This is a genomic window from Acinetobacter sp. G18 (assembly GCF_052660225.1).
This window is the reverse complement of sequence record NZ_CP109658.1, coordinates 1-230,686: the sequence shown is the minus strand read 5'-3', so window position 1 is coordinate 230,686 and position 230,686 is coordinate 1. Positions and strand designations below refer to the sequence as shown.

Annotated in this window: 202 protein-coding genes, 2 tRNA genes, 3 rRNA genes, 1 pseudogene and 1 riboswitch (1 of these 209 cut by a window edge); of the genes and pseudogenes, 85 read left to right on the top strand and 123 right to left on the bottom strand. The window is 39.7% G+C overall.

All coding sequences use genetic code 11. The annotated features are described in order from the left end of the window. Positions 1–769, bottom strand: the 5' portion of a protein-coding gene (locus NE363_RS01040) for an amino acid permease (protein ID WP_445535662.1). It extends 674 nt beyond the left edge of the window; 769 of the gene's 1,443 nt are visible here — the first part of the coding sequence; its start codon is at positions 767–769; its stop codon lies off the left edge, out of view. 305 nt (positions 770–1,074) lie between these two features. Further along, the gene (locus tag NE363_RS01035) at positions 1,075–1,623 is read right to left on the bottom strand and encodes a helix-turn-helix domain-containing protein (protein WP_002117406.1); all 549 of its coding nucleotides are present in this window, start codon (positions 1,621–1,623) and stop codon (positions 1,075–1,077) included. 68 nt (positions 1,624–1,691) lie between these two features. On the opposite strand from NE363_RS01035, the gene NE363_RS01030 reads away from it, so the two are divergent. Together NE363_RS01030 and NE363_RS01025 are read left to right on the top strand one after the other, a co-directional pair. Next, entirely contained in the window at positions 1,692–2,387 is a 696-nt protein-coding gene (locus NE363_RS01030) for an AzlC family ABC transporter permease (protein ID WP_445535661.1), read from the top strand. Further along, a complete protein-coding gene (locus tag NE363_RS01025) occupies positions 2,384–2,707 on the top strand; it encodes an AzlD domain-containing protein (RefSeq protein WP_086497235.1) in 324 nt (107 codons plus the stop codon). Before NE363_RS01030 ends, NE363_RS01025 begins: the two co-directional genes overlap by 4 nt. Before the next feature lie 40 nt (positions 2,708–2,747). Here NE363_RS01025 and ssb read toward each other — a convergent pair whose 3' ends face one another. The 3 genes from ssb to NE363_RS01010 all read right to left on the bottom strand — a co-directional run bounded on the left by ssb (position 2,748) and on the right by NE363_RS01010 (position 5,979). Continuing rightward, on the bottom strand, positions 2,748–3,335 hold the full coding sequence (ssb, locus tag NE363_RS01020; RefSeq protein ID WP_049065869.1) for a single-stranded DNA-binding protein: 588 nt from the start codon (positions 3,333–3,335) through the stop codon (positions 2,748–2,750). Positions 3,336–3,385: 50 nt separating this feature from the next. Next, positions 3,386–4,750: an MFS transporter gene (locus tag NE363_RS01015; RefSeq protein WP_004705005.1), complete on the bottom strand. Its 1,365-nt coding sequence runs from the start codon at positions 4,748–4,750 to the stop codon at positions 3,386–3,388. Positions 4,751–4,896: 146 nt separating this feature from the next. After that, the gene (locus tag NE363_RS01010; protein ID WP_004705003.1) at positions 4,897–5,979 is read right to left on the bottom strand and encodes a DUF475 domain-containing protein; all 1,083 of its coding nucleotides are present in this window, start codon (positions 5,977–5,979) and stop codon (positions 4,897–4,899) included. 262 nt (positions 5,980–6,241) lie between these two features. Between NE363_RS01010 and tenA the strand changes: the two genes are divergently transcribed. From tenA to NE363_RS00995, 3 genes are all read left to right on the top strand, one after another. Next, positions 6,242–6,916, top strand: coding sequence for a thiaminase II (tenA, locus tag NE363_RS01005; protein ID WP_191105849.1), 675 nt, complete (start codon positions 6,242–6,244; stop codon positions 6,914–6,916). Between the two features lie 64 nt (positions 6,917–6,980). Beyond that, on the top strand, positions 6,981–7,352 hold the full coding sequence (locus tag NE363_RS01000; RefSeq protein ID WP_191010601.1) for a MerR family transcriptional regulator: 372 nt from the start codon (positions 6,981–6,983) through the stop codon (positions 7,350–7,352). 103 nt (positions 7,353–7,455) lie between these two features. Beyond that, on the top strand, positions 7,456–8,262 hold the full coding sequence (locus NE363_RS00995) for an SDR family NAD(P)-dependent oxidoreductase (RefSeq protein ID WP_445535660.1): 807 nt from the start codon (positions 7,456–7,458) through the stop codon (positions 8,260–8,262). 42 nt (positions 8,263–8,304) lie between these two features. Here the strand turns inward: NE363_RS00995 and NE363_RS00990 are convergent, their stop codons facing one another. The 4 genes from NE363_RS00990 to NE363_RS00975 form a co-directional block, all read right to left on the bottom strand. Continuing rightward, complete coding sequence (locus NE363_RS00990; RefSeq protein ID WP_148356559.1) at positions 8,305–8,646, bottom strand: GlpM family protein; 342 nt, start codon at positions 8,644–8,646, stop codon at positions 8,305–8,307. 52 nt (positions 8,647–8,698) lie between these two features. Further along, positions 8,699–9,052 carry a DUF1304 domain-containing protein gene (locus NE363_RS00985; protein WP_077168857.1) on the bottom strand — a complete coding sequence of 118 codons (354 nt, stop codon included), beginning with the start codon at positions 9,050–9,052 and terminating at the stop codon, positions 8,699–8,701. A 65-nt stretch (positions 9,053–9,117) separates the two neighbouring features. Continuing rightward, positions 9,118–10,095: a zinc-binding dehydrogenase gene (locus NE363_RS00980; RefSeq protein ID WP_445535659.1), complete on the bottom strand. Its 978-nt coding sequence runs from the start codon at positions 10,093–10,095 to the stop codon at positions 9,118–9,120. A gap of 3 nt (positions 10,096–10,098) precedes the next feature. Continuing rightward, on the bottom strand, positions 10,099–10,701 hold the full coding sequence (locus NE363_RS00975) for a TetR/AcrR family transcriptional regulator (protein WP_437256352.1): 603 nt from the start codon (positions 10,699–10,701) through the stop codon (positions 10,099–10,101). A 297-nt stretch (positions 10,702–10,998) separates the two neighbouring features. Here NE363_RS00975 and uvrA point away from each other — a divergent pair, with 297 nt between their 5' ends. Next, positions 10,999–13,830: an excinuclease ABC subunit UvrA gene (gene uvrA, locus NE363_RS00970; protein WP_445535658.1), complete on the top strand. Its 2,832-nt coding sequence runs from the start codon at positions 10,999–11,001 to the stop codon at positions 13,828–13,830. A 37-nt stretch (positions 13,831–13,867) separates the two neighbouring features. On the opposite strand, the gene NE363_RS00965 is transcribed toward uvrA, so the two are convergent. Further along, entirely contained in the window at positions 13,868–15,574 is a 1,707-nt protein-coding gene (locus NE363_RS00965) for a GGDEF domain-containing protein (protein WP_445535657.1), read from the bottom strand. A gap of 996 nt (positions 15,575–16,570) precedes the next feature. Between NE363_RS00965 and omp33-36 the strand changes: the two genes are divergently transcribed. After that, positions 16,571–17,473 carry a porin Omp33-36 gene (gene omp33-36 / locus NE363_RS00960; RefSeq protein ID WP_004704985.1) on the top strand — a complete coding sequence of 301 codons (903 nt, stop codon included), beginning with the start codon at positions 16,571–16,573 and terminating at the stop codon, positions 17,471–17,473. Between the two features lie 58 nt (positions 17,474–17,531). Here the strand turns inward: omp33-36 and NE363_RS00955 are convergent, their stop codons facing one another. The 4 genes from NE363_RS00955 to NE363_RS00940 all read right to left on the bottom strand — a co-directional run bounded on the left by NE363_RS00955 (position 17,532) and on the right by NE363_RS00940 (position 22,578). Next, positions 17,532–19,499 carry a BCCT family transporter gene (locus NE363_RS00955; protein ID WP_077165905.1) on the bottom strand — a complete coding sequence of 656 codons (1,968 nt, stop codon included), beginning with the start codon at positions 19,497–19,499 and terminating at the stop codon, positions 17,532–17,534. 166 nt (positions 19,500–19,665) lie between these two features. Next, positions 19,666–20,358 (bottom strand): ion channel, encoded by a 693-nt coding sequence (locus NE363_RS00950; RefSeq protein ID WP_004704983.1) that lies wholly within the window; start codon positions 20,356–20,358, stop codon positions 19,666–19,668. Between the two features lie 170 nt (positions 20,359–20,528). Then, positions 20,529–22,244, bottom strand: coding sequence for a cation acetate symporter (locus NE363_RS00945; RefSeq protein WP_437256349.1), 1,716 nt, complete (start codon positions 22,242–22,244; stop codon positions 20,529–20,531). 1 nt (position 22,245) lies between these two features. Further along, a complete protein-coding gene (locus tag NE363_RS00940) occupies positions 22,246–22,578 on the bottom strand; it encodes a DUF485 domain-containing protein (protein ID WP_000372818.1) in 333 nt (110 codons plus the stop codon). Positions 22,579–22,760: 182 nt separating this feature from the next. Here NE363_RS00940 and NE363_RS00935 point away from each other — a divergent pair, with 182 nt between their 5' ends. Further along, entirely contained in the window at positions 22,761–26,258 is a 3,498-nt protein-coding gene (locus NE363_RS00935; RefSeq protein ID WP_039251860.1) for a hybrid sensor histidine kinase/response regulator, read from the top strand. A 371-nt stretch (positions 26,259–26,629) separates the two neighbouring features. After that, positions 26,630–27,397, top strand: a complete 768-nt coding sequence (locus NE363_RS00930; protein WP_445535656.1) for a hypothetical protein — start codon at positions 26,630–26,632, stop codon at positions 27,395–27,397. Positions 27,398–27,440: 43 nt separating this feature from the next. Here NE363_RS00930 and NE363_RS00925 read toward each other — a convergent pair whose 3' ends face one another. After that, positions 27,441–28,091, bottom strand: a complete 651-nt coding sequence (locus tag NE363_RS00925) for a response regulator (protein ID WP_004704978.1) — start codon at positions 28,089–28,091, stop codon at positions 27,441–27,443. A gap of 375 nt (positions 28,092–28,466) precedes the next feature. Between NE363_RS00925 and msuE the strand changes: the two genes are divergently transcribed. Continuing rightward, complete coding sequence (msuE, locus tag NE363_RS00920; protein WP_004704976.1) at positions 28,467–29,204, top strand: FMN reductase; 738 nt, start codon at positions 28,467–28,469, stop codon at positions 29,202–29,204. 43 nt (positions 29,205–29,247) lie between these two features. Next, a complete protein-coding gene (sfnG, locus tag NE363_RS00915; RefSeq protein WP_004704974.1) occupies positions 29,248–30,360 on the top strand; it encodes a dimethylsulfone monooxygenase SfnG in 1,113 nt (370 codons plus the stop codon). 92 nt (positions 30,361–30,452) lie between these two features. Here the strand turns inward: sfnG and NE363_RS00910 are convergent, their stop codons facing one another. Next, on the bottom strand, positions 30,453–30,866 hold the full coding sequence (locus NE363_RS00910) for an Lrp/AsnC family transcriptional regulator (protein WP_068935268.1): 414 nt from the start codon (positions 30,864–30,866) through the stop codon (positions 30,453–30,455). Between the two features lie 105 nt (positions 30,867–30,971). Here NE363_RS00910 and NE363_RS00905 point away from each other — a divergent pair, with 105 nt between their 5' ends. Then, complete coding sequence (locus NE363_RS00905) at positions 30,972–31,514, top strand: cysteine hydrolase family protein (RefSeq protein ID WP_077165908.1); 543 nt, start codon at positions 30,972–30,974, stop codon at positions 31,512–31,514. Positions 31,515–31,554: 40 nt separating this feature from the next. Here NE363_RS00905 and acs read toward each other — a convergent pair whose 3' ends face one another. Continuing rightward, complete coding sequence (acs, locus tag NE363_RS00900) at positions 31,555–33,504, bottom strand: acetate--CoA ligase (protein WP_445535655.1); 1,950 nt, start codon at positions 33,502–33,504, stop codon at positions 31,555–31,557. Between the two features lie 294 nt (positions 33,505–33,798). Here acs and NE363_RS00895 point away from each other — a divergent pair, with 294 nt between their 5' ends. Next, entirely contained in the window at positions 33,799–34,374 is a 576-nt protein-coding gene (locus NE363_RS00895) for a DUF805 domain-containing protein (RefSeq protein ID WP_086496912.1), read from the top strand. Positions 34,375–34,486: 112 nt separating this feature from the next. After that, positions 34,487–35,458, top strand: a complete 972-nt coding sequence (locus NE363_RS00890) for a mechanosensitive ion channel family protein (protein WP_004704965.1) — start codon at positions 34,487–34,489, stop codon at positions 35,456–35,458. On the opposite strand, the gene NE363_RS00885 is transcribed toward NE363_RS00890, so the two are convergent. The 5 genes from NE363_RS00885 to prfB all read right to left on the bottom strand — a co-directional run bounded on the left by NE363_RS00885 (position 35,447) and on the right by prfB (position 40,296). Continuing rightward, entirely contained in the window at positions 35,447–36,154 is a 708-nt protein-coding gene (locus NE363_RS00885) for a 16S rRNA (uracil(1498)-N(3))-methyltransferase (protein WP_445535654.1), read from the bottom strand. The genes NE363_RS00890 and NE363_RS00885 overlap by 12 nt on opposite strands. Next, a complete protein-coding gene (locus NE363_RS00880; protein ID WP_347913771.1) occupies positions 36,151–37,443 on the bottom strand; it encodes a 3-deoxy-D-manno-octulosonic acid transferase in 1,293 nt (430 codons plus the stop codon). The genes NE363_RS00885 and NE363_RS00880 overlap by 4 nt, the downstream gene beginning before the upstream one ends. Positions 37,444–37,611: 168 nt before the next feature. Next, positions 37,612–38,670, bottom strand: coding sequence for an alkene reductase (locus NE363_RS00875; RefSeq protein ID WP_004704960.1), 1,059 nt, complete (start codon positions 38,668–38,670; stop codon positions 37,612–37,614). Between the two features lie 28 nt (positions 38,671–38,698). Beyond that, the gene (locus NE363_RS00870) at positions 38,699–39,001 is read right to left on the bottom strand and encodes an ArsR/SmtB family transcription factor (protein ID WP_002053977.1); all 303 of its coding nucleotides are present in this window, start codon (positions 38,999–39,001) and stop codon (positions 38,699–38,701) included. 199 nt (positions 39,002–39,200) lie between these two features. Next, a protein-coding gene (prfB, locus tag NE363_RS00865) for a peptide chain release factor 2 (protein WP_099143691.1) occupies positions 39,201–40,296 on the bottom strand; the annotation gives its coding sequence in 2 pieces (ribosomal slippage) (positions 39,201–40,223 and positions 40,225–40,296; 1,095 coding nt in all). A 391-nt stretch (positions 40,297–40,687) separates the two neighbouring features. On the opposite strand from prfB, the gene NE363_RS00860 reads away from it, so the two are divergent. Then, complete coding sequence (locus NE363_RS00860) at positions 40,688–41,455, top strand: putative porin (protein WP_004704957.1); 768 nt, start codon at positions 40,688–40,690, stop codon at positions 41,453–41,455. 41 nt (positions 41,456–41,496) lie between these two features. Here NE363_RS00860 and recJ read toward each other — a convergent pair whose 3' ends face one another. The 11 genes from recJ to NE363_RS00805 form a co-directional block, all read right to left on the bottom strand. After that, complete coding sequence (gene recJ / locus NE363_RS00855; RefSeq protein ID WP_445535653.1) at positions 41,497–43,197, bottom strand: single-stranded-DNA-specific exonuclease RecJ; 1,701 nt, start codon at positions 43,195–43,197, stop codon at positions 41,497–41,499. After that, positions 43,198–43,854, bottom strand: a complete 657-nt coding sequence (pdxH, locus tag NE363_RS00850) for a pyridoxamine 5'-phosphate oxidase (RefSeq protein ID WP_068935275.1) — start codon at positions 43,852–43,854, stop codon at positions 43,198–43,200. It abuts the gene before it with no gap. 10 nt (positions 43,855–43,864) lie between these two features. Then, entirely contained in the window at positions 43,865–45,202 is a 1,338-nt protein-coding gene (glmM, locus tag NE363_RS00845) for a phosphoglucosamine mutase (RefSeq protein WP_019458523.1), read from the bottom strand. Between the two features lie 149 nt (positions 45,203–45,351). Next, positions 45,352–46,818, bottom strand: coding sequence for an IMP dehydrogenase (gene guaB / locus NE363_RS00840; RefSeq protein ID WP_002121951.1), 1,467 nt, complete (start codon positions 46,816–46,818; stop codon positions 45,352–45,354). Positions 46,819–46,953: 135 nt separating this feature from the next. Further along, on the bottom strand, positions 46,954–47,319 hold the full coding sequence (locus NE363_RS00835) for a YkgJ family cysteine cluster protein (protein WP_191000984.1): 366 nt from the start codon (positions 47,317–47,319) through the stop codon (positions 46,954–46,956). A 91-nt stretch (positions 47,320–47,410) separates the two neighbouring features. Next, on the bottom strand, positions 47,411–48,208 hold the full coding sequence (locus NE363_RS00830; protein WP_445535652.1) for an MBL fold metallo-hydrolase: 798 nt from the start codon (positions 48,206–48,208) through the stop codon (positions 47,411–47,413). Between the two features lie 269 nt (positions 48,209–48,477). Further along, positions 48,478–49,053 (bottom strand): TMEM165/GDT1 family protein, encoded by a 576-nt coding sequence (locus NE363_RS00825; RefSeq protein WP_445536347.1) that lies wholly within the window; start codon positions 49,051–49,053, stop codon positions 48,478–48,480. Positions 49,054–49,068: 15 nt separating this feature from the next. Continuing rightward, a riboswitch (yybP-ykoY riboswitch) is annotated at positions 49,069–49,255 on the bottom strand. A 28-nt stretch (positions 49,256–49,283) separates the two neighbouring features. Next, entirely contained in the window at positions 49,284–49,562 is a 279-nt protein-coding gene (locus NE363_RS00820; RefSeq protein WP_445535651.1) for a hypothetical protein, read from the bottom strand. 149 nt (positions 49,563–49,711) lie between these two features. Then, positions 49,712–51,685, bottom strand: a complete 1,974-nt coding sequence (locus NE363_RS00815; protein WP_445535650.1) for a 2-oxo acid dehydrogenase subunit E2 — start codon at positions 51,683–51,685, stop codon at positions 49,712–49,714. A gap of 2 nt (positions 51,686–51,687) precedes the next feature. Further along, positions 51,688–54,405, bottom strand: coding sequence for a pyruvate dehydrogenase (acetyl-transferring), homodimeric type (aceE, locus tag NE363_RS00810; protein WP_004704938.1), 2,718 nt, complete (start codon positions 54,403–54,405; stop codon positions 51,688–51,690). 250 nt (positions 54,406–54,655) lie between these two features. Further along, on the bottom strand, positions 54,656–55,348 hold the full coding sequence (locus tag NE363_RS00805; protein ID WP_004704936.1) for a M23 family metallopeptidase: 693 nt from the start codon (positions 55,346–55,348) through the stop codon (positions 54,656–54,658). Between the two features lie 107 nt (positions 55,349–55,455). On the opposite strand from NE363_RS00805, the gene NE363_RS00800 reads away from it, so the two are divergent. After that, entirely contained in the window at positions 55,456–55,899 is a 444-nt protein-coding gene (locus NE363_RS00800; RefSeq protein WP_004704934.1) for a DciA family protein, read from the top strand. A gap of 97 nt (positions 55,900–55,996) precedes the next feature. Here NE363_RS00800 and lpxC read toward each other — a convergent pair whose 3' ends face one another. The 8 genes from lpxC to gshB all read right to left on the bottom strand — a co-directional run bounded on the left by lpxC (position 55,997) and on the right by gshB (position 65,234). Further along, positions 55,997–56,899 (bottom strand): UDP-3-O-acyl-N-acetylglucosamine deacetylase, encoded by a 903-nt coding sequence (gene lpxC / locus NE363_RS00795; protein WP_019458528.1) that lies wholly within the window; start codon positions 56,897–56,899, stop codon positions 55,997–55,999. Positions 56,900–57,009: 110 nt separating this feature from the next. Then, complete coding sequence (ftsZ, locus tag NE363_RS00790) at positions 57,010–58,185, bottom strand: cell division protein FtsZ (protein WP_445535649.1); 1,176 nt, start codon at positions 58,183–58,185, stop codon at positions 57,010–57,012. A gap of 164 nt (positions 58,186–58,349) precedes the next feature. Beyond that, entirely contained in the window at positions 58,350–59,612 is a 1,263-nt protein-coding gene (gene ftsA / locus NE363_RS00785; protein ID WP_004704928.1) for a cell division protein FtsA, read from the bottom strand. Positions 59,613–59,672: 60 nt separating this feature from the next. Continuing rightward, positions 59,673–60,527, bottom strand: a complete 855-nt coding sequence (locus NE363_RS00780; protein ID WP_019458529.1) for a cell division protein FtsQ/DivIB — start codon at positions 60,525–60,527, stop codon at positions 59,673–59,675. 2 nt (positions 60,528–60,529) lie between these two features. Beyond that, positions 60,530–61,456 (bottom strand): D-alanine--D-alanine ligase, encoded by a 927-nt coding sequence (locus NE363_RS00775; protein WP_004704925.1) that lies wholly within the window; start codon positions 61,454–61,456, stop codon positions 60,530–60,532. Between the two features lie 38 nt (positions 61,457–61,494). Further along, entirely contained in the window at positions 61,495–62,943 is a 1,449-nt protein-coding gene (gene murC, locus NE363_RS00770; RefSeq protein ID WP_004704924.1) for a UDP-N-acetylmuramate--L-alanine ligase, read from the bottom strand. An 11-nt stretch (positions 62,944–62,954) separates the two neighbouring features. Further along, complete coding sequence (gene murG, locus NE363_RS00765) at positions 62,955–64,052, bottom strand: undecaprenyldiphospho-muramoylpentapeptide beta-N-acetylglucosaminyltransferase (RefSeq protein ID WP_107972307.1); 1,098 nt, start codon at positions 64,050–64,052, stop codon at positions 62,955–62,957. Positions 64,053–64,289: 237 nt separating this feature from the next. Beyond that, the gene (gene gshB / locus NE363_RS00760; protein ID WP_445535648.1) at positions 64,290–65,234 is read right to left on the bottom strand and encodes a glutathione synthase; all 945 of its coding nucleotides are present in this window, start codon (positions 65,232–65,234) and stop codon (positions 64,290–64,292) included. A 161-nt stretch (positions 65,235–65,395) separates the two neighbouring features. On the opposite strand from gshB, the gene NE363_RS00755 reads away from it, so the two are divergent. Both NE363_RS00755 and NE363_RS00750 read left to right on the top strand, forming a co-directional pair. Continuing rightward, positions 65,396–65,608, top strand: a complete 213-nt coding sequence (locus NE363_RS00755; RefSeq protein ID WP_004711478.1) for a DUF1737 domain-containing protein — start codon at positions 65,396–65,398, stop codon at positions 65,606–65,608. A gap of 225 nt (positions 65,609–65,833) precedes the next feature. Next, on the top strand, positions 65,834–68,023 hold the full coding sequence (locus NE363_RS00750; RefSeq protein WP_445535647.1) for a TonB-dependent receptor: 2,190 nt from the start codon (positions 65,834–65,836) through the stop codon (positions 68,021–68,023). 294 nt (positions 68,024–68,317) lie between these two features. Here NE363_RS00750 and NE363_RS00745 read toward each other — a convergent pair whose 3' ends face one another. The 3 genes from NE363_RS00745 to pyrE form a co-directional block, all read right to left on the bottom strand. Beyond that, on the bottom strand, positions 68,318–71,014 hold the full coding sequence (locus tag NE363_RS00745) for an N-6 DNA methylase (protein WP_445535646.1): 2,697 nt from the start codon (positions 71,012–71,014) through the stop codon (positions 68,318–68,320). 102 nt (positions 71,015–71,116) lie between these two features. Continuing rightward, a complete protein-coding gene (locus NE363_RS00740) occupies positions 71,117–71,317 on the bottom strand; it encodes a hypothetical protein (protein WP_445535645.1) in 201 nt (66 codons plus the stop codon). Between the two features lie 67 nt (positions 71,318–71,384). Next, entirely contained in the window at positions 71,385–72,035 is a 651-nt protein-coding gene (pyrE, locus tag NE363_RS00735) for an orotate phosphoribosyltransferase (RefSeq protein ID WP_191103252.1), read from the bottom strand. Positions 72,036–72,073: 38 nt separating this feature from the next. Between pyrE and NE363_RS00730 the strand changes: the two genes are divergently transcribed. Beyond that, positions 72,074–72,898 carry an exodeoxyribonuclease III gene (locus NE363_RS00730; RefSeq protein WP_263614827.1) on the top strand — a complete coding sequence of 275 codons (825 nt, stop codon included), beginning with the start codon at positions 72,074–72,076 and terminating at the stop codon, positions 72,896–72,898. Positions 72,899–73,354: 456 nt separating this feature from the next. Then, positions 73,355–73,705 carry an arsenate reductase gene (locus tag NE363_RS00725; RefSeq protein WP_100193409.1) on the top strand — a complete coding sequence of 117 codons (351 nt, stop codon included), beginning with the start codon at positions 73,355–73,357 and terminating at the stop codon, positions 73,703–73,705. A gap of 39 nt (positions 73,706–73,744) precedes the next feature. Here NE363_RS00725 and NE363_RS00720 read toward each other — a convergent pair whose 3' ends face one another. Further along, a complete protein-coding gene (locus NE363_RS00720) occupies positions 73,745–74,182 on the bottom strand; it encodes a DUF2147 domain-containing protein (protein ID WP_004704906.1) in 438 nt (145 codons plus the stop codon). 149 nt (positions 74,183–74,331) lie between these two features. On the opposite strand from NE363_RS00720, the gene NE363_RS00715 reads away from it, so the two are divergent. Then, complete coding sequence (locus NE363_RS00715) at positions 74,332–75,243, top strand: alpha/beta hydrolase (RefSeq protein ID WP_068935299.1); 912 nt, start codon at positions 74,332–74,334, stop codon at positions 75,241–75,243. A gap of 177 nt (positions 75,244–75,420) precedes the next feature. Beyond that, a complete protein-coding gene (locus tag NE363_RS00710; RefSeq protein WP_190977812.1) occupies positions 75,421–76,614 on the top strand; it encodes a sensor domain-containing diguanylate cyclase in 1,194 nt (397 codons plus the stop codon). On the opposite strand, the gene dsbD is transcribed toward NE363_RS00710, so the two are convergent. The 4 genes from dsbD to NE363_RS00690 form a co-directional block, all read right to left on the bottom strand. After that, on the bottom strand, positions 76,615–78,426 hold the full coding sequence (gene dsbD, locus NE363_RS00705) for a protein-disulfide reductase DsbD (RefSeq protein ID WP_445535644.1): 1,812 nt from the start codon (positions 78,424–78,426) through the stop codon (positions 76,615–76,617). Positions 78,427–78,444: 18 nt separating this feature from the next. Next, positions 78,445–79,212 carry a transporter gene (locus NE363_RS00700; protein ID WP_004704898.1) on the bottom strand — a complete coding sequence of 256 codons (768 nt, stop codon included), beginning with the start codon at positions 79,210–79,212 and terminating at the stop codon, positions 78,445–78,447. Positions 79,213–79,224: 12 nt separating this feature from the next. Continuing rightward, positions 79,225–79,770: an ankyrin repeat domain-containing protein gene (locus tag NE363_RS00695; protein ID WP_004704896.1), complete on the bottom strand. Its 546-nt coding sequence runs from the start codon at positions 79,768–79,770 to the stop codon at positions 79,225–79,227. A gap of 158 nt (positions 79,771–79,928) precedes the next feature. Further along, positions 79,929–80,279: an HPF/RaiA family ribosome-associated protein gene (locus NE363_RS00690; protein WP_004704894.1), complete on the bottom strand. Its 351-nt coding sequence runs from the start codon at positions 80,277–80,279 to the stop codon at positions 79,929–79,931. A gap of 252 nt (positions 80,280–80,531) precedes the next feature. Between NE363_RS00690 and puuE the strand changes: the two genes are divergently transcribed. The 5 genes from puuE to NE363_RS00665 all read left to right on the top strand — a co-directional run bounded on the left by puuE (position 80,532) and on the right by NE363_RS00665 (position 84,658). Then, on the top strand, positions 80,532–81,497 hold the full coding sequence (gene puuE, locus NE363_RS00685) for an allantoinase PuuE (protein WP_445535643.1): 966 nt from the start codon (positions 80,532–80,534) through the stop codon (positions 81,495–81,497). 99 nt (positions 81,498–81,596) lie between these two features. Continuing rightward, positions 81,597–82,100, top strand: a complete 504-nt coding sequence (gene uraD / locus NE363_RS00680; protein ID WP_445536346.1) for a 2-oxo-4-hydroxy-4-carboxy-5-ureidoimidazoline decarboxylase — start codon at positions 81,597–81,599, stop codon at positions 82,098–82,100. Then, on the top strand, positions 82,097–82,420 hold the full coding sequence (gene uraH / locus NE363_RS00675) for a hydroxyisourate hydrolase (RefSeq protein ID WP_445535642.1): 324 nt from the start codon (positions 82,097–82,099) through the stop codon (positions 82,418–82,420). The genes uraD and uraH overlap by 4 nt, the downstream gene beginning before the upstream one ends. 23 nt (positions 82,421–82,443) lie before the next feature. Continuing rightward, the gene (locus tag NE363_RS00670) at positions 82,444–83,811 is read left to right on the top strand and encodes a nucleobase:cation symporter-2 family protein (protein WP_445535641.1); all 1,368 of its coding nucleotides are present in this window, start codon (positions 82,444–82,446) and stop codon (positions 83,809–83,811) included. 121 nt (positions 83,812–83,932) lie between these two features. Further along, positions 83,933–84,658, top strand: coding sequence for an outer membrane protein OmpK (locus tag NE363_RS00665; protein WP_039251953.1), 726 nt, complete (start codon positions 83,933–83,935; stop codon positions 84,656–84,658). A gap of 54 nt (positions 84,659–84,712) precedes the next feature. On the opposite strand, the gene hpxO is transcribed toward NE363_RS00665, so the two are convergent. Then, entirely contained in the window at positions 84,713–85,870 is a 1,158-nt protein-coding gene (gene hpxO / locus NE363_RS00660) for an FAD-dependent urate hydroxylase HpxO (protein ID WP_039251955.1), read from the bottom strand. Between the two features lie 199 nt (positions 85,871–86,069). Here hpxO and alc point away from each other — a divergent pair, with 199 nt between their 5' ends. Continuing rightward, on the top strand, positions 86,070–87,080 hold the full coding sequence (gene alc / locus NE363_RS00655; protein WP_151750023.1) for an allantoicase: 1,011 nt from the start codon (positions 86,070–86,072) through the stop codon (positions 87,078–87,080). Continuing rightward, positions 87,077–87,580 (top strand): ureidoglycolate lyase, encoded by a 504-nt coding sequence (locus tag NE363_RS00650; protein ID WP_445535640.1) that lies wholly within the window; start codon positions 87,077–87,079, stop codon positions 87,578–87,580. The genes alc and NE363_RS00650 overlap by 4 nt, the downstream gene beginning before the upstream one ends. Before the next feature lie 118 nt (positions 87,581–87,698). Here NE363_RS00650 and parE read toward each other — a convergent pair whose 3' ends face one another. Beyond that, a complete protein-coding gene (gene parE, locus NE363_RS00645) occupies positions 87,699–89,582 on the bottom strand; it encodes a DNA topoisomerase IV subunit B (protein WP_004704878.1) in 1,884 nt (627 codons plus the stop codon). A gap of 14 nt (positions 89,583–89,596) precedes the next feature. Beyond that, positions 89,597–90,178: a YqiA/YcfP family alpha/beta fold hydrolase gene (locus NE363_RS00640; RefSeq protein ID WP_031955550.1), complete on the bottom strand. Its 582-nt coding sequence runs from the start codon at positions 90,176–90,178 to the stop codon at positions 89,597–89,599. 211 nt (positions 90,179–90,389) lie between these two features. On the opposite strand from NE363_RS00640, the gene NE363_RS00635 reads away from it, so the two are divergent. Then, positions 90,390–91,733, top strand: coding sequence for a PGAP1-like alpha/beta domain-containing protein (locus NE363_RS00635; protein ID WP_004704875.1), 1,344 nt, complete (start codon positions 90,390–90,392; stop codon positions 91,731–91,733). Between the two features lie 48 nt (positions 91,734–91,781). Here NE363_RS00635 and NE363_RS00630 read toward each other — a convergent pair whose 3' ends face one another. The 11 genes from NE363_RS00630 to gshA all read right to left on the bottom strand — a co-directional run bounded on the left by NE363_RS00630 (position 91,782) and on the right by gshA (position 105,209). Next, entirely contained in the window at positions 91,782–92,315 is a 534-nt protein-coding gene (locus NE363_RS00630; protein WP_396520343.1) for a hypothetical protein, read from the bottom strand. Between the two features lie 149 nt (positions 92,316–92,464). After that, complete coding sequence (locus NE363_RS00625; RefSeq protein ID WP_396520345.1) at positions 92,465–93,109, bottom strand: hypothetical protein; 645 nt, start codon at positions 93,107–93,109, stop codon at positions 92,465–92,467. 130 nt (positions 93,110–93,239) lie between these two features. Beyond that, positions 93,240–93,803, bottom strand: a complete 564-nt coding sequence (locus NE363_RS00620; protein ID WP_107972320.1) for a hypothetical protein — start codon at positions 93,801–93,803, stop codon at positions 93,240–93,242. A gap of 200 nt (positions 93,804–94,003) precedes the next feature. Beyond that, positions 94,004–94,729, bottom strand: coding sequence for an SH3 domain-containing protein (locus NE363_RS00615; protein WP_445535639.1), 726 nt, complete (start codon positions 94,727–94,729; stop codon positions 94,004–94,006). 112 nt (positions 94,730–94,841) lie between these two features. Then, positions 94,842–95,582 carry a lysozyme inhibitor LprI family protein gene (locus tag NE363_RS00610; protein ID WP_445535638.1) on the bottom strand — a complete coding sequence of 247 codons (741 nt, stop codon included), beginning with the start codon at positions 95,580–95,582 and terminating at the stop codon, positions 94,842–94,844. A gap of 147 nt (positions 95,583–95,729) precedes the next feature. Next, positions 95,730–96,191, bottom strand: a complete 462-nt coding sequence (locus NE363_RS00605) for a hypothetical protein (protein ID WP_445535637.1) — start codon at positions 96,189–96,191, stop codon at positions 95,730–95,732. A 264-nt stretch (positions 96,192–96,455) separates the two neighbouring features. After that, positions 96,456–97,349, bottom strand: a complete 894-nt coding sequence (locus NE363_RS00600; RefSeq protein ID WP_347913747.1) for a hypothetical protein — start codon at positions 97,347–97,349, stop codon at positions 96,456–96,458. Positions 97,350–97,365: 16 nt separating this feature from the next. Then, positions 97,366–99,606: a LysM peptidoglycan-binding domain-containing protein gene (locus NE363_RS00595; protein WP_445535636.1), complete on the bottom strand. Its 2,241-nt coding sequence runs from the start codon at positions 99,604–99,606 to the stop codon at positions 97,366–97,368. A gap of 2 nt (positions 99,607–99,608) precedes the next feature. Further along, positions 99,609–102,935 (bottom strand): type VI secretion system Vgr family protein, encoded by a 3,327-nt coding sequence (locus tag NE363_RS00590; protein ID WP_445535635.1) that lies wholly within the window; start codon positions 102,933–102,935, stop codon positions 99,609–99,611. 166 nt (positions 102,936–103,101) lie between these two features. Beyond that, positions 103,102–103,617 (bottom strand): disulfide bond formation protein B, encoded by a 516-nt coding sequence (locus NE363_RS00585; RefSeq protein WP_445535634.1) that lies wholly within the window; start codon positions 103,615–103,617, stop codon positions 103,102–103,104. A 14-nt stretch (positions 103,618–103,631) separates the two neighbouring features. Further along, positions 103,632–105,209: a glutamate--cysteine ligase gene (gene gshA / locus NE363_RS00580; protein ID WP_445535633.1), complete on the bottom strand. Its 1,578-nt coding sequence runs from the start codon at positions 105,207–105,209 to the stop codon at positions 103,632–103,634. 168 nt (positions 105,210–105,377) lie between these two features. Between gshA and NE363_RS00575 the strand changes: the two genes are divergently transcribed. The 5 genes from NE363_RS00575 (at position 105,378) to NE363_RS00555 (ending at position 110,520) form a co-directional block, all read left to right on the top strand. Beyond that, positions 105,378–105,917: a DUF924 family protein gene (locus tag NE363_RS00575; protein WP_198071901.1), complete on the top strand. Its 540-nt coding sequence runs from the start codon at positions 105,378–105,380 to the stop codon at positions 105,915–105,917. Positions 105,918–105,977: 60 nt separating this feature from the next. After that, positions 105,978–106,541, top strand: coding sequence for a CC0125/CC1285 family lipoprotein (locus NE363_RS00570; RefSeq protein WP_004704850.1), 564 nt, complete (start codon positions 105,978–105,980; stop codon positions 106,539–106,541). Positions 106,542–106,554: 13 nt separating this feature from the next. Further along, positions 106,555–107,865 carry a DUF445 domain-containing protein gene (locus NE363_RS00565; protein WP_019458561.1) on the top strand — a complete coding sequence of 437 codons (1,311 nt, stop codon included), beginning with the start codon at positions 106,555–106,557 and terminating at the stop codon, positions 107,863–107,865. A 27-nt stretch (positions 107,866–107,892) separates the two neighbouring features. Then, positions 107,893–109,047, top strand: a complete 1,155-nt coding sequence (locus NE363_RS00560) for a pyridoxal phosphate-dependent aminotransferase (protein ID WP_445535632.1) — start codon at positions 107,893–107,895, stop codon at positions 109,045–109,047. A gap of 105 nt (positions 109,048–109,152) precedes the next feature. After that, positions 109,153–110,520 carry an MATE family efflux transporter gene (locus tag NE363_RS00555; protein WP_039252380.1) on the top strand — a complete coding sequence of 456 codons (1,368 nt, stop codon included), beginning with the start codon at positions 109,153–109,155 and terminating at the stop codon, positions 110,518–110,520. Positions 110,521–110,576: 56 nt separating this feature from the next. Here NE363_RS00555 and NE363_RS00550 read toward each other — a convergent pair whose 3' ends face one another. Beyond that, the gene (locus tag NE363_RS00550; protein ID WP_004704843.1) at positions 110,577–111,410 is read right to left on the bottom strand and encodes an SDR family NAD(P)-dependent oxidoreductase; all 834 of its coding nucleotides are present in this window, start codon (positions 111,408–111,410) and stop codon (positions 110,577–110,579) included. Positions 111,411–111,604: 194 nt separating this feature from the next. Here NE363_RS00550 and NE363_RS00545 point away from each other — a divergent pair, with 194 nt between their 5' ends. The 3 genes from NE363_RS00545 to phoR all read left to right on the top strand — a co-directional run bounded on the left by NE363_RS00545 (position 111,605) and on the right by phoR (position 114,610). Further along, entirely contained in the window at positions 111,605–112,276 is a 672-nt protein-coding gene (locus tag NE363_RS00545) for a TetR/AcrR family transcriptional regulator (RefSeq protein WP_004704841.1), read from the top strand. A 255-nt stretch (positions 112,277–112,531) separates the two neighbouring features. After that, entirely contained in the window at positions 112,532–113,242 is a 711-nt protein-coding gene (gene phoB, locus NE363_RS00540) for a phosphate regulon transcriptional regulator PhoB (protein WP_000650776.1), read from the top strand. Positions 113,243–113,251: 9 nt separating this feature from the next. Next, positions 113,252–114,610, top strand: coding sequence for a phosphate regulon sensor histidine kinase PhoR (phoR, locus tag NE363_RS00535; RefSeq protein WP_049066296.1), 1,359 nt, complete (start codon positions 113,252–113,254; stop codon positions 114,608–114,610). A 67-nt stretch (positions 114,611–114,677) separates the two neighbouring features. On the opposite strand, the gene NE363_RS00530 is transcribed toward phoR, so the two are convergent. Then, a complete protein-coding gene (locus NE363_RS00530; RefSeq protein WP_445535631.1) occupies positions 114,678–115,874 on the bottom strand; it encodes an alpha/beta fold hydrolase in 1,197 nt (398 codons plus the stop codon). Between the two features lie 239 nt (positions 115,875–116,113). On the opposite strand from NE363_RS00530, the gene NE363_RS00525 reads away from it, so the two are divergent. Then, positions 116,114–116,875 (top strand): AcfC family putative adhesin, encoded by a 762-nt coding sequence (locus NE363_RS00525; protein WP_445535630.1) that lies wholly within the window; start codon positions 116,114–116,116, stop codon positions 116,873–116,875. Between the two features lie 56 nt (positions 116,876–116,931). On the opposite strand, the gene NE363_RS00520 is transcribed toward NE363_RS00525, so the two are convergent. The 4 genes from NE363_RS00520 to pncB all read right to left on the bottom strand — a co-directional run bounded on the left by NE363_RS00520 (position 116,932) and on the right by pncB (position 120,564). After that, complete coding sequence (locus NE363_RS00520; protein WP_445535629.1) at positions 116,932–117,366, bottom strand: hypothetical protein; 435 nt, start codon at positions 117,364–117,366, stop codon at positions 116,932–116,934. Between the two features lie 136 nt (positions 117,367–117,502). Then, a complete protein-coding gene (gene asd / locus NE363_RS00515) occupies positions 117,503–118,354 on the bottom strand; it encodes an archaetidylserine decarboxylase (protein ID WP_445535628.1) in 852 nt (283 codons plus the stop codon). Further along, entirely contained in the window at positions 118,351–119,199 is an 849-nt protein-coding gene (locus tag NE363_RS00510) for a sulfurtransferase (RefSeq protein ID WP_068935002.1), read from the bottom strand. Before NE363_RS00510 ends, asd begins: the two co-directional genes overlap by 4 nt. Before the next feature lie 150 nt (positions 119,200–119,349). Next, positions 119,350–120,564, bottom strand: a complete 1,215-nt coding sequence (pncB, locus tag NE363_RS00505; RefSeq protein ID WP_445535627.1) for a nicotinate phosphoribosyltransferase — start codon at positions 120,562–120,564, stop codon at positions 119,350–119,352. Between the two features lie 168 nt (positions 120,565–120,732). Between pncB and dtd the strand changes: the two genes are divergently transcribed. Continuing rightward, positions 120,733–121,176 (top strand): D-aminoacyl-tRNA deacylase, encoded by a 444-nt coding sequence (gene dtd, locus NE363_RS00500; protein ID WP_445535626.1) that lies wholly within the window; start codon positions 120,733–120,735, stop codon positions 121,174–121,176. Between the two features lie 43 nt (positions 121,177–121,219). Here the strand turns inward: dtd and NE363_RS00495 are convergent, their stop codons facing one another. The 3 genes from NE363_RS00495 to serB form a co-directional block, all read right to left on the bottom strand. Beyond that, positions 121,220–121,699, bottom strand: a complete 480-nt coding sequence (locus NE363_RS00495; protein ID WP_445535625.1) for an SCP-2 sterol transfer family protein — start codon at positions 121,697–121,699, stop codon at positions 121,220–121,222. A gap of 253 nt (positions 121,700–121,952) precedes the next feature. Continuing rightward, a complete protein-coding gene (gene aciT, locus NE363_RS00490) occupies positions 121,953–122,288 on the bottom strand; it encodes a ciprofloxacin tolerance protein AciT (RefSeq protein ID WP_004704819.1) in 336 nt (111 codons plus the stop codon). Positions 122,289–122,697: 409 nt separating this feature from the next. After that, positions 122,698–123,921, bottom strand: a complete 1,224-nt coding sequence (gene serB / locus NE363_RS00485) for a phosphoserine phosphatase SerB (RefSeq protein WP_004704817.1) — start codon at positions 123,919–123,921, stop codon at positions 122,698–122,700. A 59-nt stretch (positions 123,922–123,980) separates the two neighbouring features. Between serB and NE363_RS00480 the strand changes: the two genes are divergently transcribed. The 8 genes from NE363_RS00480 (at position 123,981) to glmS (ending at position 132,251) form a co-directional block, all read left to right on the top strand. Continuing rightward, positions 123,981–125,288: a hypothetical protein gene (locus NE363_RS00480; RefSeq protein ID WP_445535624.1), complete on the top strand. Its 1,308-nt coding sequence runs from the start codon at positions 123,981–123,983 to the stop codon at positions 125,286–125,288. Positions 125,289–125,526: 238 nt separating this feature from the next. Continuing rightward, positions 125,527–126,648 (top strand): bifunctional 3,4-dihydroxy-2-butanone-4-phosphate synthase/GTP cyclohydrolase II, encoded by a 1,122-nt coding sequence (gene ribBA / locus NE363_RS00475; RefSeq protein ID WP_199999753.1) that lies wholly within the window; start codon positions 125,527–125,529, stop codon positions 126,646–126,648. 11 nt (positions 126,649–126,659) lie between these two features. Next, positions 126,660–127,130 carry a 6,7-dimethyl-8-ribityllumazine synthase gene (gene ribH, locus NE363_RS00470; protein ID WP_001007829.1) on the top strand — a complete coding sequence of 157 codons (471 nt, stop codon included), beginning with the start codon at positions 126,660–126,662 and terminating at the stop codon, positions 127,128–127,130. Between the two features lie 3 nt (positions 127,131–127,133). Next, complete coding sequence (gene nusB / locus NE363_RS00465; RefSeq protein WP_004704812.1) at positions 127,134–127,583, top strand: transcription antitermination factor NusB; 450 nt, start codon at positions 127,134–127,136, stop codon at positions 127,581–127,583. A gap of 15 nt (positions 127,584–127,598) precedes the next feature. Then, a complete protein-coding gene (thiL, locus tag NE363_RS00460) occupies positions 127,599–128,516 on the top strand; it encodes a thiamine-phosphate kinase (RefSeq protein WP_445535623.1) in 918 nt (305 codons plus the stop codon). Then, positions 128,494–129,027, top strand: coding sequence for a phosphatidylglycerophosphatase A family protein (locus NE363_RS00455; protein ID WP_445535622.1), 534 nt, complete (start codon positions 128,494–128,496; stop codon positions 129,025–129,027). The genes thiL and NE363_RS00455 overlap by 23 nt, the downstream gene beginning before the upstream one ends. Before the next feature lie 8 nt (positions 129,028–129,035). Beyond that, the gene (gene glmU, locus NE363_RS00450) at positions 129,036–130,400 is read left to right on the top strand and encodes a bifunctional UDP-N-acetylglucosamine diphosphorylase/glucosamine-1-phosphate N-acetyltransferase GlmU (RefSeq protein ID WP_445535621.1); all 1,365 of its coding nucleotides are present in this window, start codon (positions 129,036–129,038) and stop codon (positions 130,398–130,400) included. A 12-nt stretch (positions 130,401–130,412) separates the two neighbouring features. Next, positions 130,413–132,251: a glutamine--fructose-6-phosphate transaminase (isomerizing) gene (glmS, locus tag NE363_RS00445; RefSeq protein ID WP_445535620.1), complete on the top strand. Its 1,839-nt coding sequence runs from the start codon at positions 130,413–130,415 to the stop codon at positions 132,249–132,251. A gap of 119 nt (positions 132,252–132,370) precedes the next feature. Here the strand turns inward: glmS and NE363_RS00440 are convergent, their stop codons facing one another. Further along, entirely contained in the window at positions 132,371–133,579 is a 1,209-nt protein-coding gene (locus NE363_RS00440) for an FAD-dependent oxidoreductase (RefSeq protein ID WP_445535619.1), read from the bottom strand. Between the two features lie 118 nt (positions 133,580–133,697). On the opposite strand from NE363_RS00440, the gene NE363_RS00435 reads away from it, so the two are divergent. Continuing rightward, the gene (locus NE363_RS00435; protein WP_445535618.1) at positions 133,698–134,510 is read left to right on the top strand and encodes an AraC family transcriptional regulator; all 813 of its coding nucleotides are present in this window, start codon (positions 133,698–133,700) and stop codon (positions 134,508–134,510) included. A gap of 78 nt (positions 134,511–134,588) precedes the next feature. Here NE363_RS00435 and NE363_RS00430 read toward each other — a convergent pair. Further along, positions 134,589–134,820: pseudogene (locus NE363_RS00430) on the bottom strand (hypothetical protein). 1,008 nt (positions 134,821–135,828) lie between these two features. Between NE363_RS00430 and NE363_RS00425 the strand changes: the two are divergent. Both NE363_RS00425 and NE363_RS00420 read left to right on the top strand, forming a co-directional pair. Continuing rightward, complete coding sequence (locus NE363_RS00425) at positions 135,829–137,034, top strand: hypothetical protein (protein WP_348901707.1); 1,206 nt, start codon at positions 135,829–135,831, stop codon at positions 137,032–137,034. A 185-nt stretch (positions 137,035–137,219) separates the two neighbouring features. Beyond that, the gene (locus tag NE363_RS00420; RefSeq protein ID WP_445535617.1) at positions 137,220–137,843 is read left to right on the top strand and encodes a LysE family translocator; all 624 of its coding nucleotides are present in this window, start codon (positions 137,220–137,222) and stop codon (positions 137,841–137,843) included. Here the strand turns inward: NE363_RS00420 and murI are convergent. The 10 genes from murI to hutC form a co-directional block, all read right to left on the bottom strand. Further along, positions 137,830–138,630, bottom strand: a complete 801-nt coding sequence (murI, locus tag NE363_RS00415; RefSeq protein WP_445535616.1) for a glutamate racemase — start codon at positions 138,628–138,630, stop codon at positions 137,830–137,832. The two genes, NE363_RS00420 and murI, sit on opposite strands and share 14 nt — an antisense overlap. 23 nt (positions 138,631–138,653) lie before the next feature. After that, on the bottom strand, positions 138,654–139,292 hold the full coding sequence (locus tag NE363_RS00410; RefSeq protein WP_445535615.1) for an HAD family hydrolase: 639 nt from the start codon (positions 139,290–139,292) through the stop codon (positions 138,654–138,656). 99 nt (positions 139,293–139,391) lie between these two features. Further along, entirely contained in the window at positions 139,392–141,218 is a 1,827-nt protein-coding gene (locus NE363_RS00405) for a DUF885 domain-containing protein (protein ID WP_445535614.1), read from the bottom strand. A gap of 253 nt (positions 141,219–141,471) precedes the next feature. After that, positions 141,472–142,392 carry a formimidoylglutamase gene (gene hutG / locus NE363_RS00400; protein ID WP_445535613.1) on the bottom strand — a complete coding sequence of 307 codons (921 nt, stop codon included), beginning with the start codon at positions 142,390–142,392 and terminating at the stop codon, positions 141,472–141,474. Positions 142,393–142,402: 10 nt separating this feature from the next. Further along, positions 142,403–143,608: an imidazolonepropionase gene (gene hutI / locus NE363_RS00395; RefSeq protein ID WP_191016209.1), complete on the bottom strand. Its 1,206-nt coding sequence runs from the start codon at positions 143,606–143,608 to the stop codon at positions 142,403–142,405. 51 nt (positions 143,609–143,659) lie between these two features. Then, positions 143,660–145,072 (bottom strand): amino acid permease, encoded by a 1,413-nt coding sequence (locus NE363_RS00390; RefSeq protein WP_004704780.1) that lies wholly within the window; start codon positions 145,070–145,072, stop codon positions 143,660–143,662. A 64-nt stretch (positions 145,073–145,136) separates the two neighbouring features. Then, a complete protein-coding gene (gene hutH, locus NE363_RS00385) occupies positions 145,137–146,675 on the bottom strand; it encodes a histidine ammonia-lyase (RefSeq protein ID WP_004704779.1) in 1,539 nt (512 codons plus the stop codon). An 87-nt stretch (positions 146,676–146,762) separates the two neighbouring features. Next, positions 146,763–148,439, bottom strand: coding sequence for a urocanate hydratase (gene hutU, locus NE363_RS00380; RefSeq protein ID WP_002054061.1), 1,677 nt, complete (start codon positions 148,437–148,439; stop codon positions 146,763–146,765). Between the two features lie 251 nt (positions 148,440–148,690). After that, positions 148,691–149,266 (bottom strand): HutD/Ves family protein, encoded by a 576-nt coding sequence (locus tag NE363_RS00375; RefSeq protein ID WP_445535612.1) that lies wholly within the window; start codon positions 149,264–149,266, stop codon positions 148,691–148,693. Beyond that, complete coding sequence (gene hutC / locus NE363_RS00370) at positions 149,263–150,015, bottom strand: histidine utilization repressor (protein WP_005300446.1); 753 nt, start codon at positions 150,013–150,015, stop codon at positions 149,263–149,265. Before hutC ends, NE363_RS00375 begins: the two co-directional genes overlap by 4 nt. Before the next feature lie 355 nt (positions 150,016–150,370). On the opposite strand from hutC, the gene NE363_RS00365 reads away from it, so the two are divergent. Then, positions 150,371–151,483, top strand: a complete 1,113-nt coding sequence (locus tag NE363_RS00365) for an acyltransferase family protein (protein ID WP_445535611.1) — start codon at positions 150,371–150,373, stop codon at positions 151,481–151,483. A gap of 33 nt (positions 151,484–151,516) precedes the next feature. Here the strand turns inward: NE363_RS00365 and zigA are convergent, their stop codons facing one another. The 3 genes from zigA to NE363_RS00350 all read right to left on the bottom strand — a co-directional run bounded on the left by zigA (position 151,517) and on the right by NE363_RS00350 (position 155,158). Continuing rightward, positions 151,517–152,782 carry a zinc metallochaperone GTPase ZigA gene (gene zigA, locus NE363_RS00360; protein ID WP_445535610.1) on the bottom strand — a complete coding sequence of 422 codons (1,266 nt, stop codon included), beginning with the start codon at positions 152,780–152,782 and terminating at the stop codon, positions 151,517–151,519. Positions 152,783–152,930: 148 nt separating this feature from the next. Further along, a complete protein-coding gene (gene zrlA, locus NE363_RS00355; protein WP_445535609.1) occupies positions 152,931–153,611 on the bottom strand; it encodes a D-Ala-D-Ala carboxypeptidase ZrlA in 681 nt (226 codons plus the stop codon). Positions 153,612–153,769: 158 nt separating this feature from the next. Further along, entirely contained in the window at positions 153,770–155,158 is a 1,389-nt protein-coding gene (locus NE363_RS00350) for an amino acid permease (RefSeq protein ID WP_445535608.1), read from the bottom strand. A gap of 358 nt (positions 155,159–155,516) precedes the next feature. Here NE363_RS00350 and fahA point away from each other — a divergent pair, with 358 nt between their 5' ends. The 4 genes from fahA to NE363_RS00330 all read left to right on the top strand — a co-directional run bounded on the left by fahA (position 155,517) and on the right by NE363_RS00330 (position 159,086). Then, positions 155,517–156,824 carry a fumarylacetoacetase gene (fahA, locus tag NE363_RS00345; RefSeq protein WP_396481551.1) on the top strand — a complete coding sequence of 436 codons (1,308 nt, stop codon included), beginning with the start codon at positions 155,517–155,519 and terminating at the stop codon, positions 156,822–156,824. Then, a complete protein-coding gene (gene maiA / locus NE363_RS00340) occupies positions 156,811–157,443 on the top strand; it encodes a maleylacetoacetate isomerase (protein WP_304393623.1) in 633 nt (210 codons plus the stop codon). Before fahA ends, maiA begins: the two co-directional genes overlap by 14 nt. Before the next feature lie 16 nt (positions 157,444–157,459). Then, positions 157,460–158,008, top strand: coding sequence for a VOC family protein (locus tag NE363_RS00335; RefSeq protein ID WP_348897344.1), 549 nt, complete (start codon positions 157,460–157,462; stop codon positions 158,006–158,008). A 298-nt stretch (positions 158,009–158,306) separates the two neighbouring features. Next, positions 158,307–159,086 (top strand): IclR family transcriptional regulator, encoded by a 780-nt coding sequence (locus tag NE363_RS00330; RefSeq protein ID WP_151739225.1) that lies wholly within the window; start codon positions 158,307–158,309, stop codon positions 159,084–159,086. Between the two features lie 65 nt (positions 159,087–159,151). Here NE363_RS00330 and hppD read toward each other — a convergent pair whose 3' ends face one another. Then, positions 159,152–160,207 carry a 4-hydroxyphenylpyruvate dioxygenase gene (gene hppD, locus NE363_RS00325; RefSeq protein ID WP_009504341.1) on the bottom strand — a complete coding sequence of 352 codons (1,056 nt, stop codon included), beginning with the start codon at positions 160,205–160,207 and terminating at the stop codon, positions 159,152–159,154. 522 nt (positions 160,208–160,729) lie between these two features. Between hppD and NE363_RS00320 the strand changes: the two genes are divergently transcribed. Next, the gene (locus NE363_RS00320) at positions 160,730–161,200 is read left to right on the top strand and encodes a DUF523 domain-containing protein (protein ID WP_445535607.1); all 471 of its coding nucleotides are present in this window, start codon (positions 160,730–160,732) and stop codon (positions 161,198–161,200) included. Positions 161,201–161,215: 15 nt separating this feature from the next. On the opposite strand, the gene NE363_RS00315 is transcribed toward NE363_RS00320, so the two are convergent. The 3 genes from NE363_RS00315 to pncA all read right to left on the bottom strand — a co-directional run bounded on the left by NE363_RS00315 (position 161,216) and on the right by pncA (position 164,374). Next, positions 161,216–162,559 (bottom strand): MATE family efflux transporter, encoded by a 1,344-nt coding sequence (locus NE363_RS00315; RefSeq protein ID WP_445535606.1) that lies wholly within the window; start codon positions 162,557–162,559, stop codon positions 161,216–161,218. Between the two features lie 177 nt (positions 162,560–162,736). Then, a complete protein-coding gene (locus tag NE363_RS00310; RefSeq protein ID WP_077163765.1) occupies positions 162,737–163,675 on the bottom strand; it encodes a bile acid:sodium symporter family protein in 939 nt (312 codons plus the stop codon). 54 nt (positions 163,676–163,729) lie between these two features. Next, on the bottom strand, positions 163,730–164,374 hold the full coding sequence (gene pncA, locus NE363_RS00305; RefSeq protein WP_004704744.1) for a bifunctional nicotinamidase/pyrazinamidase: 645 nt from the start codon (positions 164,372–164,374) through the stop codon (positions 163,730–163,732). Positions 164,375–164,703: 329 nt separating this feature from the next. On the opposite strand from pncA, the gene dapA reads away from it, so the two are divergent. From dapA to NE363_RS00280, 5 genes are all read left to right on the top strand, one after another. Further along, positions 164,704–165,597, top strand: coding sequence for a 4-hydroxy-tetrahydrodipicolinate synthase (dapA, locus tag NE363_RS00300; RefSeq protein ID WP_004704743.1), 894 nt, complete (start codon positions 164,704–164,706; stop codon positions 165,595–165,597). A gap of 15 nt (positions 165,598–165,612) precedes the next feature. Then, positions 165,613–166,212 carry a lipoprotein-34 precursor (NlpB) gene (locus tag NE363_RS00295; RefSeq protein WP_077165362.1) on the top strand — a complete coding sequence of 200 codons (600 nt, stop codon included), beginning with the start codon at positions 165,613–165,615 and terminating at the stop codon, positions 166,210–166,212. 36 nt (positions 166,213–166,248) lie between these two features. Then, positions 166,249–166,968 carry a phosphoribosylaminoimidazolesuccinocarboxamide synthase gene (gene purC, locus NE363_RS00290; RefSeq protein WP_002119240.1) on the top strand — a complete coding sequence of 240 codons (720 nt, stop codon included), beginning with the start codon at positions 166,249–166,251 and terminating at the stop codon, positions 166,966–166,968. Positions 166,969–167,160: 192 nt separating this feature from the next. After that, positions 167,161–167,364 (top strand): hypothetical protein, encoded by a 204-nt coding sequence (locus NE363_RS00285; RefSeq protein ID WP_019458601.1) that lies wholly within the window; start codon positions 167,161–167,163, stop codon positions 167,362–167,364. A gap of 327 nt (positions 167,365–167,691) precedes the next feature. Beyond that, on the top strand, positions 167,692–168,531 hold the full coding sequence (locus NE363_RS00280) for a formate/nitrite transporter family protein (RefSeq protein ID WP_077163767.1): 840 nt from the start codon (positions 167,692–167,694) through the stop codon (positions 168,529–168,531). Between the two features lie 14 nt (positions 168,532–168,545). Here the strand turns inward: NE363_RS00280 and NE363_RS00275 are convergent, their stop codons facing one another. From NE363_RS00275 to NE363_RS00265, 3 genes are all read right to left on the bottom strand, one after another. Further along, positions 168,546–169,811 carry a replication-associated recombination protein A gene (locus tag NE363_RS00275; RefSeq protein WP_445535605.1) on the bottom strand — a complete coding sequence of 422 codons (1,266 nt, stop codon included), beginning with the start codon at positions 169,809–169,811 and terminating at the stop codon, positions 168,546–168,548. A gap of 105 nt (positions 169,812–169,916) precedes the next feature. Beyond that, positions 169,917–171,086 (bottom strand): PQQ-dependent sugar dehydrogenase, encoded by a 1,170-nt coding sequence (locus NE363_RS00270; RefSeq protein WP_445536345.1) that lies wholly within the window; start codon positions 171,084–171,086, stop codon positions 169,917–169,919. A gap of 110 nt (positions 171,087–171,196) precedes the next feature. After that, the gene (locus NE363_RS00265) at positions 171,197–171,655 is read right to left on the bottom strand and encodes a YcgN family cysteine cluster protein (RefSeq protein WP_049066757.1); all 459 of its coding nucleotides are present in this window, start codon (positions 171,653–171,655) and stop codon (positions 171,197–171,199) included. A 193-nt stretch (positions 171,656–171,848) separates the two neighbouring features. Here NE363_RS00265 and NE363_RS00260 point away from each other — a divergent pair, with 193 nt between their 5' ends. The 8 genes from NE363_RS00260 to ahr all read left to right on the top strand — a co-directional run bounded on the left by NE363_RS00260 (position 171,849) and on the right by ahr (position 177,133). After that, a complete protein-coding gene (locus tag NE363_RS00260; protein ID WP_002053759.1) occupies positions 171,849–172,007 on the top strand; it encodes a DUF1328 domain-containing protein in 159 nt (52 codons plus the stop codon). A gap of 170 nt (positions 172,008–172,177) precedes the next feature. Beyond that, positions 172,178–172,915 (top strand): dienelactone hydrolase family protein, encoded by a 738-nt coding sequence (locus tag NE363_RS00255; protein WP_019458605.1) that lies wholly within the window; start codon positions 172,178–172,180, stop codon positions 172,913–172,915. A 182-nt stretch (positions 172,916–173,097) separates the two neighbouring features. Beyond that, positions 173,098–173,460, top strand: coding sequence for an HIT family protein (locus NE363_RS00250; RefSeq protein WP_191010666.1), 363 nt, complete (start codon positions 173,098–173,100; stop codon positions 173,458–173,460). 141 nt (positions 173,461–173,601) lie between these two features. Then, entirely contained in the window at positions 173,602–174,636 is a 1,035-nt protein-coding gene (gene mutY / locus NE363_RS00245) for an A/G-specific adenine glycosylase (RefSeq protein ID WP_445535604.1), read from the top strand. A gap of 47 nt (positions 174,637–174,683) precedes the next feature. Beyond that, the gene (locus NE363_RS00240; RefSeq protein WP_019458607.1) at positions 174,684–175,220 is read left to right on the top strand and encodes a M23 family metallopeptidase; all 537 of its coding nucleotides are present in this window, start codon (positions 174,684–174,686) and stop codon (positions 175,218–175,220) included. Between the two features lie 9 nt (positions 175,221–175,229). Then, positions 175,230–175,475 carry a hypothetical protein gene (locus tag NE363_RS00235; RefSeq protein ID WP_001287364.1) on the top strand — a complete coding sequence of 82 codons (246 nt, stop codon included), beginning with the start codon at positions 175,230–175,232 and terminating at the stop codon, positions 175,473–175,475. 30 nt (positions 175,476–175,505) lie between these two features. Continuing rightward, on the top strand, positions 175,506–176,066 hold the full coding sequence (locus tag NE363_RS00230; protein WP_039253975.1) for a DNA-3-methyladenine glycosylase I: 561 nt from the start codon (positions 175,506–175,508) through the stop codon (positions 176,064–176,066). 38 nt (positions 176,067–176,104) lie between these two features. Then, positions 176,105–177,133 carry an NADPH-dependent aldehyde reductase Ahr gene (gene ahr / locus NE363_RS00225; protein ID WP_191016190.1) on the top strand — a complete coding sequence of 343 codons (1,029 nt, stop codon included), beginning with the start codon at positions 176,105–176,107 and terminating at the stop codon, positions 177,131–177,133. A gap of 2 nt (positions 177,134–177,135) precedes the next feature. Here the strand turns inward: ahr and NE363_RS00220 are convergent, their stop codons facing one another. Then, a complete protein-coding gene (locus tag NE363_RS00220; RefSeq protein WP_445535603.1) occupies positions 177,136–178,560 on the bottom strand; it encodes an aminotransferase-like domain-containing protein in 1,425 nt (474 codons plus the stop codon). A 90-nt stretch (positions 178,561–178,650) separates the two neighbouring features. On the opposite strand from NE363_RS00220, the gene NE363_RS00215 reads away from it, so the two are divergent. Continuing rightward, entirely contained in the window at positions 178,651–179,025 is a 375-nt protein-coding gene (locus tag NE363_RS00215) for a hypothetical protein (RefSeq protein WP_198071871.1), read from the top strand. On the opposite strand, the gene NE363_RS00210 is transcribed toward NE363_RS00215, so the two are convergent. Next, the gene (locus NE363_RS00210; protein ID WP_308965922.1) at positions 179,009–179,911 is read right to left on the bottom strand and encodes a LysR family transcriptional regulator; all 903 of its coding nucleotides are present in this window, start codon (positions 179,909–179,911) and stop codon (positions 179,009–179,011) included. The genes NE363_RS00215 and NE363_RS00210 overlap by 17 nt on opposite strands. Before the next feature lie 120 nt (positions 179,912–180,031). Here NE363_RS00210 and dkgB point away from each other — a divergent pair, with 120 nt between their 5' ends. Then, entirely contained in the window at positions 180,032–180,835 is an 804-nt protein-coding gene (dkgB, locus tag NE363_RS00205) for a 2,5-didehydrogluconate reductase DkgB (RefSeq protein WP_445535602.1), read from the top strand. Positions 180,836–180,839: 4 nt separating this feature from the next. Then, positions 180,840–182,030, top strand: coding sequence for an MFS transporter (locus NE363_RS00200; RefSeq protein WP_445535601.1), 1,191 nt, complete (start codon positions 180,840–180,842; stop codon positions 182,028–182,030). A gap of 40 nt (positions 182,031–182,070) precedes the next feature. On the opposite strand, the gene NE363_RS00195 is transcribed toward NE363_RS00200, so the two are convergent. After that, positions 182,071–182,724, bottom strand: a complete 654-nt coding sequence (locus tag NE363_RS00195) for an START domain-containing protein (RefSeq protein ID WP_004704705.1) — start codon at positions 182,722–182,724, stop codon at positions 182,071–182,073. 51 nt (positions 182,725–182,775) lie between these two features. Continuing rightward, positions 182,776–183,597 (bottom strand): 4-hydroxy-tetrahydrodipicolinate reductase, encoded by an 822-nt coding sequence (gene dapB, locus NE363_RS00190; RefSeq protein WP_004704703.1) that lies wholly within the window; start codon positions 183,595–183,597, stop codon positions 182,776–182,778. A gap of 184 nt (positions 183,598–183,781) precedes the next feature. Here dapB and NE363_RS00185 point away from each other — a divergent pair, with 184 nt between their 5' ends. Then, a complete protein-coding gene (locus NE363_RS00185) occupies positions 183,782–184,138 on the top strand; it encodes a hypothetical protein (protein WP_100191929.1) in 357 nt (118 codons plus the stop codon). Between the two features lie 113 nt (positions 184,139–184,251). Here NE363_RS00185 and dnaJ read toward each other — a convergent pair whose 3' ends face one another. From dnaJ to NE363_RS00165, 4 genes are all read right to left on the bottom strand, one after another. Continuing rightward, positions 184,252–185,364: a molecular chaperone DnaJ gene (gene dnaJ, locus NE363_RS00180; protein ID WP_004704700.1), complete on the bottom strand. Its 1,113-nt coding sequence runs from the start codon at positions 185,362–185,364 to the stop codon at positions 184,252–184,254. 104 nt (positions 185,365–185,468) lie between these two features. Further along, positions 185,469–185,846 (bottom strand): hypothetical protein, encoded by a 378-nt coding sequence (locus NE363_RS00175; protein WP_002053984.1) that lies wholly within the window; start codon positions 185,844–185,846, stop codon positions 185,469–185,471. Positions 185,847–185,985: 139 nt separating this feature from the next. After that, positions 185,986–189,111: an efflux RND transporter permease subunit gene (locus NE363_RS00170; RefSeq protein ID WP_200026986.1), complete on the bottom strand. Its 3,126-nt coding sequence runs from the start codon at positions 189,109–189,111 to the stop codon at positions 185,986–185,988. Continuing rightward, the gene (locus NE363_RS00165; RefSeq protein WP_039253951.1) at positions 189,108–190,214 is read right to left on the bottom strand and encodes an efflux RND transporter periplasmic adaptor subunit; all 1,107 of its coding nucleotides are present in this window, start codon (positions 190,212–190,214) and stop codon (positions 189,108–189,110) included. Before NE363_RS00165 ends, NE363_RS00170 begins: the two co-directional genes overlap by 4 nt. Positions 190,215–190,363: 149 nt before the next feature. On the opposite strand from NE363_RS00165, the gene NE363_RS00160 reads away from it, so the two are divergent. The 4 genes from NE363_RS00160 to NE363_RS00145 all read left to right on the top strand — a co-directional run bounded on the left by NE363_RS00160 (position 190,364) and on the right by NE363_RS00145 (position 196,406). Beyond that, positions 190,364–190,987, top strand: a complete 624-nt coding sequence (locus tag NE363_RS00160; protein WP_039254035.1) for a TetR/AcrR family transcriptional regulator — start codon at positions 190,364–190,366, stop codon at positions 190,985–190,987. A gap of 171 nt (positions 190,988–191,158) precedes the next feature. Then, the gene (gene ppc, locus NE363_RS00155; RefSeq protein WP_445535600.1) at positions 191,159–193,843 is read left to right on the top strand and encodes a phosphoenolpyruvate carboxylase; all 2,685 of its coding nucleotides are present in this window, start codon (positions 191,159–191,161) and stop codon (positions 193,841–193,843) included. Positions 193,844–194,140: 297 nt separating this feature from the next. Then, positions 194,141–195,436 carry a solute carrier family 23 protein gene (locus tag NE363_RS00150; RefSeq protein WP_004704691.1) on the top strand — a complete coding sequence of 432 codons (1,296 nt, stop codon included), beginning with the start codon at positions 194,141–194,143 and terminating at the stop codon, positions 195,434–195,436. A 79-nt stretch (positions 195,437–195,515) separates the two neighbouring features. After that, positions 195,516–196,406 (top strand): LysR family transcriptional regulator, encoded by an 891-nt coding sequence (locus tag NE363_RS00145; protein WP_445535599.1) that lies wholly within the window; start codon positions 195,516–195,518, stop codon positions 196,404–196,406. Between the two features lie 9 nt (positions 196,407–196,415). Here NE363_RS00145 and NE363_RS00140 read toward each other — a convergent pair whose 3' ends face one another. The 3 genes from NE363_RS00140 to ilvD form a co-directional block, all read right to left on the bottom strand. Then, the gene (locus NE363_RS00140) at positions 196,416–197,147 is read right to left on the bottom strand and encodes a sulfite exporter TauE/SafE family protein (protein ID WP_445535598.1); all 732 of its coding nucleotides are present in this window, start codon (positions 197,145–197,147) and stop codon (positions 196,416–196,418) included. Between the two features lie 78 nt (positions 197,148–197,225). After that, on the bottom strand, positions 197,226–198,515 hold the full coding sequence (locus NE363_RS00135; RefSeq protein WP_445535597.1) for a hypothetical protein: 1,290 nt from the start codon (positions 198,513–198,515) through the stop codon (positions 197,226–197,228). Between the two features lie 313 nt (positions 198,516–198,828). Beyond that, positions 198,829–200,658 carry a dihydroxy-acid dehydratase gene (ilvD, locus tag NE363_RS00130; RefSeq protein WP_019458622.1) on the bottom strand — a complete coding sequence of 610 codons (1,830 nt, stop codon included), beginning with the start codon at positions 200,656–200,658 and terminating at the stop codon, positions 198,829–198,831. A 348-nt stretch (positions 200,659–201,006) separates the two neighbouring features. On the opposite strand from ilvD, the gene fmt reads away from it, so the two are divergent. Then, positions 201,007–201,969, top strand: coding sequence for a methionyl-tRNA formyltransferase (fmt, locus tag NE363_RS00125; RefSeq protein ID WP_445535596.1), 963 nt, complete (start codon positions 201,007–201,009; stop codon positions 201,967–201,969). Beyond that, entirely contained in the window at positions 201,966–203,270 is a 1,305-nt protein-coding gene (gene rsmB / locus NE363_RS00120; RefSeq protein WP_445535595.1) for a 16S rRNA (cytosine(967)-C(5))-methyltransferase RsmB, read from the top strand. Before fmt ends, rsmB begins: the two co-directional genes overlap by 4 nt. A gap of 42 nt (positions 203,271–203,312) precedes the next feature. Here the strand turns inward: rsmB and NE363_RS00115 are convergent, their stop codons facing one another. Both NE363_RS00115 and NE363_RS00110 read right to left on the bottom strand, forming a co-directional pair. Then, positions 203,313–203,456 carry a methionine/alanine import family NSS transporter small subunit gene (locus tag NE363_RS00115; RefSeq protein WP_004704675.1) on the bottom strand — a complete coding sequence of 48 codons (144 nt, stop codon included), beginning with the start codon at positions 203,454–203,456 and terminating at the stop codon, positions 203,313–203,315. Between the two features lie 12 nt (positions 203,457–203,468). Beyond that, positions 203,469–204,947, bottom strand: coding sequence for a sodium-dependent transporter (locus NE363_RS00110; protein ID WP_004704674.1), 1,479 nt, complete (start codon positions 204,945–204,947; stop codon positions 203,469–203,471). 630 nt (positions 204,948–205,577) lie between these two features. On the opposite strand from NE363_RS00110, the gene NE363_RS00105 reads away from it, so the two are divergent. Then, the gene (locus NE363_RS00105; protein ID WP_445535594.1) at positions 205,578–206,270 is read left to right on the top strand and encodes a TIGR04219 family outer membrane beta-barrel protein; all 693 of its coding nucleotides are present in this window, start codon (positions 205,578–205,580) and stop codon (positions 206,268–206,270) included. A 48-nt stretch (positions 206,271–206,318) separates the two neighbouring features. On the opposite strand, the gene NE363_RS00100 is transcribed toward NE363_RS00105, so the two are convergent. The 7 genes from NE363_RS00100 to tyrS all read right to left on the bottom strand — a co-directional run bounded on the left by NE363_RS00100 (position 206,319) and on the right by tyrS (position 214,601). Further along, positions 206,319–206,915: a glutathione S-transferase family protein gene (locus NE363_RS00100; RefSeq protein ID WP_445535593.1), complete on the bottom strand. Its 597-nt coding sequence runs from the start codon at positions 206,913–206,915 to the stop codon at positions 206,319–206,321. A 186-nt stretch (positions 206,916–207,101) separates the two neighbouring features. Beyond that, positions 207,102–207,216 (bottom strand): 5S ribosomal RNA (rrf, locus tag NE363_RS00095). Between the two features lie 178 nt (positions 207,217–207,394). Continuing rightward, positions 207,395–210,283 (bottom strand): 23S ribosomal RNA (locus tag NE363_RS00090). Between the two features lie 352 nt (positions 210,284–210,635). Further along, positions 210,636–210,711, bottom strand: a tRNA-Ala gene (locus NE363_RS00085). 55 nt (positions 210,712–210,766) lie between these two features. Further along, positions 210,767–210,843, bottom strand: a tRNA-Ile gene (locus tag NE363_RS00080). A 59-nt stretch (positions 210,844–210,902) separates the two neighbouring features. Then, positions 210,903–212,440, bottom strand: a 16S ribosomal RNA gene (locus NE363_RS00075). Together the 16S, 23S and 5S rRNA genes with 2 tRNA genes alongside form the textbook arrangement of a ribosomal RNA operon. Before the next feature lie 928 nt (positions 212,441–213,368). Then, a complete protein-coding gene (gene tyrS / locus NE363_RS00070) occupies positions 213,369–214,601 on the bottom strand; it encodes a tyrosine--tRNA ligase (RefSeq protein WP_025469049.1) in 1,233 nt (410 codons plus the stop codon). Positions 214,602–214,662: 61 nt separating this feature from the next. Here tyrS and NE363_RS00065 point away from each other — a divergent pair, with 61 nt between their 5' ends. Together NE363_RS00065 and NE363_RS00060 are read left to right on the top strand one after the other, a co-directional pair. Beyond that, a complete protein-coding gene (locus NE363_RS00065) occupies positions 214,663–215,790 on the top strand; it encodes an anhydro-N-acetylmuramic acid kinase (RefSeq protein WP_004698186.1) in 1,128 nt (375 codons plus the stop codon). A gap of 127 nt (positions 215,791–215,917) precedes the next feature. After that, positions 215,918–216,760: an alpha/beta fold hydrolase gene (locus tag NE363_RS00060; protein ID WP_445535592.1), complete on the top strand. Its 843-nt coding sequence runs from the start codon at positions 215,918–215,920 to the stop codon at positions 216,758–216,760. 59 nt (positions 216,761–216,819) lie between these two features. Here NE363_RS00060 and erpA read toward each other — a convergent pair whose 3' ends face one another. From erpA to NE363_RS00040, 4 genes are all read right to left on the bottom strand, one after another. Then, complete coding sequence (erpA, locus tag NE363_RS00055; RefSeq protein ID WP_002115421.1) at positions 216,820–217,155, bottom strand: iron-sulfur cluster insertion protein ErpA; 336 nt, start codon at positions 217,153–217,155, stop codon at positions 216,820–216,822. 124 nt (positions 217,156–217,279) lie between these two features. Beyond that, positions 217,280–218,284: a putative solute-binding protein gene (locus NE363_RS00050; protein ID WP_004698181.1), complete on the bottom strand. Its 1,005-nt coding sequence runs from the start codon at positions 218,282–218,284 to the stop codon at positions 217,280–217,282. Positions 218,285–218,638: 354 nt separating this feature from the next. Further along, positions 218,639–219,646: a putative solute-binding protein gene (locus NE363_RS00045; protein WP_004698179.1), complete on the bottom strand. Its 1,008-nt coding sequence runs from the start codon at positions 219,644–219,646 to the stop codon at positions 218,639–218,641. Positions 219,647–219,901: 255 nt separating this feature from the next. Further along, entirely contained in the window at positions 219,902–220,906 is a 1,005-nt protein-coding gene (locus tag NE363_RS00040) for a putative solute-binding protein (protein WP_191109655.1), read from the bottom strand. Between the two features lie 252 nt (positions 220,907–221,158). Here NE363_RS00040 and abc-f point away from each other — a divergent pair, with 252 nt between their 5' ends. Together abc-f and NE363_RS00030 are read left to right on the top strand one after the other, a co-directional pair. After that, positions 221,159–223,090, top strand: a complete 1,932-nt coding sequence (gene abc-f, locus NE363_RS00035; RefSeq protein WP_107972691.1) for a ribosomal protection-like ABC-F family protein — start codon at positions 221,159–221,161, stop codon at positions 223,088–223,090. Between the two features lie 266 nt (positions 223,091–223,356). Continuing rightward, positions 223,357–223,914 (top strand): VTT domain-containing protein, encoded by a 558-nt coding sequence (locus NE363_RS00030; RefSeq protein WP_002051888.1) that lies wholly within the window; start codon positions 223,357–223,359, stop codon positions 223,912–223,914. Between the two features lie 80 nt (positions 223,915–223,994). On the opposite strand, the gene cybC is transcribed toward NE363_RS00030, so the two are convergent. The 5 genes from cybC to dnaA form a co-directional block, all read right to left on the bottom strand. Continuing rightward, positions 223,995–224,387, bottom strand: a complete 393-nt coding sequence (gene cybC / locus NE363_RS00025; RefSeq protein WP_004698167.1) for a cytochrome b562 — start codon at positions 224,385–224,387, stop codon at positions 223,995–223,997. Between the two features lie 37 nt (positions 224,388–224,424). Next, positions 224,425–226,893 carry a DNA topoisomerase (ATP-hydrolyzing) subunit B gene (gene gyrB, locus NE363_RS00020; protein ID WP_004698165.1) on the bottom strand — a complete coding sequence of 823 codons (2,469 nt, stop codon included), beginning with the start codon at positions 226,891–226,893 and terminating at the stop codon, positions 224,425–224,427. 52 nt (positions 226,894–226,945) lie between these two features. Then, on the bottom strand, positions 226,946–228,028 hold the full coding sequence (recF, locus tag NE363_RS00015) for a DNA replication/repair protein RecF (protein ID WP_019456681.1): 1,083 nt from the start codon (positions 228,026–228,028) through the stop codon (positions 226,946–226,948). 14 nt (positions 228,029–228,042) lie between these two features. Then, complete coding sequence (gene dnaN / locus NE363_RS00010; protein ID WP_004698161.1) at positions 228,043–229,191, bottom strand: DNA polymerase III subunit beta; 1,149 nt, start codon at positions 229,189–229,191, stop codon at positions 228,043–228,045. Between the two features lie 97 nt (positions 229,192–229,288). Next, positions 229,289–230,686: a chromosomal replication initiator protein DnaA gene (dnaA, locus tag NE363_RS00005; RefSeq protein ID WP_445535591.1), complete on the bottom strand. Its 1,398-nt coding sequence runs from the start codon at positions 230,684–230,686 to the stop codon at positions 229,289–229,291.

The following is a 230,686-nucleotide window of genomic DNA, read 5'->3' as shown; positions in this document are numbered from 1 at the left end:
CGTAGAATAAAATAATTCGCCAAACCACTGAGTTCGAAGCCTTACGAATTTCTTTAGATGGGTTTGCAGACTCTGCCGCTGCTACAGTCACAATTTCAGCGCCAATATAGGCAAACATGACCCCAAGTAAGGCGGTAATAACGGATGAACCACCATTAGGCATAAAGCCTTGAGAGGTTAAATTACTGATACCAGATGCAGCTGGATTACCCCAAGGCCACAAATGCATGATGGCTAAGCTACCAATCACCAAGAAGATCACAATCGCAATCACTTTGATGAGTGCAAACCAGAACTCAAATTCGCCATAGTTCTTTACGTTTTGTAAATTGACTGCGACTAAGGCACCAATCACGACAACCATATAGACCCAGATCGGTATAAACGGGAACCAATTATTTAAAATTTTACCTGCCACATAAGCTTCCCACCCCATGAGCATTGCCAGCGTACACCAGTACAACCACCCAATTGAGAAACCTGCCCAACGACCAATTGCGCGGTCCGCATAAGTTGAAAAAGAGCCACTATCGGGGTTTAAAACGGCCATCTCGCCTAGCATACGCATGATGAACCAAACGAGTAGTCCACCTAAAGCATAGGTTAAGAAAACCACAGGACCTGTGTTGTAGATGATACTGCCTGAGCCAACAAAGAGAGAGCCACCAATAACCCCTGCTATCGAGATCATGGTTAGATGGCGTGATTTAAGTCCATGTTTTAAACTTTGGGAGTGATTGGCTTCAGAACCATTTTGATGAGCTGCCATATCATTTTCCTTAATATATGGAGGATATCGGCTAGACTCGGAAATCCTCCGAAGCCAAAAAATATCCCCTAAAAATTTAGCCGTTTTGCTCAATTCCTAAAACAGAAAATTCACTGAGCTTATCCGGCGCTTCCGTATGCATACTTCCAATGGCTTTAATTTGTCGTTTCGGCACTCAAGAAACGAGAGCCATTTTTGTAATAAAAGAGAGAGCCAATTGCAAAATTTATACGCAAAATTGGCCCTTTTTATATTGGATGAGGGTAAGTAATTTTTAGTTTTTATTTTAATGAGCTTGAAATTCTTTAGTTTTGTTCAGAAATTAATAACGCCTTTGTTCCTGTTTCTAAGGCTCTAAATATATGCTTTTGATCGGCTGGATAACAAATATAGTCCCCAACTCCAAGCTCAACTGCCTCATCAATTAAACCTACTAAAGCTTTGCCTTCGACCACAATAATGTGCTCCACAGAACCAACTGGATGAGGTTCTGAAAGACGGTCTTCACCCGGCTCCACAATCAATAAATATACATCACGGCGCGCATGCGGTGGACAAGTCGCCAACAAAATTGCTTTGTAATTGGCAATCTCGGAACTCACCGTTGGCCCATCGCCACAGCGAATGACTTGCACTTGATTGCTTGGTTCTTCCATCAAGCGTGCAAATGGAATATTGAGCGCAACACAAAGTGCCCATAAGGTTTCAATGCTTGGGTTACCTTGCCCGGCCTCTAACTGCGAAAGTGTAGATTTGGCAACACCTGCACGTCGAGCAACTTCTGCCAATGAAAGCCCTGCTCTTTGGCGTTCACGCGTTAAACCTTTGGCAATAATTTCAATTGGCTGAGACATTCACAACATCCGTTCTATAAAAAAAACGATCGTTCGTTTTGACAAAACAATCAGACTTATTCATTATAATGGAAAATCGTTCGTTATATCATGCTATGTCCACATACGCTCTCATTAAAAAACTTAGTAAAGACACAACCCGCTCGATTTTCTTTGTGTGTCTAGCAACCAGTGTGGTTGGTATGTCTTTAGGTTCACTCGCTGCAAGTTATGGCTTAACGCTCTGGATCCCGCTTTGCCTATCTGTCTTTGTGCTCGCAGGAACTGCTGAATTTATTTTTATTGGATTCTTGGCTGTAGGTGGTAGCCCAATTGCGGCTGCAATTGCAGGACTACTCGTCAATTTAAGGCACTTACCTTTTGGTATTGCGGTCAATGAACTAATCCGAGGTAAATTCTCTCAGTATTTTGGGTCTCACATCATGAACGATGAAAGCGTTTTGTTTGGCATGGCACAACCTGACTTCGAGACAAAAAAAGCTGCTTATTGGTTGTGTGGTATAGGCATTATGCTGACTTGGCCACTTGGTGTCACGGCGGGTTATTTTATTGGAAGTGCTATTCCAGACCCTAAAACATTTGGCTTAGATGCAATTTTCCCTGCCATTTTAATTGCACTTACTTTTAATGCTTTAAAGAACAAATCGACTCGGAAAGCTGCATTTGCCGGATCAACTTTAGCGCTGATGACTACACCTTTTTTGGCCTCAGGACTTCCAATTCTGATTTCGCTTTTTGGCTTGATATGGGGTAGAAGGAAATGAGTCAACAGTTACTTATTATTGTAGGAATAGCTCTACTTGCACTTGGAACGTACAGTATTCGTTTTGCTGGCTTTCACTTAGGTGCCAAGTTTTCGTTTTCTGAAAAATACCAAGTTTTACTCTCAAATGGCGCAACCGTTTTGCTCTGTGCCATTGCGGTGACCACTACATTTTTTGAAGGCCAACATTTCGCAGGTTTTGCGCGTATATTTGGGGTGACACTAGCATTGTTCTTGGTTTGGAAAAAAGTACCGCTGTTATTGGTGATTTGTTTGGCTGCTGTTGGCACGGCAGTTCTACGTTTGCTGGGAATTGAATAATAAAAAAGGCGAGATAAACTCGCCTTTTTTGAAACTTTGATTAGAACGGTAAATCATCGTCTAAATCAGCTGGTGCAGATGCTGGTTGTTGCGGCGCTTTAGGAGCAAAACCACCACCTTGCGGGCTATTGCCACCATTACCGAAACCACCTTGATTACCATAACCACCACCATTGTTTTGACCGTAGCCGCCACCTTGGTTGTTATTATTTTGATAACCGCCACCTTGTTGAGGTGCGTTAAAACGTGGTTGATTAAAATCATTACCGCCAGCGAAACCTTGTTCACCTTGTTGACGAGCATCTAACATTTGCATCTGGTCGCCACGGATTTCTGTCGTATAACGCTCTTGGCCATTTTGATCTGTCCACTGACGTGTACGTAATGAACCTTCAATGTAAACCTTAGAACCTTTACGTAAAAACTGCTGAGCAATTTCCCCTAAACGGTTATGCAAAACAATACGGTGCCATTCTGTTTGTTCTTTACGTTCACCTGTATTTTTATCAGTCCAAGATTCACTTGTCGCGATCGAAAATTGGGTCAACGAGCCCCCATTTGGAAAAGTTTTTGTTTCAGGATCACGACCCAAAGTACCAACCAAAATAACCTTATTTACACCACGCATTAGCTGTCTTCATCCTATAATTTCTATGTTTTACTTTATAAGAGTTATGCTTAAATGGCTACCTCTTTACCAAACAACTGCGTTAAATCACGTCGTGCAGCATCATCAAGAGTCTGTTTATCGACTTTAATATAAGCAACCTGCTGGTCAGGCATCACCACAACTTCTTCAATACCACGAATTGCCAATAGCTGTGTGGTCCACTCATTCACCTGTTGCACTTGCGGTAATGGCAACACAATAGATGACAGATACCGCGGCTGAGCTAAACCAAAACTAATTAGCAGCCATATTATAGCAATCCCTGCTAAGACACTCCATCCAATCGCAGTATTATGTAACATCAATAATTGACCACCTAGCGTGCCACCAAAAAAAGCACCTAAGAACTGGCTACTGGCATTTACACCCATAGCGGTAGCTTTCGACTGAATTGGAGCAGACTTTGATAACCAAGAAGGCAATAAAGCCTCCATTACATTAAAGGCAATAAAGAAAATACCTAAGCCTGCGAGCAAGACATATTTAGACTGATAACCAAATATGAGAAGCAGCAACCCCACAATAATGCCTGTAATTGCCGTTAAGAAAATGCCTCGCATTTTGCGATATTTTTCAGCGATGATAATGCTTGGAAATGCAAAAAATAAACTAATCACCAACAGTGGCAAATACACCAAGCCGTGGCTCGCCAGAGGAATATGCGCAAACTCGATCAGCTGTGAAGGCACATAAATAAACATGGCTGTCAGCAATAAATGCAATGCAAAAACCGAAACGTGTAAACGGTTTAAATCACCCATTTGAATGACTTGCTTAAGCTGCGCCATATAGCCTTGCTGATAATTACGATGATGGCGGGTCACTTTAGGTACAAGCAATAGCATCGAAATCGCGATTAAGCCCATAATTGTGGTCACAAAGAATAGACCAGAAATACCGACAAGACTTGTGAGCCAAGGCCCAAGGCTAAACGCGACAACAAAAGATAAACCAATACTCATGCCCATAGCAGCCATGGCTTTAGTACGCTGCTCTTCACGCGTCACATCAGCTAAAAGTGCCATGACCACTGCCGAAACCGCACCAGCGCCAGCGATGGCACGGCCAATAATGACGCCATAAATCGTGTCAGATAAACCCGCAATTGCACCACCAATAGCAAAAAGCAATAAGCCAAAGACTACAAGCGGTTTACGGCTAAAACGGTCAGCCAGCAAGCTAAATGGAATTTGTAAAATCGCCTGACTTAGACCATATACACCTACGGCCAAACCAATAAGTGCCGGAGTCGCATATTGATATGACTGCCCGACTACAGAGAAGACAGGAATAATCATGAACAAACCCAACATGCGTAGCGCAAAAATACTACTTAAAGCAAAAGTTGAGCGGCGTTCCAAAGCATTCATCATATCAATACACGTTATCAAACTAGGCAAATTATAAGCCGATTCGTTTCTAAAAATACGGGAGAGATGATTTAAAATAACGATTTCGGCTTAAAAAAATAAAGAGGCATTTAGCCTCTTTATAATATCGAACTTTACTGAAAATTAGCTTAAGGCGACTCTTGCTCGCGCTTGGTATATTGAATTGAAGCAATGACAGCCCACACAATAAACGCTACACCAATTAACCCTGTGACCACTTCAGGTACATGCACACCCGTACCGCTTGCAATCATAATGAATGCTAAAGCACCAATTGCATAATGTGCACCATGTTCCAAGAACACGTAAGCATCTAGCGTACCTTTTTCAACAAGATAAACAGTCATTGAACGAACAAAAATAGCACCAATCGCAAGACCCAGCATAATCACAACAACATCGCTGGTAATTGCAAATGCACCAATCACACCGTCAAAACTAAATGATGCATCTAATACTTCAAGATATAAGAAACCGCCTAAACCAGCTTTAACCACACCAGACGCAGCACCCGAGCCATCTTGTAATACAGCATTACCATTTTCATCAATTTCAGGCTCACCACCTAGTAAGTGACTTAATACTTCAACGCCAATATAAACCACAATGCCCCAAATACCGGCCATGGTCACGGCTAAACGTTGATGATCATCTACATAACCTGCCATCACAATTAAAGCGATTAAAGCAAGGAATACTGACATTGCTGGTACGCTAGCCAAACTCGTAAGTTTAGATTCAAGCCATCTAAACCAATGCGTTTCTTTTCCATCATCGAAGAAGAAGTTTAGGAAAACCAACAACAGGAATGTTCCACCAAAAGCTGAAATTTCAGCGTGGTGCGCCATTAAGCGCTCAGAATAAGTTTTCGGATCATTGAGTGCCAGTTTTGCAACTTCAATTACCCCCATATCTGCGGTTACTGCAACAATCACAACAGGGAAAATCAAACGCATACCAAAAACGGCGATTAAAATGCCCACCGTTAAAAAGATCATTTTCCAGAACGGATCCCAATTACGCAAAACCGATGCATTCACGACAGCATTGTCAAAAGATAAAGAAACCTCCATTACAGCTAAAATTGCGGTAATGGTTAAAGCTTTAAGCATGGTAGACACGCCAGCTTCAGGCCCATGGGTAAAACCCCAATACGCGGATAGTGCTAAACACACCACCGTAAAAAATATCGAAAATCGGAAATGCTTCATGGATCAGACCTATACCAAGAACTAAATTTAATCTTTCTTAAAACCGCGGTTATTATATCGATAATTAATCACAAAACGATGTTGTTTTGTGCCGTTATTCTCTTTACTTTATCCCTCTGTTTAATAAAGAAATTTATAATTCTTAATTAACTGGTTAATCGTATTAAATATTTTCTTTCGATATATCTATTATTATTATTTTTGTATTTTAAAATTGATTTAAAATCTGGTTCAGCTGTCTTATTTTAAATGGAATGAATTTATGCTTTTTTCTCAAGAACTCTGGCAACGTAATTTAAATTTATATCAAAAAATTCTCGACCTGCCTTTTAATCAGGAACTTGCTAGCGGTACTTTAGATAAAGAAGCATTTTGTCATTATGTTATTCAAGATGCTCAATATTTAGTGGCGTATGGCCGTGTACTTGCTGTTGCAGCAGCCAAAGCCTTTGATGCTGACGATATTATGCAGTTCTCTGATGCCGCAAAAATTGCAATTGTGGTTGAACGTAGCTTACATGATGACTTCATGAAAAACTTTGGCGTAAGCAAAGAAGAATTTCAAAATACACCATTAACCTTGGCAGGCCATCATTACACTTCATTTTTAACCGCAACGGCTTGGTCAGAAAGCTACCCTGTTGTACTTGCTTCACTTTTACCTTGTTTCTGGATTTACGCTGAAGTTGGTAAAGATATTGTAAGCAAATCAGTTGCTAATAATCCTTACCAAGCATGGGTTGATACCTATGCTGGCGAAGAGTTCCATACGGCTGTTCGTAATGTGATTGCGACTGTAGACAAAGTCGCAGCACGTTGTGATGCAGACACACTAGAAAAAATGCATGCCGCTTACACGATGGGTGCAAAACTTGAGTGGTTATTTTGGGATAGCGCCTACCATCAAAGACAATGGTTAGGTTTAGACCATATTTAAAACTTTAAAAGAATCGATCAGTTTGTTCATACCTGATCGATTCTTAATAAAATGCGAGATAAGTATGTATATCGGCGAATTAGCATCTTTAACTGGAGCCACACCTAAAGCCATTCGGCATTATGAGAAATTAGGCTTACTGCCAGTCGCAAAAAGAAAAGGCAATTATCGTATTTATGAAGAGATTGATGTCAAATCAGTTAAGATGATTCGCCTTGCACAAGCAGTAGGATTTAGCCTTTCTGAGCTTTATGAGTTGTCAGCTTTAAAATATAAAAATAATCGCTTTCCGGTAGAAATTGCGCAGCAACTTATTCAAAAAAAGAATCAACAAATTATTGAACAAAAAGAAGCATTAAATCGTTTGCAACTAGATTTAAAACAACTGGAAGATGAGATTATTGAAACTTATATTGCCAGTAAAATTTCTGCTTAAAATGATGCATAAAAATCTAAAAATAGCTTTTGAATTTAGCGCTTGACTCTGTCCTTAGGGACAAGGTTTATCGTAAGGACTTCATGTATTACGGATAAATAAAATGAGCGCTCATCTTTCTACATTTAAAAATTCAACAGCATTAATAACAGGAGCATCTTCAGGAATAGGTAAAGCGTATGCTAAAAAAATTGCATCTTTAGGAATCCACCTGATTTTAACAGCACGCTCCGAAGAAAAACTAAATGATTTAGCCGATGAACTGAGAAAAAAATATAGCGTAAATGTTGAAGTGATTGTTTTAGATTTAGCTCAACCCAATTCAGCTCAAACCTTATTTAATGAAGTGCAGGCAAGAAAATTATCGGTAGAAATTTTAATTAACAACGCAGGATTTGGAAAATGGACCAAGTTCCTTGATCAATCGATTTCTACCTATCAAGAAATGATTACACTTAACATCAGCAGTGTAACGTCTTTATGTTATCTGTTTTTGCCACATATGCTTTCGAACAAAAAAGGCATCATGATTAATATTTCATCGACAGGTGCCTTTCAACCTCTCCCTTATATTGCTGTTTATGGCGCAACTAAATCTTATGTTTTGCAGTTTACTGAAGCACTTGCAGGGGAATATGGCACTTCGGGTGTTAAGTTTATCGCTGTTTGCCCAGGCAATACCGAAACCAATTTTACTCAGGTCGCAAATGCTGATACCAGTGGAATGAAAAGCTCTACAGTAGATGATGTTGTCTCTGCTACAGTTCGAGCATTAGATAAAAATAAAGCGACGGTTGTAGTGGGATGTAGCAATTATTTAACGTCTCAATTGCCACGAATTCTTTCCCGCAAAAAAATGATTAATTTAGTTGAAGGCATGCTCAGAACGCGTGTTCTTGAGCAGTCATAAAAAATACTTCAATTTAAAAGATTAAGGGTTTCTCTTAATCTTTTAATGCTGAAACAACTGCCACCCATAAATTAAACCTGCCGCAGCGACCACCCAACATAAGGTTGCCAAGCCCAGACACGACCACATCGACACGCGTGTTGCTAGCATGTAAACCGCAACTAAATAAATGGCATAAGGAATAAGTGACCATAGACCAAACAGAGCCGTTTTTTGTAATGCTTCGGCTCCTTTTTGCTGAAAAACAATCACATGAGCAATTAAAGCAAAAGTAGGAAAAAGTGGGACTAAACCTGCAATATAAAATGCCTTACTTTTCGATAAAATCGAAATAATGAGGACAACCCCAGCCCCTAACATACATTTTAAAAATAACGCCCACATGTGCCGATCCTACCTGATCATTTCCATAACAAAACGCTGTATTGTGCGCTTTTTAAAGAAAATTAACAGCGACTAAAGCAATCAATGCAGGAACTGCCTGAATATAAATAATCTTTTTACTGGCAGTTAGACCACCATAAATACCTGCAATCAGTACACAACCTAAAAAGAAGTTAGCAATTGATGTGGCAAACGGCGCATCAGCCAATAAAGACCAAAATAAACCCGCAGCTAAAAAGCCATTATAAAGCCCTTGATTTTGTGCCATGACTTTAGTGAGTTTTGCTTTTTCAGCATTATTTCCAAAGGCTTTCATGCCATAAGGTTTGTCCCATAAAAACATTTCTAACACTAAAATATAGACATGTAATATGGCTATAAGCGCAATGAGTATTTGTCCGACCATACGGTTTTCCTTTTTATTTTAAAGATATGAAAAAAGATCAGTCTCTCGACTGATCTTTTAGTGTGTTACGGTTTTAACAATACTTTGCCTTGTCGAGCACCTTGCGTTGCTCTTTGGGCAGCTGTTTTAATCTCATCAAAACTAAACACGCCTTCTACAGGTAGAATTAATTTTTTCTGAGTCGCTAGCGTTAGCAGCTCAACGATCAGTTCCTTTTTACGTTCTGCTGGCATTTCTTTGTTGACCACACTTGCCCAGAAACCTTTTACTGTCGCTTGTTTGAAAATTAAATCACCAGATGAAATCTGCATGGTTTCACCAGTCATACTGCCAAACGAAACCAATAGACTATTTTCACTGAGTAAATTCAGCATTTCACCACTTGCACTGCCACCAATCGAGTCCACACCAGCAATCAGCGGTTGGTCACCATGAATCTGTTTAACTTGCTCTTTCCAATTCGGCTGATCGGTGGCAACAACATATTGGATGCCTAATGCTTGCATCTCAGCAATTGCATCAGTACGACGAACCAGATTAATCACTGGTAAACCACGTGCCTGCGCAATCATGGCAACTGTTTTACCGACTGCACCATTTGCCGTGTTTTGAATGAGCCATTGACCCGGTTGAACATTTACAAAGTCTAAAAGCATAAGCGCACTAATTGGCATACCAATCAGCTGTGCTGCTGTCTCATCATCAATTTCATTATTTAAAGGAATAAGGCCTTGAGCTGGTGCAATAAAGTATTCAGCCCAACTTCCATGTACAGCCGCCACTGCAATACGCTGCCCTATTTGTACATGAGTAACGCCTTCACCCAAGGCATCAACAATACCAACGCCTTCACTACCACCAATCGCAGGTAAAGTTGGCTTATAACCATAGCTTCCACGTACTGTCCATACATCATGATTATGAATTGGAGACATAATGGTTTTAATACGCACTTCGCCTGCTTTTGGTTCTGGCTTTGGCATATCCGCCTGCTCTAAAACTTCTACAGGTTCGCCAAAATTACGATGGATAATACTTCGCATGCTTTATTCCTCTATCGGTTTTATGAGTTGTTGGGTCGTTTCTAAGGCTAGGTGTAAATGTGCTTTGTCTTGCGACAATTTTGTGAGTAAAGCGGCACCTAACCATAACTGATACATGACTTGCGCAGTTTTTAAAGGCTCAATGTGTTTTGGAATTGACCCTTCTTGTTGTCCGTCTTTGAGTAACAAAGCCAAACGTTGCGTCAGTTTATGCACACCGTCATTCAGTATTTGGCGCATATCTTCTGATAAGTCAGAAACCTCTGCTGCCAGTTTCACAATCAGACAGTTTTCAGCCCAGCTACCATTTACCGGATCATCAATCCATGCCTGCCATAAGGCCATTAACCGCGCATGAGCACTTTGCTCACTGTGTTGCCAAAGTTGTTCTACTCTAACTTTATAGTCAGCCATGTATTGCTCTAGCAAGGCACAGCCGAATGCCTCTTTCGAAGCAAAGTAGTGATAGAACGAACCTTTAGGTACGTCACAAGCCTTTAAGATTTCTTGCAAACCAACACCGACAAACCCTTTACGTAGTACTAGCTCAAAGCTGGTATCTAAAATGTGTTGTCGCGTGCTTTCGCTTTTGTTTAATCGTTTCATGCATGCACCATACCCCACTAATAGACCAGTCGTCTAGTGAAATTATGTTACGCGTTAAAATTTTGTTCAGAGTAGAAATGTAGAACGAGGAGTGTTAAAAATACAATCTGCTTATTTAAACAAATTTTGTCGATTGTCGTTTAACCGTCACAATTTGTCGCTTTAAATCATTTTGTAGCACTTGAACAATTTTAAATCGTTATCATATATAGGGTCTGTTGTTTATAACCAGTCACACCTCCCTGCGGCTGATCAATCGACACCTAAATTTTCATTAATACATAATTGAGATGTTTTATGAGCCAAAGTCATATCCGTATTCGAGGCGCACGTACCCATAACTTAAAAAATGTGTCACTCGATATTCCACGCGATAAATTTGTGGTGATTACGGGGCTATCAGGTTCAGGAAAATCTTCTCTTGCCTTCGATACCTTGTACGCCGAAGGACAGCGCCGTTACGTCGAATCGCTTTCAGCGTATGCCCGCCAGTTTTTATCGCAAATGGAAAAGCCTGAAGTCGACTCGATTGAAGGTTTGTCCCCAGCAATTGCCATTGAGCAAAAATCTACTAGTCATAACCCACGTTCAACGGTGGGTACGATTACCGAAATTTATGACTATTTACGTTTGCTTTATGCACGTGTTGGTACACCATATTGCCCTGAACACGACTTGCCGATGGTTGCGCAAACCGTTTCTGAAATGGTCGATGCGGTAAAAAACCTTGAGGAAGGCACAGCACTCATGTTGCTTGCCCCAGTGGTTCGTGAACGTAAAGGTGAATACAGTAACCTGTTCGAACAACTACAAGGCCAAGGTTTTGTTCGCGCGCGTGTAGATGGTGAAATCATTGATATTGATACGCCACCAGAACTCGACAAAAAGAAAAAACACACCATCGAAGTTGTGGTTGACCGTTTTAAAGTGCGTGATGATTTAGGCAATCGTATTGCTGAATCATTTGAAACCGCACTTCGTTTAGGTGGCGATATTGCTGTTTTATCATGGATGAATGGCGAACACCCAGATCGTGTTTTTTCTGCAAAGCACTCATGCCCTGAATGTGACCGTGCTGTGGCAGAGCTTGAGCCACGTTTATTCTCATTTAACAACCCATTCGGTGCCTGCCCTGTTTGTGATGGATTAGGTACACGCAGTCATTTTAGTTCTGAAAAGCTCATTCCAAATCCTGATCTTGCAATTAGTGAAGGAGCAATTCGTGGATGGGATCGTCAACGTCCATATTACTATTCAATGCTACAAAAAGTTGCAGACCATTTTGGTTTTCAACTTGATACGCCTTGGAACCAGTTAGATAAAGACACTCAAAAGAAATTCTTACAAGGCACTGGCAAAGAAAAAATCGATTTAAGCTATATCGATGAACGTGGTCGTAAACATAATCGCGTGCAACCTTTTGAAGGGATTTTGCCGCACCTTGAACGTCGTTACCGTGAAACTGAAAGTAACTATGTACGTGATGATTTAGCTCAATATCTCTCTAATGCAGCGTGTGATGCATGTGATGGCTCACGTCTAAATGAAATTTCACGCCATGTTCGTGTAAAAGACAAAACGATTGCTGACATTACCCGCATGTCAATTGGCGATGCCGAAAGTTACTATCAAGATTTAAACCTTGAAGGTGCTAAAGGTGAAATCGCCGATAAAATCTTTAAAGAGATTCGTGAACGTTTACATTTCTTGGTGAGTGTTGGACTTAACTATTTAAGTTTAGCTCGTTCTGCCGAAACGTTATCGGGTGGTGAAGCACAGCGTATCCGTTTAGCCTCACAAATTGGTGCAGGTTTAATGGGCGTCATGTATGTACTCGATGAACCGTCTATTGGTTTGCATCAACGTGATAACGATCGTTTATTACAAACCCTGATTCGCTTACGTGATTTAGGCAACACGGTATTAGTTGTTGAACACGATGAAGACGCCATTCGTGCAGCCGACCATATTATTGATATCGGGCCGGGTGCGGGTGTACATGGCGGCGTGATTATTGCTGAAGGAACTTATGATGAATTGGCTGAACATGCCGACTCACTCACAGGACAATACCTTTCTGGCAAACTCAAAATTGAAGTGCCAAAAAAACGCACTGAGTCGCCACGTCCAGATGAAGTCATCAAACTTTTAGGTGCAGCAGGCCACAACTTAAAAAATGTCGATTTAACCATTCCTCTTGGCATTATGACCTGTGTGACTGGTGTTTCAGGTTCGGGTAAATCAACACTGATTAACCGTACTCTGCTTCCATTGGCCGCAACACAGCTCAATGGTGCAACAACCTTAACAGCTGAAAAGTTTGACTCAATTGATGGCCTACAACATCTAGATAAAGTCGTTGATATTGACCAAAGCCCGATTGGACGTACCCCACGTTCTAACCCTGCAACGTACACAGGGCTATTTACACCAATCCGTGAGTTATTTGCTCAAACGCCAGAAGCGAAAGCCCGTGGTTATAGTGCAGGCCGTTTCTCGTTTAACGTGAAAGGTGGACGCTGTGAAGCCTGTGAAGGCGACGGCATGATTAAGGTCGCAATGCACTTCTTACCAGATATGTATGTACCTTGCGATGCCTGTCATGGCAAACGTTATAACCGTGAAACGCTTGAAGTCGGCTATAAAGGCAAAAACATTTCTGATGTCTTAGAAATGACGGTTGAAGATGCTGCTGAATTCTTTAGTGCCATTCCAGTCATCCACCGCCGCTTAGAAACCTTAACTCAGGTGGGCTTAGGCTATATTCGTTTAGGTCAGGCTGCAACTACACTTTCTGGTGGTGAAGCCCAACGTGTAAAACTCGCACGTGAGTTAGCTAAACGAGATACGGGTAAAACTTTATATATCTTGGATGAACCAACAACAGGTCTACATTTCCATGATATTGCCAAGCTACTCGATATTTTGCATGAGCTACGTAACAAGGGTAATACCATTGTGGTGATTGAACATAACCTTGATGTGATTAAAACAGCGGACTGGGTTGTCGACTTAGGTCCTGAAGGCGGCTCAGGCGGTGGTATGATCATTGCCGAAGGTACACCTGAACAAGTGGCTGAGGTTGAGATTTCCCATACGGGTCGTTTCTTGAAACCGATGTTGAAATAAGAAATTTAAAAAAGCCGGAAATTAGTTTCCGGCTTTTTTACCCCTCTACGACATTTCGACCCCGAGCTTTAGCTCTTAAAAGTGAACGGTCTGCTTTTTCTAATAGCTCCATCCAACTTGTCGCCCCAATCGCAAAACCGATACTGACAGAGATATGCAATTTTTCATCCGAGCCAGATAAATCAATTCCTTCTAAAGAAATCGCAATACGAATTTTCTCTGCCAATAGACGCGCATCTAAAAACGGTATCTGCTCTAACAAGATTAAGAACTCATCACCACCGTAACGAACAATTAAATCTGAAGCACGCACATTCGCTTTTAACTGATCTGCAATACGGCTAATGACTTGATCACCCACAATATGACCATATTGATCATTCACATCTTTAAAGCGATCTATATCAATAATCATCAAACAGGTTTTTGAAAATTTATTTGGATAACTCTCAACAATTTTTAAATATTCTGCTAGAGCCAAACGATTAGATACACCAGTTAAAGGATCTGTATTGGCTATATTTTTAAGTTGAAATTCAAATGCATCTCTTTGCTTAAGCATTTTTTGCAAACGATCAATTGCCTCAAACAGTGAAATAAACTCACCCTTTTTAGAATTCAAATCATCTACTGGATAGTCTGTGCTCTGAGACAGCTCAAGAATTAAAGTACGCGCTTGAATAAGAGGTTCAAAGACTCTTCTCTTCGCATAAATTAAAGTGAGTAAAGCAGCCGCTAAAGATATGCTCGAAATAAGTAAAGTCAGAAAGAATTTCTTTTTTGCTAAGTATTTCTCTTGAACCGCAATTGAGACACTCTTATTAAGTAGAAACTTTTGTAAATCAATAACGGTGGTAAATTTACCAACAATATGGTCGGTAAGTTGATTAGCTGTTAAGTGATAAGCCTCGTGTTTTTGGCTTTCATCTAAAAGCTGACCAACAATAGGCACGCCTTTATCCAAAAACTCAGTTTTAACTCTTGAATAAAGCCGATGATATTCTTGAGTCTTAGCCTGTTCAGACTGTAATGTGTCTACAAGCGCCCATAAATATCGTGCTTGTTGTTGAGTCTGCAAAGAACGGGCCCGATTGTCATTGGGAATCGTTTCTTTAAAAGTAATGGGTGCAATAACATTGGATGCAGTGCGACCAGCCTGATCACGCATATCGGTTAATACAACAATCAAAGTAAAATAGTTATTAATTTGGCTGTCTTTACTTTTTAACTGTAACATCAGCTTTTGCAACACATCTCGGCAGCTATCCCAAGCACCAAACATCGCTAAAATTGCATTATCAAGCTTTTCGGAAGTTCTCGCCTGCTGGGGTGTAGCAACATAATCATCTACAACTGTACGTGCGCTCTTTAAGTCACTCTTAAATTTAGTATTTAAAATATCAGCTAAATCCGAATAGCCCTCTTCTCTTAAAACTCGAATCGTTTCATCAATTTGTTGATCAACACTAAAACGATATTGTTTTAAATTCTGTTGGTTTTTTAGAAAGTCAGCAGAGTTACTCGACATTAATTTATTTGCTGGTGCACGTTCTTTTGATACTTTATTTGCAACTTCAGCAATTAATTTTAAGCTTTTGATTTCAATCAAAGCTTGTTTGGTTTTTAAATATTCTTGATAACTACTGACAATAAGAGGCACAGCCATAAACAGTAACGACAGAATAATGACCAACATAAAGAAAAATAGTCGATTACTGATATGTTCTGAACGTAATCCTGACATTTCTAGTTGGTACTCCGTAAATGTCCTACCATAATCACTGCTAAAGAATGAAGTAAGTAATGCGCATCCTAGCACTTTACTGAACAGAAGTTCAGCAACAAAGCTCAGGTAATATGATTAAGGGCGTCATCTTTACATTTCATAAAATATCTCATCGAATATGTAAATGATGGAATGACTATATTAAATCTCTATTTTACAAATACAGTAAGCTTCATAATTCTATAAAAACCTGCTTTTGTTGTTAAATGGCTCTCCAAACATCAGAAACCCAACATTAAATTGGATTTATTTTTATACAAAGGAAAAACGTTAAATTTCATGTAATTTTTTTAACAAATATTAATGTTTTCTTATAGATAAAAAAAAGCTCAACCTTGGGGAAAGCTGAGCTCGTAAAGTCTGATGTGATGCCACATCGTATCTGGTAAAGTCTTACTAACTTTAAAAATGTTAGATAGTAAACTTTGCAATTGAATTGTGTGACTTATCTCTAATTTTGTAAAGTTGATTAAATTGATCAGAATTAATTTTTTAATCGTTTTTTTGATTTAAAAACGTATTTTTTTTGCCTTATTCAATTATATAATAATTCAAAATAGATATATTATTTAGATAAACTTATCAAAATAGTGTTAACCATTACTCAAAATTTATAAAAACTGAAACAAGAACAATATTTGAGTGGTTATTTAATAAGCAAATCGACACATTAGTTAACGTTAAAACCGATTAATAAAATCATTTTTTCCAATTATAAATGTAATTATTTTTAAATCATTTGATGTTAAATCCATATGAAGCTTAAGGTTTAGCTTCTTGTTAATGCTAATTTTTTTAGTTGGTTGACATAAACCAATTCGATTGATGGTTATTTAACCATTTTTAACATAAGTGTCAAATTTCCTTAACATTACAATTCAACTATTATTGACTTCATAAATTGTTACAATACAATGACCCCAGCTTTATCTCTTGTTAACGCTGGAAATGATTATGAAAAAACTTGGTTTAGCCACTGCTGTATTATTAGCCATGACCGGTGCTCATGCTTATCAATTTGAAGTTCAAGGTCAATCTGAATATGTTGACACAACTGCAAACGATAAAAACTTCACTGGTGACGTTGCTGGTACATACTACTTAAAAAATGTTGATACCACTAAAGGTCCTTTAGCTGAAGCAGCTTTCTTGAACCAAGCTTCTAGCGTGTCTTTAGGTTACAGCTACCAACAATATGACCAAAACAACGGCTTAAACTACCGTGTAGGTACATACGGTGTTAAAGGTGAGGCATACGTTCCAACTCCTTACCTTCCTGTATATGCTAGCGCTACTTATAACCACACTGACGTTGATGGTAAAAACGCGATTTCTCGTGATGACCAAGGCGACCGTTATGCATTAGAAGTTGGTGCAATGTTGTTACCTAACTTCTTGATGACTGTTGGTTATACAAGCGTTGCTAATCAATTCGCTTTAGATAACTTCGGTATCATCAGCAACGGTATCTACTCTGCTGTTAACCAAACTGCTGCAATCCAAAACGATCAAGATGCTGTTACAGCTCGTGCTAAATATGTAGGTCCAATCGACGGAACTAACATGGCAATCGGTTTTGAAGCTGCTGGTGCTTTCGGTCAAGAAAACCAATACGGTTTAAAAACTGACCTTTACTTAACTCCTAAGTTAAGCGTTGGTGCTGCATTCATCGGTAACGACGGCGTAGCAAACATCAAAGGTAACGACCTTGGTGAATTCCGCCAAGCTTGGGGTGGTAACGTAAACTACTTCATCACTCCAGCAGTAGCTGTTGGTGCGTCTTACATGAAAGCTGACGTTAAAAATGCAAGCAACGATACTCAAACTATCGGCTTAAATGCTAAATTCCGTTTCTAATTTAATTTAGAAATTGAATTCAAAAAAAGGACTCTATCGAGTCCTTTTTTTATGGTCGCTAACTTCGTACGATATTTAAGAAATGTAAATGACGCTCATACTGGTCAATAATATCCTGAATCAAATCTTCTTGAGTCCAGTCCATTACATCATAGTTTTGTCCGCCCTCTCTCAAAAATACCTCGGCTTGGAAATATTGCCCGTCTTCAGCTTCTGTACGCCCAATTAAAAAACTTGGTGGTACTGTTTCACGTGAAACAACTTTATAAATAAAATTAATTTCATGATGGTGATCGACTCGAAGTTGCATACCATCTTCAACTTCACTAATCGATACCTCAAGGTGACGACGCTTAAACTCATGCTTGATATTTTCAAAAGCACTATAAACTTGCTTTTCAATATATTGCTTAACCTCTTCTTCACTATGTGGATAGTGCATGATTAGGCCTAAACGTTGCTGCCAACTTCTCGGATTATGAATTGCACGTGGGGTAATTCGAGCTTCCTGAATTGCTTGCATTTTCGTGACATCAAGATGCAAAGCTTTTATTAATCCCCAGCTCATTAAAAGCATGACCACAGTAAATGGTAATGCACTCATAATGATTGAAGACTGCAATGCAGCAAGTCCACCTGCTAAAAGTAAAATAATAGCCAGCACTGCCATGAGTACTGTCCAAAACAAACGTTGCCACGTCGGTGAGTTATCAGTTTTTGCAGTTAAGTAATCAGTAACCAGCGCACCAGAGTCAGCCGAAGTCACAAAGAAAAGAATAACTAATATTGTTGCAATAACATTCATGACACCAGACCAAGGTAAGTGTCCTAAAAATTCAAATAATGCAACTGAAGAGTCTTGCTGAACAGCCTGAATGAGAGTGGTTTGATGTTCCTGAATAATACTAAATAATGCAGCATTTCCTAAAAAACCCATCCAGATAATGGTAAAACCAGTCGGAATAAGTAGGACACCCACAATAAATTCACGGATAGTACGTCCACGTGAAACCCTTGCGATAAACATACCCACAAATGGTGACCATGAAATCCACCAAGCCCAATATAAAATAGTCCATCCCCCAATCCATCCATTTGGCTGATAAGCATATAAATTGAATGTCATGGTAAATAGGTTAGAAATATACTGACCCGTGTTTTGAATAGTAGTTTGCAGTAAATAAATACTAGGCCCAGCGATAAAAACAAATACTAATAAGATTAAGGCTAAAACTAAGTTTAGCTCTGATAAACGTTTGACTCCTTTATCAAGTCCTAAGAACACAGATAATGAAGCTAAAATACTCACAAAAATAATGAGTAAAACTTGAATATGAGTACTTTGCTCTATACCGAGTAAATAATGTAAACCAGAGTTAATTTGAGTAACACCAAAACCCAGAGAAGTCGCTACACCAAATACGGTACCAATGGTCGCAAAGATATCAATGCTGTCACCCCAAGGCCCATAAATCTTTTTACCAATGAGTGGATAAAGAGCAGAACGGGTCTTTAGGGGTAAATTATGACGATAAGCAAAATATGCTAATGCTAAACCAACCACTGCATAAATTGCCCACGCATGTAAGCCCCAGTGGAAAAAAGTCACACGTAAGGCTTGCTGGGCTGCATCAATGGTCTGTGCATCTCCACTTGGTGGATTGACATAATGCATGACAGGTTCAGCAACACCGAAAAACATTAAGCCAATACCCATACCCGCAGTGAACAGCATGGCAAACCATGAACCGTTACCATATTCAGGCTGGCTATGGTCGGGCCCTAATTTAATTCGTCCAATCGACGAACAGGCAATATAAATGAGCAGAATAAGAAAAAAAGCAACCGATAAAACATAAAACCAGCTAAATGAATCAGTGATCCACTGTTTTAAATGCTGCGTTAGAAGTTCGAAAGAACTCGGAGCAATCACAACTACTGCCAAGAACAAAGCAATAATGATGACCGTACCCAAAAAGACATTGGGATTAACATTTGCGAACCAACTCGTTTGTTTGGAAGGCATAAATCCTCCATGTTATTTTTAATGAAAATGACAGGCCTAAAGCCAATAAAGACATTCAGAAATGAATAAAGCTATATCTTTCAATAGAGAAAGCTGATAATACTTTAAATAAACTTAAAGAATATTGCAGTTACAAAGGTGTAAATAAATTGAAACATCTCCTTCTTTATTTATCAGAATTCTTTTTGGGTGCATGTGAGATGTACTGTAATGCAATTAAACGCGTAACGATAAGTGCTAGATACATCACCCCACAAAACATTTGTAGCATTGCTAAAACACGTGCTGGTGGACTAAGAGGCATTAGGTCAGACAGCCCCGTTGCTGACTGCAAACTAAAGCTTAAAAACAGTAAATCTAGCCAGGTTTGTATGTGATGTACATGGTTTGGATTTTGAAAGCTATTGGGAATTAATAGCTGACAAATGTTGTATAAAAACGCAAAACCCCAAGCAATTAATGTAAAAACAGCTGCGGCTGCAAACAGTTCATCTCGTGTTAAATATCGGTCGGCAAACATATAACGAAATAAACCATAAGCTGCCGAAAAATAAGCTAAAGCTTCACAAGTATGGGCAAAAATTTGGATCGTTAAATTGCCATAGCCTAATAAAATAAATGCTGAAGATAGAATTGCTCCACTTACAAATGTGAGACCTAAAAAAGTAAACATCGGAGTTTGACGAATAACCTTAGCAATAATAAGTAAAGCAAGAACTCCCAACGCCCAAGTGAAGGTTCTATATGCCTCATTATCAAAAGTCAGCATGGCCAAAATAAGTAAAATGAATTGCACAAACAGCAACCATGCCGAAGGCAGCAATCGAAAGCTTGCCCAGAACTCGATGATAGATCGCATTTAATTATTTTCCATTTTTTCGTTATGTTTTGAATTATAGAAAATCATACTGTACAAAAAATAGGATAAACAAGTTGTTCTTTATTAAGGAGCTTCTTATTAATAACTATATGGGAGAAACAAAAAAAGCCCCGCAGGGCTTTTTATGAAATATTTAATACGTTTTGATTTTAGTGATCTGATGCACCAGAAGCACCAATACCTGTCATTGAACGTACATATTGTGCATCGAAAGCAGCGCGTTCTTTTTTCGCACGTACTGAGTTATCAGTCACGGAGAAGAACCAGCAGCAAAGGAACGACAATGGCATAGCAAATAACGCAGGACCGTTGAATGGGTTAATTGGTGTATCAGAGATTTTTAACGTATCTACCCAAACTGCTTTAGATAAGATAATCAGTACAACTGCGGTTACCAAACCAACCACTCCACCAATTACTGCACCACGAGTAGTTAAACCTTTCCAGAACATTGAAAGAACAAGTATCGGGAAGTTTGCACAACACGCTACAGAGAACGCTAAGCCCACCATAAACGCTACGTTTTGCTTTTCAAACAAGATACCCAAAATCATGGCAAAGATTGCTAAACCAAGTGTTGCAATTTTTGACATACGGAGTTCAGAAGCTGGAGTAGTTTGACCTTTCTTAAATACGTTAGCGTATAAGTCGTGAGAAATTGCAGATGCACCTGAAAGTGTTAAACCAGCAACAACAGCAAGAATCGTTGCAAACGCTACCGCTGAAATGAAGCCCATAAATAAGTCACCGCCTAAAGCGTCACTTAAATGCACGGCTGCCATGTTGTTACCACCAACAAGCTCAAGCTTGCCTGTCATAGCCATTTTTGCAACATCAAGGAACTGTGGGTTGTTTGATACAAACAGGATCGCACCAAAACCAATAATGAAAGTTAAAAGATAGAAGTAACCAATGAAACCTGTTGCAACTACAACCGACTTACGCGCTTCTTTTGCATCTTTCACGGTGAAGAAACGCATAAGAATATGTGGAAGACCTGCTGTACCAAACATGAGTGCTAAACCAAGAGATAAGGCATCAATTGGGTTTGCTGCAAGTTTACCCGGACCCATAATTTTAGAAGCGTCTTCAAAGCTGATGCTATGAACTTTACTAAATACTTCAATTGATTGGGTAAACATATTGCTGAAGCTAAATCCAACTGCTTTCATGACCATAAATGCCATGAAGGTCGCACCGCTCAGTAACATCACTGCTTTAATGATTTGTACCCATGTGGTTGCCAACATGCCACCAAAAATTACGTATGCCATCATTAATAGACCAACGATGACAACCGCAATGTTGTAGTTCAAACCAAATAGCAATTTGATGAGCTGACCTGCACCTACCATTTGCGCAATTAAGTAAAACGCGACCACAACAAGTGAACTCAAAGCAGCTAAAGTACGAACTGGTTTTTCTTCAAGGCGGAATGAAACGACATCGGAAAGGTTATATTTACCGAGGTTACGTAAGCGCTCTGCTACCAAGAATAAAACGATTGGCCAACCGACCATGAATCCGAGTGAATAAAGCAAGCCATCAAAACCAGAGCTAAACACCATTGCGGAAATACCAAGGAAAGACGCCGCTGACATATAGTCACCTGCAATCGCCAAACCATTTTGGAAACCACTAATTCCCCCACCCGCAGTATAGAAGTCTTGTGCTGATTGAGTTTGTTTTGCAGCCCATTTAGTAATGAACAGTGTGAAACCAACAAAGATGACAAACATGATAATGGCATGCCAGTTGGTTGCTTGTTGCTCTGCTTCACCTAAGTCTGGGCTTGCCATAGCAACAGTTGAATATAGCGATGCTGCACCCATTAGGGCTTTCGCTTTTAATGAATTCCATTTCATATTAGTGTAGTCCTTTCTCGTGCGTGATGGCTTCAACTTCCTTCAACGCTTCTTCACTCAATTGGTCAAGGGTATTATTTGCGATATAGGAATAGACACCACAGAGTAGGAAAGATAAAACAATAATTCCTAAACCTAGCGGGATACCCCATGTCGTTACACCACCACTAAAGGAACTCATCAAAAATTCTTTGTTGTAGCCCACAAGTAGCATAAAGCCCACATATAGCACTAACATGATGATTGTGAGCGTCCAGCTTAATGCACTTTTTTTCTTGACCATTTTTTGAAACTTTGGATTACGTAGAATCTGTTCTACTTGGCTCTGATCCATAACCAAACTCCTTACCTAGTGCCCAACCTTGGTCACTTTTTTTAATGTATTTTTTCATAATTAAAGTTAGCAAGATTCCAGCTTAGTCGTAACTTAGACTTTGGTCGTTAAAATTTAATCAATTTATAGCTTTGTTTCGGCATAGGTTATGATAGACACAAGGTTTCACTTACGTAGGTCATATGAACAGCTGGCTGATTATTGGGGTTCTCACTCTTTATATTGCGCTTTTATTTGTCTGTGCTTTTTTTGGTGAGAAGCATGCCAGTCGTCTCGGCACACGTGGCCGCATGTTTTTATTTAGTTTAACTTTAGGTGTTTACTGCTCTTCATGGACATTTTATGGCGCAACTGGCGCTGCCGTTCGAGAAGGCGTTATCTTCCTACCTATTTATTTAGGGCCACTTTTATTTGTCTGGTTTGGTTATGACATCTGGCGGCGTTTAGGGCGAGTTCGTCAGCACCATGCGATTTCCTCGATCGCTGACTTTGTCGCAGCACGCTATGGTAAAAGTGGTGTACTGGCCTCTTTAGTCACTATTCTTGCCGTTATCGCGATTATTCCTTACCTCGCATTACAGCTCCGTGCCATTGCTTTAAGTACTTCTGTCATTATGGAGCAAAACTCGCACATTCATACCACGACCAATAGCGTGTTATTGCTCACCAGTGTGCTTGCTATTTTAGCCATGATTTTTGGTACACGGCAAATTGCAAACACCGAACAACATGGCGGCCTTATGCTTGCTGTTGCATTTGAGTCGTTCGTGAAGTTATTTGCCTTATTATGCGTGGCTTTATTTTTTATTTTTGAATCACCAGCTAACCTGAGCCAAATGACCTCTGATGTGAATCAGACTTTTCAGGAAGTACAGCTCTTTGGTGTCCCTGAAACTTTCTGGATTCAAACTTTGCTGGCAGGCTTAGCGATTATTTGTTTACCACGTCAGTTCCACGTGGCAGTGGTTGAACTACGCGATGAAAAGCATATTCGTGGTGCTCGTAAGTGGTTCGCGGTTTATCTCATTTTGACTATTCTTGCGATTATTCCAATCGCAAGTTGGGCTTTGCATGCTGCACCAAAATTCCTGACCGTACCCGATGTGGCTGTGCTGTCCTTACCTTTAAGTTATAACCAAGAGTGGCTCGCTTTATTGGCCTTTTTGGGCGGCTTTTCAGCCTCGACAGGTATGTTACTGGTTTCATCAGTTGCATTGTCTATCATGCTCAGTAACGATTTAATTATGCCTGCCTTATGGCGTTTTAAATTGCTGTCGCGTCACGACAAACATTTACCTAAAGTTCTGAAGTTCAGCCGTCGTATTAGTATTGTCGCAGTAATGCTACTCGGCTTCTTATTTTTCCATTTCTTTAATGATATTAACCAGCTTTCAGTATTTGGATTATTGGCGTTTAGTGCTGTAGCTCAGTTTGCACCTGCACTGATTGGTGGGTTGTATTGGCGAGGTGGAAGTCGTCAAGGTGTCTACGCTGGACTCATCGTTGGATTTTTAATGTGGAGTTACACCTTACTCTTTCCAACTATATTACGTAGCTTACCAGAAGCCTATCAGGAAACTGCACAAAGTATTTTGCTCTTCGGCCCATTTGGCATAAATGCTTTACGTCCAGAGTCACTTTTTGGTTTTGAGTCATTTGCTCCTTTAACTCATGGCGTGATTTGGTCGCTCGGTTTAAATATTCTGTTATACATCTGGATTTCAAAAATTTATCGTCCAAGTGTTGCTGAACAAATTCAGGCAGAAAGCTTTTTTTATTATGAAACCAAGCCTTTACCTTCACCGCATACCTCTACCGATTTAACTTACCTTCCACATGACGCAGCTCGCTTAAAAGTAGGTGATCTATTTGCCTTAGCCAAAAGAATTACAGGTGAGCAGCCAACCACACAAGCATTCGAGAACTTTTGTGAGCAAAACCATCTCACACTCAATCCAAATACGATTGCCAATGGCATGTGGTGGCGTTTTACCGAGCAATATCTAGCAGGTATTATCGGTGCAGCTTCTGCACGTACATTACTGACCACAGCAATGATCAATAACGGCCTCGCTTTAGGCCAAGTCGCTAATATTTTAGACCAAGCCTCACAATGGCAACGCTTTAATCAAAATCTGCTCATGACCATGATTGACCACATGACCCAAGGGGTGAGTGTAGTTGATAAAAATATGTGTTTGGTCGCGTGGAATAATCAATATTTAAAACTATTTGGCTATCCAAAAGACCTTGTTTATGTGGGCTGTCCTATTGCCGACCTAATTCGTTATAATGCTGAACGTGGCGAATGTGGTCCCGGTTCAGTCGAAGAACATGTGCGCAAACGTCTTCACTGGATGAAAGTCGGCAGCGCTCATGAGTTTGAACGTATCCGTAAAGACGGCCGCGTAATTCAAATGCGAGGCAACCCAATTTCAGGCGGTGGCTTTGTCACCACATTTGCTGATATTACCGCTTTCCGTGCGAACGAAGCCGTACTTGAAGCTCGCGTAAAAGATCGAACTCAACAGCTTGCTGATGCTTTATCTGAGCAACAACTTGCACGTGAGCAAGCCGATATGGCCAATATGTCCAAGAGTCGATTTATTGCCGCGGCAAGTCACGACTTATTGCAACCTATGCATGCAGCTCGTCTGTTTAGTACCGTGCTTGAGCAAAGTATTTCGACAGAAGAAGACCGCCAAACGTTACAACAACTTGACCGAGCACTTTATGGTGCCGAAAGTATGCTGTCTGCCCTACTCGATATCGCTCGTTTAGAAGGTGGCAGTATTCAGCCAAAAAGACAGCCTTATCCTTTGCATGATTTACTCAGTGACCTTGAGTTGCAGTTTAAATCGATCGCTGCACAGCGAAACATTTCACTGAAAGTTCATGATGTATCTTTCTGGATTGATACCGACCCACAGTGGATTCGTCGTATTATTCAAAACTTTGTCAGCAATGCCTTACGCTACACCGCCAAAGGCCGAGTAGTCGTAGGTGTGCTCCGTTCTGCCCAGCAGCCGAATCATATTCGAATTGGCGTTTGGGATACTGGCCCTGGTATTGCCGAAGAACAACGAGTTAAGCTGTTCCAAGAATTTGAACGTTGTGGGCATTTATCACCTTGGGGTGAACAAGGCTTAGGACTAGGGCTTGCGATCGTACAACGTATGACTGGCTTGCTCAATTACCCAGTTCACGTTTACTCAGAGTTGGGCAAAGGCTCATGCTTCATGATTGAGGTACCTATTGTCGAGCCACCAAAAGTTACAACACCAGCTGTACAAGCTGTGCCTTTAAAAACCAAAGCGTACCGTATTTTGTGCTTAGATAATGACGAAACGATTTTAGAGGGTATGAGTAGTTTATTAGGGCGATGGGGTTATCAGGTATTCAAAGCTACTGAACCTGAACAGGCTTTAGACATTATTCAAAAAGAGAATATTCAGGTTTGGCTCATCGACCAACACTTAAATAACAATCAACTTGGTGTTGATTTTATTAATCAAAATCGTCAACACGATGTTCCAGTTGCTTTAATTACTGCTGACTCTCATCCTGAGTTACCACAGCAATTAAAAGAATTAAATATCGTTTTACTGAAGAAACCACTTAAACCTGCCTCATTAAGAGCTTGGTTATCTGGACTTAAAATTGCCAACACAGCTGACTAATTATTTTCATCTCCCAAGCTTTCTATAGGTTTGGGAGATATTTTTTGGCAAAAATTATGTGGTTAATTTAAGCAAATAGGCAGAACTGCTCAAAAAGTCTTCTTTTAGGCCATGAATGATTGACCAAAGTTTCCAATGCTTACTTTCCTATGGCAAAGCTCACCTTTTTTGTAAGTGAACACGTGTACACCTAGTTACAATTTAATAAACCAATGTTTTTTAAAAATATTATTTACTTAAAAACACCGCATAAGACTTTAGTCGTATTCTACTTGCATTCTTCATAGCACATAAATATTCCAAACGTATTTTATATTTGAACTTACTTCTGCCTATAGCCAGCTCTTGAATTAAAGCAAAGGACAACTGCCATGAATATTTCTGATAACAACCCGCAAGGGCAACTTTCATCTCAACAGTTTTATCGTCAATATAGTGCTAATGCCTTACTTCCAGAATTAGATTGGCAAACTATTTTTCCTCATAGCAAGCTTAGCGAATCGCATATCAAAGCACTCAATACAATTTATCAGTGTGCTGTACCACTCGCGCTTAATGTATTTCATGATCTAAATTTTGATGTATTTGCACCTGCTGCTTATCATCCTCAAGGTTTAGGTTTATTTGATAAGTTAGCTCAACAGGAAGAGAATTTTCTAAAAGTTCTTAGTGCTGAAAGTGAAAATCTTGACCATGACACACGTCATCAAATCTGGAGTATGCTTCTACGTGGTGGCGCTGTTTTAGTTTTCAAAGCTTGGCTAGGTCATGTCAAACTTGGCGAAAACCAGTTAGATATGACTCAGTTTGATGAGCTTTCTGACTTACTGTTTATTAAAACACCTCCACATCAACTTGCTGAACGTCTGCATGTTGATGAAAAAGCAAAACTCGACCATATCTTCTTAATGTATGGCAATGACATTTTCCTTGATCGATTCAACAGTCTGGAAACAGCTGCTCTGTTTGTTGATTTAGGTGTTTATGATGCAGCTTTCTTAAGCTTGCGTGATGACCGTGTAGCTGAATATTTAAAAAGTAAAGGCTATGTAACCCAAGAACAGATCGATGATTTGCAATGTGCTCTTAACCCACTATACTGCGACAGCCTCACACCTAAGCAAGATTGCCTTGCCTAAGTGGAAAATAAAAAAAGACCTCAATTGAGGTCTTTTTTTATTTTTAAATTTTCTTATCTTCAATATTTAATGCGCTAATTGCCAATACAGCTTGGGTACGATTTTGTACACCTAATTTTCTAAAAATAGCGGTTACATGCGCTTTAATGGTTGCTTCTGAAACATCAAGTTCATAGGCAATCTGTTTATTTAGCAAACCTTCAGCAACCATCATCAAAACACGGAACTGCTGAGGGGTTAAAGACTGAATACGTTCCGCTAAAGCAGTTTCATCTGCCGCTCTCGGATCAAGATTAAGATTTGACGGTAGGTTTGGTGGTAACCAAATTTCGCCATCTAAAACTTGACGAATCGCTTCACCAATATGACTTGGATGAGCCGATTTAGGAATATAACCCATCGCGCCATGCGCAATTGCACGCTGAATAATTGAAGTTTCTTCATGCGCAGAAACGACAATAATTGGAATAGCAGGATACTGAGCTCTTACATAAACAAGAGCGGAGAAACCTGAAGCACCCGGTAAATTTAAATCGAGTAACACTAGGTCAGGTTCTGCCCCATTTTCCAAACGCTCATAAAACTCATCAACCGAAGCTGTTTCATGAATTTGTGCCTGTGGCAGGCTATAACGTACTGCTTGAATTAAAGCATGACGAAACAAAGGATGATCATCAACGATTAAAATATTCATAAGCGATTAAAGTAATCTTGAGCATAAGTATGGCCTATTGTAACCCTACTATTTAGATGAAAGATACGTTCATCGTATCCATTTTTATGCAAAATATTGATAAATGCATAAGTTAGACAAAATTTTCAGATGTTTTTTAACTTTTAATAAAAATTAATCTGTTTTTTATATAAGCTTCTTTTTTATTATAAAAAATATATCACCTATAATTATATAAAATAAAAACAGTAGCTTAATAGAAAACCAAACTATAAAAATCCATGATTAATCTTTTATATTTAAAACTGATAAGGTTGACCAATTTCGTTATTTTACAGTTTATCGTTGATGTTGATTAATAAGACCAATGTTCTTTTTTAGGCTTAGGACCAAATTATGACTGGTATCACATCACCAAAACCTTTAAATATTGTTGCCGTTTCTGGTGGCTTAAATACCCCATCTAAAACCGAAAGTCTGGTTCAAGCCATTCTTGATGAATTATCAGAAGCAATCGATGTTAAAGTTCATTTTATTAAATTAAGCGAAATTGGGCCATTACTTGGTGGTGCATTTTATCGCAATCAACTTCCGCAGCGTGTACAAGATGATCTTGCAGCGGTTGAAGCAGCAGATGCCCTAATTGTCGGTACTCCTGTTTACCGTGCCTCTTTTACTGGTCTTTTCAAACATTTCTTCGATTTTGTTGAACAAACAGCTTTAGTCGATGTGCCTGTACTTTTAGCAGCATCGGGTGGTAGTGATCGCCATGCTTTAGTACTAGAGCATCAGCTTCGTCCATTATTTAGCTTCTTCCAAGCACAAACTTTACCAATTGGCGTATATGCAACAGATCGCGACTTTACCCCTGAATATACGGTGAAAAGCGAGCAACTAACTGACCGTATTACACTAGCAGTGGCTCGTGCATTACCAATTTTAGAATGGGCGCCAGCAAAAGGTAAACGTGCAGAGGTAATCAAATCTAAGACTCAGCAAGCAAATCAAGAGCTTGGTATTAACAAGCAAATTGAGCAAGAAGAAGTATTACCTTCAGCAGCTGTACCAAACCTTGATGCAGCAGAGTCTCGTTTGCATCACAAGTCTGGTAAATCATTAACGCATGTTGCCTAAGCGCAATATAGCTAAATAAAAATAACGAATGGGAGAGCGCGCAATGACGCAATTACAACAACCGATTAAATTTGCTTATTGGGTACCGAATGTAAGCGGTGGCCTTGTTGTGAGCAACATCGAACAGCGTACAGACTGGAGTTATGACTACAATGTTCGACTTGCTCAGGCAGCCGAAAACAATGGTTTTGAATATGCGCTCACTCAAATTCGTTTTACGGCGGGCTATGGGGCAGAAAACCAGCATGAATCCGTGAGCTTCAGTCATGCATTACTGGCAAAAACTGAAAAGCTTAAGGTGATTGCTGCTATTCTGCCCGGCCCTTGGAAACCGGCACTTGCAGCTAAACAGCTCGCGACAATTGATTATCTAACTGAAGGCCGTATTGCGATTAATGTGGTAAGTGGCTGGTTCAGAGGCGAGTTTGATGCGATTGGTGAGGAATGGCCAGAGCATGACGAGCGCTATGTTCGCTCTGAAGAGTTTATTCGTACGTTAAAAGGAATCTGGACCACCGATAACTATAGTTTCGATGGTAAATACTACCAGTTCCAAAACTACACACTTAAACCAAAACCTCTGCAAAAGCCTCATATTGAAGTGTTTCAAGGAGGTAGTTCACGGGCTGCACGTGACATGGCTTCACGCGTATCTGACTGGTATTTCACTAACGGCAATACGGTAGAAGAAATTCAAAAACAAGTAGAAGACATTCGTACCAAAGCAAAAGCCAATAACCATCACGTCAAAATTGGTGTGAACGCTTTCATTATTGCTAGAGATACCGAGGAAGAAGCAAAAGCAGTACTTCAAGAAATTATTGATAAGGCCAACACTGAAGCGGTAAATGCATTTGGCGATGCAACTCGTGAAGCAGGTGCAGCATCTCCAGAGCAACAAGGTAACTGGGCAAAATCAACTTTTGAAGATTTAGTGCAATATAACGACGGTTTCAAAACCAATTTGATTGGTACACCTCAGCAAATTGCAGAGCGTATTGTGGCGCTTAAAAATGTAGGTGTCGATTTGGTTCTTTCAGGATTCTTACACTTTATTGAAGAGGTGGAATATTTCGGAGAAAAAGTTCTGCCGCTCGTTCGTGAGTTAGAACTTCAACAGGAAAAGGAGGTAGAAATCCAAGCGAAATCAGCCTAAAAAACTCCAGTTAAAACAGCGCAAGATAATAAAAATAACAAATTAAAATAAAGTTTTATTGGCTCCAAGACTCGGCTTGGAGCTTTTATTTTTTAAGGTTTCTCAACTTCTCGAACGACTGTTTCAACTGAATAGCGACACCATTTTGAAAGGACCTCAATAAATTCATTTAATGCTGCAGGTTCAAAATGACTGACAATCATGTAGCAAGCATTGCCCATGACTTTGAAACATTCATCTATTTGTTCATATTGCTTAACTAAATTTTCAATTTCTTCAAAAGCGCGTTGTTCATTTAAATGCAAATGAATAAATTGTTTATACGAATATTGAACAGCAATGGTGTAGTTTTTGATAACCCCTGCATCCATTAATTGAGCAATTCGAGTACCCACCGCCTGCCCCGTCCGGTGAACTCGCTGCCCGATTTCTTTATTGGTTAAGCGGGAATCTTGCTTGAGTAATGCAATAATTTTTAGATCAATCGGGTCTAATTCAATATTCATTTTTCATGGCGAAAGAAAACTGGCGTTAATGCTTTCATAGGACTATAGCCGATTTTGCCAGTAGAGAATAACCTTGTTTTATCTTATACAAACAAGAGTGTTCTCATGAAACAAGCACTATTAGTTATCGATGTTCAAAATGATTATTTTAAAAATGGCAAAATGGAATTGGTTGGACCAGATCAAGCGCTCGATAAAATAAAGCAGCTTGAACAATATTTTAACGAGAAAAATTTACCGATTATTTATGTGCAACATATTAACCCGCCACAAGCGAGTTTCTTTCAAGAAAATACAGATGGGGTTTTACTTCATCCTGAACTTAGTGCTGGCAGTGATTCATTAATCGTGACAAAGCATTATCCAAATAGTTTCTTAGAAACCAATTTAGAAGAACTTTTAAAAGCACATCAAATTGAACAACTCGTGATTACAGGCATGATGACACATATGTGTATTGACTCAGGGACACGTGCAGCCAAAGAACTTGGCTATCAACCCATCTTAATTGCAGATGCTACTGCAACACGTGACTTAAGCTATGCTGGAAAGACTACAAAAGCTGAAGACGTACAAACAGCTTTTTTAACTGCGCTGAGTACGTTTGCGAATGTACAAAATACTGCTGACTTTTTAGCAAACTCTTAATGAATCTCAATAAAAAAGCCCCAAATGGGGCTTTTTAAAATTAGTTTTGCTTATCGGGATAAACCGTTGCAATTAACTGATCTACTACAGCCGGTTCAGCCAAGGTTGAAGTGTCACCTAAACTATCAAGCTCGTTTGCCGCGATCTTTCTTAAAATACGGCGCATAATTTTACCAGAACGCGTTTTCGGTAATGCAGGTGCCCAATGCAGTGCATCTGGCGAAGCTACTGGCCCGAGTACTTTACGTACCCAGTTAATTAACTCTTTACGCAGTTCTTCCGACTCTGGCACACCCGCCTGTAAGGTCACGAAAGTACAAATGCCCTGTCCTTTAATATCATGGGGCATACCCACTACCGCTGCTTCTGCTACTGACTCATGCGAAACAAGAGCACTTTCAATTTCAGCCGTACCTAAACGATGGCCTGAAACGTTTAAAACATCATCAACACGACCTGTAATCCAGTAATAACCATCTTGATCACGGCGAGCACCATCACCTGTAAAATAAGTATTTTTAAAGGTAGAGAAATACGCCTCAATAAAGCGATCAGGATCACCCCAAATGGTACGCATTTGGCCCGGCCATGAATCTTTAATTACAAGGTTACCTTCAGCGGCACCTTCTAGCTCATTACCTTCACCATCTACAATAGCTGGTTGAATACCAAATAACGGACGTGTTGCTGAACCCGGTTTTAATGCTATTGCACCCGGTAATGGCGCAATCAAAATACCGCCTGTTTCAGTTTGCCACCATGTATCAACAATCGGGCAACGGCCTTCACCAACAACGTTGTAGTACCAGTTCCAAGCCTCAGGGTTAATAGGTTCACCCACTGAACCTAACAAACGCAGGCTGCTACGGTTACTTTCACGTACATACGAATCGCCTTCTCGCATCATGGCACGAATCGCAGTTGGCGCTGTATATAGAATAGAAACTTTATGTTTATCGACCACATGACCAAGACGTGCCCATGTTGGATATTGAGGTACACCTTCAAACATTAAGGTCGTCGTACCATTTGCCAGTGGACCATAAATCAGATAACTATGTCCTGTAATCCAGCCAATATCAGCTGTACACCAATACACATCATCCTGTTTTAAATCGAAGACCTCTTTAAAGGTACTGGTTACATAGACTAAGTAACCACCCGTAGTATGCAATACCCCTTTCGGTTTTCCTGTCGATCCCGAAGTATAAAGAATAAATAATGGGTCCTCCGCCTTCATTGGTTCTGGAGGACAGTTTGCATCTACCTCCATAATAATGAGGTGATACCACAAATCACGACCCGGCTTCATTTCAATCGGGTTTGCATTGCGGTAAACCACAATCACGTTTTCAACGCACTCAGTACCCGGCAATGCTAAAGCTAAATCAACGTTTTCTTTGAGGGGTAATAGTTTTCCAGCACGTAGGCTTGAGTCTGCGGTAATCACCAGTTTAGCTTGGCTATCTTCAATACGACTTGCTAAAGAATCTGGCGAGAACCCACCAAATACCACGCAGTGAACAGCACCAATACGCGCACAGGCCAACATGGCAATTGCAGCCTCTGTCACCATTGGCATATACAACACAACACGGTCACCTTTACCAATGCCATATTTCTTTAAAACGTTGGCAAAGCGGCAGACTTCATCGTGTAATTCTTTATAAGAAACGATTTTATGACGAGAAGGATGGTCCCCTTCCCATATAATTGCTGGTTTATGAGGGTGTTCTTTTAGATGCCTGTCCAAACAGTTTGCTGATACGTTCAACTCACCATCAGCAAACCATTCAATTTTGAAATTGTCTTTGTCAAAACTGGTATTTTTAACTTGGGTAAATGGCTTTATCCAATCGACAATTTTAGCTTGCTCTGCCCAGAATTCATCTGGGTTCTCGATAGAGTGTTGATAACGTTTAAAGTAGTCTGCTTCAACAGTACGAGCTGTTTTTTTAAATTCCTCTGGTACTGGATAGATCTCATTCATACGTAACTTCCTTGATCTTGTGCATCCCATCTCGAGACTGTGGCTATTATTTTACTGGATCTTATTTGTATGCCTTTTCAGTATGATGACTGTTTCAAAGCCAAAACAATCCGACTTTGGTCACATATTAACCACTTACTCAAACATACGAAATTGTGAACATTTTTATAAAATTAAGTTGATTTAAAACATTTGTCTATAGCTTTTACTTTTATAATTTTTTAAAGATTTGATGGTTTTGACCATCAACAAAGATTATTTTACCTTTTAGACGCAGCACAGGAATAAAATAATATGTTTGCCGAAACGCCCTCTTCACGTCCACCACAACTTCCATTTAAAGACAGCCCTTTTTCAATTCATGGTCGCTTTAACCGCATGAGTTATTTGGGCGGTTATGGCCTAATTTATTTAGTCACTCTTATAGGTTATTTCATTTTGGCTTCATTTCTTGGAAGTTTTCAGCTTTCAAGTAATCTATTTAATTTTGAGTTTTACAGTTCTCTTTCTGGCGTAAGTGCTTTAGTGGTCTGGGCTTTTTGGCTATTTTTGATTTATTTAAATATTGTTCTGGTTGTTAGACGTTTGCACGATTTAAATAAAAGTGGTTGGATGGGGCTGCTGTTATTTATTCCCATCATACAGTTCTTTTTCATGATCTATTTACTGCTTGCTTCTGGTACAGCAGGTCCAAATCAATATGGTCCAGCTCGACCTTCAACCTTTATAGAAAAACTGATGGCTTGGCTTATTTTATTCGCTATTTTAATTAGTCTCATTTCCACAGCAGGCTTTTTTTATTATTTCTCTGGGACCGATACCCTAGAAACACCAACACAAATCTTACAAAAAGGAACGCAATACTTTTAATTAAAAAACACTTTATTATTTAGTTGAACTCATTATAGTAGGCGCACATTTTATCTCCTACTATGATGGAAGCTAAAAGAGCTTTCATGAATTTATTCAATCGAGACTTGTCGTGGCTGATGAACAAAAATCCTTAACGGATGTTGCAAAAAATACAGGCGAACTGTTGCAAGAAGCGGGTACTAAAACCACTCAAACGGTTTTAGCACATACCGAGAAATATCATGATGCATATACCACTATCGACAAAATTGTAGATAGTTTCTGGGAACGTGTACCTTATATCTGCATTGCGATTACCGTTTTTATTATTTTTTGGCTACTGACCAAATTATTTAAGTTCTTTGTTCGTAAGACTTTAGAAAATCGCTCTTATACTCGCCAAAATCTGGTACTTGTTTTAAACCGTGTCGGCAGTACAACAATTTTATTCTTTGGTTTCTTAATTGCGCTCGTCATTATGATTCCAGGGTTCACGCCGGGCCAACTCATGAGTGCATTGGGTATTGGTTCGGTCGCAATTGGTTTTGCATTTAAAGATATTTTCCAAAACCTGCTTTCAGGTATTTTGATTTTATTGAGCGAGCCATTCCGTATTGGCGATTCGATTGTAGTGAATTCACTTGAAGGGACTGTTGAAGATATTCAGATTCGTGCAACCTTCTTACGCTCACCAGACGGCCGTCGTATCGTTATTCCAAACGCAACTGTTTATACGAGTGCTTTAACGGTAAATACGGCTTACCAACAACGACGCTGTGAGTTCGTAGTCGGTATCGGTTATGATGACGATGAGCAAAAAGCGAAACAAATTATTTTAGATATTCTCAATAATGACCGAAATGTACTGAGTCAGCCTGCTTTCTCGGTTAACGTGACAGCTCTAGCAGACTTCTCGGTTAACCTTACGGTACGCTGGTGGATTAACACCACTGAGACAGATATTTCATCATCTACAAGCACTATTCAAGCCGAAGTAAAACAAGCCTTCAATGCAAATGGCATTAATATTCCTTACCCAATTCAGGAATTAAAGATGGCTGCAAATCATTTGCCATTGAATGCTGAGAACTCAGCTAAATAAACGCCCTAAAATATAAGAAATAGACGTTTCTGTTCTTAAAATACGGTTGCCTAAGCTCACAGCTTGGCAGCCGTTTTTTGTGAGTAAATCAACTTCATAGGGAATAAAGCCACCTTCGGGACCCACGACAATACTGCAAGCATGGTCAATGTTACTTGGCATACTCTGCTCGGCATAAGGGTGAGCCACATAGGCAGGAGATGTTTCTGAAATTAAGGTGGGCAAAACGTCTTCAACAAAAGGTTTAAAACGTTTATACATTTGAATTTCAGGAACGATGGTATCACCTGCTTGCTCAAGTCCAAGCGTAACGTATTGATCAATTTGCTGTAAAAATGGAGTTTGCCAATAGCTTTTATCAACTCGATAACTATGAATTAGGCTTATCTTTTCAACACCTAAAGTCACACTATCCATAATTAAACGGCGTAAAACTTTAGGTCTTGGTAAAGCCACAATTAAATGAACTGGAAGTTTTGCCGGTACTGCTTCTTCACGAATAGGGCGTATACACACTTCTTGCTCATCAATCGAAACAATTTCTGTGACATAACGCGCGCTATTACGAATACCAACTTTTAGATTTTGGCCAACCGTAATATCAAGATGTTCACGTAAATGTTGTAATTGGCGCTTTGAATGAATCGACCAGATTTCTGACTGAGTATCTTCAGGTTCTAGTAAAACAATATTCATGGTTTTTCGGCCAAATACCTGTTAATCACCCCTATATGTTTTTGTAGCGAACCTTGATTACGCTGCAATACTTTATGCGCCTGTGTAACGAGCTGTTCAGTAGCTTCAGGTTCTGCAAGACAAGCTAGCCAGATATCAATGACCTGCTGTGCATCTTGAGCAATAAGTACCCCATTTTCATCAATGAACTCATCGACAATTGTTTGAAAGTTGAAATAACGAGGTCCTACCACTGTAGGTACATTTAAAACCATAGGTTCTAAAATATTATGTCCACCACCCGGCTCATTTAAAGAACCACCTACAAAGCACACCTGACTTAAGGCGTACCATAACCAAAGCTCACCCATGCTATCGGCCAAATAAACCTGCGTGCTGGCATGAATACTTTGCCCCATGCTTCTACGATGCGTAACTAAATTTAAATTTTGAGAAATTTCAAATACTTCATCGAAGCGTTCAGGATGACGAGGCACAACTATGCATACCAACTCACGATTGGAATTTAAATGAGGTGCAAGTGCCTCCAAAATTTGTTGTTCTTCGGGTGCATGTGTACTGGCAATAGTCACAACCTGACGGTTTTCCAAATACCACTGCTGATGCAATTGGGCAGCTTGTTTTATAAAAGCCTCGGGCGCATGAATATCAAACTTAATATTTCCAACGACCTGACTTTTATGCTCATCTAAACCAAGCTCGACATAACGCTGACGGGTTGCACTATCTTGTGCTAATACCCAGTCGATTTGCTTTAACATACCGGCAGTTAAACTTGAGACTTTGCTATAACCTTTTGCTGACTTTTCAGATAGGCGAGCATTAAGCAACAAACAAGGCACATGCTGCAATTTGGCTTGATCGATTAAATTTGGCCAAAGCTCTGTTTCAACTAGTGCTAAAAGTCTCGGTTGGTATGACTCGAAGAATTGTTTTAAAAGCGGTTTTTGGTCTACAGGCAAATAAACTGCTTGGAATAAATCTAGATAGGGCTCTTTTAAAAAAAGTGACTTGGCACGTGCCTGACCTGTTTTTGTAGTATTGGTCACTAAAACTGGCTGTCCAAGTTTGAGATAGTGCTCAATGAGTGGCTGTGCAGCATTGGTTTCCCCGACTGAAACCGCATGAAACCAGATGGCTTTTACATTCTTCGGATCTTCAAACGGCCCAAATCTTTCCAGACATTCCTGATGATATAATTCCAGACTTTCTGCACGTCTTTTTATTCGCCAGCGATAAAACGGTTTTAATAAATGGAGTGCTGTGTTGTACCAAAATGGGGTCGCCAAGCGGTTTGCCTCAAATAGTCAAAATTTAAAAACTGCGGAAAATATAACATAGATAAAAAAAATGGCAGAGTTTCGATACCTAAACTCTACCATATACAAGAAAAGTCATTGACTGAACTCACAAAAGAGCAAGTTGAGTAAAAAGAAAAACTTAATAATAGAGTGATTTTATGAAGCTTCTAAAGCAGGATAGTCCGTATAACCTTCAGCGCCTTTAGCATACAAAGTCGTTGGCTGAATTTCATTTAATGGTAGACCTTGCTCTAAACGTTGTAAAAGGTCTGGGTTCGCAATATAAGCCTTACCAAAAGATACTGCATCTGCCTGACCTTCACGTAAAATACGTTTTGCCGACTCTGGTGTCAGATTTTCATTGGCAATCCACACACCATTAAATTTTTCACGTAATTGCGGACCAATACTATCGGCAGCTTCGTATTCACGAGAGAAAATGAAAGCTACATTACGTTGACTCAACTGTTCAACCACATAACCAAACGTCGCTAATGGATTTTCATCCCCCATATCATGAGAGTCGCCACGCGGTGCAATATGTACACCTACTCGGCCAGCGCCCCACACTTCAATAAAGGCATCAACCACTTCTAATAACAAGCGAGCACGATTTTCAACCGGACCACCATACTCATCATCACGTTGATTGGTATTACTTTGAAGGAACTGGTCAATTAAATAACCATTTGCAGCGTGCAATTCAACACCATCAAAACCAGCGGCTTTAGCCAGTTCTGCTGAATGTTTATATTGAGCTACAACTTCTTGAATTTCTTCAATTGAAAGTGCGCGCGGTTTTACAAATGGGCGTTTAGGGCGTAATAGACTCACTTCACCCGCAGGTTGAATCGCACTTGGTGCAACTGGAATATCACCATCTAAGAGTTCAGGGTCTGAAATACGGCCCACATGCCAAAGCTGAACTACAATTTTTGAACCCTGTGCATGAACTGCTTCAATAATCTTATTCCAAGCTTGTGCCTGCTCTTGTGACCATAGTCCAGGGGTGTCTGCATAACCCACAGTTTTTGAACCAATCACTGTTGCTTCCGTGAGAATGAGACCAGCATTTGCACGTTGCTGATAATATTCCACCATTAAGTCGTTTGGAACACGGCTTTCGCCACTACGTGCACGTGTTAATGGGGCCATTACCAGTCGATTTTTAATTTCAAAATCACCAACTGTTAAGGGAGTATTGAGTTCAGCCATGATCGCCTCGACTTACACTTTATTGGTTTTAAAGTGTTTGTTTTAAATGTTCGATATATTGCTGAATCAAAGCTTCGTTACGTGAAAAATAAGACCATTGTCCATATTTTTGGACCTGAATGAGACCGGCCTGCTGTAATACAGACAAATGATTGGACATTGTAGACTGAGCTACTTTACCCAAACGTTCAATATGACCTGCGCAAACCCCTTTTTCAAAACTACCACCACACTCTTCTACCGGTAAATAATGCGCAGGTTCTTTTAACCATTGCAGAATCTGCCGACGCAGAGGATTGGCTAGGGCTTTGCTAATTGCATCAATATCCATAGGCTCAACACGTCTTTTAAACGAACAAAGCTTTGTTCAGCATTTCGAAAACATAATATCGCATTTTTTCGATATTCATATCCATTTTTTTCGATATTCATATCGTATTTTTCCGATTAACTTCCGATCACTGAACTGCTTTGCCGTTTTAATCGCTAAAAATTTAAGAGTTTTAAAGAACTAAAAGTTCGAAAGACTCTTATAACCCCTGCTTTAAACTCGCTTCAATGAAACGATCAAGGTCACCGTCAAGAACTGCACCAGTATTTGAATTTTCAACACCTGTACGTAAGTCCTTAATACGAGAGTCATCAAGTACATAAGAACGAATTTGGCTACCCCAACCAATATCAGACTTCGAGTCTTCAAGTGCTTGAGCAGCTTCATTACGTTTTTGCATTTCTAGTTCATACAATTTTGCACGTAACTGTTTCCATGCATGATCACGGTTCGCATGTTGTGAACGCTGGTTTTGACATGCAACCACAATACCAGATGGAATGTGCGTCAAACGAACTGCTGAATCTGTTTTGTTAATGTGCTGACCACCTGCACCAGATGCACGGTAAGTATCAGTACGAACATCCGAAGGATTAATATCGATTTCGATATTGTCATCAACTTCCGGTGAAATAAACACCGCAGAGAATGAAGTATGACGGCGGTTACCACTGTCAAATGGTGACTTACGCACTAAACGGTGTACACCAGATTCTGTACGTAACCAGCCATATGCATATTCACCTTCAACACGAATCGTTGCAGATTTGATACCTGCAACGTCACCATCAGATACTTCCATAAGTTCTGCTTTAAAACCGTGACGTTCAATCCAGCGCATATACATACGTAATAACATTGAAGCCCAATCTTGTGCTTCTGTACCACCTGAACCTGCTTGAATCTCGACATAGCAAGGATTCGGGTCCATTGGGTTGCTAAACATACGGCGGAATTCAAGTTTTGCTAATTCTTCTTCGGCAGCGCCAAGTTCAGATTGCACATCTACCAGCAAGCTTTCATCATCAGCTTCAACAGCTAAATCGAGCATTGCTTTCGCATCTTCAAGCTGTGTAGATAAGCCATCTAATACATTAATAACGTTTTCTAGTTCGCCTTTTTCTTTTGCCATTGCCTGAGCACGGTTTTGATCATTCCAGATCGCAGGGTCTTCTAACTCACGTAAAACTTCTTCTAAACGCTCTTTTTTCAGATCGTAGTCAAAGATACCCCCGTAGTGTTTGGCTACGATCAGTTAAGTCTTTCAATTGGTTTAGATAAGGATTAATTTCCACGCGAGTGTTCCCATAAAAGCAGATAAACAGTCGAATATTTTATCATAGCTATGGTTATCTTCGAACCTGCTTTAATCTTTAACTCATATTTTCAATTTAAAAAGTTTTTATTTCTTTCAGAAGATTTTAAGCTTTATTCGTAACATCCCCATACAAAATTGGGTACTTTTCCAGCATTTTTAAGTTTCTACACAAAATATCCTCAATTTTAATAAAATAAAACATTATGTGTTTATTCATTTAAATCAATAACTTAATTTAATTAAATTTACAAAAAAAGCACATGGTTACAGTACAGTTACTCGTACAAGATTGACGCTAAATGATTTTGCTCTAGACTAAAAGTTGTAACAAAACATTTATAAAATCGTTTTTAGAGGGGAGAGATTCCATGAAAAAACTAGCAATTGCATCAGCTCTTTTATCTGCGCTTGCAGTAAGTGGCGCAGCAAACGCTTACCAAGCTGAAGTTGGTGGTTCTTACACTTATCTTGATCCAGATAACGGCAGCAGCGTAAGCAAATTTGGTGTTGATGGTACATATTATTTCAACCCTGTTCAAACACGTAATGCACCGCTTGCTGAAGCAGCATTCTTAAACCGTGCAAGCAATGTTAACGCACACGTTAACTATGGCGATAACAGCGGTACTAAAGATACTCAATACGGCGTAGGTGTTGAATACTATGTTCCTAATACTGACTTCTACCTTAGCGGTGATGTAGGCAGAAATGAACGCGAAATCGACAACACAAACTACGACCAGAAAGTTACAACTTATGCGGCTGAAGTAGGTTACTTACCAGCACCTGGTTTGTTACTTGCTTTAGGTGTTAAAGGTTATGACGAAAAAGACGGTAAAGACGGTGCAGACCCTACCGTTCGTGCAAAATACGTAACTCAAGTTGGTCAACATGACGTAAACCTTGAAGCTTATGGCGCGTTTGGTGACCTTGACGAATATAAAGTTCGTGGCGACTACTACATCGATAAAACTTTAAGTTTAGGTGTGGACTACTACAACAATGACTTAACTGATAAAGACGAATGGGGCATTAATGCTAAAAAATTCTTGAATCAGCAAGTAAGTGTTGAAGGTCGTATTGGTTTCGGTGATAACGACAACACTTATGGTGTTCGTGCAGCATACCGCTTCTAATCTTACCTAGATTAAAAAATCCGCTCAATTGAGCGGATTTTTTATTGTTTTAAATGCACAATTCGCAGCTGTAACCTCACATTACCATTAAAAACATTACGGTCTATTTCATAGACTAAATGTACATGGTCACGCATAGGATCAAACTCGAAGCGGCCTGCTGCGTTAAAAGCAATTGCATCGAAACTATATTGATCTAAAGCCAATTTAAGTTTTAAGTGTGTATCTTTGAGCCAACGGAAATCGATAACTTTAAAATATCCTTCAAATTGAGGCAGTGGAAATTTTTGTCCCCACGGGCCTAACTGTTCAATCCAGTTCAAGGTATCTAACTGCAAAGCAGAAACAGGTAGCTCACCATCAGTCCATAAGGTCGCTTGAAAGATAGATTCATCCATTGAAGCCACACAGTTACTAAATACTGTTTTAAAAGCCTCAAAGTTTTCTTTACGTATCGTCAAACCTGCTGCTGCAGCATGCCCACCAAAATGGCTCACCAACTCAGGATGTTGTTCGGCAACTTGCTCAATGGTATCTCGAATGTGCACACCGTCAATTGAACGCGCAGAACCTTTAATATGAATGCCATCTTCATCAGGTGCAAAAACTATCGTTGGTCGATGGAACTGCTCTTTTAAACGCCCCGCAACAATACCAATTACACCTTGGTGCCAGTTTTCTTCAAATAGAACAAGCGCCGCAGGAATATCTTGCTGTGAAAGTTGCAAAGTATCTAAGGCCGATAAAGCTTGTTGCTTCATCTCCCCTTCAATTTGACGACGATCTATATTTAGCTGGTTTAATTGCTGAGCAATGGGGTATGCTGTTTCCATTGTCTCGGCCAATAAACACTCGATCCCAATACGCATGCTCTCCATACGCCCTGCTGCATTAATACGCGGACCAAGAACAAATCCTAAGTCTTGAGCACGTATTGAAGTAGCTTCCCGACCTGCGATATCGAGTAAGGCTAAGATTCCTACTCGACACTGATGTTGCTGAATGCGCTTTACGCCTGCATCGACCAATATACGATTGTTATAGTCTAGAACAGCCACATCGGCATAAGTGCCCAAAGCGACTAAATCTAAATATTGAGTGACTTTGCTTGTGCTTTTGCCTTGTCTACTACGTAAACTCGCCAAATTGGCAAGTACATAAAAAGCAACACCAACACCAGCAAGCGCTTTACTTGGAAACTCACATCCCAATTGATTCGGGTTCACCACCGCCTCAGCAAGTGGGGTCTCTTTGGTCGTTAGATGATGGTCGGTAATAATGACTTGCATGCCTAGAGCATGTGCTGCTTCAACACCAGCATGGCTGGAAATTCCATTATCGACTGTAATTAATAAATCAGGTTGATAAGTTTGATGTGCAAGTTCAGCAATAGCAGGAGTAAGGCCATAACCGTATTTAAATCGGTCTGGAACTAAATAGTCGACTTGTGCTCCCATATCGCGAAGCACGAGCATCATTAAAGCTGTACTAGTTGCACCATCGGCATCATAGTCCCCCACAATAACTATTTTTTTCTGCTCATTAATGGCTTGATCCATTAATGCGACAGCAGCATCCATTCCTTTGAGCTCTGGCGCAAGCAGGTTCTTAAGTTTTAGCTCTAGTTCTTGTTCAGATTGCACTCCACGTCTTGCCAAAATCTCGGCAATAAACGGAGGCACGCCCTGAAACTGTTCAGGGCGTGTCAATAAAGGTCTTTGTTTAATTTGTATTTTTGTCATTTAAGGCATCAGTCGGTGCAACGTCCATTGACCGTCGATTTTTTCATAACTCAAGCGGTCATGTAAACGATTTGGTCGCCCTTGCCAGAATTCATAATAGTCCGGTTGCAGACGATATCCGCCCCAAAACTCAGGCTTATCGAGTATTTCACGGCTTTGAACTTGTTGTTGCAAGTCTTGGAAGCGCTGTTGCAATAACTCTCGACTTTCGATCTTTCCGCTTTGAGGCGTACTAATATGAGCTGCAATCTGGCTATCACGTGGACGCTTATGGTAATAGTCGGTAGATTCCTGTTCAGGAATCTTCACAACATGCCCACCCACACGTACCTGACGCTCTAGACTTGGCCAATAAAATAACAGTTCAGCATATGGATTTTCTGCCAAATCTGCCCCTTTCTGGCTGTCATAATTGGTATAAAAATCATACCCTGCTTCTGTGGCACCACGTAATAATACAGTTCTGACATGCGGGCGACCGCTAGCACTTGCAGTTGCTAACGACATTGCATACGGTTCGTGCAAGTTCGCAGCTAAAGCATAATTAAACCAACCTAAGAATTGCTCATGTGGATTGCTAGCGACTTGCGTCTCGTACAACTCACCTTGTTCATAACTTAAGCGTAATTCGCTTAAATCTTTAATGACATCACTCATGCCATACACCTTATGCGACTTGTGCTTGTGAACGAACTGCATTTGCTAAATGTTCAGCCAAAGCATTCACTTCTTGTTCGTCATCACCTTCAACCATGACGCGAATGACTGGCTCAGTTCCTGACTTACGAATCAGGATACGACCACGACCTTTAAGCTGTGCTTCTGCTTTATCAAATTCGGTAACCAATGCAGGAATAGAATACGGATCAAGCATTTGTTCTAAACGTATATTTACCAGCACTTGTGGGAATAATTCAAAGTCCTGAACTAGTTCATGGAGCGCTTTATTCTGTTCAACCATTACAGTTAACACTTGAAGTGCTGCAATAATCGCGTCACCAGTTGTGCTCTTGTCCAAAGTTAAAATATGACCGGAAGGCTCACCACCTATCACCCAACCATTTTCTTCTAAAGCTTGCAATACATAACGGTCACCAACTTTTGCACGAACAAAGCCAACATTTGCTTTTTCAAGTGCAATTTCAAGCGCCATATTACTCATGACCGTACCAACAACCCCTACTGGCTTATTTTTCGCCTGAGTGGCTAAAATGTACAAGATATGGTCACCATCAATTAAGTGACCAAACTTATCAACCATCACAACACGGTCAGCATCACCATCAAAGGCAATACCTAAATCTGCTTCATGCTCAACCACTGCTTTTTGTAAGTGTTCTGGATGTGTTGAACCACAGTTCTCATTAATGTTTAAACCGTCTGGTTCGTTGTATAAAGCAACAACTTTAGCACCTAGTTCACGAAAAACTGAAGGGCCAACACTATAGGCTGCACCATGTGCACAGTCCAACACGATCTTTAAATTATTTAAATCGAAGTGGTAAGGGAAAGTAGATTTACAAAATTCGATATAGCGACCATTTGCATCATTTACACGAACACTTTTACCTAAATTTGCAGTGTCCTCAATGAATAAATCCTTTTCTAATTCTTTATTAATTTCTTCTTGTAATGAATCCGGTAATTTTTTACCTTCACTTGAGAAAAATTTAATCCCATTATCATAATACGGATTATGTGATGCAGAAATTACAATACCTGCATGGGCATGTAATGCACGAGTAAGATGTGCAATCGCAGGTGTCGGTAATGGACCTAATAAATGAACATATACACCAGCAGCGTTTAAGCCAGCCTGTAAAGCAGATTCCAAAATATAACCAGATAAACGAGTGTCTTTTCCTAATACAACAAGTGGTTTATTTTTTTGACTCGTTCGTTTTAATACCTTCCCTGCGGCAAATCCGAGTTTTAAAGCAAACTCTGGAGTAATAGGCATTTGCCCAAATTTTCCACGAATACCATCCGTTCCAAAATAACTCATAGCTTATCTCATTTTTACGCCACTTCGGCCGCGGCTCATTTCATATATGGCTATTTTGCCATATCTCTTTTCATTAGATTTACTTTACACCAAAAACAAAAAGCCGTCAGTGTACTGACGGCTTTCTTAGTTGATTTAGTTACTAAAATCTAACCAACACGATAGTTTGGAGCTTCTTTAGTAATCGTTACATCATGAACATGTGACTCAGACATACCCGCTGAAGTAATTTTCACAAATTTCGCATTTTGGCGAAGATCTTCAATCACAGCTGAACCTGTATAGCCCATTGATGAACGTAAACCACCCATCATTTGATGAACGATATTACCCATTGGGCCTTTATATGGAACACGACCTTCAATACCTTCTGGTACTAATTTTTCAGCACCCGCTTTTGAGTCTTGGAAGTAACGGTCAGCAGAACCAGTAGCTCCAGCCATTGCACCTAATGAACCCATACCACGATATGCTTTGTAGTAACGACCTTGGAAGAATTCAACTTCACCAGGTGCTTCTTCAGTACCAGCTAGAAGTGAGCCGACCATGATTGTGCTTGCACCAGCACCGATCGCTTTAGCCATATCACCAGAGAAACGGATACCGCCATCTGCAATTAAAGGAATTTGATCTTTTAGTGCGCTAGCAACGCTGTCAATTGCAGAAATTTGAGGCATACCAATACCTGCTACAATACGTGTAGTACAGATAGAACCAGGACCAATACCTACTTTTACAGCATCTGCGCCTGCATCTAATAATGCCAATGCAGCATCACCAGTTGCAATATTTCCACCAATCACTTGTACTTGAGGGAAGTTTTGTTTCACCCAACGTACACGTTCAATTACACCAGCAGAGTGACCATGTGCTGTATCAACAACAATAACGTCAACACCAGCTTCAACCAATGCTTCCACACGACTTGGTGTATCAGCACCAGTACCTACCGCAGCACCAACACGTAAACGACCAAGATCATCTTTACAACTGTTTGGATAACTCTCAGCTTTACGGAAGTCAGTTACCGTAATTAAGCCTTTAAGTTCATTGCTCTCGCCAACGACCAAGACTTTTTCAATACGGTGTTTTTGCAATAATGCTTGAATATTTTCTTTAGACTCGCCTTCACGTACAGTGACCAAACGATCTTGACCTGTCATGATGTTGCTAACAGGTTGTTCCAAGTTAGTTTCAAAACGCGTATCACGGCCTGTCACAATACCAACAACCTTGCCGTCTTTAACAACAGGTACACCACTAATGTTATTAGCGCTGGTAATTGCAATCAGTTCACGTACTGTAGTTTCAGGCGTTACAGTGATAGGATCTTTCACCATACCCGCTTCAAATTTTTTCACACGGCGTACTTCTGCAGCTTGAGCAGCAATATCCATGTTTTTGTGCAAAATCCCGATACCACCATTTTGTGACATCGCAATCGCCATACGTGACTCAGTCACTGTATCCATTGCAGCTGAAACTAATGGGATATTTAAATGAATGCCGCGAGTTAAACGTGTCTTTAGAGAGACATCTTTTGGGAGAACAGTAGAGTAGGCAGGAAGTAATAAGACATCATCGAAGGTTAGCGCTTCTTGAACGATGGTCAGCATAACAATCTCACTGGTAAATTCCGTGAGCTATTATAAACAAATTTCAATGCAATTTTCATATTATCTTTGCCTTTTTCCGCAATAGATATTCACCTACTCTAAATATTTCTCACTTATTATCGTGTTAGTTCATATTTAACTCACCTGATCATAGTCATGATCATTTTCTGAATCTGCTGGGTTTACTTCAATCAGAGGAATCAACTGGTGCGCCAAGCGTGCTTTGTTACACTGTTCATCAGCAACCTGCACCTCTTTACAGGTAGAACTACGGACAGCATAAATAGAGCAGCCCACCTCTTTACCAATTTCACCCTTCAAAGCCTGACATCTTGGCTGAGCCTGATTAGTTCCACGCATACACGAATAAACGGGTGTCAAAGGTTCAACGAGATGTTCATCTATGAACTCGGCCTCAGCCCAGTAAAATGAAACCCGAAAATGTGCACAACATGCCCCACAGCGAAGGCACTCATCTGGAGTCGCAACTTGAGATAACATTTTTATTCAAATTCTCGTCATCAAAATTTTTTCTGTGACGCAAAATCCTAAAAAAATTTCAAATTGGACTCAAGATATTGAACTTAACTTTTTATGTTGGACAGCTGAAAATTTGTTCAGTCATTAAATCTACACCACATGGCAAGGTCTCAATCCAGTCTAAAAACTGGTTAATCATTTCTTTGCCAACAAATGGAGTACCATGCTGAGGCACAATCATTTCAATATCCATTTGACGAACCATGTTGACCCATAAACGGATGACTTTATTTGAGCACATATAGCGCTGATGAAAAGCCTTCATTTTCATCACATGAGCATCGAAATCTTTAAGAGGCTGACATGCATCTTCAACAATAGAAGCCCCCATATCGCCTGAAAATAAAATTTTGGCAACTGGATCATAAAACTGAAAATTGCCCACCGAATGTAGAAAATGTGCAGGAACCATGACAAGCTTTGATTCGCCCAATTGAATCACTTGACCACGATCTGGCAGCTCAATGAGACGATCTTCCCAATTACCTTTCATACGCTCACTCATAAAAGACGAGTTTAAGTGAGGTAAAAATCGTGCCCATAATTTAGAGGCAACTACCTTAGCATCGGTATAAACTAACCAACGAGGCATTGAAGTAATAATATCTGGATCTTGATGCGAAGCGATTACATAGTCCAGATTTTTAAGACGAGTATATTTATTAAGTTCCATCGTTAATGGAACGTAGGTCAAATCACCACCTGGATCGATTACAGCTGCTCGTTCATGATCAATAATTAAAAATTGATTGGCTTGTATGCCTTCCCCTTTAACCAAACTGGTAAAACTAATACATTTATGTACGCCATTATCAAATAGTATCTGCGATGTTGTTTTTTCAAACCCCATACAATTCCCCAAAAAAACTTTAAATATTAGATATTTTTATATCCATACTAAAATAAAGGGATTCTAAAGTACTTGCAATGAATTGATTGATATTTCTCATAATATTTTAAAATTGATTTTAGTTTTCTTATTCTATAAATGAATCATCAAGAAATTGCATAATCTTCTAAAACTTTCTTAAATAAATGTATTTTGAAGTTTAACTACTAAAATGACCTATAAAAAAAGCACTCGAATTGAGTGCTTTTTTTATGGCAGCTTTAAATATCTTAAAAGAAATAATGTTGTATTAAAGTAGAGACACCTACAATTAAGAAAATAGCAGCACCAATTTTATGAATAAGCGAGATAGGTAAACGTTCTGCCAGTTTATTACCGATAAATACAGCAGGAGCATTGGCAATCATCATACCAACTGTTGTACCGAGCATTACCCAGAAAATACTGTCATAGCGTGCAGCTAAAGCGACAGTTGCAATTTGTGTTTTATCGCCAATTTCAGCCAAGAAAAATAAAATAAAGGTTGCACCAAAAACACCAAATTTTTGCCACTTATTAATACTATCAGTTTCATCATCGAGCTTATCTGGAATAAGCATCCAGAACGCCATACCAATAAAACCAACCGCAAGTACCCAAACCAAAATTTCAGGACTGAGAACGGTCGTAATCCACTGCCCAAGCACAGCAGAAATACCATGGTTAATGAGTGTGGCTAAAAGAATCGCAATTAAAATAGGAATTGGCTTACGGAAACGCGCAGATAGTAGCAGAGCCAATAGTTGAGTTTTATCACCCATTTCAGCGAGGGCAACAATCGATGTAGAAATCAGAAATTCTTGCATGTCGTTTCTCTGGCTAGCATAAATGCCCATGACCTACCGCTCCTGCTAGCCAAATATCTGCAGAGTGGTAAATCAAAGGTCTTGCCAACTCAGGAACGATGAGACGTTTAAGCTATGATGACCATGTTCTGTTGAACAATTATGTTGACCATCACCTATTCACATTTGCTGTGAATAGCGGCTACTCCCCAATGAAGTATGTGCTCATTATATTCGAGCAGTTCTATTTTTCAAACAAAAAATTTTATCCATGCCCATACTAACAGACGCCCCAAGCCTAATAGTAAAGCTAAACAGATACTTAAGTTAATAAAACCAAAATTGTGAATACCAGCTATATGTTGTGATTGAAATTCAAATGGCAAAATAAGCGTTGCCACAAATACTTCCAAACCGATTGCAACGTAGGTCATCCACTCCCACGGGAAGTGTAAAATACTGACCCATACTCCCATCAACAAAAATACAATCAACAGTAAGGGCAACATAATTTTCAGGAAACCCAACATTTACTATTTCTCCTTTACCTAATAACGAGAAATTTCTCCTCACGCTCAATAAGCCTTGCTTAATCTGTAGATTAACCCAAAATTTAATTAAAGAGATATCAAAAACAAAACCCCGCCGAAGCGAGGTTTTAGTTAATTATTTCAAAGTATTAGATTAATAAAGTACGAATATCTTTAAGAAGTTTCGTAAGTTTATTTGTAAAGCGAGCCGCATCTGCACCATTAATTACACGGTGATCATAAGATAATGACAATGGCAACATCAAGCGTGGATCAAAGTCCTTACCATTCCAAACAGGCTGCATCGTTGCAGGTGAAATACCCAAAATCGCAACTTGCGGCCAGTTCACAAGCGGTGTAAATGCTGTACCACCAATTGCGCCCAAGCTTGAAATGGTGAAATTCGCACCTTGTAAGTCTTTTGGTGTTAATTTCTTATCACGTGCTTTTTGACCTAACATACCCAATTCAACTGCAATTTGCTTAATTGATTTTTGGTCTGGGTTACGAAGTACTGGCACAGTTAAACCATCAGGTGTTGCTACCGCAATACCCATATGGATTTCATTGCGCAAGAGCACTGATTTACCGTCATCAGATAGATGACCTGCGAATTCACGCTCTTCTTTCAACAAATACGCAACCGCTTTGATAATGAATGCCATAATCGTCAGGCTGATACCTTCTTTTTTGAAGTTGCCTTTCAGTTCATTACGCCAATCTTCTAACTCAGTGATATCAGCCAAATCAAACTGGGTGACTTGCGGAATAAAGTTGTTCAACGACAATTGCGGAATTGATACTTGCTGCAAACGCGTCAGTACTTTTTCTTCCACACCACCAAACGCAGTGAAGTCAGGCAGCTTTGGCAAACCCGAAACCGCTGGTGCAGCCGCAGCAACTGGTGCAGCTTGTGGCGCAGTTAAACGACTCTTCACATAGGCAAAGATATCTTCTTTAATAACACGACCATGCTCACCAGAAGTTTTAACTTGTGACAAAATCACACCAAGTTCACGAGCAAGCTTACGTACAGCAGGGCCTGCATATACTTTAGCATTTTCGGCTTCTTGCTCTTTCGTTAACTTGTCACTACCAGACGCTGGAGCAGATACAGCCTGAATCGGAGCAGGAGCTGCCACTTTAGGTGCTGCTGCCTGTGGAGCTGGAGCTACTTCTGCTTTTGCCGCTGGTGCCGCAGCAGGTGCTTGGCCTTCAGCTTCAATTGTTGCAAGCAATATACCTTGTGAAACCTGTTGGCCTGCTTGCAAGTGAATCGCTTTCACAACACCCGCAACAGTACTTGGAACTTCAACAGTCGCTTTATCTGACTCAACCACAACAAGGCTTTGGTCTACATCAACTTTATCGCCAACTTGTACCAAGATTTCAGCAACAACTGCTTTATCTACACCCAAGTCAGGAACGTTAATATCAACTGGTCCAGATTGAGTAGCAGCCGCAGCTACAGTTTCTTGTTGAGCTGGTGCAGGTGCTGCCGCAGGGGCTGCTGTAGAAGCAGGAGCTTCAACTGGCGCACTTGATGCAGACGTTGTTTTCACTTTAATGAGCACAACACCTTCTTTAACTGTATCGCCTTCTTTAACTTGAATGCTTTCTACAATACCAGCAGTACTGCTTGGTACTTCTACAGTTGCTTTGTCAGATTCAACTACAACGATGCTTTGCTCAACATCAATCTGGTCACCTACTTTAACGAGGATTTCGCCAACTAATGCTTTTTCAACACCAATGTCAGGGACAGTTACGTCAACAGTTGCAGTTGATGTAGTGGCAGCAGGTTGAGCTGAAGCTTGAGCTTGTTGTGCAGGAGCTGGAGCAGCTGGCTTTTCAGCCGCAGGAGCTGGTGTTGGTTCTGGAGCAGCTTGCGCTGCACCTTCAGCTTCAAGTTCAAACAATACCGTACCTTCAGTTACGCTATCGCCTTCCTTGATTAAGATGCTTTTTACCACACCTGCTGAAGTGCTAGGCACTTCAACAGAGGCTTTATCAGACTCAAGCAAAACAAGACTGTCATTTTCAGCAATGCTGTCACCAACTTTTACTAAAATTTCAGCAACAACTGCTTTATCTACACCAATATCAGGGGTCTTAATTTGCATGCTTAGTTCCCCTCACCTGTTTGCGTTTCATTGTATTCAGCAACTGGCTGAACTTCCGGATGTGCTTGTGGAGCCCATGCAACTGGACGATCCGTATCTAACTCAAAGTTAGAAATTGCATCTTTCACTAAACGTGCATCTACTTCACCTTCGTCAGCTAATTTTTTCAAAGTAGCAACAACGATATGTGCAGCATCAACACCAAAGAAACTACGTAAGTTCGCACGCGTATCTGAACGACCATAACCATCTGTACCTAATGCAACAAATGGACGACCATCTGGAAGATAAGCACGAATTTGTTCGCTGTACGCACGCATATGGTCTGTAGCAGAAACTACAATACCTTCTGTACCACGTAATTGCTTAGATACCCAAGATTCTTTCACTTCTTCAGCAAGTGGGTGTAGGCGGTTGTATTCTTCACATGCCATACCATCACGAGACAACTCATTGAAGCTTGTTACACTCCAAACGTTTGAATGGATTTGGTATTCATCACGTAAGATTTTCGCAGCTTTGATCACTTCACGAAGAATTACACCTGAACCAAGTAATTGGACAGTTGCTTTTTCGTCTTTTTCGAATAAGTACATACCACGTTTAATGCCTTCCTCAGCGCCTTCAGGCATTGCAGGATGCTCGTAGTTTTCGTTCATTACAGTTAAGTAATAGAACACACGCTCTTGGTTCACATACATACGTTGTAAACCGTCATGAACGATTACAGCTAACTCATAACCAAAACATGGATCATAAGATACGCAGTTTGGAATCGTGTTTGCCAAGATATGTGAATGGCCATCTTGGTGCTGTAAACCTTCACCGTTCAATGTAGTACGACCAGCAGTTGCACCTAACAAGAAACCTTGAGCTTGCGCATCACCAGCTGCCCATGCAATGTCACCAATACGTTGGAAACCAAACATTGAGTAGTACATGTACATTGGAATCATTGGCAAGTTATTCGTTGAATAACTTGTTGCCAACGCAGCCCATGCGCTCATTGCACCAGCTTCGTTAATCCCTTCTTGAAGCATGTGACCATCACTTGCTTCACGGTAATGCATTAACTGTTCTTGGTCTTCTGGGGTATATTTTTGACCGTGAGCGGCATAAATACCGAGCTGACGGAACATCCCTTCTAAACCGAAAGTACGTGCTTCGTCTGGAACGATTGGTACTACGCGGTCTTTAATTGCTTTTTCTTTAAGTAAAGCAGCAATTAAACGAACCATTACCATCGTAGTAGACTGTTCTTTACCACCTGAACCATTTAATACAGCATCAAATACAGATAATTCAGGAATCGCTAAAATTTCACTCTCTTTACGACGTGCAGGAAGGTAACCACCTAATGCTTCACGACGTGCCTTCATGTACTTCATTTCTGGAGAGTTTTCACTTGGGCGGTAGAATGGAAGCTCTTCTAATTTATCATCTGTAAATGGCAGGTTAAAACGGTCACGTACATATTTCAAAGAGTCGATCTGCATTTTCTTGATTTGGTGAGTTTTGTTCACCGCTTCAATTTCTTCAGATAAACCGTAACCTTTAACAGTTTTTGCAAGAATAACTGTTGGTTGACCTTTCGCTTTCATTGCTTCTGCATAGGCAGCAAAAACTTTATATGGGTCATGACCACCACGGTTGAGATTATCGATGTCTTCATCGCTTAAATCTTTTACAAGTTCCGCAGCTTCTGGGTACTTGCCAAAGAATTTCTCACGTGTATATGCACCACCTTTTACTTGGTAGCGTTGGTATTCACCATCAACAGTTTCTTCCATTACCGCTTTTAAAGCGCCTGTGCTGTCTTTTGCAAGTAGCGGATCCCAATGACGACCCCATACTACTTTAATGACACGCCAGCCTGCGCCACGGAATAAAGATTCTAATTCTTGAATAATTTTACCGTTACCACGTACAGGACCATCTAGACGCTGTAAGTTACAGTTAACAACCCAAATGAGGTTATCAAGTTTTTCACGGCCAGCGAGTGAAATTGCACCAGTACTTTCTGGCTCATCCATCTCACCATCGCCAAGATAAGCCCAAACTTTACGATCTTCTTCTTTAATCAAGCCACGGTTCATCAAATATTTTTGAATGTGTGCTTGATAAATCGACATGATTGGACCAAGACCCATTGATACAGTTGGGAATTGCCAATAGTCCGGCATTAAATATGGGTGTGGATAGCTTGGTAAACCGTTACCGCCAACTTCACGGCGGAAATTACTTAACTGCTCTTCAGTTAAACGTCCTTCAAGGAATGAACGTGCATAAATACCAGGAGCACAGTGTCCTTGGTAATAAATCATATCTCCGCCAAAGCTATTGCTGTTTGCGCGGAAGAAATGGTTAAAACCTACGTCATATAATGTTGCACTTGATGCGAAACTCGCTAAGTGACCACCTAAATCATCACCTGTTTTATTCGCACGAAGTACCATTGCTAAGGCATTCCAACGAATCAATGCACGAATACGGCGTTCCATATCTTGGTCGCCTGGCATTGCAGGTTGTTCTTCAACAGAAATTGTATTTAAGTAAGGTGTATTGAGACGTTGAATTGGAACATGCTTAGCAATTGCTTGTTGGTAAAGTTTTTCCAACAAGAATGCCGCTCGCTCAGTTCCCATATGTTGTAAAACTGAATCGAATGCATCTTGCCATTCTTGGGTTTCTTGTGCGTCGGAGTCACCGTAAAACGCCATAATTCACCTGTTCCTTGTTCTCTAATCTACTTTGTATTTTTACCACGTTTTGCCCCTCTCAAGTTATTGCCACGGGTGAATGTGAGGGGGCCCTATTATTTTCTGAATGAATAGTCATTGACCGAGCATGACTCAAAATAACAAAAAAACGCCAATATAGGCGTTTTTTTATACGATAATTGCGTTAAGAAAGGTTTTATCTCATTTTAGATTCAAAAATTTAATAATCCTAATTTTTAACAAATACGATTTAAGGCAACATTGCTAAGTAAGTTGATGGATTCTTACGTTGACCATCTTTTACTACTTCATAGTGTAAATGTGGCCCAGTACAACGACCTGTACAACCCACATTAGCAATATGGTCACCAGCAGAAACCTGATCGCCCACACGAACCATTAAACGTGAAGCGTGTGCATAGCGTGTTAAATAACCATTACCATGGTTGATTTCTACATACTGACCATAACCTGTGCCCCAACCTGATTTAGTTACAATACCAGGACCTGTTGCATAGATTGGCGTACCACTTGGCGCAGACATATCTAAACCACCGTGATGCTCTGCACGACCACCCATGGTACGACCACCAAAGTTAGAAGAAACACGTACGCTATCAGGAAGAGGATGAGAAACTAACCAAGAATAAGGATTTGAAGAAGAGGTATTAAAAGAGTTTTTAGCGGTAGTATTACCATATTTTTTTGCCAGTGAGTCGTTGTTGAGCTCAACTGTTTTCGGGCGTAAAGTGACTGAAACTTTTGCACTTGCCGGAAGATCTAAATCATCAGGATGCGTATATGAACCTTGAGATAATGTTTTTGATAACTGTTCCAATCGATCTGAATCTGTAGATTGGTTAATATTTTGATAATCTGCAAAAGCAACCGATGCTGCCGAAGCGGCTAGGGAAAATGCTAATAAAATACGACGCGTGTGCATAAAAACCTCTTGAAACTGTTCTTACTCAAGTTCCTTATGATCTCTTCCTTGATATCAGTCGAAATGAACGCTTAAGATGGAGACAAGAAACCATTCGAGAATGATCAATGTCTAAACCCGATAACGTTTTTCAACAATCCGGAAAACACATAAAAACAGGAAACCTTACGTTTCTAACAACGCAAGTCGCGCAATGGCAAAGACTTACGAAAATAATCCAACCCTTATTGCCCCAACCGGAACAATGGCAGGTCGTGTGTTATCAAAATGGCACTTTAATTATTACTGGTGAAAATCAGGCAATGATTAGTCAACTCAGCTATTTACAGAGCCAATATATATCTAAATTATCTCAACTTGAAGGACTAAAAGACTTACAAAGAATTCAAGTTCGCTTGAGAAATAAGACTATTTCTACAGCGCCCTCATCATCTGAGCCTTCTAAATCCATCCCCCCGGAAACACAAGAAATGTTACGTAGTGCCGCCGACTTCGTGAGCGACCCTAAGCTTAGCCAAGCTTTACTACGTTTGGCAAGCAATAAAAAATGATGAGCTTTCCATTTCTTAATTAGAATCGTTCTTATTTTGTGATAAAAATCACACTATTCACTGTTACATTATAACATAGATAAATAAAGACAATGACTTATGTCACACTCACATATGGAATTGGACATTCATTCTCGTCATTAAATGTTACAATTTCATAATTACTCGGATCACTTTGAACATTGCGTAACAGCTGATTATTTAAAGCATGTCCCGATTTATAACCATCGAACTTGGCAATAATTTGATGACCAAGTAAATACAAATCACCCACTGCATCTAAAATTTTATGTCGAACAAATTCGTCAGCAAATCGTAAACCTTCTTCGTTCACAACCCCTGTATCATCTACACCAATCGCATTATCCAGACTTGCACCTAAAGCCAAATTATTTGCTTTGAGGTAATCTAAGTCTTTCATAAAACCAAAAGTTCGTGCTTCACTGACCTCATACACAAACGTTTCGGTTGAAAAATCGATTGTCGCAGACTGGTATTCTTTTGCAAAAGCAGGATGATCAAAATCAATGGTAAAGTTGAGCTGAAAACCATTATGTGGTCGAAAAATTGCTTTTTTATCTTCAATTAAAGCTTCAACTGGTTTTAATATTCTTATAAATTTTTTAGGGGCATTTTGCTCGCGCAAGCCACCTTGCATTAATAGATAAATAAATGGTCCAGCACTACCATCCATAATTGGCACTTCGGATGCTGATACTTCTACGATTAAATTATCAATTCCTAAACCCGCAATCGCGCTCATTACATGCTCAATCGTACCTACTTTAATATCACCGGTAACAAGGTTCGAACACATAAATGCTTCTTGAATAAGCAATGCATTAGCAGGAATATCAACAGGTGGATTCAAATCGATACGGCGAAATACAATACCTCCATCCACGGTATGTGGAATGAAATTGATCATCACTTTTTGACCGCTATGAAGACCTATTCCACTCGCTTTTACCACACGATTGAGAGTACGCTGTTTCACCATGCTTTGTAACTTCTTTTTTAAAACCGCTATACGTTAGCATATTTAGTCATTGATCAAAAATAAAAAAAGGCAGTGTTTAAACACTGCCTTTTAGTAGATCAAAGACTGAATTACTTACGTTGCTGATTTTTCAAGTAATCTTGAATACTCATTGGCGAAGAACGCGGTGATGAACTTGGTGCATTATTTACATCAGTTTCAGCATTTTGGCGTTTATTAATTGCAGGAACATCATCTTCATCTACAGATTGTGCAGATTGAGTTGATGTATGGGTTACTGTATTACGCTTTCTCGGTTCTGCATCAGCAGCATTACGAGTCAAACCAGTTGCAATCACAGTTACACGTAATTCATCACGCGCATCTGGATCAAATACTGTACCGTAGAAGATTTCGCCTTCATCAAGGTCAACAATTTGGTTAACCACATCAGTAATGATTTCTGTTTCACGTAACGTGATGTCATCACCACCCGTAATGTTAATTAACACGCCTTTGGCATTAATGATATTTACGTTATCAAGTAATGGACTACGGATTGCCTGTTCAGCAGCTTGACGCGCACGGTCTTCACCACGACCCAAACCAGCACCCATCATTGCGTAACCGCGAGTACTCATTGCAGTTTTCAAATCGGCGAAGTCAAGGTTAATGTGACCGCGATTAACAACAAGATCAAAGATACTACGTACAGCGTTTAACAATACATCATCTGCCTTTTTATAGGCATCTTTCATTGAAATATCACCATACACGCTTAACAAACGCTGGTTAGGAATAATAATCAATGAATCAACATGTGCTTCTAACGCTTCAATACCGCGTTCAGCTGACTTTTGACGACGACGACCTTCAAAGTTAAATGGAGTCGTTACCACACCAACAGTCAAAATCCCCATTTCTTTAGCAACTTCAGCAACAACTGGAGCTGCACCAGTACCTGTACCACCACCCATACCAGCGGTTACAAACACCATGTCAGTCCCTTCAAGGTGCTGACGAATAATTTCACGACTTTCTTCTGCTGCAACTTGACCCACTTCTGGGTTAGCACCTGCACCTAGACCACGTGTACTTTGCTCACCTAACTGAATTTTGAAAGGAGCATTCATACAGTCAAGTGCTTGTTTATCTGTATTGGCACAAACGAATTTAACACCCTGAATATCAGACTGTACCATGTGCTGAACGGCATTACCGCCACCACCACCTACACCAAATACAGTGAAACGGGCTTGACCGTTGCCATCGTTTAGTTCATCTTCTATAAATTCAAATGAGGCCATGACCTTTAGGGTTCCTAATACATTATGGCAGTCACTTCAGCCCGTATACTGCCTTGATTTTCAAAAACAACTAATTTTAAGAATGCTGTGCAATACAAACCTTGTCAAGTACAGTGGTTTTCTCTTACAACTTCCTAACAATTCTACCAATAAATCCATACATCCTAAAAAATGGCTTTAAGTTTGCTATTAAACGCATTCCAACCATTCACCATTCGTTCCCATACCGAACGGTCACTACCCTCTTCAGGTTCCTCAACAGCTTCTTGTAATTCGCTTTGGCTAAACATAAGCAAACCAGCTGCTGTCGCATACATTGATCGACGTAACGCAGCTTGATGCTGATCATCAGCATACACCTGTAACGGTGGATTACCTAAATGAGCAGACACACCCAACATACGACGCGCTAAACTTACCATACCCTCAATCTGGCAAGCATCACCTGTCAATACAACACCATGATACAGACCATGGATTGCACCGCTTTGTTCTAGTTCTTCACGAATTTGACCAAAAATCTCTTCGTACCGAGCAATAATAATTTCTGACAACTCAATTCGGCTAATGGTTTGAGGACCATCAATACCCTGTACCTGAATCATATGGTCAGGCTTAACAGCACTTAGATCAACGCAGCCGTGTAAGATTTTAATCCGTTCAGCTTCGTCGGTCGTTGTTTGTAACACAGCAGCAATATCACGTGTCACATGTTCACCACCACGCTGTAATGTACGCGCTAAAGCTAAACGACCATCTAAATAAACTGCTAAATTGGTAATGCCTGCGCCAATATCAACGAGACAAACACCATACTCTTTTTCATCTTTGAGCAAACTTGCTTCAGCGGTTGCCAAGCAAGAAACTACCATTTTTTCAACACCAATGTTCGCACCTTTCATGGCACGATCAAGGTTCTGCATAGTAGCGATTGGCATCATCATGAGTTGATAGTGACCAGTCATGCTATGAGCAGTCATATTAATTGGATTTTGAACCCATTCAGCAGAGTCACCCAACTCAAACCCAAGTGGGACCGCACTCGCTAAATAATAATCAGAGGTCACATGGCTTGCTTTTGCTAACTCCAATGCACGTACAACTTCATTGGTTGTAATCACATGTGCAGGGTTAGCAACAGGCGTGCGTCCAGAAGCATAGAAACTTTGCAGCTCGGTACTTGGAATAGATACCCACGCACTATGAATGCGACATTCAGCCATATTTTCCGCTTCAGAAACGGCGTTCTTAATCGCAGCAATGACTTTATCGAGACTTACAATTTTTCCTTTGTTCATGCCTCGATTGCGAGCAGTTGCCATACCGATAACCTGAATGTTATCCGGTGCATGAATTTTTCCAATCAAAACTGAAACTTTATGCGTCCCAATGTCAATCGCAACAACTGAGGGAACAGCTTCACTCATCACTCATACCATTTCTTTGTTGTCTAATACCAGGCAAATTGCCTATTTTAAAGCCACGTATTATGGCTTTGCTTTTGTACCACCTGCAATGCTTGTGTCATCACTCGTTACAACAAACTGACCATTCACAATTTTAGGTGGAGTTGCATTCTTCCATTGAATAGATAATCCATTACGATATCGCAAATCAATGGCTGAGATTTTCGTCCACACAGGTTTTAGGTCAGATTGTGCCAAGTGACTTAAACGTTGCAATTTATTCATTGTTTGGTCTTGGTCAACAATAATGCGCAAACCAGAATCAAACTGCATAAACCAAGTCATTCGTTCCGTTAGATATAACTCTTTTAAACGCAAATTAACAGGATGGAATAACTGATTAATTTCATTATAGCGTCGCATCATCATTTTAGACTGGCTTACCGGGCCGTGTAACAGCGGCAGCTCAGGATGAAGTTTCGGTTCTGCCTCACTAAATACGTCGCCACCATCGCTTAATAAGCGGCCTGTTCCCCAACGGGCAATCGCATGTTTAGGCATGATACGAACACGAATACCATTGGGCCAAGCACGAGATACAACGACTCGGTCTACCCATGAAATTTCTAATGCTTTATCACGAATCTGCTCTAAGTCAGACGTAAAATAATTATCTTTTACAATCGGCTGGACATATTGCATTACTTGCTGAGATTCAACTGGAGTCGTTGAACCCACAACTTCAAGTTTTGCAACAGTTGCATCAGTAATAACCTTATATAGCCCGTAAATTCCGACTGCCAGCACTAAAAAGGCAATAACCAGCAACATCCATCCGCCAGCGTTGGCAAGCTTTTGCTTACGCGTAGGCGGTTTTTCATGAATGGATGTAATTGCCGCACGTTTACGGCGCATGGAAGCCGGAAGTTGTGCCATATTTAAGCTGTACCTTCCAATGTTTGCTCAAGAATTGCAACACACAACGCTTCAAAGCTATAACCAACTGCTTTAGCAGCCTTAGGTACAAGCGAATGACTTGTCATACCTGGCACAGTATTCACTTCTAAAAGCCAGAAAGTACCTTGCTCATCCTGCATTGCATCAATACGGCCCCAACCTTCTGCGCCTACTGCTTGGAAAGCACGCAAACTTAAAGCTTGTAATTTTTTCTCGTCTGCATCACTTAAACCACAAGGGATACCATACTCGACATCATTACGTTGATATTTTGCTTCATAGTCATAAAAAGCAACATCTGCAGGTGGTTGCAAACGAATAACAGGTAAAGGCTGACCATTTAAAAATGAAATCGTAAATTCACGACCAGTAATCCATTTTTCTGCCATGACCACTGCATCGTGCTGAGTTGCTTTTTCAATTGCTGCCGCAAAATCTTCTGCTTTCTCAACCTTACTCATGCCTACGCTTGAACCTTCATGCACAGGCTTAATAATGACTGGTAGACCCAATTCCGCAATGACTGAATCGAGGTCAGTTTCTTTGGTAATAATTCGATATGGTGCTGTAGGTAAATCACTACCTTGCCAGATTTGCTTGGTTTTAACTTTATCCATACCAATAGCAGAACCTTGTACACCAGTTCCTGTATATGGAATATTCAACCACTCAAGCACACCTTGGATCTGACCATCTTCACCGCCACGACCATGCAATACAATAAATGCGCGATCATAGTTTACAAGTTCAGTTACACTACGGTCTTGCGGATCAAATGCCTCAGCCTGAACACCTGAACTTAACAAAGCGTCCAAAACTGCCTGACCACTATCTAAAGAAACAGCACGCTCAGCCGATTTTCCACCAAACAACACAGCAACTTTGCCGAATTTTGTAGCATTTGACACGTTTAAATCCTTAACCCGATAATTCAATACTTTTTTGTTTATTTCACATACAAATGGTGCTGTGCAAGTTCTACTGAAATTGCTCCCACGTTACCTGCACCTTGCGTTAATAACAAGTCATTTGGTTGTAACACATTTTGCATGATGTTTTGTAAATTACCGTCAACGGGATCAATCAAAATCGGTTCAACCTGACCACGCAAGCGGATACTACGCGCTAAAGTACGGCTGTCTGCACCAACAATTGGTTTTTCACCAGCAGGGTAAACTTCGAGTAATAATAATTGGTCGACTTGAGATAAAACTTCAATAAAGTCATCAAAACAATCACGTGTACGAGAATAACGATGAGGTTGGAAAAGCATCACTAAACGACGATCTGGATGGCTCTGACGAGCTGCTTTAATAGTTGCTTCTACTTCTTTAGGATGATGTCCATAGTCATCGACTAATTTTACATTACCCTCACCAAGCTCAAATTCACCTTGTACTTGGAAGCGACGCCCAACACCACTAAAGCCTTTTAATGCACGACTAATCGCTTCGTCTGAAACACCCTCATCAGTTGCAACACCAATTGCAGCCAAAGCATTTAAAACATTATGCATGCCTGGTTGATTAATCGTTAAACGAAGCGGCTCACGTCCTTTACGCAATACCGTAAAATGCGAACGCATGCCATCTTGCTCTACATCAATCGCACGGATGTCATTATCTTCATTAAAACCATACGTAATAACCGGACGACCTACACGTGGCAAAATCTCACGAATGTTCGCATCATCACCGCAAACTACAGCTAAACCATAGAACGGTAAATTATGTAGGAACTGCACAAAAGTATCTTTTAACTTATCAAAGCTACCTTCATAGGTGTCCATATGGTCAGCATCGATATTGGTTACAATCGCTGCCATTGGCTGCAAATAAAGGAATGAGGCATCTGATTCGTCAGCTTCTGCCACAATAAAACGACTTTCACCAAGCGCTGCATTTACACCAGTACTATTAAGCAAACCACCAATCACATAAGTTGGATCAAGGTTTTCTTCAGCCAACATTGTGGTTAACAAACTCGTTGTTGTGGTTTTACCATGTGTACCTGCTACGGCAATACCATGACGGTAACGCATAAGTTCACCGAGCATTTCTGCACGACGTACAATCGGAGTACGTTGTTCAATTGCCGCTTTAATTTCCGGATTTTCCGGATCAATAGCAGTTGAAACTACAAGCACATTAGCGTTTTTAATATTTTCTGCTTCGTGTCCGATATAGACCTTAATGCCATTTTCTTCTAATTGTTGTGTAGTTTTAGAAGCTTTAATATCTGAGCCGGAAATTTTATATCCTTGGTTAGCTAGCACCTCAGCAATACCACACATACCTGCTCCGCCAATACCCACAAAATGAATGTGTTTGATACGGCGCATTTCAGGCACTTTAATCAATTTTTTTGCTTGGTTTGCAGCTGTTGTTGGAGACATAGTAAATCCGATTACATTTTTTGAATAAGATCAACCACATGCTGAGTTGCATTTGGTTGGGCATGTTGACGCGCTTTCACTGCCATTTCTGTAAGTAATTGGCGGTTCATCAACGTGGTAAACAATTGATTTAAAACTTCTGGTGTCATGGTAGATTGCTGGCAAATTTTTGCAGCACCGACATCGGCCAGAAATTTGGCATTTGCAGTTTGGTGGTCATCTACCGCAATAGGTAACGGTACAAAAATTGCTGCAACACCAGCGGTCGCAACTTCTGTCACAGTTAAAGCGCCAGCACGGCAAATAATCAGGTCTGCTTCGCTATATGCCTTCGCCATATCTTCAATAAATGGCAAAACCTGTACAGTTAAATTTGCAGGTGCATCTGCGTACAATGCTTGTGTTGCTTCAACTTGTTGCTGACCACACTGATGAAAAATATTCAGTGGAACCTGCAGTTGCTTTAAAGCTGGGGGTAAACGTTCATTGAGTGCTTTGGCACCTAAAGAACCACCTACAATTAAAATATTTAACGGCTTACCCGCTTGTTCACGCTCATCGTAGCGCCATTTTGGGCTTAAAATATCTGTAATTTCGCGGCGTACTGGATTTCCGGTAGTGACCACTTTTTCGCTGGCAGGAAAAGTTTTAGGAAATGCTTCGCATACTACTTTAGCTACACGTGATAACTGCGCATTGGTAAAACCGGCAACTGCATTTTGCTCGTGAATGAGAACAGGAATACCTAATAAGCGAGCCGCCAGACCACCCGGTCCTGCAACATAACCACCAAAGCCAGCGACTGCATCAACTTTGAGCTGTTTCATATAACGCATAGCGCTAAAAGTTGCTTTTAAAATTTTAAAAGGCGCGGCGAGTTTACGGATGACTCCGTTTCCGCGCACACCTTGAATATCAATTTGATATATTGGAATATTTTGATCTTTTAATAACCGATTTTCCATACCTGTTGGCGTGGCTAACCATGAAACCTGACAACCTTGTTGTTGAAGTTGTTTGGCTACGGCGAGGGCTGGAAAAACATGTCCACCAGTACCGGCAGCCATCATCATGACATGTTTAGGTTTGCTTTGCTGTGAATCTGTCACGGTCTAATTCTTCAACTCAAAAAACAATGGAAATTGTCATCTATTTTTGTAGCCGTTTATTTTAATCCTAAAGCTTCATTAACGAAAAGCGAATTTCACTCGTTTATAACAGAAAGATGTGCTTTTTTGAAAATATGCCTACAAAGCGCCAGCGTATTTCATATTGTGGTTTTATTAATTGATAAATTTTTAGGTGATTTCCCAATATTCGCTTAGGAAATCACCCAAAGTAGATGATTAAGCAGGACGACCAGCTTCTAATACGTCAAATAGATCATCGGCAATCGATGTACCAAATTGAGCATCAATTTCGCGGATACAGGTTGGGCTAGTGACATTAATTTCAGTAACATAATTACCAATCACATCTAAACCTACAAAAACCAAACCTTTTTCGCGTAAGAAAGGCCCGATTTTCGCTGCAATCTGTTTATCATTTTCAGTAAGTGGTCGTGCTTGACCTAAACCACCTGCAGCCAAGTTACCGCGCACTTCACCATTTTGCGGAATACGGGCTAGACAGTAAGGAATAGGCTCACCATTCACCATTAGAATGCGTTTATCCCCTTCTACAATTTCAGGAATATAACGCTGTGCCATAATTGGACGAGTACCTAATTCTGTCAGCATTTCCAAGGTAGAACCAATATTTACACCGTCTTGGTATAAACGGAAAATTCCCATCCCACCCATACCATCAAGTGGCTTAACAATCACATCACCATGTTCTTTAATAAATTCACGAATTAAACTTTGTTGAGACGTTACAAGTGTAGGCACTTGTAGCTCTGGAAACTGCGTAGCAAAAAGTTTTTCATTGCAATCCCGCAGTGATTGAGGCTTATTAATAATCCATGAGCCTTCACGCTCAGCTTGCTCAAGCACATAAGTTGTGTAGACAAAATTCATATCAAACGGCGGGTCTTTACGCATGAGCACAACATCATAAGCAGCAATAGATTCTTTTCTCTTTTCGCCAAGCTCATAGTAATGGCTGTAATCTTCAAATACTTCTAAAGGAGAGATTAGACCGTAAGCTTTACCTTGATCGATATATAAATCTTGCTGTAATGCATAACCTAATTCATGTCCGCGACGGCTCGCCGCCCACAACATTGCCATGGTTGAATCCTTTTTCAGATTTACGGTTTCAATCGGATCCATGACGACAAGTACACGCATGCTCAAGCTCTTCTTAAAATTTAAATTAGCATGAGTATAACTGAGATTTTTCACTGGTTTTTCTTAATTTCAGTAAAACCTTATCGGTTATTTCTTTATCTTGAATTCAGATAAATTCAGTTAAACTAAGGTCATAAAATATTATTTTTTAAAGGCTAAAGATGAAACTTTATCGCTATTTAACTGGTCCCGATGACTCAGCCTTTTGTGCACGAGTGACTAAAGCACTCAATCACGGTTGGGAATTATATGAAGCACCAACCATGACCTTTAACGGTACTCAAGTCATTGTGGGGCAAGCCATTTGTAAAACAATTGATGAAAATTATGATCCAGAAATGGATATTGTAGATGTGCTCAAAAACAATGCTTAACTCCAAGGGTACTTTTAGCCATAAAGTACCCTCATCAAAACCCTATTCATAAATAAAACTAATCATTTCATTCAATCGAATTTTTAATAAATAAATTATATTTTAAAAATCAATTATTAAAAAACAATCAATGTAATTTCGCAGGTAATAGTTCTTTTATTCTAAATAATTAAATGATTATAATTATCATTTATACTTTTATTTTTGTTAATTGATTTTATTTTTATGTTAAGAATTTCTATATCATCTCCCCAAATTAAGCGTCTTTTCCCGCTGAGCTTACTCAGTTTAATGATTTTGAATATTCAAGGTGCCTATGCAGAGGAACCGACTGATTCAGCCGCAAAAGTGGCGGCTACCATGCCCACCATAAAAATTGAGGCTATGAGTGAGCTAGACCCGATTAAAAGCTATATCGACTATGACAAGGCCAATGTCACACGTAATGGTTTAGACAAAAAAGATATTCCCCAAACCATTGATACCATTGATGTGCAGAAATATAAAATTTATGGATCAAATGACTTAAGCGTTATGTTGCAAGGCACCCCTGGCGTATCAACCAGTTACGATATGCGCGGTGATGGCATTACGATTCGTGGTTTTGGTGCCGACACAGGCGATATTTACCGCGATGGTATACGTGAAAGCGGACAAGTACGTCGCAGTACAGCCAATATTGAACGTATTGAAATTTTAAAAGGCCCTGCTTCAGTTTTATATGGCCGTAGTGCTGGTGGCGGCGTTGTGAATATGGTGAGTAAGTTCGCCAATTTTGACTCTAAAAGCTCAGTTGGTGCGTACGCAGGTTCATATGATAATTACGGAACAACGGCTGACATCAATCAAGTACTTAACGACAATTTAGCAATACGTTTGACTAGTGAATATGGCGAGTCAGGTAGTTTCCGCTCTGGCATTGAAAATAAGATTGAAATGTTTTCACCAAGCTTTAGCTATAAAAATGACGATGGAACACTCACTTGGACTACACAATATACTTATGACAAATTAGGTCGAGTTCCTGACCGTGGGCCAACGCGTGATAATCTACCTACAGGTACATCTATCAAAACAGGATTTGCCCAAGATGGCGATTATGTTGATGATATTTTGCAAGTGGTCCGCACCGATGTGAATTATGAATATGCGCCTGATTGGAACTTCCACTGGGCGGCAAGTTACCGACAAGCAGAACAGAACTTTGACCACTTTTATTTTGGAACTTATTGTGGTTTAGATGGAAAAAACTCAAAGAATGAGACTTGTACAAAAAAAGGTTACATCGATCAAATTTACTACTGGCAACAAACCAGCAACAAGACCACAACCAATACATTTGATATTAAAGGAAAGTTCAAGACAGGCCAGCTTGAACACCAAATTATGGTCGGTACAGACTGGACCTATGAACAACGAGAACCACGTCTAGCCAATAAAACTCAAAATGGGTCGGCCATTTATGGTTACGTTAATCCAATCACTGGTGAACGAGAGTACAGTCGTGGCAATGGCCCATTAAAGATTAGTCAGCATAACTATAATGAAGGCACAACTTACGGCGTATTTATTCAAGATTTAATTGGTCTAAATGACCAACTCAAACTCATGATGGGCCTACGTTACGATTACTTTGACTTTTCAACTACCAATAAACTTAACAATGATCATCGTAATGTAAAAGACAGTAGCTTTAGCCCAAATGTGGGTTTGGTATGGCAACCCGTTCCAGAGCATAGCTTTTATACGTCTTACTCTAAAAGCTTCGCACCGTTTGGTGGACAAATGGGTGTTAACCAAGTTACTGGAAACACCGATGTCACAAAAATGGATAAAGAGCCTCAATATAACGAGCAATACGAAGTTGGGGTAAAAAGCGAATGGTTAGATAGTCTTTTAAATACTCAATTTTCTGTCTTTGATATTCGTAAAAATAATATTCGCTATAAACCAAATCCTAATGAACAACCAGATGTATGGGCAACTGCCGGACAACATCAATCACGTGGTCTTGAATTTAGTTTTATTGGTCGCGTACTTGATAATGTCTTTGTTCGCGGTGGTTATGGCTACACAGATGCCAAGGTAAAAGAAGACAAGCAAAATCCTGAGCGTGAAGGCAACTATTTAGCTAACACATCTAAAAATACGGGTAATTTATTTGTTCGTTATTTACCAACTGAACAGTGGTATACCGAAGTGGGTGTGACCTATGTGGGCTCTTATTATCCAAATATTAATAATCAAGTAAAAATGGAAGGCTTCAATCGTGTCGACGCAGCAATTGGCTATAGTGCAGACCCATGGAATGTCACTATTGCGGTAAATAACCTAACCAATAAAGAGTACTGGCGTTCGGACAGCATGCCAGGCACACCACGTAATGTGTTATTGCGTTTGAATTATCAGTTCTAAGTAAATATTAAAAAGGCATACCCCTATTTAGAGGTATGCTTTTTCTTTTTAGATACCGTATTTTTCGCGATAAGCTTGCATGTTTACTAGTGCTTCTTTTTCGCTTTTGGTGATAACTAAAGAAGGTCAACAAGACAAGTTGGGGTGCAAGAAGTTGGATAAGAAGTGATTCTCATAAAGAGATTTTATGTTAAATAAATTATATCTAGGAAAGAAAAAATGGGCTCTAGAGCCCATTTTTCTTAATACTGTAATTATCTAAATACTGATAATATTTAAGCATCCCTTTAAATATTATTTGGGTGGCTTGAACGCAGAAAGAATGATTTCAGATTCTTCATTTTTTAATGCTAATGTATCCAAAGTCATTTTTATTTTTTCTTCTTTTAATTTTATAGTTTCTTTTTCTAAATTTTCTAACTTAGTCAAAGACTCCACAAAATCCTGTTCTATAGTGTTGCATGGATATGGTATTACTAAGTCTTGTAATGAATCCCATTTGATTCGTGTTCTATTTGCTCCAGTAGCGACTAATAGTATCTCTGATAAAACAACTGGGGATCGTAATATTGCCCATAACATTTTAGGATTAAAATCCTCTTTCGCAGTTAAGACAGTATATTCTGAGGATACAACACATCCCTCAAGTTCAGCTTGTACAACTGCAATACTTCCATAACTAGCTGCAATGTTTGAAATAACAATATCACCTTCATTGACTCGATAGAGCTTACTATGCTTTGTATCAGCTGGGAATATTGGTGTACCAGCTTCTGCTGAACCATCATATCTAACGATAAGAGGCGTTTCACTCGCTGAATGCTCTGAACATTCGATAATTTCTTCTTCATTAAATTCTTTAGGACGAAGGGTATCCAAGATTTTAACAACAGGAAATCCAAGGTCTATCCATTTTTCAATATTGCCTCCAACTTGCATGAGACAATGTTTAACATCTAAACGGTCTAATATTTTATCTGGTGCAACAGTATATTTATCAATATTCTTACCATTTAAGTAATTATTATATAAGTTAACAACTTCTGAAATTTCTTCTTGAGCTCTTTGTTTATTATAAGCATCAATGGGCAGTGTTCGAGAACGTGCTGGATCATCAATCCCTACATAAACACAAGGATACATAAAAATATTTGGTTGAGTTTCTGATTCAAAGTGTTTCTTTTTTAAAATTAGAATTGATGTTTTAACACGTGCCATAGAGCGCTGAAAAGCATCTCCAGGAAGGGATATAACAGCACTAATAATAAATTTTTCTCTTAGCCAATTACGGAACCATGTGTAGTCTTTACCGTTAAGTATGCCATCATCAATTACAGTAATAAGTTTTCCTCCTTTTTTTAAAACATCATAATAACGCTCCATAAACATAAGATTTGAACGTAATTCAGTTCTAGATTTATTGCTTTCGAAATCTTTTAATGAATATTGAGAAAGAATACGTTCTGCATTAGATATTTCATATTGGTCTTGATTGTTTGTTTTTGCCATGGTGTATTTTTTAGCAAATGGTGGATTTGTAATGACAACATCAAAAAATCCTTCTTCCTTTGCATAAATATCCCGCATTTGTTTTTTTTCTACCAAAACTTCTGGCTTATCTGTTTTATGGTTAGGCAATTCTTTGTCTAATGCATCAATATTAAAAATACAACTCCCACCATCTCCATGCAGATACATATTTAATCTAGCAATACGAGAAAGATTAGGATCTCTCCCAATATCAGCACCATAAATATTGTTATATGCAATGTATTGTTTTAACTCATGTTTTCTTTCATTCGATAAGGAAGCATTTTTCTCAATTTTGTTGCACATATCAGCAAAAACATCAATCAAGAAACCACCAGTACCGCAGCAACCGTCATAAACTCTGTAGCTTTTTGAAATATCTTGATAATTTACTTGTAAGTCGGCTAAACCAACACCTAGTTTTACTACACTTCTAGGAGTGAAATACTGTCCAAGGTCTTTACCTCGCATAGTTGCACTTAAAAACGTCTCAAACAAACGACCGTTTAAATCTGCATCAATCCCGAATAAGAACAGATGTTCTAATCTTGAAACTACACCATTAATTGTTTCTGGATTAAGGTTAATTTCGTCATTTTTTTCAAAAATTCTTTTTTTCTTTTTTTCAGAGATCTCTATCTCCATTTGATTAATAAAATCTTTAAACCAAATAGAGCTTAGAGGATTGGGCGTGTATCTTTCACTATCAACGAGAAGTTTTCTTGAAAAACTAATATCACATAATGGAATTTTAAACTCATCTTTATCAATTTCATCAGGATATTTATCCTTGATTTTTCTATCAGATATTAATTTTAGAGCAATTATCTTAACAAACTCCATGAAGGCAGCGCCTTGGCTAATATTATCATTTTTATAAATAAACTGGTGGCACCAAGCAAATGCGTCATTGACCTCTTTTAGAGGGGTCTTCTTGAATGTTAAAAAATCACTTTCTTTAGGAAGTTCAAGACTAGACGAAAGGGATTCAACACTCAATAAATTCTTTATATCTTTGTATTTAATATTATTTTCTTGGAAATCTTGAAAACTTAATTCAAGTAATGGTTTATTTAAGTCGTATTGATATAGACGTGTTTTTTTAGCATTTGATAGGATAAAATATTTTACTGGTTTATTGTTTTCATATTCTCCATTAAGTGTAGTGCAATAATCTCTAGCTTGTAATACGTAATTATCTAAGTCTTCATAAGTAGCTTTTGCTTCCACGATCATTCTGATGGTGCCATTAATGCAAATTGCAAAATCAGGTCGAAACATTTCTGAACGACGTGAATTTAGCTTTTTTACTGAAAGTTTTTGTAATGAATATTTAGGCTTAATATGTTTGTCTTCATAACCTAGGGCTTTAAAAAATTTCATGATAAAGAAATTTTCTACATCTGCTTCATTTTCTAGAATATTCATACTACAAAAAATATTTTTCACTTTATCAACCATAAATAACTAGTTTAAATACGAAGTGAATATATTTATCATCCACTTATTAAGTGGCAGAAGCTAACATCTACAAGTACCTTCGGCAATATTTTCAGATATCAATTAAATTTTTTGCATCTTGCTAACGTTAAGGGCTTTTTTAGCAATATAATTTTCAAAAAAATTAGTAAGATCTCCTAAAATCAGCATAATACGCCTTATGCGAAATTCTTGAGACTTTATCTTTAACATCAATATCTTAATCCAATCCACTCTAGAGTTTAGCTCACTTGAACGGCTTTTATATGATTTTTCACGTTCCATACTTATGGTTCAATCACTATTTACAATAAAAAAGGAAGCCGCGGCTTCCTTTTTCTACATCAAACTCTTAGATACCGTATTTCTCGCGATAAGCTTGCATATTTGCTAGGGCTTCTGTTTCGCCTTTCGCTTCCAAATAATCCATTAAATCTTTCATGGTAATAAGTGCATGCACAGGGATTTCTAATTCTTTTTGAACTTCTTGAATTGCAGAAAGCTCACCTTGGCCACGCTCCTGACGATCTAGCGCAACTAAAACACCAGCAATGGTTGCACCAGCATTTTTCAAAATCGTTACGACTTCACGAATCGCTGTACCTGCGGTAATTACGTCATCAATAATCCAGACTTTTTTACCTTCAACCGCAGCACCAACTAAAACACCGCCTTCACCATGATCTTTTGCTTCTTTACGGTTAAAGCCCCATGGCACACTCTTATTATGTGTTTGCGACAAAGCAACAGCAGTCGCTGCTACAAATGGGATACCCTTGTACGCTGGTCCAAAAATCACATCAACATTTTCGCATTGTGTTAATTTATCAGCATAGCCTTGTGCTAAAAGAGATAAAGCTTCACCATCGTTGAGTAGGCCTGCATTAAAAAAATAAGGACTCACGCGTCCAGATTTTAAAGTAAACTCACCAAATTTAAGCACACCGCGTGATAATGCGAGTTCGATAAATGCTTGCGGGTTAAATGACACAGGCGTTGTCATGAGGTGCTCCAAATTCACAATTGAGGTTAAATTTTCGCATGATACCAAAGGATCAGTATCCAAGTGATGTAAAAATTCTTCGAGTCGTTTCCATTAACGTAAATGGCTTACGTTCTTCAGTAACGAAAGGCTTACTTGAATGGTTAGAACAATCCGATGCCGATGTCGTATGCATGCAGGAAAGCCGCATTACCCATGAACAATGGACTGAAAAGTTTAGACCCGAAGGGTGGCATACCCATCTTTTTCCAGCAGAGCGTGCAGGTTACGCAGGTACTGCAATTTATAGCCGCTTACCCTTTGTCTCTATTAAAGATGGTTTAGGGTTCGAGTTGGCCGATAGCCAAGGCCGCTTCATTTCTGCCGAATTCGATTTAGGTTTGTCACATCCCGTACATATTGCATCATTATACTTACCTTCGGGCTCAAGTGGTGAAGAAGCGCAAGCACGTAAGGATTTATTTTTAGGTGAATACGCAAAAATCTTAAAACAATGGCGTGATGAAAATAAGTCCATCATCATTTGTGGCGATTACAACATCGTTCATAAACGAATTGATATTAAAAACTGGTCTGGCAACCAAAAGTCGTCTGGTTGTTTACCACATGAGCGTGCATGGCTTGACCATATTTATGATGAACTTGGCTATGTAGACACCTTCCGTGTGGTAAGAACAGAAGCCGAACTATATTCATGGTGGTCAAATCGCGGTCAAGCGCGTGCGAAAAATGTAGGTTGGCGTATTGACTACCAAGCATGTTCACCAGACTGGAAAGCACGTACAGCAAATGCATGGGTCTTTAAAGATCAATGGTTTAGCGACCATGCCCCTGTGATTATCGACTATAAAATTCAAGAGTAAGTGAACAAGTGTTCACTTGCATTGTCGTTTTTGCTTACAACACATGTCGTTTTTGAGTATTTTTCTTACACACGTTTAACGGCATTATAGCCCCACGGCACAGGGAAGCAGTCAGGATGACGCAAAAGGATAGGACGCCGTAGGAAGATAAAATAAACTTAGATTAAGTTTATTTGCAAGGATGTGACAATGGACGTTGAAATGAGACCCGCATGATCAGGATGATTAAATGCGGGTTTTCTCTTTTCTATCTCTTATTTTTTGCGCTAAGTTCTTTTAGTTTTCTAGATTCTTCTTGTTGGGCTCATTATTACCTCGTCTTATGACAGTAACATGACATTGTTTATTGTTTTAATCATTATTTTTCATTTGTTTTAAAACTATCTGTATAAAGTAGTCCTTAAAAGCATTTTGGGTTAGGCTGTGTGTTCTTTCTTTTTGACATGGTCCGATAAAATGTTAAAAATTTATGGTATTAAAAACTGTAATTCAATGAAAAAAGCATTTGATGCCTTACAAGCAAAAGGTTTGAGCTACGAATTTCACGATTATAAAAAACAAGGAATCGATGCCGACACCCTCAAAATTTGGTTAAAAGAAATAGGACAAGATACTGTTCTCAATAAAAAAGGCACCACGTGGAGAAAACTATCTGAAGAAGAACAAACGCGTGCATTAAGCAGTGAAGATCATCTTATTGAAGCTTTAATTGCTCAACCAAGCTTAATTAAACGACCAGTTCTACAGACGTCTAAAGGTTTTCTGGTCGGTTTTGATGAAACTGCCTATCAAAATCTAAGTGCATAAAAAAACGAGCCATTTGGCTCGTTTTTTTCATTCACAGATTTAGTTCGCACGAATCCATGTTTGGTTACGGCCTAATGCTGACACACCAATATAACCGCGCAATTTAAGCTTTTTACCGCCCTCGGCCAACTCACCTTTTAATTTATAAGTTTTGCCAGATTTAGGGTCTAAAATTGTACCGTTTTCATAACTGGTGCCACCTACATTTTTTAGATTATGTACAATGGTCACACCTTTAAGCGGTTTGTTTTTATACGGCCCTTCACATTTTGTACAGGAGTTTTCTTCACCTGGTGTCAAAATGTTTTGAATGGTTGCAGTTAAGGTTCCATCCTTCTGTTCCGTAAACTTTACTACGGCTTTGGGCTTATTGGTTTGGTCATCAATCGTTTTCCATACCGTTCCATTGAGTGGATCAGCCGCATTTGCAAATGCAGCCATACCAACAAGTCCTAAAGCTAAAGCAATCTTTTTCATTTTTGTAATATCCTTGGGTCTTTCAAGACTTCAGTATTCAAAACTCGCAACGATATTGCAATTTTTGAATGTGACTGTTTCGTGTAACCTTGTAACCTTGAAAAATAAAATTTATAGGGAAACAAGTTATTAACATAAGCGGATACTATATGAATATACCAAACGTTTTAAAATATTATTTAACTGAAACATTTCTAAAAACAGCGATTCGTAAACCAAGTCAGTTGAATTTACCTCCAACTGCCCTTCGTCCGATGCTTGAACAACTTTGCCGAGCATTTCCAAAACAAAAAAACGTAACTGTTCGTCCGATTCGACTTGCTGGTGTAAAGGGTGAAGAGATTAAAGCTCAGGATTCAGCGACGCAGCTTATTTTTCATATTCACGGCGGCGCTTTTTTTCTGGGCAGTGTAAAAACCCATCATGCATTCATGACGGATTTAGCGGCCCGTACTCAAATGCAAATTATTCACGTGGACTATCCTCTTGCTCCTGAGCACCCATACCCTGAAGCGATTGAGGCATTATATGATGTATATCAAGCGTTATTAGTTCAAGGTATTCAGCCCAAAGATATTATTTTATCGGGTGACTCATGTGGGGCCAATTTAGCTTTAGCACTTTGCTTACGCTTAAAAGAACAACCTGAACTGATGCCAAGTGGTTTAATTTTATTGTCTCCCTTTTTAGATTTAACCCTAACCAGTGAATCTTTAAGATTTAACCAAAAACATGATGCCCTACTTTCTTTTGAAGCCCTGCAAATCGGTATTCAACATTATATTGGCAATCATATTGGAGCAGATGACCCGCGTGTTTCACCTATTTTCGATAACTTAGCAGGTTTGCCACCGACTTTAGTACAGGTGGGTTCTAAAGAAATTTTATTAGACGACGCGAAGCGCTTTAGAGAAAAAGCTGAAGAAGCAGGTGTCAAAGTACATTTTAAACTTTACACAGGCATGTGGCATAACTTCCAGATGTTTAATGCTTGGTTTGAAGAAGCAAAACAAGCGATGGCAGATATTGCCGAGTTCGCACATGAACTCGACAAAACTTAATTGAAAATAAATGAAGTGACAAGTTTTAAATACTTTTCACTTCATTTTTTATAAAAACCCTAATCTTAAGGTTTAATAATTGAATCATGATATGTTTAGGTTATGAATCATTCCAACTCTCCCATTTTAGGATGATCTGAAGAGGAAACATCTCTATTTAGGAGTTCATCTATTATTATGAAAATTCGTTTCATCACTTATTCTATAAATAAAATAAAACAGGTGGTTCTCGAATTCATCCATAACAACCATATTATTAATTGGACGCCATTAGAAAAAAGCGCACTGATGCTTACACTTGCATGTGCAATGAATTTCAGTTGGATTTTATGGAAAGCTTATATTTTAATAACACCTAGCGTTTGGCAATGGGCAAATTTACCGCTCGTAGAGTCACAACTCTGGCTGAATTTATTGACCTTATTTTTATTAGCTTTGCTGATTATTCCTTGTTATCGCTACAAAGACCAAGAAAGGGCTCAAAAAATTGTTCCTTTGGTTAGCGTACAAGTCTTCATGCTTATGCTGTGTCATGATGGATATTTAATTGGTAGTATCAGCCCTGCCACAATGGTTGGATATGTAGGCACCATTGGTGTAGGTCTGGTTTTATTTGAAAGAAAAATTGTTTATAGCGCCTTTATACCAGCAACAATTATTTTAGCAGTATGTACTTATTTAAGTATGAATGGCGTTATTCCCTACGCTCCTTTATTTAACTTCACCATAATTCGACATGCCCAAACCAATCCATTTTGGTTAGGGAGCATGCTATTTTTTATTATGCCGATTTTAGTGGCCTGTCTTATTTTATTTGAAATATTACTGACCCAGTGGCGACAACGAGAAACTTATATTCAACGCTTAAGCCAAATTGACCCATTAACTAATGTATTAAATAGACGCAGTTTAAATACCCATCTTGAAGCACTTCACGAGCAACAATTCGATTATGCTTTAGTCCTTCTCGACATAGACCATTTTAAAAAAATTAATGATGTCTATGGGCATCATCAGGGTGATCAGGTCTTAATTAAAATTGCTCAATGCTTGTCTGAGAACTTGCGTAATGAAGACATTATTGGTCGATTTGGTGGAGAAGAATTTATTTTATTACTCCCTCATACCGATATTACTCAAGCGGAAAAAATTGCAGAGCGTTGCCGACTTGCCTTAGAAGAGCTTTCTATTTTCAACAATCAAAATATTCAGATTCATGTAAGTGCAAGTTTTGGAATTAGTAGTTCCGCTTTTGCAAACGATCCCTACCTCGTCATTCGACAGGCCGATGAAGCACTTTATGCGGTAAAGGCTTCAGGGCGCAATCAAGTGCGCACTTTTCAACAAATACCGCATATAGAATCAATTTGACTATTTAGCTTTCGATAAGCTTGCAAGCTGTTGCAACAGCTCTTGCTGACTAAATGCACCAGTTAACCGTAAAGAACGTATTTCTTGTTGATGCTCATTTAAAAACAGATAAGTTGGTGGCCCTAAAATACTCCACTGCTTGAGTAGAGCCTCATGTGAATGGTCATAATGACTCAAATCAAGCTTAATGAGATAGTAAGGCGCAAGAGCTGACTGAACTTCTGGTGCTTTTAAAATACGATGCTCAATAGGCTGACAAGCCACACACCAGTCTGCATAGACATCAACAACAATAGCCCGATCAGCAGGCGCTGCTGCTAAAATTTTCTGAAAGTCTGCTGCTGTTGTAGCAATGTGCCATTCAGCCATGTGCTCGGAACTTTGCAAACTGCGATTTTGAAAATGCTGATACTGGTTATAGGCAACAAACGGAGTAACCAATAAAAGCAGAAGCGCATAGAGCCACTGTAACTGCCCTTTTTTCCAAAAGAACTGATAAAGTGCGTAGGCAATAAAAGCGAGGCCTAGCAATAAACTAAGCACTTGCATGCCCCAATCTGGCAATAAAGGACGAATAAAATAAAGACTTAGACCTAACATCAGAAAAGCAAAAATTACTTTAATCTGATGCATCCAGTCGCCAGCTTTAGGTAAAAATCTTGCACCTAAAACACTAGCGATGAGTAAAGGAATCCCCATTCCAAAACCTAAACAAAATAAAAGCAAAGCACCTTGCCATTGGTTCTGGGTTTGAGAAATAAATAGTAAAGTTCCAGCCAAAGGTGCAGTCATACATGGACCAACCAAGAGCGCAGAAACTACGCCCATGACTCCTGCACCAACTAAAGTACCACCTTGTTGCATGGACTGAATGCGATCAAGTCGATTTAACCATGTTTGCGGTAAACGAATCTCAAACAATCCAAACAGATTTAGGGCAAAAACCACAAATAACAAACTAAACGCGATAAGCGTGGCGGGCTGTTGCAACCAACGTTGGAAATTTAGCCCTGCTGAAGAAGCAATTAAACCTAGACCTGCATAAACCAATGCCATACTACATACAAAAGTAAGTGCAATAGTCCACGCTTTTAAACCTTTATGCTCCCGAATAATTAATGACGTTAAAATCGGCAGCATGGGTAAAGAGCATGGTGTAAATGCGAGCAACATGCCTAAGCCTAAAAATAATAAAACACCATACCAAAGCGAGTGTTCAATTAGTTTCGCCGACCAAATCTGGTCTTCTGCAATTTGTGGAGTAGTCGCATCTGCTTTAGTTTCTGAACTTGTCTGATTAGTTAGAGTTTCTTGAGACGATGCTTGTGTATTTGCCAAATCTAATAAGCGTTTCGGTGCTGCCCCTGCTTGGTTTTGCACACCAACCAATCCATCTGCATCGGTTTGAAACTCGATGGTTTGGGGTGGATAACAAATACGGTCTTTGGCACAGCCCTGCCAAGTTACAGTGTAGTGCTCTGAAGGCTTGGTTTTAATCTGGAAATTGATTTGATGATAATAAACCTGACTTTGCCCATAGTTCTCATCATATTGAGAAACTGCCTTAGGCAAATTCAAAGTTAAAGGTTGAGTACCCTGTTGTACGGTAAATTTATGCTGATACAAATAATAGCTCGGCTGAATCTGCCACGATAATTTCGCAGTATGCGATTGTGGCGACTCAACCGAAAATGAAAAAGCCTGTTCTGGTGAAAGTAGCTTATCTTCTGCAAAAACAAACTGACTGAATACCAACGTAGCCGCAGCTAGAAAATAAATAATTCCCTGAGAAAAAAGCTTTTTCATTAACATCTATTCAAGTTAGTTTTATCAGAATAAGAATGCCATACCCAAGCCACCGCGGTAGCCTTTATATTGACCATCTAGATCTACTCCAACACTTGCATCAAGCTGAGTACGCTTATTAACTGCATAAACTAAACCTGTGCCTAGGCTATATTGATAGTCTTCGCTTTCAGCTTTACGATATACAAACTCAGAATAACCAGAAAGTTTGCCGGCAATTTTATAGTTGATGGTTGGAATAGCAGTCACAGCCCAGTTGCTGTTTTGCACTTCGTAACGCATGGTAATTGCTGTATTGATCAAATCATTATATTGATAAGCCACTGCCGAACTTAAACTATAAATATCGTCATGTGCAGTAAATTCATCATTACCTGTTGCAATAAGCGCTTGAGCCAATACAGCCATTGTTAAATTTTCATCATTTAAATCAATCGCTTTTTTTAAGCCGATGCTTACATCACCTAAACCAGAGGTATCTGTCTTTTTACCTGCACGTTTAGTTTGAGTCCAAGCCGGGCCTTGCCAACCTAATTGTAATTCTAGGTCCTTAGCCAAACCTGTACGGAATAACATATCTTCATTGACGGTTACGGTCTTTTCTCTCACACCATCAACATTTGATTCTGTATAAGTTGCACTTGGTAAGCCTTGTTCCCAAGCTAACTGCCCTACTGGAGTGATGCCTGTTCCAAAGCCTGAACCAGGACGGTCAAACGAGAACTCAGCAGCAAAAGTACTTCCTGCGGCAACAGTGGTCAGAGCAAAAGTTAAAATTTGAAATGTTCTCATTCTATTATCCAATCAAGTAGTTAGTTCTTTTGACATTTTTGCCCCATGATGGCGCAACAATTCTAATGTTTCACGCTCTTCTTGAAGCGCTTCTGACCAATCTATTTCATCAAAATCACAATCAAAGAACAACTGGCTGATTGAAGATAAAATGGTAAGTCCTTCTTCATCACGTGTATTTGGGTCAACTTTTTCATCAAGTAAACGTTGAACCGCTGGTGCGCATGCCGAACTTGCCGCATCCCATAGTGGGCCATAAAATTCTTCTGCATCCCAAAGATGAACATTTGCTTTAGCTTGGATTAAGGCATCAAGGATATCGAGATAAACTTGTAATGCATCTTGCTTTTCTTGTTTTGATAAAGGAGTACCCGCTTCATAAGCTTCTGAAACGTCTTCCCACCATTTAAAAATTCCATCACAGATAATTGACACGGGTGGCCCTTGTTCCGGATCAATGAAATTCGGATCAAGCCCCTCAGCAAGTAATTTTTGTACTTGCGTAAGTTCTAATTCTTCTATGGCTTGAATTAAAGCCTGCTGCTGGGTGGTTAACATGACCATCTCTCAAAAATATATTAGGACTATTATGCCTAATCTCTGATAAAGATTTTAGAGGTCAATGCTATTGCATTGCAAACCAAAAGTTGTGAAGAGTTTTTATTCTTGTTTTTAATATTCCATAAAAAAAGCCCCGAAGGGCTTTTTAGCTATTTTTAAGCTTCATCATCAATGAATTCAGGTTGACCACCTCTCGGGTGTTCCTTTTTCTCAAACGTATGTTCAAGGCTGCGTTTTAGTTTTTCAATCGCGCCATGAATTGAAGCATCAATATTTCCTGCTTTATGGTGCACTGCAACTGGTTTTAAACCAGCAGGACGGGCTTCAATCATACAGTGGATATCTTTGTCACCACCTTTGTCCCCATTTTCATCACTAAAATGAACCGAAAAATGCGTAATACGTTCGCTATGACGTTGGAATTCTTGAGTAAGTTCTGCACGTACATAAGTAATTAAACGTTCACTATTATGGATGTTTTTATCTGTGCGGATTTCAATATTCATAAATACCATCCTCTCTTTCTTACTGTGGATCTTTTCTATGCAAAACTTTTTTATGTTGGCATGTTTTAAGCATGCATGAACTGACTTCAATTGTACATTTTGATGGTGTAATGGTTTGTTATCTCCTGACTTAAACGTACTGCTTTTAATTTATTTTGAAGATCTTCATATCTTCAATATCAGTCCATCTATAAAAATATGCAAGCTGATTTTTTAAATTTTTATGAAAAATTGAACAAAAGGAGAGCAATTGTGACCGAATCTTATCTATATGGAGCAGAACTCATTGAGCAGATTCAGAAGTCTCCTTATTCACGTGATTTAATCGGTTATCACGGACAGCCTCCAGAGGTGAAATTGCCCAACAATGCTAAGGTTGCAGTGCAATTTGTCCTGAATTATGAAGAAGGTGGCGAAAAGCATATCGAGCATGGCGATGAGGGTTCTGAACAGTTTTTATCAGAGATTATTGGTGCTGCAAGCTATCCAGCCAAGCATATGTCGATGGACTCTATGTACGAATATGGTTCACGTGCTGGTTTTTGGCGCATTCATAGTGAGTTCCAACGGCGCAAGCTCCCAATGACCATTTTTGGCGTTGCCATGGCGTTGGCGCGCAACCCTTATATTGTCGAAGCGATTAAAGAAGCTGATTATGATGTGGTTTCTCATGGCTACCGATGGCTTCACTATCAAGACACTGACATTGAAGTCGAAAAACAGCACATGAAACAAGCTTTATCTGTTTTAGAAAACTTGTTTAAAAATAAAACTATAGGCTGGTACACTGGGCGCGATAGTCCTAATACCCGTCAGTTACTGGCAGAGTTTCCGCAAATACAATACGACTCAGATTATTATGGCGATGATCTACCCTTTTGGACGACCCTTACCAATGAGGCAGGTTCATCCCGTCCGCACTTAATTATTCCTTATACCCTCGAATGTAACGACATGAAGTTCTGCTCACCGGGTGGATTTAATAGCTCTGAACAGTTTTTTCAATATTTAAAAGATAGTTTTGATGTGTTGTATGCAGAAGGTGAAACTGCACCAAAAATGATGTCGATTGGAATGCATTGCCGTATTTTGGGGCATCCGGGTCGTTTTAAAGCTTTACAAAGGTTTCTCGACTATATTGAAATGCACGATCGTGTCTGGGTCTGTCGCCGTCAGGATATAGCAGAGTATTGGTATAAAAATCACATAACTCGATAGTTGATTATTCATTTTGCAAATTCATTAGCGAAATATTAACCACTTTTGGCACTGTTATTGCTAAAACTCTATATCACTATATTGAGTTTAGGAATGACAGTGTTTTTAGCCGAGTTTAACCAAGCCCCACCCGATCAACTCAAGACTCTGTTAAATAACTGCGTCCATATTCCAGTCTGGGCCGAAAAAATCATCTCAGAACGCCCCTACTCATCACCATCTGTTCTTTTAGGATATGCGGAACAATTAAGCCACACATGGTCATGGGAAGAGATTGAAAATGCTTTAGCAACTCATCCAAAAATTGGTGAACGGCAAGCAAAAAAACAGCTGAATGCAAAAGAACAAAATTTTTCAGCTCAAGAGCAAGCTGGCATTTCCTTAGATGAGCAAACACAACAAGCTCTGCTACGAGGCAATCTCGATTATGAAGAGAAGTTTGGCTTCATTTTTTTAATTAAAGCCGCCGGCCTTAGTAGCGATGAGATTTTAAAAAAACTTAATCAACGTCTTCAAAACAACTTAGCTATAGAAAAAGTCATTGTACATGAGCAACTCGCAGCAATTGCTCTATTACGTCTATCTCAGGAAATACAAGCATGATCAGCACTCATATTTTAGATACAAATTTAGGTAAACCCGCTGCAGAAGTCGAAGTGAAGTTATTTCATGCAGCAACCCATGAACTGATTGCAACCGCAATCACCAATAAAGATGGTCGAGTAAGTGATTTTGGTATCAAAGATTTAACTGAAGGGCCATATCAACTTGAATTTGAAATTGCGCCTTATTTTTCATCAAAGCAAGTCAAAACTTTTTTCCCGCGTGTTTGCATTCAATTTTTTATAGAAGACATCAAGCAGCACTATCACATTCCACTACTCATTAGCCCGTTTGCTTACTCTACTTATCGTGGTAGCTAACTGAATTAAAATAGGAGAAAAATATGAATGATCGACAAAAGAATGCGATTTCTCCAGAGCATGAATATTTAGGAATCTCGAAAAGTTTTGCTTACGGTTTACAGCATGTGCTGACCATGTATGGTGGTATTGTGGCTCCGCCCCTTATTATTGGAACGGCGGCTGGCTTAAGCTCGGCACAAGTCGGAATGCTCATTGCAGCAGCCCTATTTGTAGGTGGATTAGCAACACTCATACAAACCATAGGAACCAAATATCTAGGCGCAAAACTACCTTTAGTTCAGGGGGTGTCTTTTGCTGGCGTGGCAACCATGGTCGCTATTATTACCACAGGCGGTGGCCTGCCTGCGGTTTATGGGGCGGTCATTGTAGCCTCTCTAGTTGGACTTTGCCTTGCACCTTACTTTTCAAAAATCATTCGTTTTTTTCCCCCTGTTGTGACGGGATGCATCATCACGATTATTGGGCTATCTCTGTTACCCGTTGCGATTCGCTGGATGATGGGTGGCAACGATAAAGCACCTAACTGGGGAAGCGTAGAAAATATTTCTTTGGCCCTACTCACCTTAGGCATTGTGATTATTTTAAATATGCTGCCACAAGCTGGCATTCGTCGCTTATCTATATTATTAGCAATCGTGGCTGGTACGATACTGGCTTACTTTATGGGCTTCGGTGACTTTAGTCAGGTCAGCTCAGGTGCATGGCTGCAATTTCCACATTTCTTTGCATTTGGTTTGCCTACCTTTGAACTGAGTGCCATTTTATCAATGCTCATCGTCACCTTGGTGATTATGACGGAAACCACAGCCGATATTATTGCTGTAGGAGACATTGTAGGAACCGATGTCGATTCTAAACGTATCGCCAATGGTGTTCGTGCAGATATGTTCTCAAGTGCTATGGCACCTATCTTTGGTTCGTTCATGCAAAGCGCTTTTGCCCAAAATGTTGGGTTGGTTGCGATTACAGGCATCAAAAGTCGTTTTGTCGTGGCGGCAGGTGGTGTCATTCTCATTATTTTGGGGCTATTGCCTGTTATGGGTCGCCTTATTGCCGCAATTCCTATGCCTGTACTTGGTGGTGCAGGTCTGGTCTTGTTTGGGTCAGTTGCAGCGAGCGGAATTCGCACTTTAGCAAAAATAAATTATAACGATCAGAAAAATTTGATCATTGTCGCGACTGCTTTATCGGCAGGAATGATCCCAATTATTAACCATGAGTTTTATGCACATTTTCCAGTTTGGGTACAAACTTTGTTCCATTCAGGTATTAGTTCGACTTGTATCTTTGCTATCTTATTGAATTTATTATTTAATCATTTTCCTTCATTTCGTAGCTCATCGACCCCTCATTTGAGCCAAACCATAAATACTAGAAATACACATTAATAGATTGGTTTTTAGCGCCCCACTTCGGTGGGCCTTTTTTTAACCGTTGATCAAATTTGGCTTCATTTTTGCTTAAGACCCTGTATCCTTAGCGTGCTTTATTTGGGGGGAGATCATTTAAATGCAATTAAAGCAACTTGCGGCGACTTGTGCCTTGTTATCTGCAACTGCCATGGTTCAAGCAAAACCAATTTGGCAAGATTTTAGTGTGACTGGACTTTATGGTGAAAACTATGAAGTTGTAGACGACAAAGAAACTACGATTACTTTGGAATATGCTGCAAAAGTTAAATATGCTGATGTGTTTTTCTTCATGGACCGTATGCGCGGTGAAGACGATCATAAAAGTACATATTTTGAGTTATCACCACGTTTAAGCTTGGGCGAAGTGTCTGGCAAAAAACTAGCTTATGGCCCAATTAAAGATGTACTCATTAGTACCACTTGGGAAAGTAACAGCGAAAACGGCAATAACTTTGATAACTTCTTATATGGTTTTGCTGTTGATTTAGATATTCCATATTTTAAATATGCGAATTTAAACTTCTACCGTGCAAATAATGAGAAAACTGACGACGATTATCAAATGACTTTCGTTTATGGTATTCCATTTAACATTGCATCTGAAGAATTCTTGGTTGATGGCTTCCTAGATTGGTCAACTGCTGAAGGTGACCATGCCAGCGAGTTAAACTGGACAACTCAGTGGAAATGGAATGTAGGTAAACACATTTCTCCTGACACACGTCTATACCTCGGTATTGAACACTCTGTATGGAATAATAAATTTGGTCTACAAGGCCGAGATGAAAATAACGTGAGTGCTTTGGTTAAATACCACTTCTAAAATTTTTATTTAGAAGCTTAAAACAGCAAGGAAAAAATCCTTGCTGTTTTTGTTTTAGTCGAGTGGATTACCCACAATATTACTAATAATCCCCTGCATAATATGTCCGCCTTGTTCACGGCGTAATTCTGCATACCAAGCTTGGGTCACAGTTTCATCTTTCATATGGGTTACATCACAGCGTTTACGAGCACGAAGAACCAACTCATTGGCCCGTTCATTACGCTTGTTTTGATAACGACGTAAAGCGTCCTCTAAACCCAAAGTATTTATTTGCAAAGAACGCGCTAAATAAATCGCATCTTCCATGGCTTGGCAGCCACCTTGTCCAATATCAGGTGTAGTGCTGTGTGCAGCATCGCCTAAAATCACCACGCGGCCTTTATAAAATTGGGCAAACGGTTCAATATCATGGATTTCTACCCGATTGGTCTTTTGTGGGTCTAAGCGTTCAATGAGTTGCTGTACAGGCTGACACCAATCAGCAAAATATTGTTTTAAAAGTTTTTTATATTCATCTCGATTATTGTCTAATCCTGCTGGCAAAGGCACGTCTAAAAAGAAGTAAAACTTACCATCTGCGACGGGCATTAAAGAAGCTCGCTTACCTTCTCCGACATAAGTCGTCCATTGCTGAGCTGGCGCTAAATCTTCAGAGATCTCAACCAAACCATTCCAGTTTACATAACCAGCATAACGGCGCTGTACTTGCTGACCCAACACATAGGCACGAGTCATTGAATGAGTACCATCCGCCCCAATCAGTAAGTCAGCTTGCGTTGAACTGCCATCTGCAAAATGTACTTCGACATAATCGGTCTTATCTTCAAGGCTGACCATTTTTTTGCCTAGATAAATCTGGTCTCGACCAAACTCATCCATCAGCATATTTTGTAAATCGGCACGTGCAACCGGATATGGCCGTTGTCCTACTTCTTCAATTAATGGCAGTAAACTGAATTGTGTCATCACATCTCCAGTTAATCCATCGACATAGGCCAAGTCGTCCATTTGTCCGCCAAGTTTGGCGATTTTGTCAGTTAATCCGAGATAGTTCAGACATTTCACACCATTTGACCACAACGAAATAGCAGCGCCGACTGGAAGAATCTTTTCAGTTTGCTCAAAAATACGAACTTGGTGACCAAATTTTTTTAATGCAATGCCTGTGGTTAGACCTCCCATTCCCGCACCAATAATCACCACATTCATAACACTCTCCTATAGATATTCACCTATAGGGTGCTTATGCTAAAAACATGCCATCGTTCAAAATTTATTTAGCTTTTCCACAAAACTGGCATGCCCCATGCTTATATATTTAAGTATAAAACTCGTCTCAACGTGCTCTGTATGTTGATAGTTTTAAATGAAAAATCATGTTTTTAACAAGAAATACGGATACCCCATTATGGCAACTCTACACGCCCCAGCTTTTGAACTTCCTGAAATTTTGAATACTAAAACCAATTTGGCAGATGTCCGAATTGGTGCACAAGTCATTGAGTGTTCAGATGATTTCTTTGCAGAAGCAAAGCGTATGCTGCAATTTGAAGCACCTATTTTTGTTGAAGATAAATTTGATGACAACGGTAAATGGATGGACGGTTGGGAAACGCGCCGTAAGCGTCACGCGGGATATGACTGGTGTATTGTGAAGCTAGGAGTGAGTGGAAAAATCACCGCACTTGATATCGACACCAGCTTTTTTACAGGAAACTATCCAGCATCTGCCTCATTAGAAGCGTGTTATGCACCAAATGGAGACCTAACCGGTGCAAAATGGGAGAATGTTCTAGAAAATACTGAGCTGGGGCCAAGTCAACATCATATTTTTATGGTCAATAATGATGCACTTTTTACCCATATACGCCTCAATATTTTCCCAGATGGCGGTGTTGCTCGTTTGCGTGTTTATGGAGATGTTCATATTCAGGTGACTGATAGTGAGCAAACGCTTGATTTATTAGCACTTGAAAATGGTGGTCGCGTAGTTGCTTATAGCGATGCGCACTTTGGACACCCACGTAATTTGATTAACCCTGGTCGTGGTATCAACATGGGCGATGGTTGGGAAACCAAACGCCGCCGCGCACCGGGTTATGACTGGTGTATTCTTGCACTGGGTAAAAGCGGAAAAATTGAGAAACTTGAAATTGATACCGCTCATTTTAAAGGGAACTTCCCTGCACAAGTATCTATACAAGCGGTTTACCTTGAAAATGCAACCGATGCACAATTAATTCCACAAAGTATGTTCTGGTCTTATTTACTTGAAGCTCAACCAATGCAAATGGATCATATTCATGAATATGTGAATGAGATTTTACAGCATGAAAAGATCTCTCATATTCGCATTAACATGATTCCAGACGGTGGTATTAGCCGTGTTCGTTTATGGGGGAAAATTGCTAAATCATGATCATGAATACTGTTCAAATTCAGCCCTTAACTATTAAAAACTTTCAGCCCTTCGGAGAAGTCATTTGTTGCGACGGGCATGATTTTTTTCATATTAATGATGCCCACACCGAGCGCTACCATGCGCTCGTTGAAACCGAAAATGAGGGCGAAGCAAAGGCAGGCATTAGTATTTTTCGTAATATTAAGACCAGTGTATTACCTCTGGAAATTTCAATGCTAGAGCGTCATCCGAAAGGCTCTCAGGCATTTATTCCATTACAGCAACAAAAGTTTTTAATTATTGTCGCGCCCGCTTTAGATGAAAACACTCCCGATATTTCCAAGCTCTGTGCTTTCGTTTCAAATGGAAAGCAAAGTATCAATTATCGGGCAGGCACATGGCATCATCCGTTGCTTACCTTTGAGGCACCCAGTGATTTTGCAGTAGTAGATCGCATCGGAAGTGGAGCAAATTGTGATGTTTTTCAGTTTCCACAATCTATAGAAATTAGGTTTTAAATAAAGAGCAATTTATACAGACTTGTCTGTTTTTAGATTGATTATATAAATACACCAAATTATCTGCCGCTAAAATAAAAATCCCCGCCTATTGAGCGGGGATTTTTTTAATTTTATTTTAAACAGTGATATCGGCTAGGTTACCCTTCTGCTCAAGCCATTGCTTACGATCTGCGGAACGTTTTTTCGCGAGCAACTTATCGAGTAAACCAGCTGTTAAATGTGCATCATCCAGATCAAGTTGTACTAAACGACGAGTGTTAGGGTCCATGGTTGTTTCGCGAAGCTGAATCGCGTTCATCTCACCCAGTCCCTTGAATCGAGTAATTTGAGGATTTTTATTGCCTTTGACATTTTTCAAAATGGTTTCAAGTTCATCATCATCGAGTGCGTAATGGACATCTTTACCAATATCGATACGGAACAATGGTGGCATTGCTACAAATAAATGACCTTCTTCCACCAAGGCAGGAAAGTGCTTAACGAATAAAGCACAAAGCAAAGTCGCAATGTGTAAACCGTCCGAGTCGGCATCGGCCAAAATACAGATTTTGCCATAGCGTAGTTCTGACAGATCATCACTACCCGGATCTACACCAATCGCAATCGCAATGTCGTGAACTTCTTGAGAAGCGAGTACTTCATCTGAAGAAACTTCCCATGTATTTAAGATTTTCCCACGAATTGGCATGATGGCCTGAAAGTTTTTATCACGCGCTTGCTTGGCACTACCGCCCGCAGAGTCACCTTCGACAATGAATAACTCACTTTCTTCACGCGTTTGACCAACACAGTCTGCCAATTTACCCGGTAAAGCTGGGCCTGAAACAATTTTTTTACGCTCGACTTTCTTGGCTGCTTTTAAACGACGACCTGCTTTAGAAATCGCCATTTCCGCAAGTTGCATAGCAATTTCAGCATGTTGGTTGAGCCAGAGCGCAAATGCATCTTTAGCAATATTTAAAACAATATTTGATGCTTCACGACTCGAAAGACGCTCTTTGGTTTGACCAGAAAATTGTGGTTCTTGAAACTTGAGCGACAAGATATAGTTCACGCCATCCCAAACATCTTCTGCCGAAAGTTTAAGATTACGCGGTAACAAGTTACGCAATTCACAGAACTCACGTAACGCCTCGGTCACGCCTGAACGTAAACCGTTCACATGCGTACCGCCTTGTGCAGTTGGAATCAAGTTGACGTAACTTTCTTGAACCTGCTCACCGCCTTCTACATTCCAGCAAATCGCAAACTCACAGGCTGCGCGGTCTGCTTGTCCACTACTTACAAATGCAGGGTTTGGCAAAATTTCGCGGTCTTGTAATTCATCCATCAAATAATCGACGAGGCCATTTTCAAACTGCCATTCGATTTTTTCATCATTAATTTGATCGATATAAATAATTTTTAAACCAGCTGCTAATACAGCTTTCGCTTTTAAATTATGTTTGAGTGCTTTTAACGCAAATTTTGGACTATCAAAATATTTAGCTTCAGGCCAGAAATGTACCGTTGTACCAGTCGCACGTTTTGGTGCTTTGCCTTCTAGCACTGCTAAAGGCGCAACAGGTTCACCTTGCTCAAAAGCCATCTGGTATAAATTACCCTGACGCTGAACCTCCACCTCAACACGTGTAGATAAAGCGTTTACAACCGAAATCCCCACACCATGCAAACCACCTGAAAACTGATAGTTATCGGTACTGAATTTACCCCCTGCGTGGAGCTTGGTTAAAATGATTTCGATACCACTTTGGCCATATTCAGGGTGAATATCGACTGGCATACCACGGCCATTATCTTCAACAGACAATGAACCATCTTTATAAACCGTGACACAGATTTTGTCGGCATGACCAGCTAATGCTTCATCGACAGCATTATCAATAACTTCTTGGGCTAAATGGTTAGGTCGAGTCGTATCGGTATACATTCCCGGACGACGACGAACAGGGTCTAAACCAGAAAGGACTTCAAGCGATTGAGCCGTATATTGTGTCACGTTGTACGTTTTCCTTATTTGATGGTGTGCGCAAAGAATTCGATCACTAAGGGTAATTTTTCTTCAAAATCTTCCATGGCATGATTGCCATGAGCATCCGTCAAAATCAATGAGGATGGTGTTGCAGCACTATAATAGCGTTGTGCTTGACGATAATCCAAAATTTCGTCGCCTTGTTGCAATAAGACGAGTATTTTGTCAGCATTTTCAGGTTGTTTCAGTTCTAGTTGTTCTAACTGTCGTAACTGAACATGATCAATTGACCATTGATCATTCACCTTATAAGGCATACTTTCAACTTGGAAGAGCTCATCAAACAGCTTCCATGGTTGCATAGCAGGGTTAATCAGTACAGCCGGAACATTATATTTCGCGACAAAATATGTCGCAAAAAACCCGCCGAGGCTACTACCTACTAACGCCACATCTTGTAAAGACTCGATTAGCTCTGAAACTTGCGCTACGACCTGATCTGGAGATCTATTTAAATCTGGCAAATGCACATTGATGCCCAATTCGCTACAATACTGCTTAAGGCTCAGCCCTTTAATCGAAGAAGAGCTGCTATTAAAGCCATGGAGGTAGATAATATTCATATATTTCCCTCTTAAATTGAGAATAAACTCACATTTTTGTTCTCAGTTTGTATATAAAAACACTATTGTCAGACAAGAAAAACGATTCAACTTACCATTCATCAGTATTTTAAAAACATGTGTTATTTAAACTACTAAGATGGAAACGTTAGCTGCCGTTGATAAAAAGTACAGCTTAAAACGTCGGTTATAACGTAAATGGGGAAAAGATATGCCGAGCTTAACACCGTTACATGAAACTTATTGTAAATGGGATCGTACGCCACCGAGTCAGGCCGACGTACTAGAAGGTTTAGCTCAACTGTTCAGCACCAGCTTAAATGGTGTACATGAATTAATACAAGTCATTAATATTGAAGTATTAAAAAATGCTTTTGGTATTAGTGCCCAAAATGCAAAAAACTTTCAAAAACGACCATTTGTGCAAAAGCTATATCAATTTTCTTATGGCGCTTTACAAAAATATGGTAGCCACTTTTTAGCGCCAAGTTTACGTCACATTATTGAAAAATATCCCACACTTCACGAAAAACCACTCACCCCGAGCCAACATTTTTTGGTGGGCATTTTAAATGGTATTTTTGGAGACTATTTACTTAAACAACATAGTCCCCTTGCCTTACCCATGGTGCTATACGACCACTACGGTGCAATACAACAAGGCGAACTTGCAGGCCGTATCGTGATTTTGGCTCATGGTCTATGTATGAACCATCTGACTTGGTCAAATGCACACTATGGTGGCATTGGTGAGCGTCTGCTCGCGCAGCGTGATCACAACACCATGCTGTATTTAAACTACAACACCGGTCGGCGCATTTCAGCCAATGGCCGTAGTTTCTCTAACTTATTAGAAGATTTGGTACAACGTAATCCAAGAATTACCAGTATTGATATCATTGGTCATAGTATGGGTGGACTGGTTTCCCGTAGCGCACTGTTTTACGGTAAACAAAATATGTACCAATGGATTCATATGGTCGAGAACCTTGTCTGTATTGGTTCCCCACATCATGGTGCAGTACTTGAGCGCTTTGGCTTTGCTATACAAGATAAGCTCGGAGCATTCCCATTTGTTGGGTTACTGGGTCAACTGGTTAATATCCGTAGTAATGGCATTTTAGACCTACGCCACGGTAGCGTTCGTGATGATGACTGGGAATATATGGATGCCCGAATTGGCATGATGGATGATAACCGCGCCCCAGCACCACTACCTTCGCATATCAATACCTTTTTAGTGGCAGGAACACTCGAGTTTGAAAAGGTACGTAATAAAGCACTTACCGTGATTGGCGATTATTTAGTGAGTGTGAAAAGCGCACTGGGTGAGCATCCAAATCCACGTTTTCAGCTTAAAGTTCCAGACTCACATAAAGCCGTGTTTTATGGTTTAAATCACTTTGAAATTCAGTATCACTCGAGTGTTGCCGAACAGATTACTCGCTGGCTATATCCTCATGTGAATGATTATGTGCAAGACGGTATTCAAACCCATATTATTGATATGCCGAACTATACGCTTGAAGATTTAGAAGGAATTGTAGAGACGTAAAAGAAGCCCAACTTTTGTTGGGCTTTTTCTAAATTGTATATTTTACAATCATTTAAATCTGTCATAAGTTTTATATTTAGAAATATTCTTAATCGATGTTTCCTTAAGTAAATATCCATTTAAGACAGATATAATATTTATATCTTCCCCTATTTTACCGCAAGACAAATTTACGTCGACAGAGTCCTCTATTTTGAATCCTTCTTTAATTTTTTTTTGATCTAATGCTCTTGAGTAAGCAAATGAATTATTAGGGTTATAAATCATAATAAGATCAGTTTTATTATTTTTCATATCAGCCCAATAGATATAATAGTCTTTAGTTTTATACTGGACATGGCTACAAGATCCAGTAGAAACCCAATTTTTATCTTTTAGATTAAATCCTATTTGTTTTACTAATTTTTTATTTTCTAGCCTAAAACTATCATCCCAGACATCAGAACATTTGACATCTGGCAGCACACTCACTTGTACTGCTGGTTTACTCCAATACGTCATACATTCTTTCACACTTTCTGCATATAAATTTATGCTATTTAATAAAAGATATATCACTACTGCTATCTTTAATAATTTCATTATTAACTTAGACCTTTATTCTAAAATTTTCAAAAAATTTACTGCTATCTTACATTTAAGCTTATCTTATATTTTAAAAATCAAATAATATTTTTGGATAGCATTCAAATTAGCTAAAACATTTTAAATCTCCACAATCAATCATTTTATTATTCACAAGCTTTCTTGATTATTTTATTAAAGTATAAACTATCACCATTTTTATCAACATCTGCCAACATTGCTACTAAATGTAGCTGTCCTTGATCATCAAAATATGATTTTTCTTGAAATGAGTTATATATAGCAACATCGATCGGAACATTATTGAATTCTTTATTTTTCAAATCAACGATCATCTTTTTATTTTTATTAAACAATTTTCTAGAGTAAATAAGATTCCGTTTAGAGTCACTTTCAACTAGGCAATTATTATTTTTATCTAAAGTAATAAACTCTTTAGTCTGATCTTCCTCTGTTTTACTTATAAAAAAGTGATATTGACATGGTGAGCCACAACTACCATAAGCATGAAAAATATTTTCATTTACTTTATCAACCTCAGGGTATCTCATGTCTCTTAAAATAAAATTAGTTTTATTATCAGCATTTTTTACGACATCACAATATTCTTGATCATGCCCTTTACATTTCAATTCAACATTAAATGTATCTTTTGCATAGATGGTCGAACCAATAATAAATCCAAAAAATGTAAGAGCCAATATAGTTAGCTTCTTAGTATTAAAAAGGTAAAATTTTATAATTTTATTTTTTAAATCTTTAAGCATGTTTATGTTTTTCTCTACAACCATGAACACTAATCTCTTAATTATCAAAAGACTCAATTTTTCATCCAGAAATTAATTCTAATACTAATTTTTAACACTTACACTAGACCTAAAAGAAAATTAGTATTTCTATCAATTAAAGGCACTAAATAAATTATTTCTTATCACCACCACAAGGATTTTTTATTTTCTTTTTAAACAATATCTTTCCATAATCATTTGCAATTAAATTAAGATCTCCAGCATTATCAAACTGAGACATTTCATTAAAATAACTGTAATAGCTAAACGTTGGTTGAGGAATATTTATTTTTTCAGTATTTAAGTTAACAATAATTTTCTTATTATTCGAAAAAAGCTTTCTTGAATAAATTAATTTCTTCTTGCTATCACTTTCAATTAAACAATTATTATTTTTATCTAAAGCAATAAGCTCTTGAGTCTGATCTTCCTTTTTTTTACTTATAAAAAAGTGATATTGACATGGTGAACCACAACTACCATGAGCATGAAAAATAGTTTCATTTACTTTATCAACTTCAGGATACCTCATGTCTCTTAAAATAAAACTAGTCTTATTATCAGAGTTTTTTACGATATCACAATACTCTTGATCATGCCCTTTACATTTCAATTCAACATTAAATGCATCTTTTGCATAGACAGTCCATGAAAGAAAAGTTAGAAGAAAAAAACTCATCTTTAAAATAATTTTCATTCGATATACTCTGTTTGAACACACAATCTCATGCTTTATCCACGACAACCACCTTCACCATTTAGGAAGTCATCTTTATCTTAGATATGCCGAACCATATGCTTGAAGGCTTAGAAGGAATTATAAATACTTAGAAATAATCCAACTTACGTTAGGCTTTTTCTAAAATCAATTATCTATCATAAAAAAAGAAAATATTATCAAATATCAACTTTCCAAGCCTTATTAGAAACTAATTTTCCATTCTTTATATTTAAAACAATATTGTAAGCTGCTGCGCCATCATCGTTAAAAGTATTTAGAATAAAAATATTATTATTTAAGTAATATATTTTAAAATCAGCAAGCTCATTCTTGCCCTCATCGATACCATCTTTAGGGAAAAAATATTGCTCGAGCTCAGCCCTACTAATTTCTATCCTGTTATCTTTTTCTTTAATAATAATTTTATCAAGTTGTAAAAAATTATTGTCAGGTAGGCTACCATCTGTACCAAAGAACTTTTTATCATTAAAATATTTATATTCACCTTTAAAAATTTTATAAAGTTTAGGATCTAAAATAGCTTTTTTTGCATACACTTCTACCATTATATTTTTATCACTATAAACAGCTTTTTCTCTAGAATATTGAGATAGCTTAATAGAATTGTAACCACTAAAATTATTTATTCTATTTTTATAGATAAATCCAGTTACACCATTGCTTGCATTAACTAAACAAAAATTATTTGTCCCTTCATCCATCACACAAGAAACAATTTCATTATTATTTAATTTGGTTGTAACTTTCGAATTTAAACTTGAATTCTCCCTTACATTCACATACCCATCTTTATCTTGAGTAAAACCAAAATTAGCATATGAAGCTTTAATAGATCCAATCATGAAAGCGGTAAAAACTATAAATTTAAGACATTTATTCATTTAAGCTAAGCTCATTATTTACTTTGAATTTCAATTTTATAATAATAGCAATATCATATTTTAAACTGATATTACTATTATCAAATACAATCAAAACCTTAATAACACATAATTACTCTTCATCATCATGACAATCATTTTTCTTGTTTTTTATATTCACATCAGCTGTATAATTAATTGCAAAATTTAAATTTATTAAATCTTCTTTTCTAAAGATTTTTGGAACTATATTCCAAACATTTTTACCGTTAGTAACGAATGCCAAATTAAATTCCGGAACTTTATTATTATTTGTATCAATTTGATATTCCGCAGAAAATCCGTCTTTTTTCTTGCCAATAATATTATATATACGTGGCTCCTTTAACCCTTGATCACAAGCTTGATATATATAAATTTTGTTTTTTAAAATTTTAATTGTACTTTCACTACAATAACATCCACCTATTTCTAACTCTTTCACAATGCCATTTGTGTATTTAAATGGTTTTATTAGGTTTCCCTCTAAACTATCAAGGTCCAAATATGACTTTTTCAAATCTTTTATTTTAAAATTATTAAAATCACTTAAACATTTATAGTTTTCACTACTTGCTTCTTTCCCATTAAATTTACATTTTAAATTTCTATCTTTCAACCAAGAGCGTTGAGTATCTACCAGATACTTAACTTCATTATTATTATCACTGATATAGCTTTTTATATCTGAATATATACTATTTAGATCATGCTCACTATTACTATATATTGTTTTCTCGTCTAACCGTTGTGGTTTATAATCTGCAGCATTTGAATAGATACTCAAACTAGAGACTAATAAAATATTAGAAAACTTAGTGAAACTATTTCTCACTATATATACCTTCAATAAAAATCAAAATTCAGACAAGTTTCTATTTTATAAAAAATTTACAACAACATCAAAAATATATTAAAGTTTCTTATTTTACCCAACCATAATTTATATATTACACTAGTATACACTAAATAGAAATAAATATTATTGCTGCAAGATCTTAATCAAATTAGTATTATTATCGTATTTTATATTCTTAATAAACTTGCATTTTCCTTTATTTTCTATCAAAAAATCAATAAACTCACCATGTGTAGGCGTATTAAATTTAACAGTAATAATATTATCTGTAGCTTGTAGTATACTAAATTTACCTATATCATCTTGTGCATTACTTAAAATATTAAAATCTATATTGCATACACCATTTAAATTACTTCTACAAGCATAATCTTTTACTAACATATTTGTTAATTGATTAGAAAAAAACCTAGAAATAGTTTTTCTATCAGCACTCTCAATAATTTTATTTCCATCTACAGGATAATTTTTATACAAGTTTGTGATTAATTTTTTTGAGTCTTTAAAACATTTCTCATCATTACTTGCATTTGTAACACTACATAAAATAGATAGAAAAATAAATGTAAATAATTTGTATTTCATAAATTATACCTAAGCTGATAGCCTATTTTACAAGAAAAAATTATAAAAAACTTCGCAACATTTTTATTTTTCATTTACATTTTTTTGAAACTAATAGGGAAAGCATTTGCTATTTAAATATCTTCCTTGTGAAAAATACTTTGATATTTATGTAACAATAAAAAATATTACTAATTTTTCAAAAGGTTCATTAAAAATTTCTCTCTGTACCCCAACTATTGGGGTACAATCAAAGTATGTATTAGTCTAATTTAAGTCCTTTTTTTATTTTAAATTTTTCTTTAAAATTTTACCATTTTTATCTCTATAACTTATTACGCCTGAACTATCAATTGAGTAGTAATCTCCTATTTTTTCCACTTTTAAATCAGGCTTTATTTTTATTAAATAAAATTCAGAACTAGAACTTTCATCTGTATCAATATATTTTTCAGCAATAGAATAAAAGCTATCTTTGAATTGAGGAAGGAATCTAAATGTATTTACATTTAACGAATCCACTTTTGTGTCATTAAGTACATTTATAAAATCAGGAGATATTTTTTCTAATTCAGAGAAAGAGTAAGCCCGATTATTAGAATTTTCAAGTTGCGTGCATTTCTTAGCTGAGTTCTTCTCTCTACATTTAGAGAAAAAATCTGAGGAAATTGGTAAATTGAGTTTTTTTATCACATTATTAGAATTATTTATATCCTTATCTAATTCAACTCTAGATTTAAAATCAAAACTTCCATTATTATATGTATAACAAGTTTTTACTGCTCTATAAGAGTTTTGATATTGATTAAAGTTACCATTTAAACAAAATGAATTACTATCAGATGAGAATTCTATAGGTTTAATATTTGACATTACACTTAATGAAGCTGGGAATGTGAAAACCTTAAGCTTTTCTAAATCAATAACTGCAAAATATAAATAGTTTTTTTCTTTAAAATTCATTAAAAACTTGTTTTTATCAAAATTTGATACTTTGTTTTTTAAAGTATTATTATAATCTTTTAATCTTTCTTTGGAACAAAAATCTACCTCATCATAGTCAATTGAGCAGTCCTTGACATCTATTTTATTGATACCCTTAGCTATAGATGTATTACTTGAGCATCCTAAAATTGATAAAACTATAAGTATAGTTGAGCTAACAGACGTATTTTTCATTTTTCCACCACTTAATCTATTTACCATCTTTATGAAATTTATGAATTTTCTCTAAAATTTCTAAAACCATTTTAGTCGACTCTGGAGAAGAAGAATTTTGTCCAGGTTTTTCATAATAAGATTTATTTCCATCGGATATCTTCCCATTTTTTAAAGGAAGGCCTTTTGGTACTGCTACTGATGCCCATTCTTGAGCAGCATCATATTGAGCATCTCTTAAACTACCGATACCCTTTCTCACAAATTGAGAAAGTTTTGTTCGTTTACTAATTAGAAATTCTCGAAATACCTGTTCTTGCATATTTGCATCATATACTTCACTTCCAGTAAAATATCCCTGTTTAATCCCTTCCTGAAGAGTATAGTAGGTCGTCTGATATTTACCTGTTGCAAATAGACGATTTTTATCATTACCATCTTTTGCTTCTGCATTATCAATAATTTGCTGAATTCTTTTGCTTGTTACGGTGCCTTTCCCAGGGTTTTTAAATGAATAGCCAACTTTATCACCTTTAACATTTTTTGTTCCAGTATTATAAGATTCATAATTACCTTCACCATGAGAGATAACACTACCCAACTGCCTAATCAGATCCTCTAAAGAACTATCATTTAGATTAGGATTTTTATTTGGGGAAACAACTATTCCGGAACATCCTAATATTTTATTAGCTTTCTCATCAGCTTTAAATAAATTTATTAGATAATCTCCATTTAACCCATCTTTACTAGTGCTAAATAACTTGTCAATTTTATATTTTTTATTAAATTCACGAACATCTAAATGAACCCATGTTTTTGCACCGTCTGAGATACGTTCTAAACCAAATTTATCTGGTGACCATCCTAGACTAGTATTTAAATACTTACCAAACCATTTTATTCTTACTTGATTCTCAAGTTCGCTCATACTAACCACTTGATTATTCTTATTATGAACTACAATATCTAAAGCACACCCCATATGATTAGTCGTTGGACGTCTATTTTTCCAATTATTATTAATACAACGATATCCTGAAGAAATTTTTACAATTTTATATCCTGCTGAGTTAGGCATTTTTTTAAAATAAAATAGCATTGCTTTAAGTGCCCAGATCAAACTTCTATGCATGCCATTATATTCTTTCGCATCTCGATAGACCTCAACGTATTGTCTCGTAGTTTTGTTATACATCTCAAATCTGAAATTACCACTTCTGCTACGACCAAAACCCGAACATTCCCCACAAGGGCATTTCATTGAATCAAAGAAAGAAGCTATTCCATATTCATCTCTGAATCTATCTAAAGCAGCTAAAACAGAACCACAAATCTTCCCAGTATCTGGAACCCCCATATAATCCCGTTGGAATTGTTTAATACATGTTGCAGTCAGTTCTGTAAATTCATCTGTTGGTAATGCTCCACCAAAACCTGCTAAGCGAATATTAACTTCTCTGATTAACTCACTTTTACCACTGGAAATACATTGAGGATTGGTTTTACAAATATTTGTAGTATTTGCTTTAGGAGTACCTCCATCTTGACTACGATCATCAACAGTCAAAATTTTAGAAACTGAACTTGCAGCTTCATTCAATGCTTTTTTAGTATCTTCATAAAGTTGATGTGCTTTTTCTGGAAGCCCATTTTCTTGTTTTGTTTGAGAAGCAGGATTAGCTGGCCTTTTTGCTGCTGGAGCTGGGGTAGTTTTTGCACTACTAGCAGTAGGTTTATTTGTAGATTGAGCTGAGTGCTTGTGCTTAGGTTTGTCTTGGTGTGAATGATTTCCAGAAGCAGGAATATGAACTGGTAATTTAATGACTTGACCAACACTGATCTTATTGGGATCGTCTATTTTATTTAAACGTTCCAGTGCTCGAACAGTCGTATGATTTTTTTGTGCTATTTCAAAAAGCGTATCACCCTTTTTAACAATATGTGTTTTTCTTTTATATTGACCATTATTACCTTGATTTGTTAATGTTTTTAAATCCAAAAGGACTTTAGGACTTGTAATTTTTACGACCATTCGGTCTTTAGACATTACAAAACTTTGTACTTTAACCATTGAACCCTTAAACATACTTTTAATATATACATCTAAAGTAGTTCCTTTATCTTGGCTGATTTCAACAATACATCCAGATGAGTTTGTTGGCCCCGCAGCAATAACTTTTCCAGTTCTCTGATTTTTTACTACATATTGTGCTTTTGAAATTGGGCTGCCAAATAAATCTAAAATTTGTATTGTAACTAATGATTTTTTATTCATTTTCAGCCCCTATCTTCAGTATTATTATCGATTTCAGAGTTACTACCATTTATGCTCTGATCTTCTAAAAAATCATCTTCATCAAAGCTATCAATTAATAGTCCCCATTCATCATCAGAACCAATTAAAACTTGAACATTTGTTGGATCAGCACTACTGATTTTTCCTGTACGCCCATGCTCATCTACAGCCCCTGAAGTAAATGAATTTGTCTCTGGAATGAACGCTTTATAGCTAAGCTTACTAAAGTCACTTTCCCAAAATAGATCATATATATCTAAACGATTACTAAAACTTGGTGTATTAGGCATCTGAGGAACTTCATAAGAAACCTTAGCCCCACCCGTAAACAAATGCTGCCCAGCTTTACTTTCAAACTTACCACCTGTTGTTGAAAACACGCCATTGGCATTAATTTTGAGCTGTGAACCACCAGCAGTTAATACAATTTCTTTTGGACTCGTAAGCTCGATTTTATCTTCAGTAGAAATGAGCTTGATGACCTTCTTCGCAATTGCTTCAATAGCATCGTCTTGTGCTTGCAGTTCGAGTTTTCCTTTTGCTGCATAAGCACGCAAACCCTTTTGCGCGGCAAACAAACTAATTTTGTCTTGTGCATGCCCAATAATATTTTTCTGTGCACTCAAATTAATTGAACCGCTGGCACTTTCAGCAATATCTTGCGACGCTTGTAGAATAATATTTTCAGGTGTCGTCAAGGCAATGCCATTTGGCGATGCTAATAGCATTAAGGCTTGTCTAAAGATTTTGCCTTGTTCTTGCTGTTTAGTATCGGAACTGCTTTCTAAACCTTGGGTATAACCCTCCATAAAGCCTTGTAAAGAACTCAATGCTTTAGAAGGTGATACTTCCAATTTACTGCCTTTACTAAAAGTTCCGCATACACTCATCATGTCAAAATCTTTAGTCTCGACATTCGCTAAGACTTTTCCGACCTCTTTAATACTCTCAAATGGATTTTTATGAATGCGGTCTTTAATGCTGGCAAGTTTACCTTTAACGATGTCGGCACCATGTTCTTCAACGTTTTCGATGAACGCTTTTAAATTTTCTACCGCATCTTTGGCATCGGTAAAGAAAGCATTAAATTCATCTACAACGCCTTTTGCATTTCCACCTAGTGCACCAATGTCTTGAATAAAGCCGCCACAGTCTTTTAAAGCGTGAATAGGGTCGTTATTAATCCCTTCTTTAAATAAGTTCACCGTACTATTTAATGCCTGACCTGTGGTTTTTAGCTCAAGCGACTGGATGAATTTAGGTAAGCGATTAATCACATTCAAAGCATCAGTTTGTTGCTTGGCTGCAACTTCACTGAGCATTTTCATGCTTTCATAACCTTGTGAAAGTAAAGATTGTGCTTGTGCTGCCTCTAAATGGTCTGCAATCGCCTGCTCTTGTGCATAGGTACTAATGAGCATGCCTTTACCCGCACGCACAGCTCCCCAAGCATCTGTTCTCAGTTCAAAACCTTCACCACGGCCTTGGCTCGTCTCTTGTTCTTTCGGGTGGCTTAAATTACCTAAATTTAGCTGTGTTGCCGCATGACTACTTTGGAGTTGGGTACTGATTTGTCCAGTTGTGTCATCAAAGCGTAATTGGTTGAAGCCATTTCCATTGATTTCCTGGCTTCGAATCCCGCTCAGTTTTTTAGTTGCAGGAAGCTGACCTTTTACATCGAACTTGGTGGGTGAGCGCTGCGCTTCATGGATGCGCCCAGTCACAAATGGACGGTCAATATTGCCGTCAAAGAAATCAATGACAACCACTTCACCAATACGTGGCAAGAAACGTGCGCCATAGCCTTCTCCTGCCCAAGGAGTCAGTACGTCCACCCAAGCCGAGTCGGTATCGTTATCATTGCTACCTGCGCCACCATCATGGCCATGATCATCACTACGGGTAAATAGAAAACGTACCTTAATACGTCCCCATTCATCGACATGGATGGTTTCTCCTTGTGGCCCCACGACTTTCGCTCTTTGTGGGTAGGCAATTGGGCGATGCTGCTCTGGATTATATTCAGGCGCAGTTTTGATTTGACGGCGTATTAGGGTCAGCTCATTACCTTGACGCTCTATATCATCATAACCATGTTGATCCCAACGACTTTGGGTTAATAACTGGCTAACTTGATGATGTAAATCTTTAGGTAAGTTATTTTGGTTATAAAAGTTTTTAGCAATGATCAAGAACTCTTGATCTGCCCCTTCATGCTGATCAATTTCAGGGTGTTCGCGTAGATTAAACCAATAGCCGACTTGGCTATCGCGGACACTACTATAGGCTTTAAAGTATTTGGCCCGACTCGCATGCATTTCGGTGAAGTGTTGATTTAATTTTTCTAACTGACTACCACCCGAAGCGGTTGCCTGATCTTCCCCTTTTAAATCTTGCATCCAAGCAGGACTTACGTGCCATGCTTGCTCAAGACTTAAAGTGGCTGAGTCAAAGCTGTCTGAATGTGTATGCGTGGTAACAACCGAACCATTACCCTCTTCTTGTGCAAGGGCATCGGGTTGCCAGCGCTGCACATGTACCGCTGTCGGTTGCAAACTCCGTACCGCAACAAAACCAGTAATGCTATCTTGATATTCAGTTGCGCTACTTCTGTGATAGCGAATACTACGACGTTCTAAAGCCTGATACTGGCTATTGTCATCAATTAATCGTAGCTTTTGAGCTTGTATTGGTGCAGTAAAATGAGGGACAAAAAGCTCTGATTCATCAATAAGCCAACTAATGCCTTCACTTCGCCATAAGCGCGTAAGGAAGTCATAGTCAGACTCATTGTGCTGCATGGTGAAAGGTCGAATATCATAGTTTTGACTTAACCCACTCAAGTCAAGACTTAAACTCGCAGCAAATAGTGGACTTTTTTCTTGCCACTCTTTAAATAGAACTTCGGTAATTTCTACGATACTTTTATTCATAAAAACACGACTATTACGGCGTTTGTGCCATAAATTTGTCGCATCTTCTATAGTCAGCTTATAAAGCGTTAAAGCACCATCACTTTGTCCATAACTGGCTTCGGTCACAATACCTGTTGTTCGGAACAATTGTCCCGAATCTGTGACCTGATCAACAGCGACTTGAACACCAATAAATTGCTTCAATGCAATTTGGGCATTGGTTGAAAGGCAAATCAACTCTGCCATTAGGCCACCATTCAGCTGATGTTGGCCTTCTATACGTTGTAAGAATATTTGGTTATTGAGTAGTTCATTAGAGAACTGTACGTGAATAGCACGTTTCTGAGCATTTAGCCCTATTTTTTCCAAGACACTAAATATATTAAAAAGCATTTTTTATAATCGTAAGGATATATAAACGGGTGCACTTTATAAAAAACAGAACTATCTGTCTATAAAATTATGCGCTATTTTTATCAATTTTTCTTATATTCTCACTTATTCTAAAGTGATTAAAAAAAGCCCAACTTGAGTTGGGCTTTTTTTAATCATATTAAACTTAGTTTTTAGCCGTCTTAAATACTGGATAAAAACGGAATAATTGCCATAAACAAACCAGTAATAGCAAAACAAAATACACTAATGACCACATTGGTAAAGACTGGCCTAAAAAGGTCCAATCAATAGCAGCACATTCACCTGAACCAGAAAGCACTTCTTGTAAAACAGCTTTCATCGGTAAAGCATCAATCAGGTAATTTAAACCCGGTCCACAACTTGGTACTTGGTCTGGTGGTAAATGTTGTATCCAGACATGACGGCCTGCCACGCCTACAGACCATAAAATTGCAATGCCTGCTAAAAATGCGTAGAAGCGTTTAATCGCATTGGAAACTGGGTTATGCAAAAATGCGATGAGTGCCACAAAACCCATTGCCATTAAGCCAACACGTTGAAAAATACAGAGCGGACATGGCTCTAAACCTTTTACATGTTCCAAATATAACGCAAAAGACATGCCGACAATGCTTGCCAGTACAAGCAGTCCACTCACCAAACGGTAACTTAATCGCATGTAAAACCTCGTTTTTATCTATATTGTTCAAGATACTGATCAAAGCTGATCTGACTATCTTGTTCAAGTTGTTCTTGCTGCTGTAAAGATTGTGCAGCCAATTGTTCAAAATATTGTAAAGTCTCTGCACTGATTTCATGCTTTTCATAACTTTCAGCATGCATCTGTGCCATATGACTGCCAAAGCTCCAAGTTCCACCATGCTTTAACGTGTCATCAATCACATGTGCAGATAATGTTTCATCTACTTCATCAATGCGTTCTTGCATTACGGTCAAAGCCGAGCTGTACAGATTTGTCACATAGGTCTGATCGAGTAACTTGGCACAAGCCTGCATATTTGAAATATGCTGACGTGCCCAGTCCTCAATATGGTAAGACCCGTTTAAATCAGTAATGGTTGCGTTTGGCGCTCGACCACGGTTAACCACTTCTGTCTGGTTCTTCTCAATCAAATCTTGCTCAGCACATAACAATTCAGGGCTATCACTGAGTAAGCAATAAAGCGCCAATGCCTCAAGGAAACCAGCCGTTGTTTCATTTACACCAATTGGTGAATATGGATTTACATCTACTGCACGGAGTTCAACATAACCCACGCCTCGATTTTGCAAGGCTTGAGATGGTGTTTCACCCGCATGCGGTACCTGTTTTGGACGCACGAGACTGTAATATTCATTCTCGATTTGTAAAACATGGTCATTAATTTGCAACGGTTCACCAGAAGCATCATTTAACCCTAAACGGCTAAATGGCGGGTAAGGAGAATGTACTGCTTTTTGTAAACCAGCCAGATAACCAGATAGGTTGTTGTAGTGAATACCTAAACTTTTTTGTGCCGAGTTTTGGTAGCCTAAACGTCCCATACGGAGTGCTGTAGCATACGGTAAATAATATGATCCTTTGATTAAAGGCAATAAATGATGTTGATGTCCGGTCAAAAAACAACGACAAACCGAAGGACTTGCCCCGACTAAGAACATTACCAGTGGTGTTAAACGAATAAAGTTACGAATAAGTCCAAAATAACGGTGACTACGATAATCTTGCAGACTGAGTGATTTTAATTTTTCGTCAGTTTCATGTGCCTGCAAAGCAGAAAAAAGAGAATCTGGAAAAGATAAATTATAGTGTACACCCGAAATCGTCTGCATACGGCGACCATAACGGATCCCCAAACCACGGCGATAAAGCGTCTTGAAGCGACCAATATTAGAAGTACCGTATTGAGCTAAACGAATACGCTCTTCGTTGTCATCTAGCATACATGGCATAGACAACGGCCAGAGCTTTTCACCATTTTCTAAATGACGGTGTACAACCGCATGAATATCGGTGAGTTCATGCAAGGCATCACCAATCGTTGGCTGTGGTGAAGTAATAAACTCCATCAACGCTTCTGAATAATCAGTCGTAATTTTTGGATGTGTTAAAGCTGAACCTAATGCCTTTGGATGTAAGTCTTGTGATAAGAACCCATTACTTTGCATACGTAGGCTTTCACGTTCTATTCCACGTAACATGCCTTGTAGTAGCGACGAATCCACCCAAGCAGGAATAACTGATTGAGATGGTGTAGTGGGTTGACTCATGCATTTGCTCGCTTATAAAAGATCACTATATACAAAATCGTGACATGATATGGATGTTGATATGATCACATCATTTCAGTTTGGCAATTTTTATCACAATCTTGTTATTTAAGACACGAAAGAATTGTGATTTTATTGAAGAATAATTGCTAAAGAGTTGTCAATATCATGAACGATCAAGACATTTTAAACTTCTGGTTTTCACCTGAACACCGTTCACTTTGGTTTGCAAAAAGTGATGATTTTGACAAAAAAATCCGTGATCAATTTGCAGACATTCATCATCAGGCGACTCAAGCAGAACTTTGGTCTTGGCGAAAAACAGCAGAAGGTCGTCTTGCAGAGATTATTGTGCTAGATCAGTTTTCTCGCAACATTTATCGTGATCAACCTGAATCTTTTGCTTATGACAGCCTCGCTTTAGCTTTGTCACAAGAAGCAATTAGCTTGCAACTCGATGCACAGCTTAATCCTGACCAACGCTCATTTTTGTATATGCCATTTATGCATAGTGAATCAAAATTGATCCATGAGTTTGCTTTAAAGTTATTTCAACGCCTCGGCAATGAAATTAATTTAAGCTTTGAGAAAAAGCATAAAGTGATTATTGATCGCTTTGGACGTTATCCTCATCGCAATGCCATCCTCGGACGTGTTTCGACACCAGAGGAAACCGAATTTTTATTAGAACCGAACAGCAGTTTTTAAGACTGCTCTATTTTTTAATGCTGAGTTATCCATTCTTCCATGCTCAGCTGGGAGTTCACCATGAAATATCTCTCTCTTTGTTTAGCTTTAGGCACTGCCTTAACTCTAGGTGCTTGTTCTACCATACCTAGCAAACCAAAAACTTTCGATCAACTTGGCCAGTTTTCAGCCTATCCGTTAAATGCACAAACGTTCCGAATCAGCTTCCAAGCTGACTCAAACATGAGCTATGGAACAGCTGAAGAAATTACCTTGGTGAAATCAGCACAAACGACTGTACAAAAAGGCTTCCGCTTTTTTAAAGTACAAAATGACCCAAGTAATCAAAGCCAAAAACCACCTCGTCAGGCTGTGGTTTATCCAGCTGCACCGAGTTTTTATCCGTATGGTTATGGCCGTCGTTATCCGGGTTTCTGGCATGACCCGTTCTATGATTTCCCACAAGTGGTCAATATCGACCCTGTTCAAGTATCGTATACTATTGAATGTTATCGGGATCAAAAGCAGGCTCCGCAGGACGCTTTTGATGCAACGTTAATTCTCAAATCAATCGGACAAAAATATGGCTTAAGTCCGACAGGAGAATTGCTGCCACCGCCTGAGCCGCCAGTAAAACAAAAATGAATAGGATGACCGTATGAATATGGCAGAAGAAGTACACCATGCACCCAATCTGAAGCGCAGCAAATACTTTGCGACGATGGCGCTGGTTATTGTTGTAGTGTTGTGGATTGGCTTATTGGTTGCCAATCGCTTTTTGCCAGAGTACACCAACTTAATTCATATTTTAATGTTAGGTGCGGAAGCTGGCGTAGTCGGTGGACTTGCAGACTGGTATGCCATTACCGTTCTGTTTCGAAACCCATTTGGTAAGCTTCCTATCCCTAAATTTTTGCGCGATCATACCGAAATTATTCCGCGCAATAAGGCTCGTATTGCAGAGTCAATGGGCCGATTTGTGCAGGAAAACTTCCTGTCACCTCAAGTGGTTGAACGAAGCTTAGAAAAAACCGACCTAAGTCTTGCCATTGGTCAATGGCTAGCAAGCCCACAAAACAACACACAAGTGGTACAGCTCATTCAACAAACGGTACCGAAAATTTTTGAATTTGTGAGCCAAGAGCAAATTGCCAATTTTGTGCAAAACAACAGCGTGCAATGGGTACGCAATACACAAGTCAATAAACTTGCCAGCGAAATGTTACGTGCAGTCTTGGAAAATGACTTCCACCAAGACGTATTGCAGCGTGGTCTCGATATCGCGCATGAGTGGGTCGTACAGAACCCTGATAAAACTCGTGAATTGACCCGAAAAATGTTTAAAGCGCTGGGAGTCTGGTCACTGGCAAAGGGTGCAAGCTGGATTGGTATTGATGTTCAGCAGCGCACGATCGACTCACTGATTGAAAAAGTAGAATCAATGCTGGCCGACCCAGAACACCCATGGCGTCAGGAAATTGAAACTGTTGCTCACTCTCTCATGCTTGAGCTGGCAAAACCAGATAGTGTTGCGAGCCAACGTCTAAATAGCGGTAAAGATGCACTGTTAGATAGTCCTCAAGTCCTGAACTTCATTAGCGGTGCTGTCACAATTTTATGTGATGCCATTAAAGAAGATTTAATGAAAGAAGACTCTGGCATTGCAATGAACCTACGTGCAGCAATCCAGCAACTCGGTGAAAACCTTGTTCAAAATACCAAAGTACGTGAAGTTCTCAACAAAGAAATGACAGGGCTTGCACTGACTTTTACCGATCAGTATAGCCATAAAATCATACGCTATGTGAGTGAACGCATTCATGAATGGGACTCACGTGAAATGATTGGAAAAATTGAAAATGAAGTCGGTGGCGACTTACACATGATTCGCGTAAACGGCGTTGTAGTTGGCGCATTTATCGGTTTAACTCTAGGTGTAATCCGCGCAGCGATTGAATCGATTTTATAACCCTAATCATTTCTTTAAGAGAACAACATGCTACAGCTTCAGTCAAAATTGCCCACACAAGGGGTAACTATTTTTAGTACCATGACGGCAATGGCACAGCGCTTGGGTGCACTTAACCTTTCACAAGGTTTCCCTGACTTTCCTGCACCTCCTGCTTTGCTCGAAGCCCTCTCACAGGCAACTTTAGCTGGACATAATCAGTACCCACCTGGTGATGGCATTCTCGCTCTGCGTGAACAACTTGCTTTACAGTTTCAACAGCGCGACCAACTTCAACTTGATCCTGTCACACAAATCACGATTACACCTGGCGCGACCATTGCTATTTTCTGTGCCATACAAGCCTGTATCAATGCAGATGATGAAGTGATTATTTTTGACCCGAGTTATGACAGCTACAGCCCTTCTGTTCAGCTAGCAGGTGGCAAAGCTGTTCGTATTGCCCTGCAAGCACCTGACTTTAAGGTTGACTGGCAGCAAGTTAAAGATCTGGTCAATGACAAAACCTGTATGATTGTGGTGAATACGCCCCACAATCCAACTGGCACCATATGGGAAAAACAGGACTGGTTAGAGCTTATTGAACTGATTCGAGATAAAAATATCGTGGTTTTATCTGATGAAGTGTATGAACACTTAGTTTTTGACGGTCAGCAACACTTTAGTGCGTTGCATTTTCCAGAGCTAAGAGAGCGTAGTTTTGTGATTGGTTCTTTTGGGAAAACCTTTCATGTGACAGGTTGGAAAACAGGTTACTGTGTTGCTTCACCTGAATTAATGCGTTTATTCCGTCAGATTTACCAATATGCGAATTTCTGTGGCACGTCACCTTGTCAGATTGCCCTAGCGCAATATATGCAACAACATCCGGAACATATTCAAGAGCTTTCACAGTTTTATCAAACTAAGCGGGATCGATTTAATCAGGCAATTCACAACAGCCGTTTTTTACTTAAACCGTCTCAAGGCACTTATTTCCAAAACCTTGACTACAGCCAGATTAGACCCGATTTAAACGATGTTGAAATGTGCCAGTTTCTTGCCGAGCAACATAAAATTGTGGCCATTCCAGTTTCGGTGTTTTACCAACAAGCGCCTGAGTCTTTACGCCTCATTCGTTTCTGCTTTGCTAAAAATGATGAAACATTGCAAAAAGCAGGAGAAATCTTGAATGAATGTTAATAAATTTAGAAACTTAGCATAGTAAAACACTACAAGAAATTTCCCCTAAATATGCTAAGTTGAATATCTGCCCCGCTCATCAAAGAGATGGGCGATGGAGAATACATGCCACCAAGACAGTCTTTAATTCATCAGCAAAATCTATGGAAAACATTTTTTGTTTTCTTATTGCCACTCATTGCAACCAATATTTTGCAGAACTTGTCCGGCACCATTAACACCATTTTTGTTGGCCAAATGATGGGTGTCGATGCAATTGCTGCCGTCTCGGTTTTTTTCCCTATTTTATTCTTATTGCTCGCTTTTATTATCGGAATTTCAACTGGTACGACTATTTTAGTCGGGCAAGCATGGGGCGCGCAGAATATTGAAAAAGTTCAAAGTGTCGTAGGGTCTACTCTGTTTATGACCATTATTGGCGGTATCATTACTGCAATTATTGGTGTGTTTTTTGCCCAAGATATTTTAGAACTTTTAGGCACCGACCCAAAGGTCATGCATCTCTCGTTGCCTTATGTGCAATGGATGTTGGCAGGTAGTCCACTCCTATTTGTCTATATTATCTATACCTCTATTTTACGTGGTGTAGGTGACAGTACGACACCTTTACTAGCTCTTGCTTTAACCAGTGTGATTGGTTTAGTCATTACCCCTATTTTGCTTAAGGGTTATTTTGGTTTTCCTGCTCTGGGAATTATTGCTCCAGCAATTGCCACCATTACAGGGTATGTGGCTATCCTAATTTTTCTGGCGATTTACCTAAACAAGAAAAAGCATCCGCTTCGACCGAACCGCCAACTTTTGCAGCATATTCGTCATAACCCAGATTTAAGCAAAATCATTTTGCGCCTAGGTGTGCCAACTGGTATTCAAATGATTACCACCTCTATGGCAGGACTTGTGATTGTAGGTTTAGTCAACCGTTTTGGCGCTCATGCGACAGCTGCATATGGTGCTGTAAACCAAGTACTCAACTATATTCAGTTTCCTGCTTTATCAATCTCAATTGCAGCTTCAATTTTTGCAGCACAAGCCATTGGTGCAGGTAAATCAGACCTACTTGCACGTGTTACCCGCACGGCTCTAGGTATGAACTTTTTATTTACAGGTACCCTAATCGCACTGGGCTATCTATTTTCAAAATATTTAATGGCTTTATTCATTACCGACCCAACTGTGGTGGTGTTAGGGCAGCAACTTTTATTTATTGTACTTTGGGCAATTTTGTTCTTTGGTGCAGGTGCTATTTTTGCATCCATCATGCGTGCCAGTGGTACCGTAACAGCCCCAATGCTATTAAACATATCGGCTATTTTATTTATTGAAATTCCATGTGCTTACTGGTTTAGCTCTATGTGGGGACTTAAAGGAATTTGGTTTGCTTATGCTTTGGCATTTGTCAGCCTCTGTATTGTTCAAGGCTTGTATTATCAGTTTATTTGGAAGAAAAAGAAGATCAAAGTTCTTATTTAGAATGCATTAAGCCTTATAAAAAAAGCCATCATTTGATGGCTTTTTTACATTAAAAGTTATTTCATTAATTTGGTCACAATGGTTGAAGCACGTTGGTATCCTGTCGGGAATAAACGTTGGAATGCATCCAGAATTTTTGCATCACTACCAATGAGTAAACGACGCTTATTTTTCAAAACTGCATCCAGAATTTGACGAGCCGCCTCTTCTGGTGGGGTACGCAATAACTTGTCAAAATTTTGAATCGATTTTGTCGGATCCATACCCAAAGTGTTCAAGCTATCGCTCATTTTTGCAGCTTTAGCAATATTGGTACGGATACCACCCGGATGTACGCACAACGAGCTTACGCCACATTTTTCAATATCTAGCTCTTGGCGTAATGACTCGGTAAAACCACGCACCGCAAATTTTGTAGCGTTATAGCCAGACTGAGTAGGTTGAGCGGTTAAACCAAATAAGCTCGAAATATTAATAATATGACCATCTTGAGTTTGCTTAATAAACGGTAAAAATTCTTTAGTACCGTAAACCACACCCCAGAAGTTAATTCCAACGATCCACTCTAAATCTTCATAGGTCGCGCCTTCTACAGTCGAACCTAAGGCAACGCCGGCATTGTTAAAAATGAGATTAACAGAGCCATGATCTTGCACGGTTTCCTGTGCCCACTGTTTTACCGCTTCACGGTCAGAAACATCCAGCTTTTTAGTTGTTACGCTAATGTTGCTGTAGGGTTTTAATAGCTCAACAGTTTTCTCTAAGCCCTTTTCATTAATATCACTCAAAGAAAGATGGCAGCCTTGTTTTGCCAAGAGAATTGCTAGTTGTTGCCCAATGCCAGAACCTGCGCCCGTAATTGCAGCGACTTTGTTTTTAAAATTTTTCATTGTCCATCCTTTGTTTTTCGATTTGCACAATCGGTTCATTGCATGTGCACTTTAGACTCTTTTAATATAATTTTGACAATATTCATTGTCAATATAGTACACTGTAATTTCAGATAGATTGGCACAATTCTGCTGACGGCTTTATCATAGGCCCATATTTGCCGAAAAACCGATAAATCAGGAAACCATTTTTTATGGCGACAAACGACTCAACCAGTAAAAAGAAAACAAAAACTGTGAGTAAAGAACGTCAGTTCAAAGGGTTATCTCTTACTGAGCGTAAAGAGGCACGCCGCGAAAAACTGATTGAAGCAGGTATTGCAACTTATGGAACTCTCGGCTTTTTTTCAGTGACGGTAAAAGATGTTTGCCAAGAAGCAAAACTCACCGAGCGCTATTTTTATGAATCTTTTAAAAAGAGTGAGGATTTATTCCAAACTATCTTTTTAAAAATGATTGAAGAGTTACAACAAAACTTAATGCAAGCTGTGATTAAAGCTGCGCCAGATCCAGAAAAAATGGTCGATGCGGGTTTAAGAGCACTGCTGACAACCTTAAAAGACGATCCGAGACTAGCTCGTATCATCTATGTTGATGCAGTTCTGGTTCAAGAATTACATAATCAGGCCACCATTCAGGAAACACTTGCTCAGTTTGATCGTATGATTCAAGCTTTCGTTATGCTGACCATGCCGCAAATTCAACATCATGAAAATGAGCTATCTTTAATCGCAACTGGCTTAAACGGATACGTGACACAAATTGCGATTCGCTGGGTGATGGGAGGCTTTGAGCAGTCTCTAGAGCAAGTTTTGACAGCTTGCCGTATTGTTTTCTTATCTTTATTGGCACAAGTTTCAAAATAATATTAAAGTTTTTTGACACGACTTTGACCTAAGAAACCTATAGGAAAGCAAACTGATAACACCTTGAATGATTTTAAGAAAATTTATGTTTTCCTGTCATCATTCGGTCATGTGCTTGCCGTATTTTTGTCACAAATTATTGCTAAATTCGATTTTATAGACTTTTCTGCAATGAAATTGTCATAATTAATCTTTGTAATAAGCCTGTCATAACTACAAAACGGTTCACCGTTAAAATCTACAAGGTATTACGCTGTGAAAGATGACTACATTTTAATTGTCGATGATGAGCTTCCTATTCGTGAAATGATCCATACTTCTTTGGACATGGCAGGCTTTCAATGTTTACAGGCTGAAGATGCTAAACAGGCTCATCAAATTATCGTCGACCAACGTCCGGCGCTTATCTTGCTCGATTGGATGTTACCTGGAGGGGTGAGTGGTGTCGACTTATGCCGCCGCTTAAAACGCGATGAAAATTTAGCAGAAATTCCAGTCATTATGCTCACCGCTCGCGGAGAAGAAGACCACAAAGTACAAGGTCTAGATGCCGGTGCAGACGACTATATGACTAAGCCATTTTCAACACGTGAACTGGTTTCTCGTATTAAAGCAGTTCTACGCCGTGCAAATGCATTAAGCGGTGAAAAAACGATTGATGCCAATGGTTTAATTCTTGATCCTGTAAGCCAGCGTGTAAGCTTTGGCAACAGTATTTTAGATATGGGACCAACTGAATATCGCTTGCTTGCATTTTTTATGACCCATCCAGAGCGTGCATATACACGTGCGCAGTTGCTCGATCAGGTATGGGGCGGTAATGTATACATCGAAGATCGTACCATCGATGTACATATTCGTCGTTTACGTAAAGTCTTAGAACCTTTTGGTGTTGACCGATTTGTTCAGACAGTACGTGGTACAGGTTATCGTTTCTCAACACGTGCAGATTTAGCCGCAGGTTAACCAAAATTTATGTATGAACCCTACCCCGTCCCTGAACAGGTACGTGAACAAAAACTTTCTCGTTACAGTAGTTTATGGACGTTTGCTAAACAAGATTTACGGCTTTTATTATTTTTCCTGATTATTGCGGGTTTAGTCGGTTTAGGGGTTGGGTATTTCTGGAGCTGTATTTTTATCGCCTTCGTGGTGTTTTTTGCACTCCAGTTACGTTCTTTATATTTGGTCAATGATTGGATTGCCAACAATCCTTACGATGTTCCTCCCAACTTAAGTGGTATTTGGGGGGCACTATTGTTTAATGTGTATCGTGCTCAGCGTCAGGAACGTATTGTTCAAGCCGAAATGGTTGGGCTGATTGACCGCGCTCAATCCTCTTTAGTTGCGCTAGCTGAAGCCGTTGTACTCATTGATGATCAACATCAAATTGAATGGTGGAACCCTGCCGCAGAGCGTTTATTGGGTATTAGCCCACTCGACCGTGGTCGCAACTTATTAACGATTTTGCGCCAGCCTACTTTTATTGAATATTTTAACAACATTGATCAGGCACCTGACGGCATTAAGCTACATTCCAACTTTGATGATGATCGTTATGTGCAAGTCAAACTCACACGGTTTGGTGGTGAAAGCCGCTTACTTGTCGCTTATGACGTGACTCGTATGCATAACCTTGAGCAAATGCGTAAAGACTTCGTCGACAATATTTCGCATGAACTACGTACTCCATTAACTGTACTCAGTGGCTACATCGAAACATTTACCGATCAAGAAGATATTAGCCCACGCTGGAAACGTGCATTTGACCAAATGCAATCACAAACCAAACGTATGAATGCGTTAGTGAATGATTTATTGCTGTTATCGAATTTAGAAAACAACAAAAAAATTGCAAAAAATCAGATTATTGAAATGCCGAGTTTAATGAATCAACTCTTTGATGATGCTCAGGCTTACAATGCCGATTATGGACACACGCTCAATTTACATATTGATAGCCACTGTGACCTCATTGGTTCAGACATGGAAATTGCTAGTGCATTTAGTAACTTAATTACCAATGCCATTAAGTACACACCAAAAGGCGGAACGATTACCATTGGTTGGCACGACGATGGTGAACATGCTTACTTTAGCGTACAAGATACAGGCATTGGGATTAACCCAAAACATTTGCCGCGGCTGACTGAGCGCTTTTACCGTGTAGATAGCGACCGTAGTCGTCAAACAGGTGGAACGGGTTTAGGTTTGGCGATTGTAAAACACGTGCTGATGCAACACGGCGCTTATTTAGACGTGCAATCTAAAGAAAATGAAGGGTCAACATTTACCGCAGTTTTTCCAAAAGAAAGACTATATAACATGACCTAAAATTACCCCTCATATATAAAAAGCCGACTCATAAAAAGTCGGCTTTTTTGTGAAAATCACACTCTGTTTATTTAGAAGTCGAGCAATACGACTTGATCTGATTTTTCTCTATAACGTTTAAGAAGTTGGTAGCGAAAGTATTGCTTTGACGCAGGGCATCTCGATGATCTCCGCCATCAATCGTTTGATAAATGGTTGGTTTTTTTAATTTACATAGCTGTTGGTAATAAGCATATGTTCCTCTCGGGTCAACCAAATGATCTTTAGAACCTTGAACAATCATTAACGGTACAGTCGGCACCATATTTTCAATCGACTGCTGTTTTAGATAAGCCAAAAGAGGTTTTAAGTCCGCATCAGCTTTAAATATACTCGAAGGAGATTTCTTCAAATCAGATTGAAGTTCAGATAAACAGCGGCTACGTCCTTGAGTCAGCACAGTGTTCATTTCTGGACTGACTAAGTTTTCAGGAACAATGCTTGGTTCAGCTGCTTGTGCGCCCAATAATACAATCGGGAAAAAAGCAGCCACACTAGGTTCTGGGTTCGGATTAGTTTTCACATATTCTGCAATACCTTCATATTGATAACCGCCTGGCGCAAGCGCAATCGCTCCTTTTAAATCCAGTTCAGGCGCATCTTTTTGGCCATAAGCAGATACTGCAATTGCCGCAGCCCCACCTTGGCTATGTCCCATGACTAACCACTGTTTATTGAAATCTTTTGGCTTCAACACATGTAATGCTCGTACGGCATCGACCACCGTATGCAGTTGGCTTTTTGCATTCATATAAGGATGCCCACCCGGTGTACCTAAACCCTGATAATCAGGTGCAACAACTGCGTAGCCTCGTGCAAGCCAGCTATCTAAAGCTTTAGAAGCAACTTCTTGATATGAATGAACTGGGCCACCTACATAGTCATCCGAAGGTGCGCAGGTGTCAGCAACTCCTGTCGTACCATGTGCCCAAGCAAGTATAGGCCAGCCATTTTTAGGCGGTGTTCCTTTTGGTAGTAAAATAAATGCTGAGGTAACGATAGGTTCACCGTTCACACCTCGACTACGATAATTTATTAACAAACGCTGATCGGCGTGAGGAAATAAATTCGTTACATCTTGCTGTGCTATAGACAGTATTGAACCTGGTTTATCGTTCACAATTTGCTTGTTCAAATCTGTAATTGACGCAGTCATAGCAGAGCCAGACACTAAACAAGCACTACTAAATAAAATTTTAAAAAACGAATTACTTTTTTTAATCAAGGGATTACTCTTCTATTATTTACATTGCATCTATTTAAATAATCAATTTATAAAATATAAATTACCATAAAATTATCTATAATTTATATTCAATCTAAAAACACATTAAAACAGATTTACTGAAATTTAATAAAACTATATTTTAAAAATATGTAATATAAATACAGTTGCAAAAATTAATCCCGTTTAAATAATAAAAAATATATGCTGATATTTTCCTAATTACTACAGCGATTAAAATGTCAAAACAATATAAATTTATACCGTACCTAATTTGTCTTATTCTCGGTTCTGTATCTATCCATAGCTTTGCAGATGTGCAAGTGTATGGTCCTGGTGGTCCAGCACCCGCAATAAAAGAAGCCGCCAAACAATTCACCAATAAAACGGGCATAGCAGTCCATGTGACTTCTGGACCTGCTTCTCAATGGTCGGAAAAAGCGAAACAAGATGCCGATGTTATATATAGCGGTTCCGAAGCCATGATGTCTGATTTTGAAAATGCTTTTTCTGAGCAAATTATAAAAGACTCGGTAGAGCCTTTATATTTACGTCCCACAGCCATTTTAGTGAGAAAGGGAAACCCTAAGAATATTAAAGGTTTTAAAGACCTCGCTAAACCCGGTGTTAAGGTTTTAGTTACGCATGGCGCAGGTCAAGTCGGTATGTGGGAAGATATTGCTGGAAGAACTGGAAATATTAAATTAACCAAATCTTTTCGAAAAAATATTGCCACCTATGCAGCCAACACAGGAATTGCCAAGAAAAACTGGGAAGAAAATAGCGGCTATGATGCTTGGTTAGTCTTTAATATTTGGGGAGTCAGTAACCCAGATATTGGACAAATTATACCAATTGAACCAGAGCTAGTTATTTATCGAGATACAGGTGTAGCCTTAACTAAGCATAGTTTAAAAGACACTGAAGCTAAACGTTTTGTGGATTTTCTATCATCTCAACAAGGCAATGCTATTTTCAAAAAATATGGTTGGACTAAATAATGAAGAAGGGAGCCATACTCCCTTTTTTGCTTTTTAAAAGTATTAACTCTAGCTAATTAAAATATATTCTTTGATATTGAATATACTCCTACGGCATATAAAGTACCCAGTATTAAACAAAAGGCTGAGCTGATATACCAAAATAAATCACTATTTCCGACAAATTTTAATTTTAACCATGGAAAAGCAAAACCACGAATAAGAAACACAGCTGCGACAAGTGACAAAATAATTTCGGTAAAAGGTAATAGCTGTAGTCCTTTTGCTGCAAAGAAGGCATACATAGAACATACTGTTAGGATGATCCCCACAGCTATAGCTGTAAAATTCGGATACCAATACCCCCTTTCGACCATCTGAACAATACTTTTCCCAGCTCCTAAAAACCGAAAACCATTTGCTCCCCAAAACACACAAATAAAATGAAGTAACGCGGCCATGAAAGTCAAAGCCGAAGCAAAATATAAACTAATGATAGGAGTTGGGGACATTTTATTCTCTTAGTGAATCTTTATAATGAGTTAAAAATTAATTTACTGGCAAACATTATATTTAAAAATATAGTTAATTATAGGAATGTAAATAAAAAAGAGAGCAAATGCTCTCTTTTTAAATCTTATTTCTGGGTTAGATCGTATGGCCCATACGTTCACCCATCACAACAACAGACTCAGCTTTAAAACGCTTTTCCCACTCGACCTTATCTTTTTCAAATAAGATAACCGCAGTAGAACCTAAATAAAAACGGCCAAGCTCAGCACCTTTTTCTAGCTTTAACTGATGATGTTGTAATTCGATACGACCTGAAGGCTTTACCTTGCCTGTTGCTACAGTTTCAATACCAGCAACAATCATAGCGCCGACTAAAACAACAGCCATACGTCCAAGCTCAGTATCAAACAAACACACCATGCGTTCATTACGGGCAAATAATCCCGGTACATTTTCAGCGGTCACCTGATTTACTGAAAATAGCTCACCCGGTACATACAACGTTTCAGTTAATGTACCTGCAAATGGCATATGAACACGATGATAGTCGCGTGGCGAGAGGTAAACTGTTACAAACTCACCTTCTTGGAAAGGTTGAGCAAGTTGTGGGTCGCCAATGAGTTTCTCTACAGAGAAGCTTTGACCTTTTGCCTGAAAAACCTCACCAGCAGTAATTTTACCAATTTGTGAAATAGCGCCATCTGCTGGTGAAACAATGCTATCTGCATTTTCGTCGATCAAACGTACGCCATCTTTTAAAGCACGGGTAAAAAAGTCATTAAAAGATTTATATTTCAGTGCATTGCCTTGTTCAGCAATCGATAAATCAATCCCATACTTAGTTTTAAATGCTTGAATAACAGCAGTTTTTATAACTGGATTTTCACTCGCAGCAACTTTACCCACTACACGGCTCAATTGATGTTGAGGAACAAGATTTTGTGCCTTAATAAATAATTCTTTTTTTAATCGAGATGTGAAACTCACGACGGTGATTCTCCAGTAATAATAGGACTATCGAGGCGATTGCCCCATTCACTCCACGCACCATCATAGGCTTTTGCTTCCCAACCCAAAAGTCTAGCCAAAATGTAGGCCAAACCAGAACGGTGATGTGACTGGCAGTACACGACTACAGGTTGCTGTAAATCAAACCCAAGTTGTTCAAGGCGCTGCCGCGTGCGTTCAAGCGGATGCAATTTTAGATGATTTTGACGATTAAGTGCAGTACTCCACTCAAAATGAAGGGCATTTGGAATGTGACCACCGCGTCGCGCTGCTAAGCGGATACCACTATATTCATCAATTGTTCTACAGTCCCATAACTGAATACTTTCTTGCTCGACTTGCTTTCTTAGTTCCTCATAGTTCACTCGGTACTGAGCAGCATGCGATAAATCAATTTGAATTAAATCGGTAACAGGAGAAATTTTTTCGACTTCTGCCGTTGTGGGTAAGCCTGCTCCTAACCATGCATGAATACCACCATTAATTAAACTGGTACGCGTAAATCCTAAGCAATGTAAATTCCAGATTAAACGCCCAGCCCATGCCCCACCTTCATCGTCATAGACCACAACGTGATGATTTGGTGAAATATTCAATTTTTCAATCAGCGCTTGTAAGCCAGATTCATCAGGCAAGATGCCAGTGGCTTCTTCATGTTGAGCCACCAACCATTTAGGCTGTAAATGAATGGCATGTGGAATATGAAGTTGCTCATAAACAGATGCACGGCTTAAATCCACAATACGGATATATTCATTGCCTAAATAAGGCACTAACTCTTCGGCTTCTATGAGTAAATCAAGTTTAAAATCAGGAGGGGTCATCGTCATGGTTACTTTTTATACCAGCTTAATTTCATCTTAGCATAAGCTTATATCTATCAAACTCTGATTTTCTGCTACCATTTAGCAAAAAATCAGATATAAACATTCTTAAGCACTGAGTCTTTGCCAAGTCGTTAAACGACATTGTCATTAAACAGCTTCATCAAGCTCTTCAATTTGGAAAACCTGACGCAAATAGGCCAAGAACGTATCGTTGTCGGTCATGGTCTTTCCTGGGCTATCCGAAATTTTGGCAACCGACTGACCGTTACACTCAACCAGTTTCAACACAATATTCAGCGGCTTTTGCCCCATATCGTTGGTCAAATTGGTTCCAATACCGAAACTTACCTGAAAACGATCTTTAAAGTATTGGTGAAGCTCCCATGCCTTTGGCAAATTGAGACCATCACTAAAGGTGAGCATTTTGGTTTTAGTATCAATTTTTAACTTACGATAATGCGCGTAGGCTTTATCGCCCCACTCATATGGGTCACCACTGTCGTGACGTAAGCCATCAAATAGTTTCGCGAAATACAGGTCAAAATCTCTGAGGAAAGCATCCATTCCAACAACGTCAGTCAAAGCAATTCCTAAGTCTCCACGATATTCTTGAACCCATGTTTCTAAAGCAGCTTTTTGAAAGTCACGTAAGCGCACATCAAGGGCCTGAAACGCTTGTAGGAATTCGTGCGCCATAGTTCCAATTGGCGTGATATTTAATTCTTTAGCCAGCAAGACATTACTTGTACCACGGAACACATGTGGGACAGTTTTATGAAATGCAGCCACGACATGTTTTTGCCATTCAAAGCTATAACGACGGCGTGTACCAAAGTCGGAAACTAAAAATGGAGGATCATTCGGCTGTTGAGATTTTTCGTATTGCTGAATTAATTCGAGTTTTGCTTTTAAACGGCGTTCGCCCTCGGCCCAAACTTCATCTGTTCGAATGCGGCTAAAATATAACTCATTTACAATCGCCAGCACAAAAATCTCGAACATCATGGCCTGAACCATTGGCCCTTCAATACGAATATCTAGACGACCTTCGGCATCTATACTGGCTTGAATAAAACGACGTTTGAGTTGGAATAATTCTAAATAATCGACAAAATCACTTTTAATAAAACGCAATTTTCTTAAGTATTGCAATTCGTCTTCTTTATATTTGAGATTACATAAATGGTCGAGTTGCTCATTTAAGTCATCCAAAATATCCACTAATGGATAAACCGTATCTTCTAAGTTTCTGCAACGAAAATGATAGACGCTATGAGTTTGCGGAAATTTGTGCAAAACCACTTGTAGCATCGTAAATTTGTACAAGTCTGTATCAAGTAAAGAATGGATAATTGGAGACATAGTCAATGATTATTCGCTTGCTTCTTTGCATTAAAGCATATTTTTATAGATGAATTATGGGCTTTTATACCATTGTTGCAACTCCATGAAATTTCCTTTTAAAAATCATTTAAATTAATTTCTGCTAAACTGCATCAATTCAAACAATTGCAGAAAATCTCTCTAACAATGCGCGCTTTAATACAACGAGTTCTTGAAGCTAAAGTGGTCGTAGACGGTGAAACGACCGGCGAAATCCAGCATGGCTTATTGGTTTTTTTAGGAATAGGCCGAGATGATACCTTCGCCATGGGTCAGAAGCTTATCGATAAAATTTTGAAATATCGTATTTTTGATGATGAGCAAGGCAAAATGGGCTGGAACGTCTCTCAGGCAAATGGTGGGATTCTGCTTGTTTCTCAGTTTACCCTGATGGCTCAAACCCAAAAAGGTTTACGTCCGGACTTTGGCCCAGCTATGCCACCTAGTGATGCAAAAGCACTCTATGAACAGTTGGTTGAATATACCCTTTCACAGTTTGAAAAAGTTCAAACAGGAATTTTTGCAGCCGACATGAAAGTACATCTCATAAATGATGGGCCAGTCACTTTCAATCTGGAAGTTGAAGCATAAATATAAAAAACTCCCAAATGGGAGTTTTTTATATTTCTGGCAATTAACGTCCAGTTTTCTCTTTAATAAAAGCACGCGCCTGACGTACTTTTTCTTTTACTGGTTTTGGTAACTTAGGTGGAATGAGCTTAGCTGCTTGGTTAAACCAAACAAGCAAGCTGAAATCGCCTTCCATTTTAATGCTACCGTTTTGCATACCTGTCATAAATGCAGTTGGGTCGCCTTTTAATAATGTTTTTACACCTTGTTCACTATCTGCAAATTGCAAAATAAAGTCAGCTTTTTCAGGCGAACCCGCGACTGTGTCGATGTGACCATGGTTAATAATAATTTGGCGAGCAACACCTAAGTCAGTACCAATTTGAATACGGAATGCACGGTCATGAACTAGTTCAATAAACTTAGGACTTGTACGTGCCAACTGTTTCATACGAAGTGTCAAACCTGCTACCAATAAATCTAACGGGTCTGTACTAACATCAACAAGTGGTAACTTAACTACAGGTATAGAAGAAAGTTTCATGAACATTCACGCCTATTGTATTTTTATGAAAATCTTGGGGCAAAACTCGACAAGGGCTTCCCTTTGACTGTTTTGTGCATCGACTGATGATATTCTAATTGGCAACGCAATCTATATATGAAACGTCAACAGACCACGCTATCGTAGCATAACTGGCTATTTTTTAATAAATGCTTTGTATAATAAAAATCATGTTTTCGTAAATAAAAAAGGCATGCTGTGCATACCTTTTTAGCGTTAGATAATACTTTAATTATCGGCTAGAACATTGCTGTTGGTCATCTTCATATACTGGCGTATGTTCTATATATTGGCGATTTGCCAAAGCCTTTTGTGCCTGTTTATCCTCACGTAATAAAACAAATGTGACCATTACCATCGCTAGACTTAGTGCAGTTAAATAACTATATGTGACTGGCATTTCAAAAGTGACTTGAACTCCAAAGCGGACCACTTCCAATAGCCCCCAAAAAAACATCCCTGCAAGCATAAAACCAAGCCAACGACGGTAAGGAGAAAAGAAAACAGCAACAAGCGCGACAGCAATTAAGCTGAATCCGGCGATAGCGGCAAAATTCGCTGTTACCATAGAAACCTCCGTCTTAATGAAAACGTCTAAAAACATTCGGTCTGAACTTCAGACCTCATTCCAAAAACAACTTTAATTCATGATTTGTGTTGAAGCTTAGAAAGCATTATGGATGTTTTTTTTTAGAAAAAAAGACCTGTTATTTGTCGATGCGACACACTTTGTCGCAACATTCTTTTGTCATTACATTTTTCTAAATTTCAAAAAGTTCTACGTCCTATATGGCATCAATTATGGCGTGTCATTACAAAAAACTATGCTGTTTTTTTGCCTGAAAATAAGTTTTTTTCAGTTTTTTTTATTGCCTTTTTTCTGTGCATAATTTTGTCATAACTTGCTTGTTTTTATGACTATTCTGCATAAAAAAAGCGCTACTCTTGAGCAGCGCTTAATGATTGTTCAGTATTATTTAAGCACGGTTCAAATCTTTGTCATGCATACCGAGTAAATATAGTACACCATCTAAACCAACGCTTGAAATCGCCTGATTCGCATTTTGGCGAACAAGCGGTTTAGCACGATACGCTACGCCAAGTCCGGCAATCGCAAGCATTGGTAAATCATTTGCGCCATCGCCGACAGCCATTGCCTGCTCTAATGAAATATCAAGTTTGTTGGCAAGCTCACGTAATAATTCAGCTTTACGTGCGCCATCAACAATTACACCTTTTACTTCACCAGTTACAACGCCATCTTGTACGTCTAAAACGTTGGCATGAACTTCATCAATACCTAATTTACCTTGTAAATATTCAGCAAAATATTGGAAACCGCCAGATAAAATTGCAGTTTTATATCCAAGTGCTTTTAACGTTGAAATGAGGCGTTCTGCACCTTCGGTAATGGTTAAACGCTCAGCAATTTTAGGTAAAACAGCAGCATCAAGCCCTTTTAATAATGCAACACGGGCACGGAAGCTTTGTTGGAAATCAAGTTCGCCTTGCATTGCTCTTTCAGTAATTTCAGCAACTTGTGCGCCTACCCCTGCTTCAATCGCCAATTCATCAATCACTTCTTGCTCAATTAAGGTTGAGTCCATATCGAAGCACACTAAACGACGGTTACGTCGATAAGCGTTGTCTTCTTGAACAGCGACATCAATATTTAATTCGCTTGAAAGAAGTAAACATGCAGCACGCATTGCTTGTGCATCTAAAGTTGGACCACTGCTTAAACCGAACTGTACACAAGCGCGACGAGGCAATGTACTGTCCTTTTCAATGTCTACACGACCTGATAAACGGGTTACAGTTTCGATGTTAAAGCCTTGGCTAGACACAATTTGTGTAACGGCTTGTAAGTGTGCAGCAGTAAGCTCTGGTGCCAAAGCCGTGACGATATAACGGGTTCGCCCACCTTCACTTACCCATTGATCGTATTCTGCGCCCGAGATTGGTTTAAAGCGCACTGTTAAGCCAATATCATGTGCTAAAATCAAAATCTCTTTCATTGCCAACGCTGTCGCAGTTTCATTATCTGAAGCGACCACGATGCCCAATGTCAGTTGATTATGAATAACGGCCTGACCTACATCCAGTATTTGCAATGAATGTACGGATAGTACTTGCATTAATCGGGTAAACTGGTTTGGTTGGTCCGGTCCTAAAAAGGATATAAGAATGATTTCTCGCATGAATTGACTCTAGTCTGAGTGACAACTATTGTAAGAATCATAATCGAATTTCAATATAATTGCCTTGGAAGTTTAACTTGATTGCGCCTAGACAAGGGCTATTTGCTAGCCTACTGATCATTAGTTTTGCATTGCATACCTTTTTATTGGTGATTGCAACGACACACCAGCTCAATGAAAACCGTGCGAGCCAAGGTCAGCTCATGACCAGCCAACTCGTAGCAGACAGCTTATCTGAGCTTGAACCTGCCAATACGGTATCTTTGGCTCTTATTGCCAATCGCTATGCGACCAATCCAAGTGTGGCATCTATTCGCATTCTTGATGCCAATAAACAAGTCCTAGCGACAAGCGGCATGTCAAAAACTCGCGAAGGTGAAGTTTTTGTTCGTGATGCTCTTCAAAACGAGAAGAAAGTCGGTTCTATTGAAATTACGCTTATTCAACCAAGTATTGGCGAAATCCTTCGTACCCAATGGCTGGCGATTTTAGCTTCGTTATTCTTACATGTTTTATTATGGCTTGCTTATCGTGCCATCGCTCGTCCAACCCGTAGTGAATACCTAGCACGTATTAACGAAGAAAATCGTTTAAAACATGAGATTCAAGAGTTAACTCAAGCTCTCGCGCTTGAAAAACAAAATACAGTAACTTTGGTTGCACAAGCTCAGCAACAAGCTAAAGCGAAACCACTTGTTCGCCCACAACCAGAAAAAAGCACAGAATCTACAAACCAAGATAGTTTGGCACTCAACATTCAGTTTTATGACCCTAAACAGTTATTAAGTAGTGTTAACCAGTCTGTTTCTATACCTTATTTCAAACTTTGCCAGCTCTTCTTAAATAAAAGTATCGAGCTATGCACAAAGCATTATCATTTAAAGACTACAGATATTGAGGTCGTAGATGAGTTTCATGCAGAAGGCGCAACACTCGCAATCTCAACCTCACATCAGCACGCTGTAGAATGTCTTCTTATGGTGGGAACAGTTTTCCAATTACTATCAGACGTTTTATATAAACGTTACCGTGAAGATAAACGCTTTGCACTACAAACGCGTAGTGCTGTGTGTCATGCAGTAGGAGCAATGCAAATTGATGCCAAAGAAGCAGCTCAGCGTTTAGCACAACATCTGCATGCTAAAGAGTCTGCGCTTTATCTAGATAATGATCAGCTTAAAGCAATTCAAGACAGTTATCAGCTTGTTGCAATGCCAAACCCGAGCAATATTATGACTCGTCATGCATTTATGATTAATGGTATGAATGCTGAATGTGCAGAGCTTGCCCAAAATATTCGAACTGAAATTTTGATGGGCAAAAAATCAATTCCACAAAATGATAGCCCGAGCAGTGCGGCATCTTAAAAGTCATTGTGCGCATTCAAACCTAGCCTAAAGGCTAGGTTTTTTTATTTAAATTCATGGTATTTATAATCAAGAATTTTATTTTCTTATGCTTTATTGAGATAAGTAAATCCAGATCTATTATGTTGAGATGTAAATTTGGATAAATCAGAATCATAGGCAAAATTCTCTAAACAGCGTAAACTATGCAAAATTTATTAAATAGAAATTGTCTTACGACAAAAAAAGGTGAAAGCGAATGCCGCTGAGTCGTGTTGAAGATCTTGTCGCCGATATTCGTGCAGGCAAAATGGTTATTTTGATGGATGACGAAGATCGCGAAAATGAAGGTGATCTTGTCATGGCAGCAACGCATGTGCGTCCTGAAGATATCAACTTCATGATTACCCATGCACGTGGTCTAGTTTGCCTAACGTTAAGCCGTGAGCGCTGTAAACAGTTAAATCTACCTTTGATGGTTGATCAAAACGGCGCTCAGCACAGCACAAACTTTACGTTATCAATCGAAGCTGCCGAAGGTATTACAACAGGTATTTCAGCAGCAGAGCGTGCGCATACAATTCAAACAGCTGTCGCAGCGCATGCAAAACCAAGCGATATCGTACAGCCGGGTCATATTTTCCCACTCATGGCTCAACCAGGTGGTGTTTTACACCGTGCAGGTCATACCGAAGCAGGCTGTGATTTAACACGTTTAGCAGGTCTTGAACCAGCTTCAGTCATTTGTGAAATCATCAATGAAGATGGCACAATGGCACGTCGTGCAGATTTAGAAATTTTTGCTGAGAAGCATGGTCTAAAAATTGGTACAATTGCCGACCTAATTCACTACCGTATGACCAATGAGCAAACGGTTGAACGTTTGGATCAAAAAACCATTCAAACGGAATATGGTTCATTTGAACTTTACCGTTATCGTGAGATTGGTAATCCGGACATTCATTTGGCTTTGGTTAAAGGCGAGCCAAAAGAAGGTGTTACAACAGTACGTGTTCATGGTTTCAGTCCAATTCGCGATTTGCTTAAGCTCAATAAAGCTGATGGTGAACCTGCGTGGAATCTAGACCGTGCACTACAGACAATTGCAGCGAGTGATCGCGGTGTTTTAGTATGGATCGGCCAAGATCATTTGCAAGACTTGGGACCAGCGTTGGATGATTTAAATAAGCCAAAACCGGTGAAATCCAATGCAGCACTTTCACATCAATATCAAACGATTGGTGTCGGTGCTCAAATTTTGCGTGATTTAGGTGTTGAAAAAATGAAGCTTCTTAGCTCACCATTACGTTTCAATGCTTTATCTGGCTTTAATTTAGAAGTAGTGGAATATATCACTGCTGATCAAATCACAACGAAATAATCGAGGTTGCTATGGCAATTCGCCGTATTGAAGGTTTATTACATCTCGCAAGCGAAGGTCGTTATGCGATTTTAGTGGGTCGTTTTAACAGCTTTGTTGTTGAACACTTATTAGAAGGCGCGATCGACACATTAAAACGTCATGGCGTAAATGAAGATAACATTACTGTTATTCATGCTCCTGGCGCATGGGAACTCCCGATCGTTGCTAAAAAATTAGCTACATCAAACCAATTTGATGCGATTATTGCACTTGGTGCAGTAATTCGTGGCAGCACACCACACTTTGACTTTGTTGCTGGTGAATGTGCGAAAGGTTTAGGTGTAGTTGCGTTAGAAAGCAGCTTGCCTGTTATCAATGGTGTATTAACTACTGACAGCATCGAGCAAGCAATCGAACGCTCAGGTACAAAAGCAGGAAACAAAGGTAGCGAAGCTGCTTTAACTGCAATTGAAATGGTTAATTTATTAAAGGCAATTTAAAGCATGTCTCAAACACTGCAAGCCGCTTATGCAGCAAAACGCAAAGCACGTCGTTTTGCTGTACAAGGTATTTATGAGTGGCAAATGAGTCACAACCCTGTACATGAAATTGAAGCGCGTACACGTGCGGAAAATGCAATGCACAAGGTCGACTTAGGCTATTATCACGAACTACTGACTCAAGTCATTGCTCAACGTGAAGAACTTGATGCATTACTTATTCCGGTACTTGACCGGGAACTTAGTGCACTTGATGGCGTGGAACTTGCGACCTTACGTTTAGGTGCTTACGAGTTACGTGATCATTTAGAAATTCCATACCGTGTGGTACTTGATGAAGCAATCGAGCTCGCTAAGCATTTTGGCGGAGCAGATAGTCATAAGTACATCAATGGTGTATTAGACCGTCTGAGTTCGACACTGCGTAGCGCAGAAAAACAGCAAGCAGATTAATAGGCTTGATGTTCTATGGCTGAGTTTTCAATTATTGACCAATATTTTAATCGACAATCAAATTCAGATGTCGCACTTGGTATCGGTGATGACTCAGCCTTAATTACTCCCCCTCCAAATCAACAATTAGTGATCTGTGCAGATACACTGGTTGCTGGCCGTCATTTCCCTCTAGACACCTCCCCTCATGCTATTGGTTGGAAAAGCGTTGCTGTAAATCTTTCAGATATTGCTGCAATGGGTGCTAAACCCCATAGTATTTTGCTTGCAATCAGCTTACCTCAAGTTGACCATGAGTGGCTTGAAGGTTTTAGTCAGGGAATCTACGACTGTTGTAATCAGTTCGGTGTTGCCTTAATTGGTGGAGATACCACCCAAGGACCTCATCTCACCATTACCGTTACCGCAATGGGCTGGATAGAAACTGGCAAAGCCGTGCTACGTTCAGGCGCAAAAGTCGGTGATTATGTTTGTGTAAGTGGTCAGGTGGGTGATGCAGCTTACGGTCTTCAGCATTTGGGACATCCGCTGCAGCAAAAACTCGATTATCCGACACCACGTTGTCAGCTTGGGCAAGAGCTTAAAGGACTTGCCTCTAGCATGATTGATGTTTCAGATGGTTTAGCGCAAGATTTAGGACATATTTTAAAAGCATCTAAGGTTGGAGCACGACTTGCCTTAGAAAAATTACCTGTTGACCCAGTATTGCAACAATTAAAAGAACAACAACGTTGGCAATATGCGCTTGCAGGTGGTGATGACTACGAATTATGTTTTACAATAACACCGCAAAATTATGGAAAACTTTTGCAAAAACAACTGGACGTTAAGATTACAATGATTGGACAGATCGTTGAACAAACAAAACTAACTTTTGAGCATTTGGGTTCAGATTACCCGCTGCAAATTCATGGATACCAACACTTTGCATAAACCGCCGATTCATTTTAAGAACATGTCTTGGTTCAACCGCTGCATCGTTTTCTGTGGGGTTGGTTTTGGATCTGGTCTCGCCCCTAAAGCACCGGGTACTTTTGGCTCTGCTTTTGCCTTACTTTTCATTCCTATCTGGTTATCTCTCGGATTTAACTTAAGTTTAATCGCTATTATCATCATGTCGTTGGTGGGTATTTATATTTGCGGTCAAACAGCAAAGGTTATAGACGTACACGATGATGGTCGAATTGTGTGGGACGAATTTGCAGGTCAATCTATTACTCTCCTGCCTTTAATATTTTTTAATATAATGTCGTTACAATGGGCACTAATTGGTTTTTGCTTATTCCGCCTGTTTGATGTTTGGAAACCTTGGCCAATCCGTGTGGCTGACCAGAAAGTTGCTGGCGGCTTCGGAATTATGCTGGACGACGTCATTGCAGGGCTTTGGGCGGCACTATGTATCATCATATTTATTACTTTCTGGGGCGTAACGCCATTTAAGTAGGTTTACTCATGTCAACTACCGTCATTATCCTTGCTGCAGGCAAAGGAACGCGAATGCGTTCACAACTACCTAAAGTATTACAGCCTTTAGCTGGCCGCCCGCTACTAGGACATGTTATTAAGACAGCAAAACAACTATTAGCAGAAAATATCATTACCATTTATGGACACGGCGGCGATCACGTAAAGCAGACGTTTGCACAAGAAAACATTCAATGGGTTGAACAAGCAGAACAATTAGGTACAGGTCATGCGGTACAAATGACTTTACCGGTACTTCCTAAAGACGGTATTTCTTTAATTTTATACGGTGACGTTCCTTTAGTCCGTCAAACAACGCTAGAGCAACTTGTTGAAGCATCAAGTCAAACTGGTATTGGCATGATTACTTTACATGTCGATAACCCAACAGGTTATGGCCGTATTGTTCGCCAAGACGGCAAAATTCAAGCGATTGTTGAACATAAAGATGCAACTGATGCTCAGCGCCAAATTCAAGAAATCAACACAGGTATTTACTGTGTAAGCAATGCAAAACTTCATGAATGGTTGCCTAAGCTTTCTAATGAAAATGCACAAGGCGAATACTATTTAACTGACATCGTTGCGATGGCGGTTGCAGATGGTTTAAAAATTGCCTCTATTCAACCAGAACTTGCTTTTGAAGTTGAAGGGGTTAATGACCGCTTACAACTTGCAGCACTTGAACGTGATTTCCAGCAACAGCAAGCAAAAGAACTTATGCAACAAGGCGTAACTTTTGCCGACCCTGCCCGTTTTGATTTACGCGGTTCTGTGAAAGTTGGACACGATGTTCGTATTGACGTAAATGTCATTATTGAAGGTGACTGTGAACTCGGTGACTTTGTAGAAATCGGTGCTGGTTGTATTTTGAAAAATACAAAAATTGCAGCAGGAACCAAAGTTCAAGCTTATAGCGTTTTTGATGGTGCAATTGTGGGTGAAAACACTCAAATTGGTCCATTTGCACGCTTACGCCCGGGCGCTAAATTGGCGAACGAAGTACACATTGGTAACTTCGTTGAAGTCAAAAACACAACCATTGGTCTTGGTAGTAAAGCTAACCACTTCACCTACTTAGGTGATGCCGAGATCGGTGCTGACTCAAATATTGGGGCAGGTACAATTACCTGCAATTATGATGGTGCAAATAAACACAAAACCACTATTGGCGATGCAGTGTTTATCGGTTCTAATAGCTCGCTGGTTGCGCCTGTGACTATTGGAAATGGAGCAACAGTCGGTGCGGGTTCTGTGATTACGAAAGATGTAGCTGAACAAAGTCTCTCCTTTGAACGTGCTCAACAAATTTCTAAGGCAAATTATCAACGTCCCCAAAAGCGTGAAAAATAAGAGGATTGAATTATGTGTGGTATCGTCGGAGGCGTTGCAGAGCGTTGTGTAACCGAAATTCTAATTGAAGGTTTAAAACGTCTTGAATATCGCGGTTATGATTCAGCAGGCGTTGCTGTACTGAATAATGAAGAAGTTTTACGTGAGCGTCGTGTAGGTAAGGTAATTAATCTTGCTGATGCAGTTGCTGAACACCAGCTCACTGGGGTAGTTGGTATTGCTCATACACGTTGGGCAACACATGGTAAACCAACTGAAAATAATGCTCACCCACATATGTCGGGTAAAGTGGCAGTTGTTCACAACGGTATTATCGAAAACTATCAAGAGCTTAAAGATGACCTTCAAGCTTTAGGATATGTGTTTACCTCTCAAACAGATACAGAAGTTGTCGCTCACTTAGTTGCAGAAGCACTAAAAAGCACTGACAGCTTACTTGAAGCAGTACAATCTGTTGTTCCTCAGCTTAAAGGTGCATACGCACTGGGTATTATCCATAGTGATTACCCAGATGAGTTAATCACTGTACGTGAAGGCTCACCACTCGTAATTGGTGTGGGTATTGGTGAAAACTTTATTAGTTCAGACCAACTTGCACTGTTACCTGTAACTAACCGTTTTATGTATTTAGAAGAAGGTGATATTGCTCGCCTGACTCGTACTTCAATTGAAGTATTTGCAAACGGTCAACCTGTTGAACGTCCAGTGAAAGAGCTTGACGCAACAGTAAGCAATGCTTCAAAAGGTGAATACAAACACTACATGCTCAAAGAAATTTATGAGCAACCAGAAGCAATCAAACAAACGATTTCTCAAGCGCTTGATGGCAACAGCTTACGCGAAGATTTCTTGCAAGATGCTGAGGCAGATTTCAGTAAAATTCAAAGCGTACAGATTATTGCATGTGGTACAAGCTACCACTCAGGCATGATCGCGAAGTATTGGTTCGAACAACTGATTGGTGTGCCTTGCCAAGTTGAAATCGCAAGTGAATTCCGCTATCGCACACCTGTGATTGTTGAAAATACGCTTTATATCTGTATTTCTCAATCAGGCGAAACAGCCGATACTTTAGCTGCATTACGTGAAACGCAAAAACGTGCGAAAGCAAACAATATCGATATTCAAACTTTGACTATCTGTAACGTTGCTACGTCTTCAATGGTACGTGAAACTGACCATCACTTATTGACCCTTGCTGGGCCTGAAATTGGTGTTGCATCAACGAAAGCGTTCACGACTCAGCTTGCTGCGCTTATGCTACTCGTCTTAAAAATTGGACAAGTAAAACAGCGTATTAGCAATGTCATGATTGAAGAGATTGCTCGTGAATTGTGGCACAGCCCGAAAGTAATTCTTGATACGCTTAAAAATAACGATGAAATTTTACGCTTATCAGAATTGTTTGTTGAAAAACAACACTGTTTATTCTTAGGCCGTGGTACACACTATCCAATCGCTTTGGAAGGTGCATTAAAGCTTAAAGAAATTTCATATATTCACGCAGAAGGTTATGCGGCTGGTGAGTTAAAACACGGCCCATTGGCTCTTGTTGATAACGAAATGCCAATCGTGATTCTTGCGCCAAACGACGAAATGCTTGATAAGCTTAAGTCGAATATGGAAGAAGTTCAGGCGCGTGGTGGTGAATTATTCGTTTTCGCTGATGAAAATAGCGGCGTAGTCGAAAAAGATCGTCAACACGTTGTACAAATTCCAGCAGTAAACGAATGGCTTGCTCCAATCATTTATAGTGTACCAGTTCAGTTGTTGTCTTATCACGTTGCTGTATTACGTGGTACAGACGTTGACCAGCCACGTAACTTGGCTAAGTCAGTAACTGTAGAGTAATAATCAGACACGCTATCTATATGCGTGTTTGAACAATAAAGTTGTAAACCAGATAAACCCAGCCATGCTGATTAAAAAGCAGGCTGGGTTTTTCTATGAGTGAAAAATAAATTTTCATTTCACGCAGTAGACATTTTAAATAATCTTTCTGCTCCTCGGTTTGAGCTTGCTATAGCTTCTATAGCCCACGCTCGCATTTGCTTCTCGTAATCATTGAGAGCATTTGTAATTTCATCATTTTCTGAATCTATTTTGGCAAACATGCTGCCTAATAGACTCGCATCTTTAAGTGCTGTATTGGCTCCTACTCCTCCTGCGGGGCTCATTGCATGTATAGCGTCTCCTAACAATGTTACAGAACCTGTTTTCCATGCAATTTCTGGACGACCATTTCGTATTGGTAGCATAGCGACAGCGGATAAGTCTGTTTGACGTATGATCTGCTGAATGGTGAGATGCCAGTCTTCTGTGACATCAAACATGACTTTGTGAAGGACTGCCTGTAATTCTTGCTGTGAAACCGTTGAGTGACCAATGCCAAAGCGTGATTTTGGGCCAATAAGTGCCCAGTATAAATAGTCATCTATGGGAGTAAGTGAACATCGAGGCTCAATACATGCGGCAATATCTGGCAACGGAGCTTTAAAGCATATGTCATCAAAAATCGCGGTAAATCCATTTGCAAAAATGACCCTCATACCGTTATCCAGTGCATGGTCATTGAGTTTTTTGAGTTGTGTTTTTCCGTAAATACAAATTGAGCCGGTATCCAAAGGTAGTGCATCAGGAGCTAATTGTGATCGAACAGCCGAATTTACTCCATCGGCACCCACTAGCGCATCTGAAGAAATTGGACTTCTATTGTCAAAATAAACCTCGACACGACCATCCTGTTTCACAACATAGTGATCGAATGCGTGATTGAAGTGAATGTGGTCTTCAATACCCGTCATAAGGATCTCTCTTAAAGTTTGGCGATTGACTCTAAGATCTTCATCTTTAATGGGGTTTTCTTCGTCTGTATTTGATCGCCAACTCTCCGGTATGCGTTCCTCTAGAGTACTTTCAAGTTGCGGCGTTAAAAATTGCCCAGCCGATGCAGCAATAGACGCTGTCTCGCGGAACAAGGTATAGAGTGATTCGGGAAGACTAGCAGCTAGAGCGCGTTGACCATCAGCATCAATGCGTATCCGATAACCTTGGGTTCTGCTATTTGGCGCAGGATCCCGTTCAAAAACATCGAATGCAATATGAGCCCGTTTAAGCATTTGAGCCAAGCATAATCCACCAAGCCCAGCCCCAATAATCGATATATGTAGTTGTTTCATATATGTTATTCCTGTTGTTTCTATCAGGATAAATAAATGTTGGTGCTAAAAAGTATTGCATAGAGGAATTTGGCAGTGATAACGTAATTTGGCCAATAAATACAGAAATCTGGCCAATATGAGTGATAGTACAGATGTAGATATTGATTACAGTGAATGGTCCGAGGGGCCTTCATTGATAGCAATTCGCGGTGAAGATAAACCGAATAATCAATATCGGTTAGGCACGCGGGAATATGATTGGCACAACCATGTCCGTGGTCAATTATTGTGTGTTGATACGGGATTTATAGAAGTAAAAACATCTCATGGTTCATGGCTTTTGCCACCATCAAGAGCAAGTTGGATACCCCCAGGCGTATCGCATAAAATTAAAGTGAGCGGCGCTCTGAGTGGTTGGACGCTTTTCATGACCCCGATATTGTGTTCAGATTTGCCACAGTATCCTTGTGTGATTGGAATCAGTGAGTTATTACGGGCTTTGGCAAAGAGAGCTTCTGAGTGGAATAAGTTGAGTGATTTAGCACTCGATCAAAAAAATATAATTGCAGTCATTCAAGATGAAATTCGTCTTTCTCCCCATGAAGCACTCCATCTACCCATGCCTCAAGATCCTCGTTTAGAGCGAGTGCTCAGAACTATGCTGGCAGAACCTGATTGTCAACGTAGCCTTGATGAATGGGCCTTATACGGGGCAATGTCGTCGCGAACATTGCGGCGACTCATTCTTGCAGAAACTGGTCTAAGTTTTGCGCAGTGGCGTCAACAGGCTCAATTAATGCATAGTTTGGAGTTACTAGCGCGAGGGACTTCAGTTGCAGAGGTTTCCGAAGTGTTGGGCTATACATCACCCAGTAGTTTTATTGCTATGTTTCGAAGAGCACTAGGTGACCCTCCAGCACGTTACTTTTCAAAACGGAGACTCCCCTAGGCCCCTATGTCACAACGGACTTCTACTTTTGCGCTGATTTAAAGCTTGAGACATCATTGCGACACAGAGATAAAGGAGCTAAGCGAACTTAGCCCATTTCAGTTTTATCGCAGCGTTGAATACTGCTAAACAAGTTAGGGGCAAAGTCCTGTGGGAGAACAGGACTTTGCAAACTGGTGCGTTTTAAACGTTGTACGGTTTAAGGTGAACAAATTCTTTTAAATTCCTGCTGAGCCTTGGCGTCATCATTTGTAATACTGTAAGCACCGACCTCAAGGTTTAAAAACAATAAATATTTATGTAGCTTCATATTATTCTCATGATTATTTATAAATTTAAATAAAATAAAAATATGATTTGAATAAATATTAAAATAATTTTTCAAATAATAATTAATCCTTCCACAAATATAGGAAAATAAAATAATTAAAATTTTAAAATAGAAATAATTTATAAATTTAAAAAATCAGGTCGCAAAAAAACTAAATTTTAAATAAATAAAATAGTTAACTAAAAAAGAAAATGAGTTTAAATAATGGCATGGCTAACTCCTTAAAAAATGGAGTTCTACCACCAGATTACCGCGAATTAATTTAGGGTGGTAGAACGAAAGAGGGTTAGCAGACTGACCTAGCGACCAGCACGCGCGAACGCGTCCCCCTTCCGCCCTACCATAGAGAAAAAGGGGGCACAAAGGTTCCACACGGGTAATACTGAGGAAGTATAACCCGACACGCTAGGGTACGGTCTGCTAAAACCGACTGGCAATGTAGGCCAGCAACGAGATAATAATCGGTGATTTTAATTACGTCAATTTATTTTAATGAAAAAATTTTAAATATAATTATTTTATTCATATTTAAATAATATTGTCCTCCTTATTATATTTATGGCTTTTAATTAAATCTAAAATATAAAATTTGGTTATATATATTTAATTAATAAAATAGATTAGCCATTAATCCTAATTTAATAGTTTATATAAATAACTCTATGATATGATGAAGAATATCTAGGGATAAAACATCTTATAGAGCACCCTACTCCATAAGTCGATAAGCGAGCACTTCTGGCATCTTTTCCAAAACTTATTTCTCTATAGCTTTATTGAATTTATAAAGCTCTAAAGCATAGTCTATACCTTTTATTAAGACCCTCTAATAAATACAAATAAATCAGCATGTTATGTACAAAAATCAACAAAAACACTTGTCTTTTTACATGAAAAATCATGATATAAATCACGCTTCGAAATTTGCCTAATAACTATAAATTTCGACTATTACAAAAACTTTCTAATTATAAGGAGCGACTTATCATGGCTAATGGATTTCCAGGTGGAAACTTTAGAATCGTTAACAAAGAAACAGGTGCATGTATCGCAAGCGCATACGGTGGACAAACCCATGGCTTACAAGATGCTGTAAGTTCACTTGGAGAAACGGGTAAGATAGCTTACTCGCATACAAACGACCGACTATTTACGGTACATGACAAAGTTAAAAACATAGACGAAGAGCTTTGGTATTTTGACAGTCGCGAATATCGCAGTGGACGTGAGAATAAGCTATATAACAAAGTTAAAGATATTCGTTCAAATTGGGTGCTCGGTGCTTACGTTAAAACAAAAGTGATTGGATTTAAACTTAAAGACCACGACTTAGAACATTTTATTAATCTTTTACCACAGCAAGATGAACAAACACTAGCTCATTTAAGAACCAATGATGGTCTGGATATTATTCGCTTATTAGAAACATTCATTGATATTAACGGCGAAGAAACCATTAAATCGGAACTCATTGGCAAACCTGATGAGCCTAAGCTAAATGATCTTTTAAATCCAGTTCTCGCTCATAAGTCAATTCGTAGCATTGAGCAAAAGTTCTATAAACTTGCTTCCGCTCCTTGGCTAGGTTTAAATATTCCTGATTTTAAAGGTATTTCTGAACTTGATGAACAACTCTATAAGATCATTCTTGCCTCTGTGCAATTAGATGTCTTGGATCAAAAAGATTGGCAATCAGATTCAGTGTTCCGATTGTATTTACGCCATTACAATATTAATGAGCTTCTAGAAAAAATTAAAAAAGAGCAACTTGGGAAACTCCAAGAAAAAGTATGGACAGAGCTTCAAGATGTAGAAGCCCCTCAAAAAGAAGCCGTAAAAATTATTCTAGAGCTTAGAAAAACTCTAGATTTACATACTGATGAGAAAAATATGGATACGGCAAAAAAGATTTTGCAGACATGTTTAAAGTCAAATGAATCTTTTGAACAACTGCAAACAGCATTAAAAAGTACAAAAGATAAAGAAAAGCAAGCAGTTCATTGGCATAGTGGCGATATTTTCTTACAAGGCGCTGGCCGTCAGTACCAAACTAGTTGGGCATTTGAAGATGGTTATATCTTTGTAGAAGGCCAACCAGATGCGGTATTGACGCATCTCTGGGATTCACATGCAACGATCAGTCAACGCTCTACTAATGATCCGAGACAGCGCTGGGAACTTAAAAGAGCTTAATAGGCAGTGACTCCAAAAGCTAAATAAGCTTATTTTCAATCATCCAAAGAATTTAAATCATTCTTTGGATGATTTTGAGTTTTATAGAAGTAAATCTGTTTATAAAATTGAAATACTTATAAATTTCTTATACTTTAAATTGTTTAAAATTCATTCAAAAATAGTAACTATAAGATAGGTAAAACATGATTTCTTTAGAGTTATTCATTACATTTTTAATTACTACAATTATTTTTGCTTATATTCCGGGTCCAGCAATGCTGTATACCGCTGCGCAGACGCTTTCACGTGGTAGAAAATCTGGTTTGATGGCAGCATTTGGAATTTTCTTAGGAGGCTGTTTTCATATCATCGCAGCCTCTTTGGGCCTAACAACCATCTTTCAAATTATTCCAAAACTCTATGATATTATTAAAATTTTAGGTGCTTTGTATTTAGTTTGGTTAGGCATTAAATTAATTAGATCGACCTCGTCACCGACTGTTCAGCAACATGTTGAAAATGGTCAGTTATCTTTAAAGCAGAGCATTCTGGTCGAAGTTTTAAACCCTAAAACCGCTATTTTTTATATCGCATTTTTACCCCAATTTATTAATACCTCATTAGATTTTCCAGTTTGGTCTCAATTCATCATTCTGGGTCTGATTGTGAATCTGATCTTTGTTTCTGCCGATGTGGTTTGTGTGTTTTTAGCCAATTATATTAGCCAAAAATTAACTAAATCGAAGAAGCCCCAAAAATCTATGTCAGTGATGGGTGGACTCATTTTTATGGGGCTAGGCGTTTTTCTTGGCTTTAAAAATCAGTAGTTTCTACGGGTAAACGCGTACCTAACAAAGAAAAAGTAACGTCCGCAACTTCCAACGGGTCTGAACTGGTCCAAATAATATGATTCCCCTCATTTGGACTTTCAGAACTTAAATGATATTGATTAAGCTGCCGAATTAATTGCGCTGTTACAGCTTCGGAAGGCTCAATAATTTGAATATCACGGCCTACAATTTCCTGAATCGCATCTGAGACAAATGGATAGTGCGTGCATCCTAAAATAATCGTATCGACTTTTTGTTCGACCAACGGTGCCAAAATATTTTTTAAATAATCCTTAACCTCCACGGTATGTGCTTTGCCCGTTTCAATTTTTTCAGCCAGACCAATACACGGCACTAAAGACACTTTAATATCTTGCGCATACGTTTCAATCAAACTTTTTAAGTTTTTGCCCTTCACCGTGGTGGCAGTTGCCAAAACAGCAATATGCTTGCTCACGGTCATGGCTACCGCGGGTTTTACCGCTGGTTCTATCGCAATAAGCGGCACATTAATTTGCGCTCTAATCGTTTCAACCGCTACAGCCGTCATGGTGTTACAAGCAATCACGATCGCTTTGCATTTACCATGAGTCACTAGGTTTGAAATTAAATGCGTAGTCCGTGAAACAATCCAGTCACTTTCTCTGTCGCCATACGGGACATATTTCGAGTCAGCGAAATAGATAATATCTTCATTCGGAAGGGCCTGCCGAATATACTTAAAGAGAGACAGCCCGCCTAAACCAGAGTCAATCATTCCAATCGGGTTGTTACTATTATTCATGGTTAGTCCCGTATTTCATGTATTTAGAAAAATTCTTTCATGGTTGCCAAGTCTGTGAGCACGACTTTGGGCTGAATGGTTTTTAATTTTTCAGCCGATGTATATCCCCAACCTACTGCAGCAAAATCAATACCTGCTTTATGTGCAGCTTCGCCATCCGTGGTTTGGTCGCCAACATAAATAGCTTGTTTTTTACTTACTTCCAAAATGTTGAGAACACGCTTTATTCGCTTCGCTTTGCCAAATATAGACGAGCCGCCATCAATATGGCTAAAAAGCTCACAGAGTTCTTCACCCAGTACATTTTGACAGTTTTCTTTAGAGTTAGAGGTAATAATTGCGAGCGTATATCCCTGCTTATGCAGTTCAATTAGGTGGTCACGCATACCTTCAAACAAATGAATTTCTTCATCTCTTTCTTTCATTAACCGAATAAAGTCTTTCGCAATCCAAGGCAGTTTCCACCGAGAAACATTCATCTCTTTCATAATTTCTCTAGGCGTAAGTTGTTTGTAGTACTCAACTTCGTGAAGGCTTACCGTTTTAAAATTATACTTTGCGGAAAGTTGATTTAAAACGTTTAGAAAAAAATGAAAGGAATCGACTAAAGTGCCATCTAAATCAAAAATAATCGCTTGATATTGTTTTAAGGTTTTTTCCATTTCTAATTTCAAAAGTATATTTTTCATTATTATATTATGTTTTTTATACATTTTTAAATCAGGCCCAACGAGGACCTGACCTAAATTTCGGATTTTATTTTAAGCTGCCGCTTTTTGTTCCTTTATCCAATTTTTAATACGGGCATCGAGTATATTTAAAGGCAGTGTTCCTGCATTTAAGATCATGTCATGGAATGCTTTGATATCAAAACGATCTCCAAGCTCCTGTTTTGCAAGCTCCCTTAGCTCTAAAATTTTGAGTTGGCCCATCTTGTATGCCAATGCTTGTGCAGGAATAGCAATATAGCGGTCTGCCTCTGCCTGAATATCTGGTTCATCTAAAGCTGAGTGTTCCCGCATAAAATCAATCATTTGCTGACGCGTCCATTTTTTATAATGTACGCCAGTGTCCACCACTAAACGACAAGCACGGAACAACTCACTCGATAGTCTTCCATAGTCTGAAAGTGGGTCTTTATAAAAACCAACGTCTTTGCCCAATTGCTCGGCATAAAGTGCCCATCCTTCAATATAAGCGGTGTGGTTAGGCTGCTTACGGAACATCGGCAAGTTTGGCAGGTTTTGGGCAATATCAATCTGCATATGGTGGCCGGGAATTGCCTCATGGTAAGCGGTCGCTTCCATTGATATTTTGGAACGTTCAGAGAAGTCGCCAGTATTTACATATACTTGTCCGGAGCGTGAACCATCAGGTGTTCCTTGGTGATACTCCGCACCTGCCGCTTCTTTTTCTCGATATTGCTCTACAGGTAAAACCTCGACTTTATTTTTGGGTAATAAACCAAATAGTTTCGGCAACTCTGGCTGCATTTGGGCAATATACCCGCGATAAATCTCTAAAATTTCTTCACGAGATTTTGGGAAAACCGCTGGATTTGTTTTTAGAGATTGTTGGAAACTTTTTAAGTCATTGAAACCTTGTGCTTTAGCAATTTTCAGCATTTCCGCTTCTATACGAGCAACTTCTTTGAACCCGAGCTGATGAATAGTTTCAGGGCTTTCCGACGTGGTTGTATTGTTTTCTACATAAAAACGATAAAGCTCGTCACCGTTTGGCAAACTCCATATACCCTCGTGCTGTCGTCCATAGGGTAAGTAATCTTTCTGAATAAACGTTCCGAGTTTTTGATAAGCGGGGCGAACTTGCTGATCTATGGCCTGTAGTATTTCACGGCTTAAACGCTCTTGTTCTGCTTTCGAAATGTTTTTTGGAAATTGCTTTAATGGAGAAGCAAAAACACTGTCTTTCCCTGCTGGCGTTGCAATCCTATCAATCTGCTTTGCCACTTTTTCAAGTAAATATTTCGGTGGCATTAAACCATCTTTTTGTCCTTGTTTCGCTAACTGAATCCCTTGATCAAGAATAAGAGGAATTTGTTTTAAACGAGCAATATAGTCTTGATATTGTTTAGTATTATCAAAGGGAATCGAACTAATAAATCCCGGAAATTGTAAATGTAGTCCCCACATTTGATTGAAAGGCATCTCATAGAGTTTCAAATCATAACTTTTAAGTGTCTCTTTCAACTGATAAATCATTAAGTCTTTATTTAATTGATCGGTTGCTGAAAACCCTGTGCTATCAATCGCTTCAAAACGTTTTAAAAAATTTTGAGTAGTTTTTTTATCTTTCTCGATCTGATTTTTTGAAAATTCGGTCCATCGATCGTTGTAGCGTAAATCGCCTAAAGTCGTTGCAGTTTCAGGATTATTTTTTAAAGTATATTCCCATTGTTCTTGTAAAAGCTGATTTAAAGCTTTCACCCGAACAGAGACATTATTGTTTTGTTTAGCTTGTGATTTTTCGGTGGTATTTGTATTTATTTCGGGGGGTGTAGCATTAGAAGAATGAGACATCCAAAATAAAGCACTGATACAAGCAAAATGTAAGGTTCTGTTTTTCATTTAATTATCCAAACATATTTAACGAAGTTTAAAATATAGACAAAACAAATTACGTGCCAAGCAGCCTATAAAATAGTGTAAAAATCGAGTATTTTTTTAACTCAATGATTTTATAAATTAATTTTCTTTTTAATTAAATTATTTACAGTTGCTATCTATATTCCGAATCTGACTTTAATTTACCAGAAAGTCAAAAAAAGCGCACATGAGCCATCTCAGTGCACTTTTTCATTTCTACATTAAAAATTGTTTCTCAAGAAAACAAATATTGATAAACAATATACGCAGCCAGTTTCGCTGTTCGATTGTCTAAATCAAATTTTGGATTGCACTCGGCAATATCTAAAAGTTTGATTTTGCCAGTCTCTTGAATATGCTTAAAAATTGCTTCAAAAGTGGCTAAATCAATTCCTTTGACAGCTGGCGCACTGACCCCCGGTGCAACCGCAGCCGCGAAGACATCTAAATCAATCGTAACGTACAAACAGTCTACTTTTTCAATAAAAGCATCAACCGCTGCAAGCACGTTGTTTAGGTTAAAAATATTAACCTCATGATCACGTAAATATGAACAATTTAACGCATCGGCCGTATCAAACAAAACTTTAGTATTGGCATGGTTAGCAACCCCAATACATAAGTAATTAAATTGTTTTTGATGCTGTTCTGAAAGTCGAGCTGCTTGTAAAAAAGGTGTTCCAGAGGTGGCATGCTCTGCTTCACGCAAATCAAAATGGGCATCAAAATTAATAATGCCTATTTTTTTATCTGGCGCGTGGGCTTGTACATATTGGAACAGACCACTAAAGCTACCAAATGCAACTTCATGTCCACCGCCCAACACAATCGGCTTTAAACCATTTTGCAGGCTATTGGCGACTTGTTCTGCTAACTCGCTTTGTGCTTGCTCTAAATTCTCATATTCGCAAGTCACTGTACCCAAATCGACCAGGCTCACTGGGCGATGAATCGGTAAGTTAGCCAGTTGTGCACGAATCGCATCTGGCGCATCGGCAGCACCAACTCGGCCTTTGTTACGTTTCACGCCTTCATCAGAGCTAAAGCCAATCAGGGCAAACTCGACATGTTGGGTTTTATTCATAATATGATGGATACGTTGATGTGCTTCACCATCGCCATCATGACGGCCTTGCCATTTAAATGTGTGATTCATATGCCACCGTCTAAAAAATAACTTCTTGTCCATGCTGAACGACTCGCTTAGGCAAATCGCCGCCCAGCCAGTAAACAATTTCAGATGGATGTTCAATATCCCAAGCCACAAAATCAGCGACTTTACCCTGCTCTAAACTGCCGTGCGTTTGCTCTAAACCGAGCGCTTGTGCCGCATGAATGGTGACACCCGCTAATGCTTGCTCAGGCGTTAAACGGAAGAGCGTACTGCCCATATTCAGCATTAAACGTACAGAAAGTGCAGGAGATGTACCCGGATTTAAATCACTCGAGAGCGCAATACGCACGCCATGCTTAATCAGGCTTTCAATCGGTGGGTATTGTGTTTCACGTAATAGGTAAAAGGCACCCGGCAATAACACAGCAACCGTACCCGACTCTGCCATAGCTTTGACATCATCTTCGGTCATGTACTCTAAATGGTCAGCCGACAAAGCATGATAACGTGCTGCCAAGCTTGAACCACCTAGCGATGAGAGCTGTTCAGCATGAAGCTTAACGGGTAGACCCAATGATTGTGCCGTTTTAAAAACACGTTCAACCTGAGCGGGTGAAAATGCCAAATGCTCACAGAACGCATCTACTGCATCGACCAAACCTTCAGCATGCAGTTTAGGCAGCATTTCTGTACAGATATGCTCGATATAAGCATCGCTTTGATCTTTGTACTCTGGCGGTAAAGCATGAGCAGCCAAACAGGTACTTTTGACCGTCATCGGTAAAGCTTCACCAATTTGACGGATCACACGCAGCATCTTGCGTTCATTTTCGTAGTTGAGTCCGTAGCCAGACTTAATTTCGATGGTCGTTACACCATCTTGTTGCATGCAACGAATACGTTTTAGGGCTGATTTCAGTAATTGTTCTTCGCTGGCTTCTCGCGTTGCGCGTACTGTACTTGCAATACCGCCACCACTTGCAGCAATTTCAGCATAACTTACGCCTTGTAAGCGCTTTTCAAACTCAACGCTACGGTTACCACCAAATACACTATGCGTATGACAGTCGATGAAACCTGGGGTTACCCAAGCGCCATTTAAGTCAACTGTTTCGGAGTAAGTGTCGGCAGGAAGTTGTTGTTGTTTTCCAATCCAATGGATGAGATGCCCTTCGGTAACAATTGCAGCATCTTCGATATAAGAATATTGCCCATTTTGCATGGTCGCAATATGGCAGTTCTGCCAAAGTTTTTTCATTAGCCTATCCTCGAAACTGCCCAACAGTAAAACCATTGGGCAGTTGATTTGTTAGCTTTCCATTTCTATGTTTTGCTGGACAGGCTCACTTTCCTTTCCCAAGCTTTGCTCCGGCTTTACCCAAATGCGATACGCAATGGTTAACAGAGCAAGCCATGCCGCACCTACATAAATTGCAGGACGCGAGTCTGGGAAGTAGCCCATCATCACTAAAATGAACACCATAAACCCGATTGCAAAAGCAGGTGCATATGGCCAGCCGAATACAGGGAAATCCAGTGCCTTAATTTCAGCAGTAGATAATTTACGGCGCATCGCCACTTGCGAAAGCAAGATCATGAGCCATACCCAAACTGTTGCAAACGTTGCAATTGATGCAATGATGACAAATACATTTTCAGGAATCAGGTAGTTCAGTACCACACCAATTAACAGCACGCCAGCCATAACCACAACAGTCATCCAAGGCACACCATTACGTGAAAGTTTCTTGAACACTTGCGGTGCTTGACCACGATTTGCCATACCGTACAACATACGGCCTGCACCAAATACATCACTGTTAATTGCTGAAATTGCAGCAGTTACCACCACAACGTTTAAAATATTTGCAGCAGATTTAATGCCTAAGTTTTCAAAAATTTGTACAAACGGGCTACCTTGGCTACCAATCTGGTTCCATGGGAAAATCGACATCAGTACAAAAATAGTCAGTACATAGAACAGTAAAATACGGACTGGAACGGCATTAATTGCTTTTGGTAAGGTTGTTTTTGGGTCTTGTGACTCACCTGCGGTTAAACCAATAATCTCGATACCACCAAAGGCAAACACGACTACAGATAAACATGCCACTAAACCTGCAATACCATGCGGCATGAAACCATCATAAATCCATAGGTTTTGAAGCCCCGGTACAACATTGCTGTGATCAACATGGAAGCCATAAAACATAAGGCCTAAACCACCAATAATCATGGCAACAATGGCACTGACTTTAACAATTGAAAGCCAAAATTCGAGTTCACCAAAGACTTTTACATGAATAAGATTAATTGCACCTAGGAACATAATGAGAGACAAAATCCAGATCCACCGTGGTACATCGGGATACCAGAACCCCATATAAATACCAAACGCAGTGACATCGGCAATTGCAACAATCACCATCTCAAAAACATAGGTCCAACCTGTGGTAAAACCAGCCAATGGACCAATGTACTGAGATGCATAGTGGCTGAATGAACCAGAGACAGGGTTATGGACAGCCATTTCACCCAGTGCGCGCATAACGATATAAATTGCAATCCCTGCAACGATATACGCAAGTAATACTGAAGGCCCTGCCATTTTGATGGCAGTCGCCGAACCATAGAAAAGCCCAGTTCCAATTGCTGAGCCCAATGCCAAGAAACGAATATGGCGGGTGTTTAAACCCCGCTGTAGTGTGGAGTTTTGTGACATTTTAATCTCCAATCCTTGAGGAAATTTAGTTGGATTCGGCCACTCCATGTGACCGTTTTATCAATCACACTTCAGATAAACTAGGGAGCAGTTTTGGAATGAGTAACTTGTTTAGGCAACCACTCGCAAGCAATTCGCTAGCTTGTTCGATATCCGGAGCAAAGAAACGATCTTCGCTGTAGTAAGGAACTTGATCGCGCAAGATTTTACGAGCTTGTTCAAGTTTAGGCGAGCTTTTTAAACCTTCACGGAAGTCTAAACCCTGACAAGCGCCTAACCATTCAACAGCTAAAATGCCACGAACGTTGTCAGCCATGTACCAAAGACGCTTACCGGCATTCGGAGCCATCGATACGTGGTCTTCCTGATTGGCAGAAGTTGGTAAACTATCAACACTTGCAGGATGTGCTAATGCCTTATTATCGCTCGCAAGTGCAGCAGCTGTCACTTGTGCAATCATAAAGCCTGAGTTAACACCGCCATTTGCAACCAAGAATGGTGGAAGTTGTGACATGTGGCGGTCCATCATCATCGAAATACGACGTTCTGACAGTGAGCCAATTTCAGCGATCGCCAACGCTAAATTATCTGCCGCCATTGCAACAGGCTCTGCATGGAAGTTACCACCAGAAATCACGTCACCTTGTTCAGCAAATACGAGCGGGTTATCCGATACAGCATTTGCTTCAATTTCTAATACTTCAGCAGCTTGACGGATTTGGGTTAAACATGCACCCATCACCTGTGGTTGGCAACGTAAAGAGTACGGGTCTTGAACTTTGCTACAGTCTTCATGTGAATGTGCAATTTCACTTGAGTCTGTTAAAAGGTCACGATAAGCCGCAGCTACATCAATTTGACCACGTTGGCCACGTACTTCGTGAATACGAGCATCGAATGGTGCACGTGAACCCAACATTGCTTCAACGCTTAAGCCACCACAAACCGTTGCAGCAGCAAACAAGTCTTCAGCTTCAAACAAGCCACGTAATGCATAAGCAGTTGACACTTGTGTACCGTTTAAAAGTGCTAAACCTTCTTTAGCAGCTAAAGAAATCGGTTCTAAACCTGCAACTTTTAAAGCTTCAACTGCTGGTAACCATTCACCCTTATAACGCGCCTTACCTTCACCAAGTAACACTAAAGACATGTGTGCAAGTGGTGCCAAGTCACCTGAAGCACCTACTGAACCTTTCAGTGGAATGTGTGGGTAAACTTCGGCATTAATTAAAGCCAACAAAGCATCAATTACTTTACGACGAATACCAGAGAAGCCACGCGCCAAGCTATTTGCTTTCAATAGAATAATTAAACGAACCATTGCATCATCAAGTGCTTCACCTACACCTGCTGCATGCGAAAGAACCAATGAACGTTGTAACTTTTCTAAATCTTCAGGAGCGATTTTGGTTGACGCTAGTAAGCCAAAGCCTGTGTTAATACCGTAAGCTGTACGCCCTTCATTTACAATTTTCTCAACGCAAGCCACACTTGCATCAATTGCAGATGAAGCACTTTCATCCAATTTAACTTTGATCGGGTTGAGGTACGCTTGACGTAAATCGGCTAAGGTCAGTTTTCCCGGTTGGATAAGTAATTCCATGTTGGCTTCCTAATTTTTTGCACTATATTCTGCTGAGACGGTGCTTTTCACAATTGCAAAAAGCACCGCTAGTTCTTCCATGTATTTTTATTGCGTGATCATTGGCAAGTGTAAGCCTTGCTCTTTCGCACAGTTAATCGCAATTTCATAACCTGCATCGGCATGACGCATAACACCTGTTGCAGGGTCATTAGTCAATACGCGAGCAATACGTGCAGCAGCTTCATCTGTACCATCACACACAATCACAACGCCTGAGTGTTGAGAGAAGCCCATACCTACACCACCACCGTGATGTAAAGACACCCAAGTTGCGCCGCCTGCTGTATTGAGCAACGCATTTAATAAAGGCCAGTCTGATACTGCGTCTGAGCCGTCTTGCATTGCTTCAGTTTCACGGTTTGGACTTGCAACCGAACCTGAGTCTAAATGGTCACGACCAATCACCACAGGTGCAGACAATTCGCCGCTACGAACCATTTCGTTAAATGCCAAACCAAGTTTTGCACGTAAGCCTAAACCTACCCAGCAAATACGCGCTGGTAAACCTTGGAAGCTAATGCGTTCACGAGCCATGTCTAACCAGTGATGTAAATGCTCATCATCAGGAATTAATTCTTTAACTTTGGCATCTGTTTTATAAATGTCTTCTGGGTCACCAGAAAGCGCTGCCCAACGGAATGGACCAATACCACGACAGAACAATGGACGGATGTACGCAGGTACGAAACCTGGGAAATCAAAAGCGTTTGCTACGCCTTCATCTTTCGCCATTTGACGGATGTTATTACCATAGTCAAATGTTGGAACACCCATTTTTTGGAAATCGAGCATCGCTTGTACGTGTTTCGCCATCGACTGTTTTGCAGCTTTTACAACAGCTTCTGGTTCAGTTTTCGCACGTTCACGGTATTCATCCCAAGTCCAGCCTACTGGTAAGTAACCATTAAGTGGATCGTGTGCACTTGTTTGGTCTGTCACCATGTCTGGACGTACACCACGGCGAACAAGCTCAGGTAAAATCTCTGCAGCGTTACCATGAAGCGCAATTGAAATTGCTTTGCCTTCTTTTGTATAGCGATCAATACGCGCTAAAGCGTCGTCTAAATCAGTTGCTTGTTCGTCTACATAACGAGTACGTAAACGGAAATCGATACTTGCTTGTTGGCATTCGATGTTTAAAGAACACGCACCTGCAAGTGTTGCAGCTAGAGGCTGAGCACCACCCATACCACCTAAACCAGCAGTAAGCACCCAACGACCTTTTAAATCACCGTTGTAGTGTTGGCGACCTGCCTCAACGAAAGTTTCATAAGTACCTTGTACAATGCCTTGGCTACCAATGTAGATCCATGAACCTGCTGTCATTTGACCGTACATTGCAAGTGCTTTTGCGTCTAACTCGTTGAAGTGTTCCCAGTTTGCCCAGTGCGGTACAAGGTTTGAGTTTGCAATTAAAACGCGTGGTGCATCTTTATGAGTTTTAAACACACCTACTGGTTTGCCTGATTGAACCAATAAAGTTTCGTCAGTTTCAAGATTTTTTAGCGTATCTACAATTTTGTCGAAACATTCCCAGTTTCGTGCTGCACGACCAATACCACCGTATACAACTAACTCTTTCGGGTTTTCTGCAACGTCCGGATCAAGGTTATTCATCAACATACGTAATGGGGCTTCAGTTAACCAACTCTTAGCCGTTAATTCAGTGCCGCGTGGTGCACGAATTTCTACATCACGAAATTTTGTTGTCGTTGTTGTCACAGTCGGACTCCTTCCTTTGAGCTTACATCAGCAGAACATCACTTGTTTCTGCATTTGTATAGTAATGTATTAACTTGTATATACATCTATATACTACACAAATATTTTTCGGCGTGAAGAGGGTGACTCATATTTTTTTAAAAAAATTAAATAAGCTTATGAATTAAATTAATTTATTTTTATATTGGGCATAAAAAAAGCACATATCTTTTAAATCGACATGTGCTTTTTAAGTCGTAAATGATGTCTTTTTATCGTTGAATTAACTCAATGACATAGCAGCTTTTGAGTTGTTTTTTGGGAAAACTGATTGATGTCACGCCAGCGTTTTTCCCAATTTTTAGCGTCTCGTGAGCAGCAAGTTGAACGGAATGATCATCCACATTTACTTGTGTTTCACCACCCTGATTAAAAATAAAAATCAGGTCTGCCGAGCTAATAAATGCCTGCTCCGCTGCATCATTCAACCACTGAAAACGAGCATGAAACTTTGCAGGATCATAAATTAAATTTAAATCTCGAATTGCACCGTCTACCAGTTCACTTTGAACCTGACTCTCACCATGAAAAGCAAAAATATCTCCTTGGTTCAGCGTTTTGGCTGGAAGATCATCGACATGCAATACCATGCCCTGCCCATCAAGTACGCTAATAATGCGCTGCTTATTGGGAAATAGCGAAAATGGCCCAGAAGTGGTCACATCTGCCATCGAAATACGCCACTCAAAGTCGGCATCACCTTGGCTTCGAGCAATTTCTAAAGTAAAGCCAGCACCGTTTTTCCAAAGCATTTTTGTATATTGATCGGCCCTGATCAATTTAATCATGGGTTAAATTTCCCTTCGAGATAATAGCGACTACCCGGATAAATCAAACGCGCACTTGAAATGAGTTGTTTGTTTGACCATGTGCGGCGACGGATCAGTAAGCATGGTTCAGCTTTAGTAATCTTTAACCATTTACACTCTTGCGGTGATGCTAAAACTGCCTCAACAATATGCTCACCTTCTGACACAGGCGCTTTTGCCATGAGGTAAGCATTTGGGGTAATGGTTTTAAAATCTTGTTGTAGATAATCTGGAATAAGCGCTGCATCAACCAAACGATCTTCGACCTGAACAGGTACATCATTTTCATAATGCACAATAATCGAGTGAAATAATCTTTGCCCTTCACGAGTCTGCATTAAAACGCTTTGCTCTGCATTTGCATAAATTTGTTCTAAGACTAAAACTTCAGCATGGTGCTTATGGTTTCGTGCAATAATCTCATCAGCGATATTATTAATTTGAAAAAGTGCAGTTCGACCTTGCCCTTCAGCAACGAAAGAACCAACGCCCTGAATTCGAACGAGTAAACCCTCAGTCGTTAATTCACGTAGCGCACGGTTTACCGTCATACGGCTACAGCCGAGTTGATTAACGAGTTCACTTTCAGAAGGAATTTTTTTATTTACAGCCCAAGTACCTTCATAAATTTTTTGTGAAATCAGTTGTTTTACACGTTGATATAAAGGAACTGGACTATCAGCTTCAATCGAAAGCTCAGTATGTTCTTGTTTTGATGTTCTGGGCATAACTAATTACTCAAAAAAGGCAGCAGGCAAAAATAGTATTTTAGTTGACATGCTATGTATATACAACCACATACAACATGTTAATTTATGAATTAAATAGATTTTAAAAATTTTAAAAAACAAACATATCTCAATAAGAGCTAATTTAAAGTTTTATGTAGAAAAATTCAAATATATAAATGCTTTATCAATATTTATTTAATAATTATTTCTGCTATGCCTTAGCTCAATTCAAAGAAGCGAAAATGTAGTCTTTTTTGGTTTACGAAATGCTGCTTAAAATTTTTATTTAAAATAACTGATCGATAGTATTCTTCTGCCACACAGTATATTAATAAAGCTGGAAGCACATCGAATGCGTAATTATAAAATAGATATTCTGCGTGGAATGTCTATCCTGTTGGTTCTTTTACATCATTTTAATATTCCCTATAAACTTAAAGATACATGGTTAGGTTTTGATTTCTTAGGTGAAGCATTTAGCACAGTCATCGCAAGAAACGGAAATTATGGTGTCACCATGTTTTTTGTGATTTCGGGTTTTTTAATTACCCATCACACTTTAAAACGAGACAAACAATTCTCCGCAATTAACCTCAAACATTTTTATATTCGACGGGCAGCGCGTATTTTACCGTGTCTGATATTACTCATTTTAGGGGTAAGCATACTCGGTTCGTTTGACTTAAAGCCTTTTATGAACCAAGCACCGAATGGCATTGAGATTTCTTATCCTTTAACCATATTTGCGGCTTTAACGTTCTGGATGAATATCCTGATTATTAAATTCGGCTGGGTAAACTATGCTTTGGGCGTGTTGTGGTCGCTCTCTGTAGAAGAAGTTTTTTACTTTGTGTTTCCATTATTGTGCCTGTTCACACGTAGTAATAAGGTCTTTATTGCTGTACTTGTTGGAGTGATTTTATACGGCCCTTATTTTAGGTCTCTCCATTTTGGAGAAGAAAGCGGCGCCTATTTATATCATTATTTTTCAAGTTTTGATGGCATAGCGATTGGCTGTTTAACGGCGATTTTTTCTCATACCTACCGACCAAACTGGACTTATAAAAAACCTCTTTCGTGGTTAATTATTTTGAGCATGACCGCGCTATATTTATATGCGCCAATTAAAGAGGTCAGCACATGGGGTATTAGCTTATTTGCTTTTGCTACAGGCTTACTGATTTTGTGTTTTCAGCATCCTTCCGAAACACAGGCGCATAACCTATTGACCAAAGTGATGGTCTGGTTGGGGCAACGAAGTTATGAGACTTATCTGTTCCATCTGGTAGTACTAGGCCTTATGAAAGTTGCTTTTGTTCCCGCTCAAACCGACGCTAGCATTAAAATTATGCTTTTAATGGGCTATTTGGTTCTGACTTTTATCATCAGTGCGGTAATTGAAAAATATTATTCCACCCCGCTCAATACCTACATTCGAAAGCTTTTTATTAAAGATAAATCATAAAAATAAGCCCCTTTAAAATAGGGGCTTATTTCATTAAGCGATCAACATGGTTTCATCGTCTTGCTTAAAAGGATTCGACCATCTCTGCCAAGCTTGTGGCCCTAAAGCCATTTCTTCATCACTTAATAAACAACGGTCTAAGCGTTGTATTAAGGCTTGCTCATCCATTTGCATACCAATTAAAACCAGTTCCTGACGTGCATCACCTGTACGAGCGTCCCAATTTTTCTTAATTTGTTCAATGCTCGCGAGGTCACTCGGCCAGTCTTCTTCTGCTACAGCCGCCCACCAATAACCTGCTAAACCATGTCGAGCCATCGCACCCGCTTGCGACCATGAATAGGCCAATGTAGGTTCAGCAGCCAACCAGAAAAAGCCTTTAGAACGCACGACTCCCGGCCATTCAGCCTGTACCAAATCATAAAAACGCTCTGGATGGAAAGGACGACGTGCACGGTAAACAAAGCTACTAATGCCATACTCTTCAGTCTCTGGCGTATGCTCACCACGTAACTCTTTCAGCCATCCTGGTGCTTGTGCCGCTTCATCAAAGTCAAATAACTGTGTATTTAAAATTTTATCTAAAGCGATCTTTCCAAATTGAGCAATCTCAATTCGGGCACGCGGGTTTAACGTTTTTAAAATTGCGATGAGCTGGTCTTGCTGCGCCTGATCAATCAGGTCAATTTTATTCAGCACAATCACATCACAAAACTCGATCTGATCGATAAGAAGGTCAACTACAGTTCGCTCATCTTGTTCACCCAATGATTCACCACGTTGTTGCAGTGAATCAACTGAACTGTAATCTTTAAGAAAGTTAAAAGCATCGACTACCGTGACCATAGTATCAAGTCGAGCAAACTCATTGAGTGAGTTTCCATTTTCATCTTCAAAGGTAAAGGTTTCTGCTACTGGTAATGGTTCTGAAATACCAGTCGACTCAATCACCAATTGGTCAAAGCGCCCTTCATCGGCTAAGCGTCTCACCTCAACCAGTAAATCTTCTCGTAGCGTGCAGCAGATACAACCGTTACTCATTTCAACCAGTTTTTCATCTGTCCTTGAAAGCTCCGCCCCACCTTCGCGTACTAATGCCGCATCAATATTTACCTCAGACATATCATTAACAATCACGGCAATACGGCGACCTTCGCGATTATTTAAAATATGATTGAGTAATGTGGTCTTTCCTGCACCCAAAAAGCCAGATAAAACGGTAACTGGAAGCTTGGCAAATGAGTTGGCGATTGCAGTGTGCATGGCTTGATCTCTTCGAATAATATTTAAACTGATCATGGCTGGCCATTGAAATATGGCCAGATCACAGGCGTAATCTATTTCTAAACCACAATAATGTTATGTTATAACATAACTATTGATCAAGTTTTTATTCTGCTTTTATTCAAACCAACTCATTTAGTCTTTGAAAGAATTGCTTTTATAGTCACTGACAAATCGAGGTTCTATAGTGATGGTCAGGTCCCCATGAACGGAACCCTTGGCTATCAATATGGATTTGTCCCGAAGCATAAACACCCAGACCCATGTTAAGTGCTTGTCCTTTGGTTTCCCAGAACTGACAAAGCTTGGTTTTGGTTTGTTGAATATTAAACTGGTCTAAATCGGTAGGCTGTTCTGGCCCAATTCGAAAATCAAGCGCTGCATTAAAGACATGTCGGGAAGCATCTGCACCACCCGCACAACGGTTTAAAGATAAAGCTCGATAGGCAGATGTCACTTCAAAATCGTTAATCACACCATCGTCAACTAATGCTTTTAAAATGCTAAGTGTCGGAACGATGTTGGACCAAATCTCTCTTGGTGGCACCGCATAAGGCTCGACGCCACATTTTTGCCAGTCTCGAGCTGAACGTAATAACTCATAATCCGGGACTAAATTGGCAAGTCCTTTCTGCTTAAGAAATTGCTTATAAGCCTGCACAGAATGAGCGTGATCTGCGGTTGCGATCCAAGCAGTATAATCTTCGGGTTGTTGTTTTATTCTTACCACTGTTTTAGATGGCTGAGGCAAAGAGTGTGGATGCTTAGAAACCGTTGGCTTAGGTGTTTGAGTCGTACACGCGGTAAGAGAAAGTAAGATTAAACCTAAATAGGAATATTTCATAAATATGTTGTTCCTCCCTGAACATCGGGAAGCCTTAGTTATTCATTTAAGAGATGTTATAATATAACAATTACAAAGTCCTTTAATTTCTGTTGTAAATTTTAAAAATTAAAAAGGACGCATTAATACGTCCTTTTTAATTTCTAACTCAGACCTGATTACATATCTGCTTCTAAAGCATGTACAGGCTGCTCAGCTTTTAACTTACGGCGTTTAAATTGATAAGCCACCATTAAGCACAAAATCCAACCCGGAATCATCATCACCGCCACACGCATATCTGGTGTTAGCGACATGACAACTAAAATTCCAAGCATGAACACGATACAAAGATAGTTGCTAAATGGATACATGAAACTTGGGAATTTAGTGGTTTGACCTTGGCGGATCATGAATTTACGGAATTTTAAATGTGTCCATGAAATGACTACCCAGTTAATCACAATCGCTGCAACCACGAGCATCATGAGTAAACCAAATGCTTTTTCAGGGAAAATATAATTTAACAATACACATAAAATAGTGACTGCCGCAGAAAGAATCACTGCATTGGTTGGAATACCGCGCTTATTAATACGTGCAAATACTTTTGGTGCATTTCCTTGCTGAGCAAGACCGAGCAACATACGGCTACTGCAATAGCTTGTACCGTTATAAACTGAAACCGCAGCAGTCAAAATCACGAAGTTGAGTAAAGTCGCAACGCCTTGACTGTCTAAAGAAGCAAACACCATTACAAAAGGACTGCCGCCTTGTGCCATTTGATTCCACGGAAATAATGCGAATAAAACAAGAAGCGTCGCAATATAGAAAATCAAAATACGATAGATAATCTGGTTGACCGCTTTAGGTAAGGTTTTGTCTGGGTCACGTGCTTCAGCCGCAGTAATACCGAAAAGCTCAATACCACCAAAAGCAAAAATAATGACTGCCATGGCCATCACCAAGCCTTTAATACCATATGGGAAGAAACCACCTAATGCCCAAAGGTTAGAAATGCTGGCTTGTGGCCCTGCCGTACCGGTTGCAAGTAAATACGAACCGAAACCGATCATGGCTAAAATGGCTAAGATTTTGACAATGGAAAACCAAAATTCCATTTCGCCAAAAAACTTAACATGCAATAAATTAATACCATTAATGAGAATAAAGAACGTTAGAGCGGATGCCCACGTTGGGATTTGCGGCCACCAATATTGAATATAAAGACCAATTGCACTTAACTCCGCCATACATACCAGTACGTTGAGTACCCAGTAGTTCCATCCTGACATGAAGCCTGCAAAAGGTCCCCAATATTTGTAAGCAAAATGACTAAAAGAACCACTTACTGGTTCTTCTACTACCATTTCACCGAGCTGGCGCATCATTAAAAAAGCAATAAATCCTGCAATCGCATAACCCAAGATTACCGACGGACCTGCCAATTTAATCGATTGTGATATACCAAGAAACAGCCCTGTACCAATCGCGCCACCCAATGCAATCAGCTGGATGTGACGATTACTCAAACCGTGTTTCAGGTTTCCTTGCTCTTGTGTTGACATATGATTATTCTCATCCTTGTCACGTAATTTTTTTCCAATAAATTACGTATATCATAAATTGATCAGATTTTCATAGAGATTGGTGAAAAAATAATTGCGTTACTTTTCTCACAACCGCGCATGTAAGCAGAAAATGCAAGAAATAACAATTATTATGCAATGTGTAATTAAATTATGTATTGCGTAATTTTATGAATTCAGTATTATAAGAACCATGAAGCAATTGGTTGTTCTCGGTCTATATCAAACTCATAAGTAAAAAGATGATCTCACTAAAGGTTAAAACTTATTGAGTAGCTCAGTCCCTAGACCGAACTTTTATTTGTATAAGACGCGAGATGAAGACAAGGAAGCGAAAATGGAACAAAAACTAAACTCTTTTATTGAAGTTTCACCTCAATCTGATTTCACTATTCATAATTTGCCTTATGGTATTTTTAGTAGAACAGCCGAAGGCGAGCGTCAGGTCGGTGTAGCTATCGGTGATTGGGTCATTGATCTCGCTGCTCTTGAAAAGCATGGTCTTTTAAAACTTTCAGATCAAGACACATACTTTAACCAGCCTACACTGAATAAATTTATTGAATCAGGCAAAGCCAACTGGTCTAAAGTTCGTAAAACATTACAGTCTCTTCTTTCAGTTGAAAATTTAACACTTCAAGAAAACGAAGCATTACGTCAGGAAGTTCTGGTTAAGCAAGACAGCGTAACTTTACATTTACCTGTTCGCGTACCTGGCTATACCGATTTCTATTCTTCTAAAGAACACGCAACCAATGTCGGCTGTATGTTCCGCGACCCTAAAAATGCCTTGCTGCCAAACTGGACCGAATTACCTGTAGGTTATAACGGTCGTGCTAGCTCTGTTGTAGTGAGCGGAACTCAAGTGGTACGCCCATCAGGTCAAATCAAACTTCCAAATGAAGAACGTCCAGTTTTCTCAGCAACGCGTAAACTCGATTTCGAACTTGAAACAGCATTTATTGTGGGTAAACCAACTCAGTTGGGGCAGCCGATCTCGATTGAAAATGCTTGGGACCATATTTTTGGAATGGTTCTGCTAAACGACTGGTCAGCACGCGATATCCAACAATGGGAATATGTGCCTTTAGGTCCATTCAACTCAAAATCTTTCGCTAGCGCTATTTCACCTTGGGTGGTAACTCTGGAAGCACTTGAACCATTTAAAGTTGAAGGCCCGAAACAAGAACCGAAACCACTCGCTTATTTACAAGAAAATATCGCCAACAGTTACGACATTAATTTGAGTGTTGAAATTCAAACACCAAAATCAGCACAAACTGACGTGATCTGTAAAACCAACTTCAAATATATGTATTGGTCTATGGCTCAGCAGCTAACTCACCATACCATTGGAGGCTGTAACGTTCAGGTCGGTGACTTAATGGGTTCAGGTACTATTTCAGGTTCTACACCTGACTCTTATGGCAGCTTGCTTGAGCTGACTTGGAACACCACTAAACCTTTGACCCTTGCCAATGGTGAAACTCGTGGTTTCTTACAAGACGGCGATACGCTCATTATGAAAGGCCACTGTGAGAAAAATGGTATTCGCATTGGCTTTGGTGAAGTTCGAAATACTGTGCTTCCTGCATTAGCTTTTGATTTTGCAGAGACTTCGGAGCCTGACTATGAAGCTGTATAGTTACTTTCGTAGCTCTGCAGCTTACAGAGTACGGATTGGCCTCAACCTTAAAAGCCTCGCTTATGAAACTGCACCAGTTCATCTGGTGAAAAATGAGCAGCAAGGTGAAGACTATTTAAAGTTAAACCGCAGTGCCCTAGTACCAACTTTAGTGGACGGCGATTTAACCTTGTCACAATCATTAAGTATTTTGGAATATCTGGATGAACAATATCCTGAAACCAAATTACTTCCAAATGATGTGAAAGAAAGAGCCAAAATCCGTGCTTTTGCCCAAGCAATCGCTTGTGATATTCACCCGTTAAACAACTTACGCGTTCTGAAATATTTAAAAAATGACTTAAACGTTTCAGACGAACAAAAAAATTATTGGTATCAGCACTGGATTATTGAAGGCTTTCAAAATCTCGAACAGCAACTTCAAGATTCAAACGGACAGTTTTGCTTTGGACTACAAGCAACGATTGCCGATTGCTGCCTAATTCCACAGGTCTACAACGCGAAACGCTTCAAAATCGATTTATCTGCGTTTCCAAAAATTGAATCAATTTATCAACATTGTTTGTCTATCCCAGCCTTCTATAACGCGGCGCCAGAACAACAACCAGATTGGGAATAGTAAAAGGAGTTTCAACATGACATTTGCCATTAAAAAAATACATCACGTTGCATATCGTTGTAAGGATGCGAAAGAGACTGTTGAGTGGTATAAAAAAATGCTCAACATGGACTTTATCTTAGCTTTTGCTGAAGACCATGTGCCTTCAACCAAAGCCTTTGACCCTTATATGCATTTATTCCTAGATGCTGGTCAAGGCAACGTTTTGGCATTTTTTGAATTACCAACCCAACCAGAAATGGGCCGAGATGAAAACACGCCTCAATGGGTACAACATATTGCCTTTGAAGTTGAAGATTTAAATGCCCTTTTAGCTGCCAAAAAACATTTGGAAGAAAACGGCGTTAAAGTACTAGGCATTACCAACCACGGTATCTTCCACTCAATTTATTTCTTTGATCCAAATGGACACCGTTTAGAACTGACTTATAACGATGTACATGCTGAAGAAAAAATTGCAAAAATTACTGAAGAAATGAAAACTGAAATGCTAGATGAATGGAGCAAAACTAAACGTGCTCCACACCATACTCATTTCTTGCATGAAGAAGAATTAGGCGCATAATTCTTTCAAAGCAATCGTTTCAAAAGTCGGCATTGGTGGGAATAGTTTGAATGAACTGTTCTATATCAATGCCGATTTATATTGTTTAAATCTACTAAACTTCTCTCAATTTACGCTATAAATAAAAGATGAAGGTCATTGTAAGAATTGTTGATTATTAAACATGTGAATTTTGCTAATAGAAAAAGGTGATTTCTATTTTTCTATAGGCTCAGGCATGATGTAAAACGCATCAATTCCAATTTATGTTTATACATAACTGTTTAACTGCTGAAGTAAATCGATTAAGGGTATTTAAATGATTGAAGAAAAAGTATCTGGGGGGGTTCAATCACTTGAAGTTGGTTTATCCGTACTAAATGCCCTGTTAGAGCACAATCAACCGATTATTCTCAAAGACTTATCGAGTAAGCTCGAGATGCATCCTGCCAAAGTACACCGTTATTTGGTGAGCTTAATTCGCATGGATTACGCCAAACAACTTGAAGATGGGCAATATGCTCTAGGCGATCAGGCATGGCGTTTAGGCTTAAACTGCATTCAGCACAGTGACACTTTACAGCTGGTACAGCACCTAATTTACGACCTACAAAGTAAAATTGGCTGTGGTATTCAAATTAGTAAGTGGTCACCGAAAGGCCCTGTTGTGGTTCAGTCTATTGAATCTAACCACCCTATTTCGATTGTGACCAAAGTCGGTTCGATTATGCCTTTAGTCAATTCTGCTGCGGGACGTTTATTTGCCTCTTACCTTCCTGAGCATTTTATTCGTCCTTTATTAGAAGCTGAGTGGCAAAAACATCAAGAGCTTGGTCTAAATATCGCACCACACAACTGGCAAGAATTTTTAGAACTTAAAGATACGATCCGTCAGCAACAAATGTCGGCAGCTAAAGGTGATTTGTTGACAGGAATTAATGCGGTGGGTCTGCCAGTATTTAACTCAAACCAAGGGATTGAGTTTTGTATTGTGGCGCTTGATAGCGAAATGTTTTTACCCGTCGACCCACAAAGTAAAATTATCGAAACGCTTAAAAATGAGATTAATTTAATTAATCAATATATTAAAAGCCGCTAATCAATAGCCATAAAAAAACCAAGAGCACTGCTCTTGGTTTTTTTAGATTAGAGACAAAGCAAAACTTATTTTGCTTCTAGAACGCCACGGCGAATTTGGTCACGTTCAATCGATTCAAACAGTGCCTTGAAGTTACCTTCACCAAAACCGTCGTCATCTTTACGTTGAATGAATTCGAAGAAAACTGGCCCAATCATGTTTTGAGAGAAGATTTGCAATAAAAGCTTCTTCTGACCGTCTTTAGTATTACCGTCAAGCAAAATACCGCGCTGCTGTAATTCATCAGTCGGTTCGCCATGCTCAGGTAAACGATCTTCCAACATTTCATAATAAGTGTTTGGCGGTGGAGTCATAAATTGTAGACCCAAGCCTTTTAACTTATCCCAAGTCGAAATTAAGTCATCACAAATAAACGCAATATGTTGAATACCTTCGCCATTAAAATCAGCTAAGAATTCTGCAATTTGACCATTACCCTTGTCCGAGTCTTCATTTAAAGGAATACGGATCATGCCATCTGGAGCAGTTAATGCTTTAGATGTTAAACCTGTATATTCGCCTTTAATGTCGAAGTAACGAATTTCTTGGAAGTTAAAAATCTTCTCATAGAAGTTTGCCCAGTACTCCATACGGCCTTTGTAGACGTTATGAGTTAAGTGGTCAATTTCTTTTAAACCAGCGCCTTCAGGGTTACGCTGCGCATCATCAAAGAAAATAAAGTCATTTTCATAAATGTCACGGTCAACCAAGAAGATTGGCATGCCACCAATACCTTTAATTGCCGGAATGTTAAGCTCCATTGGCCCAACACTTGATTGCATTGGTTCTGCACCAAGCTCAACAGCCTTTTTAAAAGCTTTTGCCGCATCGCGTGTTTTGAATCCCATTGCGCAAGCAGATGGACCATGCTCATTGAAAAAGAATGAAGCATAAGATTCTGGCTGATAATTCAGGATAATATTGATATTTCCTTGACGCCATAAGTACACTTTTTTCGATTTATGCTTGGCTACTTTTGAAAAGCCGATTGTTTCAAAAATTGTATCTAATTCATTTTCTTTTGAAACAAACTCAATAAATGCAAAACCGCATAGTTCTAATGGGTTCTCTAAAATATCCATCTAGTTTCCCTCTGGTGATTACCTGATCCGTTTATTTCTCATGCTGATCTGGTCAGCTCCTTTCTCTATAGAATACGCATTTGCTGGGAGAGTATTTGAACCGTCAAAATGCCTTAGCCCAACGCATCCTATGAGAAAAAAACCAATAACTAAAACGAAGATTGAGTGAGCACGAAGCCGATGATTAATTTCCCTTCTATATGGCGTTTATTTTCCATACACACAGTCCTTTCTTATCTAAAAGTACGATTGAGATTTTTCAATAAACCTTTAAAAATCGCCTTTTCCTAAAGTCATTCCTAGATTTATGGAGGCCAACATCCTTGTTGGACCTCCAATGGCCATTTACCTTAAAACAGATGCTACTAAAAACAATTAAATTATGCAATACATAATTTAATTATGAATTGTGTAATTTATTAATCAAATTACACCGTTTGTTTGTGCCTGTTTTAGATTTCATATTTTATAAATCATTGGGTACACTCACATGGCTTTTAAAGTTCTAACGGCGGAAAACTCATGCTTTTAATCAGTGCTTGTTTAATTGGTGAACCTGTACGTTATGACGGCCGATCATGCTTGCACACTACGCTTCAGCAGTTATTTTTAAATAAAAAAGCCCATGCACTTTGCCCAGAGTTATTAGGCGGTTTTAGCACGCCTCGTTTACCCGCAGAAATTGTGGGAGGAACAGGTCAAGATGTGCTTGATGGAAAAGCAAAAATTACTGATTCATCTGGTTTAGATGTGACAGCGCTCTATTTAAAAGGTGCTCACCGCACTTTGGAAATTGCACAGCAAATAAAAGCAAGTTGTGTGGTTTTAAAAGAAAATAGCCCATCTTGCGGCAGTCAAAAAATTTATAACGGTACTTTTCAAGGCGAGAAGATTACGGGTGTTGGGATTACCACAGCACTGTTACAGCGCCATGGTTTTAAAGTGATTTCTGAAAACGAAATTGAAGATTGGTTAGCAGCACATCCTCTTTAACCATTGTCTGCTCAATCAAAACCCTTTTAATTGCTTTCTAAAACGGAAACAGAAAGCACTCAATATACAAGCAACTAAATAGCTTATGACTGCCATACTCCAGAAACCATAAATTCCCATTGCAGAAATCGAGATATCCTGCCAATGCAGGCCTTTATAGGCCATCCACCAACCACCGCCCAATCCGAAACACAGCACTACAACTAAAAAAATCAGCATAGGTAAAATTGAGACATCCCAACAGCGCAGCAAAGAAGTGAGTAACGTCATTAAGCCATCGAGAAAATGAGACATACATACAATCAACAACAGTGAAGCAGCCAAAATCTGCACGGCCAAATCATCTGAATAGAAGGTGACAATTAAGTCCCGCTCCAACCATAAACCTAGGGACAGACTGCCACTTACTGCCATAATTACCCATATACTTTGTCTGGCAATTTTGTTGGCTTCTTCCATGTTGCCACTGCCCATAGATCGTGACACCAAAATGCTATAAGCCGAGGCAATTGAGGAAGGAAAAATAAACATGAAGCCGCCAGTACTCGCGACAATTTGATGGGCTGCTGACACTACACTCCCAAAAGGCAAAATCAGAATAGCAACTGAACAAAATGCAACGACGTCCATCAACGCCATGATCGCCGTGGGTATGCCTATTTTTAAAATCATACGCAGACTTTGCCGGCTATCTTCAACCGACCGTTCTGGTTGCTCAATAAAAATGTAGCTTTTCTCTAGAAAAAACAGGTAATAAACAGCCAACATAAACCACCGAACAATAATAGTAGCTAATAAAGCTCCTATCGCACCGAGTGGCGGAATTGAAAATAAAGCGACACCATAAATCAAAAGATAGGACAAAATAATTTTAAGAATGAAGAAAATGCTATCTGATAGTAAAACCTTATGCGCATTTTCAGTGACCTGAGACAAAGCTGTAAATAAGCGCATCAGTAAATGCGCAGGTAAAATAAATACCAAAGCCCACATACAGTTTTTAGTAATTGAAACGACATGTTCAGATGCACCAAATAATTTTGGTAAATCATGGAACAAGTAAAGCAAGCCAATACTCACCAATGCCGAACATAACATTAGCCAAATGCCTTGAATAAAGATTTGACGAATATGGGGTATGTCGTGGCAACCATATGCTTGTGAGAGTTTGAGTATCACACCTTGCAGAATACCCATTCCAATGACATAAATCACTGTATATAAAGATAAGGTTACCGATAATGCGGCGACATGGTCATTACTAAAATGCCCTACATAAGCAATATCAACCAATCCACTTAAAACTAGAATTAAATTGCTTGAGAGCATGGGAATAAATAATTTAAAAATCTGGTTCATCAAAAAAAGCCTTATTTTTTTCTTTGCGATTTATGTTGATATTCACGTTATTTTTAGTGCATCAATTCAAAGCAAAAGACATACCAGTTCTAAATTCAGCTTCCTCTAAAATTTTCTTTAAATAAAAAAGCCAAACTATTCGTTTGGCCTTCTTTTGTAATGTATGTTTTTCTACAGTTATTCTTGTTTGTGTTTACTTGCCCAATAAGTCGCAAGCGCAGGACCAGAAATATTGTGCCAAAGGCTGAAAATTGCGCTTGGTACAGCCGTAATCGGAGAAGCAGCAAAATGTACTGCTGCAAGTGCCACACCTAAACCTGAGTTTTGCATACCGACTTCTACCGCAATTGCTTTACTGTCTGCATAAGGCAATTTAAAGAAACGAGCTGCGGTAAAACCTAATAAATAACCAAACCCATTATGCAATATCACCACAGCTAAAATAAGCAAACCCGATTGAAGAATAGCTGCTTTGCTTCCACCAATAATGGCTGCCACAATCGCGACAATTGCAATAACTGAAACTAAAGGCATGACTTGAATATAAGATTCGACCTGACGCTTAAGCCAAGTTCGCAAAATCAGACCAATCACAATAGGCAGTAGCACCACCTGCAAAATCGAAATAAACATCGAAGCTGCATCTATCTTTAACCATTGGCTGGCTAGCAGATAGAAAATTGCAGGTGTTAATACAGGTGCTAAAAGTGTTGATACCGATGTACAGGCGACCGACAAAGCCACGTTGCCCTTGGCCATATAGGTAATCACGTTTGAAGCTGTTCCGCCTGGGCAACACCCCACTAAAATAACGCCGACTGCAATTTCAGGCGGTAAATTAAATAATTTACATAGAACATATGCTAAACCGGGCATCACCACAAACTGGGCAACCACCCCAATTAAGACGGCTTTAGGGCTTTGCAATACCCCTTTAAAGTCATCAACGGTCATGGTCATTCCCATACCGAGCATAATAATCCCTAAGATCCATGGGATGTACGCTTTAAGCCAGACAAAAAACTCAGGTTGCCATAGCGCTAGAGCCGCAAAAACAATGACCCATAAAGCAAACGTTTTCTGAACAAATTGAGTAAAACGTAATAATGCAGACATGCTGTTCATCCATATCAAATCGCAATTAAAGCCCAAACAACATGAGCACTCTCTTTAACATTCACTCAACAAATCAGTCGATTGAATACGGACAACACCCTGTTGCTGCATCGCTTGCCATGCCTGTTCTAAAGAGCCGTTCAGATTAATACCCTTACAGGCATCTTCAATCACTAAAGTTTTAAAGCCGAGTTGAACTGCATCTAAAGCAGTCCATGCGACACAAAAGTCCGTAGCAATTCCGACCACATAAACCGTATCAATGCCGCGCTCTTTTAAGTAACCCGTTAAACCCGTCATTGTGCTGTGGTCTGCTTCCATAAAAGCCGAGTAGCTATCAATATGAGCATGAAAGCCTTTTCGGATAATCAGCTGGGCCGTTGGGATATTCAAATCTGGATGAAATTCGGCATCATGGCTACCTTCTACACAATGTTTAGGCCAAAGCACTTGCGGTCCATAATCGAGCTCAATGGTTTCAAATGGCTGTTTACCCACATGGTTGGTAGCAAAAGAAATATGATTATCTGGATGCCAATCTTGTGTCAGAACGACATTTTCAAAACAACGCGCCAATTGGTTAATGGTTGGAATAATTGTATCGGCGTCGGCAACTGCTAAATTTCCACCCGGCGTAAAACCATTTTGTACATCAACTACGACTAAAGCCGAATTTTGTGGTTGTTTCTTCATTTTCATGCCATCTTAAGTCCCATTCGGGAAAAATATGCATTTTATCTTGCCATAAAAAAGACCGTAGCAAGTAAGGATTCGCAGAATTGAACCATATTGTCATATTTACTGTCTTTTACTTGAAATGATCAAATTGGCATTCTATGTTTTGCTCAAGTTTACATAGGGTTTATCAGTTAAGCATATTGTTCTTATGCGTCTGATCAGTCATAATTTGCATAATTGTCATTCAACAATCTGTTATTGTTAGAACTGGACAATCAAAATACTGCAACCATCCCACATTTTGTTTTTCTTACCTCAGATTCGGATGGATAAATAGGATATTTTTTAAAATGACTCAGCAAGCACAGACCATTCAAGGCTCAATCGTCGCAATTGTCACTCCCATGTTGAAAGATGGCGGTGTAGATTGGAAGGGTCTTGAGAAGCTGGTTGAGTGGCACATAGAACAAGGTACAAACAGTATTGTAGCCGTCGGTACAACCGGCGAAGCCTCAACATTGAGCATGGAAGAGCACACACAGGTTATTAAAGAAATTATTCGTGTAGCCAATAAACGTATTCCAATTATTGCCGGTACTGGTGCAAACTCAACCCGCGAAGCAATCGAATTAACTAAAGCAGCTAAAGACCTCGGTGCTGATGCCGCTTTACTTGTAACACCATACTATAACAAACCAACCCAAGAAGGCCTTTTCCAACACTATAAAGCGGTTGCCGAAGCTGTTGAATTACCTCTTATTCTTTATAATGTACCGGGTCGTACAGGCGTAGACTTGTCAAACGATACAGCGGTACGTTTAGCAGAAATTCCTAACATTGTAGGTATTAAAGACGCAACAGGTGATGTGCCTCGTGGTAAAGCTTTAATCGATGCTTTAAACGGCAAAATGGCTGTTTACTCAGGTGACGATGAAACTGCATGGGAACTTATGCTTCTTGGCGCAGATGGTAATATCTCGGTTACTGCAAACATTGCACCTAAGGCAATGAGCGAAGTATGTGCGGTTGCAATTGCTAAAGATGAGCCACAAGCGAAGACGCTTAACAATAAGATTGCAAATTTACACAATATTCTATTTTGCGAATCTAACCCAATTCCTGTGAAATGGGCACTACATGAGATGGGACTGATTGATACTGGTATTCGTTTACCACTCACTCCTCTCGCTGAGCAATATCGCGAACCTCTCCGCAATGCCCTAAAAGATGCGGGAATTATTTAATAAGAGCAATTTATGATGCAATTACGTCTTGGTTTAGTCCTTGCAGTTTCAGCCTTAAGTTTAGCTGGCTGTGGTCGCTTCGCACTCAATAATCACTCTTTAGATTATAAAAAAGCAAAGCAACTCGCCCCGCTTGAGTATCCTGCCGATGCAACTGTACGACCAGCGACGCCTTTGTATCCTGCACCAACAGTAGACCAGCTCGCTATCGATCACGCACCGAAGTTTGAAAACAAACGTGGCAATCGTTTTGCATTGCCTCGCCCTGAACAAACTCAAGGTGATACAGCAGATACATCTGCTCAATCAGGTAGCGCGCTTAGTCGCCCTCAACTTGTAACAGATGGTAATAAAAACCCACTGTTAAAAATTGATGGAAGTACCGCTGAAATTTGGCAATACACCAAAGCAACCCTAAGCACGTTAAATTACAACATCATCGCTCAAGGCAGTAATCAAGCGACGATTAAAGTAAATGACAAAACTTATGTGCTTAAACTGACTGGTGTTGGCTCTAGTCATAGCCTTGCTCTCTTTAATCCAGACAACACTTTTGCAAGCCCTGAAGTTGCGGCAGAAGTGTTAAACCAGATTTACCAAAATTGGCCAGCCTAGTCGTTTACTAGGCATTTTTTTTTAAAAGGTTCCCTCATGTTAAAACAAACCTTGCTCTATACTGGTAAAGCAAAATCTGTATATGAAACAGACAATGCCGACCATCTGATTTTAGTCTTTCGTGATGATGCCTCTGCGTTCAATGGCGAAAAAATCGAACAACTAGATCGTAAAGGCAAGGTGAACAACCGTTTTAACGCCTTCATCATGGAAAAACTTGCTGCTGCGGGTATTGAAACGCATTTTGAAAAATTGCTTTCTCCAACTGAAGTTCTTGTTAAAAAACTTCAAATGATTCCTGTTGAATGCGTAATTCGTAACTACGCAGCTGGTTCTCTATGCCGTCGTTTAGGTGTAGAAGAAGGTAAAGAACTTACTCCTCCTACATTTGAATTGTTCTACAAAGATGATGGCTTAGGCGATCCAATGGTTAACGAATCTCAAGCGATTGCTTTAGGTTGGGCGACTGCTGAACAGTTAGAACAAATGAAAGTGTTAACTTATAAAGTAAATGATGTATTGAAAGCATTATTTGCTGAAGGCAATATGATCTTGGTGGACTTCAAACTTGAATTTGGTGTTTTCCATGACCGTATCGTACTTGGTGACGAATTCTCTCCAGACGGTTGCCGTTTATGGGACAAAGACTCTAAGAAGAAACTCGACAAAGACCGTTTCCGTCAAGGTTTAGGCGGTGTTGTTGAAGCTTATGAAGAAGTTGCAGCTCGTTTAGGCGTAGATTTATCTGACATCTAATTAGCCAGACTTTAGTAAGAAACCGAGCTGAATTGCTCGGTTTTTTATTTTCTAGGCAATAAAATTCAGGAAAAGTAGACAGATTTGTATATTTAATTAAATTATTACTTGCACAATACAAAAGCAAAGCACTAAAATCTAAAAAAACATTAATTGCATCACAATAATTAAATTTAAAGTATGGTGAACCCTATGGAACTACTTAAGCCTGAAAAGAGATTAATGAATCACTCGATACATTTTGGTGAAAATCCATTAGTAATTTTATCTAATTTTAGCGACTCTGCTTTAAAACAAGGTTGGAGCGAAGCTGAAGTAGAAACCGTCATTTCTGAAGCTTCTCAAGGTGACTATATGAAACTCATACGGACTTTGAGAACATATACCTTACTTTAATTATTGTTACTGCTGTTATCTGATTTGCCGTAAATCTTTAGCGTCAACCCTATACTGATTTCTGACTTCTTCATCATAATTGCTCCCCTTTAACTCAGGCGGCAATTCGTCTTGTCATCCAAAGTTTTATCGACCTCTTCTTATATTTAGCTGTCCTATCTGGTTAATTGCTTTTATTCGCATAGTATTTTGCTTAGCGTCGTATCATTCAATTTATAAAAAGATACATAAAGCTGTTATGAATCAACTAGATTTATTCTGAATGCTGCCTTAACAATAAACAAAAATAATAAGTAGAAAATATTTATTCTATGAGGAGTAAGCATGATGGACCATGAAATAGAGGAAAAAAAGGTCGAGCAAACCTTAAGCTGGCGTGAAAAAATGGCAGTCGAAGAACATGAAAAACTGTCACCCCGTTTAGTCTATGAAATTATCCGCCGTGATGGTGCAGAAGAGCTGGATCGGCCAACGGCTGCACTGATCTTTTCGGGAATTGCGGCAGGTCTAGTCATCAGTTTTTCTTTTGTATTTAAGGCGATTATCGCTTCTTATCTTCCAGCTGATGCGGTCTGGACCGATTTAATCACCAATGTCGGTTATACCATTGGGTTCCTAATCGCTATTTTGGGCCATATGCAACTCTTTACCGAAAATACCATCACCACAGTTGTACCTCTATTCAAACCCTTTACTCTCGAAAAATTACAAGCTGTAGGCCGATTATGGGGGATTGTGATTTTATGCAACATCATTGGAACAGCTTTAGCGAGTTTATTTTTCTTAACTACTCACCTGTTTACACCCGATATTGACAAGGCACTAGACGAGCTAGCACATCATGTTGCGTCTTTTTCTGCGACCGAAAACTTGCTGAAAGGTATTATGTCAGGGCTGTTAATTGCTGCACTAGTCTGGATGCTGCCTTCAGTTAGCAATAAATTCCTACTCATCTTTTTCATGACATATTTGATAGGACTCGGTGACTTTACCCATGTAGTAGTAGGTTCTACCGAAATGTCTTATCTAGTTTGGCAAGGAGATGCCTCTATTAGTGAATATATTTTTAATTTCCTGATTCCAACGACTATTGGAAATATTATTGGTGGTACAGGCGTGTTTACCCTGCTGATTTATGGTCAGGTTACTGAGGAATTGGAACAATAGCAGGACTCAATAAACTATTGTTCCTGCTGCCATCTGCGTTGCTGTAAGCGTTCGCCTTCAACCTCACGCTTATTTCTCGCGGACTCGTAGAGTTTGGTTCCCTTCAACTCAGGTGGCAAATAGTCTTGCAACACAAAATGCTCTGGGTAATCATGAGGATAGAGATAATTGATGCCATAGCCTTGCTGTTTCATCAGCTTGGTTGGTGCATTTCTCAAGTGTAAAGGCACTGGTAAATTTGCCGTTTTATCGGCAAGTTCCAATGCTTTGTTAATTGCTAAATAAGTACTATTACTTTTTGCACTTGTTGCTAAATAAACCGCGGTTTGGCCCAAAATAATTCGACCTTCAGGCATACCCACTGCTTGAACAGAGCGGAAACATTCACCTGCAAGCAAAAGCGCATTTGGATTCGAGTTTCCAATGTCTTCTGAGGCTGCAATCAACATACGTCTTGCAATAAAAACTGGATCTTCTCCGCCTTTAAGCATACGAGCCATCCAGTACAGAGCTGCATCTGGATCACTACCACGAATCGATTTAATAAATGCAGAAACGAGGTCGTAATGCTGCTCACCCGATTTGTCATAACGTGCAATGTTTTGCTGGGCAACTTTTACCACCACAGCATTGGTAATGGTATTTTCAATTTCTGGCTCAAAAGTACTCGCAATTAAGTCTAGTAAATTAAGCGCTTTACGGGCATCGCCTGCTGCAAACTGCAAAAGAGCATCGTACTCTTCAATATGAATGTAACGTTCTTTTAAGAATTTATCTGCTTGGAGAGCATTGTTGAGTAGCGTCTGAATTGCTTCACTGTCTAAACTGTTTAAGGTATAGACCTGACAACGTGATAAAAGCGCACTATTGACTTCAAAAGACGGGTTTTCTGTGGTCGCACCTATTAAAGTAATTTTTCCTTTTTCTACAGCCCCTAGTAATGCATCTTGCTGTGATTTATTAAAGCGATGAATTTCATCAATAAAAACCACAGGTGTTAGTAAGTCACCACTTTCTGCAATCACTTCACGTAATTCTTTTACGCCCGTATTCAGAGCAGACAAACTCACAAATGGGCGATCTATTGCTTGCGCCAAAAGCAAAGCAATTGTTGTTTTACCAACGCCTGGCGGTCCCCAAAAAATAATAGAAGGTAAATGCCCCTGATCAATCATTTGACGCAGTGGTGCGTGTTCCCCTAACAAATGATCTTGCCCAATTATTTCAGACAAATCTCTCGGGCGCAGGCGTTCAGGAAGTGGAATATGGGTGTCTGACATCTCAAATAGCTTTATCGTCTTTTCACTATAGTCTATTGCGTCTCACAGAAATCTACAATTTGAATCTATGAGACACGTTCTTTATTTACAGGCTAACTCGTGGCATTAAGATGGTTTATTACTGAGTTTCAGCAAACGTGCATCCGGGCCATCTTCAATTACCCAAATTGAACCGTCTTGTACTTCATGTAAACCACGAATACGTTGCTTCATCTCTAATCTTTGTATTTCTTTTACAGGTTTATGCTCTAAATCTACAACCACAATGGCTTTAGAAGATAACCCACCAATTAAGGCTTTATTTTGCCATGCAGGAAATTGTTGGCCTCGATAAATAATTAGGCTCGACGGTGAAATGACAGGTGTCCAATCAATCTCAGGTGCTTTAAATTCAGGACGAGTATGGTGGTCTGGAATAGGCTCACCCGAGTAGTGGTCACCATTTGACACGATTGGGTAACCATAATTTTCACCTTTGGTAATAATATTAAGCTCATCACCACCTTTAGGCCCCATTTCAACTACCCAGAGTTGTCCTTTGCGGTCAAAAGCCATACCTAAGGGGTTACGGTGTCCAAGCGACCATATTTCCGCAGTAACCCCACCTTTTTTATAAAAAGGATTACCTACGGCTGCTGAACCATCCTCATTTAAACGCAAGACTTTGCCCAAATTACTCTTCATGTCTTGGGCAGGATCAAACTTTTGGCGCTCACCTGAACTGACCCAAAGCTTACCATCTGCATCAAAGAGCATACGATGTCCATAATGGCCTTGTCCTGAGACTTTAGGCACCTGCTGCCAAATCTGTTTCACCTCTATAAGTTTTGGCTGATTAGGGTTAGATAAGTCTAATTTCGCACGTGAAATCACTGCACCAGATCCACCTTGCCCTTTAGCTGCATAACTGAGATATATCCAATGATTTTTGGCAAAGTCAGGATGTAAAACAACATCGCCTAAACCACCCTGTCCGCCATAGTTCACCCCTGGAACACCTTGAACATCTAACATTTGTTTATTTTGGGGGTTAAAAAGTTTTAACTTACCTTGTCGCTCAGTGACTAATAAACGATGGTCTGGCAAACTGGTAATCGCCCAAGGTTCATTAAAATGTGCGACTGTCTCGACCTGATAAATTTGTTTGGCAGCACTAGTTTGCTCTGTTTTTGCAGTTGTATTTTGTTCAGGATTTTTTGAGTTGGTATTGTTAGAACCACAAGCCATTAATAAGAAAAAGCTACTACATAATAAGGCGGCTGCTAGTCGTTTCATCATTTTTATCTCCTTCGCTTTTATTTTTATATAACGGAGATCATTAAAAAATTTACGATAAAAGTGTTACTTTATTATACGCTGTAATTTAAATGCCCATCGGGAGCGTATTAACGCACCCAACGTACTACATAATCTTCAAGATCATCTTCATGTACATCAGTTTCAGGAATACAACGCCCTGCAACAGATTTTTTTGCCTTAACTACGCTTTGTCTCGTACCCGTATTTAAATAATGCCAAGAAGGTAAATTTTTACCCTCATTCAAACGTTTATACGCACAACTTGAAGGTAACCAGTGAATTGTTTTTAAGCTTTCTGGCGTCAACTGTAAACAGTCAGGCACTTGCTGCTGACGATTTGAATAGTCTGAGCAACGCCCTGTACCACAATCAAGCAATTTACACGCTACCTTGGTGTAAGCAACCTCATGAGTATCTTCATCTTCTAGCTTGACCAAGCAGCATAAACCACACCCATCGCACAAAGCTTCCCACTCAGCCTGAGTAAGCTGCTCTAGCGTGTAATTTTTCCAAAATAATGGACGAAGTGAGGTATCAGTAGACATAAGTTTTAACGGCTGTATACATAAAGCAAAGTCAGATTATAGCATTGAAGGCACTGTGCCTAAGAAAAGAAACTGTATTTTTAGCATCACAAAATGATTGTTTAATATACATTTCAACCACATAAACGACACATTCCGTGCAAAAAAGCCACTATATAGTAAAAACACAATGAAAAATAAGGAGGACAACATTATGTTCCGTTGGGCAATAATTTTTGCAGTGATTGCACTCATTGCCAGTCTATTAGGGTTTGGTGGTGTTGCAGGGTTATCTAAAGACTTTGCCGTGATTTTATTGGTTGTGGCTGTAATTCTCGCAGTTATTGGTTTTATTTCGCGAGGCCGAACCTAATTCAATCATGACTACATAAAAAGAAGGAACTTGTTTCCTTCTTTTTTATTGCCTAAATGTTTCTATCTTTTTCTTTTGACGTAGATTTTTACATAGTTATTAATATGAATTTTATTTTTTATGCTTTAATCAAGCGTGTTTAAACCAAGTTTAATTTCAGGATTAATGTCATGAGTACAGCAATTAAAACCCGTGAAATTCAATATACTGCACCAGACGGCAGCCATTTAATTGGTTATTTTGCAGCTCCAGAAAGTGAAACACCTGTACCAGGTATTATTATTGGTCCTGAATGGTGGGGCCGTAATGAATATACTGAACAACGTGCACGTGAACTTGCTGAACACGGTTATGCGGCTCTTGCGATTGACATGTATGGCGATAAAAAAGTCACATCAACCGCAGCTCAAGCATATGAATGGATGATGCAGACATTTGAAGAGTTAGACACGGTAACTGATCGTGCCAATGCAGCACTTCAAACACTTGCTGCACAACCAGAAGTAAATAGTGAAAAACTGGCTGCAATTGGCTTTTGCTATGGTGGTAAAGTTGTATTAGACCTTGCGCGCTCAGGTGCACCACTTAAAGCAGTTGTGACATTCCATGCTACATTAGCACCGAAAGCACCTGCTCAAAAAGGCAACATTCAAGGTGAGGTTTTAGTTCTACATGGTGAACAAGACAGCATGGTCACCTTAGAAGATGTTGCTAATTTTGAAAAAGAGATGCAAGCTGCTGAAGTTAAACATGAGGTAGTGGTTTTAAAAGGTGCTAAACATGGCTTTAGTAACCCGCTTGCAGATGAAAAAGCGAAAGCGAATGGTGTAGACCTTGGCTACAACAGCGAAGCGGAGAAACAAGGCCTTGCTAAAATGTACGCTTTGTTAGAACGTACTTTAAAATAAAAGAAGCAAATTTGGAGCAAATGTTTTTTGCATTTGCTCCCTTAAATGTTTATGACTTTGCAATATTTTTACTGTATTTTTTAAACCATACTTCAATAACTATACTCCCGTTGAGCTAGAGCAAAGCCTAGTCTTATTTCCCGCACTCGGGGTTTAATGGAATAACATGAGAGGATACAACAATGGCTGACAAGAAATGTCCGTATTGCGAATTTGATGAATATGACATCATTGATAAGAATGAATTTGCTGTAATTTTACCTGACCCAAATCCGTTGTCTAAAGGCCACTGTGTCGTAACTCCACTGCGCCATGTAAGCTCGTTCTTTGATATTACCTCTAAAGAACATCAAGGCTTACTTACACTTCTTGAAATTGCCCGCCACGAAACCCAGCTTCGTCATCAGCCTGCTGGTTTTCATATCGGCTTTAATGATGGTGAAGTGTTTGGCCAAAGCTCTGACCATTTCCACATTCATGTCATTCCATACTACAAAAACCAACCGTTGAAACTTGATCAACGTTGGGGCGTAAAAGAGGATTAATCCTCTTTATGCTTGAAGCAGAGACCACTTATTTTCAAGTGATCTCTGTTTTAACAGGCTCGTTCTGGTTGCTTGCTTTAAACAAAACTTCTCTCCAATTTCAGCTATAATTTAGCCCTTACTTTTCTTCTATAGCTGTTCATGCCTGAATTTTCTTTTTCTGATGCCCTCTTAAACTGGTTCGATCAACATGGTCGTCACGATTTGCCTTGGCAAGTTGCAGATGATCCATACAAGGTTTGGGTTTCTGAAATTATGCTACAGCAGACTCAGGTGAAAACGGTTCTGCAATATTTTGACCGCTTCATGGAGCGCTTTCCAACGGTAGAAGCTTTAGGTCATGCAACTTGGGATGATGTCGCTCCTTATTGGGCTGGCCTTGGCTATTACGCTCGTGCTCGCAATTTGCATAAAGCCGCTGGCCTTGTAGCACAACAAGGTAAATTTCCTGAAACCCTAGAAGAATGGATTGCTCTACCCGGCATTGGACGCTCTACAGCAGGCGCACTTATGTCTTTAGGTTTGCGTCAGTACGGTGTGATTATGGATGGCAATGTGAAACGTGTTTTAGCGCGTTTCTTTGCCATTGAAGATGACTTAAGTAAGCCACAGCATGAACGTGAAATGTGGAAACTCGCTGAAGAGCTTTGCCCTACGCATCGTAACCATGACTATACTCAAGCCATAATGGACTTAGGTGCAACTATCTGTACGCCTAAAAAACCGCTGTGTTTATATTGTCCAATGCAAGCTCATTGTCAGGCCTACCAACAAGGTTTAGAACAAGAACTACCTTTTAAAAAACCTAAAAAAACTCCGCCTGTTAAAACGGCAGACGTTCTTATTATTCAGTGTGAAGATGAATGGTTCTGGCAACAACGCCAAGCCCATGGTCTATGGGGTGGTTTATTCTGTTTACCTATTTTAGAAAATGAACATGAACGACTGAGCATAAGCCAGCAATTTAAATTACAGCCTCAAGCACAAACTTTTCAGATTAGTCATAGCTTCACTCATTTCACATGGCTACTTAATGCTCATGTGTTCCACGTGGAACCTGATCAAAAAGAACATCTGGCGATTGAACTTAAAGGCCAATGGTTGACTCCAGAACAAGCAATTTCCAAAGGTGTACCAACTGCAATGAAAAAATTGATCTCGACTAGCCGTTCATGACATAGTGGTCAAAATAATTTTGATATAACTATGACAGGGAGTATTTCGTGCGACGTTTTGTTTCTCATCTCTCACTTGGTTTTCTCATTATTCTATTGGCAGCTTGTGCCAGTGCACCTAAAAGACCTACACCACTTTCCCCCACTCAAGTCAGTAAGCTCAAAAGTATGCAGCTTCCAAATCGACTACCTGTACCTGTAAAAGGTGTCGATCGAGATGAACTAAAAGACACTTGGGGAGCTGCTCGTAGTCAAGGCCGTAGCCATGAAGGAATTGATATTTTGGCTCCACGTGGAACCAAAGTGTATAGCACAACCGAAGGACTCGTTGCTGATCTTCGTAATAATAACCTCGGCGGCAAAGTCATCTGGATTTTAGGTCCAGCAGGAACATGGCATTATTATGCTCATCTTGACGGTCATAAACGTGGCCTAAATGTAGGTGACTATGTCAAAAAGGGCGATTTAATTGGATATGTCGGCAACACGGGCAATGCACGTTATACTTCACCTCATCTCCACTATGGTCTTTATCTAGATGGTAAAGGACGTGGTGCCGTTAACCCTTATTCATATTTACGCTAGGAACATTTTATGTCGGAAGCGCTGATCAATCGCTTAGTAGAGTTTGCCGAGTCGGGCAACCAGCAAAAGATCATTTTAAATGGCAATAGCTATCAAGGCTGGATCATGGAAATCAGCGATGATGCCCTGCTAATCAGTACTGGTTTTTCAGATAAAGTAGGCAAAGACTTTTGGCTAAAGTTTGAAGACTTAACTCAAGCTGAACTGTATTATTGGGATACTCGCCCAAATGAATGGGTGCTGTTTAAACTTTAAAATTCTAAGATAAATATAAGGAGCATTATCATGAAAACTCAACGTTGCGGATGGTGTTCCGACGATCCACTCTATATTGCTTACCATGATGAAGAATGGGGTAAGCCAGAACACGACGAAGCACGGTTATTTGAAATGCTTTGCCTCGAAGGTCAGCAAGCTGGCTTATCATGGATTACCGTACTAAAAAAAAGAGAAAGCTACCGTCAACACTTTTTTAATCATCCAATTGAAGATATTGCTTCATTTACTGATGACTTTTTAGAATTAAAATTATCCGATGCAGGCTTAATTCGTCACTTGGGTAAACTCAAAGCCATTCGTGATAATGCGATTGCTTGGCAAGCGCTCAAAGCACAAGTTGGTGATGTACCGACATGGCTTTGGCAGTTTGTAGATGCAGCTCCACAAAACAATGATGTTGCAGACTACCGTCAGGCTCCTGCACAGACTGAACTCAGTGTAAAACTTTCCAAAACTCTTAAAAAGAATGGTTTCAAATTTGTCGGTCCAACCACTTGCTATGCGTTTATGCAGGCTGTAGGTATGGTCGATGATCATGAAAACGATTGTCAATTTAAAGCTTCATAACCCACCAGAACGGTTCAAATCCGCTTAAGGAGTTTCCGATGAGCAACAATACGATTCAGGCCTATGCTGCAATGCAAGCAGGTGAAAAACTGGTTCCTTACCAATTTGACGCAGGTGAATTACAACCGCATCAGGTTGAAGTAAAAGTTGAATACTGTGGTTTATGTCATTCTGATATTTCAGTTCTGAATAATGAATGGCGCTCGACTGTCTACCCTGTGGTTGCAGGTCATGAAATTATTGGAAGAATTGTAGCTTTAGGTTCAGAAGCCAAAGGTCTACAAATCGGGCAACGTGTTGGTATCGGCTGGACAGCTGAAAGTTGCCAAGCTTGTGACGAATGTATTGGCGGTCAGCAAGTACTTTGTACAGGCGGAAGTGTTGCAACAATCGTCGGGCATGCTGGTGGTTTTGCCGATAAAGTTCGTGCAGGTTGGCAGTGGGCAATTCCCCTTCCTGAAGATTTAGACCCAGAAAGTGCAGGTCCCCTACTTTGTGGCGGAATTACCGTTTTTGATCCACTCCTCAAACACAAGATTCAGGCAACCCATCATGTGGGTGTGATTGGCATTGGCGGTTTAGGTCATATGGCGATTAAGCTCCTTAAAGGTTGGGGTTGTGAAATCACGGCATTTAGTTCTAACCCTGACAAAACAGAAGAGCTTAAAGCTATGGGAGCCGACCATGTCGTCAATAGCCGCGATACCAACGCAGTAAAAGCTCAAAAAGGTAAATTCGATTTATTGCTGAGTACCGTGAATGTGACTCTAAATTGGTCAGCTTTTATTGCAACACTGGCACCAAACGGAACCTTACATTTCTTAGGTCTTACGCTTGAGCCTGTTCCTGTTTCTGTTGGCTCTCTTATTGGTGGTGCTAAGTCAGTGACTGGTTCACCTACAGGCTCACCTGCTGCATTACGTCAGCTTTTAAAGTTTGCTGCACGCAAAAAAATTGCGCCTCAAATTGAGCTGTTTCCAATGTCACAGCTCAATGAAGCAATTGAACGTCTACACTCAGGTCAAGCACGTTACCGAATTGTACTTAAAGCAGACTTTGCAGAATAAACCTAACTTACGGTTTTCATCTGTTGTCGTGACCAGTTCGCCAAGTGTTTAATCGCTTGGCGGACATCTGCTGTTAACTCATGACCTGCATTTAAACGAATAAAATGCCGATAACGTTCATCTTCACCGAAAACATGCCCGGGAACTACGGTAATTCCGTAAGATTTTGCAGTGTAATAGAGCGCCAAACTATCTACAGTTTTAGGTAACTGTATCCATAAGGCATAACCTCCTTCTGGTTGGCTCAATGCAATTGGAATACCTTCAAAAGCATTTAAAATACAGCTACGATATTCCTCGACTTGCCGCATCAAATTCGGTCTTAACTGCTCTAAGTGCTCTCGATAACCACGACTATAAATAAAATCAGCTAGGCCTAATTGTAGCGGTGTATTAACCCCAATATTACTGGCTACAAGCTCAAGCCTTAAATGCTGTAGCTTCGCGCTTAAACAGAACCACCCTACGCGATATGCACTCGATAATGACTTAGAAACCGATCCACACCAAATTACATAGCCTTCACGGTCCCAATAGCGTATAGGCAATGGTCGCTCACCACTGTAGCCACACTCTCCATAAATATCATCTTCAATAATAAAGCACTGATACTTTGCTGCTAATTCGGCAATCTTTTGTTTTTCTGCATTACTTAAACAGTATCCCAATGGGTTCTGATAGTTGGCTGTCATTAAGCAAACCTTAGCCAAACCTTGCTTCATAAATGATTCTAAGCGCTCAAGATCGATACCACGATGATGCGCTGGAATCTCAATAATCTGTCGTTTTAAACTGGCTATAAGCTGTAATTGTCCATTAAAAGTAGGTGTCGGGATTAAAATACTATCGCCTACTTCTGTTAGATGTTGAATCACCAAAGATAAAGCAGGCATGCAGCCATTGGTAATAAAAATATCTTCTGCAGCGATAAAAATACCATCTTCACGCCAATGATCGGATAGCGCCTTTCTTAACTGCTCATGACCCTGTTTATTACAATAAAGAAAATCTTGGGGCTGACAATTTTTTAAAGCGCGTTGAATAGAACGGCGTAAACCCTCAACAGGAATAAAATGAGGCGTCAACTGAATAGAGCCTAATGGTACAAGATGACTTTGTAAGGCAGCTTCCTGAATTTGGTTATGCAACTCCAGATTGGAGACTTGTCGCGGCAAAGATAAGAAATCTGGACTATCTGGAATAGGACTAGATTGGGTACGAGCAACCACAAAATAACCTGACTTTGGCTTTACATAAATGAGTCCCCTCGCCTCAAGCAATTCATAGCAACTTTTTGCGGTACTTAAGCTAATGCTGTGCTGACGGGCAAAATCTCGTAACGAAATAAGCTTCTGATGCGGTTTCAGCTCATCTTGATAAATACGATGTGCTAATTGATTGGCAAGAACCTGATATTGAAAAGTCATTCTGTGCTGCTTTTTTAAAAATTTCTGTATCTGTACTGCTTTATAGAACACCTTTAGGCTATAGAAATCAACTCAAAGAGTAGTAAGATAATGAAATTAAAAGCTATATTATTGTTTACCATTGTTTTGACAGGTTGCCAGTCACAACCCAAAACTGAACAGCACAGACATACGGTTTGCCAGAGTTTAATTGAAGGTTATTTAAAAATGACCAACCAACAAGACTACAAACTAGAGCAGCGCACTGATGATAAAGCCAATACAATTTCTCATTATCAATACAAACGTAATAACTCAAACGAAGTTGTCATGGTAAATTCGGTTTATTCAAACTTATATTTTAGTTGTCGAGAACAGCAACAAAGCTATTTCTTATCTCAACATTCATCACAAGGACAAACGACTCCTATTTTAGAAGTTCATTTTCCAAGTGATGCTTATGGTAGGTTTAGAGACAGGTTTTAAAACCATTTTTTAATTGATCTGCCAAAAACTCAATGAATAAACGGATTCGTTTTGGTAGATGCTCTTGTTGATAATAGACAGCATGGATGCTTTGATATTGATGTTCTATTTGATCTTCAAATAACGCGGTCAATCGTCCTTCTTGAATATCTTTCCAAATTTCAAATTCAGATAGCCGTGCAATACCATGTCCTCTAACTGTAAGCTGACGCACAGTCTCACCACTTGAAGCTTTAATGTGTGCTTGTGCGAAAAAATATTCATCTCCGACTTTAATCGGCCAGTTATTAATATAATCAGGTCTGGTAAAACCAATCAAATCATGATGCTCAAGTTGTTCAGGTTGAGTCGGCGTACCTTTGATCGCCAAATATTCTGGACTTGCCACAATATATAAACGGCTCTTGCACACTAACTTGGCATGAAGACTCGAATCATTGAGTTCCCCAAATCGAAATGCCACATCGGTCTTATGTTGTAATAGATCAATCACCTGATCATTACTATTTATTTCGATTTCAATGTCGGGATAGCACTTACGAAACTTATGCATTAATGGTGCAATCACGTGCAAAACAAACGGCGTTGCAGAATCAATACGAATCAGTCCCGCGGTACCCTGATCAGACTTTTGCAAATCTTCTTCAGCAGCATTTAGCTCATTTAAAATTTTACGAGCCTTGATAAGAAACTGCTGCCCTTCTTGTGTGAGTTTTAACTTACGTGTTGTTCGCTCTAATAAAGTCACGCCTAACTTTGCTTCTAAACGTGTAAGAGAACGACTCATTCCTGAAGGCGTTTGTTTTAAGTGTTCTGCTGCGGCTACAAAGGAACCTGTATCAACAATTGTGATAAAGGCAACCAGTTCTTCAATTGTTGATTTCATGACTTATTCTATTATTGACTAATCATCAAAGATATTTTGCTTATTCATCTATTTTTTCGCAACAATAATCCAAGCAAAATGCACCTCAAGTTAAACAATTATTTAAATTTAGGTGAACGCATGAATATCCCACGTTTTGGTCTAGGAACTTACCGCCTTAAAGAACAAGCGGTGATTGATTCTGTTAAAACAGCTTTAGAAGTAGGTTATCGTGTAATTGATACAGCTCAAATCTATGAAAATGAAGCTGCGATTGGACAAACCATTGCTGAAAGTGGTGTAGCGCGTCAGGACTTATTTCTAACCACAAAAATCTGGGTAGATAATTTTGCGCAAGATAAGTTTATTCCGAGCTTAAAAGAGAGCTTAGAAAAACTTCGTACTGACCATGTCGATCTTACTTTGATTCACTGGCCAGCACCAGATTTAGGGGTTTCTATTCCTGAAATTATGCAGCTTTTACTTGAAGCGAAACAACAAGGTCTTACCAAACAAATTGGTATTTCAAACTTCAATATTGAGCTTACCCAACAAGCCATTGACACAATCGGTGTAGAGCATATTGTGACAAATCAGATTGAGCTAAGTCCTTATCTTCAAAACCATAAACTTGTAAATTTCTTACATGACAAGAACATAGATGTCACTTCCTATATGACACTGGCATATGGCAAAGTGCTTCAAGACCCCGTTCTAGCTGAAATTGCAGCAGCGCATAAAGCAACAACAGCACAAATTGCATTGGCATGGGCATTGCAACGAGGTTTTGCAGTCATTCCATCTTCGACTAAACGTGAAAACCTGATGAGCAACTTAAAAGCGCAGGATATCGAGTTGACTTCAGCTGAAATGCAAATGATTGCTGAACTCGACCGTAACAGTCGTGAAGTTAGCCCAGAGCCATGGGCACCTGTTTGGGACTAAACTCATGAACACTCAATCAAATACGGCGTTCTCGTTACTGGCATTGGCAATTGGTGCCTTTGCCATTGGCACGACGGAATTTTCTCCAATGGGATTATTGCCGAATATCGCTCATGATTTAGGTATTTCCATTCCAACAGCCGGAATGCTAATTACGGGCTATGCACTTGGCGTAATGCTAGGTGCCCCATTCATGACTCTGTGGTTTGGTGGTTTTGCTAGACGTAATGCACTGATTTTTCTGATGGCGATCTTTACGGTCGGGAACCTGCTTGCAGCATTTGCTCCAAGCTATATGAGTTTATTAGGTGCACGTCTCATCACAAGCCTTAACCATGGTGCCTTCTTCGGGATTGGCTCTGTTGTAGCAGCGAGTATTGTACCCGCGCACAAACAAGCCAGTGCTGTGGCAACCATGTTTATGGGTTTAACCATTGCCAATATTGGTGGTGTACCTTTGGCAACATGGGTTGGGCAAAATATTGGCTGGCGTATGTCGTTCCTTGCGATTTCATTGCTTGGTGTGATTACCATGCTCGCTTTATGGAAGGCACTGCCACAAGGTATGGTTGCCCAAAAACCAAATGTGAAAGCTGAGTTAAAAGTATTAACACGTGGCCCTGTGGTACTTGCATTACTTACCACCGTACTCGGTGCGGGTGCAATGTTTACGCTATATACCTATATTGCGCCAAGTTTGACTGAGTTTACCCATGCTTCACCAATCTTCATTACGTTCATGTTGGTATTAATTGGTGTTGGTTTCTCAATTGGTAACCATTTAGGTGGTCGTTTTGCAGACTTGTCCATCAACAAAACTCTAATCGGTTTTTTCATTTTGTTGATTGTCATGATGGTGTCTTTCCCAGTGCTTGCACAAAGTCAGGCTGGAGCAGCCATTGCCTTAGTAATCTGGGGTGCAGCAACCTTTGCTTTAGTGCCGCCATTACAAATGCGTGTAATGTCAGTTGCTCATGAAGCACCAGGACTTGCCTCTTCTGTAAATATCGGTGCGTTTAATCTAGGTAACGCAGTCGGTGCGGCAGCAGGTGCGGTAGTACTCGATTTAGGTTTGGGTTATAACGCAGTATCATTTGCTGGTGCATTACTGGCTGGGTTAGGGTTGTTGTTAGTTTTATTTCAAATCAAACGCGAAAGCAGCTCTGCACAAAGTTTGCAGCAATGTTCCGACTAATAAAAAAGCGCCTGATTTCAGGCGCTTTTTTTATCGCTTATTATTTTAAAATATCGGGCAATTTAGGTTGCTCATAAATCGGGTTCATTACTTCCCGCTTCATTTTAAGCAGCATCTGATATGGTTGCTGCTGAACAAACATATTTACAAAGCTTAAAGGAATTGAACCTGCTGGGTCAGCATAACCACTCGTGGTTACTTTAACTTTGTTATTCGCTAGTTTCTGGAATGTCCATTCACCTTCATAACGAGTTAAACGAACCACATCGGGCTGAATCGGATAATTACTATTAATCGCTGTGTTCTTAATCGTAATAGTGCCATTAGCGGCTTTACTCATTTTCCCTTTCACCACAACATCGCGGTCTTTTAGCGGAAAAGGAAAATCCAACACCATATATAACGTAAATTCGCCCTTCTTCTCATCCTGAGACAGCATTTCAACTTTACCCATATAAGGCACCCACTGCGCTGCGCGATTTACATCTAAAATCACCGCCACCGCACGCTCAATGGGTACATCAAATGTTGTTTCAGCTTTGTATTGAAAGACGGGGTTATCAGCCTTTTGATAGGTCCACACTTTAATATGATTACGGTCAAGGCTGAGTTTCGCCTTGTCTGTAGAGGCAGCCCCTGCATAGAGGCTGCTTAAGCAAAGAAGAGTGGTCAAAGCAATTTGTTTTTTATTCATGTTCTGCTCTATCTTGTTTTTCTCGCCACATGTAGGACGTGTACAGATGGCTTACACCTGTACGTCGTTCAACCCTAAAACATCTTTCATGTCATATTTACGCGCTTCACGACCTACAACCCATGCAGCAGCTCGTACTGCACCAGCAGCAAAGTTCATACGGTTCGTGGCTTTGTGAGTGACTTCAACACGCTCACCTTCACCAATAAACATAACAGTGTGTTCACCTACAATATCACCACCACGGATAGTTTCAAAACCAATAGTTTGGCGGTCACGTGGCCCGGTATGCCCTTCACGACCATAAACAGCAACTTCTTTTAAGTTACGGCCTAAAGTATCAGCAATCGCTTCACCCATCATTAACGCTGTACCAGATGGTGCATCTACTTTATGACGGTGGTGAGCCTCAATCACTTCAATATCTACTGTATCGCCAAATACTTTAGCTGCAAGCTCAAGTAACTTGATTGATACATTTACGCCAACTGAGTAGTTTGCCGCATATACTACAGGTGTATGTGTTGCCGTTTCATCAAGCTCAGCTTTTTGTTCATCGGACATACCTGTTGTTCCAATCACCATGGCTACCCCAGCTTCACGGCATAGCTTTAAATGCTGAGCAGTTGCAACTGGTGCAGTAAAATCAATGATGACATCACAGTCTTTAAGAACTTCTGTCAAACTTCCTGAAACCTTTACCCCCACTGAGCCAATTCCTGCAAGTTCACCAGCATCAGTGCCGACCAAACTACTCTCTGGACGTTCTACTGCTGCAGCCAATTGATAACCTGCTTGTTGAACTGCCTGAATAAGTGTGCGACCCATACGGCCACCTGCGCCCAAAATACCAATGCGTGGAGCTGCTGACATAATCCTTCCCAATCTTGTGTTTTACGTAATTGGCTTACTATATCAAAACTCTTTGCTCACAATAAAAAGTAAAAAATATTTTTTAAGATGAACCGAAATTTAATCAGTTTTCACAAAAGTTAAAGAATTGATCTGCACACTACCGAGCCACGAATGAAAAAAAGATGACTATAAGGAGTTCAGCATGCATTCGAAAATTATGGGCTTAATAGCCGTTATGGGGATGATGAGTTCAATGGCATTTGCAGAGCCTGCAATCCAACCAGGGGACACACTAGAAAGCTTATCTAAAGCACGCATTATCACGAATGTAAATGCGAAAGCGGCGATATCTACAGCTCAAACAAGCATAGCAAGCAATACTACTGCTGAAGTTAAAGTTGAAGATATTGACCCAATCATTGAAGAAAAAACTGCCGATGTAGAAACAGTAAAAGTAGCTGTAAAACCAGTAACTCAAGCTGCTGTAGTAGCTCCAGTTGCATCAAACGAACTTATTGTAAGTGTTGACGACATCGATGTTGCTCACCCTACAGAGTAAGCAGACGTAATTTTCTTTTAAGCAGAATAAAAATAATAAGATGAATCAGCGCAATAAAAAGGCGGATATTTTTGAATATCCGCCTTCTTTTTAGCTTCTGATCTAATCAAGCATTAATCGAATAAGCGATCAAAGAATGATTTTTTCTTTGGTGAAGATGCACTGTCTTCGCCATCAAATGATGCTTGTAATTCTTTGAGTAATTCACGTTGACGAGACGTTAAGTTAACTGGTGTTTCTATGACGATACGGCAAAGCAAATCACCCACCATACTGCTACGTACAGGACGAACACCCTTACCACGTAAACGGAATAATTTACCTGTTTGAGTTCCCTCAGGAATCTTCAAGCTAACGCGGCCTTCCAAAGTCGGGATTTCAATTTCTTTACCAAGTGCAGCATCAGCAATGCTTACTGGTACGTCCATATATAAATCGGCGCCATCACGTTGGAAAATTTCATGCTCGCGAACAACCACTTCAACGTATAAGTCGCCCGCTTGACCATCACGGATAGCCTCGCCTTTACCACTTAAACGAACGCGGTCGCCATTATCTACACCCGCTGGAATAGTAACTTCCAATGTTTGCTGGCGATCAGCTACACCTGAACCATGACATGCATGGCATGGGTTTTTAATAATTTTGCCTTGGCCACGACACGTGCCACAAGTTTGTTGTACAGAGAAGAAACCTTGCTGCATACGTACTTGTCCTGAACCATGACAAGTTTTACAGGTTTCTACATCTTTTGGATTTTGAGAGCCTTTACCATCACACACATCACATGGTGCCGGAGCAGTAAAGGTAATAGTTTTCTTAACCCCTTTTACAGCTTCCTCAAGGGTAAGTTCCATGACATAGCGTAAGTCTGAACCGCGACGTTGGCGTTGCTGACGTCCACCGCCACCAAACGCTCCACCAAAGATATCACCGAACTGGCTGAAAATATCTTCTGCACTGAAACCGCCAAAGCCACCACCAGCACCACCAAAGCCGCCTTCAAATGCATTATGTCCCATACGGTCATACATGCTGCGCTTTTCGCTGTCCGATAAAATCTCATAAGCTTCAGAAGCTTCTTTAAACTTTTCTTCTGCTTCAGCATTGTCAGGGTTTCTGTCAGGATGATATTTCATCGCCAATTTACGGTAGGCTTTTTTGATCTCATCATCACTTGCGGTTTTTGAAACGCCTAAAACCTCATAATAATCACGTTTAGCCATGTTTGGCGGTGCTCCTCACGGAAATTTTATCAATACTCTATTGCCGACTAAATGGGGGGCTTTAGCCGAATTTACAAGGGGAAAACTTTCAAAAAACAGATATATTAAAAAACTGCCTTATTTTTTAAATATTTAGACAAGCCTTTTAACCATGCATTTAATAAAAATAACCAAGCAATAGCGCTAAAAACAACACCAGCAACTGTTGATGCCGTTACCCAAAGGTTGCTGTTCCATGCAAAAAAGAAGAGAGGAATAAACCAAACAACAGCAAAAACTGACATGAAGAGGAATAGAATACCATTGCGCATAATCCAGAGCGCATGAGCATGAATCCAAACTTCCGCATCATCCACAACAGCTACTTTACGAGCGACCAGATAAGCAAAGGCCGCAAAAATAACCGTAAACAATGCAAGAAACATGAACGCATAAGAAATTACAATATAACGGCGATGCTGTTCGATATGGTCTTGCCCCATCTGTATTTCACCTCAATTCACTGCACTATGCCTATTTTTTATGCAGCGAAATAATCCTGTATTTTTTGTGTAAAGACAGGTGCTACTATATTGGACTTTTCAATATTTCGCACCTTTATTCACAAAAAATTTATGTATTTTATGCTGTTTTTTTCACCTTAAACCACGCAGCATACAATGCAGGTAGGAAAAACAATGTCAGCATGGTCGCTACAATCAGCCCGCCCATAATTGCAACGGCCATTGGACCGAAGAAAATACTCCGCGAAAGTGGAATCATCGCTAACACAGCTGCTAAAGCTGTCAGAATAATTGGACGGAAACGACGTACTGTTGCATCAATAATTGCTTCCCATGTTGGATGCCCTGCTTGCCTATCTTGTTCAATCTGATCAATCAAAATGAGCGAGTTACGCATAATCATACCGGACAAGGCAATGGTTCCTAGCATGGCCACAAAACCAAATGGTTTATTAAACAGAAGTAAGAACAGAACAACACCGATTAAACCTAATGGCGCAGTCAAGAACACAATCGTTGCCCGAGACAGACTCTTAAGCTGAATCATCAGTAATGTCATCACAACCGCTAAAAACAGTGGCATACCGGCATTAACTGAACTTTGCCCACGTGCCGACTCTTCGACAGTTCCACCCACTTCAATCAGATAACCACTTGGTAATTCAGCGCGTAACTTGTCCATTGATTCGGCTAACTCACCCACAACAGTCGCTGGCTGCAATTTGGTACGAATATCTGCACGCACAGTAATCGTTGGTAAACGGTTACGATGCCAAATCAGACCATCCTCAAACTTATATTCAATTTTCGCAATCTGGGCTAACGGTACTGTCGTTCCATTGGCTGTTGGGACTGCTAAACTTGCCAGTGAAGCGACTTCAACACGCTCAGCTTGATCACCACGCAAACGGATTTCAATGAGTTCTCGCTTTTCACGATACTGTTCAATTGCACTACCTGTAATTGAAGCGTTCAGGAAGTTCGCCAAATCCACACTAGACACACCCATTTGTCGAGCACGGTCTTGATCAATCTGAATTGCAATAATCTTACTCGGCTCACCCCAATCTAAATGCACATTGGTAGTATTTGGGTTTTCACTAATGACCTTAGCAACCTGCTGCGCCTCTTTACGTACCAAATTGAGATCTTCACCTGAGACGCGATACTGCAATGGATAACCCACAGGTGGGCCATTTTCTAGTAATGACACACGAGTACGGACTTGTGGAAGCAGCTGTTTAATTTGGGTTTCTAGCGAGCGACGAATTTCATCGCGGTCATCAAGTGAGGTCGCTAAAACCACAAACTGTGCAAAGCTAGCCTGTGGCAATTGCTGGTCTAACGGTAAGTAAAAACGCGGTGAACCTGTGCCTACATAAGCCACATAGTTATCAATACCTTTTTGTTTAGACAGAAACTGTTCAACCTTTTTCACTGCTTGTTCTGTAGCGGTTAAAGAAGCGCCTTCTTCAAGTTTTAAATCGACTAAAATTTCGGTACGGTTTGATGGTGGGAAAAATTGCTGAGGAACCATTTTAAACATCAGTACAGACAGCACGAATATCCCAACCGTTGTCGCAATTACAGACTTACGGTAGGTCACACAAAACTCGACCATTTTCCTAAAACGTAAATAGAAACTAGATTGATAAGGATCGTAATGATGGTCCTGTGAAATCTCGATCGTTTGTGGTTGCGGTTTTTTCGTTAATCTTGCCCATAAACGAACATACCAAGGTGCTTGATGTCCTGTCTTAGTAAAATCAGGCAGTAGTTTTTCACCCAAATAAGGCACAAATAAAACTGCGGCAACCCAAGACACCAATAAGGCAATGGTCACTACCTGAAAGATCGAACGCGTGTATTCACCTGTACTAGACTGTGCAGTAGCAATAGGTAAAAAGCCCGCTGCCGTAATGAGTGTCCCTGTCAGCATTGGAAATGCTGTGGTTTTCCACGCAAATCCGGCGGCCTTAATTCGGCTATAGCCCTGCTCCATCTTAATTGCCATCATCTCGACTGCAATAATCGCGTCATCGACGAGTAAGCCTAAAGCTAAAATCAGAGCACCTAGAGAAATCTTATGTAGTCCGACATCGAATATATTCATGCCGGCAAAAGTCATTGCTAAAACCAAAGGAATGGAAAAAGCAACCACTAAACCTGTACGGAAACCTAAAGAGAAAAAGCTCACTAACAAAACAATAATGACTGCTTCAGCAAGTACTTTCACAAACTCATGAATACTGCGTTGCACAGCTACTGGTTGGTCAGACACCTTCTGTAATTTCATACCTAAAGGTAGAGTCTTTTGCAGCTGGGCAAATTCCGTTTCCAGATTTTTACCCAAGGCAATAATGTCACCACCCTTACGCATTGAGACAGCAAGGCCAATACCATTTTCACCCATGAAACGCATACGTGGCTGAGCTGGTTGACTAAAACCGCGGTAAACGTCAGCGACATCACCGAGTTGAATGGTTTTGTTGCCTACCAGTAAAGGCGTTTTCTTAATTTCATCAACGCTCTGTAAATGTCCACTTACCCGAATTTGAATACGATCCGTACCAGTTTCAAAGAAACCAGCGCTTGCCATACTATTTTGCTTTTGTAAGGCTTCTTGAATTGCAGAAAGAGGAATACCGAGCTGAACGGCTTTAGTGTTTGAAATCTCAATCCAGATTTTTTGGTCTTGTAAGCCAACCAATTCGACTTTGCTCACGTCCTTGACACGTTGTAGCTGTAATTGCAAACGATCGGCATATTCTTTCAAAAGTGCATAGTCAAAGTCCTTGCCTGTCAGTACATAAATATTACCGAAAGTATCACCGAACTCATCATTGAAAAAAGGGCCTTGTACACCGCTTGGGAGTTCAGTGCGAATGTCATTGACCTTTTTACGAACGTTGTACCAAACATCAGGAATCTGTGCCGACTTCAATGAATCCTTGGCAAAGAAAGTAACCATAGACTCACCCGGGCGGGAGTAGGCCATAATCTTTTCATACTGCCCTGTGGTCATCAGTTCCTTTTCAATGCGGTCAGTTACCAACGTTGAAACTTCTTTGGCAGTCGCTCCAGGCCAGTAGGTTTTGACGACCATCACTTTAAAGGTAAAAGGCGGATCTTCACTTTGTGATAGTTTTGAATAAGAGATTGCACCGATAATGCCAAGCAACAGCATGAAATAAAGGACAATGCCTTTATTATTCAGTGCCCATTCCGAGAGATTGAATTTCATGGCTTCGTTGCCCCCTGAATTTTCACCGCACGGTTTTCACGGTCAATCGGATGAATCTTCTGCTTATCGCGTAGCAAATGAACCCCACCAATCACAACCCAATCATTTGGTGTTAAACCAGTTAACACGGGCACACTATCTCTGCCATATGCCCCAACTGTTACAGGTACTTTACGTAAAGTTTGGTTGGCATTGACTACCCATACATAAGCTTGATTATCTGTAGCTGAAACACTCGAAAGTGGCACACTCATGACATTAGTTTGAGTCGAGCTAAAAAATACGCGAGCACTTTGTCCAAGCTGAATAGCAGATTGGCCTTCTTTGAGAGCTACCTTAACTGTAAAGGTACGAGACTGATCAGCCGCAGGAGAAACTTCGCGTACATACCCGGCAAATTTTTCATTCGGTTTAGACCACAAAGTAATCCAAGCCGCTTGACCAACTTTAATCTCGGCAACCGCTTGTTCAGGTACACCAATGACCACTTCACGCTCACCATCAATCGCCAATTGATAAGCTGCTTGACCTGCTGAAACGACTTGTCCAATTTCAATATTACGCGCTGTAATCACCCCGTTTTTATTAGAAATAAGTTGGTTATAACCAGTTTGGTTTGCAGAAACTTCATAGTTAGAGCGGGCTTGTTGTAACGCTGCTTGAGCCGCGTCGTACTGATTTTTGACCGTATCAAATTGTGAACGGCTTACTGCATTGACAGGTAATAATTGTTGAAAACGTTTAAGTTCATCTGATGCTGTTTTCGCTGCTGCCTGTGCATTTTGTAATTGAGCTTTGGCAGCATTTAATTGTAGCTGAGCATCTGCTACATCGAGCTTTGCTAATACTTGTCCAACTTTAACTCGGTCGCCGACATCGACATAGCGAGCCGTAACTTGTCCACCCACCCGAAATGCCAAGGCAGTTTGTTGTCGAGCCTGTACATCTCCTGCATAGCTTTTTAATTCGTTTAGTGTGGTCGAAGGCTGCGTCACCATCACATAGGGTATTTCTTCTGTTTTGGGAGCCTCTTTACTACACCCCATTAATGTGACCGTGCAAACAATCACCATACTCATGATGAGAGGTTTTAACAGATTCATATCTTATCGCTCTTATTCAAACTGGTTTTTTAAGGCACAATATGCTTGCATCATAGTTTGTTTGTTTTTTAATTAATATACCCATGGGTACATTAATTAAAGAAAAACTTATAAATATCTATTTTTTTAAACTTTTATTAGAGGGTTTTGTGCAAACAGTTAATCAAAGTGGTCGTCCTAAAGATCTGGAAAAGCGTGCTCGTATCCTACAAGCCGCTAAAGCTATTTTTTTAAAATCTGGTTATCACGGGACCAGCATGAACCAGATTGCACAGGAAGCCGGAGTTACTAAACTCACGGTTTATAACCACTTTCAAGACAAAGCAAACCTGTTTATCTGCGCGATTACCGAAACTTGCGAAGAGACTCTAGGCACTAAACCATTTGAATTAGATGCATCGGCAGATTTTTATCAAACACTGTATATGGTGTGTTCGCGTGCCTTGCAGATTATTTATTCACCTGAAGCATTAAAGCTTGAACATGTGTTATTTGAACTCGCAGCAGAACAGAGCCCTTTAGCTGAACAATTTTTCACGGCATCCCATACCCGACTTCAAAATCTGTTAGCCGCGTTCTTCCAAAAAGCAGCTGAGCTAGGTTTTATTCAGGCCGATGATCCCGTTTATCAAACAGAGCTTCTTTTAACGTTGTTGCTTGGTGTACGTCACCATAAAGTTCTACTTAGGATTATTGCTGTACCGAATGCGCAAGAGTTAGACCAGATTATTCAAGATGCAATTCATTTATTCCTGCTTAAATATCGGAATTAAACCAAAGTCCGATTGCCAAAAGTTGCACTGAGTGCATGTCATCTTTTAAGTCGCTATAAGCGAATTAAATGTTATTTTTTAAGCAAAAATTCACATTTTCTTACGCTCAAAGCTTGGAATGTTTGTTAATCGCGCTATATTCGATAAGAATAAGAACAGGAGAAAAATAGCATGGTTCAGCAAATCGATGCGCCACTGCGTGAGGATGTCCGCTTACTTGGCAATTTGTTAGGTGAAACCCTAAAACAACATGCAGGACAGGAACTGTTTAATCAGATCGAGCAAATCCGTGCGCTTGCCAAAGGTGCACGTGATGGTCAAGCTGAAGCCGAAAAGCAATTAGAACAATTATTTTTAGAACTGCCCGATGAAGAGCTATTACCTCTCACCCGCGCTTTTTCTCACTTCCTCAATTTTGCCAATATTGCCGAGCAATACCATGTCGTGCGTAGCCGCAGACAGGCAGAATTTGATTCGGAGGCTAATTCTCCAAATCCACTTGTTCACTTATTTCAAAAATTTAAAGATAAAAGTATTTCGACAGAAAAACTATTCCAGCAAATTTGTGATTTAAATATTGAACTGGTACTTACGGCGCACCCAACCGAAGTCAGCCGTCGTACCCTCATTCAAAAATATGACGATATCAACGCTTGTCTTTCACAGCTTGATCAGCAAAAGCTTACTCCACGTGAACGCCAAAACGCACTTGCGAACTTAAAACAGCAAATTAGTTCGGCTTGGCAAACAGATGAAATTCGTCAGCACCGCCCGACTCCTGTCGATGAGGCAAAATGGGGCTTTGCAACCATTGAGCAAACGCTTTGGAATGCCGTACCTAAATTCATTCGTGAATTAAATGAGTTAGTTCAAGACAATTGCCAACAAAACTTACCACTCAATATTGCGCCAGTGCGCTTTGCATCTTGGATGGGTGGAGACCGTGATGGTAACCCGAACGTTACTCATCAAATTACCCAAGAAGTGCTGTGGTTATCACGCTGGCAAGCTGCTGACCTTTACCTGAGAGATATTGAAAATTTACGTTGGGAACTTTCAATCCAGACGTGTTCTGAAGAAATGATTCAGGCAGTTGGTAGCCAACATGCGGAACCTTATCGTGAGTATTTACGTGCAACACGCGAACGCTTAAAAGCGACTCGCCACTGGTTAGCGCAGCGCCTACAAGGCTTAGAAGCAGACGACAGCAATGTCATTAAAAGCAAAGATGAGCTGTTACAACCATTATTGCTGTGCTATCGCTCTTTAATTGACAGTAACCTTCCTGAAATTGCGAATGGTCAGCTCCTCGACTTTATTTACCGTGTGAACTGTTTTGGTATTGAACTACTTAAACTCGACATTCGCCAAGAATCAGGTCGCCATCGCCAAGCCATTTCAGCCATTACCGAATATTTAGGTTTAGGTAATTTTGAGTCATGGACTGAGCAAGCACGCCAAAACTTCCTCATTCAGGAACTACAAAGCAAACGTCCACTTCTACCGAAATATATTAATGAACCGGAAGGTAGTTTGATTGGCCACCCAGATGTTCAAGAAGTATTTGCAACTATGCGTACTTTGGCTGACCAACCGCCTGAGTCGTTAGGCGCTTATATTATTTCGATGGCTGAATATCCAAGCGATGTTTTAGCTGTATTGTTACTGCAAAAAGAAGCAGGTATTCAGCATCCTTTACGTGTCGTGCCTCTGTTTGAAACTCTAAAAGATTTAGATGGCGCTGCAACTACCATGAATACGCTGTTCAATATGCATTGGTATAAGCAGCACATTCAGGGCAAACACGAAGTCATGATCGGTTACTCCGACTCAGCTAAAGATGCTGGCTTCATGTCTGCCAACTGGGCGCAATATCGTGCTCAAGAAGAACTGACTGCTATTGCTCGTACACACGGCGTACAGTTGACTCTATTTCACGGTCGTGGCGGCTCAATTAGCCGTGGTGGTGCTCCAACCCAACAGGCACTATTCTCACAGCCACCAGGTTCAATCTCTGGCGCAATTCGTGTGACAGAACAAGGTGAAATGATCCGCTTCAAATTCGGTCTAGAAGGTATTGCAATGCAAAACCTTGAAATCTATACCGCAGCAACACTTGAAGCGACACTGTTGCCACCACCAGAGCCTAAAACCGAATGGCGTGAACTCATGAACCGTATGACAGATCATTCTGTGAAAGTTTATCGTCAAACAGTTCGTGAAAACCCACATTTTGTGAAGTACTTACGTACTGTCACACCTGAGCTTGAGTTACAAATGTTGCCGTTAGGCTCGCGTCCAGCAAAACGTAAAGTGAGTGGCGGCATCGAGTCTTTACGTGCCATCCCATGGGTATTTGCTTGGACACAAATTCGTTTGATGTTGCCTGCATGGTTAGGTACTGGCGCTGCCATTAATGAAGTGATTGCCGACCAACAAAAAGCAACACTTGATGAAATGCTTCAGCAATGGCCTTATTTCCAAACGCTCATTGATATGCTGGAAATGGTATTGTCTAAAGCCGATGCCAACATTGCACTCTACTACGAATCTCATTTAACTGAAGATGAAGATTTAAAAGTATTGGGTAACCAGTTACGCCAACGACTAAAAGATGCTGTACAAACTTTATTAACTCTAAAAGATGAGTCAAAACTTCTTAGCAATAATGATGTTCTTGATCAATCTATGCAGGTTCGTAAACCATACTTACTTCCTTTGCATCTTCTACAGGCTGAACTCATGAAACGCCGCCGCGATTACCTAGCGGAGCGTCAGGCAGAGAATACCCCTGTTGACCATGCACTGATGGTCAGTATTGCGGGTATTGCTGCTGGTTTACGCAATACGGGTTAAGCTTTTTTACCAATCGTTTGACAAAGCAGCACATCACCAATGTGCTGCTTTTTACTTGCAAAGTTCCTCATTTTTCATAAATTTTCCCCGATTTTTTATTTTTTTAAAAATTTTTTTAAAATCATAAAATTAAGCTTTATTATAAAAAAATAACTAATTCCGTATATTTAGAATTATTAAGATTATACCAATCGTTAAAAAATAATTACTTTTCTCCCATATACTTCTCTCTAGAGATTAAATGCTTTACCAAGAAAGGGTATGATTGCACCAATTAAAGAATAATGAGCTTATTTTATGTCCAACTGGTTTCCAAAATGGCAGCCTTACCAAGGTGATGTTGACCATCGACCGGTCTCTACCAATGAATATCTCCCACCAGTTCAAAGTGCCGTTTTAGGTATCCAACATGCATTTGCCATGTTTGGAGCTACTGTTTTAGCGCCGCTACTCATGGGTTTTAATCCTAACCTTGCTATTTTAATGTCCGGTATCTGTACCATCCTGTTTTTCTTAATTACAGGTGGTCGTGTTCCAAGTTACTTAGGATCAAGTTTTGCCTTTATTGGTGTGGTTGCAGCAGCGACTGGGCACATTACGGGTTCGGGTGCCAATCCAAACTTATCTATGGCGTTAGGTGGAATCGTAGCGTGTGGTATTTTTTACGCACTCATCGGTTTCATCGTAATGCTTACGGGTACACGCTGGATTGAAAAACTCATGCCGCCTGTAGTGACTGGCGCAATTGTGATGATTATTGGTCTAAACCTTGCACCTGTTACCATTAAAGGCGTTGCAGGCCAACCATTTGAAATGTGGATGGCATTAATTACTGTGCTTTGTATGGGCAGTATTGCAGTCTTTACACGTGGCCTACTACAACGCCTACTTCTGTTGGTTGGTTTAATCTTGGCTTATGCAATTTATGCCGTCACGACCAATGGTTTAGGTTTAGGTAAACCAATCGATTTTAGCCAGATCTCTCAAGCTGCATGGTTCGGTATTCCAAGCTTTTCACATCCTACTTTTGATACTAAAGCTATGCTAATTATTGCGCCAGTTGCGCTCATTTTAGTAGCAGAGAACTTAGGCCATATTAAAGCTGTTGGTGCAATGACTGGCGAAAACCTAACACCACAATTAGGTAAAGCATTTGTTGCAGATGGTTTGGCAACAACGCTTTCTGGTAGTGTCGGCGCGCCGGGGATGACCACTTACGGTGAAAACATTGGTGTGATGGCAGTCACTCGTGTGTACTCAACCATTGTTTTTGTGATTGCGGGTGTCTTCGCCATTTTCTTAGGTCTATCTCCAAAATTTGGCGCGGTGATTAGTACCATTCCAAGCGCAGTTTTAACAGGCGCGTCTATTGTCGTGTTTGGTTTAATTACCATTGCCGGTGCAAAAATCTGGATTGAAAACAAAGTTGATTTTTCTAATAATAAAAATCTGATTGTTGCTTCAGTCACGATTATTTTAGGTGCCGGTAACTTTGAATTATTGTTCGGTAATTTTAATTTAGGCGGTATTGGTACCGCAACATTTGCGGCAATTATTCTAAATTGGCTGTTTAGTTTAAAAGATAAAACTTAAATTCAAAAAGGCAGCGTAAGCTGCCTTTTTTCATTCCGATTTAGTATGATAAATTTTTGCGCTTCAATACGTTCCTATCATGCGTTTTGATTTTTTTGATTTACAGCTGGTTCTTCATATTGTCTCGACTGGTAGCCTCACCAAAGGTGCTGATCGCTCTGCGATTTCACTTCAGGCGGCGAGTGAGCGTATTAAAAAACTCGAACAGTATTTTGAAACACCTTTATTTATTCGCCAAACTACAGGTGTAGAGCTCACCACAGCGGGACATGCTTTTGTAGAACATGCTCGTCAGCTTTTAGCACAAAAAGATCAACTCGAACAAGAAATGCAGCGCTTTAAGTCTTCTACAATAGAGCCATTAACGCTTTGGTGTAACTCTTCTGCTCAAAGCGAATATTTGCCTCCGTTATTACCGCAATATTTAGTGCTTCATCCCGAAATGAATATCGATTTGCACGAAGCAGAAAGTTCAGAAATTGTAGATGCATTAACCCAAGGAATTGCGAGCCTTGGCTTAGTCTCAAGCTTTTTTGATACCCAACATTTGCAAACGAAAGAATTTGCGAGTGATCCTCTAGTTTTGATTTGTCCTGCTACACATGAGTTAGCACAATATCAAAAGCTAAATTTGGTAGAGGCTTTAAGCTATGGTTTTATTGGCCTTAAAGCCCACCACTCTTTGCAACAGTCCATTGAAACTCAAGCGAAATTATTAGGCTTTAACATACAGTACCGTTTGCGCTTACCTAACTTTAGCGCAATTGCTGAAGTCGTTGCCAAAGGCGTGGGTATTGCGATTATGCCCGCCCGTGCGGCGCATCGCCTCCAATCGGACTATGATTTCCACTCCATCCAATTACTCGGCGCATGGGCAAACCGAAAACTACTTTTGGCAACGCAAAATTTCAGCCAGCTGCCTAGCAGTTATAAGCAATTTGCAGATTTTCTATTAGAGCATCGCCCTTAGAAATTTGGTTTAGTGCAAAATCATATAAAGACCTAATGACACCAAACCTATAAAAAAGATACGGCGAAATAACTGCTCATTGAGTCGATAACGGATTTTTTTACCGATCCACATTCCAACTAACGCAGCCAACAGTGCAGCAAAAGATAAACGATAGTCCAGTGTTACTCCAGACATCGGGTTATGGTGTAAAAAGACTGCAAGGCAAATGGTAGAAACCGTAAACGTTAATCCCAAAGCCTGAACCAGCTCATCACGTTTTAAATGTAAAGACTGTAAGTAAGGCACGATAGGAATAATAATGACGCCTGTGGCTACAGTGACTGCCCCACCAATATATCCAATAATCGGCGATAACCAGCGCTCATATTTCGCTAAGTTTGGAAGCTTTTTGACACACAATCCATAAAGGCCATATAAGGCCAACATACTTCCTAATAAAATCTCACTACTATGCCCATGGCTTTGACTTAAAGTCGGTAAAAAGCTCCATATTGAACCGACCACAATACCTACGAGCAAAGTCCAGAAACGGCGAATAAAAGCCCAAACATGCCCCTCAGCAAAAAGCTGCCAAACATTGGTGACCATTGAAGGAACAATCAAAAGAGATGCAGCCTGAAAAGGGCTCATTGCGATGGTGAGTAAGCCCATTGATACTGCGGGCAAACCTAGGCCAATCATGCCTTTGATCATGCCAGCAAAGGCGAACACCATCATAATAATTGCTAAAAAAGTCACTGTTTATCTCCGATTCCCTACATGGTTATGCTACGGAAAAAACAGGTTTTGCCCTATTCTTGTTTTTAGGAGTAGGCCTCAATTAGAAGTTGAGGCCGTTTTGTATTTTTCTTCTAAAACATTACTAAAAATACTTTCAATCATCCAAACTCGGTACAAGCTATTAAATACATAACTTTGCCCATCAATACGTAGCTCTAAAACAGGCAAATCAGGCTGATGCTTGTCTTTGCAAAGTGCATCATTTTGTTCCAAGAGAGAAGGGACATCCTGTTCGGTTAAATGCTCAATGCCGAGTTGCTGTTGTAACTCTTGAAAATGCCTCTGGAAAGATAGGTCTTTTCCTTTCGTCCAAACTGCCTGCAAAATCGTAAAAATTGCATCGAGTTGCTGACTTTCCGGCACACTATAAAAAAGCTTTGCCATCTCAAGAGTACTTTCTTCTGTAGGACGACAAAACGGTGTAAAAGCCACCTCAGTACGTTTAGAAACACGTGTTGCCAAGCTCCAGTCAAACCAGTCTCGACCTTGGTAACTGAGCGGATAGACTTTTAACTGAATATCATAATAGTCTGCGAGTTCTTCTTTAATATATGCGAGAAGTAACCAGCTCATCGGATCTTCTAAAGCAATAAATACATCAAGCTCAGGGTGAAGAGCCTGAATTTCATTGAGTGCTTCAGCATCATTAATCAAATGTTCACGCCATTCGATATGATTAATTAAAAAAATCGGAATACCTGTCAGTAACTTTTGTTGTTTTAAACGACGGGTTAGGCGTAATAAATCATCCACTGCGTGATATTTACGTCCACCAAATTCAAAGTACGCTGCCTGTACAGGCTCATCTGTAAAAATACGTTCTGGGAAGTGCTGTGGTATCTGATGCTTCACCGCCATGGCATGTAAAGTACGTAACTTTCCATATTGCTGTTGCCAAAGCATGTGAAAGATATCTTCAAGTAAATGGAAGAAGTTCTGACCTTGTAATGGGGTTCTTTTTAGTATGACAGCGGCTTGTTTTAAAGCTTCTTGGCTTGGGATTTCTGGGAACTCATCAAACGCAAAACGATGCTGATTTGCTAAAATCTTGGCATCATTTAAACAATAATTCTGCCATTCCTCATGTGTCATGCTGTTTGGAGGTTCAGAAGCTGTATGAGAAATAATAATTTTTAAAGGTTTAAGCTCATCACTTAAAATTTCATCAAGCTGAGACAATTGCTGAACAGCCAGATAGCTATACACATCATCAAGTCGTAAATAAATACTTAAACCATTTTCCGTGGGTAACACCGCTTGACGAGAAGGTTTTTGGTAAAACCAGCTCGATCGGATAGGGTCAAACCAACGGCGTAGCAGTGACATGAGTAGTGCCTCTAAAAAATAAATCCTAAGCGAGATCAAAAGTTATTTGATCATAGTGCAAGGTTAAACAGTAGTCGAGATAGAAAAATGACTACCTAAGTTCACGCAGAAAATATGTCATGTTATTTCGCGAGTTTCTGCGTAGGTGAAGATTTTATCACCATTTTATGGCAAACCCATAGAATGATCTGAAAACACCTTTTTCTACAAGCGGATTTTTTTTACCAGACATAAAAAATGCACCCATAACATGATAGCAATTCATCGTGTTAATGGGTGCATGTTTCCTATTCAATTATTAAAATTGAATATTTTATAGAACGCGTACCGCTCCTTTTGCCGCACTTGTTGTATGCATTGCATAAACTTTTAACGCTTTTGATACTTTACGTTTACGTTCTTCTTTCGGATGCCAGCCTTTCGCTTCCTGAACTGTACGGCGGTGCGCCATAGTCGCATCATCAACGTTTAAGTGAATCGTACGGTTTGGAATATCAATTTCAATGGTATCACCATCTTCAACTAAACCAATTGCACCGCCTTCCGCAGCTTCCGGCGAAACATGTCCAATTGAAAGACCTGATGAACCACCAGAGAAACGACCATCTGTCACCAATGCACAGTCTTTTCCTAAACCTTTCGATTTAAGATAGCTGGTTGGGTAAAGCATTTCTTGCATACCTGGACCACCACGTGGACCTTCGTAACGAATCACCACAACGTCACCAGCTTTAATTTCATGGCCCAAAATTGCATCTACAGCGGCATCTTGGCTTTCAAATACGCGTGCTGTACCCGTAAATTTCAGGATCGATTCATCAACGCCTGCAGTTTTCACGATACAACCATCAAGCGCGATATTGCCGTATAGAACTGCTAACCCCCCATCTTTAGAGAATGCATGCTCTGCATTACGAATCACGCCTTTTTCACGGTCACCATCTAAAGTTGAGTAGTAACGGTTTTGTGAGAATGCCACTTGAGTTGGTACGCCACCCGGAGATGAACGATAGAACTCATAAACATCTGCATCTTCAGTACGAATAATGTCCCACTTATCTAATGCATCTTTTAAAGTTTTCTCATGTACAGTCGGTACAGATACATCAAGTAAATTCGCACGATCAAGCTCACCTAAGATCGCCATAATGCCGCCCGCACGGTGAACATCTTCCATATGAACATCTTGTTTTGCAGGTGCTACTTTTGAAAGTACAGGAACTCGACGTGATAATTCGTCGATGTCATCCATGGTGAAATCAACTTCAGCTTCACTTGCCGCAGCCAATAAATGTAGAACTGTATTGGTTGAACCACCCATTGCAATATCAAGCGTCATCGCATTTTTAAATGCAGCCTTAGTTGCAATTGAACGAGGTAAAATACTTGCATCTTCTTGTTCGTAATAGCGCTTAGCCAATTCGACAATAAGCTGACCTGCTTTTAAGAATAATTTTTTACGGTTTGCATGCGTCGCAACAATCGAACCATTACCCGGTAAAGATAAGCCTAAAGCTTCGGTTAAACAGTTCATTGAGTTTGCAGTGAACATACCTGAACATGAACCACAGGTTGGACATGCTGAACGTTCAAATTCTGCAACTTCTTCGTCTGTATAACTTTCATCAGCCGCAACAACCATGGCATCTACAAGGTCTATCGCTTTTTCATTACCGCGGAATTTAACCTTACCCGCTTCCATTGGGCCGCCAGACACAAAAACTACTGGAATATTTAGGCGCATCGCAGCCATCAACATTCCCGGTGTAATTTTGTCACAGTTTGAAATACACACCATGGCATCTGCACAGTGTGCATTCACCATATATTCAACTGAGTCAGCAATCAAATCACGTGATGGTAGTGAATAAAGCATGCCATCATGCCCCATTGCGATACCGTCGTCCACTGCAATTGTATTGAACTCTTTAGCAACACCACCTGCTGCCTGAATTTCTGCTGCGACAAGCTGCCCTAGATCTTTTAGATGTACATGGCCTGGAACAAATTGGGTAAATGAGTTGACCACTGCAATAATTGGTTTGCCGAAATCTTCATCTTTCATTCCTGTTGCACGCCATAAGCCACGTGCGCCAGCCATATTTCTTCCGTGTGTCGATGTTTTTGAACGATAGTCAGGCATTAGTGTTTCCAACAAGTTGTGCTTGAGCGGAATTTCTCCCACTCTGGCTGAATGATACTGATATAGCGTTAGATCAGTCGGAATATTGACTCATCATCATAATTTGATCATTCTCCATTCTATAGAAGCAAATAATATAGGGAAAGCCAATAACGATAATACTCAGTCAATATTTAGCAAAACTTACATGAATAATTTTTTATTTTTTTATAACCTTTTTTTATCAATAAAATTTTTTCAATAATTTTTTGTTCACTATTAAAAAACTAAAACGCTCGATCGCTATGAGTTTAGGGCTTCAAACGTTTTTCACGTATACTACCCATAAACTCTTTTTGGATTGCATTTGTGAAAATTATTTTTGCTGGCACCCCCGAATTTGCTGCAACAGCATTGGCGGCTTTATTAAAAACTTCCCATGAAATTATCGCGGTTTATACTCAGCCAGATCGTAAATCGGGTCGTGGACAAAAACTAACGCCATCTCCTGTAAAACAGCTTGCACTTGAACACAATATTCCTGTTTATCAACCACTCCACTTCAAAGCTTCAACTGAAGAAGGCTTGGCTGCTCAACAAGAACTTGCTGCTTTAGGCGCTGATGTGATGGTGGTTGCAGCCTATGGTTTGATTCTTCCACAAGCTGTGCTCGATACACCTAAATATGGTTGCTTAAATATTCACGGTTCATTATTACCACGCTGGCGTGGAGCAGCGCCCATTCAACGCGCGATTGCAACAGGTGATGAAGAAACTGGTATCACCATCATGCAAATGGCTGCCGGTTTAGACACAGGCGATATGATGTATAAAACCTATTGTCCAATCACTGCCGAAGATACTTCTGCGACTTTGCATGACAAACTTGCAGATCAAGGTGCAACAGCAATTTGTGCGGTACTTGAGTCAGAAGAAACACTACAAAAATATTTAGCAGAACGCGAAGTCCAAGACGAAAGCTTAACGGTTTATGCTCATAAACTCGTCAAGTCAGAAGCTCGTATTGATTGGTCAATAGATGCTGTTCAAATTGACCGAAATATCCGTGCATTTAACCCTTGGCCAGTCGCTTTTGTTCAGCTTGATGAAAACAATGCACTGCGTGTTTGGAACTCAACAGTTTCTAGCCAAAGCAAAGCAGATGCCCAAGCTGGTGAAATTATTGCAATTGATAAACAAGGCATGCATGTTGCTTGCGGTGAAAATACATTTATTTGTTTGACAAGTGTACAGTGGCCGGGTGGTAAAGCATTAAATGCTCAACAAATAGCGCAAACTCAAAAACTTCACGTAGGACAGATTCTGCCATGAGTCAGGTTACTTCAAATTCATCACGCTTTAACCTACGTGCTCAAGTCGTCCAAACGTTACTAAAAGTTCAGCAAGGGCAATCACTTGCTAGTATTTTAAATACACAGCTCAATCAAGTGGCAGAGCGTGACCGTGCACTATTTCATGAGCTTGTATTAGGTACATTGCGTCAATGGTTTGCCCTTAAATCAATTAGCTTACCTCTACTCAGTAAGCCTTTAAATAATGAGACAGTAGAAACCTGCCTATACGTTGGTCTTTATCAAGTTTTATGTACGCGTATTGCAGCACATGCTGCCATTTCGGAAACAGTAGATGCGACCAAACAACTTGGATTCCCTGCACTCAGTGGCATTGTAAATGCTATTTTACGCCGAGCTACTCGTGAAACTGATGATTTTCAGCAAGGTTTACAGCAAGCGCATGGCTTACCAAGTTGGCTCTTTAAGCGACTAAAAAAAGATTGGGGTGAACAAACCGAAGCACTCTGCCAATCATTAAAACAAGTTGCACCTTTAACTTTACGAGTGAACCAGCGACACATTGGTCGAGATGCTTATTTAGCAAAACTACAAAGTCTAGATATTCAGGCACGTGCATGTGCTCTATCTGAAGCAGGTATTGTTCTTGAGCAATCTGTACAAATTACCCAGCTGCCTGGTTTTGAAGATGGATGGTTTTCTGTACAAGATGAACATGCACAGCTATGTGCAACCCTATTGCCTGATTTAAACAATAAAACAGTGATTGATGCGTGTGCTGCTCCGGGTGGTAAAACAGCTCACTTGCTGGAAAAATTTAAACCAGCACAGTTAATCGCCATTGATCAGGATGCGAGTCGTTTAGTGCGTGTGACTGAAAACTTAAATCGACTACAGCTAGACCAAAGCCATACTGAAATTCTGGCTGCGGATGCGACTAAGTGGACTCCGGCTGAACCCGTAGATTGTATCGTGCTTGATGCGCCTTGTTCTGCGACAGGTGTAATACGACGTCATCCTGACATACGTCTATTGCGTCAATCTACCGATATAGCGCAAACCATTGAGCTACAAAAGCAGATTTTGGAACACATGTGGCAACAACTTAAAGTTGGTGGCACATTGCTCTACATCACTTGTTCAATTTTAAAAGCTGAAAATGAACAACAGATGATCAACTTCTTTGCAGAGCATACCGATGCAAAAGAAGTGAAAATCGAAGCAGTTTGGGGAATTGAACAAACTCATGGCAAACAATTGTTGCCACAAGCTCAATCTGGTGATGGATTTTATTATTGTAAAATCCAAAAAATCGCATAAAAAAAGCAGGCTTAAGAGCCTGCTTTTTTTTCTAGACCAATATCAAAGTGTGTGCTGGTCTTTTACTTCTTCTAAAACTTCATCTAACTCTTCAGGATGCTTAGATAAATGTAAGATGGATAAAGCCAGCCCACCCCACACAAACACCATTGAAATAATCATCATCACGATTGCCGAAGTATTCATTCCTTTATCCTCCTAGCGATCTTTCATTTTGCTTAACACGATAGCAACGACTGCACAGAAAATTACACTGCCCCAGCCGAATATACCTTGTAAGCTCATACTATAAGTATCATAGCCATTTTTGATCAAATTAAAAACAGTCATAGAAAGTGTTGTTAATAAGATTAAAGAGGTAATAACAGTTAAAGTGAAGTCCCAACCTTTACCTAATTGAATAGTTGAAATTCGGTTTACATGGTCACGAAGCTCTTTAAGTGCTGAACGTTTAAACCAAGCTACACTAATAATTGAGATCAATGCACCACCAATAATCCCAATGTTATTAATAAAGTGGTCAACAATATCAACAAGCTTAATAGCATTTACACTTGAGAATAAAATAATTGATACAAGCGCACTACCACCACCGATAATGGTTACAGCTTTCTTACGTCCCCACTTCAACTTATCTTGCATCGCTGCAATAGGTACTTCTAAAATACTGACCATTGAAGAAATACCAGCTACAAATAATGAAGAGAAGAACAAAAGACCAAATAGGTCAGCACCAGAACCTAAACTTGAAATAATTTTAGGGAAAGCAATAAATGCGAGTCCAATACCACCACTTACAACATCTTTAACTTCAGTACCTGCTGCATGTGCCATAAAACCAAGCGCAGCAAAAATACCAATACCCGCTAAAATCTCTGTCGATGCATTGGCAAAACCAACAATAAGACCAGAACCTGTTAAATTGGTTTTTGGTTTTAAATAAGATGCATAGGTCACCATGATCCCGAAACCAACAGAAAGTGAAAAGAAGGTATGACCGTAAGCAGCTAACCAAACTTTATAGTCCATCATAGCAGACCAATTTGGGGTAAAGAATGCATTTAAACCTTGTGCCGCACCTGGTAAACGCAACGACTGAATCACTAAAATAGTAAATAAAACAAACAATAAAGGCATGAAAATCTTGTTAGATAATTCAACACCTTTTTTCACTCCACCATATAAAATGATTAAAGTCAGCGCCCAAATTCCCACAATTGGCCAAAATAGATGACTTACAAACTGCAAATCAAAGCCTGTTGCTTTTGAGGTCTGTAAGTAAGTATTGAAGAAGAAGCCTTCTGGGTCACTTCCCCACATTTGACCAATAGAGAAATAAATATAACTGCCAGCCCAAGTCAGTACACTTGCGTAGTACAAACCGATGATGATACAAACACAAACCTGCCACCATCCTAAAGTTTCTCCACCCTTAAACAAAGCTCTATAGGCTTTAGGAGGTGAACCTGTACTACGATGACCTACCGCATAATCTAAAAATAGTAACGGTAAACCAGCAGTAATGAGTGCAAGTAAGTAAGGAATAAGAAACGCACCACCACCATTTTCATATGCAACGTATGGAAAGCGCCAAATATTACCTAAGCCTACAGCCGAACCAACGGCTGCAATAATAAAACCAGATCGTGACGTCCAGTTTTCACGAGAATCTGTCATAGAACACCTAATGTTAAGAGATTACTTATTTTTACTGCTATTGTTGATTGTTATTCCGCATGCAAAAAAAGAACCAAAAAATACTTTTGTGTTTGTAGAAAATAAAATGAACCTTTTGAGTATTTTTCTTCCCTAAACAAACAAGCAAAAATAGAAAATTCTTCCTTAAAGATTTTTGTCCATTTTTTGCCCCTATATAGCTGAACAATACCTGTTTTTATTTCTTTTTACTGTAATTTCCATCTGAAATTTTACGTTTTTTTAGAAATTTTGATCTAGTCTGATCATTTTTTAACTGATATTAGTATTTTAAAGCATATTACTGTGCTGCTATATACAATGATATTTTCTACCATTTAAATTCTTTTAGATTTCGCAAAGTGGATATATCAACTAATTTTTCTCATAATAATGAGTAAAACATCATTTTCTTTTTTCACAAAATTTATACTAAGTTCTATAAAATAATTTTCACAACAAAATACATATTTTTATATAAAAATCAAAAACATATAATATTTTAAAAAATTAAAACTCTATAAGTTTTTTATACACTATTTTTCATCAATGCATAACTACTAAGATATCTATATCATGCGCTCAAAGATTTCTTTTTCTTAGGATATGATGATGAAGATATTAAAAATGTCTTTTCTAGCACTCGGGATGAGTCTTAGTGGATTTGCTCAAGCGGATTTTATAGGGGTTAAAGGAGACGTGAGTTACTGGTTTTACGATGGTAAAGCAAACATGTCTTCACAATTACCAGATGACCAAGATTTAGATCGAAAAGGTAGTGCTCAACTATCATTAGCTTTTGAGCACCCAATTCCATTTATTCCAAATGCAAAAATTCGCTATGTAAATCTAGATACGCAAACTAAGTCAGAAACCTTAGGCCAAGCTAACTATAAAATTAATTTAGATCATAGCGATTTTATTCTTTATTACGAGTTACTCGATAATATCGTGAGTGTAGATGCTGGTCTTGGTGCAACTGTATTAAATGGTGATATCACTGCTTATACTGGCAAACGTGTGGATATAGATAAAACATATCCTATCGCTTATTTGTCAGGCGAAGTAAAACTTCCATTCACAGGTTTAAGTGCTAAAGGCGAAGCAACCTATACAAACTTTAATGATGCAAAAATTACTGATGCATTAGCAGAGGTAAAGTATAAATTTATCGATAATTTAGCAGTTGATTTAGGCTTGAAAGCTGGCTACCGCGTACTCAATATTGACTTAGATGATTATGATAGTAATGACCTAAAATTTGAGTTTAAAGGTCCTTATGTTGGTTTAGATGCACATTTTTAAATCAGACTTTCAGATATAAAAAAGAACTCTATATGAGTTCTTTTTTATTTAAATCATATCTACATAACCTGAATATTCTCGAATTCTTTGACACCATGCTCGAATATTTGGGTATAAATTTAAATCAAAGCCGCCTTCCTCAGCGACATGTGTATATGCATATAAAGCAATATCAGCAATGGTTAATTGATTTCCAACAAGATAATCATACTCTACTAAAGCTTTATCCATAATTGATAACGCTTTATGCCCTTTTGGTTGTAAATTATGATATTCATCTATTCTTTCTGCTGGTAATCCTAAATATTTATTAATAAAACGAGCAACTGCAATAAATGGTTCATGGCTATACTGCTCAAAGAACATCCATTGGTACATTTTTGCTTTAATAAAAGGATCTGCAGGAATAAATTTTGTTCCTTCAGCCACATAACCTAAAATAGCATTGGATTCACTCAAAACACGACCATCATCCAGCACTAATACAGGTATTTTTCCATTCGGATTTAACGACAAAAAATCATCTGTTTGAGTTTCTTTGTTTAAAATATCAACATGGATCCATGTATGATTAATTCCTAATAAGGAAAGTAATAATTTAATCTTATAACAATTACCCGAACCTACATCACCATAAATTATCATCGATCTACTTCCCTTATTATTCATACTTAAAAGATTAATTTTCTTGTTATTTATAACAGAACTCTTTCTTAGAATTAATATATATCTGCTTTTATTGTCTACTTTATTCAGAGTTTTATCTTTATTTTAATTTTAGCCATAAAAAAACACCCCGGACTCTTATGAGACCGGGGTGTTTGAATAATGAGCTGGCGATGACTTACTCTCACATGGGTAACCCCACACTACCATCAGCGCTAAGAGGTTTCACTTCTGAGTTCGGGAAGGGATCAGGTGGTTCACTCTTGCTATGGTCGCCAGCACAACTGTTTATGGATACTTGCTTTGGTCTTATTATTTGCCGAAGCGTTTTCCAAATCTTTACAGATTGGGCTGATTGAATCTGACTTGTTCATTTTATCTAGTGGAATAACTAAATCAAGTTTCTTTGTAGATTTATGAATCGATTGATGCTTTATATACAACTGCTTGGGTGTTGTATAGTCAAGCCTCACGAGCAATTAGTATTGGTCAGCTTCACATATCACTATGCTTCCACATCCAACCTATCAACGTCCTAGTCTCGAACGGCTCTTTAGAGGAATAAATTCCTAGGGAAATCTTATCTTGAGGTAGGCTTCCCGCTTAGATGCTTTCAGCGGTTATCCCTTCCGAACATAGCTACCCGGCGATGCGACTGGCGTCACAACCGGTACACCAGAGGTTCGTCCACTCTGGTCCTCTCGTACTAGGAGCAGATCCTCTCAAATTTCCAGCGCCCACGGTAGATAGGGACCGAACTGTCTCACGACGTTCTAAACCCAGCTCGCGTACCTCTTTAAATGGCGAACAGCCATACCCTTGGGACCTGCTTCAGCCCCAGGATGAGATGAGCCGACATCGAGGTGCCAAACACCGCCGTCGATATGAACTCTTGGGCGGTATCAGCCTGTTATCCCCAGAGTACCTTTTATCCGTTGAGCGATGGCCCTTCCATACAGAACCACCGGATCACTAAGACCTACTTTCGTACCTGCTCGACTTGTGGGTCTCGCAGTTAAGCGCGCTTTTGCCTTTATACTCTACGCGTGATTTCCGACCACGCTGAGCGCACCTTCGTACTCCTCCGTTACTCTTTAGGAGGAGACCGCCCCAGTCAAACTACCCACCAGACACGGTCCTCGTCCCGGATAACGGGACAGAGTTAGAACCTCAACATTACCAGGGTGGTATTTCAAGGACGGCTCCATTGGAACTAGCGTTCCAACTTCAAAGCCTCCCACCTATCCTACACAAGTAAGGTCAAAGTTCAGTGTCAAGCTGCAGTAAAGGTTCACGGGGTCTTTCCGTCTAGCCGCGGGTACACTGCATCTTCACAGCGATTTCGATTTCACTGAGCCTCTGCTGGAGACAGCGCCGCCATCATTATGCCATTCGTGCAGGTCGGAACTTACCCGACAAGGAATTTCGCTACCTTAGGACCGTTATAGTTACGGCCGCCGTTTACTGGGGCTTCGATCAAGAGCTTCGCTTACGCTAACCCCATCAATTAACCTTCCAGCACCGGGCAGGCATCACACCCTATACGTCCACTTTCGTGTTTGCAGAGTGCTATGTTTTTAATAAACAGTTGCAGCGGCCTGGTTTCTGCGGCTGTCATCAGCTCAGGAAGCAAGTTCCATCACCAACAACAGCGTACCTTCTCCCGAAGTTACGGTACCATTTTGCCTAGTTCCTTCAGCAGAGTTCTCTCAAGCGCCTTGGTCTACTCGACCTGACCACCTGTGTCGGTTTCGGGTACGATTCCTGTGTAACTGAAGCTTAGAGACTTTTCCTGGAAGCATGGTATCAGCCACTTCACTGTACAAGTACAGCTTGCTATCGGATCTCAGTATAGAGTACCCCGGATTTGCCTAAGATACATACCTACATCCTTCCACCTGGACAACCAACGCCAGGCTGACTTAACCTTCTCCGTCCTCTCATCGCATTACACAGAAGTATTGGAATATTAACCAATTTCCCATCGACTACGCCTTTCGGCCTCGCCTTAGGGTCGACTCACCCAGCCCCGATTAACGTTGGACTGGAACCCTTGGTCTTTCGGCGAACGGGTTTTCACCCGTTTTGTCGTTACTCACGTCAGCATTCGCACTTCTGATACCTCCAGCATACTTCTCAATACACCTTCATCGGCTTACAGAACGCTCCCCTACCACTTGACTAATGTCAAATCCGCAGCTTCGGCACATAGTTTTAGCCCGTTACATCTTCCGCGCAGGCCGACTCGACTAGTGAGCTATTACGCTTTCTTTAAAGGGTGGCTGCTTCTAAGCCAACCTCCTAGCTGTCTATGCCTTCCCACATCGTTTCCCACTTAACTATGATTTTGGGGCCTTAGCTGGCGGTCTGGATTGTTTTCCTCTTGACTACGGACGTTAGCACCCGCAGTCTGTCTCCCGGATAGTACTCATAGGTATTCGGAGTTTGCATCGGTTTGGTAAGTCGGGATGACCCCCTAGCCGAAACAGTGCTCTACCCCCTATGGTATTCGTCCGAGGCGCTACCTAAATAGCTTTCGGGGAGAACCAGCTATCACCAGGCTTGATTAGCCTTTCACCCCTATCCACAAGTCATCCCCTGGCTTTTCAACGACAGTGGGTTCGGTCCTCCAGTTAGTGTTACCCAACCTTCAACCTGCTCATGGATAGATCGCCTGGTTTCGGGTCTATACCCAGCAACTAAACGCCCTATTAAGACTCGATTTCTCTACGGCTCCCCTATACGGTTAACCTCGCTACTGAATATAAGTCGCTGACCCATTATACAAAAGGTACGCAGTCACCGAACAAGTCGGCTCCCACTGCTTGTATGCATGCGGTTTCAGGATCTATTTCACTCCCCTCACAGGGGTTCTTTTCGCCTTTCCCTCACGGTACTGGTTCACTATCGGTCAGTCAGGAGTATTTAGCCTTGGAGGATGGTCCCCCCATATTCAGACAAGGTTTCACGTGCCTCGCCCTACTCGTCATCATTATGTGTGCCCTTTCGTGTACGGGAATATCACCCTCTACGTTCGCACTTCCCAGAGCGTTCCACTAAAACACACATAACTTAATGGGCTGATCCCCGTTCGCTCGCCGCTACTGAGGGAATCTCAATTGATTTCTTTTCCTAAGGGTACTGAGATGTTTCACTTCCCCTCGTTCGCCTTGCAACACTATGTATTCATGTTGCAATACCTACCTTAAAGTAGGTGGGTTCCCCCCATTCAGAAATCTCCGGATCACAGGATATTTGCCGCCTCCCCGGAGCTTTTCGCAGGCTATCACGTCTTTCATCGCCTCTGACTGCCAAGGCATCCACCACATGCACTTAATTACTTGACTATACAACCCCAAACAGTCGTCAACACCTACAAGTGAGTGTTGTCCGTGCGATTCTTCATCGCCACTATCTGTTGTCTGTGTACTTAAACACTGTACAGCTTCAATCTAAATTCATATACCAAAACGCTTGATTCAGTTAATTTGCTAGTTCTCAATTCATTCAGATTAATTGCTTAATCTAAACTCTTGAGTGAACAATTTATTTCAGACTCAATTTTGCCAATCTGTTAATGAATAAACACGCCTTCGTCAGGTCATGCTTAATACCGTGATACTTAAATCACAGAAGTTAATAAACCAAGACCGAAATCTCTATTTACTAATTTCTGTAATCCGAACTTATCTTAAGTTCTGGTGGAGACTAGGAGAGTCGAACTCCTGACCTCCTGCGTGCAAAGCAGGCGCTCTACCAACTAAGCTAAGTCCCCAGCTTACATCATCAGTTATGTATCTTTTATCTATAACTTCAACCAGTCAAAGTCATGGTGGGTCTGACAAGACTTGAACTTGTGACCCCACGCTTATCAAGCGTGTGCTCTAACCAACTGAGCTACAGACCCTCAGATACATCTATGAAGAACAACTTGTTGTGGATTCTTACCAATCGTCAATCTTTCGTTAAGGAGGTGATCCAGCCGCAGGTTCCCCTACGGCTACCTTGTTACGACTTCACCCCAGTCATCGGCCACACCGTGGTAACCGCCCTCTTTGCAGTTAGGCTAGCTACTTCTGGTGCAACAAACTCCCATGGTGTGACGGGCGGTGTGTACAAGGCCCGGGAACGTATTCACCGCGGCATTCTGATCCGCGATTACTAGCGATTCCGACTTCATGGAGTCGAGTTGCAGACTCCAATCCGGACTACGATCGGCTTTTTGAGATTAGCATCACATCGCTGTGTAGCAACCCTTTGTACCGACCATTGTAGCACGTGTGTAGCCCTGGCCGTAAGGGCCATGATGACTTGACGTCGTCCCCGCCTTCCTCCAGTTTGTCACTGGCAGTATCCTTAAAGTTCCCGACATTACTCGCTGGCAAATAAGGAAAAGGGTTGCGCTCGTTGCGGGACTTAACCCAACATCTCACGACACGAGCTGACGACAGCCATGCAGCACCTGTATGTAAGTTCCCGAAGGCACCAATCCATCTCTGGAAAGTTCTTACTATGTCAAGGCCAGGTAAGGTTCTTCGCGTTGCATCGAATTAAACCACATGCTCCACCGCTTGTGCGGGCCCCCGTCAATTCATTTGAGTTTTAGTCTTGCGACCGTACTCCCCAGGCGGTCTACTTATCGCGTTAGCTGCGCCACTAAAGCCTCAAAGGCCCCAACGGCTAGTAGACATCGTTTACGGCATGGACTACCAGGGTATCTAATCCTGTTTGCTCCCCATGCTTTCGCACCTCAGCGTCAGTGTTAGGCCAGATGGCTGCCTTCGCCATCGGTATTCCTCCAGATCTCTACGCATTTCACCGCTACACCTGGAATTCTACCATCCTCTCCCACACTCTAGCTAACCAGTATCGAATGCAATTCCCAAGTTAAGCTCGGGGATTTCACATTTGACTTAATTAGCCGCCTACGCGCGCTTTACGCCCAGTAAATCCGATTAACGCTTGCACCCTCTGTATTACCGCGGCTGCTGGCACAGAGTTAGCCGGTGCTTATTCTGCGAGTAACGTCCACTATCTCTAGGTATTAACCAAAGTAGCCTCCTCCTCGCTTAAAGTGCTTTACAACCATAAGGCCTTCTTCACACACGCGGCATGGCTGGATCAGGGTTCCCCCCATTGTCCAATATTCCCCACTGCTGCCTCCCGTAGGAGTCTGGGCCGTGTCTCAGTCCCAGTGTGGCGGATCATCCTCTCAGACCCGCTACAGATCGTCGCCTTGGTAGGCCTTTACCCCACCAACTAGCTAATCCGACTTAGGCTCATCTATTAGCGCAAGGTCCGAAGATCCCCTGCTTTCTCCCGTAGGACGTATGCGGTATTAGCATCCCTTTCGAGATGTTGTCCCCCACTAATAGGCAGATTCCTAAGCATTACTCACCCGTCCGCCGCTAAGATCAGTAGCAAGCTACCTCTCTCCGCTCGACTTGCATGTGTTAAGCCTGCCGCCAGCGTTCAATCTGAGCCATGATCAAACTCTTCAGTTAAAATCATTTTGTACCTTATTTAAAGACAAGGTACCAATTCTGGCTCATCAATTACTGACTTAAATTTCGCTCAAATAAACTTCGAGTAATTTAAACCAATCAATCAATGAAAATTATTTCGATTAATCAATCAGTAAAAATCCACACAAGTTGTTCTTCAATTCTCTTAATGATCTTCTTCCTGGTTCGTCACCAGCAAGCTAGGTCGGCTATATTACTCTTAATCTCTTAAAAGTCAACAGGTAATTTCGATATTTTTTAAAACTTATTTTCTAAACCACCTTGTCATCAAATTCATCACTTAAAGCAACCAACTTAATCACAAGTAACTGTTTTTCAACAAGTTTCTATCTGCATCACCGCCGATGGATGTGCATTATAGACCATTAAGATCCCTTTGCAAGGGGTATTTCAGCCTTTTTCTATTGAGTGCCGTTTTTTTCTGCTATTTTGCAAAAAAAGTGATATATATGGCTTTTTTTTAGGCATTTTCACCACTTTTATTAATTTCTATTTTGGAAAAATACAGTTTACCTTAGATTTTTGATGTCTTTTTATAGAGCTCATAGACATATATATCATTTTCGGTTCCAAAGATTCCAAAGATTCCAAAGATTCCAAAGATTCCAAAGATTCCAAAGATTCCAAAGATTCCAAAGATTCCAAAGATTCCAAAGATTCCAAAGATTCCAAAGATTCCAAAGATTCCAAAGATTCCAAAGATTCCAAAGATTCCAAAGATTCCAAAGATTCCAAAGAAACAATAGAGTAAATACTCTATTTCAACCTATATTTCTTCTTATTTTTAAATTAGTTCTTTTATCATTAATTATGTTTAGTGGGTTCCACGTGGAACGTTTAATTGATTTTATGATCCAGAAATAAAAAAAGCAGGATTACTCCTGCTTTTTATCACTACAGAACATTCTTAGTCAGTGAACGTTACACGTGCAATTGCTTTTTTACCTGACTGAATAATGAAGCTTCCGTTTTCTTTTACAGAGAAGCTTGCATCAACGGCATTCCAGTCAACTTTTACTGCACCACGAGCTACGGCATCTTTTGCAGCTGCAGCATTCGGATTTAATCCAGCTACACGTAAAATCGTAGCAATAAAGATTTCTCCTCCAAACTCACCAAGTGAAATAGTCACTTCTGGTGTGTCTTCAGGTACTTCACCTTCTGTAATACGGTTACCAGCACTCTTATGGGCATTAGCAGCAGCTTCTGCATCATGGAAGCGTTCAACTAGCTCAAGCGCAAGGATACGTTTTACTTCCTGCGGATTACGACCGGCAGCAATTTCATCTAATAAAGCTTTGATCTCATCGAGAGATTTAAAACTTAATAAATCGAAATAGCGTTCGATTAAAGAGTCAGGCATTGATAATACTTTTTGGTACATTGCCCCTGGTGTATCAAATACACCAATATAGTTACCTAAAGATTTAGACATTTTATTTACGCCATCTAGACCTTCTAGAATCGGCACAGTGATACATACTTGTGATTCTTGGCCATAACGGCTTTGTAAGGTACGACCCATAAGTAAGTTAAAGGTCTGGTCTGTTCCGCCTAACTCAACGTCAGCTTCAAGTGCAATTGAGTCATAACCTTGAACTAGAGGATATAAAAACTCATGAATTGCAATCGGCTGATGGTTGCTATAACGCTTAGTAAAGTCATCACGTTCTAACATACGAGATACAGTTTGCTGGCTTGCTAATTGAATAAGGTCAGCAGCAGACTTTTGATTAAACCATTCTGAGTTAAAACGTACTTTTGTTTTATTTGGATCTAATATTTTGAAAACTTGTTCTTGATAAGTTTTAGCGTTAGCTTCTACTTGTTCACGTGACAACGGCGGACGCGTCGCGCTTTTACCAGTTGGGTCACCGATCATCGCTGTATAGTCACCAATTAAGAAGGTAACTTCATGGCCCAAGTCTTGGAACGTTTTTAGTTTGTTAATAAGAACCGTATGTCCTAAATGTAAATCTGGTGCTGTAGGGTCAAAACCAGCTTTAATTTTAAGAGGACGATTCTCTTTAAGCTTTTTCAGTAAATCTTCTTCTGAAATAATTTCGTGCGTGCCTCGTTGGATGAGGGCAAGCTGTTCTTCGGCGGGCAAGAAATTTGACATCACAAAACCTAAACACATCAGTTATTCAATTTGTGCGATATACTAACATTTTTTCAGCGTCTTGCAGGGGAAGTTGCATATGAGCGCAATCTATATCGGCGTAATGACTGGCACTAGTATGGATGGTGTAGATATTGTTGCGGCTTCATTTGAGCCACTACAGCTTCATGCCACTCTTACAGTTCCATTCGAACCCGAGTTACGTGATGAGCTTATGGCATTAACTTTACCCGATGACAATGAAATTGACCGCATGGGTAAAGCCGATGTTGCCCTAGCCAAAATGATTGGTCACGGGATTAATAGCTTAATTGAAAAGCATCAATTAGACCGTAGCCAAATTAAAGCGATTGGTTCACATGGGCAAACTATTCGTCATCGTCCAGAGCATGGCTTTACGTTACAAATTGGCGATCCAAACATCATTACTGAAATTACTCAGATTCCAGTTGTTTCAGATTTCCGTCGTAGAGATATGGCAGCAGGTGGTCAAGGTGCGCCATTAGTTCCAGCTTTTCATCAGGCATTATTTCAACATCCAAGCATTCATCGTGTGATTTTGAATTTAGGTGGCATTGCCAATGTAAGTATGTTGCCTGCCAATAATCCTGACGGCGTATTTGGTTTTGATACGGGACCTGCGAATATTTTGATGGATGCATGGTGTCATCGCCATACGGGTCATCCATATGATGAAAATGGCGATTGGGCCGCTTATGGTCATCCTATTCGCTCTTTACTCGACCGTCTTCATGCGCATGAATATTTTTCTAAAGAACCACCTAAGAGCACAGGACGTGAAGACTTCAATATTGACTGGTTAGATGATCAGTTAATCGATTGGCGAAATGATTTAACTTACGATGAGTTAGAAGATACCCCTGAAAATATCCAAGCAACTTTATTAAAACTCACTGTGCGTGCCATTCAAAAAGCGATTTATCGCTCTGAGATGGAAACAGGTGAAGTATATGTATGTGGTGGTGGTGCTTATAACTCTTATTTGTTAGAACAATTACGTTGGCGTTTACGTAAACATAATTGGTCTGTTCAACCTACAGATGTTTTAGGGCTCTCCCCTACTTGGGTGGAGGCTACCGCATTTGCATGGTTAGCTATGCGTTTTGTAAATGGTTTAAGTGGTAATTTGCCAGCGGTAACAGGTGCTTCGAATTTTAGAATTCTAGGTACGATCACGGCAGTATAAAACTATTAATTGATTTGATTCGTCAGATTCGACCTCATAGCACATTTACTGACCCGAAATGCTGTTATGTAAATGGACATAAAAACTCATGATAAATGCCTACAAAAATAATTTAAGGCATGTTGTTATGGATTTGACCAATCGTATTCATCAATACACTCGTGGGGCTTGGACATTCGATGTGATTGATTCAGGCCCTCTAGATGGTCCTCTCGTTGTTTTATTGCATGGTTTTCCAGAAACTGCCCATAGTTGGGAGCAAACTTCTGAACTATTGCATCAGCATGGATTTAGAACGCTTGCGATTCATCAACGTGGTTATAGTTTAAATGCTAGGCCTCAAAGCCGATTTCAGTATTCTCTGAGTGAACTTGTAGAAGATGTGGCAAGCTTTATTAAGCAGATTGGTCAACCATTTTATTTAATTGGGCACGACTGGGGTTCTGTAATTGCGTCTAGTGTAGCCATGAAGTATCCACAATATATTCAACATCTCACTTTAGTTTCTGTACCTCATCAAGCCGCATTTTTAAAAGCATGTTTAAGCAGTAGACAACTTTTTAAATCTTATTATTTTGCAATTTTTCAGCTACCGATTCTGCCCGAACTTTTATTTAAAAAGATACCGAAATTAGGCCGTAAGTTTCTAAAGTCATCAGGCATGACTGAACAGCAAATTGAAATATTCGAAACTGAATTTATAAAAGAAAATAGATTAACTACGGCGTTGAATTGGTATCGAGGATTTTTCTGGGATAAAGCTCGGAATCCACTTAAAGCCATAGATGTTCCTACTCTTTTTATTTGGGGTAAGCATGATATTGCCGTTACAGAAAAAAGTGCCGAGCTAAACTCACTTTATTTTAAAAATAGTTATGACGCAGTTTTTATGGATGCATCGCATTGGATTCCATATCAAAATGCACCAGAACTCGTGCAATATTTTTTAGAATCTGTCCGTGAAGAGTAAAGATATAGGCAATAAAAAACCTCTCAAAATAGAGAGGTTTTTTAAATTTTAAATTTCTTTTAAATCGAGAAAGATGAACCGCAACCACATGTTGTTGTTGCATTCGGGTTTTGTACAATAAAACGCGAACCTTCAAGACCTTCTACATAATCAACTACTGAGCCTATCAGATATTGGTAGCTAAGTGAGTCAACCAGCATTTTTACATCGCCATTTACAAATTCAGCATCATCTTCATTTACGCTTTCAGCAAAATTGAAGCCATACGAAAATCCTGAACATCCACCACCTGTTACATATACACGTAACATGAGATCGTCATTCCCTTCACTATCACGGAGTTGGCGTACCTTATTGGCAGCATTATCTGTCAAAACTAGAGCTTGGGCATTCATGATGATGGTTCCTCGGATTTTGCTGTGCCTTTCAAAATAAAAAAGACCCTATATTGAGTATAGCATAATCAATATAGGGTCTGTCTTCGAAGTTTAAAGCGAATCTTGAGTATTTTTATCAAGATTATTTGTAATTCTCATCTTGTAAGCCGCATTCGAAGTTTTTCGCATCTTGTTTACAACGGAATTGCCATAATAGTTTCATCATCCGTTTATCATAAACACCACGCTTTGTAAGATTAATTCGTGATTCACGCATAAGCTTTTGATAGCCCGGTTTATCTGCAGCAGGAACATCCATCCAGTATTTTTGTGGAATATCCGCTTTCATTTTTCCTAAAATAGTAAAGGCACGTGGTAACTGGCCTGCCACCCATTCTCTAGACTTCTGACCAAATCCAGCTGGGAATTTATCTGGACGGATAATAATATTTCCTGTTACCTGTAAGATTGGATAGTTAACGATTGCTCCTTTCGTACCTAAGCCTTTTTGTAGCTCTAAAGGTTTAAATGCTGCTGCTGGTGCACCAATAATATCGACCTGATGATTATTAAATTTAGCGCCAAAGTTCGTCACATCTGCACTCACAGCCTGTGCTCCTACCTGCTGAACCATAATCTTTTGCGCTTCATCGTAATCTAGTACAGCAATTTTTTTACCTGCAGCTTTCGCTACTGTATTAATGCTGCGGTCGTTTACTAAAAGGTAAGCATCTCCTACGGGAATAACACCAACAACCTCATAGCGGCCATTAACCATATATTTACTAAAAGTAGGACTCGCTAAACCTTGCATGACTTTAACAGCAAGCTTGAGGTCAGGAATTGCACCAATAGCATCTAATGAACCAGTAAATGAGTTAAATTGGCGACCACGCATACCCGATACGCTAATGCCGTCACATTTACCCGCTTTAAAATCTTCAGCAATTACTGCTTCATTCTGGTTTACTTTTAGTTCGATATCAGCTCCCCAGTTTTTAGCGGCAAGTTGATAATCTTTCATGAGTGCATAAACGTCGCCATTTTTTCCAACGAAGTCAAAAACACATACCGTTTGTTTAGCCTGAACTGCAAAAGAAACCGTGGTAAGTCCCATAGCAAGTAATAGCGTTTTGGAAAATTGCATATTCTTTGTTCCTTTCCTTGTGGAGTTTTTGTTTTTCGATACCAAGAAATTTCATACCGATCAGGTATGAGTCGGATAGGCTTCATATAAAAATCATGTTGGAATATTTTTATAGACCGAATTTACTTTTATGATTTTACTTCCATGAAAAATAGATAGTGACTGACCTACCTATTAGCAATTATTTTTAATCACTCAAGTCCTTAATCCATTTTTATACCTTCATGTTTCTTTATGAAGTTTTTATCTAAATTTAGCTTAACGTCTTTCTAACTATCCACAATGGCTGAATTGACAGCCTATATAAAGCAAAAAAGCCTAGAACTAAGTCTAGGCTTTTAAGATCAATATGAATTATTCACCAGCCATTGAACATTCAAAGTTAGCTTTGTCTACAGAACAACGTGCTTTTTTCAATACAGACATCATACCCGCATCGTAAATACCTCGTTTCGTTAAGTCCATACGACCATCACGTAACATTTTTTGGTACTTAAGTTTGTCTTCAGCACTTAGGTTCATTTTGTATTTACCCGGAATCTGTGCTTCTAGGCGGTTAATCATTGCAAAGTTTTTAGGTAATTGTTTTACGAACCAATCACGAGATTTTTGACCAAAGCCCGCTGGGAATTTATCTGCACGTAATACAAGGTCAGCAGTTACGTGTAAAACTGGGAAGTTCCACATTACACCGTTTGCACCTAAACCTTTGTTTAGTTCTAATGGTTTGTATGCATAAGCAGGCGCACCTACCATATCTACCTGACCATTGTTAAATTTAGCAGCAAAGTTTGAAATATCAGAAAGAACTGCCTGAGCACCTACACGCTGCACCATAATTTTTTGTGCATCGTCATAGCCTAATACGGCGAATTTTTTACCCGCAGCTTTTTCAACAGAGTTGATGTTTTTGTCACGTACGAAAATAAATGCTGAACCTAGCGGAGAGATACCAGCAACTTCGTATTTTTTACCACCAAGGTTAGTTGTCATTTTTGCAGCATTACGTGCATCTAATACATAGGTAATAGCACGCTGTGCGATTTGGTTGTTAGGAACACCACCAAGCGAGTCGATTGATCCTGCGAATTTGTTATATTGGCGCGCACGCATAGCAGTCATTGCTACAGCATCACATTTACCAGCTTTAAAATCATTATCTGCAACAGCCTCGTCCTGACGAGGAACTAAGTTAATTTCAGTACCCCAGCCTTTTGCAGCTAGAGCCCATTCTTCCATCATTTTATATGAGTCGCCTGCTTTTCCTAAGAGGTCGAATACACACACGGTACTCGCTGCTTGTGCTGAAGCAGAAAAACCAACAACAGAAGCGGCAGCCATAGCAAGTACGATTTTTTTCATTTTCTTCATCCTTCCACGGAATAGATTTTTTGTTTGAAGTTTCCTTTCAAACACAGATATTAATCATGTTTTTTAGAAAAAAATAGAGCTTTTACTCAAATATTTTTATCTGATTGGATCATTGTTTGTTCTATTTAAATTATTTATTAGAAGTAAAAATCTCTAATTTTCCGTAAGTTATTTTTTATATTCACAATTTTCATACCCATATTCAGCTTTGAAATATGTGTAGCGATTTTGTGATTAAAAAACAAACTACTCATCATTGAGCGTACATTCAAAATTAGTCCGTTCAATCGTACAACGTGCACGCTTCAGCACACTCATCATGGTCGCATCATAGACACCTTGCTTGCTTAATTTGAGCCGTCCTTCACGCAATATTTTTTGATATTTCAGCTTATCCTCAGCTGAAAAATTTAATTTAATTCTAGGCGGTACCCCTGCTTCCAACTGTTTTACCATATTGAAGTTTTGCGGTAACTGTTTAATAAACCATTCACGAGACTTGATTCCAAAGTTGGCTGGAAATCTATCATTTCTTGTTATTAAATCTCCTGTAACGTTAACAACAGGAAAAGTGAACATCGCTCCATTCGTTCCTACGCCTTTACCAATTTCTAAGGGTTTATAAGCATAAGCAGGTGCGGCAATTGCTTCGACTTGGCCACTATTAAACTTTTTCACAAAATCGGTAATTTCCGATGGAATAGGATGTGCACCGACACTTTCAACCATAATTTTTTGCGCTGCGTCATACTGTAAAATAGCAAATTTAGTACCACGTACTTTTTCAATTGAGTTCAGGCTTTTATCTCTTACAAACAAATAAGCCAAACCAATCTGTACAATACCCACAACCTCGTAGTTTGTTCCATTTTGTGTAGTTACCATGCGATGTTTATTACGTTGATCTAAAACATAACTAATCGCCTTTTGAGCAATTGCATTACTGGTCACACCACCAATCGCATCAATCGAACCTGCAAATTTATTATAATTTCTTGCTCGCATAGAGGTCATATAAGCTGCGTCACATTTTCCCTCTCGCAGTCTACGATCTACCAAAGCTTCATCTTGAAATGGAATTAAAGTAATGTCAGCTTGCCAACTTTTGGCTGCAAGCGCCCACTCTTCCATCATTTTGTAGGATTCACCTGATTTTCCCAATAAATCGAATACACATACATTTTGCCCAGCATGTGCTGTTCCCATAGCACAGCAAAATACTGTACCAATTATCCCCAATCCTTTTTTCATTTGACTTTCCTTAGTCTAGTTTTATTAGGAGTTCATTTATCAACCAAGTTTTAAATTGTTTTTATTTTAGCCATATTTTTTAAAAAGTGGTCTATCTCGTTAAAAATTTAGATATTTTCAGACGAATAGCTTAAATAGAGATGGGTTAAGCCATTCAATCCCAGCATTTATAAACTAAAACTGCTAAAACTTTGTCTTCACGGTCAGTTCTCTTTAAAATACAGCATCCCTAACTCACCTCGATAAAACAAGATGATTCAATTTGACCAAGTTTCTTTACGCCGCGGTGGACGTGTTCTATTTCAAAAAGCGTCTATGCAATTACACCCAGGTTGGAAGATTGGTCTGACTGGGGTCAATGGAGCAGGTAAATCAACTTTATTTGCAGCGTTACTTGGAAGTTTAAGTGCAGATGAAGGTTCACTTACCCGTCCTTCAGGCTGGACTGTTGCGCATATGGCACAAGAAGTAAAAGCTTTGGATATGCCAGCAATTGATTTTGTTCTTTCAGGTGATGAAGAGTTTTGGGATATTCAAAATAAGCTTGCTCATCCAGATCAACTAAGTGACTTTGAGTTAGCTAAATTACATGGTCGTTTTGATGAAATTCATGGTTATTCAGCACCATCTAAAGCTGCGCAGCTCATGGCGGGCTTAGGTTTCCTAGAAAATCAATTGCGTTTAAACGTTGAGAGCTTCTCTGGTGGATGGCGTATGCGCTTAAACTTGGCACGTACCCTTATGAGCCGTTCCGATCTATTATTACTAGACGAACCAACCAACCACTTAGACTTAGATGCAATTTTGTGGTTAGAAGACTGGCTTAAAGCCTATGAAGGTACCCTCATCCTCATTTCGCATGACCGCGACTTTTTAGATGCGATTACAGATCATATTCTCCATATTGAGAATCAGGAACTTACGCTTTATACGGGTAACTATTCAACATTTGAAACAACTCGAAGTGAACGTTTAGCACAACAACAACAAGCTTTTGAGAAGCAGCAAGAAACACGTGCTCACCTACAAAAATTTATTGACCGTTTTAAAGCAAAAGCCACTAAAGCTCGTCAGGCACAAAGTCGTATTAAACAACTTGAGCGTATGCAACAACTCGCACCCGCTCATGTCGATACGCCGTTTACTTTTAGTTTCCGTGAACCGACAAAAATGAGTTCACCTTTGCTGACCTTAGACAATGCCAGCATAGGTTATGGCGATAAACAAATCGCTGAAAAAATTAGACTTCAAATTACACCAAACTCGCGTATTGGTTTACTCGGTATGAACGGCGCAGGTAAATCAACATTAATTAAGAGCTTGGTGGGTGATTTACCACTGTTAGCAGGTGAACGTAAAGCTTCCGAGCTGCTTAATATTGGCTACTTCGCACAGCACCAGATGGATGCTTTAGATGGTCATGCTAGCCCAATGTTACAGCTTGCCCGTATAGCAGATAAACAAATTAGTGAAGCTACCCTACGCTCTTTCTTAGGTAGTTTCGGCTTCAGTGGTGAACGCATGGATACACCATGTGAAAGCTTTTCTGGTGGAGAACGCGCTCGTTTGGCTCTGGCACTGATTGTATGGCAGCGTCCAAATGTTTTAATTCTTGATGAACCAACGAACCATTTAGATCTTGATATGCGACATGCACTGAGCATGGCATTACAAGATTTTGAAGGTGCTGTCGTACTGGTTTCCCATGAACGTCAACTTATTGCCAGTGTGTGTGATGAGCTTCTTTTAGTACACGGCGGTAAATGTACCGAGTTTGAAGGTGATTTACAGGATTATGCTAAATGGCTACGTGAAGCCCGTCAGCAACAAATTAATGCTCAAACTGCCGTAGCACAAAATAACTCGTCCTCTACCACTTCTGCCCCAGCTAAAATCGATAAAGAAGCACAGCGTAAAGAAGCCGCGCGTCGTCGTGAACAAACTCGACCTATTCGTAAAAATATTGAAAAAGTTGAATCTCAAATTGAAAAGCTACAGCCACAGCTTGCTAAGATTGAAGAAGCTTTAGCGGATAGCTCACTATATGAAGCTGCACGTAAAGATGATTTGCTTAAGCTGATGAATGAGCAAACTGAACTCAAAGCTAAACTTGAGCAATATGAAGAGCAACTTTTAGAACTCATGATGGAACTTGAGGAAATGGAAGCCTCTTTCGAGAACTAAGTTCTTGCCTGTACTGGTATTTTTAAATAGCAGTACAGGCTTTTAGTTCAAATAAAAGCTTTATTTGCGCTACTATATAAAAATGTGAATGACTTCGAATAATATTTCATTCAGCTGTTAAATTTTTGAGATAGATTCAAATTTGATAACATATAAAACTTAAGCTACATCTTAAGGGTTGCCATACACAGATAATTTAACTAAATTCTGTAACTTCGTTTTTACCCTTGTTTAGTAGGTATTTAATTCGGGATCAGACAAACTGAATGAATTTTATTGATTTTATTACTAATTTTGAACATTTTTTACCTATTTTAATTCAGGAGTATGGCGCATGGGTCTATGCCATCCTCTTTTTGATTATTTTTTCTGAAACAGCTTTTGTATTTATGTTCTTTTTACCTGGGGATAGTTTACTTCTAACCGTTGGTGCTTTGTGTTCAGTGATTGAAATGATGCATCTAGGTTACATGATTACTTTGCTGACTGTAGCTGCAACGCTTGGCTATATTGTGAACTATTCTATCGGTCGTCATTTTGGTAATAGAATTTTTGAAGCAAAATCACGTTTTATTAAGAAAGAGTATTTAAATAAAACCAACCGTTATTTCTTACAACACGGCGGCAAAACTATTCTTCTGGCACGTTTTATTCCTTTTGCACGTTCTTTCGCACCATTAGCTGCGGGCTCTAGCAATATGAGTTATGGAAAATTTTTAATCTATAATGTTGCTGGAGCTATTTTGTGGATTTGTATTCTCTTAACAGCAGGATATTTATTTGGCCACGCGCTCATTCAGGTTACAGACTTAGTAGAAAATTAATCTTTTTTAAATTTAATACCTTAAATGAATAAAGGGAATGATTGAATCATTCCCTTTATTTTATTTAGATAAAAATGAAGTTATCTAAATTTCTTATGATTTTCATTACGGATATTAACTAAATTGATTGCTTCCGTTTTTGCTTGGTCTAATTGACCCTTATTTACCAAAACTGTAACACGATCAATCTCAGCAACTAACTGATCTAAACCTGCTTGATATTGCTTTACCTGTACATTTTCAGGCGGTAAACCCTCCAACTTATGAGGTAAAGATTTTTTTGAAGATAATGCTGCCTGACGCATAATCACAAGCTGCTGTTTTGCGTTATTGAGATCTTTCGCTTCAGCAAAGGCTTTTGTGCTCTTTGCTAAAGTTTTCATGTCGGCTTCCAAGTCAGCTGCAAATGCAGAATGACTCACTAAAGCCGCACATGAAATCAGCATACTTGCTAAAATTTTTTGACTCATCATCTTCTCTCCCTAGACTGATTTAGAATCTAGCTATCAATTAAGCATCAATATCTGCATTTAATGCATTTTCTTCAATGAAAGCACGACGTGGTTCAACGTCATCACCCATTAAGCATGAGAACATACGATCTGCTTCGATTGCATCATCAATAGTCACCTGTAACATATTACGGTTTTCAGGGTCCATTGTGGTTTCCCAAAGCTGTTCAGCATTCATCTCGCCCAGACCTTTATAGCGCTGAATCATCATTCCACGACGTGAGTCTTGCAAAATGTGCTGCCATACTTGATGGAAGTTAGCCACTTGAATACGACGATCACCTTTCTGTAAATATGCACCGTCTTCAATCAATTTGAACCAACTCTTCGAGTTCTTCAATAAACGAGCATATTCTGCTGAATTTAGTAAGCCAGCATCAAGTAAGTAAGCATGTGGTAAGTTATGAACATACACTGTCACACGTGGCCAATAATGCGCAGTTTTCTCACCCTGAGCATTTTCACGCTCAAAGGTTTCCAGTGTAATTTCTGGACGCAAACTTGGCTGTAGTCGTTGAATAGCTTCACGTACTTGATCAGCCCATTGTTGTACATAAGCTTGATCATGATTCTGGTCAGCTTTAAACGCTTCCATTTCAAGTAATGCATCAAGCAAGCTCGCTGGATAACGCAATGTTAAACGCTGTAGGCTCTTTTGTGAAACTTGATAGTCCTGAATCACTTTTGCTAATGCTTCGCCTGTAATCGCAGGTGCTTCAGCACTAATATGTAAAGCAAGCTCATCAATCGCATTTGAAATTAAGTATGTTTCTAATGCATCGTTATCTTTGATGTATTGCTCTTGCTTACCTTTTTTCAGCTTATACAAAGGTGGCTGTGCAATATAGATATGACCACGCTCAACCAACTCAGGCATTTGACGGAAGAAGAACGTTAATAACAATGTACGGATGTGAGAACCATCGACATCGGCATCGGTCATGATGATAATTTTATGATAACGAAGCTTGTCAGGGTTATATTCTTCACGGCCAATACCACAGCCAAGTGCTGTAATTAATGTACCTACTTCCTGACTCGAAATCATTTTGTCAAAGCGAGCACGTTCAACGTTCAAGATCTTACCTTTCAAAGGTAAAATAGCCTGCATTTTACGGTTACGACCTTGCTTGGCACTACCACCCGCAGAGTCACCCTCGACAAGATATAATTCAGAAAGTGCTGGGTCTTTTTCCTGACAGTCAGCTAATTTACCTGGTAAACCAGCGATATCTAACGCGCTCTTACGGCGTGTCATTTCACGTGCCTTACGCGCAGCATCACGTGCACGTGCAGCGTCAATAATCTTTCCAGCAATCGATTTTGCAGCTTGCGGGTTTTCTAATAAGTAAGCAGAGAACTCTTTGTTCATTGCTTGCTCAACCGCTGGTTTTACTTCACTTGATACCAATTTTTCTTTCGTTTGAGACGAGAATTTTGGATCAGGAACTTTAACTGAAATAATCGCCGTTAAACCTTCACGCGCATCATCACCAGTCACATTGACTTTCTCTTTCTTGAGAATGTTTTCATTTTCAAGATACTGGTTTAAGCCACGTGTTAAAGCAGCACGGAAACCTGCTAAGTGCGTACCACCATCTTTTTGCGGAATGTTGTTTGTGAAACAGCGAACATTTTCTTGATAGCTTTCATTCCACTGCAATGCAACTTCTACACCAATACCACTTTCGGTATCTGCGGTGAAATGGAAGATCTCATTGAGATGAGTTTTACCTTCGTTAATGTATTTTACAAACTCAGATAAACCACCTTCGTAGTCATATACATGCTCAAGATTAATACGCTCATCACGTAAAACAATGCGCACGCCCGCATTTAAGAAAGAAAGCTCACGTAAACGGCGCGCTAAAATTTCAACGTTAAAAATGGTTTGACTAAAAGTTAGTTCACTTGGCCAGAAACGTACAGTTGTACCACTACTATCCGTTTCACCAATCACACGTAAAGGATATTGTGGATCGCCGTGTTGATATTCTTGCTCATGAACTTGGCCAGCACGATTAATAATTAAATGCAATTTACTTGAAAGTGCATTAACTACTGATACACCTACCCCGTGTAAACCGCCTGAAACTTTATAGCTGTTGTCATCGAACTTACCACCTGCGTGCAAAATAGTAAGAATTACTTCGGCTGCAGATACACCTTCTTCAGGGTGAATATCAGTTGGAATACCACGACCATTATCTGAAACACTCACAGATTCATCTTCGTGAATCGTAACAATGATTTCATCACAGTGGCCAGCTAAGGCTTCATCGATTGCGTTATCGACAACCTCGAATACCATATGGTGTAAACCGGTACCGTCGTCTGTATCCCCAATATACATGCCCGGACGTTTACGAACTGCATCTAATCCACGTAATACTTTAATACTAGAGGAATCATAAGCCTTTTCATTGGTTTGTTCTGTTTGAGAGGCTGATTGAGACTCTGAACTCATGGTTTCTCCCTAGCAAATATAGGTTTATTCAAAGATGGGTAACATCAAAAAATTATGGTGAAGCAAGACTAACTTGACCGGATTCAACATTGAATAATTGATATGAAATGGACAGATCATGTAAGTGTTTTTTTACCGAAGCATGATCTAAAGTTGTCATAAAAACCTGGCTACCAAGTTGGCTTAATCGTTCAATTAAACGTTGTTGTGCGGTTAAGTCTAATTCTGCTGTCAGATCATCTAATAATACCACAGTTTCCTTATTACTCGCATGCAACATTGCAATTTGTGACAGTTTTAAAGCAATAATCAGGAGTTTTTTCTGACCTCTTGATAAAACATCATCTGCGTGTCCAAAGGGTGTTTTTAAGCGCAAATCAGCTCGATGTGGACCATACTCTGTATAACGTCTTTCAATGTCTTTTTGATGCTGATTTAACAAGTCTTGCATGAGTCCCTGCTCAGTATGAAAACCTGGGCTATATTCCAGTTCAATCTCTAAATCAGGCAGCAATTGACTTAAGTCATTTTGAAAATAAACATTCCATTGTTCTACGATGCTTAAACGCTGAGAGTGTAAAATTTCACCATAATCACTCAACATTTTGTTCCACGGCTCTAAATCAGCCAAAGAAAGATTGCGTCTTGTTTTGAGTAAGGTATTTCGCTGTTTTAATGCACGGGAGTAGTATTGCCATGCAAAATAAAATTCAGGTTCCACGTGGAACATCAGCCAATCTAGAAGCTGACGTCTTGGCTTAGCGCCATGATCAATAATATCTGTACTTTGGGGGTCAATATGCTGTAAAGGAAGTAATTTGGCGAGCTGACCTTGTGTTGCCACCGTATCGCCATTCACTTTCATCAACTGCTCACCAGAAGCAAGTTTCTGCATACCGATTTTTTCAGTCACCGATTGGGCAAATACAATCGCGTCGTCAGCTTCATACTGAATATAATTCTTTGGAATATGTGTACGAAATGAACGACCTGTTGCAAGCAAATGAATTGCTTCCAGAATTGAAGTTTTTCCTGAACCGTTGGCGCCATAAAAAACATTAAACGGTTGCAAACCATGGAGTGCAACCGTTTTTAAATTACGCACACGTTCTATGTTTAAACGCGTAAGATGCATAGAATTAAACCAAATTAAACACGCATCGGCATAACAACGTAAGTCTGATCAGGATGAGCTGGATCTTGTACCAATACTGATTGGTTCGCCTCAGTCATGCTCATGTTGACATCATCACCATCTAATACACCTAATACATCAAGTAAATATTGAGCATTAAATGACATTTCTAATGGTGAATTTTGATATTGGATTGCTAAATCTTCAATCGCTTCATCTTGTTCAGGGTTATTTGCACGCAGCTGCAAAGAATCTTGATTAAAGTTTAAGAAAACACCACGTAATTTTTCATTACTTAAAATTGCAACACGCTGTAATGATTGCTTAAATACATCATGACCAATCAAAACATGTTTATCACCACCACGTGGAATAACACGGCGGTAATCAGGGAATTTTCCGTCAATCAATTTTGTCGTAAAACGAACAGTAATATCACCTTGCTCTTTATCGCGGCTCGGCGTATTAATCGTCACATTTAATAATTCACGACCAATAAGCAAGGTAAGTTGCTCATCTTCAATACTCAGTAACCGCTGTAATTCACCAACAGCTTTACGCGGCACAATTGCTTGTACTAATTGAGATGAACTAGAAGAAGCCAAAATTTCACAAAGAGCAAGACGGTGGCCATCAGTTGTTACTGCACGCAATTGATTTTCATCAATTTCTAACAAAGTACCGGTTAGATAAAAACGTACATCTTGTACGGCCATTGCAAAAGCAGTTTTTTCAAATAAACGCTTTAATTCACGTTGAGTCACCTGTACTTGCGTACCTTGGCTATTCTCAGTATTGAGTAACGGATAATCTTCAGCTGGCAGAGTACCTAATACAAAACGGCTATTACCAGACTTTAAAATACATCGTTGATCTTCAGTAATTTGTAAATCAATTAATGCAGCTGCAGGCAAAGATTTACAAATGTCCATCAACTTACGCGCAGGAACAGTCGTTTCACCTGCTTCAAGGCACGCCCCTTCTGATAAAGCAGTACTCGCCACCAGTTCAACTTCTAAATCCGAACCTGTAATGGTGAGTGCTTGACCATTAGTCTGAATTTTGACGTTTGAAAGAATATTCAAGGTATGACGACGTTCTACCGCACCGACAACATGCGATAAAACATTGAGTAAACTTTCTTTAGCGATTTTCAAACGCACGATTCATTCCTCTAGCAACTTGGAGCAAACATTTCATTTTTTAGCTGTGTACTATGCTGCACTTATGGAGACTTTGCAACAACGTCTTATGATTTCATTAACTCTGAAGAAGACGTAATAAGTTCTTATAATCTTCGTCAAAGATAGGATCTTCTTCCCGCAAACTAACCACTTTTTCACACGCATGCATTACGGTGCTATGGTCTCGTCCACCAAAAGCCATTCCGATTTCCGGAAAACTATCACCCGTCAATTCACGAGCAAGACCCATCGCCAATTGACGTGGTCGTGCATAAATTCGTGTTCGTTTTGGACCTACGAGCTCTTTTAATGGAATTCGGAAATATTCACTCACCACGCGTTGTATATTTTCTACACTAATTGTACGTGCACGAATCGCCAATACATCTTTTAAAGACTCTCGTACGACATCAAGGTCGATCGGAGCACCTTTAAAACGCGAAATCGCAACAACTTTATTTAAAGCACCTTCAAGTTCACGTACGTTCGCTACCACTTGTTGAGCAATAAATAATGCGCAGTTTCTAGGCAAATCAACGCCACTATTTTCAGCTTTTTTAAGCAGAATTTCGATTCGTGTTTCAATATCTGGCGGTTCAACACCTACTGATAGACCCCAAGAAAAACGAGAAACCAATCGAGGGTCAAGTTCTGTTAATTCTTTAGGATATCGGTCAGAGGTTAAAATAATTTGTTTAGATTCATCAAGTAAGGCATTAAATGTATAAAAGAATTCAACAAGACTAGCTTCTTTACCAGCCAAAAGGTGAATATCATCAACTAATAATAAATCTAGAGAACGACAATTTTTCTTAAATTCTTCAACCTTTCCTTTTTGTAAGGAACTCACAAAATCCTGTACAAAACTTTCCGAAGTCATATACATGACTCTCGCATTCGGCTTAGCTTGGAGCAATGCATTACCAACTGCTTGCATTAAGTGAGTTTTACCAAGGCCCGTTGGACCATATAAAAACAAAGGATTGTGTTGAGATGCACCTAATTGCGTTAAAACCTTCCTGCATGTTTCAGCAGCCATCTGGTTAGAACGGCCTTCAACAAATAAAGAAAATGTAAATTGTGGATTTAAAAGCTTCTTTTTTGATGTTTTAGGATTAACAACATTATTAGCAACAGCTTCTACTTCCTTTTTAACCTTAACAGGATGAGCTACAGGAGCAGTCTGTAAAGCTGCTGTAGTAGTTGCAGGTTGCTCATTAGAAGACAAAATACTACCAGGACGGGAATCGACCAAGATTTCAACTTGACGCACTCGTCCTTCTGACAATTGTTCTGCCAATATAGAAATTAACTCTAAATGATTCTCTTGAATATAACGCGTCCAATAAGGATTAGGAGCATATAGACGTAGTATACCCTCCACTTCTTCAGCTACTAAAGGGCGAATCCACATCGCAAAGACGTTATCAGAGAGCTCTTGTCGCAAGCGAGTTAAGCAGTCTGTCCAAAGCAT

Bases quoted from the DNA above. Each gene is read 5' to 3' on its own strand.
- NE363_RS01035 (WP_002117406.1), bottom strand. From the start codon at position 1,623: ATGTCTCAGCCAATTGAAATTATTGCCAAAGGTTTAACGCGTGAACGC.
- NE363_RS01030 (WP_445535661.1), top strand. From the start codon at position 1,692: ATGGAAAATCGTTCGTTATATCATGCTATGTCCACATACGCTCTCATT.
- NE363_RS01025 (WP_086497235.1), top strand. From the start codon at position 2,384: ATGAGTCAACAGTTACTTATTATTGTAGGAATAGCTCTACTTGCACTT.
- ssb (WP_049065869.1), bottom strand. From the start codon at position 3,335: ATGCGTGGTGTAAATAAGGTTATTTTGGTTGGTACTTTGGGTCGTGAT.
- NE363_RS01015 (WP_004705005.1), bottom strand. From the start codon at position 4,750: ATGATGAATGCTTTGGAACGCCGCTCAACTTTTGCTTTAAGTAGTATT.
- NE363_RS01010 (WP_004705003.1), bottom strand. From the start codon at position 5,979: ATGAAGCATTTCCGATTTTCGATATTTTTTACGGTGGTGTGTTTAGCA.
- tenA (WP_191105849.1), top strand. From the start codon at position 6,242: ATGCTTTTTTCTCAAGAACTCTGGCAACGTAATTTAAATTTATATCAA.
- NE363_RS01000 (WP_191010601.1), top strand. From the start codon at position 6,981: ATGTATATCGGCGAATTAGCATCTTTAACTGGAGCCACACCTAAAGCC.
- NE363_RS00995 (WP_445535660.1), top strand. From the start codon at position 7,456: ATGAGCGCTCATCTTTCTACATTTAAAAATTCAACAGCATTAATAACA.
- NE363_RS00990 (WP_148356559.1), bottom strand. From the start codon at position 8,646: ATGTGGGCGTTATTTTTAAAATGTATGTTAGGGGCTGGGGTTGTCCTC.
- NE363_RS00985 (WP_077168857.1), bottom strand. From the start codon at position 9,052: ATGGTCGGACAAATACTCATTGCGCTTATAGCCATATTACATGTCTAT.
- NE363_RS00980 (WP_445535659.1), bottom strand. From the start codon at position 10,095: ATGCGAAGTATTATCCATCGTAATTTTGGCGAACCTGTAGAAGTTTTA.
- NE363_RS00975 (WP_437256352.1), bottom strand. From the start codon at position 10,701: ATGAAACGATTAAACAAAAGCGAAAGCACGCGACAACACATTTTAGAT.
- uvrA (WP_445535658.1), top strand. From the start codon at position 10,999: ATGAGCCAAAGTCATATCCGTATTCGAGGCGCACGTACCCATAACTTA.
- NE363_RS00965 (WP_445535657.1), bottom strand. From the start codon at position 15,574: ATGTCAGGATTACGTTCAGAACATATCAGTAATCGACTATTTTTCTTT.
- omp33-36 (WP_004704985.1), top strand. From the start codon at position 16,571: ATGAAAAAACTTGGTTTAGCCACTGCTGTATTATTAGCCATGACCGGT.
- NE363_RS00955 (WP_077165905.1), bottom strand. From the start codon at position 19,499: ATGCCTTCCAAACAAACGAGTTGGTTCGCAAATGTTAATCCCAATGTC.
- NE363_RS00950 (WP_004704983.1), bottom strand. From the start codon at position 20,358: ATGCGATCTATCATCGAGTTCTGGGCAAGCTTTCGATTGCTGCCTTCG.
- NE363_RS00945 (WP_437256349.1), bottom strand. From the start codon at position 22,244: ATGAAATGGAATTCATTAAAAGCGAAAGCCCTAATGGGTGCAGCATCG.
- NE363_RS00940 (WP_000372818.1), bottom strand. From the start codon at position 22,578: ATGGATCAGAGCCAAGTAGAACAGATTCTACGTAATCCAAAGTTTCAA.
- NE363_RS00935 (WP_039251860.1), top strand. From the start codon at position 22,761: ATGAACAGCTGGCTGATTATTGGGGTTCTCACTCTTTATATTGCGCTT.
- NE363_RS00930 (WP_445535656.1), top strand. From the start codon at position 26,630: ATGAATATTTCTGATAACAACCCGCAAGGGCAACTTTCATCTCAACAG.
- NE363_RS00925 (WP_004704978.1), bottom strand. From the start codon at position 28,091: ATGAATATTTTAATCGTTGATGATCATCCTTTGTTTCGTCATGCTTTA.
- msuE (WP_004704976.1), top strand. From the start codon at position 28,467: ATGACTGGTATCACATCACCAAAACCTTTAAATATTGTTGCCGTTTCT.
- sfnG (WP_004704974.1), top strand. From the start codon at position 29,248: ATGACGCAATTACAACAACCGATTAAATTTGCTTATTGGGTACCGAAT.
- NE363_RS00910 (WP_068935268.1), bottom strand. From the start codon at position 30,866: ATGAATATTGAATTAGACCCGATTGATCTAAAAATTATTGCATTACTC.
- NE363_RS00905 (WP_077165908.1), top strand. From the start codon at position 30,972: ATGAAACAAGCACTATTAGTTATCGATGTTCAAAATGATTATTTTAAA.
- acs (WP_445535655.1), bottom strand. From the start codon at position 33,504: ATGAATGAGATCTATCCAGTACCAGAGGAATTTAAAAAAACAGCTCGT.
- NE363_RS00895 (WP_086496912.1), top strand. From the start codon at position 33,799: ATGTTTGCCGAAACGCCCTCTTCACGTCCACCACAACTTCCATTTAAA.
- NE363_RS00885 (WP_445535654.1), bottom strand. From the start codon at position 36,154: ATGAATATTGTTTTACTAGAACCTGAAGATACTCAGTCAGAAATCTGG.
- NE363_RS00875 (WP_004704960.1), bottom strand. From the start codon at position 38,670: ATGGCTGAACTCAATACTCCCTTAACAGTTGGTGATTTTGAAATTAAA.
- NE363_RS00870 (WP_002053977.1), bottom strand. From the start codon at position 39,001: ATGGATATTGATGCAATTAGCAAAGCCCTAGCCAATCCTCTGCGTCGG.
- NE363_RS00860 (WP_004704957.1), top strand. From the start codon at position 40,688: ATGAAAAAACTAGCAATTGCATCAGCTCTTTTATCTGCGCTTGCAGTA.
- recJ (WP_445535653.1), bottom strand. From the start codon at position 43,197: ATGACAAAAATACAAATTAAACAAAGACCTTTATTGACACGCCCTGAA.
- pdxH (WP_068935275.1), bottom strand. From the start codon at position 43,854: ATGAGTGATGTCATTAAAGATTTAAGCGAATTACGCTTAAGTTATGAA.
- glmM (WP_019458523.1), bottom strand. From the start codon at position 45,202: ATGAGTTATTTTGGAACGGATGGTATTCGTGGAAAATTTGGGCAAATG.
- guaB (WP_002121951.1), bottom strand. From the start codon at position 46,818: ATGCTGACCATCGTTCAAGAAGCGCTAACCTTCGATGATGTCTTATTA.
- NE363_RS00835 (WP_191000984.1), bottom strand. From the start codon at position 47,319: ATGTTATCTCAAGTTGCGACTCCAGATGAGTGCCTTCGCTGTGGGGCA.
- NE363_RS00830 (WP_445535652.1), bottom strand. From the start codon at position 48,208: ATGGGGTTTGAAAAAACAACATCGCAGATACTATTTGATAATGGCGTA.
- NE363_RS00825 (WP_445536347.1), bottom strand. From the start codon at position 49,053: ATGCAAGAATTTCTGATTTCTACATCGATTGTTGCCCTCGCTGAAATG.
- NE363_RS00820 (WP_445535651.1), bottom strand. From the start codon at position 49,562: ATGTTGGGTTTCCTGAAAATTATGTTGCCCTTACTGTTGATTGTATTT.
- NE363_RS00815 (WP_445535650.1), bottom strand. From the start codon at position 51,685: ATGCAAATTAAGACCCCTGATATTGGTGTAGATAAAGCAGTTGTTGCT.
- aceE (WP_004704938.1), bottom strand. From the start codon at position 54,405: ATGGCGTTTTACGGTGACTCCGACGCACAAGAAACCCAAGAATGGCAA.
- NE363_RS00805 (WP_004704936.1), bottom strand. From the start codon at position 55,348: ATGCACACGCGTCGTATTTTATTAGCATTTTCCCTAGCCGCTTCGGCA.
- NE363_RS00800 (WP_004704934.1), top strand. From the start codon at position 55,456: ATGTCTAAACCCGATAACGTTTTTCAACAATCCGGAAAACACATAAAA.
- lpxC (WP_019458528.1), bottom strand. From the start codon at position 56,899: ATGGTGAAACAGCGTACTCTCAATCGTGTGGTAAAAGCGAGTGGAATA.
- ftsZ (WP_445535649.1), bottom strand. From the start codon at position 58,185: ATGGCCTCATTTGAATTTATAGAAGATGAACTAAACGATGGCAACGGT.
- ftsA (WP_004704928.1), bottom strand. From the start codon at position 59,612: ATGAGTGAAGCTGTTCCCTCAGTTGTTGCGATTGACATTGGGACGCAT.
- NE363_RS00780 (WP_019458529.1), bottom strand. From the start codon at position 60,527: ATGGCACAACTTCCGGCTTCCATGCGCCGTAAACGTGCGGCAATTACA.
- murC (WP_004704924.1), bottom strand. From the start codon at position 62,943: ATGTCTCCAACAACAGCTGCAAACCAAGCAAAAAAATTGATTAAAGTG.
- gshB (WP_445535648.1), bottom strand. From the start codon at position 65,234: ATGCGTGTACTTGTCGTCATGGATCCGATTGAAACCGTAAATCTGAAA.
- NE363_RS00755 (WP_004711478.1), top strand. From the start codon at position 65,396: ATGAAACTTTATCGCTATTTAACTGGTCCCGATGACTCAGCCTTTTGT.
- NE363_RS00750 (WP_445535647.1), top strand. From the start codon at position 65,834: ATGTTAAGAATTTCTATATCATCTCCCCAAATTAAGCGTCTTTTCCCG.
- NE363_RS00745 (WP_445535646.1), bottom strand. From the start codon at position 71,014: ATGGTTGATAAAGTGAAAAATATTTTTTGTAGTATGAATATTCTAGAA.
- NE363_RS00740 (WP_445535645.1), bottom strand. From the start codon at position 71,317: ATGGAACGTGAAAAATCATATAAAAGCCGTTCAAGTGAGCTAAACTCT.
- pyrE (WP_191103252.1), bottom strand. From the start codon at position 72,035: ATGACAACGCCTGTGTCATTTAACCCGCAAGCATTTATCGAACTCGCA.
- NE363_RS00730 (WP_263614827.1), top strand. From the start codon at position 72,074: ATGATACCAAAGGATCAGTATCCAAGTGATGTAAAAATTCTTCGAGTC.
- NE363_RS00725 (WP_100193409.1), top strand. From the start codon at position 73,355: ATGTTAAAAATTTATGGTATTAAAAACTGTAATTCAATGAAAAAAGCA.
- NE363_RS00720 (WP_004704906.1), bottom strand. From the start codon at position 74,182: ATGAAAAAGATTGCTTTAGCTTTAGGACTTGTTGGTATGGCTGCATTT.
- NE363_RS00715 (WP_068935299.1), top strand. From the start codon at position 74,332: ATGAATATACCAAACGTTTTAAAATATTATTTAACTGAAACATTTCTA.
- NE363_RS00710 (WP_190977812.1), top strand. From the start codon at position 75,421: ATGAAAATTCGTTTCATCACTTATTCTATAAATAAAATAAAACAGGTG.
- dsbD (WP_445535644.1), bottom strand. From the start codon at position 78,426: ATGTTAATGAAAAAGCTTTTTTCTCAGGGAATTATTTATTTTCTAGCT.
- NE363_RS00700 (WP_004704898.1), bottom strand. From the start codon at position 79,212: ATGAGAACATTTCAAATTTTAACTTTTGCTCTGACCACTGTTGCCGCA.
- NE363_RS00695 (WP_004704896.1), bottom strand. From the start codon at position 79,770: ATGTTAACCACCCAGCAGCAGGCTTTAATTCAAGCCATAGAAGAATTA.
- NE363_RS00690 (WP_004704894.1), bottom strand. From the start codon at position 80,279: ATGAATATTGAAATCCGCACAGATAAAAACATCCATAATAGTGAACGT.
- uraH (WP_445535642.1), top strand. From the start codon at position 82,097: ATGATCAGCACTCATATTTTAGATACAAATTTAGGTAAACCCGCTGCA.
- NE363_RS00670 (WP_445535641.1), top strand. From the start codon at position 82,444: ATGAATGATCGACAAAAGAATGCGATTTCTCCAGAGCATGAATATTTA.
- NE363_RS00665 (WP_039251953.1), top strand. From the start codon at position 83,933: ATGCAATTAAAGCAACTTGCGGCGACTTGTGCCTTGTTATCTGCAACT.
- hpxO (WP_039251955.1), bottom strand. From the start codon at position 85,870: ATGAATGTGGTGATTATTGGTGCGGGAATGGGAGGTCTAACCACAGGC.
- alc (WP_151750023.1), top strand. From the start codon at position 86,070: ATGGCAACTCTACACGCCCCAGCTTTTGAACTTCCTGAAATTTTGAAT.
- NE363_RS00650 (WP_445535640.1), top strand. From the start codon at position 87,077: ATGATCATGAATACTGTTCAAATTCAGCCCTTAACTATTAAAAACTTT.
- NE363_RS00640 (WP_031955550.1), bottom strand. From the start codon at position 90,178: ATGAATATTATCTACCTCCATGGCTTTAATAGCAGCTCTTCTTCGATT.
- NE363_RS00635 (WP_004704875.1), top strand. From the start codon at position 90,390: ATGCCGAGCTTAACACCGTTACATGAAACTTATTGTAAATGGGATCGT.
- NE363_RS00630 (WP_396520343.1), bottom strand. From the start codon at position 92,315: ATGAAATTATTAAAGATAGCAGTAGTGATATATCTTTTATTAAATAGC.
- NE363_RS00625 (WP_396520345.1), bottom strand. From the start codon at position 93,109: ATGGTTGTAGAGAAAAACATAAACATGCTTAAAGATTTAAAAAATAAA.
- NE363_RS00620 (WP_107972320.1), bottom strand. From the start codon at position 93,803: ATGAAAATTATTTTAAAGATGAGTTTTTTTCTTCTAACTTTTCTTTCA.
- NE363_RS00615 (WP_445535639.1), bottom strand. From the start codon at position 94,729: ATGAATAAATGTCTTAAATTTATAGTTTTTACCGCTTTCATGATTGGA.
- NE363_RS00605 (WP_445535637.1), bottom strand. From the start codon at position 96,191: ATGAAATACAAATTATTTACATTTATTTTTCTATCTATTTTATGTAGT.
- NE363_RS00600 (WP_347913747.1), bottom strand. From the start codon at position 97,349: ATGAAAAATACGTCTGTTAGCTCAACTATACTTATAGTTTTATCAATT.
- NE363_RS00595 (WP_445535636.1), bottom strand. From the start codon at position 99,606: ATGAATAAAAAATCATTAGTTACAATACAAATTTTAGATTTATTTGGC.
- NE363_RS00590 (WP_445535635.1), bottom strand. From the start codon at position 102,935: ATGCTTTTTAATATATTTAGTGTCTTGGAAAAAATAGGGCTAAATGCT.
- NE363_RS00585 (WP_445535634.1), bottom strand. From the start codon at position 103,617: ATGCGATTAAGTTACCGTTTGGTGAGTGGACTGCTTGTACTGGCAAGC.
- gshA (WP_445535633.1), bottom strand. From the start codon at position 105,209: ATGAGTCAACCCACTACACCATCTCAATCAGTTATTCCTGCTTGGGTG.
- NE363_RS00575 (WP_198071901.1), top strand. From the start codon at position 105,378: ATGAACGATCAAGACATTTTAAACTTCTGGTTTTCACCTGAACACCGT.
- NE363_RS00570 (WP_004704850.1), top strand. From the start codon at position 105,978: ATGAAATATCTCTCTCTTTGTTTAGCTTTAGGCACTGCCTTAACTCTA.
- NE363_RS00565 (WP_019458561.1), top strand. From the start codon at position 106,555: ATGAATATGGCAGAAGAAGTACACCATGCACCCAATCTGAAGCGCAGC.
- NE363_RS00560 (WP_445535632.1), top strand. From the start codon at position 107,893: ATGCTACAGCTTCAGTCAAAATTGCCCACACAAGGGGTAACTATTTTT.
- NE363_RS00555 (WP_039252380.1), top strand. From the start codon at position 109,153: ATGCCACCAAGACAGTCTTTAATTCATCAGCAAAATCTATGGAAAACA.
- NE363_RS00550 (WP_004704843.1), bottom strand. From the start codon at position 111,410: ATGAAAAATTTTAAAAACAAAGTCGCTGCAATTACGGGCGCAGGTTCT.
- NE363_RS00545 (WP_004704841.1), top strand. From the start codon at position 111,605: ATGGCGACAAACGACTCAACCAGTAAAAAGAAAACAAAAACTGTGAGT.
- phoR (WP_049066296.1), top strand. From the start codon at position 113,252: ATGTATGAACCCTACCCCGTCCCTGAACAGGTACGTGAACAAAAACTT.
- NE363_RS00525 (WP_445535630.1), top strand. From the start codon at position 116,114: ATGTCAAAACAATATAAATTTATACCGTACCTAATTTGTCTTATTCTC.
- NE363_RS00520 (WP_445535629.1), bottom strand. From the start codon at position 117,366: ATGTCCCCAACTCCTATCATTAGTTTATATTTTGCTTCGGCTTTGACT.
- NE363_RS00510 (WP_068935002.1), bottom strand. From the start codon at position 119,199: ATGACCCCTCCTGATTTTAAACTTGATTTACTCATAGAAGCCGAAGAG.
- pncB (WP_445535627.1), bottom strand. From the start codon at position 120,564: ATGTCTCCAATTATCCATTCTTTACTTGATACAGACTTGTACAAATTT.
- dtd (WP_445535626.1), top strand. From the start codon at position 120,733: ATGCGCGCTTTAATACAACGAGTTCTTGAAGCTAAAGTGGTCGTAGAC.
- NE363_RS00495 (WP_445535625.1), bottom strand. From the start codon at position 121,699: ATGAAACTTTCTTCTATACCTGTAGTTAAGTTACCACTTGTTGATGTT.
- aciT (WP_004704819.1), bottom strand. From the start codon at position 122,288: ATGGTAACAGCGAATTTTGCCGCTATCGCCGGATTCAGCTTAATTGCT.
- serB (WP_004704817.1), bottom strand. From the start codon at position 123,921: ATGCGAGAAATCATTCTTATATCCTTTTTAGGACCGGACCAACCAAAC.
- ribBA (WP_199999753.1), top strand. From the start codon at position 125,527: ATGCCGCTGAGTCGTGTTGAAGATCTTGTCGCCGATATTCGTGCAGGC.
- ribH (WP_001007829.1), top strand. From the start codon at position 126,660: ATGGCAATTCGCCGTATTGAAGGTTTATTACATCTCGCAAGCGAAGGT.
- nusB (WP_004704812.1), top strand. From the start codon at position 127,134: ATGTCTCAAACACTGCAAGCCGCTTATGCAGCAAAACGCAAAGCACGT.
- thiL (WP_445535623.1), top strand. From the start codon at position 127,599: ATGGCTGAGTTTTCAATTATTGACCAATATTTTAATCGACAATCAAAT.
- NE363_RS00455 (WP_445535622.1), top strand. From the start codon at position 128,494: ATGGATACCAACACTTTGCATAAACCGCCGATTCATTTTAAGAACATG.
- glmU (WP_445535621.1), top strand. From the start codon at position 129,036: ATGTCAACTACCGTCATTATCCTTGCTGCAGGCAAAGGAACGCGAATG.
- glmS (WP_445535620.1), top strand. From the start codon at position 130,413: ATGTGTGGTATCGTCGGAGGCGTTGCAGAGCGTTGTGTAACCGAAATT.
- NE363_RS00440 (WP_445535619.1), bottom strand. From the start codon at position 133,579: ATGAAACAACTACATATATCGATTATTGGGGCTGGGCTTGGTGGATTA.
- NE363_RS00435 (WP_445535618.1), top strand. From the start codon at position 133,698: ATGAGTGATAGTACAGATGTAGATATTGATTACAGTGAATGGTCCGAG.
- NE363_RS00425 (WP_348901707.1), top strand. From the start codon at position 135,829: ATGGCTAATGGATTTCCAGGTGGAAACTTTAGAATCGTTAACAAAGAA.
- NE363_RS00420 (WP_445535617.1), top strand. From the start codon at position 137,220: ATGATTTCTTTAGAGTTATTCATTACATTTTTAATTACTACAATTATT.
- murI (WP_445535616.1), bottom strand. From the start codon at position 138,630: ATGAATAATAGTAACAACCCGATTGGAATGATTGACTCTGGTTTAGGC.
- NE363_RS00410 (WP_445535615.1), bottom strand. From the start codon at position 139,292: ATGGAAAAAACCTTAAAACAATATCAAGCGATTATTTTTGATTTAGAT.
- NE363_RS00405 (WP_445535614.1), bottom strand. From the start codon at position 141,218: ATGAAAAACAGAACCTTACATTTTGCTTGTATCAGTGCTTTATTTTGG.
- hutG (WP_445535613.1), bottom strand. From the start codon at position 142,392: ATGAATCACACATTTAAATGGCAAGGCCGTCATGATGGCGATGGTGAA.
- hutI (WP_191016209.1), bottom strand. From the start codon at position 143,608: ATGAAAAAACTTTGGCAGAACTGCCATATTGCGACCATGCAAAATGGG.
- NE363_RS00390 (WP_004704780.1), bottom strand. From the start codon at position 145,072: ATGTCACAAAACTCCACACTACAGCGGGGTTTAAACACCCGCCATATT.
- hutH (WP_004704779.1), bottom strand. From the start codon at position 146,675: ATGGAATTACTTATCCAACCGGGAAAACTGACCTTAGCCGATTTACGT.
- NE363_RS00375 (WP_445535612.1), bottom strand. From the start codon at position 149,266: ATGATTAAATTGATCAGGGCCGATCAATATACAAAAATGCTTTGGAAA.
- hutC (WP_005300446.1), bottom strand. From the start codon at position 150,015: ATGCCCAGAACATCAAAACAAGAACATACTGAGCTTTCGATTGAAGCT.
- NE363_RS00365 (WP_445535611.1), top strand. From the start codon at position 150,371: ATGCGTAATTATAAAATAGATATTCTGCGTGGAATGTCTATCCTGTTG.
- zigA (WP_445535610.1), bottom strand. From the start codon at position 152,782: ATGATCAGTTTAAATATTATTCGAAGAGATCAAGCCATGCACACTGCA.
- zrlA (WP_445535609.1), bottom strand. From the start codon at position 153,611: ATGAAATATTCCTATTTAGGTTTAATCTTACTTTCTCTTACCGCGTGT.
- NE363_RS00350 (WP_445535608.1), bottom strand. From the start codon at position 155,158: ATGTCAACACAAGAGCAAGGAAACCTGAAACACGGTTTGAGTAATCGT.
- fahA (WP_396481551.1), top strand. From the start codon at position 155,517: ATGGAACAAAAACTAAACTCTTTTATTGAAGTTTCACCTCAATCTGAT.
- maiA (WP_304393623.1), top strand. From the start codon at position 156,811: ATGAAGCTGTATAGTTACTTTCGTAGCTCTGCAGCTTACAGAGTACGG.
- NE363_RS00335 (WP_348897344.1), top strand. From the start codon at position 157,460: ATGACATTTGCCATTAAAAAAATACATCACGTTGCATATCGTTGTAAG.
- NE363_RS00330 (WP_151739225.1), top strand. From the start codon at position 158,307: ATGATTGAAGAAAAAGTATCTGGGGGGGTTCAATCACTTGAAGTTGGT.
- hppD (WP_009504341.1), bottom strand. From the start codon at position 160,207: ATGGATATTTTAGAGAACCCATTAGAACTATGCGGTTTTGCATTTATT.
- NE363_RS00320 (WP_445535607.1), top strand. From the start codon at position 160,730: ATGCTTTTAATCAGTGCTTGTTTAATTGGTGAACCTGTACGTTATGAC.
- NE363_RS00315 (WP_445535606.1), bottom strand. From the start codon at position 162,559: ATGAACCAGATTTTTAAATTATTTATTCCCATGCTCTCAAGCAATTTA.
- NE363_RS00310 (WP_077163765.1), bottom strand. From the start codon at position 163,675: ATGTCTGCATTATTACGTTTTACTCAATTTGTTCAGAAAACGTTTGCT.
- pncA (WP_004704744.1), bottom strand. From the start codon at position 164,374: ATGAAAATGAAGAAACAACCACAAAATTCGGCTTTAGTCGTAGTTGAT.
- dapA (WP_004704743.1), top strand. From the start codon at position 164,704: ATGACTCAGCAAGCACAGACCATTCAAGGCTCAATCGTCGCAATTGTC.
- NE363_RS00295 (WP_077165362.1), top strand. From the start codon at position 165,613: ATGCAATTACGTCTTGGTTTAGTCCTTGCAGTTTCAGCCTTAAGTTTA.
- purC (WP_002119240.1), top strand. From the start codon at position 166,249: ATGTTAAAACAAACCTTGCTCTATACTGGTAAAGCAAAATCTGTATAT.
- NE363_RS00285 (WP_019458601.1), top strand. From the start codon at position 167,161: ATGGAACTACTTAAGCCTGAAAAGAGATTAATGAATCACTCGATACAT.
- NE363_RS00280 (WP_077163767.1), top strand. From the start codon at position 167,692: ATGGACCATGAAATAGAGGAAAAAAAGGTCGAGCAAACCTTAAGCTGG.
- NE363_RS00275 (WP_445535605.1), bottom strand. From the start codon at position 169,811: ATGTCAGACACCCATATTCCACTTCCTGAACGCCTGCGCCCGAGAGAT.
- NE363_RS00270 (WP_445536345.1), bottom strand. From the start codon at position 171,086: ATGAAACGACTAGCAGCCGCCTTATTATGTAGTAGCTTTTTCTTATTA.
- NE363_RS00265 (WP_049066757.1), bottom strand. From the start codon at position 171,655: ATGTCTACTGATACCTCACTTCGTCCATTATTTTGGAAAAATTACACG.
- NE363_RS00260 (WP_002053759.1), top strand. From the start codon at position 171,849: ATGTTCCGTTGGGCAATAATTTTTGCAGTGATTGCACTCATTGCCAGT.
- NE363_RS00255 (WP_019458605.1), top strand. From the start codon at position 172,178: ATGAGTACAGCAATTAAAACCCGTGAAATTCAATATACTGCACCAGAC.
- NE363_RS00250 (WP_191010666.1), top strand. From the start codon at position 173,098: ATGGCTGACAAGAAATGTCCGTATTGCGAATTTGATGAATATGACATC.
- mutY (WP_445535604.1), top strand. From the start codon at position 173,602: ATGCCTGAATTTTCTTTTTCTGATGCCCTCTTAAACTGGTTCGATCAA.
- NE363_RS00235 (WP_001287364.1), top strand. From the start codon at position 175,230: ATGTCGGAAGCGCTGATCAATCGCTTAGTAGAGTTTGCCGAGTCGGGC.
- NE363_RS00230 (WP_039253975.1), top strand. From the start codon at position 175,506: ATGAAAACTCAACGTTGCGGATGGTGTTCCGACGATCCACTCTATATT.
- ahr (WP_191016190.1), top strand. From the start codon at position 176,105: ATGAGCAACAATACGATTCAGGCCTATGCTGCAATGCAAGCAGGTGAA.
- NE363_RS00220 (WP_445535603.1), bottom strand. From the start codon at position 178,560: ATGACTTTTCAATATCAGGTTCTTGCCAATCAATTAGCACATCGTATT.
- NE363_RS00215 (WP_198071871.1), top strand. From the start codon at position 178,651: ATGAAATTAAAAGCTATATTATTGTTTACCATTGTTTTGACAGGTTGC.
- NE363_RS00210 (WP_308965922.1), bottom strand. From the start codon at position 179,911: ATGAAATCAACAATTGAAGAACTGGTTGCCTTTATCACAATTGTTGAT.
- dkgB (WP_445535602.1), top strand. From the start codon at position 180,032: ATGAATATCCCACGTTTTGGTCTAGGAACTTACCGCCTTAAAGAACAA.
- NE363_RS00200 (WP_445535601.1), top strand. From the start codon at position 180,840: ATGAACACTCAATCAAATACGGCGTTCTCGTTACTGGCATTGGCAATT.
- NE363_RS00195 (WP_004704705.1), bottom strand. From the start codon at position 182,724: ATGAATAAAAAACAAATTGCTTTGACCACTCTTCTTTGCTTAAGCAGC.
- dapB (WP_004704703.1), bottom strand. From the start codon at position 183,597: ATGTCAGCAGCTCCACGCATTGGTATTTTGGGCGCAGGTGGCCGTATG.
- NE363_RS00185 (WP_100191929.1), top strand. From the start codon at position 183,782: ATGCATTCGAAAATTATGGGCTTAATAGCCGTTATGGGGATGATGAGT.
- dnaJ (WP_004704700.1), bottom strand. From the start codon at position 185,364: ATGGCTAAACGTGATTATTATGAGGTTTTAGGCGTTTCAAAAACCGCA.
- NE363_RS00175 (WP_002053984.1), bottom strand. From the start codon at position 185,846: ATGGGGCAAGACCATATCGAACAGCATCGCCGTTATATTGTAATTTCT.
- NE363_RS00170 (WP_200026986.1), bottom strand. From the start codon at position 189,111: ATGAAATTCAATCTCTCGGAATGGGCACTGAATAATAAAGGCATTGTC.
- NE363_RS00165 (WP_039253951.1), bottom strand. From the start codon at position 190,214: ATGAATCTGTTAAAACCTCTCATCATGAGTATGGTGATTGTTTGCACG.
- ppc (WP_445535600.1), top strand. From the start codon at position 191,159: ATGGTTCAGCAAATCGATGCGCCACTGCGTGAGGATGTCCGCTTACTT.
- NE363_RS00150 (WP_004704691.1), top strand. From the start codon at position 194,141: ATGTCCAACTGGTTTCCAAAATGGCAGCCTTACCAAGGTGATGTTGAC.
- NE363_RS00145 (WP_445535599.1), top strand. From the start codon at position 195,516: ATGCGTTTTGATTTTTTTGATTTACAGCTGGTTCTTCATATTGTCTCG.
- NE363_RS00135 (WP_445535597.1), bottom strand. From the start codon at position 198,515: ATGTCACTGCTACGCCGTTGGTTTGACCCTATCCGATCGAGCTGGTTT.
- ilvD (WP_019458622.1), bottom strand. From the start codon at position 200,658: ATGCCTGACTATCGTTCAAAAACATCGACACACGGAAGAAATATGGCT.
- rsmB (WP_445535595.1), top strand. From the start codon at position 201,966: ATGAGTCAGGTTACTTCAAATTCATCACGCTTTAACCTACGTGCTCAA.
- NE363_RS00115 (WP_004704675.1), bottom strand. From the start codon at position 203,456: ATGAATACTTCGGCAATCGTGATGATGATTATTTCAATGGTGTTTGTG.
- NE363_RS00110 (WP_004704674.1), bottom strand. From the start codon at position 204,947: ATGACAGATTCTCGTGAAAACTGGACGTCACGATCTGGTTTTATTATT.
- NE363_RS00105 (WP_445535594.1), top strand. From the start codon at position 205,578: ATGAAGATATTAAAAATGTCTTTTCTAGCACTCGGGATGAGTCTTAGT.
- NE363_RS00100 (WP_445535593.1), bottom strand. From the start codon at position 206,915: ATGATAATTTATGGTGATGTAGGTTCGGGTAATTGTTATAAGATTAAA.
- tyrS (WP_025469049.1), bottom strand. From the start codon at position 214,601: ATGTGTTTAGGTTTTGTGATGTCAAATTTCTTGCCCGCCGAAGAACAG.
- NE363_RS00065 (WP_004698186.1), top strand. From the start codon at position 214,663: ATGAGCGCAATCTATATCGGCGTAATGACTGGCACTAGTATGGATGGT.
- NE363_RS00060 (WP_445535592.1), top strand. From the start codon at position 215,918: ATGGATTTGACCAATCGTATTCATCAATACACTCGTGGGGCTTGGACA.
- erpA (WP_002115421.1), bottom strand. From the start codon at position 217,155: ATGAATGCCCAAGCTCTAGTTTTGACAGATAATGCTGCCAATAAGGTA.
- NE363_RS00050 (WP_004698181.1), bottom strand. From the start codon at position 218,284: ATGCAATTTTCCAAAACGCTATTACTTGCTATGGGACTTACCACGGTT.
- NE363_RS00045 (WP_004698179.1), bottom strand. From the start codon at position 219,646: ATGAAAAAAATCGTACTTGCTATGGCTGCCGCTTCTGTTGTTGGTTTT.
- NE363_RS00040 (WP_191109655.1), bottom strand. From the start codon at position 220,906: ATGAAAAAAGGATTGGGGATAATTGGTACAGTATTTTGCTGTGCTATG.
- abc-f (WP_107972691.1), top strand. From the start codon at position 221,159: ATGATTCAATTTGACCAAGTTTCTTTACGCCGCGGTGGACGTGTTCTA.
- NE363_RS00030 (WP_002051888.1), top strand. From the start codon at position 223,357: ATGAATTTTATTGATTTTATTACTAATTTTGAACATTTTTTACCTATT.
- cybC (WP_004698167.1), bottom strand. From the start codon at position 224,387: ATGATGAGTCAAAAAATTTTAGCAAGTATGCTGATTTCATGTGCGGCT.
- gyrB (WP_004698165.1), bottom strand. From the start codon at position 226,893: ATGAGTTCAGAGTCTCAATCAGCCTCTCAAACAGAACAAACCAATGAA.
- recF (WP_019456681.1), bottom strand. From the start codon at position 228,028: ATGCATCTTACGCGTTTAAACATAGAACGTGTGCGTAATTTAAAAACG.
- dnaA (WP_445535591.1), bottom strand. From the start codon at position 230,686: ATGCTTTGGACAGACTGCTTAACTCGCTTGCGACAAGAGCTCTCTGAT.